The sequence below is a fragment of the Pseudomonas synxantha genome, from assembly GCF_900105675.1.
Taxonomy (GTDB): domain Bacteria; phylum Pseudomonadota; class Gammaproteobacteria; order Pseudomonadales; family Pseudomonadaceae; genus Aquipseudomonas; species Aquipseudomonas synxantha.
Genome location: NZ_LT629786.1, coordinates 6,560,937 through 6,791,622 on the forward strand (window position 1 = coordinate 6,560,937; position 230,686 = coordinate 6,791,622).

At 61.0% G+C, this 230,686-nt stretch carries 178 protein-coding genes, 2 tRNA genes, 10 pseudogenes and 1 riboswitch (1 of these 191 running past the window's edge); of the genes and pseudogenes, 113 read left to right on the top strand and 77 right to left on the bottom strand.

Features of this window, described 5'->3' with window-relative positions; all coding sequences use genetic code 11:
- Nucleotides 1-114: 114 nt before the first annotated feature.
- On the top strand, nucleotides 115-1,935 hold the full coding sequence (gene typA / locus BLU48_RS30395) for a translational GTPase TypA (protein ID WP_043047284.1): 1,821 nt from the start codon (nucleotides 115-117) through the stop codon (nucleotides 1,933-1,935).
- A 194-nt stretch (nucleotides 1,936-2,129) separates the two neighbouring features.
- Here typA and BLU48_RS30400 read toward each other — a convergent pair whose 3' ends face one another.
- Nucleotides 2,130-2,564, bottom strand: coding sequence for a YkgJ family cysteine cluster protein (locus BLU48_RS30400; RefSeq protein WP_003187815.1), 435 nt, complete (start codon nucleotides 2,562-2,564; stop codon nucleotides 2,130-2,132).
- A 227-nt stretch (nucleotides 2,565-2,791) separates the two neighbouring features.
- Between BLU48_RS30400 and BLU48_RS30405 the strand changes: the two genes are divergently transcribed.
- The 5 genes from BLU48_RS30405 (at nucleotide 2,792) to BLU48_RS30425 (ending at nucleotide 10,613) form a co-directional block, all read left to right on the top strand.
- A complete protein-coding gene (locus BLU48_RS30405) occupies nucleotides 2,792-5,242 on the top strand; it encodes a glycogen/starch/alpha-glucan phosphorylase (protein WP_057025463.1) in 2,451 nt (816 codons plus the stop codon).
- A 156-nt stretch (nucleotides 5,243-5,398) separates the two neighbouring features.
- Nucleotides 5,399-8,476: a DUF2339 domain-containing protein gene (locus BLU48_RS30410; protein WP_057025464.1), complete on the top strand. Its 3,078-nt coding sequence runs from the start codon at nucleotides 5,399-5,401 to the stop codon at nucleotides 8,474-8,476.
- 95 nt (nucleotides 8,477-8,571) lie between these two features.
- A complete protein-coding gene (locus tag BLU48_RS30415) occupies nucleotides 8,572-9,582 on the top strand; it encodes a class 1 fructose-bisphosphatase (protein WP_034117301.1) in 1,011 nt (336 codons plus the stop codon).
- A gap of 176 nt (nucleotides 9,583-9,758) precedes the next feature.
- Complete coding sequence (locus BLU48_RS30420; protein ID WP_043047281.1) at nucleotides 9,759-10,013, top strand: lipoprotein; 255 nt, start codon at nucleotides 9,759-9,761, stop codon at nucleotides 10,011-10,013.
- 30 nt (nucleotides 10,014-10,043) lie between these two features.
- A complete protein-coding gene (locus BLU48_RS30425) occupies nucleotides 10,044-10,613 on the top strand; it encodes a lipocalin family protein (RefSeq protein ID WP_034117302.1) in 570 nt (189 codons plus the stop codon).
- A gap of 111 nt (nucleotides 10,614-10,724) precedes the next feature.
- Here the strand turns inward: BLU48_RS30425 and BLU48_RS30430 are convergent, their stop codons facing one another.
- Nucleotides 10,725-12,089 (bottom strand): formimidoylglutamate deiminase, encoded by a 1,365-nt coding sequence (locus BLU48_RS30430; protein ID WP_057025465.1) that lies wholly within the window; start codon nucleotides 12,087-12,089, stop codon nucleotides 10,725-10,727.
- 147 nt (nucleotides 12,090-12,236) lie between these two features.
- On the opposite strand from BLU48_RS30430, the gene hutC reads away from it, so the two are divergent.
- The 14 genes and pseudogenes from hutC to dtd form a co-directional block, all read left to right on the top strand.
- On the top strand, nucleotides 12,237-12,947 hold the full coding sequence (hutC, locus tag BLU48_RS30435; RefSeq protein WP_231984834.1) for a histidine utilization repressor: 711 nt from the start codon (nucleotides 12,237-12,239) through the stop codon (nucleotides 12,945-12,947).
- The gene (locus BLU48_RS30440) at nucleotides 12,944-13,504 is read left to right on the top strand and encodes a HutD/Ves family protein (protein WP_057025466.1); all 561 of its coding nucleotides are present in this window, start codon (nucleotides 12,944-12,946) and stop codon (nucleotides 13,502-13,504) included. Before hutC ends, BLU48_RS30440 begins: the two co-directional genes overlap by 4 nt.
- Before the next feature lie 390 nt (nucleotides 13,505-13,894).
- The gene (gene hutU, locus BLU48_RS30445) at nucleotides 13,895-15,565 is read left to right on the top strand and encodes a urocanate hydratase (RefSeq protein WP_057025467.1); all 1,671 of its coding nucleotides are present in this window, start codon (nucleotides 13,895-13,897) and stop codon (nucleotides 15,563-15,565) included.
- Between the two features lie 141 nt (nucleotides 15,566-15,706).
- Nucleotides 15,707-17,152, top strand: a complete 1,446-nt coding sequence (locus tag BLU48_RS30450; protein ID WP_057025468.1) for a purine-cytosine permease family protein — start codon at nucleotides 15,707-15,709, stop codon at nucleotides 17,150-17,152.
- A gap of 69 nt (nucleotides 17,153-17,221) precedes the next feature.
- Entirely contained in the window at nucleotides 17,222-18,187 is a 966-nt protein-coding gene (locus BLU48_RS30455; RefSeq protein WP_057025469.1) for an ABC transporter substrate-binding protein, read from the top strand.
- Nucleotides 18,188-18,258: 71 nt separating this feature from the next.
- Nucleotides 18,259-19,110, top strand: a complete 852-nt coding sequence (locus BLU48_RS30460; protein ID WP_057025470.1) for an ABC transporter permease — start codon at nucleotides 18,259-18,261, stop codon at nucleotides 19,108-19,110.
- Nucleotides 19,107-19,931, top strand: coding sequence for a quaternary amine ABC transporter ATP-binding protein (locus BLU48_RS30465; protein WP_052501115.1), 825 nt, complete (start codon nucleotides 19,107-19,109; stop codon nucleotides 19,929-19,931). Before BLU48_RS30460 ends, BLU48_RS30465 begins: the two co-directional genes overlap by 4 nt.
- A gap of 152 nt (nucleotides 19,932-20,083) precedes the next feature.
- Nucleotides 20,084-21,592 carry a histidine ammonia-lyase gene (gene hutH, locus BLU48_RS30470; protein ID WP_057025474.1) on the top strand — a complete coding sequence of 503 codons (1,509 nt, stop codon included), beginning with the start codon at nucleotides 20,084-20,086 and terminating at the stop codon, nucleotides 21,590-21,592.
- 32 nt (nucleotides 21,593-21,624) lie between these two features.
- A complete protein-coding gene (gene hutH, locus BLU48_RS30475) occupies nucleotides 21,625-23,157 on the top strand; it encodes a histidine ammonia-lyase (protein ID WP_057025471.1) in 1,533 nt (510 codons plus the stop codon).
- A gap of 158 nt (nucleotides 23,158-23,315) precedes the next feature.
- Complete coding sequence (locus BLU48_RS30480; protein WP_057010625.1) at nucleotides 23,316-24,725, top strand: amino acid permease; 1,410 nt, start codon at nucleotides 23,316-23,318, stop codon at nucleotides 24,723-24,725.
- 15 nt (nucleotides 24,726-24,740) lie between these two features.
- Nucleotides 24,741-25,946: an imidazolonepropionase gene (gene hutI / locus BLU48_RS30485; RefSeq protein ID WP_057025472.1), complete on the top strand. Its 1,206-nt coding sequence runs from the start codon at nucleotides 24,741-24,743 to the stop codon at nucleotides 25,944-25,946.
- 11 nt (nucleotides 25,947-25,957) lie between these two features.
- On the top strand, nucleotides 25,958-26,758 hold the full coding sequence (hutG, locus tag BLU48_RS30490) for an N-formylglutamate deformylase (RefSeq protein ID WP_057025473.1): 801 nt from the start codon (nucleotides 25,958-25,960) through the stop codon (nucleotides 26,756-26,758).
- Between the two features lie 242 nt (nucleotides 26,759-27,000).
- Nucleotides 27,001-27,972 (top strand): prolyl aminopeptidase, encoded by a 972-nt coding sequence (gene pip, locus BLU48_RS30495; protein ID WP_043047267.1) that lies wholly within the window; start codon nucleotides 27,001-27,003, stop codon nucleotides 27,970-27,972.
- Nucleotides 27,969-28,241: pseudogene (gene dtd / locus BLU48_RS30500) on the top strand (D-aminoacyl-tRNA deacylase); the annotation flags it as partial. The gene pip and the pseudogene dtd, both read left to right, overlap by 4 nt.
- A 9-nt stretch (nucleotides 28,242-28,250) precedes the next feature.
- Here dtd and BLU48_RS30505 read toward each other — a convergent pair.
- Nucleotides 28,251-29,582 (bottom strand): IS4 family transposase, encoded by a 1,332-nt coding sequence (locus tag BLU48_RS30505; RefSeq protein WP_082636749.1) that lies wholly within the window; start codon nucleotides 29,580-29,582, stop codon nucleotides 28,251-28,253.
- 83 nt (nucleotides 29,583-29,665) lie between these two features.
- On the opposite strand from BLU48_RS30505, the pseudogene BLU48_RS30510 reads away from it, so the two are divergent.
- From BLU48_RS30510 to BLU48_RS30540, 7 genes and pseudogenes are all read left to right on the top strand, one after another.
- Nucleotides 29,666-29,839 (top strand): annotated as a pseudogene (locus BLU48_RS30510) (D-aminoacyl-tRNA deacylase); the annotation flags it as partial.
- A gap of 323 nt (nucleotides 29,840-30,162) precedes the next feature.
- Nucleotides 30,163-31,842: a glucan biosynthesis protein G gene (locus BLU48_RS30515; protein ID WP_231989073.1), complete on the top strand. Its 1,680-nt coding sequence runs from the start codon at nucleotides 30,163-30,165 to the stop codon at nucleotides 31,840-31,842.
- A pseudogene (gene mdoH, locus BLU48_RS30520) lies at nucleotides 31,835-34,407 on the top strand (glucans biosynthesis glucosyltransferase MdoH); the annotation flags it as partial. The gene BLU48_RS30515 and the pseudogene mdoH, both read left to right, overlap by 8 nt.
- A gap of 185 nt (nucleotides 34,408-34,592) precedes the next feature.
- Complete coding sequence (locus BLU48_RS30525) at nucleotides 34,593-35,393, top strand: transporter substrate-binding domain-containing protein (RefSeq protein ID WP_057023528.1); 801 nt, start codon at nucleotides 34,593-34,595, stop codon at nucleotides 35,391-35,393.
- A gap of 218 nt (nucleotides 35,394-35,611) precedes the next feature.
- On the top strand, nucleotides 35,612-36,409 hold the full coding sequence (locus BLU48_RS30530; RefSeq protein ID WP_043047263.1) for a transporter substrate-binding domain-containing protein: 798 nt from the start codon (nucleotides 35,612-35,614) through the stop codon (nucleotides 36,407-36,409).
- Between the two features lie 130 nt (nucleotides 36,410-36,539).
- Nucleotides 36,540-37,499: an amino acid ABC transporter permease gene (locus BLU48_RS30535; protein ID WP_043047262.1), complete on the top strand. Its 960-nt coding sequence runs from the start codon at nucleotides 36,540-36,542 to the stop codon at nucleotides 37,497-37,499.
- Nucleotides 37,492-38,226, top strand: coding sequence for an amino acid ABC transporter ATP-binding protein (locus BLU48_RS30540; RefSeq protein ID WP_057023527.1), 735 nt, complete (start codon nucleotides 37,492-37,494; stop codon nucleotides 38,224-38,226). Before BLU48_RS30535 ends, BLU48_RS30540 begins: the two co-directional genes overlap by 8 nt.
- 4 nt (nucleotides 38,227-38,230) lie before the next feature.
- On the opposite strand, the gene BLU48_RS30545 is transcribed toward BLU48_RS30540, so the two are convergent.
- The 12 genes and pseudogenes from BLU48_RS30545 to ubiE all read right to left on the bottom strand — a co-directional run bounded on the left by BLU48_RS30545 (nucleotide 38,231) and on the right by ubiE (nucleotide 48,400).
- Complete coding sequence (locus BLU48_RS30545; protein WP_057023526.1) at nucleotides 38,231-40,138, bottom strand: methyl-accepting chemotaxis protein; 1,908 nt, start codon at nucleotides 40,136-40,138, stop codon at nucleotides 38,231-38,233.
- A 175-nt stretch (nucleotides 40,139-40,313) separates the two neighbouring features.
- Nucleotides 40,314-41,186, bottom strand: a complete 873-nt coding sequence (locus BLU48_RS32765; protein WP_370881245.1) for a methyl-accepting chemotaxis protein — start codon at nucleotides 41,184-41,186, stop codon at nucleotides 40,314-40,316.
- Nucleotides 41,187-41,219: 33 nt separating this feature from the next.
- Nucleotides 41,220-42,230: pseudogene (locus BLU48_RS32770) on the bottom strand (methyl-accepting chemotaxis protein); the annotation flags it as partial.
- A gap of 203 nt (nucleotides 42,231-42,433) precedes the next feature.
- On the bottom strand, nucleotides 42,434-43,141 hold the full coding sequence (locus BLU48_RS30555) for a 16S rRNA (uracil(1498)-N(3))-methyltransferase (RefSeq protein ID WP_057023524.1): 708 nt from the start codon (nucleotides 43,139-43,141) through the stop codon (nucleotides 42,434-42,436).
- Nucleotides 43,138-43,929, bottom strand: a complete 792-nt coding sequence (tatC, locus tag BLU48_RS30560; protein ID WP_057023523.1) for a twin-arginine translocase subunit TatC — start codon at nucleotides 43,927-43,929, stop codon at nucleotides 43,138-43,140. Before tatC ends, BLU48_RS30555 begins: the two co-directional genes overlap by 4 nt.
- Nucleotides 43,926-44,321: a Sec-independent protein translocase protein TatB gene (tatB, locus tag BLU48_RS30565; RefSeq protein WP_046070536.1), complete on the bottom strand. Its 396-nt coding sequence runs from the start codon at nucleotides 44,319-44,321 to the stop codon at nucleotides 43,926-43,928. The genes tatC and tatB overlap by 4 nt, the downstream gene beginning before the upstream one ends.
- A 10-nt stretch (nucleotides 44,322-44,331) precedes the next feature.
- Entirely contained in the window at nucleotides 44,332-44,610 is a 279-nt protein-coding gene (locus tag BLU48_RS30570) for a twin-arginine translocase TatA/TatE family subunit (protein WP_046070537.1), read from the bottom strand.
- Between the two features lie 26 nt (nucleotides 44,611-44,636).
- A complete protein-coding gene (locus tag BLU48_RS30575; protein ID WP_003209299.1) occupies nucleotides 44,637-44,969 on the bottom strand; it encodes a phosphoribosyl-ATP diphosphatase in 333 nt (110 codons plus the stop codon).
- 2 nt (nucleotides 44,970-44,971) lie between these two features.
- A complete protein-coding gene (hisI, locus tag BLU48_RS30580) occupies nucleotides 44,972-45,364 on the bottom strand; it encodes a phosphoribosyl-AMP cyclohydrolase (RefSeq protein ID WP_057010637.1) in 393 nt (130 codons plus the stop codon).
- 41 nt (nucleotides 45,365-45,405) lie between these two features.
- Complete coding sequence (gene ubiB, locus BLU48_RS30585; RefSeq protein ID WP_057023522.1) at nucleotides 45,406-47,010, bottom strand: ubiquinone biosynthesis regulatory protein kinase UbiB; 1,605 nt, start codon at nucleotides 47,008-47,010, stop codon at nucleotides 45,406-45,408.
- Nucleotides 47,007-47,630: a ubiquinone biosynthesis accessory factor UbiJ gene (locus BLU48_RS30590; RefSeq protein WP_057023521.1), complete on the bottom strand. Its 624-nt coding sequence runs from the start codon at nucleotides 47,628-47,630 to the stop codon at nucleotides 47,007-47,009. The genes ubiB and BLU48_RS30590 overlap by 4 nt, the downstream gene beginning before the upstream one ends.
- Nucleotides 47,630-48,400 (bottom strand): bifunctional demethylmenaquinone methyltransferase/2-methoxy-6-polyprenyl-1,4-benzoquinol methylase UbiE, encoded by a 771-nt coding sequence (gene ubiE, locus BLU48_RS30595; RefSeq protein WP_003171186.1) that lies wholly within the window; start codon nucleotides 48,398-48,400, stop codon nucleotides 47,630-47,632. Before ubiE ends, BLU48_RS30590 begins: the two co-directional genes overlap by 1 nt.
- A gap of 145 nt (nucleotides 48,401-48,545) precedes the next feature.
- On the opposite strand from ubiE, the gene BLU48_RS30600 reads away from it, so the two are divergent.
- From BLU48_RS30600 to BLU48_RS30610, 3 genes are all read left to right on the top strand, one after another.
- On the top strand, nucleotides 48,546-48,821 hold the full coding sequence (locus BLU48_RS30600; protein ID WP_057023520.1) for a polyhydroxyalkanoic acid system family protein: 276 nt from the start codon (nucleotides 48,546-48,548) through the stop codon (nucleotides 48,819-48,821).
- Nucleotides 48,822-48,925: 104 nt separating this feature from the next.
- Entirely contained in the window at nucleotides 48,926-49,348 is a 423-nt protein-coding gene (locus BLU48_RS30605; protein WP_057023519.1) for a phasin family protein, read from the top strand.
- A gap of 12 nt (nucleotides 49,349-49,360) precedes the next feature.
- The gene (locus tag BLU48_RS30610; RefSeq protein WP_057023518.1) at nucleotides 49,361-50,296 is read left to right on the top strand and encodes a phasin family protein; all 936 of its coding nucleotides are present in this window, start codon (nucleotides 49,361-49,363) and stop codon (nucleotides 50,294-50,296) included.
- Between the two features lie 74 nt (nucleotides 50,297-50,370).
- Here BLU48_RS30610 and BLU48_RS30615 read toward each other — a convergent pair whose 3' ends face one another.
- The 10 genes from BLU48_RS30615 to BLU48_RS30660 form a co-directional block, all read right to left on the bottom strand.
- The gene (locus BLU48_RS30615) at nucleotides 50,371-50,991 is read right to left on the bottom strand and encodes a TetR/AcrR family transcriptional regulator (RefSeq protein WP_057023517.1); all 621 of its coding nucleotides are present in this window, start codon (nucleotides 50,989-50,991) and stop codon (nucleotides 50,371-50,373) included.
- A 27-nt stretch (nucleotides 50,992-51,018) separates the two neighbouring features.
- Complete coding sequence (gene phaC, locus BLU48_RS30620; protein ID WP_057023516.1) at nucleotides 51,019-52,701, bottom strand: class II poly(R)-hydroxyalkanoic acid synthase; 1,683 nt, start codon at nucleotides 52,699-52,701, stop codon at nucleotides 51,019-51,021.
- A gap of 90 nt (nucleotides 52,702-52,791) precedes the next feature.
- Nucleotides 52,792-53,637: a poly(3-hydroxyalkanoate) depolymerase gene (gene phaZ / locus BLU48_RS30625; protein WP_057023515.1), complete on the bottom strand. Its 846-nt coding sequence runs from the start codon at nucleotides 53,635-53,637 to the stop codon at nucleotides 52,792-52,794.
- A gap of 148 nt (nucleotides 53,638-53,785) precedes the next feature.
- The gene (phaC, locus tag BLU48_RS30630; RefSeq protein WP_057023514.1) at nucleotides 53,786-55,465 is read right to left on the bottom strand and encodes a class II poly(R)-hydroxyalkanoic acid synthase; all 1,680 of its coding nucleotides are present in this window, start codon (nucleotides 55,463-55,465) and stop codon (nucleotides 53,786-53,788) included.
- 249 nt (nucleotides 55,466-55,714) lie between these two features.
- Nucleotides 55,715-56,092 (bottom strand): gamma-butyrobetaine hydroxylase family protein, encoded by a 378-nt coding sequence (locus tag BLU48_RS30635; RefSeq protein WP_057023513.1) that lies wholly within the window; start codon nucleotides 56,090-56,092, stop codon nucleotides 55,715-55,717.
- Between the two features lie 149 nt (nucleotides 56,093-56,241).
- Nucleotides 56,242-57,579, bottom strand: a complete 1,338-nt coding sequence (gene hslU / locus BLU48_RS30640; protein WP_003171208.1) for an ATP-dependent protease ATPase subunit HslU — start codon at nucleotides 57,577-57,579, stop codon at nucleotides 56,242-56,244.
- 38 nt (nucleotides 57,580-57,617) lie between these two features.
- Nucleotides 57,618-58,148, bottom strand: coding sequence for an ATP-dependent protease subunit HslV (gene hslV / locus BLU48_RS30645; RefSeq protein ID WP_003171209.1), 531 nt, complete (start codon nucleotides 58,146-58,148; stop codon nucleotides 57,618-57,620).
- Nucleotides 58,149-58,407: 259 nt separating this feature from the next.
- Nucleotides 58,408-59,109 carry an SPOR domain-containing protein gene (locus tag BLU48_RS30650; protein ID WP_046070550.1) on the bottom strand — a complete coding sequence of 234 codons (702 nt, stop codon included), beginning with the start codon at nucleotides 59,107-59,109 and terminating at the stop codon, nucleotides 58,408-58,410.
- 1 nt (nucleotide 59,110) lies between these two features.
- A complete protein-coding gene (gene argS, locus BLU48_RS30655) occupies nucleotides 59,111-60,847 on the bottom strand; it encodes an arginine--tRNA ligase (RefSeq protein WP_057023512.1) in 1,737 nt (578 codons plus the stop codon).
- 187 nt (nucleotides 60,848-61,034) lie between these two features.
- Nucleotides 61,035-63,254 (bottom strand): primosomal protein N', encoded by a 2,220-nt coding sequence (locus tag BLU48_RS30660; protein WP_057023511.1) that lies wholly within the window; start codon nucleotides 63,252-63,254, stop codon nucleotides 61,035-61,037.
- 212 nt (nucleotides 63,255-63,466) lie between these two features.
- Between BLU48_RS30660 and rpmE the strand changes: the two genes are divergently transcribed.
- From rpmE to BLU48_RS30675, 3 genes are all read left to right on the top strand, one after another.
- A complete protein-coding gene (gene rpmE / locus BLU48_RS30665) occupies nucleotides 63,467-63,700 on the top strand; it encodes a 50S ribosomal protein L31 (protein WP_005784030.1) in 234 nt (77 codons plus the stop codon).
- A 14-nt stretch (nucleotides 63,701-63,714) separates the two neighbouring features.
- Nucleotides 63,715-64,521, top strand: a complete 807-nt coding sequence (locus BLU48_RS30670) for a thermonuclease family protein (RefSeq protein WP_057023510.1) — start codon at nucleotides 63,715-63,717, stop codon at nucleotides 64,519-64,521.
- Nucleotides 64,522-64,703: 182 nt separating this feature from the next.
- A complete protein-coding gene (locus BLU48_RS30675) occupies nucleotides 64,704-65,972 on the top strand; it encodes a malic enzyme-like NAD(P)-binding protein (protein WP_005784034.1) in 1,269 nt (422 codons plus the stop codon).
- A 207-nt stretch (nucleotides 65,973-66,179) separates the two neighbouring features.
- On the opposite strand, the gene BLU48_RS30680 is transcribed toward BLU48_RS30675, so the two are convergent.
- The gene (locus tag BLU48_RS30680) at nucleotides 66,180-68,642 is read right to left on the bottom strand and encodes a penicillin-binding protein 1A (RefSeq protein ID WP_370881246.1); all 2,463 of its coding nucleotides are present in this window, start codon (nucleotides 68,640-68,642) and stop codon (nucleotides 66,180-66,182) included.
- Nucleotides 68,643-68,875: 233 nt separating this feature from the next.
- Between BLU48_RS30680 and pilM the strand changes: the two genes are divergently transcribed.
- From pilM to hemE, 10 genes and pseudogenes are all read left to right on the top strand, one after another.
- Nucleotides 68,876-69,532: a type IV pilus assembly protein PilM gene (pilM, locus tag BLU48_RS30685; RefSeq protein ID WP_057023509.1), complete on the top strand. Its 657-nt coding sequence runs from the start codon at nucleotides 68,876-68,878 to the stop codon at nucleotides 69,530-69,532.
- Nucleotides 69,529-70,080 carry a PilN domain-containing protein gene (locus BLU48_RS30690; protein ID WP_057023508.1) on the top strand — a complete coding sequence of 184 codons (552 nt, stop codon included), beginning with the start codon at nucleotides 69,529-69,531 and terminating at the stop codon, nucleotides 70,078-70,080. The genes pilM and BLU48_RS30690 overlap by 4 nt, the downstream gene beginning before the upstream one ends.
- Complete coding sequence (locus tag BLU48_RS30695; protein ID WP_057023507.1) at nucleotides 70,077-71,048, top strand: pilus assembly protein PilP; 972 nt, start codon at nucleotides 70,077-70,079, stop codon at nucleotides 71,046-71,048. Before BLU48_RS30690 ends, BLU48_RS30695 begins: the two co-directional genes overlap by 4 nt.
- A 138-nt stretch (nucleotides 71,049-71,186) precedes the next feature.
- Nucleotides 71,187-72,443, top strand: a pseudogene (locus BLU48_RS30700) (type IV pilus secretin PilQ); the annotation flags it as partial.
- 4 nt (nucleotides 72,444-72,447) lie between these two features.
- The gene (aroK, locus tag BLU48_RS30705) at nucleotides 72,448-72,966 is read left to right on the top strand and encodes a shikimate kinase AroK (protein WP_003187914.1); all 519 of its coding nucleotides are present in this window, start codon (nucleotides 72,448-72,450) and stop codon (nucleotides 72,964-72,966) included.
- A gap of 125 nt (nucleotides 72,967-73,091) precedes the next feature.
- Entirely contained in the window at nucleotides 73,092-74,192 is a 1,101-nt protein-coding gene (gene aroB, locus BLU48_RS30710) for a 3-dehydroquinate synthase (protein WP_057023505.1), read from the top strand.
- Between the two features lie 10 nt (nucleotides 74,193-74,202).
- On the top strand, nucleotides 74,203-75,774 hold the full coding sequence (locus BLU48_RS30715; RefSeq protein ID WP_057023504.1) for an SPOR domain-containing protein: 1,572 nt from the start codon (nucleotides 74,203-74,205) through the stop codon (nucleotides 75,772-75,774).
- Between the two features lie 351 nt (nucleotides 75,775-76,125).
- Nucleotides 76,126-80,571 carry a glutamate synthase large subunit gene (gene gltB, locus BLU48_RS30725; protein WP_057023503.1) on the top strand — a complete coding sequence of 1,482 codons (4,446 nt, stop codon included), beginning with the start codon at nucleotides 76,126-76,128 and terminating at the stop codon, nucleotides 80,569-80,571.
- A gap of 32 nt (nucleotides 80,572-80,603) precedes the next feature.
- Nucleotides 80,604-82,022, top strand: coding sequence for an FAD-dependent oxidoreductase (locus BLU48_RS30730; RefSeq protein ID WP_057023502.1), 1,419 nt, complete (start codon nucleotides 80,604-80,606; stop codon nucleotides 82,020-82,022).
- 259 nt (nucleotides 82,023-82,281) lie between these two features.
- Nucleotides 82,282-83,349 carry a uroporphyrinogen decarboxylase gene (gene hemE / locus BLU48_RS30735; RefSeq protein WP_057023501.1) on the top strand — a complete coding sequence of 356 codons (1,068 nt, stop codon included), beginning with the start codon at nucleotides 82,282-82,284 and terminating at the stop codon, nucleotides 83,347-83,349.
- Between the two features lie 60 nt (nucleotides 83,350-83,409).
- Here the strand turns inward: hemE and BLU48_RS30740 are convergent, their stop codons facing one another.
- Nucleotides 83,410-84,621: an MFS transporter gene (locus BLU48_RS30740; protein ID WP_371851102.1), complete on the bottom strand. Its 1,212-nt coding sequence runs from the start codon at nucleotides 84,619-84,621 to the stop codon at nucleotides 83,410-83,412.
- Nucleotides 84,622-84,801: 180 nt separating this feature from the next.
- On the opposite strand from BLU48_RS30740, the gene BLU48_RS30745 reads away from it, so the two are divergent.
- Both BLU48_RS30745 and BLU48_RS30750 read left to right on the top strand, forming a co-directional pair.
- Nucleotides 84,802-85,695, top strand: coding sequence for a LysR family transcriptional regulator (locus tag BLU48_RS30745; protein WP_057023499.1), 894 nt, complete (start codon nucleotides 84,802-84,804; stop codon nucleotides 85,693-85,695).
- 88 nt (nucleotides 85,696-85,783) lie between these two features.
- On the top strand, nucleotides 85,784-86,170 hold the full coding sequence (locus BLU48_RS30750; RefSeq protein WP_032878300.1) for a type II toxin-antitoxin system PemK/MazF family toxin: 387 nt from the start codon (nucleotides 85,784-85,786) through the stop codon (nucleotides 86,168-86,170).
- A gap of 203 nt (nucleotides 86,171-86,373) precedes the next feature.
- On the opposite strand, the gene BLU48_RS30755 is transcribed toward BLU48_RS30750, so the two are convergent.
- From BLU48_RS30755 to BLU48_RS30850, 20 genes are read right to left on the bottom strand one after another with little or no spacing between them, the layout of a single operon-like run.
- Entirely contained in the window at nucleotides 86,374-86,769 is a 396-nt protein-coding gene (locus tag BLU48_RS30755; RefSeq protein WP_057023498.1) for a hypothetical protein, read from the bottom strand.
- Between the two features lie 25 nt (nucleotides 86,770-86,794).
- Complete coding sequence (locus BLU48_RS30760) at nucleotides 86,795-88,021, bottom strand: beta-ketoacyl-ACP synthase (protein WP_057023497.1); 1,227 nt, start codon at nucleotides 88,019-88,021, stop codon at nucleotides 86,795-86,797.
- Nucleotides 88,021-88,749 (bottom strand): 3-oxoacyl-ACP reductase FabG, encoded by a 729-nt coding sequence (gene fabG / locus BLU48_RS30765; protein WP_057023496.1) that lies wholly within the window; start codon nucleotides 88,747-88,749, stop codon nucleotides 88,021-88,023. Before fabG ends, BLU48_RS30760 begins: the two co-directional genes overlap by 1 nt.
- Nucleotides 88,746-89,207 carry an ApeP family dehydratase gene (locus BLU48_RS30770; protein ID WP_046070571.1) on the bottom strand — a complete coding sequence of 154 codons (462 nt, stop codon included), beginning with the start codon at nucleotides 89,205-89,207 and terminating at the stop codon, nucleotides 88,746-88,748. The genes fabG and BLU48_RS30770 overlap by 4 nt, the downstream gene beginning before the upstream one ends.
- Complete coding sequence (locus tag BLU48_RS30775) at nucleotides 89,204-90,370, bottom strand: beta-ketoacyl-[acyl-carrier-protein] synthase family protein (RefSeq protein ID WP_057023495.1); 1,167 nt, start codon at nucleotides 90,368-90,370, stop codon at nucleotides 89,204-89,206. The genes BLU48_RS30770 and BLU48_RS30775 overlap by 4 nt, the downstream gene beginning before the upstream one ends.
- Complete coding sequence (locus BLU48_RS30780) at nucleotides 90,367-90,849, bottom strand: hypothetical protein (protein WP_057023494.1); 483 nt, start codon at nucleotides 90,847-90,849, stop codon at nucleotides 90,367-90,369. Before BLU48_RS30780 ends, BLU48_RS30775 begins: the two co-directional genes overlap by 4 nt.
- Nucleotides 90,846-91,595 carry a class I SAM-dependent methyltransferase gene (locus BLU48_RS30785; protein ID WP_057023493.1) on the bottom strand — a complete coding sequence of 250 codons (750 nt, stop codon included), beginning with the start codon at nucleotides 91,593-91,595 and terminating at the stop codon, nucleotides 90,846-90,848. The genes BLU48_RS30780 and BLU48_RS30785 overlap by 4 nt, the downstream gene beginning before the upstream one ends.
- A complete protein-coding gene (locus tag BLU48_RS30790; RefSeq protein ID WP_057023492.1) occupies nucleotides 91,592-92,839 on the bottom strand; it encodes an NAD(P)/FAD-dependent oxidoreductase in 1,248 nt (415 codons plus the stop codon). Before BLU48_RS30790 ends, BLU48_RS30785 begins: the two co-directional genes overlap by 4 nt.
- A gap of 33 nt (nucleotides 92,840-92,872) precedes the next feature.
- Nucleotides 92,873-95,185, bottom strand: a complete 2,313-nt coding sequence (locus tag BLU48_RS30795) for an MMPL family transporter (RefSeq protein WP_057023491.1) — start codon at nucleotides 95,183-95,185, stop codon at nucleotides 92,873-92,875.
- Nucleotides 95,175-95,825, bottom strand: a complete 651-nt coding sequence (locus BLU48_RS30800; RefSeq protein WP_057023490.1) for an outer membrane lipoprotein carrier protein LolA — start codon at nucleotides 95,823-95,825, stop codon at nucleotides 95,175-95,177. The genes BLU48_RS30795 and BLU48_RS30800 overlap by 11 nt, the downstream gene beginning before the upstream one ends.
- Before the next feature lie 29 nt (nucleotides 95,826-95,854).
- Nucleotides 95,855-96,280 carry an acyl-CoA thioesterase gene (locus tag BLU48_RS30805; RefSeq protein WP_057023489.1) on the bottom strand — a complete coding sequence of 142 codons (426 nt, stop codon included), beginning with the start codon at nucleotides 96,278-96,280 and terminating at the stop codon, nucleotides 95,855-95,857.
- Entirely contained in the window at nucleotides 96,273-97,814 is a 1,542-nt protein-coding gene (locus tag BLU48_RS30810; RefSeq protein WP_057023488.1) for an HAL/PAL/TAL family ammonia-lyase, read from the bottom strand. The genes BLU48_RS30805 and BLU48_RS30810 overlap by 8 nt, the downstream gene beginning before the upstream one ends.
- Entirely contained in the window at nucleotides 97,798-98,733 is a 936-nt protein-coding gene (locus BLU48_RS30815) for an LpxL/LpxP family acyltransferase (protein WP_057023487.1), read from the bottom strand. The genes BLU48_RS30810 and BLU48_RS30815 overlap by 17 nt, the downstream gene beginning before the upstream one ends.
- Entirely contained in the window at nucleotides 98,730-99,464 is a 735-nt protein-coding gene (locus tag BLU48_RS30820) for a glycosyltransferase family 2 protein (protein ID WP_057023486.1), read from the bottom strand. The genes BLU48_RS30815 and BLU48_RS30820 overlap by 4 nt, the downstream gene beginning before the upstream one ends.
- On the bottom strand, nucleotides 99,457-101,127 hold the full coding sequence (locus BLU48_RS30825) for an ApeI family dehydratase (RefSeq protein ID WP_057023485.1): 1,671 nt from the start codon (nucleotides 101,125-101,127) through the stop codon (nucleotides 99,457-99,459). Before BLU48_RS30825 ends, BLU48_RS30820 begins: the two co-directional genes overlap by 8 nt.
- Nucleotides 101,124-101,669, bottom strand: coding sequence for a COG4648 family protein (locus BLU48_RS30830; RefSeq protein ID WP_057023484.1), 546 nt, complete (start codon nucleotides 101,667-101,669; stop codon nucleotides 101,124-101,126). Before BLU48_RS30830 ends, BLU48_RS30825 begins: the two co-directional genes overlap by 4 nt.
- The gene (locus BLU48_RS30835; RefSeq protein ID WP_003209389.1) at nucleotides 101,666-101,920 is read right to left on the bottom strand and encodes an acyl carrier protein; all 255 of its coding nucleotides are present in this window, start codon (nucleotides 101,918-101,920) and stop codon (nucleotides 101,666-101,668) included. The genes BLU48_RS30830 and BLU48_RS30835 overlap by 4 nt, the downstream gene beginning before the upstream one ends.
- A gap of 9 nt (nucleotides 101,921-101,929) precedes the next feature.
- Complete coding sequence (locus BLU48_RS30840) at nucleotides 101,930-102,199, bottom strand: phosphopantetheine-binding protein (RefSeq protein WP_043047212.1); 270 nt, start codon at nucleotides 102,197-102,199, stop codon at nucleotides 101,930-101,932.
- On the bottom strand, nucleotides 102,177-102,989 hold the full coding sequence (locus tag BLU48_RS30845; protein WP_057023483.1) for a lysophospholipid acyltransferase family protein: 813 nt from the start codon (nucleotides 102,987-102,989) through the stop codon (nucleotides 102,177-102,179). The genes BLU48_RS30840 and BLU48_RS30845 overlap by 23 nt, the downstream gene beginning before the upstream one ends.
- Nucleotides 102,965-103,687, bottom strand: a complete 723-nt coding sequence (locus BLU48_RS30850) for a beta-ketoacyl synthase chain length factor (protein WP_057023482.1) — start codon at nucleotides 103,685-103,687, stop codon at nucleotides 102,965-102,967. Before BLU48_RS30850 ends, BLU48_RS30845 begins: the two co-directional genes overlap by 25 nt.
- A gap of 337 nt (nucleotides 103,688-104,024) precedes the next feature.
- On the opposite strand from BLU48_RS30850, the gene BLU48_RS30855 reads away from it, so the two are divergent.
- Both BLU48_RS30855 and BLU48_RS30860 read left to right on the top strand, forming a co-directional pair.
- On the top strand, nucleotides 104,025-104,795 hold the full coding sequence (locus tag BLU48_RS30855; RefSeq protein WP_057023481.1) for a ParA family protein: 771 nt from the start codon (nucleotides 104,025-104,027) through the stop codon (nucleotides 104,793-104,795).
- Nucleotides 104,796-105,267: 472 nt separating this feature from the next.
- Nucleotides 105,268-105,480: pseudogene (locus BLU48_RS30860) on the top strand (DUF6124 family protein); the annotation flags it as partial.
- A gap of 143 nt (nucleotides 105,481-105,623) precedes the next feature.
- On the opposite strand, the gene trxC reads toward BLU48_RS30860, so the two are convergent.
- Entirely contained in the window at nucleotides 105,624-106,058 is a 435-nt protein-coding gene (trxC, locus tag BLU48_RS30865) for a thioredoxin TrxC (RefSeq protein WP_057023480.1), read from the bottom strand.
- An 82-nt stretch (nucleotides 106,059-106,140) separates the two neighbouring features.
- Here trxC and BLU48_RS30870 point away from each other — a divergent pair.
- Nucleotides 106,141-106,356: pseudogene (locus BLU48_RS30870) on the top strand (hypothetical protein); the annotation flags it as partial.
- Nucleotides 106,357-106,406: 50 nt separating this feature from the next.
- Here BLU48_RS30870 and selO read toward each other — a convergent pair.
- The 5 genes and pseudogenes from selO to BLU48_RS32780 form a co-directional block, all read right to left on the bottom strand.
- Complete coding sequence (gene selO / locus BLU48_RS30875; protein WP_057023478.1) at nucleotides 106,407-107,870, bottom strand: protein adenylyltransferase SelO; 1,464 nt, start codon at nucleotides 107,868-107,870, stop codon at nucleotides 106,407-106,409.
- A gap of 48 nt (nucleotides 107,871-107,918) precedes the next feature.
- Nucleotides 107,919-111,302, bottom strand: a complete 3,384-nt coding sequence (gene mscK, locus BLU48_RS30880) for a mechanosensitive channel MscK (protein ID WP_057023477.1) — start codon at nucleotides 111,300-111,302, stop codon at nucleotides 107,919-107,921.
- Nucleotides 111,303-111,351: 49 nt separating this feature from the next.
- Nucleotides 111,352-113,094, bottom strand: coding sequence for a potassium/proton antiporter (locus tag BLU48_RS30885; RefSeq protein ID WP_057023476.1), 1,743 nt, complete (start codon nucleotides 113,092-113,094; stop codon nucleotides 111,352-111,354).
- 230 nt (nucleotides 113,095-113,324) lie between these two features.
- A complete protein-coding gene (locus tag BLU48_RS32775) occupies nucleotides 113,325-114,197 on the bottom strand; it encodes a methyl-accepting chemotaxis protein (RefSeq protein WP_370881248.1) in 873 nt (290 codons plus the stop codon).
- A 30-nt stretch (nucleotides 114,198-114,227) separates the two neighbouring features.
- Nucleotides 114,228-115,004, bottom strand: a pseudogene (locus tag BLU48_RS32780) (MCP four helix bundle domain-containing protein); the annotation flags it as partial.
- A gap of 223 nt (nucleotides 115,005-115,227) precedes the next feature.
- Here BLU48_RS32780 and BLU48_RS30895 point away from each other — a divergent pair.
- Together BLU48_RS30895 and BLU48_RS30900 are read left to right on the top strand one after the other, a co-directional pair.
- Nucleotides 115,228-115,458: a hypothetical protein gene (locus BLU48_RS30895; protein WP_003187970.1), complete on the top strand. Its 231-nt coding sequence runs from the start codon at nucleotides 115,228-115,230 to the stop codon at nucleotides 115,456-115,458.
- On the top strand, nucleotides 115,455-115,748 hold the full coding sequence (locus tag BLU48_RS30900) for a cell division protein ZapA (protein ID WP_003187971.1): 294 nt from the start codon (nucleotides 115,455-115,457) through the stop codon (nucleotides 115,746-115,748). The genes BLU48_RS30895 and BLU48_RS30900 overlap by 4 nt, the downstream gene beginning before the upstream one ends.
- Here the strand turns inward: BLU48_RS30900 and BLU48_RS30905 are convergent.
- Nucleotides 115,745-117,547, bottom strand: coding sequence for an acyl-CoA dehydrogenase (locus tag BLU48_RS30905; RefSeq protein WP_057023474.1), 1,803 nt, complete (start codon nucleotides 117,545-117,547; stop codon nucleotides 115,745-115,747). The genes BLU48_RS30900 and BLU48_RS30905 overlap by 4 nt on opposite strands.
- 211 nt (nucleotides 117,548-117,758) lie before the next feature.
- Nucleotides 117,759-121,712, bottom strand: a complete 3,954-nt coding sequence (gene putA, locus BLU48_RS30910; RefSeq protein ID WP_057023473.1) for a trifunctional transcriptional regulator/proline dehydrogenase/L-glutamate gamma-semialdehyde dehydrogenase — start codon at nucleotides 121,710-121,712, stop codon at nucleotides 117,759-117,761.
- A gap of 461 nt (nucleotides 121,713-122,173) precedes the next feature.
- Between putA and putP the strand changes: the two genes are divergently transcribed.
- From putP to BLU48_RS30940, 5 genes are all read left to right on the top strand, one after another.
- Nucleotides 122,174-123,658, top strand: coding sequence for a sodium/proline symporter PutP (gene putP, locus BLU48_RS30920; RefSeq protein WP_057023472.1), 1,485 nt, complete (start codon nucleotides 122,174-122,176; stop codon nucleotides 123,656-123,658).
- A gap of 197 nt (nucleotides 123,659-123,855) precedes the next feature.
- Entirely contained in the window at nucleotides 123,856-125,880 is a 2,025-nt protein-coding gene (locus tag BLU48_RS30925) for a type VI secretion system Vgr family protein (RefSeq protein WP_057023471.1), read from the top strand.
- Between the two features lie 364 nt (nucleotides 125,881-126,244).
- A complete protein-coding gene (locus tag BLU48_RS30930; RefSeq protein WP_138233627.1) occupies nucleotides 126,245-129,499 on the top strand; it encodes a dermonecrotic toxin domain-containing protein in 3,255 nt (1,084 codons plus the stop codon).
- A gap of 174 nt (nucleotides 129,500-129,673) precedes the next feature.
- Entirely contained in the window at nucleotides 129,674-130,420 is a 747-nt protein-coding gene (locus tag BLU48_RS30935; protein WP_057023469.1) for a DUF4123 domain-containing protein, read from the top strand.
- Nucleotides 130,421-130,493: 73 nt separating this feature from the next.
- Nucleotides 130,494-131,330, top strand: coding sequence for a 23S rRNA (adenine(2030)-N(6))-methyltransferase RlmJ (locus BLU48_RS30940; protein WP_057023468.1), 837 nt, complete (start codon nucleotides 130,494-130,496; stop codon nucleotides 131,328-131,330).
- 74 nt (nucleotides 131,331-131,404) lie between these two features.
- Here the strand turns inward: BLU48_RS30940 and msrA are convergent, their stop codons facing one another.
- The 4 genes from msrA to aceE all read right to left on the bottom strand — a co-directional run bounded on the left by msrA (nucleotide 131,405) and on the right by aceE (nucleotide 139,419).
- Nucleotides 131,405-132,052 (bottom strand): peptide-methionine (S)-S-oxide reductase MsrA, encoded by a 648-nt coding sequence (msrA, locus tag BLU48_RS30945; protein WP_057023467.1) that lies wholly within the window; start codon nucleotides 132,050-132,052, stop codon nucleotides 131,405-131,407.
- Between the two features lie 72 nt (nucleotides 132,053-132,124).
- Nucleotides 132,125-134,818: a putative bifunctional diguanylate cyclase/phosphodiesterase gene (locus BLU48_RS30950; RefSeq protein ID WP_057023466.1), complete on the bottom strand. Its 2,694-nt coding sequence runs from the start codon at nucleotides 134,816-134,818 to the stop codon at nucleotides 132,125-132,127.
- 303 nt (nucleotides 134,819-135,121) lie between these two features.
- On the bottom strand, nucleotides 135,122-136,762 hold the full coding sequence (gene aceF, locus BLU48_RS30955) for a dihydrolipoyllysine-residue acetyltransferase (protein ID WP_057023465.1): 1,641 nt from the start codon (nucleotides 136,760-136,762) through the stop codon (nucleotides 135,122-135,124).
- Nucleotides 136,763-136,773: 11 nt separating this feature from the next.
- Nucleotides 136,774-139,419, bottom strand: coding sequence for a pyruvate dehydrogenase (acetyl-transferring), homodimeric type (gene aceE / locus BLU48_RS30960; RefSeq protein ID WP_046070602.1), 2,646 nt, complete (start codon nucleotides 139,417-139,419; stop codon nucleotides 136,774-136,776).
- A gap of 383 nt (nucleotides 139,420-139,802) precedes the next feature.
- On the opposite strand from aceE, the gene glnE reads away from it, so the two are divergent.
- The 8 genes from glnE to BLU48_RS31000 are packed head-to-tail and all read left to right on the top strand — an operon-like array spanning nucleotide 139,803 to nucleotide 149,764.
- Nucleotides 139,803-142,742 carry a bifunctional [glutamate--ammonia ligase]-adenylyl-L-tyrosine phosphorylase/[glutamate--ammonia-ligase] adenylyltransferase gene (gene glnE / locus BLU48_RS30965; RefSeq protein WP_057023464.1) on the top strand — a complete coding sequence of 980 codons (2,940 nt, stop codon included), beginning with the start codon at nucleotides 139,803-139,805 and terminating at the stop codon, nucleotides 142,740-142,742.
- A 54-nt stretch (nucleotides 142,743-142,796) separates the two neighbouring features.
- Nucleotides 142,797-143,831: a lipopolysaccharide heptosyltransferase II gene (gene waaF / locus BLU48_RS30970; protein WP_057023463.1), complete on the top strand. Its 1,035-nt coding sequence runs from the start codon at nucleotides 142,797-142,799 to the stop codon at nucleotides 143,829-143,831.
- A gap of 1 nt (nucleotide 143,832) precedes the next feature.
- On the top strand, nucleotides 143,833-144,894 hold the full coding sequence (waaC, locus tag BLU48_RS30975; protein WP_043050738.1) for a lipopolysaccharide heptosyltransferase I: 1,062 nt from the start codon (nucleotides 143,833-143,835) through the stop codon (nucleotides 144,892-144,894).
- Nucleotides 144,894-146,018, top strand: coding sequence for a glycosyltransferase family 4 protein (locus tag BLU48_RS30980; RefSeq protein ID WP_057023462.1), 1,125 nt, complete (start codon nucleotides 144,894-144,896; stop codon nucleotides 146,016-146,018). The genes waaC and BLU48_RS30980 overlap by 1 nt, the downstream gene beginning before the upstream one ends.
- Nucleotides 146,015-146,821 carry a lipopolysaccharide core heptose(I) kinase RfaP gene (gene rfaP / locus BLU48_RS30985; protein WP_057023461.1) on the top strand — a complete coding sequence of 269 codons (807 nt, stop codon included), beginning with the start codon at nucleotides 146,015-146,017 and terminating at the stop codon, nucleotides 146,819-146,821. Before BLU48_RS30980 ends, rfaP begins: the two co-directional genes overlap by 4 nt.
- Complete coding sequence (locus BLU48_RS30990; protein WP_057023460.1) at nucleotides 146,821-147,555, top strand: lipopolysaccharide kinase InaA family protein; 735 nt, start codon at nucleotides 146,821-146,823, stop codon at nucleotides 147,553-147,555. The genes rfaP and BLU48_RS30990 overlap by 1 nt, the downstream gene beginning before the upstream one ends.
- Nucleotides 147,552-148,304: a lipopolysaccharide kinase InaA family protein gene (locus BLU48_RS30995; RefSeq protein ID WP_057023459.1), complete on the top strand. Its 753-nt coding sequence runs from the start codon at nucleotides 147,552-147,554 to the stop codon at nucleotides 148,302-148,304. The genes BLU48_RS30990 and BLU48_RS30995 overlap by 4 nt, the downstream gene beginning before the upstream one ends.
- On the top strand, nucleotides 148,304-149,764 hold the full coding sequence (locus BLU48_RS31000) for a lipopolysaccharide kinase InaA family protein (protein ID WP_057023458.1): 1,461 nt from the start codon (nucleotides 148,304-148,306) through the stop codon (nucleotides 149,762-149,764). The genes BLU48_RS30995 and BLU48_RS31000 overlap by 1 nt, the downstream gene beginning before the upstream one ends.
- A 726-nt stretch (nucleotides 149,765-150,490) precedes the next feature.
- On the opposite strand, the gene BLU48_RS31010 is transcribed toward BLU48_RS31000, so the two are convergent.
- On the bottom strand, nucleotides 150,491-152,566 hold the full coding sequence (locus BLU48_RS31010; protein WP_057023457.1) for a TonB-dependent receptor family protein: 2,076 nt from the start codon (nucleotides 152,564-152,566) through the stop codon (nucleotides 150,491-150,493).
- A 198-nt stretch (nucleotides 152,567-152,764) separates the two neighbouring features.
- Here BLU48_RS31010 and BLU48_RS31015 point away from each other — a divergent pair, with 198 nt between their 5' ends.
- From BLU48_RS31015 to BLU48_RS31040, 6 genes are all read left to right on the top strand, one after another.
- Nucleotides 152,765-153,097 (top strand): YceK/YidQ family lipoprotein, encoded by a 333-nt coding sequence (locus BLU48_RS31015; RefSeq protein WP_057023456.1) that lies wholly within the window; start codon nucleotides 152,765-152,767, stop codon nucleotides 153,095-153,097.
- Nucleotides 153,098-153,246: 149 nt separating this feature from the next.
- Nucleotides 153,247-155,004: a carbamoyltransferase family protein gene (locus BLU48_RS31020; RefSeq protein ID WP_056847122.1), complete on the top strand. Its 1,758-nt coding sequence runs from the start codon at nucleotides 153,247-153,249 to the stop codon at nucleotides 155,002-155,004.
- Complete coding sequence (locus BLU48_RS31025) at nucleotides 155,005-155,901, top strand: GNAT family N-acetyltransferase (RefSeq protein ID WP_057023455.1); 897 nt, start codon at nucleotides 155,005-155,007, stop codon at nucleotides 155,899-155,901.
- Nucleotides 155,898-157,304 carry a PIG-L deacetylase family protein gene (locus tag BLU48_RS31030; RefSeq protein WP_057023454.1) on the top strand — a complete coding sequence of 469 codons (1,407 nt, stop codon included), beginning with the start codon at nucleotides 155,898-155,900 and terminating at the stop codon, nucleotides 157,302-157,304. The genes BLU48_RS31025 and BLU48_RS31030 overlap by 4 nt, the downstream gene beginning before the upstream one ends.
- 85 nt (nucleotides 157,305-157,389) lie before the next feature.
- Entirely contained in the window at nucleotides 157,390-158,538 is a 1,149-nt protein-coding gene (locus BLU48_RS31035; protein WP_057023453.1) for a glycosyltransferase family 4 protein, read from the top strand.
- Nucleotides 158,535-159,416: a glycosyltransferase gene (locus BLU48_RS31040; protein WP_057023452.1), complete on the top strand. Its 882-nt coding sequence runs from the start codon at nucleotides 158,535-158,537 to the stop codon at nucleotides 159,414-159,416. The genes BLU48_RS31035 and BLU48_RS31040 overlap by 4 nt, the downstream gene beginning before the upstream one ends.
- 48 nt (nucleotides 159,417-159,464) lie before the next feature.
- On the opposite strand, the gene BLU48_RS31045 is transcribed toward BLU48_RS31040, so the two are convergent.
- The gene (locus BLU48_RS31045; protein WP_057023451.1) at nucleotides 159,465-161,306 is read right to left on the bottom strand and encodes a bifunctional O-antigen ligase/aminoglycoside phosphotransferase family protein; all 1,842 of its coding nucleotides are present in this window, start codon (nucleotides 161,304-161,306) and stop codon (nucleotides 159,465-159,467) included.
- A 158-nt stretch (nucleotides 161,307-161,464) separates the two neighbouring features.
- On the opposite strand from BLU48_RS31045, the gene msbA reads away from it, so the two are divergent.
- Nucleotides 161,465-163,270: a lipid A export permease/ATP-binding protein MsbA gene (gene msbA, locus BLU48_RS31050; protein WP_057023532.1), complete on the top strand. Its 1,806-nt coding sequence runs from the start codon at nucleotides 161,465-161,467 to the stop codon at nucleotides 163,268-163,270.
- A gap of 567 nt (nucleotides 163,271-163,837) precedes the next feature.
- Nucleotides 163,838-165,265 (top strand): bifunctional D-glycero-beta-D-manno-heptose-7-phosphate kinase/D-glycero-beta-D-manno-heptose 1-phosphate adenylyltransferase HldE, encoded by a 1,428-nt coding sequence (hldE, locus tag BLU48_RS31055; protein WP_057023450.1) that lies wholly within the window; start codon nucleotides 163,838-163,840, stop codon nucleotides 165,263-165,265.
- A 33-nt stretch (nucleotides 165,266-165,298) separates the two neighbouring features.
- On the opposite strand, the gene BLU48_RS31060 is transcribed toward hldE, so the two are convergent.
- From BLU48_RS31060 to BLU48_RS31075, 4 genes are read right to left on the bottom strand one after another with little or no spacing between them, the layout of a single operon-like run.
- Nucleotides 165,299-166,258 (bottom strand): hypothetical protein, encoded by a 960-nt coding sequence (locus tag BLU48_RS31060; RefSeq protein ID WP_043047922.1) that lies wholly within the window; start codon nucleotides 166,256-166,258, stop codon nucleotides 165,299-165,301.
- 41 nt (nucleotides 166,259-166,299) lie between these two features.
- A complete protein-coding gene (locus tag BLU48_RS31065) occupies nucleotides 166,300-167,112 on the bottom strand; it encodes an aldo/keto reductase (RefSeq protein ID WP_057023449.1) in 813 nt (270 codons plus the stop codon).
- Entirely contained in the window at nucleotides 167,109-168,284 is a 1,176-nt protein-coding gene (locus BLU48_RS31070) for an NAD(P)/FAD-dependent oxidoreductase (protein WP_057023448.1), read from the bottom strand. The genes BLU48_RS31065 and BLU48_RS31070 overlap by 4 nt, the downstream gene beginning before the upstream one ends.
- A 55-nt stretch (nucleotides 168,285-168,339) precedes the next feature.
- Nucleotides 168,340-168,675 carry a DMT family transporter gene (locus BLU48_RS31075; protein WP_057010712.1) on the bottom strand — a complete coding sequence of 112 codons (336 nt, stop codon included), beginning with the start codon at nucleotides 168,673-168,675 and terminating at the stop codon, nucleotides 168,340-168,342.
- A 103-nt stretch (nucleotides 168,676-168,778) separates the two neighbouring features.
- On the opposite strand from BLU48_RS31075, the gene BLU48_RS31080 reads away from it, so the two are divergent.
- Both BLU48_RS31080 and waaA read left to right on the top strand, forming a co-directional pair.
- The gene (locus tag BLU48_RS31080) at nucleotides 168,779-169,669 is read left to right on the top strand and encodes a LysR family transcriptional regulator (RefSeq protein ID WP_057023447.1); all 891 of its coding nucleotides are present in this window, start codon (nucleotides 168,779-168,781) and stop codon (nucleotides 169,667-169,669) included.
- Nucleotides 169,670-169,692: 23 nt separating this feature from the next.
- Nucleotides 169,693-170,970 carry a lipid IV(A) 3-deoxy-D-manno-octulosonic acid transferase gene (gene waaA / locus BLU48_RS31085; RefSeq protein ID WP_057023446.1) on the top strand — a complete coding sequence of 426 codons (1,278 nt, stop codon included), beginning with the start codon at nucleotides 169,693-169,695 and terminating at the stop codon, nucleotides 170,968-170,970.
- A gap of 57 nt (nucleotides 170,971-171,027) precedes the next feature.
- On the opposite strand, the gene BLU48_RS31090 is transcribed toward waaA, so the two are convergent.
- Complete coding sequence (locus BLU48_RS31090) at nucleotides 171,028-172,467, bottom strand: TolC family outer membrane protein (protein WP_057023445.1); 1,440 nt, start codon at nucleotides 172,465-172,467, stop codon at nucleotides 171,028-171,030.
- Between the two features lie 196 nt (nucleotides 172,468-172,663).
- Nucleotides 172,664-172,769: riboswitch (TPP riboswitch) on the top strand.
- Nucleotides 172,770-172,918: 149 nt separating this feature from the next.
- On the opposite strand from BLU48_RS31090, the gene thiC reads away from it, so the two are divergent.
- Complete coding sequence (thiC, locus tag BLU48_RS31095) at nucleotides 172,919-174,808, top strand: phosphomethylpyrimidine synthase ThiC (protein ID WP_057023444.1); 1,890 nt, start codon at nucleotides 172,919-172,921, stop codon at nucleotides 174,806-174,808.
- A gap of 173 nt (nucleotides 174,809-174,981) precedes the next feature.
- On the opposite strand, the gene BLU48_RS31100 is transcribed toward thiC, so the two are convergent.
- A complete protein-coding gene (locus BLU48_RS31100) occupies nucleotides 174,982-175,728 on the bottom strand; it encodes an RsiV family protein (protein ID WP_057023443.1) in 747 nt (248 codons plus the stop codon).
- Between the two features lie 194 nt (nucleotides 175,729-175,922).
- Here BLU48_RS31100 and BLU48_RS31105 point away from each other — a divergent pair, with 194 nt between their 5' ends.
- The 8 genes from BLU48_RS31105 (at nucleotide 175,923) to BLU48_RS31140 (ending at nucleotide 184,872) form a co-directional block, all read left to right on the top strand.
- Nucleotides 175,923-176,540 carry an NUDIX domain-containing protein gene (locus BLU48_RS31105; protein WP_046070627.1) on the top strand — a complete coding sequence of 206 codons (618 nt, stop codon included), beginning with the start codon at nucleotides 175,923-175,925 and terminating at the stop codon, nucleotides 176,538-176,540.
- Complete coding sequence (locus BLU48_RS31110) at nucleotides 176,531-176,980, top strand: DUF1249 domain-containing protein (protein ID WP_043047907.1); 450 nt, start codon at nucleotides 176,531-176,533, stop codon at nucleotides 176,978-176,980. The genes BLU48_RS31105 and BLU48_RS31110 overlap by 10 nt, the downstream gene beginning before the upstream one ends.
- A gap of 98 nt (nucleotides 176,981-177,078) precedes the next feature.
- The gene (gene cpdA / locus BLU48_RS31115; RefSeq protein ID WP_057023442.1) at nucleotides 177,079-177,894 is read left to right on the top strand and encodes a 3',5'-cyclic-AMP phosphodiesterase; all 816 of its coding nucleotides are present in this window, start codon (nucleotides 177,079-177,081) and stop codon (nucleotides 177,892-177,894) included.
- A 202-nt stretch (nucleotides 177,895-178,096) separates the two neighbouring features.
- Nucleotides 178,097-178,705 carry a YqiA/YcfP family alpha/beta fold hydrolase gene (locus BLU48_RS31120; protein WP_057023441.1) on the top strand — a complete coding sequence of 203 codons (609 nt, stop codon included), beginning with the start codon at nucleotides 178,097-178,099 and terminating at the stop codon, nucleotides 178,703-178,705.
- Nucleotides 178,706-178,751: 46 nt separating this feature from the next.
- Nucleotides 178,752-180,656: a DNA topoisomerase IV subunit B gene (gene parE / locus BLU48_RS31125; RefSeq protein ID WP_046070629.1), complete on the top strand. Its 1,905-nt coding sequence runs from the start codon at nucleotides 178,752-178,754 to the stop codon at nucleotides 180,654-180,656.
- Nucleotides 180,656-181,651: an esterase-like activity of phytase family protein gene (locus BLU48_RS31130; protein ID WP_057023440.1), complete on the top strand. Its 996-nt coding sequence runs from the start codon at nucleotides 180,656-180,658 to the stop codon at nucleotides 181,649-181,651. The genes parE and BLU48_RS31130 overlap by 1 nt, the downstream gene beginning before the upstream one ends.
- A 73-nt stretch (nucleotides 181,652-181,724) precedes the next feature.
- Nucleotides 181,725-183,989: a DNA topoisomerase IV subunit A gene (gene parC, locus BLU48_RS31135; RefSeq protein ID WP_057023439.1), complete on the top strand. Its 2,265-nt coding sequence runs from the start codon at nucleotides 181,725-181,727 to the stop codon at nucleotides 183,987-183,989.
- A gap of 172 nt (nucleotides 183,990-184,161) precedes the next feature.
- Nucleotides 184,162-184,872, top strand: coding sequence for a PqiC family protein (locus tag BLU48_RS31140; protein ID WP_043047900.1), 711 nt, complete (start codon nucleotides 184,162-184,164; stop codon nucleotides 184,870-184,872).
- Nucleotides 184,873-185,050: 178 nt separating this feature from the next.
- On the opposite strand, the gene BLU48_RS31145 is transcribed toward BLU48_RS31140, so the two are convergent.
- Nucleotides 185,051-186,586 carry an AhpA/YtjB family protein gene (locus tag BLU48_RS31145; protein WP_057023438.1) on the bottom strand — a complete coding sequence of 512 codons (1,536 nt, stop codon included), beginning with the start codon at nucleotides 186,584-186,586 and terminating at the stop codon, nucleotides 185,051-185,053.
- Nucleotides 186,587-186,719: 133 nt separating this feature from the next.
- On the opposite strand from BLU48_RS31145, the gene serB reads away from it, so the two are divergent.
- Nucleotides 186,720-187,934 (top strand): phosphoserine phosphatase SerB, encoded by a 1,215-nt coding sequence (gene serB / locus BLU48_RS31150; RefSeq protein ID WP_057023437.1) that lies wholly within the window; start codon nucleotides 186,720-186,722, stop codon nucleotides 187,932-187,934.
- Between the two features lie 132 nt (nucleotides 187,935-188,066).
- On the opposite strand, the gene asd is transcribed toward serB, so the two are convergent.
- From asd to BLU48_RS31165, 3 genes are read right to left on the bottom strand one after another with little or no spacing between them, the layout of a single operon-like run.
- The gene (gene asd, locus BLU48_RS31155; RefSeq protein ID WP_057023436.1) at nucleotides 188,067-188,927 is read right to left on the bottom strand and encodes an archaetidylserine decarboxylase; all 861 of its coding nucleotides are present in this window, start codon (nucleotides 188,925-188,927) and stop codon (nucleotides 188,067-188,069) included.
- 15 nt (nucleotides 188,928-188,942) lie between these two features.
- Nucleotides 188,943-189,758 (bottom strand): rhodanese-like domain-containing protein, encoded by an 816-nt coding sequence (locus BLU48_RS31160; RefSeq protein ID WP_057023435.1) that lies wholly within the window; start codon nucleotides 189,756-189,758, stop codon nucleotides 188,943-188,945.
- Between the two features lie 57 nt (nucleotides 189,759-189,815).
- Entirely contained in the window at nucleotides 189,816-191,351 is a 1,536-nt protein-coding gene (locus BLU48_RS31165) for an HDOD domain-containing protein (protein ID WP_057023434.1), read from the bottom strand.
- 166 nt (nucleotides 191,352-191,517) lie between these two features.
- Between BLU48_RS31165 and motA the strand changes: the two genes are divergently transcribed.
- Complete coding sequence (motA, locus tag BLU48_RS31170) at nucleotides 191,518-192,369, top strand: flagellar motor stator protein MotA (RefSeq protein ID WP_043047893.1); 852 nt, start codon at nucleotides 191,518-191,520, stop codon at nucleotides 192,367-192,369.
- Between the two features lie 3 nt (nucleotides 192,370-192,372).
- The gene (gene motB / locus BLU48_RS31175; RefSeq protein WP_057023433.1) at nucleotides 192,373-193,392 is read left to right on the top strand and encodes a flagellar motor protein MotB; all 1,020 of its coding nucleotides are present in this window, start codon (nucleotides 192,373-192,375) and stop codon (nucleotides 193,390-193,392) included.
- A gap of 168 nt (nucleotides 193,393-193,560) precedes the next feature.
- On the opposite strand, the gene rsgA is transcribed toward motB, so the two are convergent.
- Nucleotides 193,561-194,592 carry a small ribosomal subunit biogenesis GTPase RsgA gene (rsgA, locus tag BLU48_RS31180; RefSeq protein ID WP_005784215.1) on the bottom strand — a complete coding sequence of 344 codons (1,032 nt, stop codon included), beginning with the start codon at nucleotides 194,590-194,592 and terminating at the stop codon, nucleotides 193,561-193,563.
- Nucleotides 194,593-194,700: 108 nt separating this feature from the next.
- Here rsgA and orn point away from each other — a divergent pair, with 108 nt between their 5' ends.
- Both orn and BLU48_RS31190 read left to right on the top strand, forming a co-directional pair.
- On the top strand, nucleotides 194,701-195,243 hold the full coding sequence (orn, locus tag BLU48_RS31185) for an oligoribonuclease (RefSeq protein WP_010213620.1): 543 nt from the start codon (nucleotides 194,701-194,703) through the stop codon (nucleotides 195,241-195,243).
- Nucleotides 195,244-195,715: 472 nt separating this feature from the next.
- Nucleotides 195,716-196,333, top strand: a complete 618-nt coding sequence (locus tag BLU48_RS31190; protein WP_172833454.1) for a trimeric intracellular cation channel family protein — start codon at nucleotides 195,716-195,718, stop codon at nucleotides 196,331-196,333.
- On the opposite strand, the gene queG is transcribed toward BLU48_RS31190, so the two are convergent.
- Nucleotides 196,327-197,394, bottom strand: a complete 1,068-nt coding sequence (gene queG, locus BLU48_RS31195; protein ID WP_057023432.1) for a tRNA epoxyqueuosine(34) reductase QueG — start codon at nucleotides 197,392-197,394, stop codon at nucleotides 196,327-196,329. The two genes, BLU48_RS31190 and queG, sit on opposite strands and share 7 nt — an antisense overlap.
- Before the next feature lie 63 nt (nucleotides 197,395-197,457).
- On the opposite strand from queG, the gene BLU48_RS31200 reads away from it, so the two are divergent.
- The 13 genes and pseudogenes from BLU48_RS31200 to BLU48_RS32790 all read left to right on the top strand — a co-directional run.
- Complete coding sequence (locus tag BLU48_RS31200; RefSeq protein WP_057023431.1) at nucleotides 197,458-198,318, top strand: NAD(P)H-hydrate dehydratase; 861 nt, start codon at nucleotides 197,458-197,460, stop codon at nucleotides 198,316-198,318.
- Nucleotides 198,319-198,344: 26 nt separating this feature from the next.
- Entirely contained in the window at nucleotides 198,345-198,776 is a 432-nt protein-coding gene (gene tsaE, locus BLU48_RS31205) for a tRNA (adenosine(37)-N6)-threonylcarbamoyltransferase complex ATPase subunit type 1 TsaE (RefSeq protein ID WP_225924143.1), read from the top strand.
- Between the two features lie 17 nt (nucleotides 198,777-198,793).
- Complete coding sequence (locus BLU48_RS31210; RefSeq protein WP_056847107.1) at nucleotides 198,794-200,215, top strand: N-acetylmuramoyl-L-alanine amidase; 1,422 nt, start codon at nucleotides 198,794-198,796, stop codon at nucleotides 200,213-200,215.
- Nucleotides 200,215-202,131, top strand: a complete 1,917-nt coding sequence (gene mutL / locus BLU48_RS31215) for a DNA mismatch repair endonuclease MutL (protein ID WP_046070642.1) — start codon at nucleotides 200,215-200,217, stop codon at nucleotides 202,129-202,131. Before BLU48_RS31210 ends, mutL begins: the two co-directional genes overlap by 1 nt.
- Complete coding sequence (miaA, locus tag BLU48_RS31220; RefSeq protein ID WP_046070643.1) at nucleotides 202,131-203,102, top strand: tRNA (adenosine(37)-N6)-dimethylallyltransferase MiaA; 972 nt, start codon at nucleotides 202,131-202,133, stop codon at nucleotides 203,100-203,102. The genes mutL and miaA overlap by 1 nt, the downstream gene beginning before the upstream one ends.
- A 94-nt stretch (nucleotides 203,103-203,196) precedes the next feature.
- The gene (hfq, locus tag BLU48_RS31225) at nucleotides 203,197-203,457 is read left to right on the top strand and encodes an RNA chaperone Hfq (RefSeq protein WP_003188059.1); all 261 of its coding nucleotides are present in this window, start codon (nucleotides 203,197-203,199) and stop codon (nucleotides 203,455-203,457) included.
- Nucleotides 203,458-203,469: 12 nt separating this feature from the next.
- A complete protein-coding gene (gene hflX, locus BLU48_RS31230; protein WP_043047876.1) occupies nucleotides 203,470-204,771 on the top strand; it encodes a ribosome rescue GTPase HflX in 1,302 nt (433 codons plus the stop codon).
- A gap of 96 nt (nucleotides 204,772-204,867) precedes the next feature.
- Complete coding sequence (gene hflK, locus BLU48_RS31235) at nucleotides 204,868-206,043, top strand: FtsH protease activity modulator HflK (RefSeq protein WP_046070644.1); 1,176 nt, start codon at nucleotides 204,868-204,870, stop codon at nucleotides 206,041-206,043.
- Nucleotides 206,043-206,909 (top strand): protease modulator HflC, encoded by an 867-nt coding sequence (hflC, locus tag BLU48_RS31240; RefSeq protein ID WP_010213607.1) that lies wholly within the window; start codon nucleotides 206,043-206,045, stop codon nucleotides 206,907-206,909. Before hflK ends, hflC begins: the two co-directional genes overlap by 1 nt.
- A 293-nt stretch (nucleotides 206,910-207,202) precedes the next feature.
- A complete protein-coding gene (locus BLU48_RS31245; protein ID WP_057023429.1) occupies nucleotides 207,203-208,390 on the top strand; it encodes an ATP phosphoribosyltransferase regulatory subunit in 1,188 nt (395 codons plus the stop codon).
- A gap of 54 nt (nucleotides 208,391-208,444) precedes the next feature.
- Complete coding sequence (locus BLU48_RS31250; protein WP_057023428.1) at nucleotides 208,445-209,734, top strand: adenylosuccinate synthase; 1,290 nt, start codon at nucleotides 208,445-208,447, stop codon at nucleotides 209,732-209,734.
- Between the two features lie 1,114 nt (nucleotides 209,735-210,848).
- Nucleotides 210,849-210,902 (top strand): annotated as a pseudogene (locus tag BLU48_RS32785) (hypothetical protein); the annotation flags it as partial.
- A gap of 390 nt (nucleotides 210,903-211,292) precedes the next feature.
- Nucleotides 211,293-211,808: pseudogene (locus tag BLU48_RS32790) on the top strand (methyl-accepting chemotaxis protein); the annotation flags it as partial.
- A 91-nt stretch (nucleotides 211,809-211,899) separates the two neighbouring features.
- Here the strand turns inward: BLU48_RS32790 and BLU48_RS31260 are convergent.
- The 4 genes from BLU48_RS31260 to BLU48_RS31275 form a co-directional block, all read right to left on the bottom strand.
- On the bottom strand, nucleotides 211,900-213,453 hold the full coding sequence (locus tag BLU48_RS31260; protein WP_057023426.1) for an ABC transporter permease: 1,554 nt from the start codon (nucleotides 213,451-213,453) through the stop codon (nucleotides 211,900-211,902).
- Nucleotides 213,453-214,478, bottom strand: a complete 1,026-nt coding sequence (locus BLU48_RS31265) for an extracellular solute-binding protein (RefSeq protein ID WP_057023425.1) — start codon at nucleotides 214,476-214,478, stop codon at nucleotides 213,453-213,455. Before BLU48_RS31265 ends, BLU48_RS31260 begins: the two co-directional genes overlap by 1 nt.
- Nucleotides 214,479-214,622: 144 nt before the next feature.
- Nucleotides 214,623-214,709: transfer RNA gene (locus BLU48_RS31270), tRNA-Leu, on the bottom strand.
- Nucleotides 214,710-214,863: 154 nt separating this feature from the next.
- Nucleotides 214,864-214,950, bottom strand: a tRNA-Leu gene (locus BLU48_RS31275).
- A 225-nt stretch (nucleotides 214,951-215,175) separates the two neighbouring features.
- Between BLU48_RS31275 and rnr the strand changes: the two genes are divergently transcribed.
- The 13 genes from rnr to BLU48_RS31340 all read left to right on the top strand — a co-directional run.
- On the top strand, nucleotides 215,176-217,809 hold the full coding sequence (rnr, locus tag BLU48_RS31280) for a ribonuclease R (protein WP_057023424.1): 2,634 nt from the start codon (nucleotides 215,176-215,178) through the stop codon (nucleotides 217,807-217,809).
- The gene (gene rlmB / locus BLU48_RS31285; protein ID WP_005784248.1) at nucleotides 217,806-218,561 is read left to right on the top strand and encodes a 23S rRNA (guanosine(2251)-2'-O)-methyltransferase RlmB; all 756 of its coding nucleotides are present in this window, start codon (nucleotides 217,806-217,808) and stop codon (nucleotides 218,559-218,561) included. Before rnr ends, rlmB begins: the two co-directional genes overlap by 4 nt.
- 308 nt (nucleotides 218,562-218,869) lie before the next feature.
- Nucleotides 218,870-219,292 carry a 30S ribosomal protein S6 gene (gene rpsF / locus BLU48_RS31290; protein ID WP_003236224.1) on the top strand — a complete coding sequence of 141 codons (423 nt, stop codon included), beginning with the start codon at nucleotides 218,870-218,872 and terminating at the stop codon, nucleotides 219,290-219,292.
- A gap of 28 nt (nucleotides 219,293-219,320) precedes the next feature.
- Nucleotides 219,321-219,551, top strand: a complete 231-nt coding sequence (gene rpsR / locus BLU48_RS31295; RefSeq protein WP_002551829.1) for a 30S ribosomal protein S18 — start codon at nucleotides 219,321-219,323, stop codon at nucleotides 219,549-219,551.
- Between the two features lie 36 nt (nucleotides 219,552-219,587).
- Entirely contained in the window at nucleotides 219,588-220,481 is an 894-nt protein-coding gene (locus BLU48_RS31300; RefSeq protein ID WP_057023423.1) for a YybS family protein, read from the top strand.
- An 18-nt stretch (nucleotides 220,482-220,499) separates the two neighbouring features.
- A complete protein-coding gene (gene rplI, locus BLU48_RS31305; RefSeq protein ID WP_003171376.1) occupies nucleotides 220,500-220,946 on the top strand; it encodes a 50S ribosomal protein L9 in 447 nt (148 codons plus the stop codon).
- Nucleotides 220,947-221,057: 111 nt separating this feature from the next.
- Complete coding sequence (gene dnaB, locus BLU48_RS31310) at nucleotides 221,058-222,455, top strand: replicative DNA helicase (protein WP_003188079.1); 1,398 nt, start codon at nucleotides 221,058-221,060, stop codon at nucleotides 222,453-222,455.
- Nucleotides 222,456-222,551: 96 nt separating this feature from the next.
- Nucleotides 222,552-224,855 (top strand): YgiQ family radical SAM protein, encoded by a 2,304-nt coding sequence (locus tag BLU48_RS31315; RefSeq protein WP_057023422.1) that lies wholly within the window; start codon nucleotides 222,552-222,554, stop codon nucleotides 224,853-224,855.
- Nucleotides 224,856-225,064: 209 nt separating this feature from the next.
- Nucleotides 225,065-225,997 (top strand): hypothetical protein, encoded by a 933-nt coding sequence (locus tag BLU48_RS31320; RefSeq protein WP_057023421.1) that lies wholly within the window; start codon nucleotides 225,065-225,067, stop codon nucleotides 225,995-225,997.
- Complete coding sequence (locus BLU48_RS31325) at nucleotides 225,994-226,443, top strand: hypothetical protein (RefSeq protein WP_057023420.1); 450 nt, start codon at nucleotides 225,994-225,996, stop codon at nucleotides 226,441-226,443. The genes BLU48_RS31320 and BLU48_RS31325 overlap by 4 nt, the downstream gene beginning before the upstream one ends.
- Before the next feature lie 79 nt (nucleotides 226,444-226,522).
- Nucleotides 226,523-227,443 (top strand): hypothetical protein, encoded by a 921-nt coding sequence (locus tag BLU48_RS31330; RefSeq protein ID WP_057023419.1) that lies wholly within the window; start codon nucleotides 226,523-226,525, stop codon nucleotides 227,441-227,443.
- Entirely contained in the window at nucleotides 227,440-227,889 is a 450-nt protein-coding gene (locus BLU48_RS31335; RefSeq protein WP_057023418.1) for a hypothetical protein, read from the top strand. The genes BLU48_RS31330 and BLU48_RS31335 overlap by 4 nt, the downstream gene beginning before the upstream one ends.
- Before the next feature lie 187 nt (nucleotides 227,890-228,076).
- On the top strand, nucleotides 228,077-230,686 hold the 5' portion of the coding sequence (locus BLU48_RS31340; RefSeq protein WP_057023417.1) for a transglutaminase family protein. It continues 681 nt past the right edge of the window; 2,610 of the gene's 3,291 nt are visible here — the first part of the coding sequence; the start codon lies at nucleotides 228,077-228,079; its stop codon lies beyond the right edge, outside the window.

The window sequence follows — 230,686 nt, forward strand, 5'->3', positions numbered from 1 at the left end:
CTGCGTCACCGGCCCCCCGACTCTGCCGTCAAGCTGTAACGGCAAGGCCTGACTCTACTGTTAATCGCTGCCACGACCTGTCAGCACACCGAATCCTCTGATCGAGATACACAAGTGATCGAAAATCTACGTAACATCGCCATCATTGCCCACGTTGACCATGGTAAAACCACCCTGGTAGACAAACTCCTGCGTCAATCCGGCACCCTGGAGCGCAACGAGCTCAACGACGAGCGCGTGATGGACTCCAACGACCAGGAAAAAGAGCGCGGTATTACCATCCTGGCAAAAAACACCGCTATCAACTGGAACGGCTACCACATCAACATCGTGGATACCCCGGGCCACGCCGACTTCGGCGGCGAAGTAGAACGCGTAATGTCGATGGTTGACTCCGTTCTGCTGCTGGTTGACGCTCAAGACGGCCCTATGCCGCAAACCCGTTTCGTGACCAAGAAGGCCTTCGAAGCCGGCCTGCGTCCGATCGTGTGCATCAACAAGGTTGACCGTCCAGGCGCGCGTCCGGACTGGGTTCTGGACCAGATCTTCGACCTGTTCGACAACCTCGGCGCCACCGAAGAACAGCTCGACTTCCAGGTTATCTACGCCTCGGCCCTGAACGGCATTGCTGGTCTTGACCACAACGACATGGCTGAAGACATGACCCCGCTGTACCAGTCGATCGTCGACAACGTACCGCCGCCGAAAGTTGACCGTGAAGGCCCGTTCCAGATGCAAATCTCGGCACTGGACTACAACAGCTTCCTGGGTGTTATCGGCGTTGGCCGTATCGCTCGTGGCAGCGTCAAGCCGAACACCCCGGTTGTCGCTATCGGTGCCGACGGCAAGAAGCGTAACGGTCGTATCCTGAAGCTGATGGGTCACCACGGCCTGCACCGCATCGACGTTGAAGAAGCGTTTGCCGGCGACATCGTGTGCGTGAGCGGCATGGACTCGCTGTTCATCTCCGACACCCTGTGCCAGCCAGACAACGTCGAGGCGATGAAGCCTCTGACCGTTGACGAGCCAACCGTTTCCATGACGTTCCAGGTAAACGACTCGCCGTTCTGCGGTAAAGAAGGCAAGTTCGTGACCTCCCGTAACATCAAGGAGCGTCTGGACAAAGAGCTGCTGTACAACGTTGCACTGCGCGTTGAAGAAGGCGACTCGGCTGACAAGTTCAAAGTCTCCGGCCGTGGTGAGCTGCACCTCTCGGTACTGATCGAAACCATGCGTCGCGAAGGCTTCGAAATGGGTGTTGGTCGTCCGGAAGTGATCATCCGTACTGTTGACGGCGTGAAGCAGGAACCGTTCGAAAACGTCACCATCGACACCCCTGAAGAATCCCAGGGCAAGGTCATGGAAGAGATGGGCCTGCGTAAGGGCGACCTGACCAACATGGTGCCGGATGGCAAGGGCCGTGTACGTCTGGAATACAACATCCCTGCTCGCGGTCTGATCGGTTTCCGTAACCAGTTCCTGACCCTGACCAACGGTGCTGGCATCCTGACCTCGATCTTCGATCGTTACGACACCATGAAGTCCGGCGACATGTCCGGCCGTCAGAACGGTGTTCTGGTATCGGTAGAAACCGGCAAGGCGCTGACCTACTCCCTGGAAACCCTCCAGGCGCGTGGCAAGCTGTTCGTTGAACACGGTCAAGAGATCTACAACGGCCAGATCGTTGGTCTGAACAGCCGTGACAACGACATGGGCGTCAACCCAACCAAAGGCAAGAAGCTCGACAACATGCGTGCTTCGGGCAAAGACGAAACCATCGCTCTGGTCCCACCTGTTCGCTTCACCCTGGAACAGGCCCTGGAATTCATCCAGGATGACGAGCTGTGCGAAGTCACGCCTAAGTCGATCCGCCTGCGTAAGAAGATCCTGGACGAAGGCGAGCGTACCCGCGCTGCCAAGAAAGCCAAGAACTGAGTTAACTCAGGCTGAATGAAAAACGCCCCCGGTCGAAAGGCCGGGGGCGTTTTTTTATGCCTGCTGGTTTTGTGCTGACTGTACCGGCCTCATCGGGGGCAAGCCCCCTCCCACATTTTGTTCTGTGAACACATTCGAAGTGTGGGAGGGGGCTTGCCCCCGATAGGGCCCTTGAGAACCCCACAAACCCTGGATCAGAACTTATCGAGAGTCTTGAAGTTGGTCTCGCGCACCACTTCTTTCGGCTTATACGCACAATACCCCGGTCGCGGCCCGATTTTCGGGTGGTTGCGGCAAGTATCCGGGCGCTTGTCATAAATAGTGCAGAAGCGCGTCTTACGATCCAGGTACAGGCAGTCGTTGTTGCTCATGCGCTGCAGGGTAAAAATCTCGGATTTGTTGTTGTAGCGCTCGACGATGCCTTCCTTCTGCAAGCGCTTGGCGATGTTCTTCGGCGGGTCGCCGCGCTCGAACTCATCTACGATGCCAATGCGGATCAGGTCTTTGATCTTCACCTCCACCGGCAGGGTGCAGCAGCTGGACACGCAGCCGCCGCACATATGGGCGGAATATTTCTGCCACGTTTCGAGACGGTCGAGTTCCGCGGCGGCGATCAGTTGAGGCTTCATCAGGGTTCCAAGGTGGGGCGGTGTCCGGGCGCGCGATCATACCGGGATTGATGATTTTTTGAACAATATTTTCAGGTTTTTCATCTTCGGTGGCGTTCGGGCACGACCCCTGCATCTAATCCCTTTAACAGTGAATGAGTTAAAAAACTGACGAACCAGAGCCTGCGCCGTGTGTCAGAGCGTCTAGGCTCTAGCAACTCCTTCTATCTCGCCCGAGGTCGCAACTGATGTCTCAGGAACCACTTGCACGAGAAGCAGAGGTAGCCGCATTCCGCGATGCTGTCTTGACCAAACTCACCTACGCGGTGGGCAAGGACCCGGATCACGCCTTCGACCATGACTGGTTCGAAGCCATTGCCCTGGCCGCCCGCGACCAAATGGTCGAACGCTGGATGGACCATACGCGACGTATTTACCGAAAAGGCCAAAAGCGCGTTTACTACCTCTCCCTGGAGTTCCTCATCGGCCGTTTGCTCTACGACAGCCTGAGCAACCTTGGCGTGCTGGAAATCGCCCGCGAAGCCTTGTCCGAGCTGGGTGTCGACCTGGAACGGATCCGCCTGCTGGAGCCCGACGCGGCTCTCGGCAACGGTGGCTTGGGGCGCCTGGCCGCCTGCTTCATGGAAAGCATGTCGACCCTGGGCATTGCCGGCCACGGTTATGGCATCCGTTATGAGCACGGTCTGTTCCGCCAGGCCATTGTCGACGGCTGGCAGCAGGAACAAACCGAACGCTGGCTGGATTTCGGCAACCCGTGGGAATTTGAACGCGCCGAGGTAATTTACCCGATCGGCTTTGGCGGCAGTGTCGAAACGATTGCGGACGCCTCCGGCAAGATGATCCAGGTGTGGTCGCCCAACGAGACCGTACGCGCAGTAGCCTATGACACTCCGGTAGTCGGCTGGCGCGGCGCCAGCGTCAACACCCTGCGCCTGTGGCGTGCACGGGCCGTAGAAGACTTGCACCTGGAGCGCTTCAATGCCGGTGACCACTTGGGCGCCGTCGCCGAAGTCGCCCGCGCCGAAAGCATCTCCCGCGTGCTGTACCCGGCCGACAGCACCGAAGCCGGGCAGGAATTGCGCCTGCGCCAGGAATATTTCTTCGTCTCCGCTTCACTGCAGGATCTGCTGCGCCGCCACAAGAACATGCACGGCTCGGTGCTGAGCCTGGGGGAACACGCCGCCATCCAGCTCAACGATACCCACCCGTCCATCGCCGTGGCCGAGTTGATGCGCCAGCTGGTCGACCTGCATGACATACCGTGGGAAGCCGCGTGGGACGTCACCGTCGAAACGCTTTCCTACACCAACCACACCTTGCTACCCGAAGCGCTGGAAACCTGGCCTGTAGGTTTGATGGAGCGCATGCTGCCCCGGCACATGCAGATCATCTACCTGATCAACGCCCAGCACATTGACTCGCTGCGCGCCAAGGGCATCCACGACTTCGACGTACTGCGCGCCGTGTCACTGATCGAAGAAGACAACGGCCGCCGCGTGCGCATGGGCAACCTGGCGTTCCTCGGCTCCCATAGCGTCAACGGCGTGTCCGGCTTGCATACCCAGCTGATGCGCAGCACGGTGTTCTCCGAACTGCACAAGCTTTACCCCGAACGGATCAACAACAAGACCAACGGCATCACCTTCCGCCGCTGGCTCTACCAGGCCAACCCCAAGTTGACCGCGATGCTGGTGGAGGCCCTGGGCCCGGACATTCTCGATAGCATGGAAACCCGCCTGACGGAGTTGGAAACCTTCGCCGAGAAACAGACCTTCCGCAAATCCTTCGCCGAACAGCGCTTGCACAGCAAGCGTGCACTGGCCGAGATCATTCATGAGCGCCTGGGCATCGCGGTCAACCCGGCGGCGATGTTCGACGTGCAGGTCAAGCGTATCCACGAATACAAGCGCCAACTGCTCAACCTGCTGCACACCGTGGCCCTGTACCAGGCGATTCGTGCCGAACCCGAGGTCGACTGGGTGCCAAGGGTGAAAATCTTCGCCGGCAAGGCTGCGGCCAGTTACCACCAGGCAAAGCTGATCATCAAGCTGACCAACGACATCGCCCGCACCGTCAACAACGACCCGACCGTACGTGGTCTGCTCAAGGTGGTGTTCCTGCCCAACTACAACGTCAGCCTGGCGGAAAGCATCATCCCGGCGGCGGACTTGTCGGAGCAGATCTCCACGGCCGGTTTCGAGGCGTCAGGCACCAGCAACATGAAGTTCGGCCTCAACGGTGCGTTGACCATCGGCACCATGGACGGCGCCAACGTGGAGATGCACGAGCGTGTCGGCGCCGAGCACATGTTTATCTTCGGCCTCAGTGCCCAGCAGGTGGAAGCGCGCAAGCACGCCGGAGAGTTCAACGCCGGGCCGGACATCGCCGTGTCCCACCGTTTGAGTGACGTGCTGCAAGCGATCCGCGGCGGGGTGTTCTCGCCGGATGATCCGGGGCGTTATGTCGGCCTGATCGACGGGCTGATCGACTACGACCGCTTCTTGGTGTGTGCCGATTTCGATTCCTACTGGGATGCCCAGGCACGGGTCGAGGCGCATTGGCATGACTCCAAGGAATGGTGGCGTTCGGCGGTGCTGAATACGGCAAGGATGGGCTGGTTCTCCTCGGACCGTACCATCCGCGAATACGCCACCGAGATCTGGAAAGCCCTCGACTAAACACCGCAACACAAAATGTGGGAGGGGGCTTGCCCCCGATGACGGAGTGTCAGCATTGACTGTATCAGCTGATCCACCGCTATCGGGGGCAAGCCCCCTCCCACATTGCTTCTGCGTCGATATACTGGCCTTCGGTTCGCTCAGGGAATATCGACCATGCAATGGATTTTCATGCTGATTGGCCTGGTACTCGGCTGGGCGCTCGATGAGTCTTTCAGCGATGCGGGTATCGGTGCATTGTTTGGGTTGGGCATCGGCCAGGCGCTCCGCCTGTCGCAGTTGTCGGCCCAGGCGCAGCAGCAGGCCAGTCAGTTGGAAACCACGCAGAAGGCGCTGATAGCCTTGGGCGAGCGCCTGCGGCAGCTGGAAGTGCCCACGCCGACCAGCAACGTTGCAGCCGACCCCCCTGTGCCTGAGCCGGCACCTGTCGCCAAACCGTCCGAACTGGTTTGGGAGCTGCCTGCTGAATTGACGCCTGGGGCCATGATTGCCGAGCCGAGCCGGCCGCTACCGGATGACGCCTGGACGCCCAATGCCACGCCTCGGCCACCTGAACCACTACGCAGCCCCAACCTGATCGAACGCGCCATTACCGCTGCACGCAATTGGCTGTTCGGCGGCAATACCGTGCTGCGTGTCGGTTTGGTGCTGTTGTTCCTTGGCCTGGCGTTCCTGCTGCGCTACGCCACGGAAGGCATGGTAGTGCCGATCCAGCTGCGGTACGCCGGAGTAGCGACGGCTGCCATCGGCCTGCTGGGCCTGGGCTGGTGGTTGCGGCGGCGTAACAGCAATTACGGCCTGATGCTGCAAGGTGCCGGTATCGCAGTGCTGTACCTGACGGTATTCGCCGCGATGCGCTTGCACCCGTTGATCGACCCGGGCACGGCGTTTGGCCTGTTGGTGGTCGTGACCGTTTTTTCCGCGATTCTGGCGCTCACTCAAGATGCGCTGGGCCTGGCCTGCGCGGCCGCGCTGGGCGGTTTTGCTGCGCCGCTCCTGGCGTCTACCGGTGCCGGCAGCCATGTGACGTTGTTCAGCTACTTCGCCCTGCTCAATGCCGGCATCCTTGCCATCGCCTGGTTCAAGGCTTGGCGCCCACTCAATCTGATCGGCTTTGTCGGCACCTTCGGTATCGGCTTCGCCTGGGGCATGCGTTCCTATACGCCGGATATGCTCCGGAGCACTGAGCCGTTCTTGATTGTATTTTTCCTGATGTACCTGGCCGTCGGCTTGTTGTTTGCCCGGCGCAAGTTGCAGGAGTTGGGTGACGCGCCTGAGGGCGACAGCCGTGGCGCGTTGCTGCGTTGGTCGGCGGCCAAAGGCGATTACGTCGACGGCAGCCTGCTGTTCGGTCCGCCGCTGTTGGGCTTTGGGTTGCAGTTCGCATTGGTACAGCATCTGGAATTTGCCGCAGCGTTCAGTGCCTTGGCACTGGGCATTCTCTACATGGCCCTGGCGCGCTGGCTGAGCGGCGGGCGTGCCTTGTTGCTGGCGCAAACCTGCCTGGCCCTTGGGGTGATTTTCGCCAGCCTGGCGATTCCCCTGGGGCTCGATGCGCGTTGGACCACGGCGGCCTGGGCAGTAGAGGGCGCCGGAATCTTCTGGCTCGGCTTGCGCCAACAGCGGCTATTGGCGCGGGCATTTGCCTTGTTGCTGCAGCTAGGCTCGGCACTGGCTTTTTTCAGCGAGTTGCGCCCCGGTACAGACACGCTGCTGGAGGGGCCTGCACTGAGTGCGTTGTTGCTAGGCGCAGCGTCGCTGTTCACGTTTTATCAGGTTCACAAAGCTGCGCCTGAGCTCGCCCACGCTTGGGAACGTAAAGGCGCACCGTGGCTTGCGGCGCTCGGCCTGGGCTGTGGATATCTGCTGGCGCCGTTGCTGTGGTCGACCCAGGGCAGCGTCATCGGCTGGTCGCTCGCCGGACTGGTAACGGCGTGGGCAGGCCAGCGGCTCGGTTCGCAGGCTTGGGTGCGTTGTGCTGTGGCCGTGCAACTGCTCAGCGGCATCAGCTTTGCGCTCGACCCTGTCAGTAATTTCTACACACCGATGATCATCGCCCTGGCCGCAATGACCAGCGCCTGGTGTTTGCGGCAGCAGCAATCGACCCGCAGCTCCAAACTGCTGCTGGGCTGGGGCGTGGTGTGGTGGGGGCTGGCCGTGCTCGGCGAAGTGTGGCGCTCAGCCCCGACGGATTGGCACGCAACCTGGTTATACGCGGCAGCGGCGCTGAGCACAGGGTTGTGGTGCTGGCTGGCGCTGCGCCTGCGTTGGGTGGCGCTCGGGGCGGTGTGCACCTTGCTGATGCCGGTTGCCGGTATGGTGCTGCTTGGCACATGGGACGAGTACTACCATCCGGCCGCCAACCTCGCCGGGTTGGCATGGGTTGCGGTTTTCGCGCTGCACTTCGTTTCACTGCGCCGCCTGGCGTTGCTGGTGCCGCAGCAAGCGCTGAGTGTTGCCCATGTGCTCGGCTGCTGGATGTTGATCGGCGCGCTGACGCTGGAGCTGCGCTACGGCCTGATGCAGCTGTCGAGCGAGTACAACGCCTGGCGCTGGCTGGGTTGGGCGATTCTGCCAAGTCTGTATCTGGTGCTCGCGGCACCACCACGTGCCTGGCCGTGGCCGGTGTCGGCCTATCCGCGTGAGTACCGCGTGCTGGCCACGCTACCCCTGGCCGTATTGATGCTGGGGTGGTTCTGGCTGGCGAATATGTTCAGCGACGGTACCGCCAAACCGATGCCCTACGTGCCGCTGATCAGCCCGCTGGACCTGGGCCTGCTGTTTGCGTTGCTCGGGGTGTACCTGTGGTCGCGCAGCGTGGCGCTGCAGCGTGGGGCGCAAGTGACATTGATTGCCCAGGCGGTGGTGGGTGCCTCGTTGTTTGCTTTCTTTACCGCGCTGGTGATGCGCACCGCGCACCATTGGAGCGGTGTGCCGTTCCATTTGGATGCGCTGCTGGAGTCGATGCGGGTCCAGGCAGGGTTGTCGATTGTCTGGACCCTGATCGCCCTCGGCCTGATGATCGGCGGTCACCTGCGCCATCGTCGCGAAGTATGGCTGGTCGGTGCGGTGCTGATTGCGGTGGTGGTGGCCAAGCTGTTCTTTGTCGAGTTGAGTAACCGCGGCGGCCTGGCGCGAATCGTGTCGTTCATCGGCGTGGGTGGGTTGCTGCTGGTGGTGGGGTATTTCGCACCGCTGCCGCCCAAGCGGGCTGAGCCTGCGGGCAGGCCTTGAACTCTATTGGAGTTAAATCCTCTGATTAGAGGAAATACACCTCGACTCGCGCTAAACTGCGCGGGTTTTCAGCCCCCCATTCTCCGGAGCCGTCCATGTCCCGCGTTACCCTGAGTCGCTATTTGATCGAGCAGACCCGCAGCAACAACACGCCTGCTGATCTGCGCTTCCTTATCGAAGTGGTGGCGCGTGCTTGCAAGGAAATCAGCCACGCCGTATCCAAAGGCGCCCTCGGTGGCGTGCTGGGCAGCATGGGCACTGAGAACGTGCAAGGCGAAGTGCAGAAGAAACTCGACGTAATCTCCAACGAGATCCTGCTCGAAGCCAACGAATGGGGTGGTCACCTGGCTGGCATGGCGTCCGAAGAAATGGACAATGCCTACCAGATCCCGGGCAAATACCCGAAAGGCGCGTACCTGCTGGTATTCGATCCACTGGACGGCTCGTCCAACATCGACATCAACGCACCAGTCGGCACCATCTTCTCGGTACTGCGTTGCCCAAGCGAATACCTGAGCCAGAACGAAGCCCTGAACGAAAAGGCCTTCCTGCAGCCAGGCACTGAGCAGGTGGCTGCCGGCTATGCGATCTACGGCCCACAGACCATGTTGGTGCTGACCCTGGGCGACGGCGTCAAGGGCTTCACCCTCGACCGCGAAATGGGCAGCTTTGTGCTGACCCACGAAGACATTTCGATTCCTGCCTCTACCCAGGAATTCGCGATCAACATGTCCAACCAGCGTCACTGGGAAGAGCCGGTGAAACGTTACGTCAACGAGCTGATGGAAGGCGAAGAAGGTCCGTTGAAGAAGAACTTCAACATGCGCTGGGTCGCCGCGATGGTGGCCGACGTGCATCGCATCCTGACCCGTGGCGGCCTGTTCATGTACCCACGCGACAGCCGCGAGCCGTCCAAGCCGGGCAAGTTGCGCCTGATGTACGAAGCCAACCCGATGTCGTTCCTGGTCGAGCAGGCGGGCGGTGCGTCCACCGATGGCCACCAGCGTATCCTCGATATCCAGCCCGAAGGCCTGCATCAGCGCGTGGCGGTGTTCCTGGGTTCGAAGGAAGAAGTTGAGCGTGTGACCGGCTACCACAAGAAGTAATACACGGCGATAAATTATCCGCCGTGTTGTGAGGCCGTTCACCCTTGAAGAAGCCCCGAAACGTTTCAGCGTTTGCGGGGCTTTTTTGTTTTCGCTCGTCGGGAACCAGACACCTCTTTTCCCTTCTAAGCTTCTGGCAGATACCCCAGCTGCTTTGTCTCTCCAGGAGCTTTTCCATGTCTTTACGCCGTCTCGCCCTGCTGGCTTTTTGCGTGCTGTTAGCCGCTTGCAGCAAGGTCACTCAAGAAAACTACCAGAAATTGTCGGCCGGCATGGCCAAGGCCGAGGTAGAGTCGTTGCTGGGCAAGCCAACCGATTGTTCCGGCGCACTGGGCATGTCCAGCTGCACCTGGGGCGATAAAAACAGCTTTATCAGCGTGCAGTACGCCGGTGACAAAGTTCTGATGTTTTCCGGGCAAGGCCTGAAGTAAACCGGGGCGCGAGCCTGCGGGAGAAGAAGAATGATGCGTTTTGTTTTGTTCCTTTGCGCCAGCCTGTTTTTGGCGGGCTGTGCCAGCCATTCTGGCGATGATCTGCAACCCAAGACCGCGAGCAACGTCAACCTCAAGCGTTACCAGGGCACCTGGTATGAGTTGGCGCGTTTGCCCATGTACTTTCAGCGCAACTGCGCGCAATCCGAAGCGCGCTATACCTTGCTGCCGGACGGTGACATGTCGGTGTTCAATCGCTGCCTGACACCTGAATGGAAGTGGCAGGAGGCCAAAGGCACGGCCACGCCGCAAGTGCCCGGCAAGACCGACAAGCTTTGGGTCGAATTCAATAACTGGTTCACGTCACTGCTGCCGGGCGTCGCCAAGGGCGATTACTGGGTGCTGTATGTGAGCGATGACTACAAGACCGCCATCGTCGGCAGCCCGAGCCGGCGCTATATGTGGATCCTGTCGCGCACGCCGACGGTGAGCGCCGATACCCGTGAAGACTTGCTCAGTAGGGCGCGGCAGCAGGGGTATGACACCACGCGGTTGATCTGGCGTACTTCAGATAAACAAATGGCCAAGACTTCGCAGTAATTAAATGTGGGAGGGGGCTTGCTCCCGATGCAGTGTGTCAGCCAGTACATCTGATACTGACACACCGCTATCGGGAGCAAGCCCCCTCCCACATGTGTTAGGTGTTGGCCGTTAGCCCAACAGATCTCTCAAGACTTGCGTGAATACCCGGCTGCTTTCCTCTTCACCAGCATGCCGCCCGTCCCGCACCACCCACTTGCCATTGACCAGCACATCGCGCACCTGGCGATCGCCACCGGCGAACAGCCAGCGATTGAGAATCCCATCCTCACTGGCGGTGGCCAGGTACGGATCGTTACCGTCCAGCACGATCCAATCCGCACGCTTACCCACTTCCAAGCGACCAATCGGCTGGCCCAGTGCCTGTGCGCCACCGTCCAGCGCAGCATCGAACAGCGTGCGCCCAACCATCGGCTGATCACTGCGATACAGGCGATTACGCCGTTGATCGCGCAGACGCTGGCCGTATTCCAACCAACGCAGTTCTTCCACCACGCTCAGTGATACATGGCTGTCGGACCCGATACCCATGTGTCCACCCTGGGCGAGGAAATCCACCGCCGGAAAAATCCCATCGCCCAGGTTCGCTTCGGTGGTCAGGCACAAACCGGCAATCGCTCGACTCTTGGCCATGCGTGTCACTTCATCGGGGTCGGCGTGGGTGGCGTGCACCAGGCACCAGCGTTCATCCACTTCAACATTGTCATACAGCCATTGCAGCGGGCGCTTGCCGCTCCAGGCCAGGCAGTCGTCGACTTCTTTTTGCTGCTCCGCGATATGGATATGCACCGGGCAAGTCTTGTCACTGGCGGCCAGGACGTCGTGGATTTGCTGGGGGATGACGGCGCGCAGAGAGTGGAAACACAGGCCCAGTTGCTGCGCGGGTTGTGCCGCCAGGATCGGCTGCAAGCGTGCTTGCAGGTCCAGGTAGTTTTCGGTGCTGTTGATAAAACGGCGCTGGCCTTCATTCGGCGCCTGGCCGCCGAAGCCTGAGTGGGTATAGAGCACCGGCACCAACGTCAGGCCGATCCCGCTGCTGGCGGCCGCCAGGCTGATCTGGCGCGACAGCTCGGTACGGTCGGCATAGGGCTGGCCGCTGACATCGTGGTGCACGTAATGAAACTCGGCCACCGAGGTGTAGCCGGCCTTGAGCATTTCGATATACAACTGGCGGGCGATGACCTGCAATTGCTCGGGGCTGATCTTGCCGACCATGCGGTACATCAGGTCGCGCCAGGTCCAGAAACTGTCATTGGGGTTGCCTGCCACTTCGGCCAAACCCGCCATGGCGCGCTGGAACGCATGGGAATGCAGGTTAGGCATGCCCGCCAATACCGGGCCTCTGAGCCGTTCGGCGCCGTCTGCACTGGCATTGGCCTCCACCTGGGCCAGCAGGCCATCGGCGCTGACCTCAAGACGTACATCGTTGGCCCATCCATTAGGCAGCAGCGCGCGTTCGGCAAAGAAAGCGGACATGATCAAGGCACCCCGGTCGTGTGTTTATTTGTATATACATATACAGACGTTTGCCTGCTCGGTAAACTCCGGCAATCTATGCATCTTTTCTTCCTGCAAGGATTCCCTGTGCCGACTCCGCCCGCCAAGTCTTCGCTGGCTGCCCACATGGACGAAAGTCCGGCGCCCTTGTACGCCCGCGTCAAACAGATGATCAGCCAGCAGATTCTCAACGGCAACTGGCCGCCCCATTACCGCGTGCCGTCGGAGAGCGAGCTGGTCAGCCAGTTGGGCTTCAGCCGCATGACCATCAACCGCGCACTGCGCGAACTGACCGCCGAAGGGATGTTGGTGCGCATGCAAGGGGTCGGCACGTTCGTCGCCGAACCGAAGAGCCAGTCAGCGCTGTTTGAGGTGCACAACATCGCCGATGAGATCGCTTCCCGCGGGCATCGGCACACGTGCCAGGTCATCACCCTGGGCGAAGAAGCCGCCGGTTCCGAGCGTGCCGTGGCCCTGGAAATGCGCGAAGGCGGACGGGTGTTTCATTCGTTGATCGTGCATTACGAGAACGATATTCCGGTGCAAATCGAAGACCGTTTCGTCAATGCCCTGGTCGCGCCGCAATACCTGCAACAGGATTTCACCCAGCAGACTCCCTACGCCTACTTGAATCAGGTCGCGCCATTGACCGAGGGCGAGCATGTGGTTGAGGCGATCCTTGCCGACGCCGCCGAGTGCAAGTTGTTGCAGATCGAGCCGAGCGAACCGTGCCTGTTGATTCGTCGCCGCACCTGGTCAGGTCGCCAGCCGGTCACCGCTGCGCGGTTGATCCACCCCGGTTCCCGTCACAGCCTGGAAGGGAGGTTCAGCAAATGAGTGAAGTCAAGATCTGGCGCGCCGCTGACTATGTGCGCATGCCGTGGAAAAACGGCGGCGGCAGTACCGAAGAGATCACCCGTGATGCGGGCACTGGCCTGGATGGATTTGGCTGGCGCCTGTCGATTGCCGATATTGCCGAATCGGGCGAATTCTCCACGTTCGCCGGTTACCAGCGCGTGATTACGGTGATCAAGGGCGCGGGCATGGTGCTGACCGTTGACGGCGAGGAACAGCGCGGTTTGCTGCCGTTGCAGCCATTCGCGTTCGCGGGAGACAGCCAAGTGACGTGCCGTCTGATTACCGGGCCGATCCGCGATTTCAACCTGATCTATTCGCCTGAGCGTTATCACGCGCGTTTGCAGTGGGTGGATGGCGTGCAGCGGTTTTTCAGCACGGCACAGACAGTGCTGGTGTTCAGCGTGGCGGATGAGGTGAAGGTGTTGGGCGAGACCCTCGGTCACCACGATTGCCTGCAAGTGGACGGTAACGCGGGCTTGCTGGATATCTCGGTCACTGGCCGTTGCTGCCTGATCGAACTGACCGCACGCGGTTGAAAAATGTGGGAGGGGGCTTGCTCCCGATGGCGGTGTATCAGTCACCTATAAATTGACTGAACTACTGCTATCGGGGGGGCAAGCCCCCTCCCACATTTGTTTCTGTTTCCAGGCTGCGCACCAATTTGTTACTTAATGCCCCAGCGTGACGCAAAGCTGCGCTGTCGTGACAAATCCCTCTTGCCGTAAAACATCTCCGTAAGAAATTTCATCAAGCTTTGAAGCCTTTATTTTCAAGGCCTTTGCTCACCTTCGAAAAAAATCTGCAGGGCTCACACCAAGAGTTGGCCGCTCGATTGCATATGCTTGTACATACAAGTAAAGATGTGTGCGTAAGACTCTCCTTCGCACCATCCGTGTTCGCGCATCGATCGCCGAGGAGTCCTAGCAGTGACCAAGTCTACAAAATACCGTGACGTCGAAATCCGCGCCGCCCGCGGTAACAAGCTCACCGCCAAAAGCTGGCTGACTGAAGCGCCGCTGCGCATGCTGATGAACAACCTCGACCCACAAGTGGCCGAGAACCCGAAAGAGCTGGTGGTGTACGGCGGTATTGGCCGTGCGGCGCGCAATTGGGAATGCTACGACCAGATCGTCGAGAGCCTCACCAACCTGAACGACGACGAAACCCTATTGGTGCAATCGGGTAAACCGGTCGGCGTGTTCAAGACCCACAGCAATGCCCCGCGTGTGCTGATCGCCAACTCCAACCTGGTGCCGCACTGGGCCAGCTGGGAACACTTTAACGAATTGGATGCCAAGGGCCTGGCCATGTACGGCCAGATGACCGCCGGCAGCTGGATATACATCGGCAGCCAGGGCATCGTCCAGGGCACCTACGAAACCTTCGTCGAAGCTGGCCGCCAGCATTACAACAGCGATTTGACCGGTCGCTGGGTGCTCACCGCCGGTCTCGGCGGCATGGGCGGGGCCCAGCCGCTGGCGGCAACCCTGGCCGGCGCTTGCTCGCTGAACATCGAATGCCAGCAGGTCAGCATCGATTTCCGCCTGAGCAGCCGCTATGTCGACGAGCAAGCTACCGACCTCGACGACGCCCTGGCACGCATTGGCAAGTACACCAAGGAAGGCAAGGCCATCTCCATCGCCTTGCTGGGTAACGCCGCCGAAATCCTGCCGGAACTGGTCAAGCGTGGTGTACGTCCGGACATGGTCACCGACCAGACCAGCGCCCACGACCCGCTCAACGGCTACCTGCCAGCCGGCTGGACCTGGGACGAATACCGCGCCCGCGCCAAGACCGAGCCCGCCGCCGTGATCAAGGCCGCCAAGCAGTCGATGGCCGTGCACGTCAAAGCCATGCTGGAATTCCAGAAGCAGGGCATCCCGACCTTCGACTACGGCAATAACATCCGCCAGATGGCCCAGGAAGAAGGTGTGGAAAACGCCTTCGACTTTCCTGGTTTCGTACCGGCCTATATCCGCCCGCTGTTCTGCCGTGGCATCGGCCCGTTCCGTTGGGCTGCACTGTCCGGCGACCCGCAGGACATCTACAAGACTGACGCCAAGGTCAAAGAGCTGATCCCGGACGATGCCCACCTGCACAACTGGCTTGACATGGCTCGCGAACGCATCAGCTTCCAGGGCTTGCCGGCTCGTATCTGCTGGGTTGGCCTGGGCCAGCGCGCCAAGCTCGGCCTGGCCTTCAACGAAATGGTACGCAGCGGCGAACTGTCCGCGCCGGTGGTGATCGGCCGTGACCACCTGGACTCCGGCTCTGTGGCCAGCCCGAACCGCGAAACCGAGGCCATGCAGGACGGTTCCGACGCCGTATCCGACTGGCCGCTGCTCAACGCCTTGCTCAACACCGCGAGCGGCGCGACCTGGGTTTCGCTGCACCACGGTGGTGGCGTAGGCATGGGCTTCTCCCAGCATTCGGGCATGGTGATCGTGTGTGACGGTACCGACGAAGCGGCTGAGCGCATTGCGCGGGTACTGCATAACGACCCGGCGACGGGGGTGATGCGTCATGCCGATGCCGGTTACCAGATCGCTATTGATTGCGCCAAGGAACAGGGCCTCAACCTGCCGATGATCAAGTGACCCATGTGGGAGGGGGCTTGCCCCCGATAGCGGCGGGTCAGTCATCTGATCTGTTGGCTGATACACCGCAATCGGGGGCAAGCCCCCTCCCACATTGGATCGGCGGCAACACTCAAGACAATCCATCAGAGGTTGAACCCCATGGCTGCGAATGACACCACCCCGTTGATCGAAAGGCGCTCGATCGACTACATCCCGGAAGCGGAAAGACACGGTCGTCTATTTAGCCAGTTCACCCTGTGGATGGGTGCCAACCTGCAAATCACCGCGATCGTCACCGGGGCCCTGGCCGTGGTGCTGGGCGGTGATGTGTTCTGGTCGTTGATCGGCCTGCTGGTCGGTCAACTGATTGGCGGCGGCGTCATGGCCTTGCATGCGGCCCAAGGCCCCAAGCTTGGCCTGCCGCAGATGATTTCCAGCCGGGTGCAGTTCGGCGTGTATGGCGCGGCCATCCCGATCGTACTGGTGTGCTTGATGTACCTGGGTTTCACCGCAACCGGCACCGTGCTGTCGGGTCAGGCGCTGGGGCAGTTGTTTGGAGTCAGCGACAGCGTCGGTATCCTGATCTTTGCCAGTGTCATCGTGCTGGTCACCGTGCTGGGTTACCGGGTGATCCATTTCATCGGCCGTGTCGCCAGCGTCATTGGCGTGATTGCTTTTGTCTACCTGTTCAGTCGCCTGATGGGCCAGACCGACGTTGGCGCACTCCTGCAGATCCGCCATTTCAGCTGGAGCAGTTTTCTGTTGGCCGTGTCCCTCGCGGCATCCTGGCAGATCGCCTTCGGCCCGTATGTGGCGGACTATTCGCGCTACCTGCCGAGCCAGACGTCATCGGTGAAAACCTTTCTTGCCGCTGGCGCAGGTTCGGTCGTCGGTGCACAGGTGGCGATGGTCCTTGGCGTGTTTGCCGCTGCGATGTCCGACGGACAGTTCGCCGGTCACGAAGTGGCCTACATCGTGGGCCTGAGCGGTACGGGAGCGACCGCTGCGTTGCTGTATTTCAGCATCGCGTTCGGCAAGGTCACCATCTCGACGCTGAACTCCTACGGCAGCTTCATGTGCATTGCGACCATCGTCAGCGGTTTCCGTGGTCGCCTGGAGGTCACGCGGCTGCAGCGCCTGGCATTCGTGCTGGTCATCGTCGGCGCGGCGACCCTGATCGCGTTGCTCGGCCAGCATTCGTTCCTGGGGGCGTTCAAGTCGTTCATCCTGTTCCTGCTGGCGTTCTTTACGCCCTGGAGTGCGATCAACCTGGTGGATTACTACTGCATCACCCGCGAGCGCTATGACGTGCCGGCACTGGCCGACCCGAACGGTCGCTACGGGCGCTGGAACCTGCTGGGTATCAGCGTCTATATCTTCGGCGTGCTGGTGCAGCTGCCGTTCATCGCCACCAAGTTCTACACCGGCCCTTTGGTGGCCGCGCTGGGTGGCGTGGATATTTCCTGGATCATCGGCTTGGTACTGCCGGCGGCCCTGTATTACGTGTGTGCGAAAAAATGGCACGGCACGGTACCCGATCACCTGATCCTGCCAAAAGAGCAGGGCGCTTTACCCACAACAAACGGGCTGGCTGCACAAGCCTGATGGGACGTGGACAGGGCAGGACGCCTACTGACTGCCGTAATCCATTTCATGATTGGGAGCGTCACAACAATGACTATGAATAAGACCTTGCTGGCTACCTTGTTCTCGGCTGGCTTGCTGGCAAGCGCCGGCGCCCAGGCGGCCGGCTGGTGCGAATCCGGCAAACCGGTGAAATTCGCCGGCCTGAACTGGGAAAGCGGCATGTTGCTCACCGACATCCTGCAAACCGTGCTGGAAAAAGGCTACGACTGCAAAACCGACAGCCTGCCGGGCAACTCCATCACCATGGAAAACGCCCTGGGCAGTAACGATATCCAAGTGTTTGCCGAGGAGTGGGTAGGCCGCAGCGAGGTCTGGAACAAGGCCGAGAAGGCCGGCAAGGTCGTGGGCGTCGGTGCCCCGGTCGTCGGTGCGGTCGAAGGTTGGTACGTACCGCGTTATGTGATCGAAGGCGACGCCAAGCGCAAGCTGGAAGCCAAGGCCCCGGACCTGAAAAGCATCGCCGACCTGGCCAAGTACGCCTCGGTGTTCAAGGACCAGGAAGAGCCCTCCAAGGGCCGTTTCTACAACTGCCCGGCCGGCTGGACCTGTGAGCTGGACAACAGCGAAATGCTCAAGAGCTACGGCCTGGAAAGCACCTATACCAACTTCCGCCCGGGCACCGGCCCGGCGCTGGACGCGGCGGTGCTGTCGAGCTACAAGCGCGGCGAGCCGATCCTGTTCTACTACTGGTCGCCGACGCCACTGATGGGCCAGGTCGACCTGGTCAAATTGGAAGAAAAACCCGGCGTGGATAAGCGCGTGAGTATCAAGGTCGGCCTGTCCAAGACCTTCCACGAGCAAGCCCCGGAACTGGTGGCTGTGCTGGAAAAGGTCAATCTGCCCATCGACCTGCTGAATCAGAACCTCGGCCGCATGGCCAAGGAGCGCATCGAGTCGCCAAAACTGGCGAAAATTTTCCTCAAGGAACATCCTGAAGTCTGGCACGCCTGGGTGAGCGACGACGCAGCCAAGAAAATCGACGCGGCCTTGTAGGTCAAGTGTGCACGGCTACCCTCAGGGGTGGCCGGGCGGCTGGCCACAACCCACTGGATCGAGAGCACTATATGTTTCCTGAGAGTTTTACGTTTTCCATCGCCGACTGGGTCAACGGTTGGGTGGACTCGCTGGTTACCAACTACGGCGATGTGTTCCGGCACATTTCCGACACCCTGCTATGGGCCATCGTCAACCTGGAAGGGTTGCTGCGCATGGCGCCCTGGTGGCTGATGCTGGTCATCGTCGGCGGCGTTGCCTGGCACGCCACGCGCAAGCTGGTAACCACGGCGGTGATCGTCGGTTTGCTGTTCCTGGTGGGCGCGGTTGGCCTGTGGGACAAGCTGATGCAAACCCTGGCACTAATGATGGTCGCCACGGTGATTTCGGTGCTGATCGGCATTCCCCTGGGCATCCTGTCGGCGCGCAGCAATCGCCTGCGTTCGGTGCTGATGCCACTGCTCGACATCATGCAGACCATGCCGAGTTTCGTGTACCTGATCCCGGTGCTGATGCTGTTCGGCCTGGGCAAGGTCCCGGCGATCTTCGCCACGGTGATCTACGCCGCGCCGCCACTGATCCGCCTGACGGACCTGGGCATTCGCCAGGTCGATGGCGAAGTCATGGAAGCCATCAACGCCTTTGGCGCCAACCGCTGGCAGCAACTGTTCGGCGTGCAACTGCCGCTGGCGTTGCCGAGCATCATGGCCGGGATCAACCAGACCACCATGATGGCGCTGTCGATGGTGGTGATTGCCTCGATGATCGGCGCCCGTGGCTTGGGCGAAGACGTGCTTGTCGGCATCCAGACCCTCAACGTCGGCCGTGGCCTGGAAGCCGGGCTGGCGATCGTGATTCTCGCAGTGGTCATCGACCGCATTACCCAGGCTTATGGCCGCCCACGGCATGAGGCGAGCAAATGACTACTGTCAGCAAAATCGAAGTAAAGAACGTCTTCAAAATATTCGGCGCGCGTTCCAAGGATGCCCTGGCCATGATCGGCCAGGGCAAGACCAAGGACCAGGTACTGGCCGAGACCGGCTGCGTGGTCGGCGTGAATGACCTGTCCCTGAGCATCGGCACTGGTGAGATCTTCGTGATCATGGGCCTGTCAGGTTCCGGTAAATCCACCCTGGTACGCCATTTCAATCGCCTGATCGACCCCACCAGCGGCGCGATCCTGGTGGACGGCGAAGACATCCTGCAACTGGACATGGAAGCGCTGCGCCAATTCCGCCGGCACAAGATCAGCATGGTGTTCCAGAGCTTTGGTCTGTTGCCCCACAAGAGCGTGCTCGACAACGTTGCCTACGGCCTGAAAGTACGCGGCGAAACCAAGCAGGTGTGTGCCGAGCGCGCCCTGCACTGGATCGAAACCGTAGGCCTCAAGGGCTACGAAAACAAATACCCGCACCAGCTTTCCGGCGGCATGCGCCAGCGTGTGGGCCTGGCCCGGGCCTTGGCGGCCGACACCGACATCATCCTGATGGACGAGGCCTTCAGCGCCCTCGACCCGCTGATCCGCGCCGAGATGCAGGACCAGTTGCTCGAGCTGCAAAAGACCCTGCACAAGACCATCGTGTTTATCACCCACGACCTCGACGAGGCCGTGCGCATCGGCAACCGCATTGCGATTCTCAAGGACGGCAAGCTGATCCAGGTCGGCACGCCGCGCGAGATCCTGCATTCGCCAGCGGATGAGTATGTGGATCGGTTTGTTCAGCGGCGGGCGGCGGTGGTCTGAGCCCAACCCTGTGGTGAGGCGACTGGCGCCATCGGGGGCAAGCCCCCTCCCACATTTGAAATGCATTCCCCCTGTGGGAGGGGCGGTGCGACGATTCGACTTGCCCCCGATTGGGCCGGCAAAGCTGCACAAGAATTGAAGAAGGTATGAAGATGCCCCAGGCAACAACAATCATCATCGCCGACGCGCCGATGCGCTGGCAGGACGTGGCCGCCGTGGCTCGCCATGGCGCTGTGCTCGAGCTCTCGGGCCAGGCCTGGGCGCGCATCGACAACGCCCAGGCCATCGTGCAACGCATCGTCGCCAGCGGCGAGCGCGCCTATGGCGTCAATACCGGCCTGGGCGCCTTGTGCAACGTGTCGCTCAAGGGCGAGCAATTGAGCCAGCTGTCGCGCAATACACTGTTGAGCCACGCCTGTGGCGTCGGCCCGGTGCTCAGCGACGAGCAGACCCGCGCGATCATCTGCGCGGCGATCATCAACTACAGCCACGGCAAGTCCGGCCTGCACCCACAGGTGGTGCACTCGTTGCTGGCGCTGCTCAATCACGGCATCACCCCGCAAGTGCCGTCCCAGGGCTCGGTGGGTTACCTGACCCACATGGCCCATGTCGGCGTGGCCTTGCTCGGCGTCGGCAATGTGAGCTATCGCGGCCAGGTGGTCACGGCGCAACACGCTTTGCAGGCTGAAGGCTTGCAACCCGTGGTGCTCGGCGCCAAAGACGGTCTGTGCCTGGTCAACGGCACGCCGTGCATGACCGGCCTGAGCTGTCTGGCCTTGGCCGATGCCCACCATTTGCTGCAATGGGCCGATGTGATCGGTGCCATGAGCTTCGAAGCCCAACGCGGCCAGATCGACGCCTTTGACGAAGCGATTATCGCCCTCAAGCCGCACCCGGGCATGCAGCAGGTCGGCAGCAACCTGCGCGCCTTGCTCGACGGCAGCGAAGTCATCGCCAGCAGCAAAGGTATTCGCACCCAGGACGCCCTGAGCATTCGCTCGATCCCGCAGATCCACGGCGCCGCTCGCGATCAGCTTGAGCACGCCACCCGCCAGATCGAGACTGAACTCAACAGCGCCACGGACAACCCACTGCTGCTTGGCACGCCGGATAACTATCGCGTGGTATCCCAGGCCAACCCGCACGGCCAGTCCGTAGCGCTGGCGGCGGACATGCTGGCGATTGCCATGGCCGAAATCGGCTCCGTGGCCGAACGTCGCCTGGACCGCCTGATCAACCCGCACGTCAGCGGCTTGCCGGCGTTCCTGGTCAGCAACCCCGGGGTCAACTCCGGGATGATGATCGTGCAGTACGTCGCCGCATCCTTGTGCGGGCAGAACCGCCAACTGGCGCAACCGGCGGTGCTCGACAACTTCGTCACCTCGGGCCTGCAGGAAGACCACTTGAGCATGGGCACCAACGCCGCGCTCAAGCTGCACCAGGTGCTGGCCAACGTCACCCAGATCCTCGCCATCGAGTATCTGCTGGCAGCCCAGGCGTTCGAATTCCTCAAGGACCAGCGCTTCGGCGTGGGCACCGACCACGCCTGGCGCTTGCTGCGCGAAGTGGTCCCCGCTTACGAGCAGGACCGTTGGCTGGCGCCGGATATTGCCGCCGCTGCCCAGTTGCTTAAAGACACTGCGTTACCGAATTTGCACTGAACACCTAAGAATAATTCACAAGGAGAACGAATGTGACTGCGCTAAACCTGATTCCAGGCCAACTGACCCTCGCCCAGCTGCGGGCCATCTACCAGCAGCCGGTAACCCTCAGCCTGGATGACAGCGCCTCGGCCCAGATTGAAGCCAGCGTCGCCTGTGTGGAGCAGATTCTCGCCGAGAACCGCACCGCCTATGGCATCAACACCGGTTTCGGCCTGCTGGCCTCGACCCGCATCGCCAGTGAAGACCTGGAAAACCTCCAGCGTTCCCTGGTGCTGTCCCACGCCGCTGGCGTCGGTGAGCCGATCAGCGATGCGCTGGTGCGGCTGGTCATGGTGCTCAAGGTCAACAGCCTCAGCCGCGGGTTCTCCGGGATCCGTCGCCAGGTGATCGACGCGCTGATCGCGCTGATCAACGCCCAGGTGTACCCGCACATTCCGCTGAAAGGTTCGGTCGGCGCCTCTGGTGACCTGGCGCCATTGGCGCATATGTCCCTGGTGCTGCTTGGCGAAGGCAAAGCGCGTTACAAGGGCGAATGGCTGGAAGCCACCGCAGCGCTGAAAGTTGCTGGCCTCACACCGCTGACCCTGGCCGCCAAAGAAGGCCTGGCCTTGCTCAACGGCACCCAGGTATCCACCGCTTACGCATTGCGCGGCCTGTTCGAAGGTGAAGACCTGTTTGCCGGCGCGCTCACCTGCGGCGGCCTCACCGTGGAGGCCGTACTGGGTTCGCGCTCGCCGTTCGATGCGCGTATTCATGCGGCGCGTGGCCAGCGTGGGCAGATCGATGCGGCTGCGGCCTATCGTGACCTGCTGGGCGAAAGCAGCCAGGTGTCGCAGTCGCACCAGAACTGCGACAAGGTGCAAGATCCGTACTCCCTGCGTTGCCAGCCACAGGTCATGGGCGCCTGCCTGACTCAGTTCCGCCAGGCCGCCGAAGTGCTGGTGGTCGAAGCCAACGCGGTATCGGATAACCCGCTGGTATTTGCCGCCGAAGGCGACGTGATTTCCGGCGGTAACTTCCACGCCGAACCGGTGGCCATGGCCGCTGACAATATGGCTTTGGCCATCGCCGAAATAGGCTCCCTGAGTGAGCGGCGCATCTCGCTGATGATGGACAAGCACATGTCGCAACTGCCGCCGTTCCTGGTAGGCAATGGTGGGGTGAACTCCGGTTTCATGATCGCCCAGGTCACTGCCGCTGCGCTCGCCAGCGAGAACAAGGCACTGGCCCATCCCCATAGCGTCGACAGCCTGCCGACCTCGGCGAACCAGGAAGACCACGTCTCCATGGCCCCGGCCGCGGGCAAGCGCCTGTGGGAAATGGCCGAGAACACCCGTGGCATTCTCGCGGTGGAATGGCTTGCAGCCTGCCAGGGCCTGGACCTGCGCGACGGCTTGAAAACCTCGCCTGCGCTTGAAAAAGCCCGGAGCATCCTGCGCGACAAAGTAGCGTTCTACGACAAGGACCGCTTCTTTGCCCCGGACATCAATGCCGCCAGCGAACTGCTTGCCACCCGTTGCCTGAATGAGCTGGTGCCGGCCAAGTTGCTGCCAAGCCTTTAAGCTCACCGGTACCCAATGTGGGAGCTGGCTTGCCTGCGATAGCGGTGTATCTGCGCCAGATGGGCTGGCTGGAAGTCCGCCATCGCAGGCAAGCCAGCTCCCACATTGATTTTCGCCAGATTCAGATTTTCTCGGGATAAGAATAATAGGGAAGAGAAATGCACCAACAAGAAAAGGGTTTGAAACGCGGGCTCAACGCCCGACATATTCGCTTCATGGCACTCGGTTCCGCGATCGGCACCGGGCTGTTCTATGGCTCCGCCTCGGCCATCCAGATGGCCGGCCCTGCCGTGCTGCTGGCCTACCTGATCGGCGGCGCCGCGGTGTTCATGGTGATGCGCGCCCTCGGTGAAATGGCTGTGCACAATCCGGTATCCGGCTCCTTCGGCCAGTACGCCAGCACCTACCTGGGCCCCATGGCCGGGTTTATCCTCGGTTGGACCTATGCATTTGAAATGATCATCGTCTGCCTGGCCGACGTCACCGCCTTCGGCATCTACATGGGCTTCTGGTTTCCTGAGGTCGCCCGTTGGGTCTGGGTGCTGGGCATCGTGTTTTTGATCGGCGGCCTGAACCTGTGCAACGTCAAGGTTTTTGGCGAGATGGAGTTCTGGCTGTCACTGCTCAAGGTCGGCGCTATCGTGGCGATGATCCTCGGCGGGTTCGGCATCATGCTGTTCGGCATTCACTCGGCGGGTGAAACCCAGGCCAGTGGCTTGAGCAACCTGTGGGCCCACGGCGGCTTCATGCCCAACGGTATCGGCGGGCTGATTGCCTCGTTTGCGGTAGTGATGTTTGCCTTTGGCGGGATCGAAATCATCGGCATCACAGCCGGCGAAGCCAAGGACCCGCAGCGGGTTATCCCCAAGGCGATCAACGCGGTGCCGCTGCGCATCCTGTTGTTCTACGTGCTGACCCTGTTCGTGCTTATGGCGATCTACCCATGGCCGCAGATCGGCAGCCAGGGCAGCCCGTTCGTGCAGATCTTCAGCAACCTGGGAATCGGCTCGGCGGCGACCATCCTCAACATCGTGGTGATCTCGGCGGCCGTGTCGGCGATCAACAGCGACATCTTCGGCGCTGGCCGCATGATGTACGGCCTGGCCCAGCAAGGGCAGGCGCCCAAGGGTTTTGCGCAGTTGTCCAGGCAGGGCGTGCCGTGGATGACTGTAGTGGTGATGGGCGCCGCGTTGCTCGGCGGTGTGGTGCTCAACTACCTGATCCCGGAAAACGTGTTCCTGCTGATCGCGTCGATTGCCACCTTCGCCACCGTGTGGGTGTGGCTGATGATTTTGTTCACCCAGGTCGCCATGCGTCGCTCCATGACCAAGGAACAGGTCGCCGAGCTGAAATTCCCGGTACCGTTCTGGCCCTATGCGCCGGCAGCGGCCATTGTGTTCATGCTGTTTGTGTTTGGCGTGCTCGGTTACTTCCCGGACACCCAGGCGGCCTTGATGGTCGGCGCCGTGTGGATCGTGCTGCTGATACTCGCTTACTTGCTGTGGGTCAAGCCCGCCGCCGGGCAAACGGCCAGGGTCCACTACGACCCGGCCTTGTCTCATCGATAACTTAGGGAGGCGTTAATGAAAACCCTTTGGCACCACTGCCACGTCGCAACCATGGCCCAGGGCAAATACTCGATCATCGAGGACGCCGCCATGGTGACTGTCGGCTCGCTCATCGAGTGGGTCGGCCCCCGCAGCCAGGCACCCACGGTGGATTACGCCCAGGTGCATGACCTGCAAGGCGCGTGGGTCACCCCCGGGCTGATCGACTGCCACACCCACACGGTGTTCGGCGGCAATCGCAGCGGCGAATTCGAGCAGCGCCTTGAGGGCGTCAGCTACGCCGACATCGCGGCCAAGGGCGGCGGTATCGCCAGCACCGTGCGTGCCACTCGCGCTGCCACGGAAGATGATCTGTTTGCCAGCGCTGAAAAGCGCCTGCGCAGTTTGCTGCGTGATGGCGTGACCACGGTGGAGATCAAATCCGGCTACGGCCTGGACCTGGCCAACGAACGCAAGATGCTGCGCGTGGCCCGGCGTCTGGGTGACGCGCTGCCAGTCAGTGTGCGCGCCACGTGCCTGGCCGCCCACGCGTTGCCGCCGGAGTACAAGGATCGCGCCGACGCCTACATCGAGCACATCTGCACCGAGATGCTGCCGGCCCTGGCTGCAGAAGGGTTGGTGGATGCGGTGGACGCCTTCTGCGAATACCTGGCGTTTTCCCCGGAGCAGGTTGAGCGTGTATTTAAAGTCGCCCAGCAGCTCGGCCTGCCGGTGAAGCTGCACGCCGAGCAACTTTCGTCCCTGCACGGTTCAAGCCTGGCGGCGCGTTACCACGCGCTGTCGGCGGATCACCTGGAGTTCATGACCGAAGACGACGCCATCGCCATGGCTGCTGCCGGCACCGTCGCCGTCTTGCTACCGGGGGCTTTCTACTTCCTGCGTGAAACCCAGTTGCCGCCGATGGAGGCCCTGCGCAAGCACGGGGTGAAGATCGCCATTGCCAGCGACCTCAACCCTGGCACCTCGCCGGCGTTGTCGGTGCGCCTGATGCTGAACATGGCCTGCACCCTGTTCCGCATGACCCCGGAAGAAGCCCTGGCCGGCGCCACGCAACATGCGGCTACCGCGTTGGGCATGGGCGACACCCATGGTTCCCTGGAAGTGGGCAAAGTTGCAGATTTTGTCGCCTGGCAGATCGATCGTCCCGCCGACCTGGCCTACTGGCTGGGCGGCGAGCTGGATAAACGCGTCGTGCGCCATGGCGCCGATGTCACAGTTTAAGGAGAAGCGTTGTGGATAAGGTCCTGACATTCAAACAAGGCCGCGTACCGCTGCTGATCAGCATGCCCCACGCCGGCCTGCGCCTGACGCCTGCGGTCGAGGCCGGGTTGATCCCCGAGGCGCAAAGCCTGCCGGACACCGACTGGCATATCCCCTTACTGTACGACTTTGCCGAAGAACTAGGCGCCAGCACCCTGGCCGCGGAGTACTCGCGGTTTGTCATCGACTTGAACCGGCCCTCGGATAACAAGCCGCTTTATGCAGGCGCCACCACCGGCCTGTACCCGCAGACGCTGTTCGATGGCGTGCCGCTGTTTCGTGAAGGGCAGACGCCCTCCGAGGAAGAGCGTGCGACCTACCTGCAGAAGATCTGGGGCCCTTATCACCGCCAGCTGCAAGAAGAACTGGCGCGCCTGAAGGCCGAGTTTGGCTACGCGCTGCTGTTCGATGCGCACTCGATCCGCTCGGTAATCGCGCACCTGTTCGACGGCAAGTTGCCGGACTTCAACCTCGGTACCTTCAACGGCGCCGCATGCGATCCGGAACTGGCCAGCCAGCTCGAAGCCATCTGCGCCGCGCATCCCCAGTACACCCATGTGCTGAACGGGCGTTTCAAGGGCGGCCACATCACCCGGCACTACGGCGACCCGGCGCAGGATGTCCATGCCGTGCAACTGGAGTTGTGCCAGAGCGCGTATATGGAGGAGTTTGAGCCGTTTCGCTATCGTCCCGACCTGGCTGAACCGACCCAGGTGGTGTTGAAGCAACTGCTGCAAGGGTTTTTGTCTTGGGGGCAAAGCCGGTACCGATGATTCAGGGTGTGGCTCAAATAGCTATCGGGAGCAAGCCCCCTCCCACATTTTGACTGCATTCACACAGTCCAAATGTCGGAGGGGCTGGAGGGGTCGACTGTAGGATTATCTGCGGAGCGAACTGCTGACACAGGTCTAAGTGCTCAAGGACATGCTCATTGCACAATTCGGGTTTATGATGCCTGACGGCAAAATAATAGACGTCCCCCCAGGGATGAACCCGACACCCTACGGAGCGCGCAATGCAGACTTGGTACCCGCAGATCAAACCCTACGCCCGGCATGATCTGGCTGTCGATGACACCCACACCCTGTATGTCGATGAAAGTGGCTCCCCCGAAGGCTTGCCTGTCGTGTTCATCCACGGTGGCCCAGGTGCCGGTTGCGACGCCCAGAGCCGCTGCTATTTCGACCCGAACCTGTACCATATTGTGACCTTCGACCAGCGTGGCTGCGGTCGCTCGACCCCGCGCGCCAACCTCGAAAACAACACCACCTGGGATCTGGTAGCCGACCTTGAGCGCATCCGCGAGCACCTGGGCATCGACAAATGGGTACTGTTCGGCGGTTCCTGGGGCTCGACCCTGGCCCTGGCCTACGCGCAAACCCATCCCGAGCGCGTGCTTGGCCTTATCGTGCGCGGCATCTTCCTCGCGCGCCCGCAGGACATCCACTGGTTCTACCAGGAGGGTGCGAGCCGCCTGTTCCCGGATTACTGGCAGGACTACCTGGCGCCGATCCCGGTGGAAGAGCGCCACGACATGATCGCCGCCTACCACAAGCGCCTGACCGGCAACGACCAGATCGCCCAGATGCACGCAGCCAAGGCCTGGTCTGGTTGGGAAGGGCGCATGCTGGGCCTGTGCCCGAGCCCGCAGCATGTCGAGCGCTTCTCCGAGCCGCAGCGCGCCTTGTCCATTGCCCGCATCGAATGCCATTACTTCACCAACAACTCCTTCCTGGAACCCAACCAGCTGATTCGCGATATGCACAAGATCGCCCATCTGCCCGGCGTCATCATCCACGGTCGCTACGATATGATCTGCCCGCTGGATAACGCCTGGGAGCTGCATCAGGCCTGGCCCAACAGCGAGCTACAGGTGATTCGCGAGGCCGGGCATGCTGCCTCCGAGCCGGGTATCACCGACGCTTTGGTGCGTGCGACTGGCGAAATGGCACGGCGCCTGCTTGATCTGCCCCCTGAAGAAGCATGAAGGGCCTGTTGCAGCGGGTGCGTGGCGCCCGCGTCGAAGTTGCCGGGGAGGTCGTGGGCGCGATTGACCAGGGTTTGCTGGTGCTGGTCGCCGTCGAACCTTCAGATACGCCCGAGAGCGCCGACAAACTGTTGCACAAGCTGCTTAACTATCGGGTGTTCAGCGACGACGAGGGCAAGATGAACCTGTCGCTCAAGGATATCGGCGGCGGTTTGCTGCTGGTGTCGCAGTTCACGCTGGCGGCGGACACAAAAAGCGGGCTGCGGCCCTAATGCTGTTCACTTAAGCGGAGCAGCCTTACGGTTTACTGGAAACCTGGTTTTTGAGATCTTCACCGTCCTTGGTCTTGATGGCCTTGGGCGGTGATCCAAAAACAGCCCTCCGACTCCCGCCCTCAGTTCTGACAAGCGCCTTCCTGTCGCCGAAATAGGATTAGCCGCAGCCATCACAATCAATTGCACCGCAATGTATTGGCACGCCGGCTTGAAACGAATATCTGATGGTGTGCGACCGAACGCTACGGCAGCTAGACTGGCCTCCCGCCGGATCACGTTGTAAGCCAGTAAAAGCCCCCATACTTCTTGGTATATCAGGTCGATCTTCTTGCTACGCAGAGTCACTGCGTTCTGCTGCATTGAGCTTTTGATGTCTCTGAAGCCCAGCTCTATCTCCCATCGCTCCTGATACAACTTGGCAATCATCTTGGCGCTATAAGTTTCGACGGGCAGTGAAGTCATCACCGTTTTGAGCTTCCCTTGGACTTCATAGCTGACCGCGCGCACCTCCCAGTGACGGGGTAAATTGGGGTTTTGCTTTCTAGCTTGTTGGGACACTTTCATGCGTAACAATCGGTCGTGCTTGCCGTAACGAGCAACCTCTTCGCTTACCACCCCTTTGCGCTCCGGGATCAGCCAGTGGCGATTGATGCCGGCACCGCTCAAGCTCAGTAACAAATTCGCGCTCCAGAAACCCTTGTCGAACAGCGTCACTGAGTGGTCAGGGATTTGTTGAAGAAACTCGTCAGCCAAGCGCATTTCACTGCGCCGATAGGGACTCAGCTGAGCATCCAGAAGCAGGTGCGAACGCACATTCATCAAGGCGACAAGACGCAGCATTGGAAACGGTGTCTGACGATCAGTGCCGGTGTTTCCTGAGCCAAAATGATCTCGTAGCTCCTGATTATCGGGAGTTCGCAGAAGCGCTCCGTCTACTGCAAACACTTGTAAATCCTGCCAGGTATCTCCGTTGTAACGCTCGCCGCCCCATTGACTACCGGTCTTGCGGAACAGCCATTCGACTGGATCAGAGCCTAATCGTTTGCGAGCTTCAGTCACGCCGCTTCTGGCCAGCAAATGATCGCTAGCAAGCCCCTGAGCACAAATATTCAAACGTCTAGCCACTTCATGAACGGGTTCGTCACGAAACAACGCCATGCCCAGAACGAGCCAAAGCACCTGATCGGCTGGCAAGCGGCGCCTACGGATGGTGGCTTGGGAGGAGAGCCCGAGTGCCGATGCGACCCACTCGACGGGGATGTTCTGGGTGAAGGTGCTCAGGTCTGAGAAGTTAAAAAGATCGCCAAGGTCGAGCAGTTCTTGTTGAACAGACATAAAAAATCCGATGCCAGGAGTCTGGCATCGGATTTTCTAGGAAGCCCAGCGTGAGCTCAAATGCTTAAGTGAACAGCATTAGGCTGCGGCCCAGCTTCTCCACAGCGGCGCCGCCGGCCCTGGGCGCGGCGCTTTTTGAGCACTTGTGGTTACAAGCGCAACAATTGCATGGCAAGGTGGCTTCAGGGCGTTTTGGCGCCGATATGCAGGTGCATTTGGTCAATGATGGCCCTGTGACCTTCCTCTTACAGACATGAATGTATTAAAAACGACTTTAATGCTGAAAAACGCAGGTTTTCGCTATAAATACTTCACTGTCCCTGATGCGTTGTCTCGCGGGCTACTAGATAATCGCGCGCTACGGGGATCAGCGTTGTTTGGTCCATTTTTGACTTAGGTAGAGACTTGTCCGATAGCCTTTGGGGAATCATTTGGCCCTAGGGGAGTCGGAACATTGCTCGCCAACCTGGCATATAGATAGCTGGCCGTTGGTTTTTTGATCTGTTTTCGGCGAGGGTTGCTCGTGATTGTTAGTCCCTGTAATGCACCAAAATTGTCTGCCAAACGGTTACGAAACGCACTGGTGACGGGCTCTGCCCTGTTTTGCCTGTTCGGCGCGGGTCAACTGTGGGCATTCAGTCTGGATGATGTGTCGGCCAAGGCAAAAGAGCTGGCCGGGCAGAAATACGAAGCTCCGCGCAGCAATCTGCCGAACGAATTCCGCGAAATGAAATTCGCTGACTACCAGAAGATTCGTTTCCGCAATGAAAAAGCCGAGTGGGCCGATCAGAACACCCCGTTCAAGCTGTCCTTCTATCACCAGGGCATGCATTTCGACACGCCGGTGAAAATCAACGAAGTCACTGCCGACAGCGTGCATGAAATCAAGTACGACCCGACGCGTTTCGATTTCGGCGACGTGAAGTTCGATCCCAAGGCCACTGAGCAGCTGGGTTATGCCGGTTTCCGTGTGCTTTTCCCGATCAACAAGGCCGACAAGCAAGACGAAATCATGACCATGCTCGGCGCCAGCTATTTCCGCGTCGTGGGCAAGGACCAGGTATATGGCCTGTCTGCCCGTGGGATGGCCATTGATACCGCACTGCCGTCCGGCGAAGAGTTCCCGCGTTTCACCGAGTTCTGGATCGAACGTCCAAAACCGGGTGACAAGCACCTGGTGATCTTCGCCCTGCTGGATTCGCCGCGCGCCACTGGCGCCTATCGCCTGATCCTGCGCCCTGGCACCGACACCGTAGTCGATGTGAAATCGCAGATGTACCTGCGCGACAAGGTCAGCAAGCTGGGCGTGGCCCCGTTGACCTCGATGTTCCTGTTCGGCGCCAACCAGCCGTCCAAGGTCCTCAACTACCGTCGCGAGCTGCACGACTCCAGCGGCCTGTCGATCCATGCCGGCAACGGTGAGTGGATCTGGCGCCCGTTGAACAACCCTAAACACCTGTCGGTCAGCAACTTCAGCGTCGAAAACCCGCGTGGGTTCGGCCTGCTGCAACGTGGCCGCAACTTCAGCCACTACGAAGACCTGGACGACAACTACGACAAGCGCCCAAGCGCCTGGATCGAGCCTGAGGGCGATTGGGGCAAGGGCACCGTCGATCTGGTAGAGATCCCGACGGCCGATGAAACCAATGACAACATCGTGGCGTTCTGGAGCCCGGCCGAACTGCCGGAAGTCGGCAAGCCGCTGGACGTGTCCTACCGCCTGCACTGGACCCTGGACGACGCTGCCTTCCATTCGCCGGAGAGCGCCTGGGTCAAGCAGACCCTGCGTTCCACTGGGGACGTGAAGCAATCCAATCTGATCCGTCAGCCCGATGGCAGCGTGGCCTACCTGGTGGACTTCGAGGGCCCGTCCCTGAAGAAACTGCTGCCGGACGCCCCGGTGCGCAGCCAGGTGAGCGTCAGTGACAACGCCGAGCTGGTTGAAAACAGCGTGCGCTACAACGAGCACACCAAAGGCTGGCGCCTGACCCTGCGCATGAAGATCAAGGACGCGGGCAAGCCGACCGAAATGCGTGCGGCACTGGTGCAGGATATCGTGCAGCCAGAGCCTGAGCCGGTTTCCAACCATGTGTTGAAGGCCGACAAAGTCCTGGCCAAGCAGCACGAGAAACAGGCCAAGAAAGACGCGAAAGACAAGCAAGCCCAGCAGCCAGAAGCTGCCCCAGCCACACCGGAGCCGATCAAGACCGAGCAAGTCCTGACCGAAACCTGGAGCTATCAGTTGCCTGCCGATGAGTAATTCCCAAGTCACGCCCGAGACTCTGTCCGAGTACCTGGCGCATCTGCCCATGACGGCCGAGCAGCGCGCCGAGCTGGCGGGCTGCCGCTCGTTCAGCGAGTTGCATGAGCGTCTGTCGTCAAAAACCTTCGACGCACCGACCGACGCCGCCCAGGCCTCGGTCGGCCGTCGGTTGACCCTCAGCACTGCCGAAGAGCTGCAAGACGCCGAAATGCTGGCGCTCGACGCCAGCGGTCGCGTATGCCTCAAGGCCACTCCACCGATCCGCCGGACCAAAGTGGTGCCCGAGCCTTGGCGCACCAATATCCTGGTACGTGGCTGGCGGCGGATCACCGGTCGCACCAATCCGCCCAAGCCACCGAAAGACGAGCGGGTGTTGCCGGCTGCGCGCTGGCGTACCGTGGGTTCGATCCGTCGCTATATCCTGCTGGTGCTGATGCTCGGCCAGACCATCGTGGCTGGCTGGTACATGAAAGGCATCATGCCGTACCAGGGCTGGTCGCTGGTCGACTTCGACGAAATCCGCAACCAGACCCTGCTGCAAACGGCAACCCAGGTACTGCCTTACGCCCTGCAAACCAGCATCCTGATCATGTTCGGGATTCTGTTCTGCTGGGTGTCGGCAGGTTTCTGGACCGCGCTGATGGGCTTCCTCGAGCTGCTGACCGGTCACGATAAATACCGCATCTCCGGTAAAAGTGCCGGCGACGAGCCGATTCCGAAGGATGCGCGCACCGCGCTGGTGATGCCGATCTGCAACGAAGACGTACCGCGTGTATTCGCGGGTTTGCGTGCGACGTTCGAATCGGTGGCCGCCACCGGCGACCTGGATCGCTTCGATTTCTTCGTGCTCAGTGACAGTAACGAGGCCGACATCTGCATCGCCGAGCAGCAAGCCTGGCTCGACGTGTGCCGCGAGGCCGGTGGCTTCGGCAAGATCTTCTATCGCCGCCGTCGCCGCCGCGTAAAGCGCAAGAGCGGCAACCTCGACGACTTCTGCCGTCGCTGGGGCGGTGACTACAAGTACATGGTGGTGCTCGACGCCGACAGCGTGATGAGCGGTGAGTGCCTGACCAGCCTGGTGCGCCTGATGGAGGCCACGCCGGATGCGGGGATCATCCAGACCGCGCCACGGGCGTCGGGCATGGATACCCTGTATGCGCGCATGCAGCAGTTCGCCACCCGCGTGTACGGCCCGCTGTTTACCGCCGGCCTGCACTTCTGGCAGCTGGGTGAATCCCACTACTGGGGTCACAACGCGATCATCCGCATGAAGCCGTTTATCGAGCACTGCGCCCTGGCGCCGTTGCCCGGTAAAGGCGCGTTTGCCGGTGCGATCCTCTCCCACGACTTCGTTGAAGCTGCGCTGATGCGCCGTGCCGGCTGGGGCGTGTGGATTGCCTACGACCTGCCGGGCAGCTACGAAGAACTGCCGCCGAACCTGCTGGACGAACTCAAGCGTGACCGTCGCTGGTGCCACGGTAACCTGATGAACTTCCGCCTGTTCCTGGTTAAAGGCATGCACCCGGTGCACCGTGCGGTGTTCCTGACCGGCGTGATGTCCTACCTGTCGGCGCCGTTATGGTTCTTCTTCCTGGTGTTGTCCACCGCGTTGCTGGCGGTGAATACCCTGATGGAACCGCAGTACTTCATGGCTCCTCGCCAGTTGTACCCGCTGTGGCCACAATGGCATCCGGACAAGGCGGTGGCGCTGTTCTCCACCACTATCGTGCTGCTGTTCCTGCCAAAACTGCTGAGCATCATCCTGATCTGGGCCAAGGGCGCGAAAGAGTTCGGCGGCAAGTTCAAGGTGACCTTGTCGATGCTGCTGGAGATGCTGTTCTCCATGCTGCTGGCGCCGGTGCGGATGATTTTCCACACCCGTTTCGTGCTTGCCGCGTTCCTCGGCTGGGCCGCCACCTGGAACTCGCCGCAGCGTGACGACGACTCCACGCCATGGAGCGAAGCGGTCAAGCGCCACGGGCCGCAAACCCTGCTGGGCTTCCTGTGGGCCCTGCTGGTGGTGTGGTTGAACCCAAGCTTCCTGTGGTGGCTGATCCCGATTGTCGGCTCGCTGATGCTGTCGATCCCGGTGTCGGTGATTTCCAGCCGGGTCAAGCTGGGTCTCAAGTCCCGCGACGAGAGCCTGTTCCTGATCCCTGAGGAATACAATCCGCCGCAAGCGTTGCTGTCGACCGAGCAATACACCCATGAAAACCGCTGGCACGCCCTCAATGACGGGTTTGTGCGTTCGGTGGTCGACCCGCAGCAGAACGCCCTGGCCTGCGCCTTGGCGACTTCTCGGCACCGTGAGGCCGAGCCGATCGAGTACCTGCGCATGGAGCGTGTTCGCCACGCGTTGAAAGTCGGCCCGGCCGGCCTCAACAACAGCGAACGCCTGGCCTTGCTCAGCGATCCGGTGGCTCTGGCACGCCTGCATGAGCAGGTCTGGAGCGAAGGCCACGCAGAGTGGCTTGATGCCTGGCGTGCATCGATCAAGGCTGATCCGCATGCGCCGTTGCTGCCGCTGCAACCGCAGTCGGCCCAGGCTCAACCGGCCTGATTCAGACGCCCCCGAGGGCTCGCCTCGGGGGTGTTCCAGACGCTGGTCCTACAGCGTTTACGGTCCCTTCCTTGTATCGCTAACTCCTTGTTATTTCGAAACAAAAGACCTTTGTTCGAGGCGTATTGCCGTGCCTGTGGCTGGGTTAGCATCGCCCCCCAAAATTTGACTCGCCACGGGGGCATTCATGATCAAGAAGTACTGTGCGGCATTGCTGATTAGCTGTTTCCTATTGGTACACACGGGGCTGCTGAAGGCGGGTGCGCTGGACGATGCTGTTCGCCGTGGTGTGCTGAAAGTCGGCACGACCCCCAATTACGTGCCATTTGAGATGCTTGATAGGCAGGGGCGCATCATCGGCTTTGAAATCGACTTGCTCCATGCCATGAGCCGCGCGCTGGGCGTTCAGCTTGAGCTGGTAGCGGTGCCCTATAAGGAACTGGTGCCGGGGCTGATGGCGAAAAAGTTTGATCTGATTGGCAGCGGCATGACGGTCACTCAGGAGCGCAATCTCAAACTCAATTTCAGCGACTCGTTTATCGTGGTGGGCCAGACCGTGCTGCTGCACCCTCGCCTGGCGGGTGCGGTTTCCAGCATTGAAGACTTGAACCAAAATGGTTATCGGGTCGTCGCCATTGAGGGCACCACGGGACAGGCCGCCGCACGCCGCTTTCTCGGGGCAGCGCGACTCAGCAGTGTGACGACCCCGGAAGAGGGGGTGCGGCAGGTCGTAGAGGGGGAGGTCGACGCCTTTGTGCATGACGCGCCCTACAACCTGATCGCGATGAGCCGGCCGCAGAACAGCGCATTGCTGGCACTGGAACAACCCTTCACCTTCGAACCTCTGGCCTTCGGCTTGAAAAAAGGTGATTACGACAGCCTCAACTGGATCAATCACTTCCTCAACCAGATCGCCCAGGATGGCACCTACGATCGCCTGCATGACAAGTGGTTCACGGACACTGCCTGGGTGTCTGAGCTTGAGTGATCGTCATAACTACTTACACATCAATCAATTGCCCAGTCGCTGCGCCGATGTGTCTACCTCTGCGTTGAACTGCAACGCCGCCGGGGTTTTCCGACATGCGCCGATATGATTTACCCGTGAAACCTTTGTGACAGACAACGAGTGGGTTAGGATCGCACCCCGAAATGGCGCAGCCCTTTGCGCGCCGACCTTATAAGAATCGTTCAGGGGACTTGTTGATGAAAAAGTATCTTTCGATGCTGCTGCTCGGCGTCACTGCGCTGGTCGCTGCCACTGCGGCACAGGCCGGTGCCATCGACGATGCGGTCAAGCGCGGCACGCTGAAAGTCGGCATGGACCCGACCTACATGCCCTTTGAAATGACCGACAAGCGCGGTGAGATCATCGGTTTCGAAGTCGACATCCTCAAGGCCATGGCCAAGTCCATGGGGGTCAAGCTCGAGCTGGTTTCTACAGGCTATGACGGCATCATCCCGGCCTTCCTGACCGGCAAGTTCGACATGATCGGCAGCGGCATGACCCTGACCCAGGAGCGCAACCTGCGCCTGAACTTCAGCGAACCCTTCATCGTGGTCGGCCAGACCCTGCTGATCCGCAAGGAGCTGGAAGGCACGATCAAGTCCTACAAAGACCTGAACGACGAGAAATACCGCCTGACCTCCAAGCTCGGTACCACCGGTGAAATGGTGGCCAAGAAGCTGATCTCCAAGGCCAAGTACCACGGCTATGACAACGAGCAAGAGGGTGTGCTGGACGTGGTCAACGGCAAGGCCGATGCCTTTGTATATGACGCGCCGTACAACGTGGTCGCCGAGAAGAAAGTCGGCAACGGCAAGCTGGTGTTCCTGGAGGAGCCCTTCACCTTCGAGCCCCTGGCGTTCGGTTTGAAGAAGGGTGACTACGACAGCATCAACTTCATCAACAACTTCCTGCACCAGATCAAGAACGACGGCACCTACGATCGCATCCATGACAAGTGGTTCAAGAGCTCCGAGTGGCTCAAGGACATGGAATAAGGCCTGACACCGAGTTGCCTGCATCGCAGGCAAGCCAGCTCCCACATTTGACTGTATTTACACATCAAGTGTGGGAGGGGGCTTGACCCCCGATGGCGACCTATCAGGCAACACATATCCGGAAAGTGAAATGAAACAGAAAAAAGCCCAATGGCCCTGGCACCTGCTCACCGTGGTCGTGCTGGTCGGCCTGGCTGGCGCCTTGTACTACGCCACCTCGCTGATGTCCTACGAGTGGCGCTGGAACCGCGTTCCGCAATACTTTGCCTATCAAGCCGAGACCTCCCAGCGCGCTGCGGATATGTCCACCGTGGTCGAGTTGGTGCGCAAAGGCGACATGGCCGAAGTCACCCTGCGCAATGACGCGGGGGGCGAGCAAAAGCTCACGGTTGCCGACAACAGCCTGCAAGTGGCCCGCGGCGACGATGTGGCTGAAGGCGATGTGGTCGGCGTGACTCGCCAGTGGGCGCTCGGGCCGTTGATGTGGGGCTTGTGGACCACGTTGTGGCTGTCGGTGGTGTCCGGCGTCCTAGGCTTGGCCATTGGCTTGGCGACCGGATTGTGCCGGCTCTCCAAAAACCCGACCTTGCGCGACCTGTCGACGATCTACGTCGAACTGGTGCGCGGTACGCCGTTGCTGGTGCAGATCTTCATTTTCTATTTCTTTATCGGCACGGTACTCAACCTGTCCCGGGAGTTTGCCGGGATCGCCGCGCTGTCGTTGTTCACCGGCGCCTACGTGGCGGAAATCGTCCGCGCCGGGGTGCAGTCCATCACCCGTGGCCAGGACGAAGCGGCGCGTTCCCTGGGATTGAGCGCCAGCCAGTCGATGCGCCATGTGGTGTTGCCGCAAGCCTTCAAGCGCGTGCTGCCGCCCCTGGCCGGGCAATTTATCAGCCTGGTAAAAGACACGTCGCTGGTGTCGGTGATCGCGATTACCGAGTTGCTCAAGAGTGGCCGCGAGGTAATCACCACCTCGTTCTCGCCGTTTGAGATCCTGTTCTGTGTGGCAGGCCTTTACCTGCTGATCAACCTGCCGCTGTCGAAAATGGCCAGCCGGCTTGAGCGGAGGCTCGCCCAAAGTGATTGAAGTGCGCGATCTGGTAAAAGTCTTCGATACCCGTGGGCACGTGGTGCGCGCGGTGGATCATGTCACCACCCAGGTCGCCAAGGGCGAAGTGCTGGTGGTGATCGGCCCGTCCGGCTCCGGCAAGTCCACCTTCCTGCGCTGCCTCAATGGTTTGGAAGAATTCGACTCGGGCTCGGTGAGCATCGACGGCCTGCAACTGGCCGACCCTAAGACCGATGTGAATGCCTACCGGCGCGAAGTTGGCATGGTGTTCCAGCATTTCAACCTGTTCCCGCACATGACCGTGCTGGAAAACCTGTGCCTGGCGCAAAAGGTCGTACGCAAGCGCGGCAAGCAAGAGCGCGAGGCCAAGGCCCTGGCCCTGCTGGAAAAGGTCGGTATCGCACAGAAGGCCCATGAGTTTCCGTCACGGCTGTCTGGCGGCCAGCAGCAGCGGGTCGCGATTGCCCGGGCCCTGGCCATGGAGCCCAAGGTGATGCTGTTTGACGAGCCCACCTCGGCCCTCGACCCGGAAATGGTCGGTGAAGTGCTGGACGTGATGAAGACCCTGGCCCTGGAAGGCATGACCATGGTCTGCGTCACCCACGAGATGGGCTTTGCCCGGGAAGTGGCGGATCGGGTGCTGTTTTTCGACAACGGCAAACTGCTGGAAGATGCCGCGCCCGCCGCCTTCTTCGCCGCTCCCCAGGACCCACGGGCACAAGCCTTCCTGCGCCAGGTGCTGTAGCCGCTCAGACCTTGAAGCGGCCTACCGAACGCGCCAGCTCGGAGCCCAGGCGTGCCAGTTCAACACTGGCCGCCGCCGTCTGCTCACTGGCCGTCGAGGTTTGCTCCGACGCTTCCTTGACCTTCAGTACGCTGCGATTGATCTCCTCGGCTACTGCGCTTTGCTCCTCGGCCGCCGCGGCAATCTGCGGGTTCATTTCCTGGATCACCGAGACCGTGCGGGTGATGCTGGCCAGCGCCTGACCTGCGCGACGCGTCAGTTCCACGCTGTTGTCGGTCAGGCTGAGGCTGTTGTCCATGATGTCGGCAGTGTGTTGTGTGCCCCGCTGCAGCCCCTCGATCAACCCTTCGATTTCCTCGGCTGATTGTTGGGTACGCTGGGCCAGGGTGCGCACCTCGTCGGCGACCACGGCGAAACCGCGACCTGCCTCACCCGCGCGTGCCGCTTCGATAGCGGCGTTGAGGGCCAACAGGTTGGTCTGCTCGGACACCGACTTGATCACCTCCAGCACGCTGCCGATCTTCTGGCTTTCCTGTTGCAGGCCTTGCATCGCCTCGCTTGAGCGGTTCATTTGCTCGGCGAGGTGCTCGATATGGGTAATCGCCTCGGCCACCACCTGGTCGCCCACGCCCGCTTGTTGATCAGCCTCGGTGGCGGCAATCGAGGCTTGTTCGGCATGGCGTGCGACCTCTTGGGAGGTGGCGAGCATTTCGTTCATGGCGGTGGCGACTTGTTCGGTCTCCAGTTTCTGGCCATTGACCCCGGCGCGGGTTTGCTCAGTGACTGTCGACAATTGCTCGGCGGCACTGGCGATCTGGCGGGCGCTGTCGTTTATGCCACCGATCAGGGTGCGCAGGTTCAGGGTCATCTGGCCGATGCTGCGCTGCAATTGGCCCAGTTCATCGCGTCGTGACGTGGTGATGTCGTGGCTCAGGTCACCCTCGGCGATGCGGTTGGCAGTTTGCAGTGCCTGGCGCAGCGGCCTGACGATCTGGCCTGCGATCAACCAGGCAGCAAGGGCGCCGAGCAGTAACGCTGCGCCGGTTACGTAGAGCATCAGCAGGCGCGCCAGGTCGGCCTCCTTATCGCGTTGCAGAGTCTGTTCCTCGCTCAGCCGGTCACTTTGTGACAGCAGTTGGTCCAGCCATTGCTCCAGTTGATTCTGCGTGTTTTCAACGGTGAGCTGCGTGTCTTTCAGGTGATCGAGCTGGGCGCGGTAATCGAGCAGGGCGCTGTTCAGCGCGGTGCTGTCGACCGGCAACGCCGTCACGGCAGACTGGGCGCTGTCGAGGGTTTTGAGCGCAGCGTCCACCGCTTGAGTGTAGAGCTGCAGTGTGTCAGCGGCCCAGGCGGGGGACTTGGCGCGGTCTTCGGCTGCCTCCATGGCTTGGCGCAGGTTCTCGACGCTGTCCAGGGCTTTCTCGTCATTCTGGTCGGGCAAGTCGCTGGACAGTTGTCCAAGGGTGTCACTGGCGGTCACGGAGCTGCTGGCGAGCCGTTTCTGCGCTTGCTCGCGTTGTTCCATCAGATTGGGCAGACCTGCCAGTGCCGTCTTGAAGCGTGCGCCGAGACGACTGGAGTCTTGGACTTGTTGCAGGTGCATGGGGATTTTCAGGCGGTCGGCCAACTCGACCAGATAACCGTCGATTTTCTCCATGTGCCGGCCGAGCTTGTCAAAGCTCGCCGGGTCATTCACGACGCGGTACACAATCCGGTCGGCGCGCAATTCTTCGCCGGTCACGGCGAGGCGCGAAAGGGTGGTCAAGGTTTGAGCGCGAAACAGCGAGGCGTTCAGGGCCTGCCATCCCGTCAGGGCGACAGCCATGCACAGCGCCAGTACCAGGCCGAAGCCAAGGATGAGTTTGAGGGTGACGCTGGTGTTGCCTAATACGCGGGTCAGTGGTCGAAACATGATGCACCTCCATCAGAAAAGAGAGCGCTTCGCACCCCGGCTGACGCAGGTCAGGAGGAGTGAGAACGCTAAATCTTTTCGGCATAGGGCGCGTAAGAATTGACCTGAAAGACGTGTAGGAAATTTCATAAGTTGCAGGCGGCCCAGGACGGGCCGCCACCAGGGTGGGATCAGGTCAGACCCGGAAGCGGCCGACCAAGGCTTGCAGATGAGTGCCCAGGCGCGCCAGTTCGGTACTCGAGGCGGCGGTCTCTTCGCTGGCTGCCGCCGTTTGCTCGGAGATATCGCGCACATTCAGCACGCTGCGGTTGATCTCTTCGGCTACCGCACTTTGTTGCTCGGCGGCGGTGGCAATCTGTGAGTTCATCGCCTGGATGGTTGAGACGGTGCGGGTGATATTGCCCAACGCATTCCCGGCCCGGCGCGTCAGCTCAACGCTGCTTTCGGTCAGCCCACGGCTGTTGTCCATGATGGCCGCTACCTGCTGTGTGCCGCTTTGCAGGCCGACGATCAACTCTTCGATCTCCTCAGTGGACTTCTGCGTGCGCTGGGCCAGGCTGCGCACCTCATCGGCCACCACGGCAAAGCCGCGTCCGGCCTCACCGGCACGCGCCGCTTCAATGGCTGCGTTGAGGGCCAGCAGGTTGGTTTGCTGGGCCACGGACTTGATCACGTCGAGCACGCTGCCGATCTTGTCGCTTTCGCGCTTCAGGTCGCCCATGGCGACCGTTGAGTTGCCGACCTCGGTCGCCAGGCGTTCGATCTGGGCGATGGCTTCACCGACCACCTGGTCGCCTTCACGGGCCTGCTGGTCGGCGGCCACGGCGGCTTCGGACGCCTCCTCGGCATTGCGCGCCACTTCCTGCACAGTGGCGGCCATTTCGTTCATGGCGGTAGCCACCTGGTCGGTCTCGACTTTCTGGCTATTGACCCCGGCGCTGGTCTGCTCGGTCACCGCGGACAACTGTTCGGCCGCGCTGGCGATCTGGGTGACACCCTCGCTGATACCGCCGATCAACTCGCGCAGGCCCACGGTCATGCTCTGCATGGCGCGTTGCAACTGGCCCAGTTCGTCCTGACGGGCGGAATCCAGATTGTGGCTCAGATCGCCGGAGGCCACGCGCTCGGCGACTTTGAGGGTCTGGTTCAGGGGAATGACGATCTGGCGAGTAATGGCCCAGGCAGCGAGCACGCCGAAGATCAGCGCCAGCACGGTGGCGAGCAATAGCCAATATTTGGCCTGGGCGGCATCGTGATCTCGCACGGCGGTTTGCGATGTGGTGAGTTTGTCGCTGTGGCCCAGCAGGATATCGCCTTGGGCGGTCATGATTTTCAACGCCGCCGCACTGGCCACCTGGGCGTCACGATACTGGCTGACTGCAGCGCGGTAGGCTTGCAGTGAAACACCTGCTTCTTGCAGGTTGGCCTGGTACTGCGCCGGCACCTGTCCTTCGAGTTCAGTGACTTTCTTCAGGGCATTGTCGATGGCGTCCAGGGCCGGCTGCTCGGCTTCGACCTTGCCGCTGTAGGTGTAGCCGCGTACCTGGAAGCGCGCTTGCTGGATCAGCTTGCTCAGGTCGACGACGCTATTGAATTGGATGACGCTGTCGCCTTGCAGCAGGGCTTTTTCAACTTCGTTGATCTTGGCCACGGCGTTGTCGGCGGTATCGCCGAGCTTGCTGCGCGCGCCCTCACGCTTGAGGCCCGCCTGGACCATGGCGGTGAAAGCTTTTTTATACTGGTTCAAGGCTTCCAGCTGTTGTTCGACCAAGGCTTTATCGTCGGGTTGCTCAATCAGCTCGGCGGCGGTTTTCAAGCCGCTGTCCAATTGGGCGAGCAGGCCGTTGACCGCGTCGGTGCCTTGTTCGCCGCGGCGCATTTCGAAGTCCAGGCGCGCCAGGCGCAGGTCTTTGGTCAGGCCGTTGAGGCTGGAGATGAAGCCCAGCTTGTCGCCGCGACTGATCACGTCACCCAGGCCGGTCCAGCCGGTAAAGGTGATCAACAGCGTCAGGATCAACACCAGGCCAAAGCCGACGCTCAGCTTGCGGTTGACGCTGACATTCCCCAGTTTCTCGGCTAACCAACGATACATGCTGCGAACTCCCCTGGAACAAGGCTTGGACTTATCCAGAGGCTATCGGCATGGGCATAGGATTCTGTAGCGCCAGAGATCCAATGTGGGAGGGAGCTTGCCCCCGATGGCAGAGTGTCAGTCACCACATTCAGTGATTGATACACCGCTATCGGGGGCAAGCCCCCTCCCACATTTAGGCTGTGGTGTTTTTGGATGTGATGTCAGAACAGTCGGGCGAGCAGTGCGGTGACAGCGGTTTCAACCCGCAGGATGCGTGCACCTAGCTGCACCGGTTGCAAACCGGCTTTAGCCAACAGCTCCACCTCATAGGGGATCCAACCACCTTCCGGACCGATCGCCAGGGTGACAGGCTCATCCAGCCCACGGGGACACGCAGGGTAATCACCGGGATGGCCGATCAGGCCCAGGGTGCCTTCAACCATGGCCGGCAGGCGATCTTCGACAAACGGCTTGAAGCGCTTCTCGATAATGATCTCGGGCAGTACCGTGTCCCGCGCCTGTTCCAAGCCGAGGATGAGTTGCTCGCGCACCGCCTCAGGCTCTAGGAAGGGGGTCTGCCAGAAGCTTTTTTCCACCCGATAGCTGTTGACCAGCACTACCTTCGGCACGCCCATGGCCGCCACCGTTTGCAGCACTCGGCGCAGCATTTTCGGGCGGGGCAGGGCCAGCAGCAGGGTCAGGGGCAGTTTGGACGGCGGCGATTGATCGAAGCTGACTTGCAGCTCGGCTTCACCGACGTCCAGGCGCAGCAGTTGGGCATTGCCCATCAGTCCACCAATGTGGCCCACACGCAGGTAGTCACCCACAACGGCGCGGTGGACTTCCTGCATATGCACCAGACGCCGATCACGCAGCACCACCCGGTCCGCCGCGATAAAGTCGGCATCGAGAAGCAGCAGCAGGTTCACGGCTGGGTCGCTGGCGGCTGGTCGTCGTCGGCAGCCTGATTATCCGGGTGTTCGCCACGCTTGCTGATCAAGCCGCTGAACAGGATGCCCACTTCGAACAGCATCCACATCGGTACGGCCAACAAGGTCTGGGAGAAGATATCCGGCGGCGTGAGGATCATGCCGACCACGAAGCAGCCGATGATCACGTACGGGCGGATCTTCTTCAGGTACTTGACGTCGACTACGCCGATCCATACCAGCAACACCACGGCCACGGGGATTTCGAAAGCGACGCCGAAGGCGAAGAACAGTGTCATCACGAAGTCGAGGTAGCTGGTGATGTCGGTCATCATCTCCACACCGGCCGGGGTGGCAGCGGCGAAGAACTTGAAGATCAGCGGAAACACCAGGAAGTACGCGAAGGCCATGCCGGTGTAGAACAGCAGGATGCTCGACACCAGCAATGGCACGGCGATGCGCTTTTCATGCTTGTACAGGCCCGGGGCGATAAAGCCCCAGATCTGATGCAGGATCACCGGGATCGCCAGGAACAGCGAGACCATCATGGTCAACTTCAACGGCGTCAGGAACGGCGACGACACATCGGTGGCGATCATTGTCGCGCCGACGGGCAGGTACTGGCGCAACGGCGTGGAAACGAAGGTGTAGATCTGCTGGGTAAAGGCGAACAACCCGGCAAAAATGATGAAGATTGCCGCTACGCAACGCAGCAGGCGGGTACGCAGCTCGGAGAGGTGCGAGACCAGCGGCATGTGCTGGTCGTTTTCCGGTTTATCAGCGCTCATGGGGCTCGCGGCGGCAATGTAGGGTCATGGGGCGCGGGCGACGCAACGGGCGTCGGCGCGGGCTCTGTCGGAGCGGGCTCGGCAGCGGGGGCGGGCGCGATACTGTGATCGGCCACCGGTGGTGTAGCCGGCTTGGCCGGTTCTTGCACCGGGGAGAGAATCTTGCGTGCCTCCTGCTCCAACGACAGGATATGTTCGTTGTGCAATTGTCGGCGGATCTCGTCGGCACCGATTTCCCGTTCAACCTCCTGTTTGATCGCGTTGAAACTGCGTTTCAGGCGCCCGATCCACAGGCCGGCGGTGCGTGCGGCGCCGGGCAGGCGTTCCGGCCCCAGTACCAGCAGGGCCACCAGGCCGACGAGCAGCAGTTCAGAGAAGCTGATACCAAACATTAGTCAGTGCTCACGAGTCTTTGCGGGTCGTCTCTTGGACTTTTTCAGCCTGCACGTCGAAGGTGCGACGTTCGGTGATCGGCTGGGTGGCCTGCGGGTGTACAGGCTGGGCCGGGGGCACCGGGTTTACCGTTGGCTCGGCTGGTTTTTCGTCGTCGTTCATGGCTTTACGAAAGCCCTTGATCGACTCACCGACGTCGGTGCCGAGGTTTTTCAGTTTTTTGGTGCCGAACACCAGAACAACCACCACCAGAATAACGATCCAGTGTTTCCAGTCAAAAATGCCCATGCTGCAAATCCTCAAGTCTTAGTTATTCAGGCGGACGGGCGCGAGGCCTTCTCGGCGTGCCCGGACAGGCCGAAGCGACGGTCCAGTTCATCCAGCACGGCCTGTGGATGCTGCCCCAGTTGGGCGAGCATGACCAGGCTATGGAACCACAAGTCGGCGGTCTCATAGATTACATCGCTGCAATCACCGCTGATTTGCGCGTCCTTGGCCGCAATGATGGTCTCGACGGATTCCTCGCCGAGTTTTTCCAGAATCTTGTTCAGACCCTTGTGGTACAGGCTGGCGACATAGGAGCTGTCGGCATCCGCGCCTTTGCGGTCTTCCAGCACCTGGGCCACACGGTTCAGGGTATCGCTCATGTTCAATGTCCTGCGGGATAAATGGCGTGCGGGTCTTTGAGCACCGGTTCCACGACTTTCCATTCGCCGTTCTCGAACACGCGATAAAAGCAGCTGTGGCGCCCGGTATGGCAAGCGATACCACCGATCTGGTCGACCATCAGGATCACCACGTCGGCGTCGCAGTCCAGGCGCATCTCATGCAGGACCTGCACGTGCCCGGACTCTTCGCCCTTGCGCCACAGTTTGCCACGCGAACGTGACCAATAGATGGCGCGCTGCTCAGTGGCAGTGAGGCTCAGGGCCTCGCGGTTCATCCAGGCCATCATCAGCACGCGCCCGGTCTTGTAGTCCTGGGCAATGGCCGGCACCAGGCCGTCACTGTCCCACTTGATCTCGTCCAGCCAGTCTTTCATCTTCGGCTCCGGCAATTTGCGACAGTGTATAACCGGATTGGCTATCGACGCACGATCAGATAAACGCCCACGGCTACCATGATACCGGCCGGCCAGTGGCCCAGTTGGTTCAATGGACCGCCAACCGCCAGCATCGCGCCGCCTATCAGGTGCGCGGCGCCCAGCAGGCGCAGGAACCAGTCGTCTTTGCGTTTGCGCCACGGCGGCTCGGGGTCTTTGGCATGGGGCTGGGACATGCGCTCGAGCAGGTCGCGGGTCATGTTGGCCAGGTGCGGTAGCTGTTCGAACTGGCTGTGCAGGTTGCCCAGCATGGTCTTCGGGCTCATCCGCTCGCGCATCCAGCGTTCAAGGAACGGCTGCGCGGTGTTCCACAGGTCGAGGTCCGGGTACAGCTGGCGGCCCAGGCCCTCGATGTTCAGCAAGGTCTTCTGCAACAGCACCAGCTGCGGCTGCACTTCCATATTGAAGCGCCGCGCGGTCTGGAACAGGCGCATCAGCACCTGGCCAAAGGAAATATCCTTTAACGGTTTTTCAAAGATCGGTTCGCACACCGTACGGATCGCTGCCTCGAATTCGTTGAGCTTGGTTTCCGCCGGCACCCAGCCCGAATCAATGTGCAACTGCGCCACGCGGCGATAGTCGCGCTTGAAGAAGGCAAACAGATTGCGTGCCAGGTAGTCCTGGTCTTCCGGGGTCAGGCTTCCGACGATGCCGCAGTCGATGGCGATGTACTGCGGGCTCCACGGGTTGACGGTGCTGACGAAGATGTTGCCCGGGTGCATGTCGGCATGAAAGAAGCTGTCGCGGAATACCTGGGTGAAGAAGATCTCCACACCGCGCTCGGCAAGCATCTTCATGTCGGTGCGCTGGTCGGCAAGGGTAGCGAGGTCGGTAACCTGCACGCCGTAGATGCGCTCCATCACCAGCACTTTCGGCCGGCACCAGTCCCAATACACTTGCGGCACGTACAGCAGTTGCGAGCCTTCGAAGTTGCGTCGCAATTGGCTGGCGTTGGCCGCTTCGCGCAAAAGGTCGAGTTCGTCGTAGATGGTTTTTTCGTAGTCGACGACCACATCTACCGGGTGCAGCAGGCGTGCGTCGGCGGAGAAGCGTTCGGCGGCGCGGGCGAGGATAAACAGCCACGCCAGGTCCTGGCCGATGATCGGCTTGAGGCCCGGGCGAATCACCTTCACCACCACTTCTTCGCCGGTTTTGAGCTGCGCGGCGTGCACTTGTGCGACCGAAGCCGAGGCCAGGGGCTCGACGTCGAAGCGGCTGAACACTTCGCTGATCTTCTTGCCCAGCTGTGCTTCGATCAGCGCCATGGACTGCTGCGAATCGAACGGCGGCACGCGGTCCTGCAGCAGCATCAGCTCGTCGGCGATGTCTTCGGGCAGCAGGTCGCGGCGTGTCGAGAGGATCTGCCCGAACTTGATAAAGATCGGCCCCAGGTCCTGCAGCGCCAGGCGCAGGCGCGCACCACGGCTCAGCTCCAGCTGCTTGCGCGGCAACCAGCGCCACGGCAGCACGTAACGCACCGCCAGCAAGAACCACGGCAGGGGCAGGGCAAACAGCAGGTCATCGAGGCGGTAGCGGATAACGACGCGCTGGATACGAAACAAACGGCGGACGGCGAGCAGCTTCATGCGTTATCGCTTGGATCAAGGGAACGGCTCAGGCGTTCGAAGCGGGCCTCGAGGCGTTCCAGGTCGATTTTGGCCTTGTCGAGCTCACGAAAGCGCGCTTGCGCTTCCCGTTGCCCGACCAGGGTGCGCGATTCTTCGCTCAGGTATTCGGCGAGGTTCTGGTTGAGGCTGGCGAACCCCTGCTGGTACCAACGCGTGCGGCTGCGCAGGTGTCCGCTGATCAGCTGGGTGGCCACGGGGCCGATCCAGCGCGACAGTTCGTATTGCCAGTCCAGCTCCAGGTCCTGCAGCACAGCGGCCAGGTCCATCAGCACCGCACTGTCGCCTTCCAGCTCCACCTCGGGGCTGTGGAGGATGGCGGTCTTGTTGCGGCTCAAAGCCAGGTGCAACAGGCTGGAGGCCGGTGCACGCAAGGTGCAGTCAGCTTCGGCGGCCCATTGGGTGGCGAGCAGCAGTCCTTCATCGCTGGGCAGGATAAACAGCTGCACGGCGGGGCTGCGGCAGTCGACGGCAATGACTTTGCCGTTCAAGTGCGCGAGCCGCGCCAGGGCGGTGCTGTCCAGGCGCAGCACACGGTTAAGGCCGTGTTCAACGCTGGCGAGAAGGCCTTGAAGCAACATCAGGGCTTGATGCCGCGGTGCAGGGCGACGATGCCCGAGGTCATGTTGTGGTAGGTCACGCGGTCGAAACCGGCTTCCACCATCATCGACTTCAGGGTCTCCTGGTCTGGGTGCATGCGGATCGACTCGGCCAGGTAGCGGTAGCTCTCGGCGTCGTTGGTGATCAACTTGCCCATCAGCGGCATGAAGGCGAACGAGTAGGTGTCGTAGACCTTGGACATCAGCGCGTTGGTCGGCTTGGAGAACTCCAGCACCAACAGGCGGCCACCCGGCTTGAGGACGCGCAGCATCGAGCGGATCGCGTCTTCTTTATGGGTGACGTTGCGCAGGCCGAAGGCGATGGTCACGCAGTCGAAATGGTTGTCGGGGAACGGCAGCTTCTCGGCATCGGCCTGGACGAACTCGATATTGCCGGCCACGCCTTTGTCCAGCAGGCGATCGCGGCCAACCTTGAGCATCGAACCGTTGATATCGGCCAACACCACCTGGCCGGTCGGGCCAACCAGCTTGGAGAACTTGGCCGCCAGGTCACCCGTACCCCCGGCGATGTCCAGCACGCGGTTGCCGGTGCGTACGCCCGACAGCTCGATGGTGAAGCGCTTCCACAGGCGGTGCATGCCGCCGGAGAGCACGTCGTTCATCAGGTCGTACTTGGCCGCCACGGAGTGGAACACCTCAGCGACTTTTTCCGCTTTCTGGCTTTCCGGGACGTTCTTGAAGCCGAAGTGAGTGGTGGGTTCGGCATCGCTGCCTTTGCGCTGATCAGTCATATCGCTGTCACCAAAAGAGAATGCGGGACATGATAATCCCCAAGGCCTGCTTTGTCTTGGCAAGGCTGCAGGTAAGATAGGCGCTCACCGAGACCTTTTGCCGCATGGCGGGTGTTCTGAGTCGTTATAAAGAGGAGTCATTGCAATGGCCCGTATTACCGTTGAACGTGAACATTCCCTGGGAAAAGAACAGGCGCGGGCAAAGGCCGAGCAATTGGCGCGCAAACTCGAGGATAAATATGGCGTGGAGTCCTCGTGGTCTGGCGATACCCTCAAGCTCACGCGCTCCGGGGTCAAAGGCACGGTGGCAGTGGCCGATGATTCACTGCGTATCGATGTGGAACTGGGCCTGTTGATGTCGACCATGAGCGGTACGATCAAGTCCGAAATCGAGAAAGCCCTGGATAAAGCCCTGGCCTGAGCCTGATGTTCTTAGGGTGCCGATTCTAATTTTAAACCCTACTTTGTGCCCAAGCCCTCAACTCCTGCGGGCGGTCCTCCCCCCTATTTTGTGTGAGGTGCACCATGGCTAAAGTTATTTTGCAGAAAAAAATCGACGTTCAGACCACTACCCTGAGTGAGGTTAAAAGCTATGCCCGCAAGATTTGGCTGGCAGGTCTTGGTGCCTATGCCAAGGTTGGCAGCGAGGGCGGCGAGTACTTCAAGGAGCTGGTTAAGAGTGGTCAACTTGTTGAAAGTAAAGGTAAAAAAGTTGTAGTTGAACAACTTGATGCTGCCAACAGTCAGATTGACCAAGTAAGGAGTGACGTCTCCAGCGTCAAAGGCCTGGTTGAAGTTCAACTGGATAAAGTTGAAAAAGCTTTTGATACTCGTGTCGGCAGTGCCTTGAATCGGATCGGCATTGCGTCTAAACATGACGTGGAGACACTCTCTGCTAAGCTCGAAGAGCTGACGGCATTGCTCGAACGTGTCGCGCGTAAACACTAAGGAGACATCGGGATGGCTGTTAAAAAGACTACTCAGAAAGAAGGCAGCTCGTGGGTCGGGAAAGTTGAAGAATATTCCCGCAAAATCTGGCTCGCTGGTTTAGGCGTGTACTCGAAGATCGACAGTGACGGCAGCAAACTCTTCGAGACCTTGGTTAAAGACGGCGAAAAGGCCGAGAAGTTGACCAAGAGCACCGTTGGTAAAAAAGTGGACGCTGCCAAGGCCAATGCGGGTTCCGCCAAGTCGAGCATTTCGGATACGTGGGGCAAGTTGGAAGAGACTTTCGACAAGCGCCTCAACAGTGCTATTTCGCGACTGGGCGTGCCGAGCAAGGCTGAGTTGAAAACGCTGCACAGCAAGGTCGATACCCTGACCAAGCAAATCGAAAAACTGACGGGCGCCAAAGTGGCTCCAGCGAAGACGGCGGCGGCCAAGCCTGCTGCAAAACCTGCGGTTAAAACAGCTGCTGCAAAGCCCGCTGCTAAAACGGCTGCCAAGCCTCTGGCTAAAGCTGCCGCCAAACCGGCTGCCAAACCTGCGGCCAAGGCTCCAGCCAAAGCCGCCGCCAAGCCAGCCGCTAAAACAGCTGCCGCCAAACCGGCCACCAAGCCTGCCGCTAAGCCGGTGGCCGCTAAAGCCGCCGCGAAACCTGCGGCTAAACCGGCTGCCAAGGCTGCTGCAAAGCCTGTCGCGAAAGCTGCAGTTGCTAAGTCTGCTGCCAAGCCATCTGCTGCGAAGCCAGCCGCCAAACCAGCAGCAGCTAAGCCGGCCGCAAAACCCGTGGCCGCCGCCAACAAGAAGCCAGCGGCAGCAAAAAAACCAGCAGCACCAAAACCTGCCGCTGCGGCATCAACCGCTTCGACAGCCAACTCGGTGTCCGCCCCGACTCCTGCTGTTGCGACCCCGACTGCTGCTTCGGCAACCCCGCCGACATCCAGTCAGTCCTGATCTTTCCAGGACAAAAAAATGCCCGACCTGCAGAGGTCGGGTTTTTTTATGGTGGGCTTATCAATACCCCACGTTCACTCCGTGGTATCCAGATACTTGAGTGCAAACCGCTCGGTCGCTTGCCGCGCCGTCGGCAACAGATGCGGCGCCACCAGCATCATGATCTGATAGACCACCACCTGCACCTCGCCCTCACGGTCGAGAATGCGCTGATAGTCCAGGGAAAACAGCAGCGTGAGGGTGATCTGCTCCACCAGTTGCCCCAACGCCTGGGTGCCGCTGACCAACTGCCCTGAGGCTTTCAATCGCGCAAGCAAAGAGGCCAGTGTGCGTTTAAGCGCCGTGAGCAGGTGGCGAATTCCCTTGGCCAGCTTCGGCAGGCGCCCGGCCAGGTTCGACAGGTCCTGGAACAGAAACCGGTAGTGAGCCATGCGCTCGACAATCAGGTGCAGGAACAGCCAGTAATCCTCAGCCTCCAGTTGCGCGTCGGCAGGAGGGTCGAGCAAGGGCGCCAACTCGCCTTGAAAACGCTCGAACAGCCCGAGCACCAGCGGCTCCTTGCCGTGGAAGTGGTAGTAGAGGTTGCCGGGGCTGATCCCCATTTCATTGGCTACCTCCATGGTCGACACGTTCGGTTCGCCCTTGTGATTGAACAACTGCAGGGCACATTCAAGGATACGGTCGCGAGTCTTCATCCGGTCTTCTTAATCTGATCGTTGAGCTCAGCGCACCCGCACGTAAGTGCCTGGGGCTGCTTCCATCGGTGGGTAATTCTGGTTGCCCAGGGCGGTGAGGGTCTCGCGCTGTACGCCGGAGCGCTCCTGGACCCACGCCAGCCACTGCGGCCACCAACTGCCTTCGACGTGCTGGGCGTCGTAGTACCAGGCGCGAGGGTCGCTGCTCAGCTTGAGGTTTTCGACGTAGTTGGCCTTGGGGTTGCCCGGCGGGTTGAGGATGCTTTGGATATGCCCGCTATTGGACAGCACAAAGCGACGCGCGCCGCCCAGCAACTGGGTTGAGCGATACACCGCGTCCCAGGGCGTGATGTGGTCGTTGATCCCGGCCACGCTGAAACTGTCCACCGTGACTTTGCGTAGGTCGATGGGGGTGCCACACACTTCCAGCCCGCCGGGATGGCTCAGCGGGTTGTGCTTGAAGAAGTCCAGCAGGTCGCCGTGCAAGGCGGCAGGCAGGCGTGTGTTGTCGTTGTTCCAGTACAGAATGTCGAAGGCCGGCGGCTCCTTGCCCAACAGGTAATTGTTGATCCAGTAGCTCCAGATCAGGTCGTTGGGGCGCATCCAGGCAAACACCTTGGCCATGTCGCGGCCGTCCAGCACGCCTTGCTGGTAGGAACGGCGCTTGGCGGCTTCCAGGGTCTGTTCGTCGGCAAACAAGGTCGCGGGGCTGTCTATCTGGCTGTCCAGCAGGCTCACCAGGTAGCTGGCGCTGGAGACGCGCCGCAACTGGCGCTTGGCTTGCAGGTGGCCTTGCAGGGCAGCTATGGTCAGGCCACCGGCGCAGGCGCCCATCAGGTTGACCTCGCGGGCGCCGCTGATCGCCCGGCAGACGTTGAGCGCTTCTTCAAGCGCTGCCACGTAGGTGGAGAGGCCCCATTCGCGATGACGCACATCCGGGTTGCGCCAACTGACCATGAACGTCTGCAGCCCGTTTTTCAGGGCGTATTGCACAAAACTGTTGGCCGGGCTCAGGTCGAAGATGTAGTACTTGTTGATTTGCGGCGGCACCACCAGCAGCGGCTTGGCGTACTGTTTTTCGCTCATGGGCTTGTACTGGATCAACTCCAGCAGCTCGTTGCGAAACACCACCGAGCCGGGCGTGGTCGCCACTGTCTTGCCCACTTCGAAGGCATGCTTGCTGACTTGGCGCGGCAGGCCATTGTTGTGCAACAGGTCTTCGAACAGGTTGCTCACGCCGCGCACCACGCTGTTGCCACCGGAGTTGAGCAGCTCCTTGATCGCCAGCGGGTTAAGCAGGGTGTTGGAGGGGGAGACTGCATCGTTGAGCAGGGAAAAGGCGAAATGTGCGCGGGCACGGTCATCGGCGCTCAGGGTGCTGTCATCGATCCAGTGCCGTGTCTGTTTCTGCCAACTCAGATAGGCCTGTAAGCTGCGCCGGTACAGCGGGTTGAGCGTCCAGGTGGGATCGATGAAACGCGCGTCCCTGGGGTTGGGTTCCTGCACGGTTTCGCCCAGCAGCACGCGGCCCAATTGACCGCCTAGCGCCAAGACATGGCGGGCGGTATGTACGGGGTTACGCAAACCATGGGCAGCCACGCTGCGTAGGGTCGACAGCAGATCGCGCCCCCTGAGGCCGGTGATCGCGTTTTGCGCGTTGATGAACGCAGCAGGGATGGGCGCCGGGGTCGTCACGGGTCTTTCTCGCATGATTCAACACTCCTTGGTCAAGTCATCAAGCAGGCACGCCAATCCAGAACCATAGCTGGTTCCTGGCAAGTTGCGCGGTGGTGTGGTCCTTCACACCGCCGGTCGCGGATGTATCACAGCGCGCAGGCGCTCCTCCTCGAGAAATTTCATGATGATCGGCGCCACGGCTTCGGCCCGGGTGATCAGGAACAGATGGCCGTCATCGATAATGTGCAACTGCGCATTCGGGATGCGCCAGGCCAGCATGCGCATGTTGATCAGCGGGATCAGCGGGTCATCGTCCCCGGCCAGCACCAGGGTGGGCTGGCGGATTTTGTGCAGCCAATGAATGCTGGTCCAGCCCACCCCGGCGAACAGCTGCCAGTAGTAACCCAGCTTGCCGGCCGAGCGCACTTTGCTCGCATGTTCGGCGGCCAGGTTCGAATCGCGGCGGAACGAGCCGCCATAAATCATCGGCGCGATGCGCACCACATGGGAGGGTTGGATATAACGCCGGGGGCTGGCCATCAACCACAGCACTTTGGGTTTGCCCGGCACCATAAAGGCGCCAGCTGCCGTGGCCGCCAGGATCAGCTTCTTGCAGCGTTCCGGATAGTCATAGGCAAACTGCTGCGCCAGGGCGCCGCCCCAGGACACGCCCACGGCGTTCACCTGGCCGTAGTCCAGGTAATCGAGCATGCGTGCGGTGAGTTTGGCCAGGCCCGGAAAGCGATAAGGCCGGTTCGGCGTCGATGAGCCACCGACACCGGGCACGTCGAAGGCGATCACTTCCAGGTCCGGGTCCAGGGCCTGGACGAACGGGAACACCAGCTCAAGGTTGGCGCCGATGCCATTGAAGATCAGCAGCGGCGTCAAGTGCGGCTTGCCCGGGCGTACCGCCGTGCGAATGGTCTGGCCATCCAGGTCGATGGTACGGAAGATGAACGGTTGCGGCATGCTCAAGCCCTGTGAAGTGTTACAGGAGGAATACAGTCAAAATGTGGGAGGGGGCTTGCTCCCGATAGCGGTGTGTCATTGAGCACACCTGACACTGATCCATCCCTATCGGGAGCAAGCCCCTCCCACATTTGGATCTCATTCCAATCTACCGCTCATGTACATAGGTACCTGGCGCCGCTTCGGCTGCGGCATAGATTTTATTTCCTAATGTCGCCGGTGCTTTCTTCAATTTGCCCGCCCGCTGCGCCTGCCACGCCTGCCAGTGCAGCCACCACGAATCGGTGTGCTTGGTGGCGTTCTCCTGCCACTCCAGCGCGCTGCCCGACAAACCCTCGCTGGTCTGGTAGCGCGCCTTGGGGTTGCCCGGTGGGTTGAGGATGCTCTGGATATGCCCGCTGCTGGACAGCACAAACTCGACCTGGCCGCCAAACAACTGCGCCGACTTGTAGCAGGACTGCCACGGCGTGATGTGATCATTGGTGCCCGCCAGTGCGTAGACATCGGCGGTGACCTGCTTGAGGTCGATGGGCGTGCCGCACACCTCCAGCGCGTTGGCGCGTACCAGTGGGTTGTTCTTGAACAGTTCGATCAGGTCGCCATGGAATGCAGCTGGCAAGCGCGTGGTGTCGTTGTTCCAGAACAGGATGTCGAACACCGGCGGCTCGTTGCCCAGCAGGTAATTATTGACCCAGTAGTTCCAGATCAGGTCGTTGGGGCGCATCCAGGCGAACACCTTGGCCATATCGCGGCCTTCCAGCACACCGGCCTGGTACGAATGGCGCTTGGCTGCTTCGAGGGTCTGCTCGTCGACAAACAGCGCCACCTGGGTGTCCAGGGTGGTGTCCAGTACGCTCACCAGCAGGGTCAGGGCGTTGACCTTCTTCTCGCCCAGCGCCGCGTAGTGGCCCAGCAGTGCTGTGCAGGTGATGCCTCCGGAACAGGCCGCGAGCATATTCACGTCCTCACTGCCGGTAATCGCCGTGACCACATCGACCGCTTCCTTGAGCGCCTCGATATAAGTCGACAGGCCCCACTCGCGCTGGGCCTTGGTGGGGTTGCGCCAGCTGACGATAAACGTCTGCTGCCCATTGCGCAGGCAGAAGCGCGCCAGGCTCTTATCCGGGCACAGGTCGAATATGTAGAACTTGTTGATCTGCGGCGGCACCACCAGCAGTGGGCGCTCGTGTACTTGCTCGGTGGTGGGCTTGTACTGGATAAGCTCCAGCACATCGTTGCGAAACACCACCGCGCCTTCGCTGGTGCCCAACGTCTTGCCGACTTCAAAGGCGCCCATGTTGACCTGGCTCGGCATTCCGCCGTTATGCACCATGTCCTTGGCCAGGTGGGACAAACCGTCGAGCAGGCTTTTACCGCCGGTTTCAAAGAAACGCTTGACCGCTGCCGGGTTGGCCGCGCTGTTGGTGGGGGCCATGGCTTCGGTCATCAGGTTGATCACGAAGTGGCCGCGGCTGATGTCCTGTGCCGACAGGCTGCTGTCGTCGATCCAGTCGTGGAGTTCCTTGCGCCACGCCAGGTAAGTCTGCAAGTAGCGTTTGTAGAGCGGGTTCTGGCTCCAGGCCGGGTCGTTGAAGCGACGGTCGTCGCCCTCGGGCGCCAGGGGGGATTTGCCGAACATCACATTCTTCAATTCGACGCCAAAGTGGGCGACGTGCTTGACGCTGTGCAACGGTTGCTTGATGGCTTGGGTCAGCACCATCCTGGCCGAGGCCAATAGATCCTTTTTGCGTAACGCGATGATCGGGTTCAGCCCCAGGGTGTTTTCCGAGGCCTGGCGTTTCAAGTCATCGTTATTCTTGTTACTCATCTACGACGCTCCGTTGTCCGAAAGACGAGTACCGGCGATTGCTGCGCACCCAATTTCGATACACGACACCAGCCTGGTACTGCGACCCGGGTGACCGTTGATACCGCATCGTCAAATGCAGGGAACTTGCCAGTTCCATTGGTTACCCGAGTTTATTTTTTTTCGCAAGCGGGCCGATCATTGGCCTCGCGACAGGGCATTCAAGCAGATGAAATTAGAAAATGCCCTCTAAAGAGCAAGACGCCTGGGCTAGAGCATTAGCCGCACGACCGACTGGTTCGGGTCGCGGGTTTTTCCGGCCGCTTTGAGCTCGGCCAGGTAGTCGCTCCACAGTGCGTCCTGACGTACGGCCAGTTGGTAGAGGTAGTCCCAGGTGAACAGTCCACTGTCATGGCCGTCGTCGAAGGTCAATTTCAGTGCGTACTGGCCGGCCGGTTCGACCTTGTTCAACCTGACGTTGAGCTTGCCGAATTGCAGGATGGGTTTGCCGTGGCCCTGCACCTCAGCGGAAGGCGAGTGCACCCGCAGGAATTCGGCGGGCAGATGATAAACCTCGTCTGGGCTGTAAGTGAGGCCGAGGGTGTTGGAGGTTTTGTGCAGGTTTACAGCAGTCGGAAACTTGGCCATATGAGGTACTCCTGAATAAACCGGCTTAAAAATGTGGGAGGGGGCTTGCCCCCGATGACGGTGTGTCAGTCAGCTCATCTGATACTGAAACACCGCCATCGGGGGCAAGCCCCCTCCCACATTTGAAGCAAAGCAGTTCTGTGTGAGGCTTACAGGATATAACGAGACAAGTCTTCGTTCTGCGCCAATTCGCCCAGGTGGCTGTTGACGTAGTCAGCATCGATCTTGATCGCTTCGCCATTCTGCGCACCGGCCATGTCACCGGCACTGAACGACACTTCCTCAAGCAGGCGCTCAAGCAGGGTATGCAGGCGACGGGCACCGATGTTCTCGGTCTTCTCGTTGACCTGCCAGGCGATTTCCGCCAAACGCTTGATGCCGTCGGCTTGGAACTCGATACCCAGGCCTTCGGTTTTCAGCAGCTCACGGTATTGCTCGGTGAGCGATGCGTGAGGCTCGCTGAGGATGCGCTCGAAGTCGCCCGGGGTCAGTGCCTTGAGTTCCACGCGAATCGGCAGGCGGCCTTGCAGCTCGGGCACCAGGTCGCTTGGTTTGCTCAGGTGGAAGGCGCCGGAGGCGATAAACAGGATGTGGTCGGTCTTGACCATGCCCAGCTTGGTGTTGACCGTGCAACCCTCGATCAGCGGCAGCAGGTCGCGCTGCACGCCTTCACGGGAGACATCGACGCCGCCGGAGTTACCGCGCTTGGCCACCTTATCGATCTCATCGATAAACACGATGCCATGCTGCTCGACAGCTTCCAGTGCCTTGGCCTTGAGTTCTTCCTCATTGACCAGGCGCCCGGCTTCTTCGTCGCGCACCAGCTTGAGCGCTTCCTTGACCTTGAGCTTGCGGCTTTTCTTCTTGCCCTTGCCCATGTTGGCGAACAGGTTCTGCAACTGGCTGGTCATTTCTTCCATGCCCGGCGGAGCGGAAATATCCACACCGGACACTTCGGCCACTTCGATCTCGATTTCCTTGTCATCCAGCTGGCCTTCACGCAGGCGCTTGCGGAACAGCTGGCGGGTGTTGGAATCCGAGGACGGTGCGGCGTCTTCGTTGAAACCCATGCGTGCCGGTGGCAGCAGGGCATCGAGGATACGTTCTTCAGCGGCGTCTTCTGCGCGGTGGCTGACCTTGGTCACTTCCTGTTCGCGCAGCATTTTCAGGGCAGCGTCGGCCAGGTCACGAATGATCGACTCGACATCGCGGCCCACATAGCCGACTTCGGTGAATTTGGTCGCTTCCACCTTGATGAACGGCGCATTGGCCAACTTGGCCAGGCGTCGGGCAATTTCGGTTTTACCGACACCGGTCGGGCCGATCATCAGGATGTTCTTGGGCGTTACTTCAACGCGCAGTTCTTCCGGCAGTTGCATGCGGCGCCAGCGGTTACGCAGGGCGATGGCAACGGCGCGCTTGGCATCGTCCTGGCCGATGATATGGCGATTGAGTTCATGGACGATTTCGCGGGGAGTCATGGACATAGTTGTTTGGCGGCCTCAAGCGAGAATAAGCCCAAGGCTTACTCGGCGAGGTCCTGCTCCTCAATGGTCTGGTTGTGGTTGGTGAACACGCAGATATCGCCGGCGATGCCCAGGGCGGTCTCGACGATTTCCCGGGCCGACAGGTCGGTTTTCTTCAGCAACGCACTGGCTGCAGCCTGGGCGTAGCCACCGCCGGAACCCATGGCGATCAGGCCGTGCTCAGGTTCTACCACGTCGCCATTGCCGGTGATGATCAGGGAAGCGTCTTTGTTGGCGACGGCGAGCATGGCTTCAAGGCGGCTGAGGGAGCGGTCGGTGCGCCATTCCTTGGCCAGTTCGACAGCGGCGCGCACCAGGTGGCCCTGGTGTTTCTCAAGCTGGCCTTCGAAGCGTTCGAAGAGGGTAAAGGCGTCGGCGGTAGCGCCTGCGAAGCCGGCAAGCACCTGGCCGTGGTACAGGCGACGCACTTTCTTCGCGTTGCCTTTCATTACGGTATTGCCCAGGGAAACCTGGCCGTCGCCGCCCATGACAACTTTGCCGTGGCGACGTACTGAAACGATGGTGGTCAAGGGGAGAGTCTCCACGCAGCGGGGCGAAAATGCCCTGATGGAAACTCATATGGGGGTGGCGGTGGGGATTTCAACCGTAGGACGGGTGCGCGGACGAGTGGTGTTTACTGGTCTGACACCCATTCAAGCACACCGCAAAACCAAATGTGGGAGGGGGCTTGCTCCCGATGGCGCGCTGTCAGCCAATGAATATGTTGACTGACACTCCGCTATCGGGGGCAAGCCCCCTCCCACATTTTTGATTTGTGTTGACCCCGAATCAGCGACTCTGGCGCTGTTGTAACAACAGGTTGCTGAACCCGGCGCCGGCCAATTGTTTCTGTGCCACGGTCAGTTGTTCGCGGTTGCTGAACGGCCCTACCAGTACGCGATACCAGGTTGCTTCCTTCACCGTGCCGGACTCCACCGTCACCGACTGGCCCAACAGGATGATCTGCGCCCGCACCCGGTCCGCATCCGCCTGTTTCGGGAACGAGCCCGCCTGCAGGAAGAACTTGGTCACCGGCGCGGCCTTGGTGGCAGCGACCGGCGGTGGTGGCGGCGGCGTGATCCCGGCCAGCGCGGCCTGGGCGCGGGCGGTGTCGATTTTCGCGGCTTCGGCAGGTGTCACCGGCGTGGTTGGCACTTGCGGCGTCGGCAGGGTCTTCTCCGGCACGGCATCAGGAGGCACGATCACTTCCGATTCCGGCAGCAGGGTGTAGAAGTCGTACTTCGGCTTCACCGGTGCAGTCGGGCTCGGTGCGGTCTTGTTGGCCTCGGCGATTTTCGTGGCCTTCTGCTGCTCCTGTTTGACGCGCTTGACGTCATCGCCCTGGCCAGGTTCGAGCTTCATCAAAAATACGATGAATGCGCCGACCGTGAGGCCGATAGCCATCCACAGCCAGCCCGGAATCGGCTGCTTCGCCGGGGCCTGGTAGCGGCTGGCGCCGCGCTTGGGTGCAGGTTTTTTCTTGGCAGCCAACTTACATACGCTCCAGAGTTTCCAGGCCCAAGAGTTCCAGGCCTTGCTTGAGGGTGCGTCCAGCCAGGGCGGCGAGGCGCAGGCGACTTTGTTTCTGGGCTTCGTTGTCGGCGGTCAGGATCGGGCAGTTCTCGTAAAAACTGGAGAACAACCCGGCCACTTCGTACAAATAGGTGCACAGGATATGCGGTGTGCCTTTCTCGCCGACGCTGTTGAGCACTTCGCCGAACTGCGCCAACTTGGCGGCCAGTTCCTCCTCATGGGCGGCATCCAGCACGATCTGGCCTTCGACTTCGCTGAAGTCCTTGCCCAGCTTGCGGAACACGCCCGCCACGCGGGTGTAGGCGTACAGCAGGTACGGTGCGGTGTTGCCTTCGAAGTTGAGCATCAGCTCGAAGTTGAAGCTGTAGTCGCTGGTGCGGTGTTTGGACAGGTCGGCATATTTCACCGCGCCAATACCCACCACGCGGGCGATGTTGCGCAGGTCGGCCTCGGCCAGCTCCGGGTTCTTTTCCTTCACCAGGTTGTAGGCGCGTTCCTGGGCTTCGGTGAGCAGGTCGATCAGCTTCACGGTACCGCCGTCGCGGGTCTTGAACGGGCGGCCGTCGGCGCCGTTCATGGTACCGAAACCCATGTGTTCCATATGCATCGGGTGGGTGACGAAACCGGCGCGGCGGGCCACTTCGAACACTTGCTGGAAGTGCAGGGCCTGGCGCTGGTCAACGAAGTACAGCGCACGGTCGGCCTTGAGCACGCCGCTGCGATAGCGCACGGCGGCCAGGTCGGTGGTGGCATAGAGGTAGCCGCCATCGGCCTTGACGATGATCACCGGCAGCGGCTCGCCGTCGGCGGTCTTGAATTCTTCGAGGAACACGCACTGTGCGCCGTTGCTCTCCACCAGCAGGCCCTTGGCCTTGAGGTCGTTGACTACGTTGATCAGGTCGTCGTTGTAGGCGCTTTCACCCATCACGTCGGCCATGGTCAACTTCACGTTGAGCAGCTCGTAGATTTCCTGGCAGTGGGACAGGGAAATTTCCCGGAAGCGGTTCCACAGCGCCAGGCACTCCTCATCGCCCGCTTGCAGTTTGACCACCAGGCCGCGGGCGCGGTCGGCGAATTCTTCGGATTCGTCGAAACGCTTCTTGGCGGCGCGGTAGAAGTTTTCCAGGTCGGCCAGCTCGTTGCTGGTGATCGGGTTTTCCTGCAGGTAGGCCATCAGCATGCCGAACTGGGTGCCCCAGTCGCCCACATGGTTCTGGCGGATCACCGTATCGCCGAGGAATTCCAGCACCCGGGCCACGCCGTCGCCAATGATGGTGGAGCGCAGGTGGCCAACGTGCATCTCCTTGGCCAGGTTCGGCGCCGACAGGTCAATGACCACGCGCTGGGCAGCACCAGCCTTGTGCGCACCGATGTTGGCATCGGCCAGGGCGGCGTCCAGGCGCGAAGCCAGGGCCTGGGTGTTCTGGAAGAAGTTGATAAAGCCCGGGCCGGCGATCTCGGCCTTGGTCACACTGGCGTCAGCCGGCAGCGCGGCAATGATTTTTTCCGCCAGGTCGCGGGGTTTCATACCGGCCGGCTTGGACAGCATCATCGCGATGTTGCTGGCGAAGTCGCCGTGGGTCTTGTCGCGGGTGTTCTCCACCTGGATCGCCGGCGACAGGCCTTCAGGCAACACACCTTCGTTGACGAGTTGGGTGAGGGCTTGTTGGATCAGCTGGCGAATGGTGTCTTTCATGGTGTTCTCTTTCGACCGCAAGCGGCGGCGCGCGATGCGCAGGTGGAAAAACTGGGCATTATCCGTGGCGAGGGCGAGCTTGCCAACCGTTCAGACTAGATGGCGGACCTGCGGGCCTCATCGCGGGCAAGCCCCCTCCCACATTTGAAGGTGTTCACATTTCAAAATGTGGATGGTGGCTTGCCTGTCAATACAAATCTACCGGGTCTACATCCAGTGACCATCGCACTTGTCGGCCGCTGGGTATTTGCTCCAGCTCAAGCATCCAGCGACTTAATAGCCGATGCAGCGGCGCACGGGAGGTTGCCTGCAAGAGTAGCTGAGCGCGATAACGTCCGGCGCGACGCTCCATGGGGGCGGGTACCGGCCCGAGCAATTCGATGCCGCTCAGACTCAATTCACCCAGCAAACCCTCGGCGGCACTGCATGCTTCATCCAGGAAACCTTCGGCTTGTCCCGGTTTATGCGCCTCGGCACGCAACAATGCTAGGTGTGCAAAGGGCGGCAGGCCAGCGGCGCGGCGTTCACTCAAGGCCTGCTCGGCGAAGGCAAAGTAGCCTTGTTCCGTCAGTTGAATCAGCAATGGATGGTCGGCCAGGTGCGTCTGGATAATCACCCTGCCCGGCTCTTCGGCCCGTCCGGCGCGCCCTGCCACCTGCACGATCAACTGCGCCATGCGTTCGCTGGCGCGGAAATCCCCGGAGAACAACCCGCCGTCGGCGTCCAGGATCGACACCAGGGTCACCCGCGGGAAGTGATGCCCTTTGGCAAGCATTTGCGTGCCCACCAGGATGCACGGTTGGCCTTTCTGAATGGTGGCAAACAACTGGTTCATCGCGTCTTTGCGCGAGGTGCTGTCGCGGTCGACCCGCAGCACCGGGTAATCCGGAAACAGAATGCCCAGGCGCTCCTCGGCGCGCTCGGTGCCAGCCCCTACTGGACGCAGGTCCACCTTGCCGCACTGCGGACAATGGCGCGGCACCCGTTCCACATGGCCGCAGTGGTGGCAGCGCAGTTCGCCATAGCGCTGGTGCACGGTCATGCGTGCATCGCAGCGTTCGCACCCGGACATCCAACCGCAGTCATGGCACAGCAGCGTCGGGGCAAAGCCACGGCGATTGAGAAACACCAACACCTGTTGGCCTGCGGCAAGGGTCTGGCCGATGGCCTGTTGCATCGGGCCGGAGATACCACTGTCCAGCGGGCGGCTCTTTACGTCCAGGCGCAGGAAGCGTGGCTGCTTGGCACCGCCGGCGCGATCATTCAGGCGTAGCAGCCCGTAGCGGCCGGTGTAGGCGTTGTGCAGGCTTTCCAGGGACGGCGTGGCCGAGCCCAGCACAATCGGGATGTCTTCCTGGCGTGCGCGCACCAGTGCCAGGTCGCGGGCGTGGTAGCGCAGGCCTTCCTGTTGTTTATAGGAGCCGTCGTGTTCCTCGTCGATGATGATCAGCCCGGGGTTCTTCATCGGGGTGAACAGCGCCGAACGGGTGCCTATGATGATGTCGGCTTCACCGTCCCGCGCCGCCAGCCACGACTCCAGGCGCTCACGGTCATTGACCGCCGAGTGCACCAGGGCGATGCGGGCGTTGAAGCGCTGTTCGAAACGCGCCAGGGTCTGTGGGCCCAGGTTGATTTCGGGTATCAGCACCAGTGCCTGCTTGCCGGCCTGCAGGGTTTCGCGGATCAGTTGCAGATACACTTCGGTCTTGCCACTGCCGGTGACGCCGGCCAGCAGGAACGCATGGAAGCTGTCGAACCCAGCGCGAATCGCCTCATACGCGGCGCGTTGCTCGGGGTTCAGTGGCAATTCCGGTTGGGCCAGCCAGTGTTCGTGGCGCGGGTCCGGGGCGTGCTTGCGGATTTCCACCTGCACCAGGCCCTTGGCCAACAGCAGGTCGAGGCTGTCTTTGCTCAGCATCAGCTTGCTTAACAGCTGATGGGCGACGCCATGGGGGTGCTGGGCCAGTGTGGCCAGGGCTTCACGCTGGCGCGGGGCGCGGGCGATACGCGGGTCGTCCAGGCGTGCACCGGGCGCCATTGACCAGAAACGTTCTTGTCGCGCTTCGGCCAGTTCGCCCTGGCGCAGCAGCACCGGCAAAGCCCAGCTCAAGGTGTCGCCCAAGCTGTGCTGGTAATACTGCGCGGTCCACAGGCACAGCTTGAACAGCTCGGGCGGCAGCGGTGGCGTGGTGTCGAGGATGGCTATGGCGGGCTTGAGCTTTTCGGCGGGCACTTCGCTGTGATCGGTAACTTCCACCAGGATGCCGATCATCTCCCGCCGCCCGAACGGCACACGCACACGCATGCCCGGCTGCAACTGCGCCCGCAGCACGCCGGCCGGAGCCCGGTAATCGAACAGGCGGCGCAGGGGCGAGGGCAGGGCTAGGCGCAAAATGGCGTCGGGCACGCGAGGGGTCTCATAAAGGCGGGCGGTGGTGCAGGGGCGCGAGCCTAGCAGAGAGGGGAGGGCTTGGGTATGCCACGGTTTTCTGATGAAAGGGGGGTTCGACCAGAAGCGCCGCTTGCGCGTTTAAAAAGGTCTGGTAGAATCCGCGGCCTAATTACGTGCGGTATTCGACAATAGTGTCGAGTGGCGGCACGCTAGCCCGAGGAAGTGCCATGAAAGCCGATATCCATCCAGCGTACGAAACCATCGAAGTCACCTGCAGCTGCGGCAACAAGTTCGAAACCCGTTCGAACCTGTGCAAGCCACTGGGTACTGACGTATGCAACGAGTGCCACCCGTTCTACACCGGTAAGCAGAAAACTCTGGACACCGGCGGCCGTGTACAGCGCTTCGCAGATCGCTTTGGTGCTTTCGGCAAGAAGCCTGCTGCTACTCCAGCAGAGTAAGGTTCAAGAGCCTTATGGGCTTTTGCCAGCTGTTGAAAAAGGCGTCCCTTGTGGGCGCCTTTTTTGTGCCTGGGATTTGGCTGGCGACCGTCCGGGCCGAAGCATTCTGCCCCGCACCGGCCTCTGTGGCGCATGTCCAGGTGCAGCGGGTGGTGGACGGCGACACCGTGCGCCTCAAGGATGGCCGCAGCGTGCGCATGATCGGCCTCAATGCGCCGGAAACCGGCAGGAAGGGTCGCACTGACGAGCCATTTGCCGTCGCCGCCCGCCAGCGTCTACAGGCCCTGGTACAGGCCAGTGATGGGCGTGTCGGTCTGGTGCCGGGGCGCGAGGGCAGGGATCACTACGGTCGTACCCTGGCCCACCTTTACGGCGCCAACGGTGAGAACCTGGAGGCGCAATTGTTGGCCGAGGGCCTGGGTTTTCAGGTGGGCGTGGCGCCGAATGTGGACTTGGTCGCCTGCCAGCAGGCCGCCGAAAACAGCGCCCGCCAAGCGCGGCTCGGCCTGTGGCGCCAATCGCCGGTGCAGACCGTGGCGCAACTCAAGCAGTCCGGGTTTGCCCTGGTCACTGGCCGGGTCAGCAAGATCGAGCGCAATCGCGGCGGAATCTGGATTGAGTTGCAGGGTTCACTGGTATTACGCATTGCACCCAATCTGACCAGTCGTTTCGACGCGACCCTGCTCAATGGTCTGCAAGGCCGCACCATCGAGGCGCGTGGCTGGGTGCAGGATCGCTCCCGACGCGGCGGCCTGAAAAAAGGCCAGTCACGCTGGCTGTTGCCACTGACCGACCCCAGCATGCTGAAATCAGCGTCTTGAATAAAAAATTGTAGACATTTTTTATTTCGATTGTGAACAGTTGAGCCCTTGTATCCCGTGGCTCTTGGCCAAAAGTCGTAGCCCAGGGCCCTTGACACCTGTGACTGCCCAGTCTTGTAGGGACTTTACGACACGCGTATCCTCGGCGGTCCGTCGACCAACAGTAAAAGCGGAATGCCGATATGTCTGATTTGAAAACTGCCGCTCTCGAATACCATGCCCATCCTCGTCCAGGAAAGCTGAGTGTAGAGCTCACCAAAGCCACTGCCACTGCTCGCGACCTGTCGCTGGCCTACAGCCCTGGTGTTGCCGAGCCCGTACGTGAAATCGCCCGTGACCCAGAACTGGCGTACAAGTACACCGGCAAGGGCAACCTGGTTGCAGTGATTTCCGATGGCACCGCGATCCTTGGCCTGGGTAACCTCGGTCCATTGGCGTCCAAGCCAGTCATGGAAGGTAAAGGCGTGCTGTTCAAGCGCTTTGCCGGCATCGACGTTTTCGACATCGAAGTCGATTCCGAGAGCCCGCAGGCTTTCATCGACACGGTCAAGCGTATTTCCATCACCTTTGGTGGCATCAACCTGGAAGACATCAAGGCACCTGAGTGCTTCGAGATCGAAAAGGCCCTGATCGAGCAGTGCGACATTCCGGTATTCCACGATGACCAGCACGGCACCGCCATCGTTACCGCAGCCGGCATGATCAACGCCCTGGAAATCGCTGGCAAAACCCTGGGCGAGGCGAAGATCGTCTGCCTGGGCGCCGGCGCTGCGGCCATTTCCTGCATGAAGCTGATCATCAGCATGGGCGCCAAGCTGGAAAACATCTACATGGTCGACAGCAAGGGCGTGATCCAGTCCGAGCGTACCGACCTGAACCAGTACAAGGCGATGTTTGCCCATCCGTCCTCCAAGCGCACCCTGGCTGACGCCCTCGACGGTGCCGACGTGTTCGTCGGCCTGTCTGGCCCGAACCTGCTGAGCGCCGAAGGCCTGAAGTCCATGGCACCGAACCCGATCGTGTTCGCCTGCTCCAACCCGGATCCGGAAATCTCGCCAGAGCTGGCCCACGCCACCCGCAGCGACGTGATCATGGCCACCGGTCGTTCGGACTACCCGAACCAGGTCAACAACGTCCTGGGCTTCCCGTTCATCTTCCGTGGTGCCCTGGACGTACGCGCCAAGCGCATCAACGAAGAAATGAAAGTGGCCGCCGCCAACGCCCTGCGTGAACTGGCCAAGCTGCCAGTGCCTCAGGACGTCTGCGACGCCTACGGTGGTGCCAAGCTGGAATTCGGTCGTGAGTACATCATTCCGAAGCCAATGGATAAGCGCCTGATCACCCTGATCTCCGATGCCGTGGCCAAGGCTGCCATCGAGACCGGCGTGGCGACGCTGCCGTATCCTAAGAACTACCCGCTGCAAAGCGTGGATGATGTGTTCAACGGCTAAGCTGTTGTAGCGCACCAACAAAAAGCCCCGGCTCGAATGAGTCGGGGCTTTTTTTATGGCAATTCTCTTGAAGCCTATAGAGGTCAAATGTGGGAGGGGGCTTGCTCCCGATGGCGGTGTATCAGTCGCCATATTCATTGACTGACAGTCCGCCATCGGGAGCAAGCCCCCTCCCACATTTGGATCTATGTTGCGTCTTGGATCGGGTCAGAACAAATCGATCGGCGCGCCTTCATCCGCCGGCAGCGGGCTGCCTGGTACAACCCCGTTGCCCAGCTCGTTGACCGACGGCGGCGTGTCTTCGCTTTTGAACAGCTCGAAGTAGGCATTCGGCGTGCTTGGCGACGCGGCGCGGCCACTCACCGGGTCGATGCGCAGGCTGAGGATGCCTTCCGGTTCGGGCTGGGTGTGCAGTGGCTTGTCCTTCAGCGCGGCGCCCATGTAACTCATCCAGATCGGCAGGGCGACGGTGCCGCCAAACTCGCGGCGGCCCAGGCTTTCAGGCTGGTCGTAACCGGTCCACACAGTGGTCACGTAGTCGCCGTTATAGCCAGAGAACCAGGCGTCCTTGGATTCGTTGGTAGTACCGGTCTTGCCGGCAATATCTGCGCGGCCCAGGGCCAGTGCGCGGCGGCCGGTGCCCTTCTTGATCACGTCTTGCAGGATGCTGTTGAGAATATAGGTGGTACGGCCATCCACGATGCGCTCGGCGACTGCCGGGGCTTGCGGTTCGGTGGTCGCGGGGGCGGTTGCCGCAGGCGTCGTGCCTGGGGTTGGCTCAATGGTGATGCCGCCATTACTCGGTGCCGCAAGGCCATCGGTCGCTGCCACGCCATTGACCACGTCACCCGGCACCCGCGGTGGGTTGGCGGTAAACAGCATGTCGCCATTGCGGCTCTCGATCTTGTCGATCAGGTACGGCGTGATCTTGTAGCCGCCGTTGGCAAAGGTACTCCAGCCGGTGGCGATCTCCATCGGCGTGAGAGTCGCGGTGCCCAGGGCCAGGGACAGGTTTGGCGGCAGGTCGGACTTGGCGAAGCCAAAGCGCGTCATGTAGTCGATGGTCTTGCCCACGCCCATTGCCTGCAACAGGCGAATCGACACCAGGTTGCGCGACTTGTACAGCGCTTCGCGGATACGGATCGGGCCGAGGAAGGTGTTGGTGTCATTCTTCGGGCGCCAGACCTTGTCCAGGTATTCATCGACAAACACGATCGGCGCGTCGTTGACCAGGCTGGCGGCGGTGTAGCCGTTGTCCAGCGCGGCGCTGTAGACGAATGGCTTGAAGCTCGAACCCGGCTGGCGCTTGGCCTGGGTGGCGCGGTTGTAGTTGCTCTGCTCGAAGGCAAAACCGCCGACCAGTGCACGGATCGCACCGTTCTGCGGGTCCAGGGACACCAGGGCGCCTTGGGCGACCGGCACCTGGCTGAACTTGAGGCTGTCATCCTTCTGGCGTTGCACGCGGATCAAATCGCCCACCTGGGCCACGTCGGACGGCTGCTTGGGCATCGGCCCCATGCTGTTGGTATTCAGGAATGGTCGCGCCCACTTCATGCTGTCCCACGCCACATGCGCTTCGCCGGTACGGGTCAGCACCTGGATGCCGTCTTTTGTCACCTGGGTGACGATGGCCGGGTCCAGGCCGCTGATGGAGCGCTGCTTGCTCAATTCGGTGGTCCACGCGCTCAGGGTCTTGCCGGGCAGGCGCGATTCCGGACCGCGGTAGCCGTGGCGCTGGTCATAGGTGATCAGGCCTTCATGCACCGAGTTGTTGGCGATTTCCTGCAAGTTGCTTGGAACCGTCGTGGTCACTCGGAAGCCTTCGGTATAGGCGTCGCTGCCATAGCGGCCAACCATCTCGGCACGCGCCATTTCGGCGATATACGGCGCATTCACTTCCGGCGTCGGCACGTGATAACTGGCGTTCAGTGGCTCGGCTACAGCGCTTTCGTAGGCGGCCTGGTCTATCTTGCCCAGCTTGTACATGCGCCCCAGGATCCAGTCGCGCCGCTCTTTGCTGCGCGCCGGGTTGGCCAGCGGGTTAAAGCGCGATGGGGCCTTGGGCAGGCCGGCAATCATGGCCATCTGCGCCAGGCTGGCGTCACGAATCGACTTGCCATAGTAGACCTGGGAGGCGGCCTCGATGCCGTAGGCGCGGTTGCCCAGGTAGATCTTGTTGACATACAGCTCGAGGATTTCGTCCTTGGTCAGCTGACGTTCGATCTGCAGTGCCAGCAGGATCTCGGTGGCCTTGCGGGAAAAACTGCGCTCGCTGGTAAGGAAGAAGTTCTTCGCCACCTGCATGGTAATGGTGCTGCCGCCGGATTGAATGTGTCCGCTTTTTACCAGCTGCGTGGCCGCACGCACCAGGCTGCTGGGGTCGACACCGTAGTGGTTGGCGAAATTGTCGTCTTCGGCAGACAGCAAGGCGCTGATGAAATTGGGCGGAATATCGGCGAAACGGATCGGTGTACGGCGCATTTCGCCGAACTCCGCGATCAGTTTTTCGTCGCTGCTGTAAACCCGCAAAGGAATCTGCAACTGGATACTTCTGAGGGCCTCTACGGAAGGCAAACCCGGACTAAGGTAGAGGTAGGCCCCGCTGAGTACGAGCAGCAGCCCGCAGACGATGGCGACAATGGAGTACCCGAAAAACTTCAGCAGACGAATCAAGGCTTTTGGATTTCCAGAGAAAAGAATGAGTTACGCGTCGGGGCATGCATGGCTAACGATGGATCGACCCGGGCAGCAGATAAAAAGCGGGAAAAAACGCTGGGCATTAAAGCATTTTTCAGCTTGGGGCGTCATTCGCGTGCCTTGAACAAGCCGACCGGATGCAAGGTGCCTGGCAGCAATCAGACGATACGACAGCCGGTATGACAGGGAAAGTTTTGGGGAGTTTTATGGAAAAGGGATTTTTCAGGCGAAAAGTCGACACCGTCCTGGGGGTCGATATCAATGACAGCAGCATCAGGTTGATCGAGCTGGGCCGTTCAGCGGGCGTTTTCAGCGTCCAGGGCTACGTGACCCAGGCGCTGCCGACCCATGCGGTGGTCGATGGTGCCCTGTTGGACGTCGAAGGCGTGGGGCGGGCATTGCAGCAGGCATTATCGCGCCTGCGGCCCTCAGCCCGGAGCGCCGCCGTGGCGGTGGCGGGCCCTTCGGTTATCACGCGGTTGATCGAAATGGATGCAGGCCTCAGCGACGAGGAAATGGCCTGGAAGATCCAGATGGAAGCCGACCAGTTTATTCCCTATCCATTGGATGAAGTGGCCATCGATTTTCAGGTCCGGAGCCCGTCGGCCCAGGGGGAGCAATGGGTCGAAGTGATGTTGGCAGCGTGCCTGCGCGAGCAAGTCGAGGCGCGTGAAGCGGTTTTGGCTCTGGCGGGGCTGGTGCTGCAGGTGGTAGATGTGGAAGAGTTTGCATTGGAGCGCGCTTGCCGTCAGGATTTTGCCAGCTTCGCGCCGGCTCATCGAGTCGATGGCGCACAATGGGCCGTGGATGCCCAGGAGATGGGAGTGGCTTGCGGGTTGGCCCTGAGGAGTTTCGCTGGATGATACGAATCAATCTTTTGCCTTGGCGCCAGGCGCTGGCGGAACGCAGGCGTAGATATTTCCTGATGCTGATGCTGGCGTTTGCCTGCCTGGCACTGGCTGCAGTCTGGTTGGCTGATCAGGTGATCGACCAGGCGATAGATCGGCAGGTAAGTCGCAACAATCGCCTGGGTGAGGACATTGCCGTACAGGATTCACGGATCAGGACCATTGACGACCTGCAGGAGCGCAGCCAGCAGTTGGCCGAACGCATGAAGGTTGTGCAGGATCTGCACGACGCCCGTTCTTCCGGTGCCCGGCTGTTCGATCAGTTGGCTCGCGCAGTGCCCGAGGGCGTACATCTGCATGAGGTGGTGGCGAACGGCGATACCATCAGCATCCGCGGCAGTGCTGAAAGCCACCAGGATATCGCCCAGCTGATGCGTCGGCTCGAGGCCACGCAAGGGGCTCACGCGACTCGTCTGCAGCGCGTGCAGGCCGAAGGCGAGCGCGGCGAAAGTGAATTTCAGCTAATGGTGCGCCAGGGGGAAACCGTCGAGGCGCAACCATGAGCCTGCCCAGGCTCGACGTTTCCACGCTTTCCCACAACGCTGCCAAATGGCCCTTGCCCTGCCGGATCCTGCTCGGCTTTGCGCTGGCCGGCCTGGTGCTGCTGGTGGGTGAGGCTTTGTACCTGGGCCCGTCGCGGGAGCAGCTGCAGGCGCTCGAGGTTCGGGGGCATGCACTGCAACAGCAGCTTGCAGAAAAAACAGGATTGGCTACCAGTCTGGAGGCGCGTGCCGATCATTTGCGCGTGATGGAGGATAAGGTCGTGAGCCTTCTGCGGCAGTTGCCCGCAGAGTCCGAAGTGCCTGCCTTGCTCGAAGATGTTGCCCGGTTGGCGGTTGCCAATGGTGTATGGGTCGAGGGCATTAGGGTGCTGGATGAGGAGCCTCGGCAGCTCTACACCGAACAACCTATGCAGATGGGCGCGATCGGGGCCTACCACGACCTGGCGGCGTTCGTCAGTGCCTTGGGTGGGCTGCTTCGGGTCATCACCGTGCAGGATGTCACGCTTCGGCCTGAGGGCGCCTTGCTGCGTCTCGATATGTTGGCCAAGACCTATCGGGGCGCCACGCCAAGCGGCAAGGCCCGCCAGACGTTCGAGTCGGGCCCGCGATTTGTCTATGACCCTTCAACCCTGCGCGATCCGTTCCTGTCGCCCACCTTGCAGGCCGCCCGCGTGCCCGGTCGGCCGGCGCTTTCGCCGGATCTCACCCGGCCACGGGGGCTGCTGGAGGGCATGACCATCGATCAGTTCGAAATGGTCGGCACACTGTCCAATGGCGTGCAGGCTTTCGCCTTGCTGCGTGCGGGATCATTGGTGCATCGCCTGGCGGTCGGTGATTACCTTGGGCCGGACCATGGCCAGGTCACGGCCATCCAAGACGGTTATATCGAACTGGTCGAGCTGTTCCCCGATGACCAGGGCGCATGGCTGGAACGCCCGCGAACCCTGGTGCTGAACGTCAACTCATAACGGAATCAAACAATGAAAAGGACTTTCTCGTCCTTCGGTGTGGCGCTATGGATAGCGTTCACGGCACCGATGGCTGCCGCTGTGCCCAATCGCCCGGACCTGATCCGCCTGCCGCCGCCTGACAGTGCCTTGCCGGTCAGCTATACGGGCGAAAAATTGACCCTCAATTTTCAGGACATCGACCTGCGGGCGGTATTGCAGCAAATCGCCGATGTCGCCGGGCTCAACCTGGTGACCAGCGACGAGGTGCAGGGCTCGATCACCCTGCGGCTCAAGGACGTGCCCTGGGACCAGGCGCTGGATCTGGTGCTGCAAACCAAGGGCCTGGACAAACGGGTGAAGGCCGGCGTGTTGCTGGTGGCGCCCGCCGATGAATTGGCCGCTCGCGAACTGCTGGTGCTGGAGTCGCGCAAGCAGATGGCCGAGCTGGCACCGTTGCGTCGGGAGTTATTGCAGGTCAATTACGCCAAGGCTGCGGACCTGGCCAAGCTGTTCCAGTCGGTGACCGGTTTTGAGGGCGCCACGGATGAACGCGGCTCGGTGGCGGTGGATGACCGCACCAACAACATCATCGCCTACCAGACCGGCGAACGGCTGGAAGAGCTGCGGCGCATCGTGGCGCAGTTGGATATTCCGGTACGCCAGGTGATGATCGAGGCGCGGATCGTCGAGGCCAATGTCGACTACGACAAAAGCCTGGGCGTGCGCTGGGGTGGGCGGCTCAGCCGCGGCAACTGGGGCGCCGGAGGTATTTCCAAGCCCCTGGCGGACGGCGCCGAGCCCCCGCAAAGCCCGCCCAGTTCACCCTTCGTCGACCTGGGGTCGCTGACCGGTACGTCGGGGCTGGGTATCGCCTACATCACCGACAACCTGTTGCTGGATCTCGAACTGACGGCGATGGAGAAAAGCGGCAACGGCGAAATCGTTTCGCAGCCCAAGGTTGTCACGTCCGATAAAGAGACTGCGCGCATACTCAAAGGCACCGAGATTCCCTACCAGGAGTCCACCTCCCAGGGCGCTACCTCGGTGTCCTTCAAGGAAGCGTCCCTTTCACTGGAGGTCACGCCGCAAATCACCCCCGATGACCATGTGATCATGGCGGTCAAGGTCACCAAGGACGAGCCCGACTACCTGAACCGGCTCAATGACGTGCCGCCGATCAAGAAAAACGAAGTCAACGCCAAGGTGCTGGTTCGGGATGGCGAGACTATTGTCATCGGCGGGGTTTTCTCCAATACCCAAAGCAAAGTGGTAGATAAAGTGCCATTTTTGGGCGATGTACCGTATCTTGGCCGCCTTTTCCGACGCGATGTGGTGGCGGAGAAAAAATCCGAGCTGCTGGTATTCCTGACTCCGCGTATTATGAATAACCAGGCGATTGCTGTGAGTCGTTGATTCTGTGCGAAATTTGATTCTTGTAGGACCGATGGGGGCTGGAAAGAGCACCATCGGCCGTTTGCTGGCCAAAGAGCTGCGCCTGCCATTCAAAGACTCCGATAAGGAAATTGAATTGCGCACGGGTGCCAATATCCCATGGATCTTCGATAAGGAAGGCGAGCTGGGTTTTCGCGACCGTGAGCAGGCGATGATTGCCGAGCTGTGCGGCTGCGACGGCGTGGTGTTGGCGACCGGCGGTGGCGCAGTGATGCGCGATGAAAACCGTCGTGCGCTGCATGCCGGTGGTCGGGTGGTGTATTTGCATGCGTCGGTCGAGCAGCAGGTAGGCCGCACCGCCCGTGATCGCAATCGCCCGTTGCTGCGCACTGCTGACCCGGCGAAAACCTTGCGGGACCTGCTTGCACTACGCGATCCGCTGTATCGGGAAATCGCCGATCTGGTGGTGGAAACCGATGAACGGCCACCGCGAATGGTGGTGCTCGATATTCTTGAGCGCCTGCAGCGGCTGCCACCCCGTTAAAGCCTGGCCCGAAATGCGCTATTCTCGGCGGCGCGCCATAACCTTGCGAGGTGTGGCGTAGAGCTATCAAGTGGTGTCGGGTCACGGCGCTGCCGGTCGTCAATATATCTTCAACGCGGGGACACATGCAGACACTTAAGGTCGATCTAGGCGAGCGCAGCTACCCGATCCACATTGGCGAAGGTCTTTTGGACCGGCCCGAGCTGCTTGCACCGCATATTGCCGGTCGGCAGGTGGCGATCATCTCCAACGAAACGGTCGCGCCGTTGTATCTTGAGCGTCTGAGCCGCAGCCTTGTGGCGTATTCGGTGATCTCTGTGGTGTTGCCTGACGGCGAAGCCCACAAGAACTGGGAAACCCTGCAACTGATTTTTGATGGCCTGCTGACTGCGCGTCATGACCGTCGAACTACCGTGGTCGCCCTGGGCGGCGGTGTGATCGGCGACATGGCCGGTTTTGCCGCGGCCTGTTACCAGCGCGGCGTGGACTTTATCCAGGTGCCGACCACCCTGTTGTCCCAGGTCGATTCGTCGGTGGGCGGCAAGACCGGTATCAACCATCCGCTGGGCAAGAACATGGTCGGTGCTTTCTACCAGCCCCAAGCCGTGCTGATCGATACCACCACCCTCAACACCTTGCCGCCGCGGGAGCTGTCGGCGGGCCTGGCGGAAGTCATCAAGTACGGGCTGATCTGCGACGAGCCCTTCCTGACCTGGCTCGAAGAACACGTTGATGCCCTGCGCGCACTCGACCAGGTGGCCCTGACCGAAGCGATTTCCCGCTCCTGCGCCGCCAAGGCGCTGGTGGTGAATGCCGACGAACGGGAGTCTGGCGTACGCGCCACCCTGAACCTGGGCCATACCTTCGGCCATGCGATCGAAACGCACATGGGCTATGGTGTGTGGTTGCATGGGGAAGCCGTAGCGGCTGGCACTGTGATGGCATTGGAAATGTCGCAGCGCCTGGGCTGGATCAGCGCCCAGGAGCGCGATCGTGGCATCCGCCTGTTCCAGCGAGCCGGTTTGCCGGTCATCCCGCCGACGGAGATGACCGAGGCCGATTTCCTCGAACATATGGCAATAGACAAGAAAGTGATCGACGGTCGACTGCGACTGGTGCTGTTGCGCCACATGGGCGAGGCAGTGGTGACCGACGATTATCCGAAAGAGATTTTACAGGCCACGCTGGGAGCGGATTACCGCGCCCTGGCCCAGCTTAAAGGTTAATAAGATCCCGATGACTAGTTTGCATGCCGACGAGGCGTTCCTCGGCCATTATCACTTGAGCCATGACCCTTTCGCTCCACGGGTGCCTGGCTTCAAATTCTTCCCGGCCCAGCGCAAGCCCGTGCTGGGGCAACTGCACCACCTGGCACGCTACAGCCAGCTGCTGCTGGTGGTCACCGGCCCGCTGGGCAGCGGCAAGACCTTGCTGCGCCAGGCGCTGGTCGCCAGCACTAACAAGCAATCGGTGCAGAGTGTGGTGGTCTCGGCCCGTGGCGCCGGCGATGCTGCAGGCGTGCTGCGCCAGGTGGCCCAGGCGCTGGACGTGGCCAATGCCGAGCCAAACGCGATTCTCAAGCAGGTGGTGCAACTGGGCCTGACCGGCCAGGAAGTCTATCTGCTGGTGGACGACGCCGAGCAGCTTGACGAATCTGCCCTCGAAGCGCTGCTGGCGCTTGCTGCGGGCACGCCGGAAGGTCGCCCGCATGTGTTCCTGTTTGGCGAGTCGTCGTTGATCGCCGATCTGGAGCAGATCAGCGGTGATCAGGAACTGTTCCACGTCATTGAGCTGCAGCCCTACGAAGAGGAAGAAACCCGCGAATACCTGGCTCAACGCCTTGAAGGCGCCGGGGCGGGTATCGAACTTTTCTCCGCTGCGCAGATCTCTGATATTCACGAAAGCTCCGATGGCTGGCCTGGCAACATCAACCAGGTTGCCCGCGATGCAATGATCGAAGCCATGATTGCCAGCCGCTCAGCGGTCAAGCGTCCAAAGATGGGGTTCACTATGCCTAAGAAGCACGTATTGGCTATTTCCGCCGTTGTCGTGGTCGCTGTTGCCGCCGCCTGGTTGATCCCGGGTCGCAATAAAGCACCGACAACGACCGGCGCGCCAACTGAGCAGGCGCAGTTGCCACTGGGTAAGCCCACGCCAAACGTCGAGTTCGCCAACTCCGGCCAACCGACCAACCTGCCGATGGTTGGTCAGCCTGTAATGCGTGGCCCGCTCGCCGAAGAAGCCGGTGGCATTTCCGAAGGCGACGATGGTGTGCCGGTGGAAGGCTCTAGTGCCACGCCGCCGACCGTGACCACCACCGCGCCGCCTGCCGGCGTACCGGCTGGCACGCCAGCAACCCCGGTAGCGCCTGCCGCGCCGGTAGCGCCAGTTGCCAAGCCGACTCCGGCGCCGACGGTTGCGACAGCCAAGCCCGCAGCCCCAGTTGCCAAGCCGGCACCCGCACCTGCGGCCAAGCCTGCTGAAAAACCCGCGGCCACCGTGGCCAAGGCCGGCGCCGCCGGCAGCAGCTGGTACAGCAGCCAGCCTACCGGCAACTTCGTGGTGCAAATCCTCGGCACCAGCTCCGAGGCCAACGCCCAGGCGTTCGTCAAAGAGCAGGGCGGCCAGTACCGTTATTTCAAGAAAGTGCTCAACGGCAAGCCTCTCTACGTGATCACCTATGGCAGCTTCCCAAGCCGCGCCGCAGCTGATTCGGCCATCAAAGCCTTGCCAGCGAAGGTCCAGGCTGGTAAACCTTGGCCTCGCACTGTTGCCAGCGTTCAACAAGAACTGGCAACAACTCGCTGAAGATCCGGCGGCCTTACCCAGGCCGCCCTCCCGGCACCTCAAAAAAGATCGCAAGGCGTGCAGCCCCTCCAGGCCGCGCGCTTTGTGGTGTCTGCGTCACAGTGGCTTTTGAGTCGTAGCGGTCAGAATTAAAAAAGTTTTGACTAGCACAGCATATCGCTTTAAACCTTTCATAAATGCGACATAGATTTGCGACATTTCGTCGCTAAATTTGTGGGCGTCTGTGTCGGTGTGTACAATGACCTCCCTTTTGCCCCCGCTAAGTCGGCGTACGTTCGACGTGGAAGGTAACCGGTTGAATTGAAAAGAAATTTGCCTCGGTATAAGAGGCAGCCTGGTGAGAAAGTGTCTATGAAAGCAGGTCTGTACCAACCCGATGAATTCAAGGATAACTGCGGTTTCGGCCTGATAGCCCATATGCAGGGCGAGCCCAGTCATACCCTTTTGCAAACGGCCATCGAGGCCCTGACCTGCATGACCCACCGCGGTGGGATCAACGCCGACGGCAAGACCGGTGACGGTTGTGGCTTGCTGATTCAAAAACCCGACCAATTCCTGCGCGCTGTCGCCAAAGAGCATTTCGCCGCCGACCTGCCCAAGCAGTACGCCGTGGGCATGGTGTTTTTCAACCAGGACCCGGTCAAGGCCGAAGCCGCTCGCGAGAACATGAACCGCGAAATCGCCGCCGCCGGCCTGCAACTGGTCGGCTGGCGCAAAGTGCCAATCGACACCAGCGTGCTCGGCCGCCTTGCCCTGGAACGTCTGCCACAGATCGAACAAGTGTTCATAGCAGGCGACGGCCTGAGCGATCAGGACATGGCGATCAAGCTGTTCACTTCGCGTCGCCGTTCGTCGGTGCTCAATGCTGCCGATACCGATCACTACATCTGCAGCTTTTCCCACAAGACCATCATTTACAAAGGCCTGATGATGCCGGCGGATCTCACCGCCTTTTATCCGGACCTCAGCGATGAGCGCCTGCAAACCGCGATCTGCGTGTTCCACCAGCGCTTCTCCACCAACACCCTGCCGAAATGGCCGTTGGCTCAGCCGTTCCGCTTCCTCGCCCACAACGGCGAGATCAACACCATCACCGGCAACCGCAACTGGGCCGTGGCCCGTCGCACCAAGTTCGCCAACGATCTGATGGACCTGGAAGAGCTTGGCCCGCTGGTCAACCGCGTGGGTTCCGACTCCTCCAGCATGGACAACATGCTCGAACTGATGGTCACCGGTGGTATCGACCTGTTCCGTGGCGTGCGTATGATCATTCCGCCTGCGTGGCAGAACGTCGAGACCATGGACCCGGACCTGCGGGCGTTCTACGAATACAACTCGATGCACATGGAACCCTGGGACGGCCCGGCCGGCGTGGTCATGACCGACGGTCGCTACGCGGTGTGCCTGCTCGACCGTAACGGCCTGCGCCCGGCACGTTGGGTTACCACCACCAACGGCTTCATCACCCTGGCGTCGGAAATCGGCGTGTGGAACTACAAGCCGGAAGATGTGATCGCCAAAGGCCGCGTCGGCCCGGGCCAGATCCTGGCCGTGGACACCGAGACCGGGCAGATCCTCGACACCGACGCCATCGACAACCGCTTGAAGTCTCGTCACCCGTACAAGCAATGGCTGCGCAAGAACGCCCTGCGCATCCAGGCGACCATGGAAGACAACGACCACGGTTCGGCTTTCTACGACATCGACCAGCTCAAGCAGTACATGAAGATGTACCAGGTCACGTTCGAAGAGCGCGACCAGGTGCTGCGTCCGCTTGGCGAACAAGGCTACGAGGCCGTCGGCTCCATGGGCGACGACACGCCGATGGCCGTGCTGTCCCAGCGCGTGCGCACCCCGTATGACTATTTCCGCCAGCAGTTCGCCCAGGTCACCAACCCGCCGATCGACCCGCTGCGCGAAGCCATCGTGATGTCCTTGGAAGTGTGCCTCGGTGCCGAGCGCAACATCTTCCAGGAGTCGCCTGAGCACGCTTCCCGCGTGATCCTCAGCTCGCCGGTCATCTCCCCGGCCAAATGGCGCTCGCTGATGACCCTGGAGCGTCCAGGTTTCGACCGCCAGATCATTGACCTGAACTACGACGAAAGCCTCGGCCTTGAAGCTGCGGTGCGTAACGTCGCCGATCAGGCCGAAGAAGCCGTGCGCGCCGGGCGTACCCAGATCGTGCTGACCGACCGCCATATCGCACCAGGCAAGCTGCCGATCCATGCTTCGCTCGCCACCGGCGCGGTGCACCACCGTCTGACCGAAAAGGGCCTGCGTTGCGACTCCAACATCCTCGTTGAGACCGCTACCGCCCGCGATCCGCATCACTTTGCAGTGCTGATCGGTTTCGGCGCGTCGGCGGTGTATCCGTTCCTGGCGTACGAAGTGCTCGGCGACCTGATCCGTACCGGTGAAGTCCTGGGCGATCTCTATGAGGTGTTCAAGAACTACCGTAAAGGCATCACCAAAGGCCTGCTGAAGATCCTGTCGAAGATGGGCATCTCCACAGTCACCTCGTACCGTGGCGCGCAACTGTTCGAAGCCATTGGCCTGTCAGAAGAAGTCTGCGAGCTGAGCTTTCGTGGTGTGCCGAGCCGCATCAAGGGCGCACGTTTCGTCGACCTCGAAGCCGAGCAGAAAGCCTTGGCGTTGGAGGCCTGGAGTGCACGCAAGCCGATCCAGCAAGGTGGCTTGCTCAAGTTTGTGCACGGTGGCGAATACCACGCCTACAACCCGGACGTGGTCAGCACTTTGCAAGCCGCCGTGCAGCAGGGCGACTACGCCAAGTTCAAGGAATACACGAGCCTGGTGGATAACCGCCCGGTATCGATGATCCGCGACCTGTTCAAGGTGAAGACGTTGGACACGCCGATGGACATCAGCGAAGTCGAGCCGCTGGAATCGATCCTCAAGCGCTTCGACTCTGCCGGTATTTCCCTGGGTGCCTTGTCGCCCGAGGCCCACGAGGCGCTGGCCGAGGCCATGAACCGCCTGGGTGCGCGTTCCAACTCCGGTGAAGGCGGCGAAGATCCGGCGCGCTACGGCACCATCAAGAGCTCAAAAATAAAACAGGTCGCCACTGGCCGTTTCGGCGTTACCCCGGAATACCTGGTCAACGCCGAAGTGCTGCAGATCAAGGTGGCCCAGGGCGCCAAGCCTGGTGAAGGCGGCCAGTTGCCAGGCGGCAAGGTCAACGGTCTGATCGCCAAGCTGCGTTATGCGGTGCCGGGCGTGACGCTGATCTCTCCACCGCCGCACCACGACATCTATTCAATCGAAGACTTGTCGCAGCTGATTTTCGACTTGAAACAAGTCAACCCGCAGGCCCTGGTCTCGGTGAAGCTGGTGGCGGAAGCTGGCGTCGGTACCATTGCTGCCGGCGTGGCCAAGGCCTATGCCGACCTGATCACTATCTCCGGCTACGACGGCGGTACCGGCGCTTCGCCGCTGACCTCCATCAAGTACGCCGGCGCGCCATGGGAACTCGGCCTGGCCGAAACCCACCAGACCCTGCGTGGCAACGACCTGCGCGGCAAAGTGCGGGTACAGACCGACGGCGGCCTTAAAACTGGCCTCGACGTGATCAAGGCGGCGATCCTCGGCGCCGAAAGCTTCGGCTTCGGCACCGCGCCAATGATCGCCCTGGGCTGCAAGTATTTGCGCATCTGCCACCTGAATAACTGCGCCACTGGCGTAGCGACCCAGAACGAGAAGCTGCGCAAGGATCACTACATCGGCACCGTCGACATGGTGGTGAACTTCTTCACCTACGTCGCCGAAGAAACCCGTGAGTGGCTGGCCAAGCTGGGCGTGCGTTCCCTCGAAGAGCTGATCGGGCGTACCGACCTGCTGGATATCCTCGAAGGCCAGACCGCCAAGCAACAACACCTGGACCTGACGCCGCTGTTGGGCAGCGATCACATTCCGGCAGACAAGCCACAATTCTGCCAGGTGGACCGCAACCCGCCGTTCGACAAAGGCCTGTTGGCCGAGAAGATGGTCGACATGGCGGGCAGTGCGATCAATGACGCCAGTGGTGGCGAATTTGCCCTGGATATCTGCAACTGCGACCGGTCCATCGGCGCACGCATCTCCGGCGAAATCGCGCGCAAGCACGGTAACCAAGGCATGGCGAAAGCGCCGATCACCTTCCGCTTCAAAGGCACGGCGGGCCAGAGCTTCGGCGTGTGGAACGCCGGCGGCCTGCACATGTACCTGGAAGGCGACGCCAACGACTACGTGGGCAAGGGCATGACCGGTGGCAAGCTGGTCATCGTTCCGCCGGCCGGCAGCGTCTACAAGACCCAGGACAGTGCCATTATCGGCAACACCTGCTTGTACGGCGCCACCGGAGGTAAGCTGTTCGCCGCCGGCACCGCCGGTGAGCGCTTCGCCGTGCGTAACTCCGGTGCCCACACCGTGGTGGAAGGCACTGGCGATCACTGCTGCGAGTACATGACCGGCGGCTTTGTCGCGGTACTGGGCAAGACCGGTTACAACTTCGGTTCGGGCATGACCGGCGGTTTCGCCTACGTGCTCGACCAGGACAACACCTTCGTCGACAAGGTCAACCACGAGTTGGTCGAGATCCAGCGGATCAGCGGTGAAGCCATGGAGTCCTACCGGAACCACTTGCAGCACGTGCTGGATGAGTACGTCGAGGAAACCGGCAGCGAATGGGGTCGTGAACTCGCCGAGAACCTCGATGATTACCTGCGTCGTTTCTGGCTGGTCAAGCCCAAGGCTGCCAACCTGAAATCCTTGCTCTCCAGCATCCGTGCCAACCCGCAGTGATATGCGCCTGAACAGTTTGATGAGGTTTTAACATGGCTGAACGTCTGAATAACGACTTCCAGTTCATCGATGTCGGGCGCAAAGATCCGAAGAAGAAACTGTTGCGTCAACGCAAGAAAGAGTTCGTGGAAATCTACGAACCGTTCAAACCCCAGCAATCGGCCGACCAGGCTCACCGCTGCCTGGGGTGCGGTAACCCGTATTGCGAGTGGAAGTGCCCGGTGCACAACTTCATTCCCAACTGGCTCAAGCTGGTGGCCGAGGGCAACATCCTCGCTGCCGCCGAGCTGTCGCACCAGACCAATACCCTGCCGGAAGTCTGCGGCCGGGTGTGCCCGCAGGACCGTCTGTGCGAGGGGGCGTGCACCCTCAACGACGGCTTCGGCGCGGTGACCATCGGTTCGGTGGAGAAGTACATCACCGATACTGCGTTCGCCATGGGCTGGCGCCCGGACATGTCCAAGGTCAAGCCGACCGGCAAGCGCGTTGCGATCATCGGCGCGGGCCCGGCGGGCCTGGGCTGTGCCGACGTATTGGTGCGTGGTGGCGTGACCCCGGTGGTCTTCGACAAGAACCCGGAAATCGGTGGCCTGCTGACCTTCGGTATTCCCGAGTTCAAGCTGGAAAAAACCGTACTGAGTCACCGTCGTGAAGTCTTCACCGGTATGGGTATCGAGTTCCGGCTCAATACCGAAGTCGGCAAAGACATCACCATGGAGCAACTGCTCGCCGAATACGATGCGGTGTTCATGGGCATGGGCACCTACACTTACATGAAGGGCGGCTTCGCCGGTGAAGACCTGCCGGGCGTATATGACGCGCTCGACTTCCTGATCGCCAACGTCAACCGCAACCTGGGCTTTGAAAAGTCGCCGGAAGATTTCGTCGACATGAAAGGCAAGAAGGTCGTGGTGCTTGGCGGTGGCGACACCGCGATGGACTGCAACCGTACGTCGATCCGCCAGGGCGCCAAGTCGGTGACCTGTGCCTATCGCCGTGACGAGGCCAACATGCCCGGCTCGCGCAAAGAGGTGAAGAACGCCAAGGAAGAAGGAGTGAAATTCCTCTACAACCGCCAGCCGATTGCCATCGTCGGTGAAGACCGTGTCGAAGGCGTGAAGGTGGTCGAGACCCGTCTCGGCGAGCCGGATGCCCGTGGCCGTCGCAGCCCTGAGCCGATCCCGGGCTCCGAAGAGATCATCCCGGCCGACGCCGTGGTCATCGCTTTCGGCTTCCGCCCAAGCCCGGCGCCATGGTTCGAGCAGTTCGAGATCCAGACCGACAGCCAGGGCCGCGTCGTCGCCCCGGAACAAGGCCAGTACAAGCACCAGACCAGCAACCCGAAAATCTTCGCCGGTGGCGATATGGTGCGAGGGTCTGACCTGGTAGTGACAGCGATTTTCGAAGGCCGCAACGCCGCCGAAGGCATCCTGGACTACCTGCAAGTCTGACCCCGATCCTGAATTGAAATGGGATCAAACTGTGGGAGGGGCGGTGCGACGATTCGACTTGCCCCCGATAGCGGTGTATCAGTCACCAGATTCATTGACTGACGCACCGCAATCGGGAGCAAGCCCCCTCCCACATTTGTTTTGCGCTCTGTGCAAGCTACCGCGACAAATTGACCCGATAGACAAAAGGCACGGCGCATTCCGTGCCTTTTGCGTCGCGCTCTGAGAAAATGCCCGCACTTTTTTTGCGGATGCCGACATGACTGCCCTCAAGAACGACCGTTTCCTTCGTGCCCTGCTCAAGCAACCTGTAGACGTCACCCCCGTGTGGATGATGCGTCAAGCCGGTCGCTACCTGCCGGAATACCGCGCCAGTCGCGCCCACGCCGGCGACTTCATGAGCCTGTGCATGAATCCTGCGTTCGCCTGTGAAGTCACGATGCAGCCGCTGGATCGCTACCCACAACTGGACGCGGCCATCCTCTTTTCCGACATCCTCACCATCCCCGACGCCATGGGCCAGGGCCTGTATTTCGAAACCGGCGAAGGCCCGCGCTTCAGGAAAGTCGTCAGCACCCTGGCCGATATCGAAGCCCTGCCGATTCCTGATCCGCACAAAGACCTCGGCTATGTGATGGATGCGGTCAGCACCATCCGCCGCGAGCTGAACGGCCGCGTGCCGCTGATCGGCTTCTCCGGTAGCCCCTGGACCCTGGCCACCTACATGGTCGAAGGCGGCTCGTCGAAAGACTTCCGCAAGACCAAGGCCATGCTCTACGACAACCCGCAAGCCATGCACCTGCTGCTGGACAAGCTCGCGCAGTCGGTCACCTCGTACCTCAACGGCCAGATCATGGCCGGCGCCCAAGCGGTGCAGATCTTCGATACCTGGGGTGGCAACCTGTCGGCGGCGGCGTACCAGGAATTCTCCCTGGCTTACATGCGCAAGATCGTCAGCGGCCTGATCCGCGAACACGAAGGCCGCAAGGTGCCGGTGATCATGTTCACCAAGGGCGGCGGCCTGTGGCTGGAAAGCATCGCAGACGCCGGTGCCGATGCCCTGGGCCTGGACTGGACCTGCGATATCGGCGAAGCCCGCCGCCGCGTTGGCAGCCAGGTTGCACTGCAAGGCAACATGGACCCGACCGTGCTGTACGCTAACCCTGAAGCGATCCGCACCGAAGTCGGGCGCATCCTGGCCAGCTATGGCAAGGGCACCGGTCACGTGTTCAACCTCGGCCATGGCATCACGCCGGAAGTGAATCCGGAACATGCGGGTGCATTCCTGCGTGCGGTGCATGAACTGTCGGCGCAATACCACGAATAAAGCACACAGCAAAAATGTGGGAGGGGGCTTGCCCCCTCCCACATTAAAAGCCAGAAACCTTCAGACCTGCCCCAACGGCGGCAACTTCGCCAGCTTCAACGCCACCAGCAACGCGCCAATCAGCAGCGCCACGATAAACCCGCCAATCCCGTTCCATCCGGCAAAGTGCCAGAAGAACCCGCCCGCCGTCCCGGCAATACTCGATCCCACGTAGTAACAGAACAGGTAAAGCGACGACGCCTGCCCCTTGGCTTTCACCGCGCGGCGGCCGATCCAGCTGCTGGCCACCGAATGCGCGCCGAAGAAGCCGAAGGTGAACACCAGCATGCCCGGCACTACCAGCCACAGCGGCGTGAACAGCGTCAGTAACATCCCCGAAAGCATCAACACGATGGTGCCCCACAGCACGCGGCGGCGGCCAAGGCGGTCGGCCAGGGAGCCGATCTTGGCCGAGCTGTAGATACCCGAGAGGTACACCAGCGACAGCAGGCCCACCAACGCCTGGCTCAGCTCGTAGGGCGAAGCCAGCAAGCGATAACCGATGTAGTTGAACATCGTCACGAACGCGCCCATCAGCAGGAAGGCTTCGAGGAACAGCCACGGCAGGCCCGCGTCCTTGAAGTGCATGACAAAACCATCCACCAGGCTACGCGGCTTGAGGCTGCTTGCGCGGAAGTTGCGCGATTCAGGGAGGATCTTCCAGAACACCGTGGCGGCGATAAGCGCCAGGGCACCGATGATCAGCATTGCGGTGTGCCAGCTGACGAAGTCGATCAACACGCCGATGATCAGGCGCCCACTCATGCCTCCAATCGCGTTGCCGCCGATGTACAAACCCATGGCCAGGCCGATGTGCTGCGGGTGGATCTCTTCGCTGAGGTAGGTCATCGCCACGGCGGCCAGGCCGCTCAGGGACAGGCCCACCAACGCCCGCATCAGCAGAATCCCCTCCCAGGTCGGCATCAGACCGCTGGCGATGGTGGCGAGTGCGGCGCAGAACAACGCGGCGACCATCACCGGCTTGCGCCCCAGCCTGTCGGAAATTGGCCCGGTGACCAGCAGGCCGCAGGCAAGCATCGCGGTCGCCACCGATAGAATCAGGCTGCTTTGCGCCGCATTGATGGAAAACTCGTGGGACAGCGCCGGCATCATCGGCTGTACGCAATACAACAGGGCAAAGGTGGCAAACCCACCGGAGAACAGCGCCAGCACCGTGCGCATGAACATCGGCGTGCCTTTTTCGATGTATTCGTCATTGAGCTGCGCCACCACTTCGTCGAGGGCGGAGGGGGGCGTTTGTTGGGTGAGTGGAGCAACAGCAGAATTCACGGAGACCTCGGGGAGGAAGGGCTGCCAGGACCGGCAATGCAAAAAAGAATATAGCTGCCTAATGATTCTTTCCAATATATTGTTCGACCTGTTTGATAGGTTTTACGACCTAATGAGGGATACATGGAATTACGTCATCTGCGGTACTTCATCGCCGTCGCCGAAGAACTGCATTTTGGTCGCGCCGCGCAGGTGCTGGGTATCTCGCAACCGCCCCTGAGCCAACAGATCCAGGCGCTGGAACAAGAGGTGGGTGCGCGGCTATTTGAGCGCACCAATCGTCGGGTCGAGCTGAGCGAGGCAGGGCGGCTGTTCCTGCAAGAGGCGCGACTGGTACTGGCCCAGGTCGACAAGGCGGCGGACGTGGCGCGCAGGGCGCAATCGGGAGAGCTCGGGGAATTGAAGATCGGCTTCACGTCTTCCGCACCGTTCAATTCCAGCATTCCCCAGGCGATCTTTGCGTTTCGCCAGGCTTTCCCGGCCGTGCACCTCAACTTGCAAGAGATGAGCAGCACCGAGGTGGCCGAGTCGCTGGTGGATGAGTCGATCCAGGTCGGGCTGATGCGACCTTTGCCATTGCCCGATTCGCTGAGCGTGGTCGAGTTGATGCGCGAGCCGCTGGTCGCGGTCTTGAACGCCGGCCATCCCTTGGTGGAAGGCAGCGAGCGCGGCTTGCACCTGGCGCAATTGGCGCAGGAGCCCTTTGTGTTTTTCCCACGCACCTACGGCAGCGGCCTGTATGCCCAACTGCTCAACCTGGCCCGCGACGCCGGGTTCAGCCCGCATTTTGCCCAGGAAGCGGGGGAGGCGATGACCATCATCGGCCTGGTGGCGGCGGGGTTGGGCGTGTCGGTGTTGCCGGCGTCTTACCAGCGTATTCGCATTGATGGCGTGGTCTATCGCACGCTGCTCGACCCAGAGGCGATGACGGCGGTGTGGCTGGTACAGCGCAAGGGCGTGCAAACGCCGATGGCGAAGGGGTTTGTGGAGTTGTTGACGCGTCAGGTATTGGTGTAGGCGGGGTCACATATCAGGTAACGCAACCGGCTTAGTTATTCGCCAGAAACTTGCGCAAAATCATTCTTTTTCAGGCGAGTGGATATGGATGGCACTTCTCTATCAGCCCAAGGAGGGCAGCGTGTTGATTTGTGATTTTCGTGGCTATGAGGTTCCGGAAATCATCAAGATTCGACCTGTTATTGTGATACGCAAACACCGGACGAATAAGCTGCTCGTAACGGTGGTACCTCTGAGTACTACCGCTCCACAGCAGGTGTTGGAACACCATTTGCGGCTTGATAGCCACCTTCAGGGAGCGAGCCCGGTCTGCTGGGCTAAATGCGACATCGTCGCGACAGTCAGCTTGGGTCGACTGGACCGAATCAAAAGTAAAGATCGTCATGGCAAACGAACTTACAAAATAGCCGAACTCACCAATGACCAATTTTTGGCGATAAAAGCGGCGGTGCGCAGTGCGCTTGGGTTGCGATAAAGCGGGATATAGATGGACGGCGTTTTGCCACCGATTGCAGGTAACCTGCTTTCAGGCATACTGGCCGAGTTCCCGAAAAGGGGCTTGTGAGACTCTGAGGGTCCTGGGCAACCAGCCACCGCAGAGCCAGGCAGGAAGCGGCGATGACAAGCCAACCTGTTTGTGAAGAGGGCGCCTAAAGGCGCCCTTTGTCGTTTCTGGCCTTACTGCATCCCGGTCGAGCGCAACCCTGCCAGGATGTCCCTATCCAGCATGCTTATCCAACGGTTGTAGTTGCGATGGATCTTGCCGTCCTTGTAGCCCAGGTCGCGGCTGTCGCGGTAGGTGATGGCGTAGTTGTTACGGGTGTAGCGGATATCGATGGCGGCATAGAACTGGCCGCGCACGGTGATCTCGGCCTGCACCAGCTGCGGGCTCAGGCGTTGCACGGTCCACTCACGTTTCTGCAGGGCGGCGACGATGGCTTGTTTCATCTTTTCTTCGCTGACCTGGCTGGTGGCCGGCAACTCATGTTGGGTGTTGAGCACCGGCTTGCTGGTGCAACCGGCGGTGGTCAGCAGGGCCAGGGTGATCAGGGTCGCGCGTAGCAGGGAAGACATTCCGTTTTCTCCAATCGATTAAAAGTCAGGACCAGCGGCGGAAGATCAACGAGGTGTTGACGCCGCCGAAAGCGAAGTTGTTGTTCATCACATAGTCGTTGTGCATCTGCCGAAAGCCCCCTTGCAGGTAATCGAGCTCGCCGCATTGCGGGTCGACCGAGTCCAGGTTGAAGGTGTGCACGTACTCGTCGCGGTTCATCATTTCGATGCTGAACCACGACTCCAGCGCGCCGCAGGCACCCAGGGTGTGGCCGAGGAAACTCTTCTGCGAGCTGATCGGCATGCGGCTGCCGAACAGGCTGCTGGTGGCTAGGGTTTCGGCGATGTCGCCCTGGTCGGTGGCGGTGCCATGGCCGTTGACGTAGCCAATGGCGGACGGTTCAAGCCCGGCATCTTCCAGGGCCAGTTCCATGGCGCGGCGCATGGTTTTCTGCTCCGGGCGGGTGGTGTGCTGGCCGTCGGCGTTGCTGCCAAAACCGACCAGCTCGGCGTGGATGTGCGCACCCCGCGCCAGGGCATGTTCCAGCTCCTCGAGCACCAGCATGCCGCCGCCTTCGCCGATCACCAGGCCATCGCGGCCGCTGTCGTAGGGGCGTGGGCTGGTTTGCGGTGCGTCGTTCTTCAGGCTGGTGGCGTAGAGCGCATCGAACACCATGGCTTCGGTGGGGCAGAGCTCTTCGGCGCCACCGGCGAGCATCAAGGGCAGCCGCCCGAACTTGATCGCCTCGTAGGCGTAGCCGATGCCCTGGCTGCCGCTGGTGCAGGCGCTGGACGTGGGGATCAAACGCCCGGTGAGGCCAAAGAAGATGCTGATATTCGCCGCTGTGGTGTGGGGCATCATGCGCACATAGGAGTTGGCGTTGAGCCCTTCGGCCACCGAGTTGAGCAGCATATTGCCGAAGGCCTTGATCTCATCGGTGCTGCCGGTGGACGAGCCACAGGCCACGCCCATGCGCCCGTCCTTGATCGACTCGTCACCGAGCAGACCGGCGTCGTGCAACGCCTGTTCCGCCGCCCACACTGCCAGGCGCGAGACGCGGCCCATGCTGCGCAGCTGCTTGCGGGTCCAGTGGGCGGGCACGACGAAATCATCAATGGGCCCGGCCAGGCGCGTGTTCAATTCGGTAAAGCGGTCCCACTCATCCATGCGCCGGATGCCACTGCGGTTGGCGCGAAAGTTGGCGGCAATGGTCCCCCAGTCGCTGCCCAGGGAGGTCATGCCGGCCATGCCAGTGACGACGACGCGCTTCATCAGCACAGGCCTCCGTTCACGGCCAGCACCTGGCGCGTGATATAGCTGGCTTCGGCCGACATCAGGAAATTCACTGCGCCGGCGACTTCTTCCGGGGTCCCCATGCGTTGCGCGGGGATCATTTTCATCAGTTCTTCAACGGGGACGTTTTCATCCAGCATCGCAGTATCGATCAACCCGGGCGCCACGCAGTTGACGGTGATCTTGCGCTTGCCCAACTCGATGGCCAGTGCCTTGGCCGCGCCGATCAGGCCGGCTTTTGAAGCGCTGTAGTTGACCTGGCCGCGGTTGCCGATCAACCCGGAGACCGACGTGATACACACGATGCGCCCGGCGGCGCGGCGGCGGATCATCGGCATCATTACCGGGTGCAGCACGTTGTAGAAACCATCAAGGTTGGTGCGCATCACTACGTCCCAGTCGTCTTCCGACAGCGCCGGGAACGCGCCGTCGCGGGTCAGGCCAGCATTGAGCACCACGCCGTAGTAGGCGCCATGTTGCTCCACATCGGCTTCAAGGATGGCCTTGCAATTGGCGCGGTCGGACACGTCGAATTGCAGCACCCGCGCCTTGCGCCCCAGGGCCTCGATCTCGACCTGCACGGCGTCGGCTTCGGCGCGACCACTGCGGCAATGCAGCACGATGTCATGGCCGGCCTGGGCCAGGCGCAGGGCAATGGCGCGGCCGATGCCACGGCTGGAGCCGGTGACCAGTACGGATTCAGTCATGGCGTTTGGTCCTTCGATTCATCTAGATAGTTGGCCGCCTGGGGCGGTCGAAATACGTTCAAGCGGGCGCTGGCCTGGATACCGTCGCCGGTGAGGTGGCATTCGAACACACCCATGCCGTTGTCGTCTTCCAGGGAACGCAGGCCGTGGATATTCAGCTCGGCGCCGGCGGGAAAGTGCTCCACGTTGCACTCGAATTTACGCGTGCCCAACAGGAAGCCCAGCTCTACCGCCTGGCCTTGCTGGCGCGCACGGCAGCCGGCATAGGCGGCGACGCTTTGCGCCATCAACTCCAGGCCGACCCAGGCCGGCAGGCTGCCGTCAGGGCGGTTGAACAGGCCGCCGGGCTTGACGGTGACGCGGGTGCGGACCTGCTCTTCATCGAACGACAGCACCTGGTCGATCAGGATCATGTCGCCCGCATGGGGCAGTAGTTCGGCAAGTGGCCAATCGATCATGGGGCCTCTGCAATTATCAGGCTGACGTTGTTGCCTCCGAAGGCAAACGAGTTGCTCATCAGGCAGGTTTTTTTCAAGGTGTCGCCGCTGCGTGTCCATTGCAAGGCGGGCAGCGCCGGATCGGCTTGGCCGTCCCATACGTGGGGTGGCAGCAAGCCGTGGCTCAGGCTCAACCAGCAAAACGCCGCTTCCAGGGCTCCGGCAGCGCCGAGGGTGTGACCGGTCATGGGTTTGGTCGACGAGCAGGCTACGCCATCGGGGAACAGGCTGGCGACCGCCAGGCTTTCCATGGCGTCGTTGTGTTGGGTGGCGGTGCCGTGCAGGTTCAGGTAGCCGATCTGCTCGGGAGCCAGCTTTGCGTTGGCCAGGGCCTTGCGCATCGCTTGCAGCGCGCCCTTGCCGCTGGGCTCCGGCGCGGAGATATGGTGGGCATCGCAACTGGCTCCGCTGCCCAGCAAGGCGATCGGTGCCGGCTCGCGGCTCATCAGGAACAGCACCGCCGCTTCACCGATATTGATGCCGTTGCGGTTCACCGAGAACGGATTGCAGCGCTCGCTGGAGACCGCCTCCAATGCGGTGAAACCGTTCAGTGTCAGCTTGCACAGGCTGTCCACGCCGCCGCAGATCACCGCATCGCAGATGCCGAGATCCAGCAGGCGCTGGGCACTCATCAGTGCCCGGGCGCTGGAGGTGCAGGCGGTAGAAATCACATAGGCCGGGCCGCTCAGTTGCAGCCAGTCGGCGAGGAAATTCGCCGGGGCGCTGAGTTCCTGTTGCTGGTAGTCGTAGTCGGCGGGGAATTGCTGGTCGCGCAGGTAGTGGGCAATGCCGCGGCTGGCCTCATCGATGCCTGAGGTGCTGGTGCCGAGCACAATGCCAACCCGCGAAGGCCCGTAGGTTTGGATCGCCTGGCGCAGCTGAGCTTCGATCTGCAATGCCGCTTCCAACAGCAACTGGTTATTGCGGCTGCTCTGTTGGCCCAGCGTCACCGGCAGGGGCGCCAGCTCGCCGTGCACGGCCGCCACCGGCACCACGCGCTCCGGCACCCAACCGCCTTCGGCGCGCATGCCCGAGCAGTCGCCGGCAAACAGCCTGCGGCTGACTTCGGCCTGGCCGCGGCCAAGGGCGCAGATCACGCCGAGGGCATTGAGGTAAGCGGTCATCGTTTGAGGCCCAGCGGAGTAATGCGATAACGCAACGGCTGGCCCGCCATGTTCACGCTGAACACCTCGGAGGACTGATAGACGATCTGCCAATGGCCCGGCAGCGTGCGCGTCAAGTCCATGGCCTGGGCGTGCGGATACAGCGCCGGCACTTCATCGGCCGAGGTCAGGGCAAACAGCAGCGCGGCGAACAACTCCCGGGCCTGGGGATTGGGTGGCAGCAAACCGTCGGCCTGCCATTGGCCATCGACCAGCTTTTGCCGGGCCAGGGGAATGCCCAGTGGGTCCATCATCGACCAGCGAATCGCGCTGCCTTCGCGTTGGATCACCAGCAACCAATCCTGGCTCTGGCCGTCCGCAAGGCGTTGCACGTGTAATTGCATCGGCAAGGCCAGGGTTGGCATTCTTTCCGGCAGTGGTGCCTGGCTGGCGCAGGCGCTCAGCAGCAATACGCAACCGATCAACAGCAGGCGCATCATGGGGCAGCATTCTCCAAAGGTTTACGCGCTACGCAGTTGACCAGGGTTTCCTCGCGCTGGCCTACCGGCGGCGCCTTGCGCAGGCCCCAGCGCTCCAGCAGGCCGAAGTCGCTGGAGCGGCTCCACCACAGGTAGGGGTACGAGACATTTTGCGGGGCAAATTCAAAGCCCTGCTCGCGGAGCATCTCCAGGTATTGCTCGGCGCTTTTCTGCACATGCATCGGGTGGCGGAACAGCCAGCGAATCACCCAGGTGTCGATATAGGCTTCGGTGGATTCGGCAAACAGCAGATAACCGCCCGGCTTGAGCACCCGATAAAACTCCTTGAGCGCGCGATGTTGCTCGACCAAGTGGTGAAAGGTCTGGTGGCAGAACACGATATCCACGCTGGCATCCGGTACCTTTAGGGTGGCGCAGTCGCTGCCGATCAACTCGACAGCCATGCCCTGGCGCTCGGCTTCTTCGCGGCTCAGTTCGAGACTGTGGGGGTCAGCATCCAGGCCGATCAGGCGTGAGGGCGCAAACACCTCCTGCAGCAACCTGAAGGATTTACCCTGGCCGCAACCGGCGTCGAGTAATACCGGCGCCAACGGCAGCGGCTCGCTGAACAGGCTGCGCAGGTCATTGATCGCCACGCGCAAGACGTGATGCTGCCAGGTATGGCTGCGCAGGAACCAGAAGCCGAACCTGGTTTCTTCGACGTAATTCTTGCTCAGGTAGTTTTTTCCAACGGCAGGACTGCTCATACCACTTCACTCGCACAAATATCCGACAACATCCGCAACCGCCGCTTCGGTTCGCTGACAAACGGGTTGCGCTCATCCCAGGCGTAGCCGGCCAGGATCGCGCTGATCATGCGGCGAATCTCCGGTGAGCTGCCAGGATGGAAAATCACGTCCTGGAATGTGCCGGCATACCAGCCTTCGACGTAGCAGCGGAAGGTGTCGACACCACGTTTCAAGGGCTCGGCGAATTCGCTTTGCCAGTCGACAGTCTCACCGTTGAGCTGACGATGCAGGACCGCAGCGGCCATGCTCGCCGAACGCATGGCGATGGTCACGCCCGAAGAGAACACCGGGTCGAGGAATTCCGCCGCATTGCCCAGCAGCGCAAAGCCCGGGCCGTGCAGGGTTTTGACGTTGGCCGAGTAACCACCGATGCTGCGCGCCGGGGTGTCCCATACGGCATTGCTGAGCACGCCGGACAGGCTTGGCGTTTCGTCGATGAAGCTGCGCAGACAGGCGTCGAGGTCGCTGTCGCGGCCATCGAAATGCGCCTTGGCCGCAACCACGCCCACTGAGCAGCGGCCATTGCTGAACGGGATGGTCCAGAACCAGATATCGCGCTGGGTTGGATGGGTGGTGACGAGGATCTTGGTGCGATCGAAGCCTGGGTGTGCGATGTGGTCTTCGACGTGGGTAAACACGGCCTGGCGCAGCGGAAAGTTCGACGGTGCTTCAAGGTCCAGCAGACGCGGCAGCACGCGACCATAGCCGCTGGCGTCGAGCACGAACTTGGCCTTGATGTGGTACTCGCTGCCGTTCTGTCGGCGCACATGCAGGTAGCGGCACTCGCCGGAGAAATCCACGCCGACAATGGTGTGGCCATAGCGGATGTCCACGCCCTGCAACGCCGCCTGATCGGCCAGCAATTTGTCGAACTCGCCGCGTTGCACCTGGTAAGTGGTGGGCTTGCCGTTGCTGAACGTGTCACCAAAATCAAACGCACTGTAGCGCTCGCCCCAGGCGAAGGCAGCGCCGGTTTTTACCTGGAAGCCCGCCGCTTGTACGGCGTCGAGCATGCCCGCTTCTTCGATAAAGTCGATACAGTGCGACAGCAGGCTTTCGCCAATCGAAAAGCGCGGGAAATGCTCGCGCTCGATGATCAATACATCATGCCCTTTGCGCTTTAACAGCGCGGCCGCGATAGCACCGGAAGGCCCGGCACCGATCACCACCACCTGGCGACGTTCCATTTCAACTATGGGCACGAGGGCTCCTTGCCGCATGGGCGATAATCGCATTCATAAGGTGTGTTTCTGCTGCCCGGCCCAGGGCGCCAGCATAAAGCTGAACGCCAGGCCGAGGCTGACCGACAGGCCGAAATTACTCACCGCCGGTGTACTGGAGACTGCCAGCAGGCCGAACGACAACCAAGTCGTCAGTGCTGCCAGCAGCGTCCCCAACAGGCTGACAGCCGGGCCGCCGATCTGCTCGCGCATCAAAATCGCATAGTCAACGCTGATGGCCGTCACCAGCAACAGGCCGAACAGGCTGAACAGGGTCAGTGGCTGGCCCAGCCAGCCGAGGCTGGCCAGGCTGCACAGCGCGGCCAGCAGCGGCAGGGCGACGATACGCAAGGCACCGCCAAAACCAAAGGGTGCAATCAGCAACAGCACAATCAGCACGCAGGACATCAACTTCAATTCGGCGGCGCTGATTTGCGTGTCAGCAAAAACCCGGTTCAAGTCGCCCAGGCGATCGACCAATTGCACACCGGGCAAGTCCAGTGCCTGCACCCGCAGCAGCGCCGGGTTGTTCAAGCCTTGCAGGCTGACCATGGCCGCCACGCCGCCGTCGACCGGGCCGAGCCACAGCGTGCGCCAGGGTTCGGCAAGTGGGCCTTGCAGCGCAGCGTCGATGTCGGCGGTGGGCAGCGCCTGCAACTGCGCGACTTCGGCTTGCAGGGCGCTGGCGGGCACACCCAGGTCCAGCAGCGGCTGCCAGTGTTGCGCCAGATTGTTCAGGGCGTCCCGCAGTTGTTGCTGCTCGTCAGGGAGACTCACCAATTGATTGAGCGCCAGGTAACCCTGGAGCTTGTCCATATTCACCAACTGATCCAGGCGTTTACCCAAGGCGACTTGGCGTTCCAGCAACTGCTGCTGATTGTCGGCCCGCACCAGGAAAAACTGGCTGGTCGGCTGGAACCCGGTGATGCGCGCTACGGCCTGGGCTTCCTGGAGCAATTGCGGCGGCGCGCCGATCCATTGGCGGATATCGTTCTTGCTGTTCAGTTGCCACAGGCCCCCGGCGCAGAACAACAGTACCCACACCAGCAGCACTGAACTGGGCACGTGCTTGATCAGCGCCGTACGCATCTGCCAAAGACTTTCGGCGATGCGCAGCGGCCATTGCGCCGGGCGCAGTTCCACACCCTTGAGCAACGCCGGCAACAGGCACACGGCGCACAAATAAGCACCAACTAGCCCGGCGGCGGAGAACACCGCGATTTGCGTCAGGGCCGGGAACGGTGTCCAGGCCAATGCCAGGTAGCCGATGCAACTGGTGGCCAGGCTCAGGCTCAGCCCCGGCAGGGTCAGGCGCAACGCCGGCCAACTGCGCCAGGGTTGCAGGCTCCAGCTTTTCGACAGGTAGTGCAGTGGGTAATCCACCGCCACGCCGATCAGGCTGGAACCCAGCACCAGGGTCATCACATGCATATGCCCGAACAGCGCCACGCAGGCCACCGCGCCAAACAGCATGCCCACCAGCACCGGCACAAACGCCAGCAATACGCGCCAGCGTCGGAATGCCAGCAGCAGCAACAGCAGGATGCCGACGGTCGCACCGCCGCCGACCCAGGTGATTTCCCGGGTGGCCTGGCGTTGCCCGTTGGCGGCATAGAGCAAGCCGCTGGCGGCGAGCAGCTGCGCGCCTTGCTCGTCAGCTTGTGCGCGACTGGCCTGGAGCAGGTCCGCCACTTGCAGCGGCAATTGCATATCGAAGGCATTGCCGGTGGTGCGCGCCCGCAGCAGCACCCAGCTTTTGCCGTCGGCGTCGGCGATCAAGGCGCCGCTGCCGATATCCAGTTGCACCGAGCCGTGTTGCGGTTGGCTGTTCTGAATGCGCCCGGTCAGGCCCAGCCAGTCGTCCTGGCTCGGCACCAGGCTGAAGCCGGTGAAGGGATCGAACAGCGCTTGCACCCGTTGCTGGATGAAGGCGTCGGGTTGCTCAATCAACTGCTCGCGGTCCTTGGCCGAGAGCATCGACAAGCGCCCGCGCAGCAGTTGCTCGCGCAGTGCTGGCAGGTCGGCCTGCAGGTTCCACTGCACTTTTTCAAACAAGCCGCTGGCCTGCCAGCGCTCGCCCAATTGTTGTGCCAAGGCCAGTGCTTGCTGGCGGTCGGCATGCCCGACCAACACCAGCATTTCGCGGTTGAGCGGCTCCTGCATGCGCTGTTCGGCTTGCTGTTCAAGGGCGTCCGGCGTGCTGCCGGGCACCAGCTCCATCAGGTTGGCCGACAACGGCGCGCCATGGCGCCACTGCCAGCCGGCCAGGGCCAGCACGGCCACCAGCAGGATCAGGAACAGGCGCGGCAGCAGGCGCTCACTGGGCAAAGTCGTGTTGCTCCGCTGCGCTCAAGGGTTGGCTGGCCGTGCTGTCCTGCATGCGCAGCACGGTGCTGTCGCCCTGGGTTTCCAGCAGTTCGATGGTGTGCACCAGCTCGCCGCCGTCGATATTGATCCGGGTGAACACTTGCTTGAGCAGCAGCGAGCGCGGGATCAGGGTGAGCTTCCATTGCTGGGCCGGGCCTTGCAGTTGCAGTTCGAAGTCACGCTGCAAGCCGCTGCTGTCGCCCTGCAGCACCGCGAGGAACAGGCGATTCTGCTCGGCGCCGGCGCTCTTGTTCGGCAGCGGTTGCCAGCCGTTGGCGTCACGCCGGGCTATGCCTTGGGCGTTGATGCGGTAGTCCTGTTGCAGCGGGGTTTTGAGCAGCCACAGCAGGCCATGGTCCTTGGCGAGCACGAAGGTGCCTTTGCTGACGAGTGGCTGGGGCAGGGCGCGCAGGTGTTTTTCCTGGATGAAGTTGCCGTGGATGACGGAAGGTTTTGCAAGCTGGTCGCTCAACTGCTGCAAGTCGAAAGCCTGGGCATTGAAGCTCAGCAACAACGCGACCCCTGTAGGAGCGAGCTTGCTCGCGAAAAACCTGAGGGCGCTGCGCAGTGTCAGTTGGCGCGCGTTATCGTTAACGTCCATCGCGGGCAAGCCCACTCCCACAGGGGATCTCATTTCAAAGCTCTCTCTACGGCGTCGGTGAATACTCTGGGCGAGGCCAGCTGCATCTCGCGGCTGGCGATTTCCACCGCCACCTGCACGGTGCTGGCGCGGGTCAAGCGCTCGCCGCTGGCCAGGTCAGTGATCAGGTAGTTGACCTTCAAACGATTCTCCCACTCCACCAGGCTGGCGCGCACATTGAGGGTCTGGCCGAAGGTGGCGCCACGTACATAGCGTAGCTGCATGTCGATCACCGGCCAGGCGTAGCCGGACTCGAGCATCGCCGTGTAGTTATGGCCGATCTTGTCCAGCAACGCACAGCGCGCCACTTCCAGGTACTTCACGTAATGCCCGTGCCAAACCACGTTCATGGTGTCGATATCGAAAAACGGCACGAGGATTTCAGTGTCGCTGTGCAACACACCCTGACTACGCATGCAGCCCCCAGTGTTGCTCGGCGATGCGTTGCAGGCACAGGCGCAGTTCGCCTTCCAGGGCGCGGTCTTCGATGACTGGCGGGAAGTCCTTGGCCAGCTCTGCGTGCATCGCGGCCAATGCCGGTGGCAGCGGTCGTGCATCCTCGGCCTGCGCGCGCAGCCACACGCCCTGGTTGGCAGCGAGCAGGGTAGCGGCGGCGACCTGTTCGGTCAGCTCCAGCACACGGATGGCGTCGCGGGCGGCGATGGTGCCCATGCTGACCTTGTCCTGGTTGTGGCACTCGGTGGAGCGTGAGAACACGCTGGCCGGCATGGTGTTTTTCAAGGCTTCGGCGGTCCAGGCGCTGGTACCGATCTGCACGGCCTTGAAGCCGTGGTTGATCATCGCTCGGTCAGCCGGGGCGCCTGATAGGTTGCTCGGCAGGCCGTGGTTGTAACGCACGTCCACCAGCAGCGCGAGTTGGCGGTCAAGCAGGTCGGCGACGTTGGCCACCAGGGTCTTGAGGCTGTCCATGGCAAAGGCGATATGCCCGCCGTAGAAATGCCCGCCGTGCAGCACGCGCTCTGCTTCGGCGTCGATGATTGGGTTGTCGTTGGCGCTGTTGAGCTCGATCTCGATAAATGAGCGCAGCCAGTTCAGGCTGTCGGCCAGCACACCGAGCACGTGGGGGGCGCAACGCAAGGAGTAGCGATCCTGCAGGCGATGCAATGGCGCCGTTGGCGCATCAATCGCCAGGTCGTTGCGCAGCCATGCGGCAACCTGCATCTGCCCCGGGTGCGGCTTGGCGGCGAACAGGCGCTCGTCGAAGTGCTCCGGGTTGCCTTGCAGCGCCACCACATTCAGCGCGGTGATGCGCGTGGCCAGGTGCAGCAGGTAGTCGGCGCGGGCGAAGGCCAGACAAGCAATGCCGGTCATTACCGCGGTGCCGTTCATTAACGCCAGGGCTTCCTTGGGCCGCAATACCAGCGGCTCCCAGCCCAGTTCGCGATGCACTTCGGCCGCCTGGCGACGTTCGCCTCGGAACAGCACTTCACGTTCGCCGGACAAGGTCGCGGCCACGTAGGACAGCGGCGTCAAGTCGCCGCTGGCACCCACCGAACCCTCTTCCGGGATCAGCGGCAGTACGTCGTGTTTGAGGAAGGCGTGCAGGCGCTCCAGCAATTCCACGCGTACCCCGGACACGCCGTGACACAGCGACTGCAAACGCGCCGCCAGTACCGCCCGGGTCGCCTGGGCATCGAGCAACTTGCCCAACCCGCACCCATGAAAGGTGTACAGATGACGGGGCAGCGCCTCGACATGTTCCAGCGGCACCGCCACCACGCAGGAATCGCCGTAGCCGGTTGTCACGCCGTAGATCACGCCTTCCTTGTCCAGCAGCGAGTCGAGGAACTGCGCGCCCTTGGCGATGCGTTGGCGATACGCCACGTCATCTTGCAATTGCGTGGGCACCTGACGGTTGGCCAGGGCCAGCACGTCTTCGATGCGCAAAGGGCGTTCGCCAAAGGTTACCGGCTCAAGATGCGTCGTCATCGGTCTTCCAGAAAGGGTAAAAGTTGAACCATTGTTGGGGCGCTTGCAGGCAAAACTGGGCCAGGCGTGCGGCGTAGCGTGCGGTCCACTCGGCAATCACTTGCTCGCGGGTGCTGCGCTTCCATTCGATCAACGGCGCGAAAGGCTCGATGGTCAGGCGATAGCGGCCTTGGTGTTTGAGGCACATCAGCAGGTTCACCGGGCATTTGAGCAGGCCGGCCAGCAGCCACGGGCCTTGGGGGAAGGCGGCGGCATGGCCGAGAAAGTCCACGCGCACCGTGCGCCCGTCGTGCAGGGGTATGCGGTCGCCGGCAATCGCCAGCCACTCGCCGTCGTCCAGGCGTTGACTGAGCAAGAGCATCGTGGCCGGGTCCAGTTCGCTGACCTGGATCAGGCGCAAATGGGTGGCGCCGGCCTCGCCCAACAGGCGGTTAAAACGCTCGGCGTGCTTGGTGTGCACCAGCACGTTCATGGTCACCTGCTCACCGATCTCCGCCAGGGCGCGGCACACTTCGAGGTTGCCCAGGTGCGCGCCCACCAGCATCTGCCCGCGTTCGCCGCGCAGTTGCCCGCGCAATTGCGCCGGGTCGTCGATGTCGATCTGCTCCAGGCTTAGCTTGCCGTTCCACACATCGAGCTTGTCCAGCAGCGAATCGGCGAAGGCCATGAACTGGCCGAAGACTTTCCTGTGGGTGGGATGCAGCTCATTGCGCCCACTCCATTCGGCCAGGCGCTGCTGGTATTGCCAGGCGCTGTGGCGGGCGGTGCGGCCGAACAGGAAGAAGTAAAAAACGATGCTGTACAACAACGGGCTCAACAAACGACGACCGAGGATTTTTGCCGCGACCGCGGTGAATTTCATCAACCAGAAGCTGCCACGTTCCTCGCGATCGGCCCAGTGCTTGGTGCTGTCGCTCATGCCTGCCACCGTCGCCACAGGATCATCGGCGCACGCACCAACATGCCGAAAAACAGCCGCGTATGCATAGCGCTGATGCGAACGTTGTCGCGGAACAAGCGAAAGTGCGACAAGCCGTCAGCCGGGTAGTGCACCTGGGTCGGCAGCCAGCGCATCGGTTGGTTGCGCCAGGCCAGGCGCACCAGGATGTCGGAGTCGAAATCCATGTGCGTGCCGATATAAGCCGAGTCCATCAAGGCCAGTGTCGGCGCCAGCGGGTACACGCGAAAGCCGCACATGGAGTCGCGGATCTGCAACGACAGGGTGTTGATCCACACCCACACGTGGGTCAGGTAGCGCGCATACAAGCGGCCTTTGGGCACGCTGTCGTCGTATTCGGGGTAGCCGCAGATGATCGCGTTGGGGTGCCGGCGGGAGGTATCGATAAAGGTCTCGACCTCACGCAAGTCATGCTGGCCGTCGGCATCCACTTGCAGGGCGTGGGTGTAGCCCAGGCGCGCCGCTTCCCGGAAACCGGCCATGACCGCGCCGCCTTTGCCTTGGTTGCTGGGCAGGGTCAGCAGGGTGACGCTGTCCAGCGTCGCCAGTTGCGCCAGCACCGCTGCGCAGGCCGGGCTGCTGCCATCGTCGACCAGCAGGCAGGGCAGGCCGCTGTCGAGCAGGCTGCGGACCACCGCGGGCACGGCGGCTTCGTGGTTGTAGACCGGGATCAGGGCGCAAGGGTTATGCATGTGCAGCCTCCAGCACTATCCGTCCGCTGGAACAGGCAGCGATGCCGTTGCGGTAGGCGAAGTACAGCTTGCGGCGTTCCCGGTCAAAGCGCAGGTGCAGTTCGATTTGATCGCCTGGACGCACCAGTTGCTGGAACTTGAGCACTTCCATCCCGGCGAATGTGCCCGGCAACTCCAGCAGTTGCTGGCCCAGGTTGAATGCCCACTCCACCTGCACCACGCCTGGCAGCACAGGCGTCACCGGGAAGTGCCCGCTGAAATAGGCCAGGTCCGGCGGAACGCTCAGTTGCACGGTCCATTCGCCATCGGCTTCGACCTGCTCCAGCACTTCGGGGGCTTTTGGCCGGGGAGCCAGCAGAAGTGCTTCGATGTCGGCCTGGGGCAGCTTGCCCTGGCTGTTCAGCGGCAATTGGCGCAGCAATCGCCAGCGCCGGGGCAGAGCCAGGGCTTCGCAATGTTGGCCCAGGTGCTGGCGCAGGGTTTGGGTGAGCGTGCGCCGGCCCTGGTTGCGCAGGGCGTGCAGGCCAGCCGCGCTGAGTACCACCAGGGCACCGAGGGAGGCGCGGTTTTCCTGCACCACGCCCAGGCGGGTTTCCGCAACCCAGGGGTGGGTCATCAGCGCTTGTTCCAGCATCGGCAGGGAGATGCGTTTTTCTTCCAGCTTGACGATGCGGTCCAGACGGCCCAGCAATTCGAAACGGCCATCGGCATGGATGCGTGCGGCGTCGGCGGTCTGCTCCACATGCCCTTCGGGCAGGTATTTTGATGCGATGCGCAGCGCGCCGTCGGCATCCTGGCTCAGTTGCACATCGGCAAACGGCTGCCAGGGTTGCGCGCCCTGGCGCCAGGCGATGCCGCCGGTTTCCGAACTGCCGAGAATTTCCGTCGGCCATTGCTGCAAGCGGTCGTATAGGCTGCCGGCGGCTTCAACCGGCAAAGCACCGCCGGAGGAAAACACTCGCGCTACTTGGCTCAGTGCCGCCCAGTCGAGATTGTCGCCCATGCGCTTGAGCAGCGCCGGGCTGGCAACCCAGGCAAATTGTGGGTGCTCGCGGCTGGCGCGCTGCATGTCCTCGGGAAATGCCAGTTGCTGGCGCACAAAGCTGCGGCCGGCGCACAGCGGCCACAGCACGCGAAACAGCAAGCCGTAGATGTGCTGGGTAGCGACGCTGCCGATGATGCAGGCGTCTTTGAGGTCCGCCCCCCACAGGGCTTCCAGCGCCTGGACTTCATTGGCCAGTTGGCGCAGGGATTTGTCGATGCGCTTGGGCTCACCGCTGGAGCCGGAGGTACACAGGCTCAGTTGGCAGCTGTCCAGATCAAGAACCGCAGGGCTCAGTGGCGCCTGGTACAGCGCCTCGAGGTCAGCGGCTTCGGTCAGCCAGGCGTCAACGGCAGGCGCCCAGCGTTGGCGGGTCTGGGGTTGCAGGTCGGCGGGCAGCAACACGCTGGCACCGGCGCGCCAGGCGCCCAGCAAGGCAACCGCCAGGACGCCGGCGTCTTCCAGGTACACGGCCAGGCGCCGGATGCCTCGCGCCTGCAGGCCGGCCGCCAGGCGCAGTGACGCTTCCCACAGTTGGGCGTGGTTCATGTCAGGCTCGGTGGTGACCGAGCGCTGTTGCAGCGGCTCAAGCAACAAGTGCTCAAGTTTCAACCCATTCATACGCGGCCTCGAAGCCTTTGTCGTACCAGCCATTCCACGGCAAACAACAGCGCCATCAGCCCGTAGGCGATCAAGCCGTTGTACAACGTCCACCAGCTCAGCGGCGCCCACAGCGTGAGTGCGGCGGCGAGCAAGCCATTACACAGAAAAAATGCACTCCACACCACGGTGACCTGGCGGGTATACACGATTGCCTTCGGCGGCAGCTGCGGGTCAGTCATGCGTGCCAAGCGCTCGACCATCGGCGGGCCGTATTTCAGGCTCAGGCCGAACAGCGCCAACATGAACGCGCTGACCAGGCTTGGGTACCAGCGCAGCCACTGCGGGTTATCGAACCAGGCCAGCAGCAGGCAGAACAGGATCACCGTCGCCGCCATCCAGCGGCTGCCCGGGCGCCGCGCAGCCGTCAGGGCGCGCAGCAGCCACAAACTGCCCAGCAACAAGCCGAACTGCCACGGCGCAAAGTGCTCGGTGCCGTAATACACGGCGAAGGGGTACAGCAGCCCCGCCAACAACAGTCCAAGGCCGATCAGCCGGCTCATGCGGCGGGCTGGACCAGACGGTACACCGCCTCAACCACGTCGTTCACAGTGCGTACGGCCTTGAACTCTTCGGCGGCGATCTTCTTGCCGGTCTGGCGCTTGATGTGGTCGATCAGGTCCACGGCGTCGATGCTGTCGATTTCCAGGTCCTGGTACAGGTTGGCGTCAAGGGTGACGCGTTCAGGTTCCAGCTCAAACAGTTCCACCAAGGCGTCGCGCAGGGTGTTGAAAATATCGTCACGAGTTTGCATGGTACGGTCTCAAGCTGCCTGTCGGGCCGTGACGAACGCCGCAAGGCTGGCCACGTTGGTGAAATGATTGCGGGTGTCCTTGGCGTCAGCATCGATCTTGATACCGTAGGTTTTCTGGATCGCCAGGCCCAATTCCAGGGCGTCGACCGAGTCCAGGCCCAGGCCTTCGCCGAACAGGGTCTGATCGCTGCCAATATCGTCGGCGCTGATGTCTTCCAGGCCCAGGGCCTCGATGATCAGCTCTTTTATCTCGTGCTCAAGGCGGTGTTGGTCGCTCATCTTCGGCGAGCTCCTTAATGAAATAGTGATGCAGGTAATCGTTGAGCTTGCGTGAAGCCTGGGGTGCGGGGCCGAGCGCGGCAAACGCTTGTGGCTCTATATCGGCTCCCACGCGCAAACTGAAGTGGAATCGACGTTTGGGAATGCGATACCAGGGTTCGGCCTTGGTCAGGGTCGTGGGGCTGACCTTGATCACCACCGGGGTGATGATTGTCGCACCGCGCAGGGCAATGGCTGCGCCACCGCGATGAAAGGCAGGCGCCGCGCCGGGCGTGGTGCGGGTGCCTTCGGGAAAGATGATCAGGGTCTGGCCGGCGCGCAGGGCGTCGGCAGCCGCATCGAGCATGTCGGCGCTGCCGTCGTTGCTGATATAGCCGGCATCGCGCACCGGCCCGCGGGTGAAAGGGTTCTGGAACAGGCTCTGCTTGACCACGCAGTTGGTCTGGCGCATCAGGCCGATCAGGAACACCACGTCGATCAGCGACGGGTGGTTGGCGACGATCATCTGCCCGGGGCGCCCGAGCTTTTCGGCGCCCTCGACGCTGAAAGTGAGGATGCCCAGGGATTTCATCAAGCGGATAAAGAACCAGAACAGGCAACTGATGGTGTGGCGTGCGCGCTTCTGGTGCTGCGTGGCGTCGCCCGGCAGGCAATTAAGCAGCGGAAACACCAGCAAACGCAGGCACAACCCGCCCACGCCGAACAGGAAAAAGCTCGCGGCGGTGGCGAACAGGCGCCAGTAGTAGGCGTCCCGAGGCTTGTCGGTCAGGGCTTGCGTTGCCAGTTCCATACGCGGTTCTTCCAGGCATGTTGGCAGGCGCCCTGTTCGGTCAACAGGGTGCGCAGCAGGTTCAGGGCATGGGGCCACTGGGCGGTGGTGCAGGGTTGGACAGTGGCGCTGGTGAGTTCCAGCTGCCACTCGTCGCCCGGGGTCAGCAACAGGCCGAGGGCATAAGGGAACGGCACGTCATCGATCCAACCCGCGTAGGCTTCGGGCGGCTGTTCTTCGGTGATCACCAGCAGCACCTCCGGGGCCCCTTCATTGAGCAGTGCGGCGGCTTCGAGCAGGCCGTGCTCCAGGCCATCGCCTGCGGCGGCGAGGGCGGTCATTTCACTGGTTTCATTGCGCAGGATCGACCACAGGCCAATCACTGCGTTGTGCACCGACAGGCTGAACTGGGTTGGCGACAGCGGCTGGTCGTTGGCCAGGTCGCTGAGGATATCGAGGGTGCGCGGGGTTTCGCCGTGCCGGGAGATAAACACCAGGGGCAAATCCTGCAAACCCTCGGCCAATGGCCAGCCCACGCTGAAAGCCATGCGCGCCAGGCGGCTGAGGCGGCGGCGTTGCATCGCTGGCAAAAATGACACATCCGGCGAGGCTTCACTGACAGGCAGCAACACCGGGGCCCGGCACCAGGCGTGCCAGTCGTCCGCGGTCTCCAGGCCAGGAGCCCAGGCGCGCCATTGGGCGATGTTGAAGTTGATCACTGAGAAGTTATCCCGCCCCTGCGGGCTTCCATGTGCGGCCGGTAGCCCCGAATACCGGGACAGGCAGCGATGGCCGAATGGCGCGCATTATCCCGGTGCCGTGGGGTTCTAGCAAACTTTGGTAAAGAATTGTTCAAGTCTGATTACAAATGAGTGGGCAGGAATGACAGATTGTCTCTTACCCGGGGGCGACTTGGATTGTCGGACCGCTCCTATTCATTTGTGCGTGATGTACTAAGGCTTACCGGTAATGCAGCAGTGCATGGATGAACGAGGTAGCTAACGGGCGCTTTTGCGCTCTACACTCGGGCATTCATTGATACACGGAGGTTTTTCCATGCGGCGCGTGGTGTTCAATCAGAAAGGCGGGGTTGGCAAGTCCAGCATCGCCTGCAACCTGGCGGCCGTCAGCGCCAGCGAAGGTTACCGGACCCTGTTGGTGGACCTCGATGCACAAGCCAACTCGACCCAATACCTCACCGGCTTGACCGGCGACGATATTCCCATGGGAATCGCCGACTTTTTCAAGCAAACCCTGTCTTCCGGGCCGTTTTCCAAGAAGAACAAGGTGGATATCTACGAAACGCCGTTCGACAACCTGCACGTGATCACCGCCACCGCCGAGCTGGCAGACCTGCAGCCCAAGCTCGAAGCCAAGCACAAGATCAACAAGCTGCGAAAGCTGCTGGATGAGTTGAGCGAGGATTACGACCGGATTTACCTCGATACGCCACCCGCGTTGAACTTCTATGCGGTTTCTGCGCTGATTGCGGCTGATCGTGTGCTGATCCCCTTCGATTGCGACAGCTTTTCGCGCCAGGCCCTGTATGGCCTGCTGGCGGAAATCGAAGAACTGAAGGAAGACCATAATGAAGGCCTGGAAGTGGAAGGTATCGTGGTTAACCAGTTTCAGGCCCGGGCCAGCCTGCCGCAGCAGATCCTGGATGAACTGATTGCCGAAGGGCTGCCGGTGCTGCCGGTGTACCTGGCCAGCTCGGTGCGCATGCGCGAGTCGCACCAGGAGAGCAAGCCGCTGATCCACCTGGACCCTCGGCACAAGCTGACCCAGCAGTTTGTGGAGTTGCACAACCTGCTGGAAAACGCCTGATCTCAAGTGCCACACAGATCCAATGTGGGAGGGGGCTTGCTCCCGATTGCGGTACGTCAGTCAGTACATATTTGGCTGATACACCGCTATCGGGGGCAAGCCCCCTCCCACATTTGGATGGTATTCCAATGAATCGTCCCACAGAGGCTGTAGGACCGGTCTGGCAATAGGGCTTGTGCCTTGTAACCTTGCCTACAGCTACGCCAGAATCGGCCGGCTTGTGCGTCTGGATAGGCGTCTCTAAGGTTTGCCGGTCGCTGAATGTTCAGTGATCGGGTTTAGTAGCCCAACCGACCAAAGCATTTGTACCGCTCCAAAAGCATGGCGTTTATCGCCTATCTGATGGTGGCTGTATGCAGGGCACCTTCGGGTGCGCCGGTCTTTGCTTTGTTCCCCGGTCTACTAACCTGCGTACAGCTGCCACCCTTCGTTTAGTAGCGAAACGGTAGTGGCCCTATCAGGGAACAAATGCATGTCTATCAGTCTTTTCAATGTGTCGCCCAACCTGCCCACCGAAGCTCTAGTTCTCAACAGTTACGAAACCTTCTCCTCCGTGCGCACGCTATTACTCAACTTGTCCAACGACCTCACTGGCGAACATCGCGATGTGGCGCTGGCGATTCACCAGTTAAGTGAATTGGGCGTCATGCTGGTCGCCCAGATGATGGACCGCGAAGCCCCACTACCCCCAAAGCTGAAACACGGTCAAAAATGTGGGAGGGGGCTTGCTCCCGATGGCGGTGTATCAGTCACCTGATAAGTTGACTGGCCCACTGCTATCGGGAGCAAGCCCCCTCCCACACTGTCCTGCGGTGTTCTGAAGGGGGGTTACACCCCCTGACTACGCAACCAGCTCATCAACTGCGGCAACGGAAACGCCCCACTCTGGCGCGCCACTTCGCGGCCATTCTTGAACAGGATCAAACTGGGAATCGAACGAATCCCCAACTGCGCCGACAGCTGCTGATTGGCCTCGCTGTCCAGCTTCGCCAACCGGCACTTGCCTTCAAGCTGCCCGGCGGCCTGCTCAAATACCGGCGCAAACGACTTGCACGGCCCGCACCAAGCCGCCCACACATCCACCAGCAACGGCAAATCGCCCTTGATCTGGCTGGCGTAGTCGCCTTGTTTCAATTCAAAGGGCTTGTTCAACAAAACCGGCTGTTTGCAGCGCCCGCATTTGGGCGCATCACCCAGGCGCTCGCCGGGGATGCGGTTGAGACCGTTGCAATGTGGGCAGGGGATTACAAGAGTTTCGGACATCGGAGGCTCCTTGGGGGCGGCTGTTGGCTTCAATCTGGTGTCGGCGACGCGGTTTATCAACACTCGATAAAAAGGACAAAGCATGAACGACGCTTTGAAACTGGCCATTGAACATTGGCCTTACGTTGCAACGCTGCTGCGCAAACCCCAAACCGAGGATGATTATGACGCCCTGGTCGAGGCGATTGATGAGCTGCTCGATATCATAGGAGAAGATGAAGACCATCCAATGGGTGGGCTACTGGACATCATTTCTGACTGGGTGGAGGCCTATGATCTGGAGCATCAGCGTATGCCTCAGATCTGATGAGCCTATTCACCGCAGAATAATTCCATTGTCTTTAGGGCTTACGATGAACAACTGATCTCCAAATGCTTGCCCCAATCCGGCGGCCGCTGCGCATACTGTTCCATCCCTGCTTGTTCCTCAAACGGGTTGGTCAGTATCTCATGCAACCGCCGCACTTCGCTGTAGTCCCCAGCCTCGGCGGCGGCGATGGCGTTTTGTGCCAGGTAGTTGCGCAGGATGTACAGCGGGTTCACCGCATGCATGCGCTCACGGCGCTGCTCCTGAGTGTAATCCCCATCCCGCGCAACACGGGCTTTGTACCGCTCGGCCCACGCATCGAACCCAGCCAGGTCGACAAAGTCGTCGCGCAACCGCTTCACTGCAAGCTCCGCGGACTCATCGCCCAGGCGCCGGAAGAACAGCGTGTAGTCCACGCCACTGTTCTGCATCAGCTTGAGCACGCCCTCCACCAGCTTTTGGTCATCGTCTTCGGCAGTGGTCAGCCCCAGTCGGCGGCGCATCAGGTCCAGGTAGTGGGCCTGGTAGAACGGCAAGTACAGGCCAAGTGCCTCTTTCAAGGCGTCAACGCTGATAAACGGCGTAAGCGCCTGGGCCAGTGCGCTGAGGTTCCACTGCCCGATCGGCACCTGATTACTGAATGAGTAACGCCCTTCATGATCCGAATGGTTGCAGATGAAGTGCGCATCAAAGTCGTCAAGGAACGCAAACGGCCCGAAGTCGAAGGTGATACCCAGGATTGACATATTGTCGGTGTTCATCACCCCGTGGCAAAAGCCATACGCCTGCCATTTGGCGATCATCTCGGCATTGCGCTCGACGATTTCGCGGAACATCGCCAGGTACGGCTCAGGCTGCTCGCGGCACTCGGGGTAATGCAGGTTCAGCACGTGCTCGGCCAGCTCGGCCTGCTGTTCGGGCTTCTTGGTGTAGTAGAAGTACTCAAAATGCCCGAAGCGGATATGACTCTGGGCCAGGCGCAGAACCATGGCGCCGCGTTCCTGTTTTTCACGCCATACCGGGGTGCTTGAGCCGATCACGCACAGCGCGCGGCTGCTGGGGATGCCCAGCGCATGCAGGGCTTCGGAGGCGAGGAATTCACGAATCGAAGAGCGCAACACCGCACGCCCGTCGCCCATGCGTGAATAAGGCGTCATCCCGGCGCCCTTGAGGTGCAGGTCCCAATGCTCGCCGGCCTGGTTGTACACCTCGCCCAGCAGCAGCCCGCGGCCATCGCCCAATTGCGGGGTGTAGCCGCCGAACTGATGCCCGGAATAGACCATCGCCCGCGGTTCTGCCTCGGCCCACAGCTTGTGGCCGCCAAACAGTTCGGCAAATACCGATGTTTCGGCCACGGCCGGGTCGAGGTCCAGCAGGGCCATGGCGGCCTTGCTTGCCACCACCAGGCGCGGTTCGTCCAGGGGCTCTGGCAATACGTGGGTTGAGAACGCGTCGCCCAGGCGTGCGAAGCGGTTGTCGAAGGTCAGTTCGTCGAGGGCTTTCACCGGCCATCTCCAGCAGAATGTCCGAGTATTCTGCTGGGGATAGGGCGTTTAGTCGAGTTTGCTCGGTGGCGGCTCCGGCGCATCCACCACTTTGCCTGCGGGAGGCTCCGGTGCGTCGGGCTTGTCGACGGGCTCGACGATGGTCTTGCGCTCATCCTCGGCCGGCACCAGTTTGTATTCCTGGCCGTGAAGGTTTTTCAGGTAGATCTCCATCTGCCGGAACGAGATGTTGATGTGCTGTTTCTTGAATTCGCGGTTGATAAAGCGGTTGACCTCGTCCAGCACCGGGTTGCGGTCCCCCAGGTCGCGTACGTGCATACGCAACTCGTGGTCCAGGGTGCTTTCGCCGAAGTTGAGGAAGTACACATGGGGTTCGGGCTCTTTCAACACCCGTGGGTTTTCCCGTGCGGCTTTGAGTAACAATTCCTTCACCAGGTCCAGGTCCGAGCCGTAGTCCACCCCGAGTTTGAGGGTCACCCGAGTGATGGTGTCGGTCAGCGACCAGTTGATCAGTTGCCCGGTAATGAAGGTTTTGTTCGGGACGATGATGTCCTTGTTGTCGAAGTCGGTGATGGTGGTGGCGCGAATGCGGATCTTGCTCACCGTCCCCGACAGGTTGCCGATGGTGATGGTATCGCCAATGCGCACCGGGCGTTCGAACAGGATCATGATGCCGGAGATGAAGTTGGCGAAGATCTCCTGCATACCGAAACCGAGGCCCACCGAGAGCGCGGCCACCAGCCATTGCAGCTTGTCCCAGCTCACACCGAGGGTGGAGAGCGTGGTCACAAAGCCCACGCCGGCAATGATGTAGGACAGCAAGGTGGTGGTGGCGTAGGCGCTGCCCTGGGCCAGGTCGAGCTTGGACAGCACCAGTACTTCCAGCAGGCCGGGCAGGTTGCGCGCCAGCGCGAAGGTGATGCCGATGATGATCGAGGCGCCCAGCAGGTCGCCGATGCTGATGGGCACCATGCTGATATTCGCGCCCGTGCCGCTGGTGTATTCGTACAGGGTGACGTTATCCAGGTAGGAAAATACCGAGATCAGGTCCGACCACACCCAGTACAACGCCGCGATAAAGCCGCCGAGCAAGGCCAGGCGGATCAGGCGCAAGGATTGTTCATTGACCTTTTCGATGTCCAGTGTCGGCTCTTCCACCACGGCTTCGCCTTCACCGGCGTCCTTGGCGGCCTGGCGTTTGGCCAGGGCCCGGGCGTAGGCCAAACGCCGGGCGGCGACGCTTAACCAGCGTACAAAGGTGGCCTCGATCACCAGCCAGAACATCAGCAGGTACAGGGTGTTGATCAGCCGGTCGCTGAGTTTCAGTGCGGTGTAGTAGTAACCAAAGCACACGGCAATAAACAGCGCGACCGGCAGGGCGGTGAACAGCAGCCCGATGGCCTTGCGAAACAGCGAGGCCTTTTCGTGGGTCGGGCTGTTGAGCAGCAGGCGGCTCAGCAACCATGCCATCAGCGCGTAGCAGGTGAGCACCACGGCGATGCCCAGCACGTCGTCGGCCAGCGCCGCCGGTTGGTGTTCGGCAATCGCCACCACGGCCACCAGGGCCAGCACCACCAGGCCGAGCTTGCGCACCCAGCCTTGCAGGAATTCAACCTGGGGCTTTTCCCAGCGGAAGTGCAGTTCCGCCACGCCGCCCGGCGCCAGGATGCGATAGGCGGTGTAGAAGACCAGCCAGGCCTGGGCGATCTGCAGCAGTGCCGCGCCCAGGTTGGCGTTTTGCCCACGGGCGTCGATCTGCAAGGCGTAGCCGCACAGGGCCAGGCCCAGCGACACCGGCATCGCCAGCAGGATATTGATCAGGATGGCCTGGGGCGTGTGCCACTGGCTGTCGCGCTTGAAGTGACCGATATCCAGGTGAACCTTGTTCAGGCGCTGGTACAGGGCCTTGCGGCGCCACAGCAACGCGCCAATCAGCAACAGCAGCGGCAGGAACAGCAGCGGGCGCTGGGTCAGGCCGTCATATAACTCACTGACACTGGAGGCCCAGGGCAGAGTAGTGATCTGTTTGCTCAGGTGCGCCGGTACGGTTTCCAGCCACTCGGTGTCCAGCGGCTTGTTGCTGGGGATCCAAAACATCTGCTCGTCGAGGGTCGCGCGCAACGTGGTAGCTGTACTGAGCAGTTGTTTCTGGTTCAGTTGCAGGGTGATGGATTCGTTGAGCAATGCACTCAGCTCGCGGCTCAGGCGTTCCAGCAGGTCGCTGCGAGTGATCGCCAGTTCCAGCAAAGTGCGGCGCAGTTGCGGGGTGATGTCGTCCGGCGGCTGGTCGGCCAGCAACTTATCCACATAGGCACTAGGAGAACTGATCAGCTCGCGCTGCTGATTGACCTCGAACTGGTAGAGGCGAATGTTGGCGATATCGTCAGCCAGGTCGCGGTCCACGGTAAGGCGTGGCAGGGCCTGTTTCTGCTTATACAGAATCTTGGACAGCAGCAGGCTGCCCTTGAGCACGTTGATCTGCTCGTCCAGGGCCGAATCGCTCTGGGTCACGGTGTCCAGTTGCTGCTTGGTCTGCAGGTTTTTCTGGGTCAGATCGTTGAGGCGGTCGGTGCTTTTGAGCAGGTAATCGGAGAGCTTGAGGTTCGCCGCGCTTTCCGTGGCCAACAGGCTGCTGCCACCGGCTTTCTGCGCTTCGATGGACTGTTGGGTGACGGTCTGTTGGGATTGGGCCAGGCGTTTCTGGTTGATCAGGGTTTGCAGGTCCTGGATTTCCTGCTCCAGGCGCGCGGTTTTTTCCTGGATCAGGTCATGCTGGCTGTTGCCCAGGTCTTGCAGTTGGCTGTTGCCGGCCAATTCCTGGCGGCGTAGGGGGATCAGTGCATTCAGGGCCGCCAGTTCAGCGTTCAACTGGTTGCGCTGGTCGCCGCTGAGAGCCTTGCCATTGTCTTTGCCGAGTTTGAGCGTGGCGTTGATCTGCTGGATGCGCGTCTGGCTGCTGCTGATTTCGGTCTGGGCGCGCTCGGGGCGGGTCTGGGCGGCAATGGTCAGGCTGTTGGCCTCGGCCAGCTCCTTTTGCAGGTCGCCTTGCTGGGTGGTGCGTTGTACCAGCAATTGCTCGAGCTGCGGCACCGGGAGGGTGGCATAGCGTTGGGCCACCGGGATGACCTTGGTAGCCTTGAGCCGGGTCAGCTCGCGTTGGTTCTCGGTGGTCTGGCGCGGAGCCTCTTCCAGCTGGCGCTTGAGGTCGGCCAGGCGCTGTTCGTAATCCTGCTTGTTGCCCAGGTAGGTCAGGGTCTGCTGCAGGATCGCCTGCAACGCCTTCATGTCGGCGTCGGGCAGCTTGCGATCGGGCAGTTTATCCAGGTTTTGCTGGATGGCGTCGGCGCTGGGCGGGTCGGCGGCGTATACGCTGCCGACACAAAGGGTCAAGCCCAGCAGGGCAGTGGCGAGAAAAGTGCGCAGGGTTGGCATAGAGACCGGTCTTGCAAGGTGAAGAATCGGGGCGTTATTGCCCCGCAGTTTAGAGGAAGAGTCCGGGGCCCGGGCGACTTCCTTCGGGGAATCTGACGCCGACTTTGCCAATCTTGTTCCCGTCCATGACCGCGACGGTCCAGATGGTGTTGTTCCATTCCACCTGGTCGCCCACTACCGGTGCGCCGCCGACCTTCTGGGTAATGAAGCGGCTCAATGGCATGTCCGGGTCGATACCCTCCAGCTTGAGCCCGTACAGGGCCGAAACCGCGCCCAGCTGGGCGTCGCCCTCGAGAACGAAGTCGCCGAAGAAGCGCAGGTCGAGGCCGCGTTGGGGTGCCTGGCTGAACAGTTTGCCCAGGGCCGGCAGGTTGTGTTCATGGCCGATCACACAGAGCAGATCGCCGACTTCCAGCACCGTACTACCCGACGGATGGAGCAGTTGCTGGCCCCTGAACAGCGCAGCGATGCGCGTGCCTTCGGGCATTTTCAGCTCGCGCAGGGCCGCGCCGATGCACCATTTTTCCGCGCCCAGGCGGTAGACGAACAGCTCCCACTCGCTGGTGACGTGCACTTCCAGGGCGGCCCGGGAAATCGGGGCTGGGTCCGGCGGTACGGTGACCTTGAGCAGCTTGGCCACCCACGGCAGGCTTGTGCCCTGCACCAGCAGCGACACCAGCACGATAAAGAACGCCAGGTTGAAGTACAGCTGCGCGTGGGGCAGGCCGGCCATCAGCGGGAACACCGCGAGGATGATCGGCACCGCGCCGCGCAGGCCGACCCAGGCGATGAAGGCTTTTTCGCGTCCGTGGAACGCCTTGAACGGCAACAGCCCGACCATCACCGACAACGGCCGCGCAAACAGGATCATCCACAGCGCCAGGCCCAGGGCCGGCAAGGCGATGGGCAGCAGGTCATGGGGCGTGACCAAAAGGCCCAGCACCAGGAACATGCCGATCTGCGCCAGCCAGGCCATGCCATCGAGCATATGCAAAATGCCATGGCGGCTGCGCACCGGGCGGTTGCCGATTACCAGGCCGCACAGGTACACGGCCAGGAAGCCGCTGCCGTGCAGGGCGTTGGTCAGGGCGAAGACGAACAGGCCGCCGGCGATCACCAAAATCGGGTACAGGCCGTTGGCCAGGTTGATGCGGTTGACCAATTGCAACATCAGCCATCCGCCGCCCAGGCCCACCAGGCCACCGATGCCGAATTCGCGAATAAGGTGCGTCAGCAGGCTCCAGTGCAGGCCGGTCTGGCCGCTGGCGAGCATGTCGATCAGGGTGACGGTGAGGAACACCGCCATCGGGTCGTTGCTGCCGGATTCGATCTCCAGGCTGGCGCTGACTCGTTCGTTGAGCCCTTTGCCGCCCAGCAGCGAGAACACCGCTGCAGCGTCCGTGGAGCCGACGATGGCGCCAATCAGCAAGCCCTGGATGATATTGAGGTCGAACAGCCAGGCCGCGGCCATGCCCGTGAGGCCGGTGGTAATCAACACCCCCACCGTAGCCAGGGACAAGGCCGGCCACAGCGCCACACGGAAGCTCGCCACCCGTGTGCGCAACCCGCCGTCGAGCAGGATCACGGCCAGGGCGAGGTTGCCCACCAGGTAGGCGGTCGGGTAGTTATCGAAAATGATGCCGCCGCCATCGACGCCGGCGGTCATGCCCACGGCCAGGATGATCACCAAAATCGGGATACCCAGGCGGGACGAAAGGGAGCTCACCAGAATGCTCGCACTCACCAGCAACGCGCCGATCAAGAACAGGCTGTTGATGGTCGTCGCATTCAAAGGCAGTACTCCAGAGCAGGGAAGACGGGGTGCAAACTGACCATGCAGTCTGCGTGCCAGGGATTCTAACCTGTTGAATTGCTGCACTGTCAAAAAGCTTTTTCTGAATTTTCGCAGAAGCAAATGTGGGAGGGGGCTTGCCCCCGATAGCGGTGGGTCAGCCACAGATAAGTCGACTGATATACCGCAATCGGGGGCAAGCCCCCTCCCACATTTTCAAGTGCAGTCACTTAGAGACGGAAGCGACCTACCATCCCGTTCAGGTCCACTGCCAGGCGCGACAATTCACTGCTCGCGGCGCTGGTCTGGCTGGCGCCCGTAGCGGATTGCACCGACAGATCGCGAATGTTCACCAGGTTGCGGTCCACTTCCCGCGCCACTTGGGCCTGTTCTTCCGCCGCGCTGGCGATAACCAGGTTGCGCTCGTTGATCTCGACAATCGCGGTGTTGATGGTATCCAGCGACATGCCCGCACCTTTGGCGATGTTCAGCGTCGATTCGGCCCGCTCGGTGCTGTTGCGCATCGAATCCACCGCATGCTCGGTACCCGTCTGGATGCTGCCGATCATGCGCTCGATCTCGCTGGTGGACTGCTGGGTGCGGTGGGCCAGGGCCCGCACTTCATCGGCCACTACGGCGAAACCGCGCCCGGCTTCCCCCGCCCGTGCGGCTTCAATTGCCGCGTTCAGGGCCAGCAGGTTGGTCTGGTCGGCCAGGCCGCGAATCACGTCCAGTACCTTGCCGATATCCCGCGATTCATTGGCCAGGTCGCCAATCAGCGAGGCGGTGGCTTGCACGTCGGCGCTCATGCGTTCGATGGCGGTGACGGTTTCCTGCACCAGATCGCGGCCATCACCGGCTGAGGTGGTGGCGTTGCGCGAGGCCTCGGACGTGCTCACCGCATTGCGTGCGACTTCTTCCACGGCGCTGGTCATCTCGTTGACGGCGGTGGCGGCTTGTTCGATTTCATTGTTTTGTTGGGTCAGGCCGCGGGCGCTTTCGTCGGTGACGGCGTTCAGCTCCTCGGCAGCGGAGGCCAGCTGCGTGGCGGAGCCGGCGATGCGCTGCAGGGTGTCGCGCAGCTTGTTTTGCATCTTTGCCATGGCCGCGAGCAGGCGGCCGGCCTCGTCATTGCCGTCTACGGTGATCGGGCGCGTGAGGTTGCCTTCGGCGACTTCTTCCGCGGCTTCCAGGGCTTGGGCGATAGGCACCGTGATGCTGCGGGTCAGCAGCCAGGCGAACAACAGGGTCAGCGCCGTGGCAACCACCAGCAGGCCCACCACCAGGTTAAAAGCCAGGTCGTATTGGTCCTTGGCTTGCTGGTTGGTGTCATTGGCCATCGTATTGTTGATCTCCAGCAAGCGGTTGAGCACCGCGTTGACTTGCTCGGAGTTGTTCAGCAGCTCGGTGTTGAGCAGGGTGCGCAACTCGTCAGTCTGGTTGGCGCGCGACAGGCTCTTCATGCGCTCTTCAATCTGGTGGTACTGGCCCAGCAAACCCACGTACTCATTGTAGGTGGAGCGCTCTTCGCTGCTTTCGATCAGCTTTTCGTAGACGCCCTGGGCGGTACGAATCTGCTGGTTGCGCACATCGAAGGCTTCCAGGGTCTTTTGCTGTACTTCGGGCTCGCGGTTGGTCAGCAAGCGGTAGGACAGCACGCGCAGGCGCAGGGTCAGCTGGGTGAACTCGTCGAGGGCGCGAATGCTGGGCACGCTGGATAAGGTGATGTCTTCGGCGGCTGCGCGAATCTTGCTCATCTGGTTGAGCGCGAACACACCGAGCAACAACATCAGGGCGCCAATAAACGCAAAGCCGAGGAAGGCCCTCGGAGCGATATTCATATTACGAAGTGACATGCTGGAATCCTGGGGGAAAGCGCGATCCATGCGGCCGTGAGACGAGGTGTGCATCTGCTATCGGCCATGCGACTAAAGTCTTAAAGGGCTGCGCGCTTTTGTCGCACCTGACGAGGGGTTGGATGGATTCAGGAACCAGATCGGGTAAATGCAGTCACTAAGGCTCGAAAGTGCAGCCCGGCCCCTGAATAATCGGGCTGTACGCCGGGGATAACCCTGGCATCCGAGGTGAATTTTCTTTATCGTCACCGCCCTTTTAAATACCCGAGAAATCAAAATGTTAGAAGCATCCCTCAGCCAATTGGAACAACTGGTCAGCGACCTCGTACAACAGAATCAAGAGCTGCTGGGCAGCAACGAATCCCTCAAGGCCGAACTGGCCCGTGCCAAGGATGAAAACGACAGCCTGCAACTGAACCTGATGGAGCAGGAAGAAAAGCACGGCGCCACCGCCGCTCGCATCCAGGCACTGGTTGAGCGTGTGAGCGCAGGCCCTGTCAGCGCATGAGTGAGGGGATAAAGGTCGTTTCGATTCTCGGAGAGGATTATTCGATCAAGGCGCCGGCCGGCGAAGATCAAACCCTGATGCATGCCGTGACCATGCTCAAGGCCTCCCTGGCGGTGACCAAAAAAAAGTACCCGACCCTGATCGGTGACAAATTATTGGTATTGGCCGCGCTGAACCTGTGCGCCGAACAGATCGAAATGCAGCAGGCGCACCAGCAGGAACTCGACCGTTACCAAGAGCAAGTCAGCGCCACGGTTGATGTGATTTCCAAGGTGATCGGGCAGCCCTAGAACCAGTCGTCTTGCATCCCCAGGCACGTATCGTCGCGTGCCTCCAGAATCGCCAGTTCATGATGGCAGCCTGGTACTTCCCACGTCAGAAAGTATCGGGCGGCCTGGAGCTTGCCCTTATAGAAGGCCACATCGGCCGCATTGCCCTTGGCCAGCCCTTCTTCGGCGCGGATCGCCTGTTCCAGCCAGCGCCAGCCGATCACCGTATGCCCGAACACCTTCAAGTACAGTGCCGAGTTCGCCAGGCTGGTGTTGACCTTGCCCTGGGCGAGATCGGTCAGCAGGCCAATGGTGACGCTTTGTAGTCGATTAACCAGTTGCTCCAATGGCTCCCGTAGTGCCGTAAGTGACGGGTACCGCTGCGCCCGTGCACCGGTCTCGGCGATCAAGCGAATCAACTGTTTCAAACCGGCTCCACCGTTCTGTGCCAATTTGCGCCCGAGCAAGTCGAGGGACTGGATACCGTGGGTGCCTTCGTGGATCGGGTTCAAGCGGTTGTCGCGGTAGTACTGCTCCACCGGGTATTCGCGGGTGTAGCCATGGCCGCCGAGGATCTGGATCGCCAGTTCGTTGGCCTTGAGGCAGAACTCCGACGGCCAGGATTTGACGATAGGCGTGAGCAGGTCGAGCAGTTCGTGGGCTTGTTTGCGCTCGGCGTCGGCGGGCAGGGTGGTGGTGTCGTCGAACAGCCGCGCCGCGTACAGGCCGAGGTCGAAGGCGCCTTCCACATAGGCTTTCTGGGTCAGCAGCATGCGCTTGATGTCGGCATGCTGGATGATCGACACCGGTGCGGTGCTTGGGTCTTTGCTGTCTGGCAGTCGGCCTTGCGGGCGCTCCCGGGCATAGTCCAGCGAGTAGAGGTAGCCGGCGTAACCAAGCATCACCGCGCCCATGCCCACGCCGATGCGCGCCTCATTCATCATTTGGAACATGCAGCTCAAACCCTGGTGGGGCTTGCCCACCAGATAGCCGACACAGTTGCCGTTATCCCCGAAGTTCAGCGCGGTGGACGTGGTGCCGCGCCAGCCCATCTTGTGAAACAGCCCGGCCAGCAGCACATCGTTGCGAGCGCCCAGGCTTCCGTCATCGTTGACCAGGAACTTAGGCACGATAAACAGCGAAATACCTTTCACGCCGGCAGGGGCATCGGGCAGCTTGGCCAGCACCATATGCACGATGTTTTCGGACAGCGAGTGGTCGCCGCCGGAGATGAAGATCTTGTTGCCCTTGAGTCGATAACTGCCGTCAGCCGCAGGTTCCGCGCGGGTACGAATATCCGACAGGGATGAACCGGCATGGGGCTCGGTCAGGGCCATGGTTCCGAAGAAACGTCCTTCGATCATCGGTTGCAGGAAGCGTTGTTTCTGCTCTTCGGTGCCGAAGCTTTCGATCAGGTTGGCGGCGCCCATGGTCAGGAACGGGTAGGAGGTCGATGCGGCGTTGGCCGATTGGAAGTGGGCGAAGCACGCCTGGGACAACAGTGTCGGCAGTTGCATGCCACCGGCTTCGAAACTGCGTGCGGCGTTGAGGAAACCGGCTTCCAGGAAGGCATCTACGGCGGGTTTGACCTCCGGAATCAGGATGGCCTGGCCGTCTTCATAGCGCGGTTCGTTTTCATCGTTCTTGCGGTTGTGGGGGGCGAAGTACTTTTCGGCGATGTTGCGCGCGGTGCTAATGGCTGCATCGAAGGTTTCGCGATTGTGTTCGGCAAACCGCTCGCGCTGTGTCAGGCCCTCGGCATCGAGGACTTCATACAGCTCGAAAGCCAGATTGCGGGAACTGAGCAGCGACTCGGACATGGCGGCTTACCTTTGGAGGACTTGGCCTGAGTCTAAGCGCGTGAATATAGGCTGGATAGCAAGATTGATCTGGGTGATGGAAGGGCAAAACGCAGGCAGGTAATTGAAGTGCAGTCAATGTGGGAGGGGGCTTGCTCCCGATAGCAGTGTGTCAGTGTCCAATGTGCTGACTGACACTCCGCTATCGGGAGCAAGCCCCCTCCCACAGGTTTTAACCGATAGTCATCAGGCTGGCATTACCGCCTGCCGCAGCAGTGTTGACGCTCAATGCCCGCTCGATCACCAAACGCTCCAGGGCAATGGCCGTCTCACCCTGAGACATACCGTGCACCCCAACAATCGCCCCACCACGCTGCGCCACTTGCTGGCACACCGCGCGCAATTGATCGGAATCACCGTGGTGCAGTACGGCATCGAATACCACGTCGTCCTTGGTCCAGTCGGCCACACGCTTGATCTTCGCCTGAATATCCTTCGGCAGGCGTGGGAACAACGCCTTGGTCAGCTCGGTTTCCGGCCATACCGCCGAACCGCCTACCGCCAGTACCGCCGCCAGTTGGGTCAGCAGATCACCTTCCACCTCAGCCAGGCACAGCACGTGCTCGCGAGGCAGGATGGCATAGCTGTTGCGCTCGCCGGTCGGGCCGGCCAGTTGGCGGGTGATACCGCTCTGGGACTGCGCGGCGAACTGGGTGCACAGCACGCTCAGTTCACTGAACTTGTGGCTGTCGGCCCAGGACTTCAGAGAGCTCAGCGCTTGGCTCATGGCATCACGCAGGCGCACATCGGGTGCAGCCAACTTGTCGCCGCGTACGAAGGACTGCTCGATCGCATCGGTAGGACGAGTCGACAGCAGTCGGTACAGGTACAGCGGGCCACCGGCTTTCGGGCCAGTGCCCGACAGGCCTTCGCCACCGAACGGTTGCACGCCGACCACGGCACCCACAATGTTGCGGTTGACGTAGACGTTGCCGGCATTGACGTTGTCGATCACCTTGGCGATGGTCTCGTCGATGCGGGTATGCACGCCCAGGGTCAGGCCGTAGCCCGACGCGTTGATCTGGCCGATCAGTTGGTCGATCTCTTTGCGCTTGTAGCGCACCACGTGCAGCACCGGGCCGAAGATTTCCCGTTGCAGCTCGTCGAAGCTTTCCAATTCGATCAGGGTCGGCGTCACGAAGGTGCCGCGCTTGATCTCTTCGCCGTCGGCAATCGCCACCTGGTACACGGTGCGGCCTTTGTCGCGCATGGCCTGGATGTGTTTCTCGATGCCAGCCTTGGCTTCGGCGTCGATCACCGGGCCGATATCCACCGACAGACGCTCAGGGTTGCCCAGTCGGCATTCAGCCATGGCGCCCTTGAGCATTTCGATCACGCGGTCTGCCGAATCTTCCTGCAGGCACAGCACGCGCAGGGCCGAGCAGCGTTGGCCGGCGCTGTCGAAGGCCGAGGACACCACGTCGATCACCACCTGTTCAGTGAGTGCCGACGAGTCAACGATCATTGCGTTCTGGCCACCGGTTTCGGCGATCAGTGGGATCGGGCGACCCTGGGCGTCCAGGCGCCCGGCGACATTGCGTTGCAGAAGGCGCGCCACCTCGGTGGAACCGGTGAACATCACGCCTTTGACGCGATCATCACCCACCAGGCGGGCACCGACGCTTTCGCCCTGGCCCGGCAGCAGTTGCAGCACGCCTTCCGGAATACCGGCTTCGAGCAGGATGCGCACGGCTTGGGCGGCGACCAGCGGGGTTTGTTCGGCAGGCTTTGCCAAGACCGGGTTACCGGCAGCCAATGCCGCAGCAACCTGGCCGCTGAAGATCGCGAGCGGGAAGTTCCACGGGCTGATGCATACCACCGGGCCCAGTGGGCGATGGGCATCATTGGTGAAATCGTTGCGGGCCTGCACCGCGTAGTAACGCAGGAAGTCCACAGCTTCACGCACTTCGGCGATGGCGTTGGCGAAGGTCTTGCCGGCTTCGCGGGCCAGCAGGCCCATCAGCGGCTGGATCTCGCCTTCCATCAGGTCGGCGGCACGCTCCAGGATCGCGGCGCGTTCGGTGGGCGGGGTGGCCTGCCAGATCGGCGCGGCGCTGATCGCGCACTGGATCGCGTTGTCGACGTCTTCGACGGTGGCTTCCTGGACGTGGCCGACTACATCACGCAGGTCGGAGGGGTTCAGCACTGGCTGTGCCGCTTCCTGGCTGGAAGCGCAACCGAGCATCGGCGCGGCTTTCCAGCTGTTGTGCGCGGTAGCCAGCAGGGCGCAGGACAGCGACGCCAGGCGGTGTTCGTTGGCCAGGTCGATACCGGCCGAGTTGGCGCGGTCGCTGCCATACAGGTCACGCGGCAGCGGGATACGCGGGTGCGGCAAGCCGAAGCCGCCTTCCAGCGTGGCCATCTGCTCGATGCTGGCCACTGGATCGGCCACCAGCTCCTGAATCGAGATGGATTGGTCGGCGATACGGTTGACGAACGAGGTGTTGGCGCCGTTTTCCAGCAGGCGGCGTACCAGGTAGGCCAGCAGCGTTTCGTGGGTGCCGACTGGCGCGTATACGCGGCACGGACGGTTCAGCTTGCCTTCGGAGACCTTGCCTACCACCTGCTCGTACAACGGTTCACCCATGCCGTGCAGGCATTGGAACTCGTACTGGCCGGGGTAATAGTTCTGGCCGGCGATATGGTAGATAGCCGACAGGGTGTGGGCGTTGTGCGTGGCGAACTGCGGGTAGATGGCTTCCGGCACCGACAGCAGTTTGCGTGCACAGGCAATGTAGGAAACATCGGTGTACACCTTGCGGGTGTACACCGGGTAGCCTTCCAGGCCCTCGACCTGGGCACGCTTGATTTCGCTGTCCCAGTACGCGCCTTTTACCAGGCGGATCATCAGGCGGTGGCGGCTGCGGCGGGCCAGGTCGATGACGTAGTCGATCACATACGGGCAACGCTTCTGGTAAGCCTGGATCACAAAGCCGATGCCGTTCCAGCCGGTCAGTTGCGGCTCGAAGCACAGGCGCTCGAGCAGGTCGAGGGACAGCTCCAGGCGGTCGGCTTCTTCGGCGTCGATGTTCAGGCCGATGTCGTATTGCTTGGCCAGCAGGGTCAGCGACAGCAGGCGCGGGTACAGCTCGTCCATCACACGCTCGTACTGTGCGCGGCTGTAGCGCGGGTGCAGGGCGGAAAGCTTGATGGAGATGCCCGGGCCTTCATAGATCCCGCGGCCATGGGAGGCTTTGCCGATGGAGTGAATGGCTTGTTCGTACGAGGCCAGGTACTTCTGGGCATCGTGTTCGGTGAGTGCGGCTTCACCAAGCATGTCGTAGGAATAACGGAAGCCTTTGGCTTCGAACTTGCTCGCATTGGCCAAGGCTTCGGCGATGGTTTCGCCGGTGACGAACTGCTCGCCCATCAGGCGCATGGCCATGTCGACGCCCTTGCGGATCATCGGCTCGCCGCTCTTGCCGATGATGCGGCTCAGGGACGAGGTCAAGCCCGCCTCATTATGGGTAGCGACCAGTTTGCCGGTCAGCAGCAGCCCCCAGGTGGCGGCGTTGACGAACAGCGACGGGCTGTTACCCAGGTGCGGCTGCCAGTTACCGGTGCTGATCTTGTCGCGGATCAGCGCGTCACGGGTGCCTTTGTCCGGGATGCGCAGCAACGCTTCGGCCAGGCACATCAGTGCCACGCCTTCCTGGGACGATAGGGAGAATTCTTGCAGCAGGCCTTGGACGATACCGGCACGGCCACCGGCGCTCTTCTGATTGCGCAGTTTTTCGGCAATCGAGGCGGCCAGTTTGTTGGTGGCTTCGGCCATTTCGACCGGCAGGCGCGCCTGCTCGATCAGCATCGGTACCACTTCCGGCTCTGGGCGGCGGTAAGCGGCGGTGATCGAGGCGCGCAGGACCGATTGCGGCAGGATGCTTTCGGCGAACTCCAGGAAGCATTGATGGGCGTGGTCGGCCTGGATTTCGCCAGCGTCTTCGGCGTCTTTGCTACCCGAGCCATTGAGCTCGGACAGGGTTGCACCACCCTCGAGTTTCTCCAGGTAATTGAAAATCGCCTGCTTGATCAGCCAGTGAGGCGTGCGATCAATGGAGGTCGCGGCCGCCTTGAGGCGTTCGCGGGTCGGGTCGTCGAGTTTGACCACAAGGGTGGTCGTTGCCATCTTTTTATCCTCATGGGTGCCACTACCGAGTGGCATCTGCTGGCCGCAAGATTAGCTTTGCCCATGCGCAGGTGCAACCGGGTGCAACCTTTTTGTTCAGGAAATTTTCGACGGTTGATCGGAAAAAATATGGCCCACGGCCGAATCCGCTTTGCATTGGTGCATTTGCTTCTGAGATCCGCTGTTTTTGCTCCGAAAAGGAGCAAAAACAAGGCGTTTATCCAGAAACACACTTGGGTGCAACTTATTCGAAAGAAACTGGTTGCACCTTATTTGCTTTGTTGAATAGCATTCGCGCACCAAGGTGCAACCATCTTTAGGGTATGGTTCATCGGCTGGCGGCTTTCCTGGGGAAACGCCAGTCATAAATGCGCGGCAGGCAGGCTCGTCTATCCGGTAATCCACGGGTGGTCGTCCGAATGACCGTCGCTACATAAAAACAAAGCCAGGGCGTCACTCCTATGAGCGTTAGTAATCCAACCCTGATCACGTTCGTGATCTACATCGCAGCAATGGTGCTGATCGGCCTGATGGCCTATCGCTCCACCAACAACCTTTCCGATTACATCCTCGGCGGTCGCAGCCTCGGTAGCGTGGTGACAGCCTTGTCAGCCGGTGCTTCCGACATGAGCGGCTGGTTGTTGATGGGGTTGCCGGGCGCGATCTACATGTCTGGCCTGTCGGAAAGCTGGATTGCCATCGGCCTGATCGCCGGTGCCTACCTCAACTGGTTGTTCGTGGCCGGCCGCCTGCGGGTGCAGACCGAACACAACGGCGACGCCCTGACCCTGCCGGATTACTTCTCAAGCCGCTTCGAAGATAAAAGCGGCCTGCTGCGGATCATCTCCGCCGTGGTCATCCTGGTGTTCTTCACCATCTACTGCGCTTCCGGAATCGTCGCCGGTGCCCGCCTATTCGAAAGCACCTTCGGCATGTCCTATGAGACTGCGCTGTGGGCCGGTGCTGCGGCGACCATCGCCTACACCTTTATCGGTGGTTTCCTGGCGGTCAGCTGGACCGACACCGTACAAGCCACGCTGATGATCTTCGCGTTGATCCTGACGCCGATCATCGTGCTGCTGGCGACCGGCGGTGTAGACACTACCTTCCTGGCCATCGAAGCCAAGGACCCGACCAACTTCGACATGCTGAAGAACACCACCTTCATCGGCATCATCTCGCTGATGGGCTGGGGCCTGGGTTACTTCGGCCAGCCGCACATCCTTGCGCGTTTCATGGCGGCGGATTCGGTGAAGTCGATCGCCAAGGCACGTCGCATTTCCATGACCTGGATGATCCTGTGCCTGGGCGGCACCGTGGCAGTGGGTTTCTTCGGTATCGCCTACTTCTCGGCGCATCCGGAAGTGGCCGGCCCGGTGACGGAAAACCCTGAGCGTGTGTTTATCGAACTGGCCAAGATCCTGTTCAACCCATGGGTTGCCGGTGTCCTGCTGTCGGCCATCCTCGCGGCTGTCATGAGTACCCTGAGCTGCCAGTTGCTGGTGTGTTCCAGCGCCCTGACCGAAGACTTCTACAAGGCGTTCCTGCGTAAAGGCGCTTCCCAGCTCGAGCTGGTATGGGTCGGTCGGATCATGGTGCTGGTGGTGGCCCTGATCGCCATTGCCATGGCCGCCAACCCGGAAAACCGCGTACTGGGCCTGGTCAGCTACGCCTGGGCCGGCTTCGGCGCGGCGTTCGGCCCGGTGGTGCTGATCTCGGTGATCTGGAAACACATGACTCGTAACGGCGCATTGGCCGGCATCCTGGTCGGCGCGATTACCGTGATCGTGTGGAAGCACTTCGAGCTGCTGGGCCTGTACGAAATCATCCCTGGCTTCATCTTCGCCAGCCTGGCGATCTACTTCGTGAGCAAGATGGGCGCACCGACTGCGGGTATGGTCGAGCGCTTTGATGCGGCGGAAAAAGACTACAACCTCAACAAGTAAATCCTTGGGCGTTTAACGCCTGTTGAACGAGTGAAAAAGGCCCGCGTCCTGAGGATGCCGGGCCTTTTTTTGTGCGAGCCTTCGGCTGCTGACGAATGAAGCCAAGGGTAGGACCTTACTGATTTGCCTGCGAGGAGTCCTGGCCGGCAACAAGCTGGTGCAGAATCGGCCGCCCACCCTTCGCAGAGAAACACCGGATGTTCGCTCCTGCCAATCAAAGTGCATTTACCCTGGCCCTTGATGGGGTGCCCAGCGACTTAAAGGTGTTCAAGTTCAGCGGCACCGAGGCCATCAGCCAGCCTTACCGTTTTGAACTTGAGCTGGTCAGCGAGCAACCGGATCTTGATTTGGAGGGCTTGCTGCATCGCCAGGCGTACTTGAGTTTCAATGAGCAGGGCCATGGTGTTCACGGCTTGGTTTATCGGGTCGCCCAGGGCGATTCCGGACGACGCCTGACGCGTTACCAGCTCAGCCTGGTGCCCCACTTGGCGTATCTGGTGCACAGCAGTCAGCAACGTATTTTCCAACATAAGACGGTGCCGCAGATTGTTGCCCAGGTGTTGGTGGGGCATGGGATTCAAAGCGATCGCTTCGAGTTCCGGCTCAGCGGCAATTATCCTGAGCGCGAGTACTGCGTGCAGTTCGGTGAGACTGACCTGGCGTTCATCCAGCGCCTGTGTGCCGAACTGGGCATTCACTATCACTTCCAGCATGCTCCCGAAGGACACTTGCTGGTGTTTGGCGATGACCAGACCGTGTTTGCCCAGGCGGATCAGCCCACGCCTTACCGACCCGGTTCGGGAATGGTTGCCGATACCCCCGCGATCAAGCGTTTTACGCTGCAGCTGGCAACCCGTACCACGGCGGTCAATCTGCGCGATTATGATTTTCGCAAACCGCGCTTCGAGCTGGAAAACACGGCCGGCGAAGAACGGCCTCCAGCGCTTGAAATGCAACAATTCCCCGGCCATTTTTCCGATCGGACCCATGGCAAGTATCTCGCCCAGCGTGGCTTGGAGCGGCACCGTAGTGACTATCGGGTTGCCTATGGCCAAGGTGACGAGCCGGCCTTGGCCAGCGGTCGGTTTTTGCAACTGCGGGACCACCCGTGCGAGGGCTGGAACGACTTGTGGCTGGTGACGCAAGTGACCCACGAAGGCAAGCAGCCCCAGGTACTGGAGGAAGCGGTCACCGAGGTGACTGGGGGAGAATTTCGCCAGGGGTATCACAATACATTTACCGCCGCACCCTGGGATGCAGTCTTTCGCCCGCCCTTGCCTGAGCAGCCGCGCCCGAGCGTATCGGGTTATCAAAGCGCCGTGGTCACTGGCCCGGTGGGCAGTGAAATCCATTGCGACGAATACGGTCGGGTCAAGGTGCAACTGGCCTGGGACCGCGTAGGTGAGCACGACGAGCATTCCAGTTGCTGGTTGCGGGTCGCCAGCGGCTGGGCCCATGAGCGCTATGGTGCGGTGCTTATCCCCAGGGTCGGCATGGAAGTGCTGGTGGGCTTCGTCAATGGCGACTTGGATATGCCGCTGGTGGTGGGCTGCCTGCCAAATGCCGCCACGCCGATGCCTCTCGATTTGCCGGCGGACAAGACCCGCAGCATCTGGCGTAGCCAGAGCAGTCCGGGGGGTGGAGGCTACAACGAGTTGCGTATCGAAGACCGCAAGGGCGCCGAGGAGATCTACCTGCGCGCCCAGCGCGACTGGACCCAGCATGTGCTGAATGACCAGCAGGTGCGGGTCGGTAACCGGCGTTGTGTGCGTGTGGAGGGTGAGTCGCACCATGAGTTGCAGGGCGAAGAACAGCGCATCACCCATGGCAATCGCCTGACTGAACTCAAGCAGGATGATCATCTGGTGGTCGGCGGTTCGCAGCATATGCGTGCCGGGCAGACCATTCAGGTGGGGGCTGGGCAAAGCATCGTCATTGACGCGGGTGCCAGCGTGACCATTCAAGCAGGAGGGCAGTCGATCACGCTGTCGGCGGACGGGATTTTCAGCAGTGTGCCGATCCAGCTCGGAGGCGGGCCTGTTTCGCCGGCTGCGCCATTGATACCAGGGTTCAATGAGCAATTACTGGCGGTTATTCCGGCTTCGCTGAGCCTCGTACAGGTGGCCAGCCTGAAACGCAGTGCTCCATTCTGCGAGGAGTGCGAGCGCTGCCAAAGCGGGCAGTGCGATCTTGCTCAGCATGACCGTGTTGCAGACCTCTAAAACTAAACAGTGTGTAGGCGTTGGCTGATAGTGGCTTTGCTCCTCGGATCAAGGCGGTAGGCAATGTAGGGTCAAGTACGTCTTATTTTTTACCAGCCTGAGCCGATGAGCACTTAGGTGAGTTGTTTCATGGCGTTGTTGTCTGTGATGAGTAACTATTTATCGATCAGAGGGAAATTTTTTATAAGATTTTATGTGCTTTCTGAAAAGGTGGCAGAAACATATTTCAACTTTAAGGTTGTGGTCGCGCTTGAGAGCGTGAGGTAAATATATAGCACGCCTGCTGACATGTTCGAGACCTCGAAAGTTATTGCTATCCGGGTTGGCAGTTGTCTATTTGAACCTTAAAGTTGAGGTGTTATGTATGATGCTGTCTTTTAGTTCCGGTCGTGCAGCACTTGAGGCGGTTAAGCGCCCTTCGGTTGAGGCCGTGCATAGTTTTGAGCCTTCGTCCGAGATAAGCACGTCGGCCGGAGTGTATGATTCTAACGCATCGCTAAAAAAATGGTTACAACAACAGGTGTTGGCGGCCACAGGTAGACTCGTTGATCCTGATAAGGTTTATTTACATCGCTTTTCCAAAAGTCAAGGTGTTCATTCCGCAGATACCAGTACCGGTTGGAAGTATTCAGGTAAACCTGAACAGTCGATGACATTGACCGAAGCTGTGACCAGCAATTTCTTTTCCGCCGAGCGCTACCGTTGGGTTGGAAGAGTTGAGAGTACAGCGCATTTTGCAAGTTCTAATGTTAGTCCGTTTTCGCTGCTGGATAGTAGTAGTGTTTCAGATTTTTTCGGGCGCCTGGGGAAGTTGATTGCTGATAGAACCCTGCCGGGTTATATCTATTCGAAAATAAAAGATGATGTGCCGAGTGCAATAGAGAGTTGGCGTGACTTGGATGCGGTCTACGGTATTTATACGGATGGTCCCGATAAGGATAGTTATGACGCCCGTAATGAACTGCCGCTAAAACCTTCGCAGTTCTTAGATATCGTACGCACAGGGGATGTGCAGAACATGCTGACGGGAAACGTCAAAAAGTTCTGGACTGATCATCGTGCACAATGGCGCTCCGCGGCCAAAGGCCATTTTGTTGATGAAGCGCGCAAGGCGCTGAACGCCAACACGCTAAATCCCGCAGAGTATGCCTTGGTGATGGGGGGCGGGGCACCAGACCTTCCATTGGATGCACCAACGACGCCGGAGCAACTACAAACAACGGCAGCGCCTGGCGCCAGCAGCCAGGTCATGCGTTTTGATATCAACGGCTACTATGCCACCGATATCCTTCGTTTCGTTGGCGAGCGGGGCAAACAAATTCTCTACATCCCCGGTGCGTGCCCGGTCTTTGAGGTATTCCAGAACACGACAGAACTGCAAAGGTGGGTGGTAGAGCAGGGGAAGGACCCTGGCAAATCTGCCGCTCTTGCTCATCACTTCTCCCTGAGCGACCGCCAGCAAGGGATATATGGTTCGCTGAGTGTCAATGGTGTTGACAGCGCATTAAGCAAACTCGGTAGCGGTGAGATGAAGGCTGATAGCAATCATATCAACGTCAACGACTCGCGGGTTGGAGAAGATGTTTTCACCATGATGGCCCGGGAGACGCAGGCGCGCATCGAATCCGATGTGGATACCCAGATCAAGTCAAATTCGGAAGTGTACAGGGACGACGCTTTGGGAGTCGTTCAGTCTGCCAACGCGGTGTTCTCAATTCCCTTGGCGCTCTTGGGACCCATTGGCATGGGCGTCAATGCGTTGGCCTTCACGACACAAGTAGGACTGGAAACGGATCAAGCCATCGAAGGTGATACCTATTCTGAGCGTAAGAACGGTTTCAAGGCAGCCGTGACAGATATGGCGATGATGGCTATGAGCCATGCCGTTGGTAAGTATACGAACTCGCGGTCAGGTGCAAGAACGGTACAAACGCAATCGAGTAGCGGCGGCCTGCCGGTGAGCGTATCCCAAGAGCGGTTTCCGTATGCCTTTGAACGGCCTGCGGCGTTCAATCCATTTAGCCTGAAGCTTTCAGAGGCCAGGGAAATTACGTTCAAGGGGCAACAATATTTTGTTGGCGCTGCTCCGGATGTTATGGATGGTCAGCACTACCTCTTATGGCAGCGGGATCCTGAAAACCCTTCTCTATTGGTCAGCACTGCGAGAGTCGCCAAGCCGGATGCAAGCGGAATTTGGCACTCCATGCGCACTTCGGGGGGAGCATGGCAGCCTCCTACCCAGCCTGAGACTTGGCAAGGCACTATCACGCTTGACCCCTATGAAGTCCGGACGGTTGGCCAAACGCCTATCGATGTGCCTCCTGGCTATGAATTGATATCCATAGGTAAGGAATCAATATTTGCTCCGGAAGGCTATCGAAGGGTTAGAAACTTTAATCAGGAAGGGGAACTGACAAATTATCCTCTTTGGAAGATAAAGGATGGGGTCGCTACGGAGTGCGGGCACTATACGCAGGAAGGCATTATTAGTCTGGTCGGTTCGGATCTTAAAGTCAGCAATTATGTTCAGATTGAGGGGAAAATATTTAAAGTAGACTATGACGCTGATAAAGCCTCCTGGAAGATAATCGGCAACGACGATGTGTCGGCCCCTGATATATTTATACAGCCAGGTCTCGAAATAGGTTCTTGGATACCTGAGCCAGATATGGCGGGGCGGGAAGTCCTGAGCAGTATGGTAAGACGTCTTCTCGGTATTTCGGAGAGCGCCAACAAGGAACCCGGAGTGCGTACTGCAAACGATGTTGCGGTACAAGAATATATAAAACAATACGGTCGACAAATAATTCGCACTACTGAACCTACCATTCTGATGGCCGAGGCTTCTCGGCAAGACGCACTTATCGATCAGTATGTGCTTAAGCATGGACTTCCCTACGCTCAAGTTCAAAGTTTGGTGGAGGTAAGTCTCAAAGGCTTGCCGCTACCGTTGTGGGCTCCGAGGTTCGACGCTTTCGAGGGGCTTGGATCCATCGCTGCTGCGGGGGGGCGCGGAGGCTTGAATGTTAACCAGGCCTCAAGGAATGCGGCAGTTCGTTATCCCGTTCGCTCTTACAGTCAAGAGCAAATTGAAAGTATTCAAGCGCTGAATGCGCTTAACCAAGTGCATGAAAATTCTCCAATAAAGATAGCGGAAAACAATTATAAAAAGGGTGCTCTTAACGAGAAAGTGCTGAAGCTTACTCTTGAGCGTGATGGATACAAGGTGCTCCCAGGAGGGCAGTACAAGAATGGAAAAAGTGGATTTGATCTGGTGTTAGAGGGGCCGAATGGAAATATATACGTACTGGAGGCAAAGCAGATTAAAAGCGTTGGCAATGGCAATACGTTAGGCTCTGTATCGATGTCTGATGCGGGGGCGGGAGGGAATGTGCAGTTGAGCGATGCGTGGGTCAGTTCGGTGTTGGATAACTGTCTTGCTGAGGCGAACTCTTCGGCGGCGCGTGCCGAAGTAGTCAATACGCCGGCCTATCAGGCTGTCTCGCATGCGCTGCAAAATGGCACACTGAGAAAGCTGTTAGGTGGTGTAACGCCTGACGGCTCAGTGCTTATATTCAAGGTTGATTTTTCTGCATACGATTCAGCTCATCCGCGGTAAATGCCAGGGCGGGGAAATCAAGCCTGACACTTTTGTCACGATGTACTTGGTGTAGGGATTATCTGATTTAGTCGCTGCTTGACCAACAGGATAAATGGCCGGTGCAGAATCGGTTGCCCACTCGTTTGCAGATGAAGAGTGTTTCAGTTCAGCTTTAAAAAGGAACATGTCCGAATGCATCCATCTTTGGCTCCCAGTGCCTGGCTTGCGCAAGACGTGCTGCGCCCCAATGAACAGCTCTATGCCGTGCTGAGCAATGCCAGTGATGCCAGACCGTTGGCCGCCTGGCAAGCCACAGCTGCGGGGATGCGCCCTCAATCGCTATGGGCAGGTACGCCATATGCCGAATGGGACGAGGTAATGCCTTACGTGGGTATCGTCGAGCCAGGAAGCGCTTTTCTCGACTGGATCGCCGCCAGCGAGGCCACTGATTGGGGATGGCTGGCGGTATCGTCCAGCCCTTTGGAAGTGGTGGTCGCACATCTGCAAAGTTTGACCAAGGTATACCTGGCCGATGACCACGCAGTATTTTTACGCTTTTGGGATGGCCTGCAGTTTCTGCCGATTATGCAAAAACTGGGAGAGGAAGCGGGCAGGGTATTGCCGGTGTTTCGCTGTTATTGGATCAATGGCGAATCGTTGACGGTGACGACCGGGCCGGTGACCGCAGTCAAGCCGAGCCCATGGTGGCGAGTACCTGCATCATTACTTAAACAGTTGGCCGAGCAATCACCTCAAACGCTGATTGAAAATCTGCTGCAGTGGCTCGAAGAGCAACGTCCCGATTTATACGCGGCCTTCTCGTTATCGATTTTGAGGCACAAGGTTGCCTACTTCGTGCGCGAACCGTTGGTGGATTACCAGGCGCTGGTTAACCACCTCGAATCGGAGTCGTGCAGCACGCCATGGTTGGTGGCATAAACGCCTCTCGGCGCACGACTCTGCACCTTTGCCCGCACAGAAGGTAAACTTCGCCCCCTGCGCAGGAGCAACCATGAATTATCGTCACGCCTTTCACGCCGGCAACCACGCCGATGTCTTCAAACACCTGACCTTGACCCGCCTCATCGCCCTGATGTCGCGCAAGGAGCAGCCGTTCGCCTACCTCGACACCCACGCAGGCATCGGCCTGTACGACCTGCAGGGCGACCAGGCCAACCGAACAGGTGAATACCTGGAAGGCATCGCCCGCCTGTGGGGAGCAAGCGACCTGCCGCCGCTCACCGCTGACTACATGCGCGTGCTGCACGAGATGAACCCGGATGGCCAGTTGCGCTATTACCCGGGCTCGCCGGAGCTGGCCCGACGCCTCACGCGGCCACAGGACCGCGTGCTGCTCAACGAAAAGCACCCGGAAGACGGCGTGCTGCTCAAGGACAATATGAAGGGTGATCGCCGCGTCAAAGTGCACCTGGGCGAAGGCTGGCACGTGCCACGGGCCTTGCTGCCGGTGCCGGAAAAACGCGCGCTGATGCTGATCGACCCGCCGTTTGAACAGCTCGATGAAATGCAGCGTTGCGCGGCGTCCCTCAAGGAAGCGGTTGGCCGTATGCGCCAGACGGTCGCGGCGATCTGGTACCCGGTGAAGGACCAGCGCATGTTACGCCGCTTCTACCAGGACCTGGTCGGCACCGGTGCGCCGAAGTTGCTGCGTGTGGAGTTGCTGGTGCATCCCCTGGATACCCCCAACACCCTGACCGGCTCGGGCCTGGCGATTGCCAACCCGCCGTGGGGCCTGGAAGAGGAATTGCGCGAGTTGCTGCCGTGGCTGTCCAAGAAGCTTGGCCAGACCCAGGGTGGGTGGCAGATGGATTGGCTCATTGCTGAATAAGCGCCTTTGCAGCCAAACACAAACCAATGTGGGAGGGGGCAAGCCCCCTCCCCACATTTGGTTTTATGTTGACCTTAGATCGGGCAGGTCACGCCAGTGCCACCGATGCCGCAGTAGCCCTGCGGATTCTTCGCCAGGTACTGCTGGTGGTACGCTTCGGCGAAGTACACCGTCGGTGCTTCGTCGATTTCAGTGGTAATGGTACCCACGCCGGCTTTGGTCAATTCAGCTTGATAAGCCTCGGCACTGGCTTTGGCTGCCGCCAGCTGTTCGGGCGTAGTGGCATAAATAACCGAACGGTACTGGCTGCCGATGTCATTGCCCTGGCGCATGCCCTGGGTCGGGTTATGCAGTTCCCAGAACATCTTCAACAGGTCTTCATACTTGACCTTGGCCTGGTCATACACCACCAGCACCACTTCGCTGTGGCCGGTCAGGCCCGAGCAGACTTCTTCGTAGGTCGGGTTCGGCGTGAAACCGCCGGCATAGCCGACCACCGTGCTGACCACGCCGTCGCGTTCCCAGAATTTACGTTCCGCACCCCAGAAACACCCCAGGCCGAAGATCGCAAAGCCAACGTCGTCGATAAAAGGACCCAGCAGCGGGTTGCCGTTGACGTAATGAGTTTCCGGCAAGGCCATCGGGGTTTCACGGCCAGGCAGAGCTTGTTCTTGAGTAGGCAGCACGTTTTTGTTCACCAGAATTTCCGAGCGCAAGACCATGATCAGTCCTCTCGTCAGGTTGAGTAGCAGTAAATTATCAGACAGTCAGTGTGCCCGAGTGTTACAGCGCTGTCAGGCGATTGGCCCACGTGGATAGCGTTTGAGCTTTTCCAGCAGTTCTGCACCGGGGATCGGCCGGTCGAACAGGTAGCCCTGGCCCACATCGCAGCGATGCCGGCGCAGGAACGCCAATTGCTCGGCAGTCTCGATACCTTCGGCCACCACCTTGAGCTTGAGGTTGTGGGCCATGGCGATCACCGCCGAGGTAATTTCCATGTCGTCCTGGTTATCCGGGATTTCGTGGATAAAGCTGCGATCAATCTTAATGATGTCGATGGGGAATTTTTTCAAGTAGCTCAGCGACGAGTATCCGGTGCCGAAGTCATCCATGGCCAGGGTCAGGCCGAAGCTCTTGAGCTGGTCCAGTTGCAGGCGCGTGTCTTCGGTGGCCTCCAGCAGTAAGCCTTCGGTCAGCTCCAGCTCCAGCAGGTTGGCCGGCAGTTGTTCTTCCTTGAGGATCGTGGCGATCGAGGCCACCAGGTCCGGGTCGGAAAACTGCTTGGGCGACAGATTGATCGCCACCTGCAGATTGCCCATGCCTGCGGCGCTCAACTGTCGGCTCATGCGACAGGCCTGGCGGGCGATCCATTTGCCGATGGGAATGATCAACCCGGTCTCTTCGGCCACGCTGATGAACTGGTCGGGGCGGATCATGCCCTTTTCCGGGTGGTTCCAGCGCAGCAGCGCCTCCATGCCCAGCAGGCGACCGCTGCGCAGGCATAGCTTGGGCTGGTAGAACACGTCCAGCTCGTTCTGGGTCAGGGCGCGGCGCAGGTTGTTTTCTACGAACAGCTTGTAGCTGGCCTCGGCGTTCAAGGCTTCGGTAAATACCTGCACCTGGTGCTTGCCGTTGGCCTTGGCCTTGTGCAGGGCCAGTCCGGCGTTACGCATCAGGGTCTGTGGGTCACGGCCATGCAGAGGCGCGCAGGCCAGTCCTACGGAGCCGGTGACGCTGATCAGCTGGTTGTCGACGAACATCGGCTTGTCGAGGGTGGCCAACAGTTGGCACGCGACCTGCTGGCCAGTCTCCAGGTCGGCATCGTCCAACAGTACCGCAAACTCGTTACTGGCAAAGCGCGCCAGGCTGCCGCCGCTGCTCAAGCTGTTGCGCAGGCGGCGGGCCAGGCTGATCAGCAACTTGTCGCCGGTCTGGTGGCCGAGGCTGTCGTTGATGCGCTTGAAGTTGTCGATGTCCACCAGCAGCAGGCTGATCGGGCTGTCGCTGTCGCGGGCAAAGCGTTCGTCGAGGTTGCGGATAAACGCCGGGCGGTTGCCCAGGTTGGTCAGGTTATCGGTGTAGGCCAGGCGTTCGATGCGCTGTTGCGCCAGCTTGGTCTGGGTGATGTCTTCGTAGATGCCGATGTAGTGGGTCAGCTCGCGGTTGTCGCCGTACACCTTGGAAATCGACAGCTGGCCCCAGTAGGGTTCCAGGTTCTTGCGCCGGCTTTTGAACTCACCCTGCCAGCTGTTGCTTTTGGCCAGGGCCGAGGGTGCGTCGAACAGCAATTCGCTGAGATTTTCCAGGGCCGGCAGTTGGGCCAGGCGATGGCCGTGGACTTCTTCGGCGCTGTACTGGGTGATCGCGGTGAAGCTGGGGTTGACATACTCCACCACGCCGTCGCAGTTAACCAGCAGAAAGGCGTTGGCGCTTTGTTCCACTGCACGCTGGAACAGGTGCAGGGCACTGGTGGCGGTGCGGCGGTTGTGGTTGTTGATGACCTGGGCGAACTGGTCCGCCAACTCGCCGGCAAACGCGATCTCATCGGACTGCCACGCCCGCGAGCTGCCGCTTTGTTCCAGGCACAGCACGCCGACCACCTGGCCGTCGACCCGAATGCTGGCGTCGAGCATCGCGTGAATATCCTTGGCACGCAGGCTTTCGGCCATTTCCCGGGTGCGTGGGTCGCGCAGGGCATGAGTGGCGTCGATGGCGCGGCTGGAGTGCAGGGCTTCCAGGTAATCCGGGAAACCACTGGCATCGATGGCGTCGGGCAGGCGGTGCTGTTGGTCGGCGCGGTGGTACGCCGAGATCGGCACCAGGCGCTGACCCTCCAGGTTCCAGATGCTGGCGCAATCGATCTGGTAGATGTCGCAGGCGCTTCGTGTAATCAGCTCTGCGGCTTCGCGCAGCGAATTGGACGTGGTGTAGCGCTGGCGCGCCAGCAGCAGGATCAATTCCTGCTGGGCGCGCACTCGCTCCAAGTGTTGCAGCTGTTCTTGCTGGGCACGCTGGTTGAGTTCCAGGGCGATCTGCAGGCGGCTGTTCTGGTTTTCCAGGTCAGCGGTCGGGGCGGGCGCGGTCGTATCGCTGAATAGCCCGTCGACCACCATCAGGTAGCCGCGCAGCAGATGGCGGTTGTGTTGTTTGTAGGCCTCGCCCATTTCCAGCAGGCTCATCGGGCCGTCATGGGTGTGCAGGGTATAGCGCACCAGGTAATGGGGGCTGTGGGTCAGTTGCTGCTGGATTGCGTCGTGCAGTTGATAGCGGGCCTGGGGCTCCATCAGGCTGGCGTAGGGCGTGCCGATCAGGGCACAGAGTTCCACCGCTGGCAGGCCGAACTGGCGCTCGCAATTGGGATCGAGGTACAGCAGGGCCCAGCTTGCCTCATTAAGCCGCTCGAAACGCAGCATACCGAGGCGCGAAGGCACCGGTAATTGCGTCACTACCTCGGCCGCCATACGGGCGACATCGGGATGGCTTTTCATGGGGAAACTCGCTTGGGAAAATGCGCGTGGCGCCCGGCTCACGCCCTCTTTACTGTCGCCTGCGGCAAGGTTGCATCATGCGGCACGCACTGACAAGAGAGGATGAAGGCTAAGTGCTATAAGGCAGTTATCGGCCGTGCGGGGGATTTCTGCAATCGAAGTGACAGAAGGTGTACAAACCTGTTCTGTGTGTACACCGAGCGCACAAAAAAAGCCCCGCCAAGCGGCGGGGTTGAGGTACGAGCGTGGCGCTCGGAAATCGGTGCGGCAGGGGCCTTCCCGGTGAAAGGAAGGCCCTGCGGCTTACAGCAGGATGGTGCGGATGTCGTTCAGCAACTGGCTCAGGCGCTGGGTGAAGCGTGCCGCCGCGGCGCCGTTGATCACACGGTGATCGTAGGACAGCGACAGTGGCAGCATCAGCTTCGGCTGGAACGCTTTGCCGTCCCACACAGGCTGGATGGTGGCCTTGGAAACGCCCAGGATCGCCACTTCCGGTGCGTTGACGATTGGCGTAAAGCCAGTGCCGCCAATGTGACCGAGGCTGGAGATGGTGAAGCAGGCGCCCTGCATGTCGTCCGGGGTGAGCTTCTTGTCGCGGGCCTTGGCAGCCAGTGCAGCGGCTTCGGCAGCGAGTTGCAGCAGGCTCTTCTGGTCAACGTTCTTGATGACCGGCACCAGCAGGCCATCCGGGGTGTCGACCGCGAAACCGATGTGCACGTACTTCTTGCGGATGATCGCCTTGCCACTTGGCGCCAGCGAGGCGTTGAAGTCCGGCAGTTCCTTGAGCAGGTGCGCGCACGCCTTGAGCAGCAGTGGCAGCACAGTCAGTTTCACGCCGGCCTTTTCGGCCACGGCTTTCTGCGCAACGCGGAAAGCTTCCAGGTCGGTGATGTCGGCCTGGTCGAACTGGGTCACATGCGGGATGTTCAGCCAGCTCGCGTGCAGGCCGGCCGCGCCGATTTGCATCAGGCGGGTCATCGGCACTTCTTCGATTTCGCCGAAGCGGCTGAAGTCTACGGTACGGATCGGCGGAATGCCCGAACCACCGGTAGCGCCACCGGCAGCCGGCGCTTCCTTCGCTTTCTGCATCATGGCCTTGACGTAGACCTGCACGTCTTCCTTCAGCACGCGACCGTGAGGGCCAGTGGCTGACACAGCATTGAGCTCAACGCCGAACTCACGGGCCAGTTGACGCACGGCAGGGCCGGCATGAACCTTGGCACCGCTTGGCGCAGGTGCGGCAGCAGCAGGGGCTGGTGCGGCCTCGGCTTTTGCAGCGGGCGCAGGGGCAGCAGCAGCCGGAGCCGCTTCAGCCTTGGCGGCGGGAGCAGCGGCCGGTGCAGACGCGGCGGCAGGCGCAGCGCCTTGTACTTTCAGCTTGAGAATGAAGTCACCGGTGCCGACTTCGTCTTCCAACTTGACCGCGATGCTTTCCACCACGCCGGCAGCCGGCGAAGGGATCTCCATGGAGGCCTTGTCGGACTCCAGGGTGATCAGCGACTGGTCGGCTTCGACGGTATCGCCGACCTTGACCAGCAACTCGATGATCTTGGCCTTGCCCGACGAACCGATGTCCGGGACGTGGATGTCTTGAACGGTGGCGGCGGCAGGTTCAGCAGCCGCAGCGGCAGGCGCTTCGGCTGGCTTTTCAGCGGGTGCTGGCGCAGCAGCGGCAGCAGGAGCCGCCGCCGCAGGGGCTGCATCAGCAGCGCCTTCGATTTCCAGCTCCAGCAGTTCGTCACCTTCTTTCAGGCGGTCGCCCAGCTTCACTTTCAGGCTCTTGACCACGCCGGCCTTGGGAGCAGGGATTTCCATGCTCGCCTTGTCCGATTCCAGGGTCAGGATGCTCTGGTCGGCTTCGACAGTGTCGCCGACCTTCACAAACAGCTCGATTACTTCACCTTCACCGCTGCCGATGTCAGGTACGCGAATGAGTTCGCTCACAAAAAATCTCCTCAGCAGTCCAGTGGGTTGCGTTTTTCCGGGTTGATCCCGAACTTGACGATGGCGTCAGCCACCACCTTGGGTTCGATCTCACCACGGTCAGCCAAGGCTTCCAGGGCTGCCAACACCACAAAGTGACGGTCGACTTCGAAGAAGTGACGCAGCTTCTTGCGGCTGTCACTGCGGCCGAAACCATCGGTGCCCAGGACTTTGAATTCCTTGGACGGGACCCACTGGCGAATTTGTTCAGCAAACAGTTTCATGTAGTCGGTGGAGGCGATAACCGGACCCTTACGGCCGGCCAGGCACTCTTCGACGTAGCTCAGCGCAGGCTTCTGGCCAGGGTGCAGGCGGTTGCTGCGCTCTACGGCTAGGCCGTCGCGACGCAGTTCGTTGAAGCTGGTCACGCTCCACACGTCGGCGCCGACGTTGAACTCGTCACGCAGGATCTTGGCCGCTTCACGCACTTCGCGCAGGATGGTGCCGGAGCCCATCAGTTGCACGTGGTGCGCCGCTTCCTTGGTGTCTTCTTCGAGCAGGTACATGCCCTTGATGATGCCTTCTTCCACGCCGGCCGGCATGGCAGGCTGCTGGTAGGACTCGTTCATCACGGTGATGTAGTAGAAAACGTCCTGCTGCTCTTCGGTCATCTTCTTCATGCCGTCCTGGATGATCACCGCCAGCTCGTAGCCGTAGGTTGGATCAAAGGTGCGGCAGTTCGGGATGGTGGCAGCCAGGATGTGGCTGTGACCGTCTTCGTGTTGCAGGCCTTCGCCGTTCAGCGTGGTGCGGCCGGCGGTGCCGCCGATCAGGAAACCACGGGTACGGCTGTCGCCTGCTGCCCAAGCCAGGTCGCCGATACGCTGGAAGCCGAACATCGAGTAGAAGATGTAGAACGGCAGCATCGGCTGGTTGTGGCTGGAGTACGAAGTACCGGCAGCGATGAAGGAGCTCATGGCGCCCGCTTCGTTGATGCCTTCTTCGAGGATCTGGCCCTTCTTGTCTTCCTTGTAGAACATCACCTGGTCTTTATCGACTGGCTCGTAGAGCTGGCCGACGGAAGAGTAGATGCCCAACTGGCGGAACATGCCTTCCATACCGAAGGTACGGGCTTCGTCCGGGATGATCGGGACGATGCGCGGGCCGATTTCCTTGTCCTTGACCAGTTGCGCAAGGATGCGCACGAAGGCCATGGTGGTGGAGATCTCACGATCGCCCGAGCCGTCAAGGATAGCCTTGAGGGTGCTCAGGTCCGGGGTCGGTACGCTGAAGCTGTTGGCGCGGCGCTGTGGCACGAAACCGCCCAGTGCGCTGCGGCGCTCGCTCAGGTAGCGGGCTTCGGCGCTGTTTGGCTCTGGCTTGAAGAACGGCAGGTTCTCCAGCTCTTCGTCCTTGACCGGGATGTCGAAGCGGTCGCGGAACAACTTCAGGCTGTCGACGTCGACTTTCTTGGTGTTGTGCGCGGTGTTCTTCGCTTCGCCGGCACCGGTGCCATAACCCTTGATGGTCTTGGCCAGGATGACGGTGGGTTGTTCCTTGTGGTTGACCGCCTGGTGATACGCCGCGTAGACCTTGTACGGGTCGTGGCCGCCACGGTTGAGCTTCCAGATCTCGTCGTCGGACAGGTCGGCAACCATCGCCTTGAGTTCAGGCGTGTTGAAGAAGTGCTCGCGAACGAACGCGCCGTCTTTAGCCTTGTAGTTCTGGTACTCGCCGTCGATGACTTCGTCCATGCGACGTTGCAGGATACCGTCGACGTCCTTGGCCAGCAGTGGGTCCCAGAAACGGCCCCAGATGACTTTGGTCACGTTCCAGTGGGCGCCACGGAACACGCCTTCGAGTTCCTGGATGATCTTGCCGTTGCCGCGAACCGGGCCGTCGAGGCGCTGCAGGTTGCAGTTGATGACGAAGATCAGGTTGTCCAGCTTCTCGCGGCCGGCCAGGGAGATGGCCCCCAGGGATTCCGGCTCGTCGCACTCGCCGTCGCCCAGGAAGCACCAGACTTTCTGCTTGCCTTCCGGGATGAACCCACGGGCTTCCAGGTACTTCATGAAGCGTGCCTGGTAGATTGCCTGGATCGGGCCCAGGCCCATGGAAACGGTTGGGAACTGCCAGAAATCAGGCATCAGCCAAGGGTGCGGGTAGGACGACAGGCCCTGACCGTCGACTTCCTGGCGGAAGTTGTTCATTTGTTCTTCGCTGATGCGACCTTCCATGAACGCACGGGCGTAGACGCCTGGCGAGGTGTGGCCCTGGAAGTAGATCAGGTCGCCGCCGTGTTCGTCGGTCGGGGCCTGGAAGAAGTAGTTGAAGCCGATGTCATACAGGGTTGCGCTGGAAGCGAAGCTGGAGATGTGACCGCCCAGGTCAGAATCTTTCAAGTTCGTGCGCATTACCATCGCCATGGCGTTCCAACGTACCAGCGAGCGAATGCGGCGTTCCATGAACAGGTCGCCAGGCATGCGTGCTTCGTGGGTAACGGGGATGGTGTTGCGGTATGGCGTAGTGATGGCGTAAGGCAGTTGCGAGCCGCTGCGGGTCGCGAGTTCGCCCATACGGGTCATCAGGTAGTGAGCACGGTCTTCGCCTTCTTTGTCGAGAACCGATTCCAGGGCGTCCAGCCATTCCTGGGTTTCGACGGGATCGAGGTCTTGCATGGCTTGCTCCAGGGCGGAAAGGCTACCAGAATCGGTTGCCTGAAGTTTGCGACTGGCCTTGTGGGCAGACGACATAAATTCTTGGATGGCCGAAGGTTGCTTCGGCGTCCTGTAGTTTTACTACAAATCGTCGGCCATTTCAGCCTTTCGAATGTATATACGAGTAGTAAAACTACACAAGACTGAGCGTATGGCTCGGTCTGGCTGGTGAGCATAATCGTTATTGTTGATCTTTTGCGAACAAGAAAAGGTGAAAGTTTAATGCTGTCTGCCAAGATTGATTTAATTTCAGCTATTTATAACCTTTGTTCGACAGTCCATCACCGAGGGTGGTTCTTGCGTTCACAGCCACAGGCCATTTACGCGCCGATCAAGGATAGACCATGAGCCTTCCCACGCTGGCCGAACTGCCGGCCATTCTCCTGCCTTACGCCAGCCGGGCCGAGCAGTCATTTCGTGACGCAGTGGCCGCGCTGGATGACGATCATGGCCTTTCTGCGTGGACGCCGCAACGCTGGGTCGACTTCGCCCGCGTGTGCGCAGCCAGTGATTTTGTCATTGAACAGAGTGTTCGTGACCCTTTGATGTTGCTCGAACTGGTGGCCTGGGGCGAGCTGGACCGCGGCTTTGCGCCCGGTGAGCTGTGCAGCCAGATTGCTGGCGCAGTGCAACAAGCCGAAACAGAAGATGAACTGGGCCGTGTGCTGCGCCGCCAGCGCACGCGCCAGCAAGTACGCATCATCTGGCGCGACCTGACTCGCCAGGCTGACCTGGTGCAAACCTGTCGCGATCTCTCTGACATGGCCGATGCCAGCATCGACCAGGCCTACCAATGGTTGTACCAGCGCCACTGTGCCCAGTTCGGCACGCCCACCGGGCGACGCAGCGGTGAAGCCCAGCACATGGTTATCCTCGGCATGGGCAAGCTCGGTGCGGTGGAATTGAACCTGTCGTCGGATATCGACCTGATCTTTGCCTACCCTGAAGGTGGCGAAACGGTGGGTGTGAAACGCTCCTTGGATAATCAGGAGTTTTTCATCCGCCTTGGTCAGAAATTGATCAAGGCCCTCGACCCGATGACCGTCGACGGCTTTGTCTTTCGCGTGGACATGCGCCTGCGTCCCTACGGCTCGTCCGGCGCCTTGGTGCTCAGTTTCAACGCGCTGGAGCAGTATTATCAGGATCAGGGCCGGGACTGGGAACGCTATGCGATGATCAAGGCGCGGGTGGTGGCCGGCGATCAGATGGCGGGCGCGCAGTTGCTGGATATGCTGCGGCCGTTCGTCTACCGCCGCTACCTGGACTTCTCCGCCATCGAAGCGCTGCGCACCATGAAGCAGTTGATTCAGCAGGAAGTGCGGCGCAAGGGCATGGCCGACAATATCAAGCTGGGTGCAGGCGGCATCCGCGAGGTGGAATTTATCGCCCAGGCGTTCCAGTTGATCCACGGTGGTCGCGACCTCAGCCTGCAACAGCGTCCGTTGCTGAACGTGCTGGGCACCCTGGAAGGCCAGGGTTACCTGCCGCCGGCGGTGGTCACCGAGTTGCGCAATGGCTACGAATTCCTGCGCTACACCGAACACGCGATCCAGGCGATCGCCGATCGCCAGACGCAAATGCTCCCCGATAGCCCCGAAGACCAGGCGCGTATCGCCTTTATGCTGGGTTTCAGCGATTGGGCCGCGTTCCACGAGCGCCTGATGTACTGGCGTGGTCGTGTGGACTGGCACTTCCGCCAAGTGATTGCCGACCCGGATGAAGAGGAAGGCGAAGAAAGCGAGCTGGTCGTCGGTGGCGAGTGGTTGCCGCTGTGGGAGGAGTCCCAGGATGAAGACGCCGCGTGTCGCCAACTGGCAGAGGGCGGTTTCACCGACGCCCCTAAGGCACTCAAGGCCTTGGCTGGCCTGCGCGGTAGCCCGCAATTGCGTGCCATGCAGCGCTTGGGGCGTGAACGCTTGGACGCGTTTATCCCGCGCCTGCTGGCCCAGGCCGTCGAGCACGCCAACCCGGACCTGGTGCTTGAGCGTGTATTGCCGCTGGTGGAAGCGGTCGCCCGGCGTTCGGCTTATCTGGTGCTGCTCACGGAAAACCCCGACGCCCTGCGTCGCCTGCTGACCCTGTGCGCCGCCAGCCCGTGGATCGCCGAGCAGATCACCCGTTTCCCGTTGTTGCTGGATGAGTTGCTCAACGAAGGTCGCCTGTTCAAGCCGCCGCTGGCGCCGGAACTGGCCGCCGAGTTGCGCGAACGTCTTACGCGCATTCCCGAAGATGACCTTGAGCAGCAGATGGAAGCCCTGCGGCATTTCAAGTTGGCGCACCGCTTGCGGGTGGCCGCCTCGGAAATCGCCGGCAGCCTGCCGTTGATGAAAGTCAGCGACTACCTTACCTGGCTGGCCGAGGCGATTCTTGAACAAGTGCTGGCCCTGGCCTGGCGCCAGACTGTCGCCCGCCACGGCGCGCCGCAGCGCCTGGACGGTACCCTGTGCGATCCTGGGTTCATCATTGTCGGGTATGGGAAAGTCGGCGGCATCGAACTGGGGCACGGTTCGGACCTGGACCTGGTGTTTATCCACGATGGTGACCCCCAGGCCGAGACCGATGGCGCCAAGCCGATTGACGGCGCGCAGTTCTTTACGCGCCTGGGCCAGCGGATCATTCACCTGCTGACCACCCAGACCAACTCGGGCCAGCTCTATGAAGTCGACATGCGCCTGCGGCCTTCCGGCGCATCCGGCCTGCTGGTGAGTTCCCTGGGCGCATTCGACCGCTATCAGCAAAATGAAGCCTGGACCTGGGAACATCAGGCGCTGATACGCGCGCGGGTGCTGGTCGGCAGCCAGGATGTGGGCCAGGCATTCGAGCAGGTACGCGCTAAAGTGTTGGGACGTGAACGGGACTTGGCCAAGCTGCGCCAGGAGGTCAGTGAGATGCGTGCCAAGATGCGCGATAACCTCGGCACCCGGGCCACGGCGGCCGGCAGGGGCGCCAATGCCTTCGAGGCTACGGCGGTGTTCGATCTCAAGCAGGACGCCGGAGGTATCGTCGATATTGAATTTATGGTGCAATACGCGGCTTTGGCGTGGTCTGCGCACCATCCATCGTTGCTGCGCTACACCGATAATATTCGCATTCTGGAGGGCCTGGAGCAGGTTGGGCTGATGCCCGCCGCCGATGCCCATCTGTTGCGCGAGGTGTATAAGGCCTACCGGTCCGCCGCGCACCGCCAGGCCTTGCAGAATGAGGCCGGCACGGTCGCCGGGGATCAATTTGCAGACGAGCGGCGCCAGGTGATGCGAATCTGGCAGGCGTTGGGCTTGAGCTGAAACACTATTAGGGCGGGGAGGCATAAGCCTCCCCGCATCGTTTGTGGAAACTACATGAATATTCTGATCGTTGGGCCCAGTTGGGTCGGTGACATGGTGATGGCACAGACACTGTTCCAGTGCCTGCGGCAGCGCTATCCAGACTGCCAGATCGACGTGCTCGCCCCTGAGTGGAGCCGGCCGATCCTGGAGCGCATGCCCGAGGTGCGCAAGGCCTTGAGCTTTCCGCTCGGCCACGGCGCCCTGGAACTGGCGACCCGTCGGCGCATCGGCAAGTCCATGGCCGGCCAGTACGACCAGGCGATCCTGTTGCCCAACTCGCTCAAGTCGGCGCTGGTGCCGTATTTCGCCGGCATCCCCAAGCGCACCGGCTGGCGCGGCGAGTTTCGTTATGTGCTGCTCAATGACGTGCGCACCCTGGATAAAGCCCGCTACCCGCTGATGATTGAGCGTTTCATGGCCCTGGCGTATGAGCCGGGCGCCGAGTTGCCCAAGCCGTATCCGCGCCCCAGCCTGCAGATCGACCCCGTCACCCGCGATGCGGCGCTGGCCAAGTTCGGCCTGGCTCTGGATCGGCCGGTGTTGGCCTTGTGCCCAGGCGCCGAGTTTGGCGAGTCCAAGCGCTGGCCGTCGGAACATTACGCCAAGGTTGCCGAGACCAAGATCCGCGAAGGCTGGCAGGTGTGGCTGTTTGGTTCGAAGAACGATCATTCGGTCGGTGAAGATATTCGCCAGCGCCTGATTCCGGGCCTGCGAGAGGAAGCGACGAATCTCAGTGGCGACACGTCCCTGGCCGAGGCCATCGACCTGCTATCCTGCGCCGACTCGGTGGTGTCCAACGACTCCGGCCTGATGCATGTGGCGGCAGCGCTGAACCGCCCGCTGGTGGCGGTGTACGGCTCCACCTCCCCAGGGTTTACCCCACCCCTGGCCGATAAGGTCGAAGTGGTGCGCCTGGGCCTGGATTGCAGCCCGTGCTTTGACCGTACCTGCCGTTTCGGCCACTACAATTGCCTGCGCCAATTATTGCCGCAGCCGGTAACCGATGCCTTGCAACGGTTGCAGGGCGACGTGGTCGAGGTTCGCTGAGTTGCGGGTACTGGTAGTCAAGACCTCATCCCTGGGCGATGTGATCCACGCCTTGCCAGCATTGACCGATGCAGCGCGGGCGATCCCCGGCATTCGCTTTGATTGGGTGGTGGAAGAAGGCTTTGCCGAAATCCCTGCCTGGCACCCGGCGGTGGACCAGGTGATTCCGGTAGCGATCCGCCGCTGGCGCAAGAATCTCTGGCAAACCTTCAAGAGCGGCGAGTGGCGGCGCTTCAAGCAGCGTGTGCAGTCGACCAAATATGACTTGGTGATCGACGCCCAGGGTCTGCTGAAAAGCGCCTGGCTGACCCGTTATGTGCGGGCACCCGTGGCCGGGTTTGACAAGCACTCGGCCCGCGAACCGATCGCGGCACACTTCTACTCGCGGCGCCTGGCCGTGGCCCGTGGGCAACACGCGGTAGAGCGCCTGCGCCAGTTGTTCGCGGTGGCGTTGGGCTACGATCTGCCCAAAGGCCTGGGCGACTATGGCCTGAGCACCGAGAAGCTGCTTGGGCTCCCGCCAAAGAAACCTTTTGTATTGCTGTTGCACGGCACCACCTGGGACACCAAGCACTGGCCCGAAGCCTACTGGCGCGAGCTGGCCGAACGCATGGGCCGCCTGGGCGTGGACGTGAAGCTGCCCTGGGGCAACGCCGCCGAAAAGGCCCGGGCCGAGCGCCTGGCCCAGGGCCTGCCCAACGCCGAAGTGTTGCCCAAGCTCAACCTGGCGGGGGTGGCCGGTGTATTGGCCAGCGCCCGGGCCTGTGTGGCCGTGGACACCGGGCTCGGCCACCTGGCCGCTGCACTGGATGTGCCGACCATTTCCCTGTTCGGTCCCACCAACCCCGGCCTGACCGGTGCCTATGGCAAGGGCCAGGTTCATCTGGCCAGCGATTGGCCGTGTGCGCCGTGCCTGCAAAAAAACTGCACCTATCAACCAACGGCCGACGACCTGCGTCGGTTCGACATCCAGCGTGAGTCGCCCCTGTGTTTCACACGCTTGAATCCTGAGCGTGTAGCAAGCCGGCTGAGCACGTTGTTACTGGCTGAGGAGCAGCACTGATGCAACTGGCTTTTGTTTTGTACAAGTATTTCCCCTTCGGTGGCTTGCAGCGCGACTTCATGCGCATCGCCCTGGAGTGCCAGCAGCGCGGCCACCAGATTCGTGTGTACACCTTGATCTGGGAGGGTGATATCCCGCCAGGCTTTGAGGTGCTGGTGGCACCGGTCAAGGCGCTGGTCAATCACCGTCGCAACGAAAAGCTGTATGCCTGGATTCAGGCTGACCTGGCCAAGCGCCCGGTGGACCGCGTGGTGGGATTCAACAAAATGCCCGGGCTGGATGTGTACTTCGCCGCCGACGGGGTGTTCGAGGACAAGGCGCAAAACCTGCGCAACCCCATGTACCGCTGGTTCGGGCGCTACAGGCACTTCGCCGAATACGAGCGTGCGGTATTCGACAAAAACGCCAAGACCCAGATCATGGTGTTGTCCGAGCATCAGCAGCAGCTCTTCACCCAGTATTACGGGACCCAGGCTGAGCGTTTCCACCTGCTGCCGCCCGGTATTGCCCGCGACCGGCGCGCCCCGCCGAACGCCGCCGAAATCCGCGCCGAGTTTCGCGGTGAATTTGGCCTGGCCGAGGATGACCTGTTGCTGGTGCAGATCGGCTCGGGCTTCAAGACCAAGGGCGTCGACCGCAGCCTTAAGGCCTTGGCCGCATTGCCTTCGAAGCTGAAGAAACGCACCCGGCTGTTTGTAATCGGCCAGGACGACCCCAAGGTATTCCAATTGCAGAGTGCTGCATTGGGACTTGGCGAGCAGGTGCAGTTCTTCAAGGGCCGCAGTGATATTCCGCGCTTCCTGCTGGGTGCCGACTTGCTGATCCACCCTGCTTATAACGAGGCGGCCGGCATGGTGCTGGTCGAAGCGGTGGTCGCCGGCCTCCCGGTACTGGTGAGCCGGGTGTGTGGCTACGCGTTCTACATCGACAAGGCCCAGAGCGGTCGGGTGTTGGACGAGCCGTTCGAGCAAGCCCAGCTCAACCAGTACCTGGTGGATATGCTCGACGATCCACACGCACGCGCGACCTGGAGTCGCAATGGTCTGGCCTTCGCCGAGACGGCCGACCTCTATAGCATGCCGCAGTACGCTGCGGACCTGATTCTGGCGGAGCCAAACCGATGAAGTTGATTCTTGCCGAACCCTTCAAGACCCTCTGGGCCGGGCGCGATGCGTTCGCCGAGGTCGAGAAGCTGGACGGCCAGGTGTTCCGCGAGCTGGCCGCTCGCCGTACGTTGCGTACGGTGGTCGAAGGCCAGCCTTATTTTGTGAAGATCCACCGTGGCATCGGCTGGGGCGAAATCCTCAAGAACCTGATTACGGCCAAGTTGCCGGTATTGGGCGCGGGCCAGGAGTGGCTGGCGATCCAGCGCTTGCAGGAACTCGGCGTGCCGACCATGACCGCCGTGGCGTTTGGCGAAAAAGGCAGCAACCCGGCCGACCAGCATTCGTTTATCGTCACCCGGGAACTGACCCCGATTATCAGCCTGGAAGACTTGACCCTCGACTGGGTCAAGCAACCGCCCGTGCCAGCCATCAAGCATGCCTTGACCCTTGAGCTGGCGCGTACCGTCGGCGCGATGCACCGCGGCGGGGTCAATCATCGCGATTGCTACCTCTGCCACTTCCTGTTGCACACCGACCAGCCCATCAGCGTCGACAACCTCAAGCTGTCGGTGATCGACCTGCACCGCGCCCAGGTGCGTGCGACGATACCCATGCGTTGGCGTAACAAAGACCTGGCCGGCCTGTATTACTCCGCCCTGGAAATCGGCTTGACCCAGCGCGACAAACTGCGCTTCCTGAAGGCTTACTTCCAGCAGCCACTGCGCCAGATCCTGGCCGAGCAAACCGCGCTGTTGGCCGAATTGGAGCGCATGGCGGCAAAGCTCTATGCGCGTAAGCAGCGATACGGGGATGCGCTCTGATGGCGGGTTGGAACCTGGAACCTGCCTACGCCGCCCTGGCGGATGACTTCGGGAGCCTGGAAGCGGTCTTCGCCCTGCAAGGCGAGCGGCTGACCCGCGACCCGCTGTCGGAAGTGATCCGGGTGGAGCGGGGTGGGGTCAATTATTACGTCAAACGCTATGTGGGCGCCGGCAAAGGCTTGCGCCGCTATTTGGGTCGGCCGCGGGTGAAATCCGAATGGCAGAACCTCAAGCGCTTCGCCAAATGGGGCATCCCTACGGCCGACGTAGTTGCCTGGGGCCTGGATCGCAAGGGCCTGGCCTACAACCGCGGCGCCATGATCACCCGTGAATTGCCCAGGACCGAAGACCTGTCGGTGTTGGCCGAGCGTAATGACGAACGCCTGAAGGACCCCCGTTGGGTAGATGGCATCAGCCGTCAGCTCGCCGAATACACGCGGACCATGCACGACCATCGCTTCACCCACAACGACTTGAAGTGGCGCAACCTGTTGGTGGACGACCAGCGCACCCTGTACCTGATCGACTGCCCCAACGGCGATTTCTGGCGCGGTTTCTGGCTCAAGTATCGCATCACCAAGGACCTGGCCTGCCTGGACAAAGTCGCCAAGTATCACTTGTCGGCCACCCAGCGCCTGCGCTTCTACCTGCAATATCGCCAACGTGCGCACCTGACGGCGTCGGACAAACAACGGATTCGCCACGTGGTGAAGTTTTTCGAGGGACGCGAATGAGTGACTTCCTGGCGGCCGAAGACCGCGCTTTGCTTGAGCGCAACGGCCTCGCGACATTCGACGCCCTGTGGGCCAAGCAACTGGACGCGGTGGACGAGCCCAATACCAGCCAAGGCGGCTGGAGCAGCGTGTATCGCCTGGAGCTTGAAGGCGAGGGTTACTACCTCAAGCGCCAGAGCAACTACCTGACCCGCACCTTGCACCGGCCGTTGGGCGAACCCAGTTTTGCCCGCGAGTTTCGTAACATCAGCCTGTATCGAAAGCTGGGGATCCCGGCGTTGCAGGCGGCTTTCTTCGGCGAGCGCAAGGTCGCAGGCGAACGCCGGGCGATGCTGCTTACCCGCGCCCTGGATGGTTGGAACGACCTGGATTCGTTGCTGGAACAATGGCCGCAATTGAGCGATACCCAGCAGCGCGCAATCCTGCTGGCGTGCGGCAAGCTGGCGCGGCACCTGCACGGCGTGGGTCAGGTGCACGGCTGTTTTTACCCCAAGCATATTTTCCTGCAGGCCACCGCGCAGGGTTACGCCGCGCAGTTGATCGACCTGGAGAAAACCCGCCCGCTGTTGTTCGGCTGGCGTGACCGGGTCAAGGACCTGGAACCGCTGCTGCGCCGCGCACCGCAATGGTCCGATGCGCAAGTGCGCCAACTGCTGGCGGCATACCTTGAACAGCCCGAGGACAGTGCCTTGGTATCCACTTGGCTCCAACGCTTGACCGCACGCCGCAGCCACAAGGAGAACCGCTGATGCGTCTATCCGAGCTGAAAAATGTTGGCCGTTCCCCCAGCCTGCCGTTGACTGTCGACTTGGCAGATGCCGCAGGCCCGGGGCAGTTGCAGTTGCTGAGCCTATTGCGGGTGTTGCCGGGGCAGCGCTACGTGGGCGCGGCGGTTTGGCGCGGTCGCCCGGTGTTGGCCAAGCTGCTGGTGGGCAGCAAGGCGGCGCGGCATTTTCAGCGCGAGCTCAAGGGCGTGCGTTTGTTGGCCGAGCAGGGCCTGACCACGCCTTTGTTGCTGGCCGATGGCTTGCAGGAAGGCGAGGGCGGCTGGTTGCTGTTTGAGTTTATCGAGGGCGCCCAAAGCCTGGCCGACGCCTGGCTCGCCGTCGAGAGTCTGCCGCCGTTGGCGGACGAACAAACCGCCGTGCTCGCCGAAGCGCTGGACGCGATTGCCCAGATGCACGCCAAAGGCCTGTGGCAGGAAGACCTGCACCTGGACAATCTGCTGCGCCAGGATGGCAAGTTGTATTTGATCGACGGCGCCGGTATTCGTGTCGAGGAGCCGGGCAAGCCGCTGTCGCGCAATCGAGTGCTGGAAAACCTCGGCGTGTTTTTTGCCCAATTGCCGAAAAACCTCGAACCCTTTACCGAAGAATTGCTGGTGTATTACCTGCTCGGCAATGGCGAGCATGCCTTGCCCCTGGAAGCCCTGGAAAAGCAGGTGCGCAAAGTCAGTGCCTGGCGCTTGAAAGATTTCCTCGACAAGACCGGTCGCGAGTGCACGCTGTTCAGCGTGGTACGTGGCGCCTTTGCCTTGCGTGCGATCCGACGCGAAGAAGAGGCGGCCATGCTGCCGGTGCTTGAGCAGGCGGATGCGTTGCTCGATCAGGGCCACCTGTACAAGACCGGCGGCGCGGCCAGCGTGGGCAAGGTCGAGGTGGCCGGTCGGCCGCTGGTGATCAAGCGCTACAACATCAAGGGCTTTGCCCATTGGCTCAAGCGCTTCTGGCGCCCGAGCCGCGCCTGGCATTCCTGGCGCGAGGGTAACCGCCTGGCGTTTCTCGGTTTTGCTACGCCCAAGCCGCTGGCGGTATTGGAGAAGCGCTTTTTATGGTTGCGCAGCCGTGCTTACCTGATCACGGAGTTCCTGCCTGGGCCGGACATCATCGAGCGCTTCGCGCCCTATGTCGAACGCGGGGATGCGCCTGAAAACGAGCTGCTGGCGCTGGACCATCTGTTTGCCGAGCTGATTCGCGAGCGCATCAGCCACGGCGACTTCAAGGGGCATAACCTGTTTTGGAGTAACGGCCGCTGGGCGATGATCGACCTGGACGCGATGTGTCAGCACAGCTCCATCGCCAGCTTCGCTGCGGCCTATGCCAAGGATCGTGCGCGGTTTATGCGCAATTGGCCGCAGGGCAGCGCGTTGTATCAAGTGATTGATCAGCGTTTGCCTAAAGAGACGGATGTTTTGGCGGGCCTGGTTTAAGAGCACGCTTGAAGTCCAAATGTGGGAGTCCCCACCACATCTTCGATGTGAAGCTGTCGCGCAGCAAACCAGGGAGCTTGCTCCCGTGGCGGCCTGACAGCCGAGCAGGATGTTGGTTTTCGTCCTGGGTACATATCCGTTATTTGGGCAATGGCCACTTATGGTTCCGCTTTTACAGCGGCTCACTTTGGAAAGCGTGTACGGACCGGACAAAAGCGCAAAAGTAAGCAAAACGCTCTCTCCGGCTTGAAACCGTGGGCCGCCGTCATGGGCCATCCCTGGCCCAGGACGGCTAACCCGGCGTCCTGCCGGGTTACCCACGGTTTCAAGCCTGCGTTCGGCCAGCGTGGTTTAACGGGGCGCCTGAGATCAAGATCAAAAGCGACTCGCTGCGCATCGCAGATACGCTGGCGGTGTTTCTGCTTTTTATGTAGGAGCGCTCGCGAAAAACCTGAGAACGCCGCGTTCTTTCTGGTTTCCCGCGTCATCGTTAACGACCTTCGCGGGCAAGCCCGCTCCCACAGGGGCACGCGCACGCTTCAACGATCAGGTCGGCTATAAGGCCGCCTCGCTGTGTTTTTGATCTCAGGCGGCCCCCAAATCAATGTCGGATTACGGGCACACCGAGCCTGGGCGAGGTGCCGAGTGGTGGGGCCCCCGAAGCGGGGGTGTCAGTGATGTTTCTGTAGCTGATCCACCGCTATCGGGAGCAAGCCCCCTCCCACATTAGAATTGATATTCAGCCCCAGCCCCCGCATACCACGACCGCCCCGGCGCCGCTTCGTAGTAGCGACCATTGCCGTCACCGACTATCACCGACCCCACATACTGGCGATCCAACAAGTTATCCAGGCGCAAGGTCTGGTGAAAGGTCCAGTGCTCTACCTTTTGCTCCAACCGTGCGCGCCAGTTGAATACGCTGTAGCCCGGCGCGGCATGTTGGCTGTTGGTGTCTTCGACATAGACTTTGCTGCGGTACAGGCCCTCGATGGCGGTGCTGACCCAGTCTCGTGGTTTCCAGTTGAGTTCGACGAACAGGGTGGTTTGCGGTACGCCGGGAAGGTAGTTGCCTTTATCGATAGTATTGGCTGCGCTGGCGAAGTCACTGTCGTAGGTTGCTTGCAGGCGGGTGTAGGCGAGGCTGGTGCTCCAGTGTTCGCTGAGTTGGCTTTCCATGCCGAGTTCGAAGCCGCGGCGCAGGGTGCGGCCAGCGTTCTGGTAGCTGGTGCGGCCACCGATGGATTGCTGCACGACCAGTTCGTCTTCAGTGGTGATCTGAAACACCGCTGCGTTGAGCCGTGTGTCGTTTAGCTGCGCCTTCAAACCTATTTCATATTGGGTACTTTCAGACGGCTTCAGGCCGAAGTTGAAGCCCTCGACGTTGCCCGGCGCGTAGGCCAGTTCGGCCTGGGTCGGGGTTTCGAAACCTTTACCTGCACTGACGTAGCCGTGCAGCTCGGGAGTGAACGCATACATCACGCTCATTGACGGCGTATTTTTCTGGTAAGTCTTGTTGCCGCTGGCGTCGCCATTGCTCAGGAACTGATCGTCGACGTCCATTTGCATGGTGCTGTGCCGGATACCGGCTTGCAGGGTCCAGCGGTCGAGGGCCCAGTTGGCCTGGATATACGGGTCGAGGCTGCGAGCCGTGTCGATTTCATCACGACGTAGCTGGCCTTTCACGCCCAGGGTGTTACCGCTGTAATTCTGGTAACCGTGGCGGCTGTCTTCGCTTTGGTCGAAGTCCAAGCCGGTGATGATCATCAAATCGCCGGGAGCGCTTTCAACGGGTTGCATCCAGCGCACGCTGCCGCCGTAGAACTTGCGGTCAAATTGCACCACGCCGCCGCCGCGTTCGTTGGCCGGCGTGCCTTTGGGGATCGACAGGTACTGGATCACATTCCTGCGCCCGGTATAAGCATTCACCTGCAACGTTGCATTACCGATGTACCGCTCGTAATTCAATCCCAACTGCTGGTGATCGATACTTTTACGCGTGTTGTAGATCAGCGCATTGGAGCTCACCGAACGCGGATCGGCTTTGTACGCCGCCCAGGTTTGCCCCAGCGGATCTTGCGTACCGTTCTGCTCAAGGCTGCTGTAGATCAACGCCAGCTTGCTGTCGTCATCCGGCGCGAAATTGAGCTTGGCGAAGGTCTGGTCGCGGCGGGCGCTGCTGTGGTCGCGATAGCCATTGGTATCCATGCGCGAGGCATCGAGCACGAAACCGGCGCCATTGGCCGCACCCTCTGCGCTGAGGTGGTTTTTGTTCAGTCCGTCGCTGCCTACCAGGGTTTCGGCGCCGACGCGCGGCGTGCCTTCGCCGTCGCGGGAAAACATCTGGATCACGCCGCCGGCGTTGCTGCCATACAACGTCGCCGCCGGGCCGCGCAGCACTTCGATACGTTCAGCTGTGTCGAGGTTGAAGGTCGCCGCCTGGCCCTGGCCGTCGGGGGTGCTGGCGGGGATGCCATCGGCGATCAGCTTGATGCCGCGCACGCCGAATGCCGAGCGGGCGCCGAAACCACGGGATGAGATCTGCAGGTCCTGGGCATAGTTCTGGCGGTTCTGTACCACGAGGCCAGGCACACGGGACAGGGCTTCGGAGGCGTTGATGCCGAGTTGGCCGCCGCTGATCTGCTCGCGGCTGATGCCGTCCACCGAATACGGCAGGTCGAAGGTCGGGCTGGCGCTGCGTGAACCGGTGATCACGCTGGGGTCGAGGGTCAGCGCTGCATCGTCGGCCAGGGCTGTGGTGCACAAGCCCAGCGCAAGCAGGGCGGCGGGGGCAGGACGGGTCATGGGCAGGCAGTTCCGTAGCGCGACGCATTGGCTGGCGCAGACGCAAAAGAGCGTGAGTTTAACGGCTTCCTGTGTTTTTGCCGACCGTCATGGCCGTTGGGCTGAACCAGAAGGTTCCTACGCTGAGCTGCGTCCAGCAGAGCCTGTGGGTAACGAGTCAAAGTGTTAGGTTTCAGTCCCTCAACAGGAGAAACAAGCATGAAGACTGGAATCACAAGGCGGTTGGCGTTGTTAGGTAGCGTGTTGTTGCTGGCCGGCTGCGGTACCGTGACGACAGTGCTGCGTGACGATAGCGTCGCTCTGCGAGAGCTCAGGACAAAAAAAACCTATTGCCAGTCCGTTCCACGCGTCTACAGCGGCGTGGCTTATGACCTGTGCGTACTGCATGCACCGCCGAGTTCCGCAGCTGGCCTGGCGCTGGACGGTATTCCCTGGGCCTTTATCGATGTGCCGGTCTCCGCCGTGCTGGATACCCTTGCCTTGCCTTACACCCTCTACCGGCAAAACGCCGACGGTAGCCTCGAACTGTAGTAGCCCTCCCAGCCTGGCGCGTGTCGCTAACAGCTTCCCCCTGCTTTTAAGCTATAATCCCGCCCTTTAGCTGTTTCTCGCCAAGGCGAGAGGCACACTTTTTTCAGGCGCGACCCGCCTGCATGCAGACTAAAAGAGGCTAGACCCCTGTGGCATTGACGATTCTTGGCCTGTCCGGCGCCCTTAGCCATGATCCTTCCGCAGCCCTGTATATCGACGGCAAGCTGATTGCGGCCGCCGAAGAAGAGCGCTTCGTACGCGACAAACATGCAAAGAACCGCATGCCCTACGAGTCGGCGAAGTTCTGCCTGGAACAGGCCGGCATCAAGCCTTCCGACGTTGATGTGGTGGCGATCCCGTTCGCCCCGATCAGCCTGTTCGGCGAGGCGCGCTGGCACTACGCCAAGCGCTATTGGTACGCCCCGGACCGTGCCCTCGACGCGATCCTGATGGGCAACCGTCGCTACAAGCGCTATCGCAACAAGATCGTCTGGTGCCTGGAGCAATTGGGTTTTGACCCGAAGAAAATCAAGATCGAACCGGTTGAACACCACTTGGCTCACGCCTCCAGTGCCTACCACTGCTCGGGCTTCCAGGAAAAAACCGCGATCCTCGGCATCGACGGCAAGGGTGAATACGCCACTACCTTCTTCGGCTACGGCGAAAACGGCAAGATCCACAAGATCAAGGAATTCTACGACCCGGACTCCCTCGGCGGCCTGTATGGCGCAATTACCGAGTTCCTCGGTTTCGAGATGCTCGACGGTGAGTTCAAGGTCATGGGCATGGCGCCCTATGGCGACGCCAGCAAGTACGATTTCTCGCGCCTGGCCTCGTTTGAAAACGGCGAGCTGGTGATCAACACCGACTACGCCAACGTCATCGGCCTGCGTCGTTATAAAGAGAAGGGCAAGGGTTTCTACTTCTCGCCTAAACTGATCGAGTGGCTGGGGCCCAAGCGCGAAGGCGATATCGCCGACGAGCCGTACATCCACTACGCGGCCAGCATGCAGGCGCTGTTCGAGAAGCTGGCCCTGCAGATGATCGATTACTACTTGGGCGACATCCTCAAGGACACCGGCAAGCTGGCATTCGCGGGCGGTTGTGCGCTGAACGTCAAGCTGAACCAAAAGATCATCGCCCGTGACGACGTGAAAGAGCTGTTCGTGCAGCCGGCGTCCGGCGATGCCGGCACCGCTGTGGGTGCCGCCGCGTACGTGTCCCACGCCCGTGGTGTTCCAGTTGAGAAGATGGAGCACGTCTACCTCGGCCCGTCCTATAGCAATGAAGACGTGATCGCCGCCTGTGCCAAGCACGCGAGCAAGCCGAACTGGCGCAAGATCGAAAACATGCCGCAGCGCATCGCCAGGATCATGGTCGACGGCAACCCGGTGGCCTGGTTCCAGGGGCGCATGGAGTTCGGCCCGCGTGCCCTGGGCGGCCGTTCTATCATCGGTTGCCCGAGTGCTACCGGCGTGGCTGACCGCATCAACCACCAGATCAAGTTCCGCGAGCGCTGGAGGCCTTTCTGCCCGTCGATGCTCGACACCGTGGCCCCGCAGATGATCAAGGTCGATCACCCGGCGCCGTTCATGACCTTCACCTTTGAAGTCGCCGAAGAGTGGAAGACCCGCGTGCCGGAAGTGGTGCATGAAGATGGCACGTCCCGCGCCCAGGTACTCAAGCGCGAATACAACCCGCGCTACTACGACATGATGAAAGAGCTGGAAGTGCTGACCGGTAATGGTGTGTCGCTGAACACCTCGCTCAACCGTCGTGGCGAAGCGATGATCTGCTCGCCGACCGACGCGCTGAACATGTTCTTCGGCTCCGACCTGCAGTACCTGATCATGGAAGACATCCTCGTGGTCAAGGACGGCGTGGACCCTTATGACGCCGTGGTTTAAATGCTGAACCGCTTCCAGGGCTGGCGTGAACGTGGCTGGGCGCCTGTCGAGGCCGAGGTTTACGCCCAGGCCTGGCAGCGTTATGGCGGCAGCGTGGCGACTCATCCACAGGTGATCGAACGGATGGCCGGGCTGGCGCAGATCCCGGTGCGCTACCTGGGTTGGCAGCAAGGCGGTGAACTCAAGGGGGCGATAGCCACCTGGGGGCGCGACCTGGCCCTGTCCAAGGAGGTGCTCAAGCGCAGCGGCAAGAAAGGCCTCTTTGACCTGGGCAATGCCGAGATCATCTTGCCTATTGCTGCCGACGCGCAGGTGCCGTTGCGGCATCGTGCGCGCTACCTGTCGGCGTTGAACGAGGGGCGCGTCAGCACCCTCAAGCCCCAGGCCGAGCAATTGGCCATGGCGCGCACTCCAGAAGAACTGTCGAAGAAGTTTCGCTACAACCAGCGCCGCGAATTGCGCCTGCTGGAAGAAGCGGGCGGCGTAGCGCGGGCGGTCAGTGAGTTTTCCAGCGTGGAGCTGGCGGCGATTTATTGCGACCTGTTCCAGCGCCGCTGGGGCTTTCCCGCAGCAGGCGCGGCGCGCCTGGCCGAGGTGCTGGAGCTGCTCAAGGAGTTCCTGTTCGGCTCGGTGCTGTTTCTCAATGACGCCGCGATTGCGGTGCAGTTGGTGTATCAGGTGCAGTCCAATGAGTGGTTCAGCGCCGAGTACGTCAACGGTGGTGTCGACCCGGAAACCCGCGCATTCAGCCCTGGCAGCGTGCTGAGTTTCCTCAATACCCAAAGCGCGTGGGAACAGGCGCGGGCGGCGAACAAGTCGCTGCGTTTCTCCTTCGGGCGTTCCGACCGTGAGTACAAGGAGCGCTGGTGCAACCCGGTGCCGGTGTTCAGCGTATGAGTCGCAAGCAGCAGCTGCTCAAGCGCCATCGGCGCAACAAGCGCATCGCGCTGTTGATCGGCTTGCTGGTGCTGGTGGCAGCCGGCGTCCTGGTGGCTTGGTGGATGCCGCTGCTCCTGGCGGTGCTGCTGTGGGCGGCCCATGAAGCCTGGTTTGCCGATCACCTGTTTTACTCGCCCCAAGACAGCTACGGCTATGCGTTTCCGGCCGGCAGCGAACAGCCCGGTCTGCGCCTGGAGGCGGGGCGGCTGCTGTTAGACACGCCTCTGGCGGCCGATGAAACCCTGATCGTCGGTGTCGAATTGAAAAGCGCCTGGCTTGGGCGGTTCCTCGACCCTGCATTGGACGTCCTGGGCCTGGAGACGCCGGATAGACAAGTCTTCGAACGCGGCGTCGCCGGGCGGCGTTACCTGAACCTGACCGGCGCCGCCGAAGCCTTGGTGGCGGGCAATGTCAGGCTGCGCGGGCGTTTCTGCCGGATCAAGGGCCAGCCGACACTCTGGCGCTTTCGCCAACCGGACTATCGCCAGCAACGGGTGATGGTGATCGCGCCCCACGCCGACGATGCCGAGCTGGCGGCGTTCAGCCTTTACAGCCAGGCGCCCGAAAGCTGGATCGTGACCCTGACCGCCGGTGAAATTGAAGCCGAACATTACCAGCACATGGGGCTGCCCAAGGCTGAAGCCGCTCGCCTCAAGGGCCGCCTGCGTGCCTGGGACAGCATCGCCGTGCCACGCTGGGCCGGTGTGCCAGAAGCGCAGTGTGTGCAACTGGGCTACTTCTGCATGCAGTTGCAGGCCATGCAGGCTGCGCCGGATCAACCTATGGCGTCCCGCGAAGCTGACTTAAGCGATACGCGGTTGTTTCGCCAGTTCAACGGCTTTGCACTGCCGGGGGATGTGGACGGCGCACCGACCTGGCATAACCTGATTGCCGACCTGCGGGCGCTTTTGCTCAAGGCGCGGCCACAGGTGATCGTATTGCCCACGCCGTTGCTGGATCCTCACGCGGACCACATCTGTGCCCATACGGCGATCCTTGAGGCCTTGCAGGGCCTGGAGTGGCAGCCCGACACATTGCTCGGCTACGCCAATCACCTGCATGATAACGACCGTTGGCCCATGGGCGATTCGGGGGCTGGCGTAGCGCTGCCGCCGCGTTTTGAGAGTGGGGCCGAGATGGAGCCTTGCAGCTTTGCGCTCAGTTTGAGCCAGCAGCAGGACAAGGCCATGGCCTTGGGCATGATGCATGACCTGCAACCGCCCGCGCCGTTCAAGCGCCGGGTGCGCAGGTGGTTGCAGCAACTGCTGGCGGGCCGCAAGCCGTCGCCCTACGGCGAGAACGAATTCTTCCGCAAGGCCGTGCGCCGTCACGAGCTGTTGTGGGTCCTGAAGAGGGACTGAGAGCCTATTGAAGGCAGGTCGGTATTCGCCTGTCGCCTTTTTTACCGGGCTGCGTGCCCGTAGCCAGATCGCTGCATGGAGAGTTATGAAGCCGCGTTTCAAGGTTTTGCAGTTACAGCCGGACTACAACGTCAAGACCAATGATTTCGCCGACCTGGGTGAGCAAATCGTCAAGTCCTTGCCGGCTGAGCGTTTCGAGGTGACATCCGGCTTTCTCAGCGGCCGCCCGCTGCCCGGCCAGCCCCTGAGCGTGGCTGAACACTCCCATTATTTCGAGCTGCCGGAGAAGTCCCTCAAGGGCATTCGCTTCGGTGCCATGTGGCAGATCTACAAGTATTGCCGCGAGCAGAAATTCGATGTGGTCATCTGTAACCGCTTCAAGTCGGTAAACATGATGCTCTCGCTCAATCGCTGGCTGAAAATCCCGCTGTGCATCGGCATCTCCCACGGTTTTGGCGAATATGCCCGTGGTTATCGTCGTCGCCAGACCCAACGCTGGGTCAGCCCGGCATGGCGGTTTGTCGGTGTGTCGGAGGCGGTGAAGGACTACCTGGTGAACCTCAACTGTGGCTTTACCCGCGACAACACCACCTATGTCACCAACGCCATCGACATTCCCCAGGCCGAAGCCCTGCAACTGACCCGCGACGACGCCCGCAAGGCCCTGGGCCTGCCAATGGACGCACGGATGATCGGCGCCCTGGGCCGCCTGGTGCCGATCAAGGGCCACACCCACCTGCTGCAAGCTTTCGCAACCCTCAAGGACAAGTACCCTGAGGCCCAAGTGGGCATCATCGGTTCCGGTCGCGCCGAAGCCGACTTGCGTGCCGACATCGAGCGCCTGGGCCTGACTGGTCGTGCACACTTGCTGGGCTTTCGCGAAGACGGCATGAAGTATGTGCGCGGCTTCGATATCTGGACCATGCCGTCGCTGTTCGAGGGCCTGGGGCTGGCGCTTCTGGAAGGCATGAGCGGCCATCTGCCGGTGATTGCCTCCAATGGCCCGGCGATGCTGCCGCTGGTGCAAGGCGCGGGTGGACTGTCCCACGACCCGGGCAACGTCGAGCAACTGGCCGCGGCCCTGGATACCTACCTGGCGCTGAGCGATGAACAATTGCGCGCCAAGGGTGAAGAGGTGTTCCGCTATCTGCAGGCCAATCACACTCTTGAAGAGTTCAAGCACAAGTACCTGGCCCTGATTGAAACCGGTTTGCGTGAAGTAGGTAGAGCATGAATCAGCCACAACCCCTGGTCTCGGTAATTATCGCCTCCTATAACCACGGCCAGTACATCGAACAGAGCATCCTCAGCGTACTCGGACAGACTTACCCCAATATCGAATTGCTGGTGGTGGATGACGGTTCCAAGGACGACAGCGTCGAACGTATCCTGCGCTTGCAGGCCGAACACGGCTTTGATTTCCAGGTGCAACAGAACCAAGGCCTCAGCGCCACCCTCAATGGTGCGATCGCGCGCGCCAAGGGCAGCCTGATCGCACCGTTCGGCTCGGATGACATCATGCTGGCGGACCGTATTGCCACCCAGGTCGCGTATATGGACGGTAAGCCTAAGGTGGGCATGTGTGCCGGCAACATCGAGCTGATCGATGCTGACGGCAACCTGCATCCGGAGAAAAAGCAACGTCGCGACCTGCCGTTTCGCAGTCTCGACTTCGACGACATTTTTATGGACCGCAAGCCGTTCCCACCGGCGCCAACCATGCTGATTCGTCGGGAGGTGCTGGAGCAAGTCGGCGGTTTCGACCCGCAGATTCCCCTGGAGGACCTGCTGATCCAGTTGAAGATCACGGCGGCAGGCTACACCATCGACGCCCTTGGCGTGGTGATGGCCAAGTATCGCCAGCACGCGAGCAACACGTACAAGAACCATCGCTACATGATCCAGAACATTCTCAAGACCTATGCCAAGTTCAGCGACCACCCGGCCTATGACGCGGTGCGCTACAACTTCCTGAACTCGATGTTCCTCAAGACCGCCGACCGCGATCGCCCACTGGCGTGGGAGATTCTCAAGCAAATCCCGTTGAAGTTCTGGGGGCGCAAGACATTGCGCGGTTTGGTGCGTTTGTACCTGGCGCCGCTCAAGAGCTGAAACGGCGCCTCACCCTGCAGGAGCGAGCTTGCTCGCTCCTGCAGAAGTTTAAAGGCTCTGGACCTGCTCGCGGATTTTCGCGGTAGCCGCTGGGCTTGCCACCGAGGCGTAGCCTTTGACCAGTTGCTCGAAGTGCGTTTCGAACAGCCAGTTGCGATCCTGTGGATAACGCTGCATATGGCGCAGGTTACGCTGGCGCAGCGCGTAACGCAGTGAAGACGGGTAGATGCGCAGGTCGGCCACATCGATCAGGCCGAACTCACCGTCGTCCATCAACAGCACGTTACCCAGGTGCAGCGAGCGGAAGTAAACGCCACGCTCGTGCAGTTGCGCCATGAACCGGCCAAAACGCTCCACCAGCGATTCGCGCAAGCTGCTGTCCAGGCTTTGCAAGGCCTGGCGCAGGGTCAGGCCGGGCAATGGCGTATAGGTCACGGCGCTGCTGGCATCGCTCAGGCGATAGAGTCCGAGGATTTCCGGCGTGGGGATGCCCAGGGTGCGCAACTGCTCGCTGTTGCTGGCAAAACGCTCCGAATATGGGTTGAAGCTGCCGGAGGTGTACCAGCGGCGTGGGCGGAATATCTTTAGGAAGCTGCCGTCTTCCAGGCGTAGAACTTTAGGTCCCAGACCATCGGCTTCAATGACATGGGCATTGCTGCACATCTGCTCGAAGGCTGCAGTCTTCAGGTTTTGCACCGGCATACGCAACAGGCTGCGATGGCGCTGGGCGATGCTCAGGCCGGTGATAATCGCCAGGGGAATCCACAGCAGGAACCAGTGTTCCTTGGGTCGCGAAAGAATGCCGCCGCCTTCGGTCAGGCCGGCGCCGATGCCATAGGCCAGCAGCGACGAGGCCAGGATGAACAGCGGCTGCGCGCGTTCCTTCAGGCCTTTGTACAGGCCCCAACCGAGCATGAAAATCCACGGGATAAAACCGATGATGCCGACGTAATACAGCACACCTAGGGCGAAGCTATGGGGTTCGCGCAGTTGGTAGTCATTGGCCACCATTAGGTAAAGCTCGGAGTCGTAGCTATGTCCGATCCAGGGGTGCTCGGCAATAAGCTGCAGTGTCATGGTCCACAGCTCAAGGCGGAACGAGCTGCCACGTCCAGTGATCATTTCGGGGAAGAACAACAGGAGTCCGGCGGCGCTCAGGACCATACCGGTGACAAGTAGCGCCGCGCGGCGGTTGCGGCTGACAAAGCTCATCCACAGGATAGCCAGCCCCAACGCCACTAGAGGCGTGCGTGAGCCGGTCGCCAGCACGGCCATGGTCATGATCGCCAAGGCCGGTACGCTGAACCACAACACCTTCATGCGCTGGGTCGTCATGCAGACGTACAGCCAGTACACAGTGAAAAAACCAAAAAGGTGGGAGCTGAGCAAAGGGTTATCGAGGGCGCCAAGGCCGCCGATCATGCGCATGCCTGGTTGAAAACCTTTGGCGAACGCCACCAGGTTGCCCAGGCTGACCGCCAGCGCAATGACAGCGGCGTTGAAGAAGATCGGCTTGAACAATTCATTGCGATAATGCAGCAACAGCCCGCATCCGCCAAAGAGCATGAAGGTGTTCAGCGGTCGCTTGAACAAGTCGGTGTCGGTGCTGTGTTCCGGGCTCCACAGCAGGCTGGTCAACGCCCAGGCGGAAAAGGCCAGGAAGGCGATCGCCAGAGGCTCGCGCAACAGATCCTTGAATTCCCTGGGGCGCATGCACAACAGAACCAAGGTCGGTACGCTGAACAGGATGTAGAAAATCCGGTGCAGTACATTACGATTGCCGACAAAGAACAGTGCACTCAGGAGCAGCAATAAGCCAACAGGCAAAATCCATAGGACCAGGAAGTCGAAAACCCGATTTGAGCCATAGTTAAGGCGCTTGGAGTGCATACAGTAGAGCCATTCCAGAAAGAGAAAGCCAACCATCTTAAGCTAGTGGCCATGTAATGTCGCCGGTCGGATCCAACCGGGCCGCGGGTTACACCGGGTGCAAGTACAACAGAGAAGCTGTGCTAAAGTCAGCCTCCTTTTTCAAAACGCCGCGTGATATGACCGACTCCAGTCCGAGCGCAAGCCCTTCGAGCTTGAAAATATACTTCCGTCTGCTCAGTTACGTTAAGCCCTATATGGGCTTGTTCGCCTTGAGTATCCTCGGATTTCTGATTTTCGCGTCGACTCAGCCGATGCTGGGTTACATCCTCAAGTACTTTGTCGACGGCCTCTCCAACCCGGAAGCCGTGCTGTTCCCGACCGTGCCATTCCTGCGCGACCTGCAACTGCTGCAGGCCGTGCCGCTGCTGATCATCCTGATCGCGGCCTGGCAGGGCTTGGGTTCGTTCCTGGGCAACTATCTGCTGGCCAAGGTTTCCCTTGGCCTGGTCCACGACCTGCGGGTACAGCTGTTCAATAACTTGCTGACGCTGCCCAACCGTTATTTCGATAACCACAACTCCGGGCACCTGATTTCCCGCATCACCTTCAACGTGACCATGGTCACGGGGGCGGCGACCGATGCCATCAAGGTGGTGATCCGCGAAGGCATGACGGTGATCTTCCTGTTCGCCTCCCTGCTGTACATGAACTGGCGACTGACGCTGGTCATGATCGCGATCCTGCCGCTGATTGCCGTGATGGTCAGCACCGCCAGCAAGAAATTCCGCAAGCAGAGCAAGAAGATCCAGGTGGCCATGGGCGACGTCACCCACGTGGCCTCGGAGACCATCCAGGGCTATCGCGTGGTGCGCAGCTTCGGTGGTGAAGTCTATGAAGAAAAGCGCTTCCTCAAGGCCAGCCAGAGCAACACCAACAAGCAACTGCGCATGACCCGCACCGGGGCGATCTACACCCCGGCGCTGCAGTTGGTGATCTACTCCGCCATGGCTGTGCTGATGTTCCTGGTCCTGTACCTGCGTGGCGACGCCTCTGCCGGTGACATGGTGGCCTACATCACCCTGGCCGGTTTGTTGCCCAAGCCGATCCGCCAACTGTCGGAGGTCAGCTCCACCATCCAGAAAGGTGTGGCGGGCGCCGAAAGCATTTTCGAACAACTGGACGAAGACGTTGAGGTCGACCACGGCACCATCGAGCGTGACAAGGTCAGCGGTCGCCTGGAAGTGCGCAATCTGAACTTCACCTACCCTGGCACCGAACGCCATGTGCTCAAGGACATCAGCTTCACCGCCGAGCCTGGGCAGATGATCGCCCTGGTGGGACGTTCGGGCAGCGGCAAGTCAACCCTGGCCAGCCTGATCCCGCGTTTCTATCACCATGAAAGCGGCGAAATCCTGCTCGACGGCGTAGAGATTGAAGACTACAAGTTGCTCAACCTGCGCAAGCACATTGCCCAGGTCACCCAGCACGTGACGCTGTTCAGCGACACCGTGACCAACAACATCGCCTACGGCGACCTGGCCGGCGCGCCTCGCGCCGACGTTGAAGCGGCGGCGGCAGATGCCAACGCCAAGGACTTCATCGACCAATTGCCCAAAGGCTTCGATACCCAGGTCGGCGAGAACGGCGTGCTGTTGTCCGGCGGCCAGCGCCAGCGCCTGGCCATTGCCCGGGCACTGCTCAAGAATTCGCCGTTGTTGATTCTCGACGAGGCCACCTCGGCCCTCGACACCGAGTCCGAGCGGCATATCCAGGCGGCACTGGACAAGGTCATGCAAGGTCGCACGACCCTGGTGATCGCACACCGCCTGTCGACCATCGAGAAGGCTGACCTGATCCTGGTGATGGACGACGGGCGGATTGTCGAGCGCGGCACCCACGGCGAGTTGCTGGCGCAGAACGGTTATTACGCTCGCCTGCATGCCATGGGGCTGGATGCACCGGTAACGGCCGACATCACCTGATCCAACAGCTACACACAGAGCTACTGTGGGAGGGGGGCTTGCCCCCGATGGCGGCCTGACAGCCGACCAGAATGTTGGATCGGACCGAGTACATATCCGTTATTTAGATTACGGCCACTATTGGTTCCGCTTTTACAGCGGGTCACTTTTGAAAAGAGCCCAAAAGTAACCAAAAGGCTCTTGCCCCCCCACTCGGCACCTCGCCCAGGCTCGGTGTGCCCGTAATCCGCCAGGGATTTGGGGGGCCGCCGCCACGCGCCATCCATGGCGCGGGGCGGCTAAACCGGCATCCCTGCCGGTTTACCCCCCAAATCCCTGTCGAATTCCGGCCAGCGTGGTTTAACGGGGCGCCTAAAATCAAAAGCAGAGCAAGAGCAAGAGCAAGTCAGCACGGTCAGTTGTGTAGATACCTATGCCCCGATTGCGGTGGATCAGCCGGCAGTGTGCAAGCTGATACACCGCCATCGGGGGCAGGCCCCCTCCCACATTTGGCCAGCAGTGGGCGCAAGCGACCGCAAACCCTGTGCTAATATCGCGCCCCTGTTCATTTTGTATGTGGGTTGCTCCATGAAGTTGTCCATGCCGCGATTCAATCAAGCCGCTGTCTTGGTGGTCGGCGATGTCATGCTCGACCGTTACTGGCATGGCGGTACCTCACGGATTTCCCCTGAGGCGCCGGTGCCGGTCGTCAAGGTCGAGCAAATCGAAGACCGCCCAGGTGGCGCTGCCAACGTCGCCCTCAATATTGCCGCCCTCGGCGCCCCGGCCTCCCTGGTAGGGGTGACTGGCGACGACGAAGCTGCCGACAGCCTGGCCAACAGCTTGCAGGGTGCCGGCGTGCGTGCGCTGTTCCAGCGCATCGCCCATCAGCCGACTATCGTCAAGCTGCGGGTCATGAGCCGTCACCAGCAATTGCTGCGTATCGATTTCGAAGAACCCTTCGCCACCGACGCACTGGCCCTCAGCGACCAGGTCGATGCGTGGCTTGAAGGTGTCAAGGTGCTGGTGTTGTCCGACTACGGCAAAGGCGCCTTGCAGAATCACCAGGTGTTGATCCAGGCCGCCAAGGCCCGCAACATTCCGGTGCTGGCCGACCCCAAGGGCAAGGACTTCTCGATTTATCGAGGCGCGAGCCTGCTGACGCCAAACCTCAGCGAGTTCGAGACCATCGTCGGCGGTTGCGTCGATGAGCACGAGCTGGTGAGCAAGGGCGCCGCTCTGATGGCTGAACTCGACCTGGGCGCCTTGCTGGTGACCCGTGGCGAGCACGGCATGACCCTGCTGCGACCTGACCATCCGGCCATGCACCTGCCGGCGCGGGCCCGTGAAGTGTTCGACGTTACCGGTGCCGGTGACACCGTGATTTCCACCCTGGCGGCGTCTATCGCGGCCGGTGAAGAGTTGCCCCACGCCGTGGCCTTGGCCAACCTGGCGGCGGGTATTGTGGTGGGCAAGCTGGGTACCGCCGCCATCAGCGCGCCGGAATTGCGCCGTGCGATCCAACGCTCCGAAGGCTCGGAGCGCGGCGTGCTGGGCCTGGAGCAATTGCTGCTGGCGATTGACGATGCCCGCGCCCACAACGAGAGCATAGTCTTCACCAACGGCTGCTTTGACATCCTGCACGCCGGGCATGTGACTTACCTGGAGCAGGCGAGTGCCCAAGGCGATCGCCTGATCGTCGCGGTCAACGACGATGCGTCGGTCAGCCGCCTGAAAGGCCCGGGCCGTCCGATCAACAGTGTCGACCGACGCATGGCGGTGCTGGCGGGGTTGGGCGCGGTGGACTGGGTGATCAGCTTCTCCGAAGATACCCCGGAGAACCTGCTGGCCCAGGTCAAGCCCGACGTGCTGGTCAAGGGCGGTGACTATACCGTCGATAAGGTGGTCGGTGCGGATATCGTGAGTGCCTATGGCGGCACGGTCAAAGTGCTGGGGCTGGTTGAAAACAGCTCCACCACCGCAATCGTCGAAAAAATCCGCAACAACAACGAGTAACCTCTGTGACGACTGGGGCGAGCCTGCTCGCCTCTAGCTCTTCTTCGGCACGATCTTGCGCAGCATCTGCCGCGCCTTGCCGGTCAGACGCTTGAGTTTCGAGTCCTTTTCCGGTTCTGCCAGGCCCTGCTGTCTTAGCCAATCCTTCCAGCGAATCCGCTCATCGCGCACCAGCCAGCCTTCCTGCCGGGCGAAGCTTTCCGCCAGGTACAAACCGCGTGTGCTGGCCGGGTACAGCTGGTCTTTCTTTACGGTGTACAACTCGGCGAGCGGCTCGCCGTCTTTCAATGGCATCAGGTATAGGTCCGGGCGCTGGCGGTCCAGGCGCGCCACCAGTTGGTCGCCTTCGAGGCGTTCATCCACATGGAACAAGCTGAGGGACTTGGCTTCCTTCGGCACTTCCAGGCGCAGGTCATAAATCAACTGCAGTGACGCCGTCGGCAGGTGCACGTAGGCCCGCGGGCGCTCGATCAATTGAGTGGTGGCGCAGCGTACCGGGCGAGCGGCGCCGGACAAGGGACTCAGGCGAAACGGCAGGGCTTCGCGGTAATGCAGGGCGGCGGAGTAGGGCGCCGGCAGCCAAGTGTCGTTGAAACGTCCGCCGAGCCAGCCTTCCGGAGTTTCGAGCAAGCATTCCTCGGCAATTTCCTGGATGGCGGTGTGCAGCGGCAGGTTCAGTTCATGGGCCGGGACGTAGCCGGAGATCAACTTGAGCACCACATCGCCGCGGTCCTGGCGGCGTTGGCGCACCAGCACCCAGTAATCCTTGTTCTGCCAGTGCAGGGTCAGGCGTACCGAAACGCCGAGGTTCGCCAGTTCGAGGGCGAAGCGCTCGGCGTCCGGAACCTCTACCGGCTTGCGCCGTTGCAGGGTCTGGGCAAAATTGAGCGGCATGCCGACGCTCTGGTAGCTCAGGCCCTCGGGGGTGGCTTCGACGTGCAGCGGCAGTGTCTTGAAGTTACTCGGGTTTTTTCGAATCAGCGTTCGCGGCATGTCGGCTCCTTCTTGCGACGGGGTCGGCCGCGTCGGCGGCATCAGAGTTGACGGATGACCCGGGCAGCGGTCGCCGCGTTATGGGCCAGGTGCAGCGGATTAATGGTCCCGACAATAGCACTGGCGACGCCCGTTTGCGCAAACAACAGCTTGAAACTGGCATCAATTGGATCCACTCCTGGCTCCAGGCACACGTGGCCGCTGGCCAGGGCCTTTTTCACCAGGATGCCTTTGCCATGGGCTGCTGCATAATCGATCACGGCTTTTTCGGCCTGCTCGTTGAGGTTGTAGGTGACCATCGCGCAATCACCCTGTTCCAACGCTTTTACGCCGCCTTCGACGGTCTTGCCGGAAAAACCGAAAGCGCGAATCTTGCCGTCTTTTTTCAGTTCTGCCAGGGTCTGGTAAACCTCGCAATCGTTGAGGATATGCAAGTCGTTGCCATCGGAATGCACCAGCACCAGGTCGATAAAATCCGTTTCAAGGCGTTTCAGGCTGCGTTCAATCGACATCCGCGTATGGTCCGCGCTGAAATCGTGCCGGGACACGCCATTGGCAAATTCTTCGCCGACCTTGCTGACGATTACCCAGTCCTTGCGTTGCCCGCGCAATAACGGGCCCAGGCGCTCTTCGCTCATGCCGTAGGCCGGTGCGGTGTCGATCAGGTTGATGCCCAGCGAGCGGGCCAGGAGCAGTAGCCTGCGTGCCGCTTCGTCGCTGGGGATTTGAAAGCCGCTGGGGTATTTCACCCCCTGGTCGCGGCCCAGCTTGACGGTACCCAGGCCCAGTGGCGACACCCGCAGGCCGGTGTTGCCCAAGGGCCGATGAAAGTCGTGCAGGGTTAGCAGGCTCATGGCAACAGTTGCTCCCAGGCAGGTTGGCCGATAGTCGGTTTTGGCAGGTCGGGCAGCGGCGCGCTGGCGCCAGGGCGGATGCCGTCGCGTTCCAGGGCGTGCAGGACCCGGTCGGCGAAGTCCGGTGCCAGGGCCAGCTTGGTCGGCCAACCAACCAGCAGGCGGCCTTCTTCGGCGAGGAAGGCGTTATCGGGGCGGGTCAGCCCCGATTGCAGCGGTTCGGCGCGATCCACCCGCAGGGTTGCCCACTGGGTCTGGCTCATGTCGATCCAGGGCAGCAATTGCGCCAGCTCTTTCTGTGCGGTGGTGATCTGTTCCTCTGGTGTGCGTGCCACGCCATCAGCCTCGGCGATATCGCCGCCCATGTACCACACCCAGTTGCCGTCGGCAGCCGGGTGGGTGGTCACGGTGATGCGCGGCTTGGTGCCGCCGCCCAGGCAATGGGCATACAGGGGTTTAAGGCCCGGACCTTTGGCGATGATCATATGCAGCGGGCGTTTTTGCATGGCCGGCTGGCTCAGGCCCAGGGCCGCGAGCACATCGGCGGTTCCACCGCCGGCACTCAATACGATGCGTTGGGCACGGATCTCGCGGCCGTCGACCTTCAAGCCCACCAAGGTGCCGTCCTCGAGCAGGGGCTCGATGTGCTGGCCGGCAAGCAAGCCGTCACCCGCCAGTTGCGCCAGGCGGTCAATCAGACTCGGTACGTCCACCACCAACTCCGCCAGGCGATAGACCTTGCCCTTGAAACGGCGGTCTTGCAGGGCCGCGGGCAACTCGTCGCCCTTGACCTGATCGACGCGCCCGCGCACGGCCTTGCTGGCGAAGAAGCTGGTGAGGTTGCCAGCGAGGGTACCCGGTGACCACAGGTAATGGGCTTGGGACAGTACGCGTACGCCGGATAGGTCCAGCTCACCGTCGCCTGTCAAGGCTTCACGCCAGCGGCGCGGCATGTCGGCAATGGCTTCGGAGGCGCCGGTGAGGGCGCCGTGCAGGGCGTATTTCGCACCGCCGTGGATGATGCCCTGGGACTTCACGCTTTGCCCGCCACCCAGGGTGGCGCTTTCCACTACTACCGTGGAAAACCCCTGGCGGCGCAGGCGTGCGTTAAGCCAGAGGCCGGCAACCCCGGCGCCGACAATCAGAACGTCGGTGGAAATAACGGATGGCATCGGCAACCTCAGTGTTCAAGACAAGAGGCGCAGTATACAGGCTGTTGAGTGACGGTCAGTGCCCGACGGTTTTCGAGAACAACTGGATCACCACCACGCCCAGTACAATCAGGCCCATTCCCAGCATCGCCGGAACATCCAACTTCTGCCCATAGATGAACAACGCTGCGACACTGACCATCACGATCCCCAGCCCCGCCCAGACCGCATAGGCCACGCCCACCGGCACGGTGCGCACCACCAGGGTGAGCATCCAGAACGCGACGCCATAGCCCACAATCATCAACAACAACGGGATCGGTGTGCTCAAGCCCTTGACGGCTTTCATGGAGACGGTCGCGACCACTTCCGAGCAAATGGCAATGGCCAGGTAAATATAGGCGGCATTCATGGGGAAACCCTCGGTGTGTTAGGTACTCGATAAGGTCGGCATTCTAGTCGTTTGCCAGATGCGGTAAAGTCATTACCTATCTGGATTGGAGATGGGTTGAGTCATGAGCGTGCAATGGAACCTGGAACAGATGCGCCTGTTTGTCAGCGTCGCCGAACGGCGTTCGTTTTCGGCCGTCGCCCGCGATCAGCGCAAGGCCCAGTCGGCGATCAGCAATGGTATTGCGCTGCTGGAAGCGGACTTGGGCGTGAGCCTGTTTGAGCGTAGCAGCGGCCGCCAGCCGAGTTTGACCGAGGCCGGCGCCGTATTGCTGGAGGAAGCGCGCGAAGTGCTGCGCCAGTGTGAGCGGCTCAACGGCCGGGCGCTGTCCTTGACCCGCGGCGAGGAAGCCTGCCTGCGCCTGGCCCAGGATGAGGCGATGTTGTTCCAGCCGGTGCTCGATAGCCTCGAGGCACTGGCGGTGCACTACCCGCTGCTGGAAGTGCAGCTCTCCAGCGCCGCCCAGGGCGACGTGGCGCGCAAGCTGGTGGAGCGCAAAGCGGACTTGGGGCTGTTGTTCTACCACGATCAGATCCCCGAGGCCCTGGAGCGACGGGTGGTGGGCAGTGTGGAAATGGTCACGGTATGCGGGGTCAATCATCCGCTGGCCAAGGAAAAGTACGTGACGTGCCAGCACTTGGCTCAGTTTCGGCAGTTGCTGATGTCGACCCAGACCAGCGTCTACCCCGGCAGCGAGGCGGCCAGCCCGTTGGTGTGGCGCGCCGACAGTTTCTACGTACTCGCCGAATGGCTGATGAGTGGCCTGGGCTGGGCCTGGCTGCCTCGGCATATCGTGCAGTACCCAACCTATCAACAACAGATGGTCGAGTTGGCCAGCGAATGGACGCCGCCGGCGTTGGTGGTGGAGTTGGTGTGGCGCCGCGATGAACACCTTGGACCCGCCGCTCGCTTCCTGGCCAAACGTTTTGCCGAGTGCTTGCAGGCGATCGACTGAAAAAGCCGATAAACTCCGCCGCCATGAATAGAACTCTCTACAGCTGTCTGTTTTACCTGGCGCTGCCGTTGGTGGCCTTACGTTTGTGGTTGCGTGCGCGCAAGGCGCCGGCCTATGCCAAGCGTGTGGGCGAACGGTTTTCCTATGGCTTGCCGGCGATGCGTCCCGGCGGGATCTGGGTGCATGCCGTGTCGGTGGGCGAAAGCATTGCCGCCGCGCCGATGGTCCGTGGTTTGTTGGAGCGTTATCCACAGCTGCCGATCACCGTCACCTGCATGACGCCCACCGGTTCCGAGCGGATCCAGGCACTGTTCGCCAACGAGCCGCGCATCCAGCACTGCTACTTGCCTTACGACTTGCCTTGCGCCGCCAAGCGATTTCTTGATCGCGTGCAGCCCAGGCTGGCGGTGATCATGGAAACGGAGCTCTGGCCTAACCATATCCATGCCTGCGCCCAGCGCGGTATCCCGGTGGCACTGGCCAATGCACGGTTGTCGGCGCGTTCGGCCAAGGGGTATGCGCGTTTCGCCAAGCTGACTGCGCCGATGCTCTCGGAAATGAGCTTGTTCGCCGTGCAGACTGAAACCGAGGCCGAGCGATTTCGCAGTCTCGGCGCGCGCCCTGAAACCGTGGAGGTTACCGGTTCGATCAAGTTCGACCTGAGCATCGATCCGCAATTGCCGGAACGCGCCGCCGCGTTGCGTGAACAATGGGGCGCCGGTGAACGGCCAGTGTGGATCGCAGCCAGTACCCACGAAGGCGAAGATGAAGTAGTGCTCGCGGCGCATCGCCAATTGCTTGCCAGCTACCCCAATGCATTGCTGATTCTGGTACCGCGTCACCAGGAGCGCTTTGGCCCGGTGTTTGAGCGTTGTGTGCAGCAGGGCTATGCCACGGTACGTCGCTCCAGTGGCGAGCCGGTGACTGCGCAAACCTGCGTGTTGCTCGGTGACACCATGGGCGAGTTGCTGTTTCTCTACGCTCTGGCCGATAGCGCCTTTGTCGGCGGCAGCCTGGTGGCGACCGGTGGGCACAATCCGCTTGAGCCGGCGGCTTTGGGTAAGCCGGTGATCATGGGGCCACATGTATTCAACTTCCTCGACATCACCGCGATGATGCGTGACGCAGGGGCGTTGCGTGAGGTGGATGACGCAGAAGGTTTGGCCGAAGCGGTGAGGCAGCTGTTCGAGCTGCCGCAGGATGCGCGCAGGATGGCGCAGGCGGGGTTGAAAGTGATGCAGGCCAATCAGGGGGCGTTAAAACGCCTTTTGGACGGTTTGGAAAGATTAATCGCTCACTGACCCGACACCCATCAAATGTGGGAGCAAGCCCCCTCCCACATTGGTTTTGCAGTGTGATCAATAGCCCGGGCGGGCCTTGAGCTGCTCTGCGGCGGCCTTGGCCAGGTCCGGCGGCAGGAAGTCTTTGTCCGGGTTGTAGTCGGCCTTGAGGTAGCGCGCCAGGTCTTGCAGGTCCCCTGGATTCAGGGTGCCCGCCGCTTGCTTCAAGCGCAGGTTGTCGAGGATGTAATCGTAGCGGCTGTTGTTGTAGTTGCGCACCGAGGAGTACAGCTGGCGCTGTGCATCCAGCACGTCAACGATATTGCGCGTGCCCACCTGATAGCCGATTTCCGTGGCTTCCACCGCGCTCTGGTTGGAGATGATCGACTGGCGGCGTGCTTGCACCTGTTCCACATCGGTGTTCACAGCACGGTGCAGGTTACGGGTGTTTTCCACCACCTGGCGGCGCAGGCCCTCGCGTTGTTGCTCGGTCTGGTCCAGGCGTGAATAGGATTCGCGCACTTGCGAGCTGGTAAGCCCGCCGCTGTAGATCGGGATGTTCAAACGCAGCCCAATTGTGCGTTGGGAGACATCACCGCCGTACGGGATGGGCAACTGATTCGGGTTGCTGAAACCCAGGGCGTCGTTGTCACCTTTTTCGTATTGCGCGACGGCGTCGAGGGTCGGCAAGTGCCCGGCCTTGCGCTGGCGCAGGGTTTCTTCGGCGGCGGTCACCGCGTAGTTGCTGGCCAGCAGGTTGAGGTTCTGGCGACCGGCCGTTTCGACCCAGGCTTTGGCGTCGTTCGGTGCCGGCGGCAGCACGGGCAGGGTGTGGACGATGCCCTGGATAGAATTGTATTGGCGATTGGTCAGGGTGATCAGCGCTTGGAAGGCGTCATCTACCTGGCGCTGGGCAACGATGCGGTTGGCCCGGGCCGTGTCATAGCTGGCCTGGGATTGCAGTACATCGGTCTTGTCCGACAGGCCCACGTCAAAACGTTCGTTGGACTGGTCGAGCTGGCGCTTGAAGGCATTTTCTTCGGCCTTGGTCGAGGCCAGGTTGTCCTGGGCGCGCAGCACGGCGAAGTAGCTCTCGGCGCTTTGCAGGATCAGGTTCTGCTCGGTGGCCGACAGTTGCAGCGAGGCTTGTTCGTTGACGGCTTCGGCGGCTTGCAGTTGGAACCAGCGATCGGCGCGGAACAGCGGCTGGCTCAGTGTGGCGCGCCAGGAGTGGGCGTCGCGGTTGGCCGTGGCGGCCGGCTGGTCGATCTGGGTGCGCACATTATTGCTGTCGGCACCGGCCGACAGGTTTGGCAGCAAGCCGGCACGAGCCTGGGGCACTACTTCTTTTTGCGCGCCATATTGGGCGCGGGCAGCGGCCAGGTCGGCGTTGTTGTGCGCCGCTTCCTGATAGACGCTGACCAGGTCGGTATTGGTGGACAAGGGCGCTTCAGCTGCCCAGACCATTCCATTGGTCGCACAAGACACGGCAAGAGCCAGTGAGAGTTTGCGCAGCATGAGGCGATCCCTAGTTTAAATATTACGGCGATAATTTAGCGCTCAAGGCTAAGGCTGGCCATTCCTGGCGTCAAGCCTTGAGGCAGTGCCCGAGTGTAGTGGCCGGATCACGGCACAACAATCCCACGATCACGCCATTCATCACGCTGAATGCACCGCTATTGGCAATTTGCCCGCGCCATGGTCTAGACTGGCCGAGTTCTTGTCGGGGTGCCTTGTTGGAAGGCTGAGATCGGTAAATACCGGATCCCGTTGAACCTGATCAGGTTAACGCCTGCGTAGGGAACAAGATTTCTCGTCACCCGGCGAGTCCTCTTGTGCTTCGTCCGGGATGTTGTTCGACCATCGAACGGCCCTCGAGTACCGAGCACAGCACTGGTTTCAGTGCGTCCATCCGTCACAGGTTCGCTCCGACAAAAATCCACCGCCTGGATAAGTTGGAGAGCCCGTGATGACGACAAAACTAAAAAATACCGTGCACCTGAGTGAATCGGCCAAGGTCGACTCCGGCTCCGTGCAGCCGTTTACCCGTTCGCAAAAAATCTACGTACAGGGCTCGCGCCCCGATATCCGCGTGCCCATGCGGGAAGTCAGCCTGGATGTGACCCCCACTGAGTTTGGTGGCGAAATCAACGCCCCCGTGGTGGTCTACGACACCTCCGGCCCCTACACAGACCCCAATGTTGTCATCGACGTGCGCAAGGGCCTGGCTGATGTGCGCTCGCCCTGGATCGAGTCCAGAGGCGATACAGAGCGCCTGACGGGCCTGAGCTCGCACTTTGGCCAGCAGCGCCTGAGCGATGCCGAATTGACCGCCCTGCGTTTTGCCCACGTGAAGAACCCGCGCCGCGCCAAGGCCGGCGCCAACGTTACGCAGATGCACTACGCGCGCAAAGGCATCATCACTGCCGAGATGGAATACGTCGCCATCCGCGAAAATATGAAGTTGGAAGAAGCCCGCGCCAGCGGCCTGTTGGACCAGCAGCACGCCGGTCACAGCTTCGGCGCCAGCGTGCCGAAAATCATCACCCCGGAATTTGTGCGCGAGGAGATCGCCCGTGGCCGAGCGATCATTCCGGCCAACATCAACCACACCGAACTGGAACCCATGATCATCGGGCGTAACTTCCTGGTGAAGATCAACGGTAACATCGGCAACAGCGCACTGGGTTCGTCCATTGAAGAAGAAGTGGCGAAACTGACCTGGGGCATTCGCTGGGGGTCGGACACCGTGATGGATTTGTCCACGGGCAAGCACATTCATGAGACCCGCGAGTGGATTATCCGCAACTCGCCGGTGCCGATCGGCACCGTGCCGATCTACCAGGCCCTGGAGAAAGTCGGCGGCGCCGCCGAAGACCTGACCTGGGAGCTGTTCCGCGATACCCTGATCGAGCAGGCGGAGCAAGGCGTCGACTATTTCACCATCCACGCTGGTGTGTTGCTGCGCTACGTACCGCTGACCGCCAAACGCGTCACCGGTATCGTCTCGCGCGGCGGCTCAATCATGGCCAAGTGGTGCCTGGCGCACCACAAAGAGAACTTCACCTACACGCATTTCGACGAGATCTGCGAAATCATGAAGGCCTATGACGTCAGCTTCTCTCTGGGTGACGGCCTGCGCCCGGGCTCGGTCGCCGATGCCAACGACGCCGCACAGTTCGGCGAGCTGGAGACCCTGGGCGAGCTGACCAAGATCGCCTGGAAGCACGACGTACAAACCATGATCGAAGGCCCTGGCCACGTGCCGATGCAACTGATCAAGGAGAACATGGACAAGCAACTGGAGTGCTGCGACGAGGCGCCGTTCTACACCCTCGGCCCGCTGACCACCGACATCGCACCGGGCTATGACCACATCACTTCGGGTATCGGTGCGGCGATGATCGGCTGGTTCGGTTGCGCGATGCTTTGCTACGTCACGCCCAAGGAACACCTGGGTTTGCCGAACAAGGATGACGTGAAAACCGGGATCATCACCTACAAGATCGCCGCGCACGCCGCCGATCTCGCCAAAGGCCATCCGGGTGCGCAGATTCGCGATAACGCCTTGAGCAAGGCGCGCTTCGAGTTCCGCTGGGAAGACCAGTTCAACCTCGGCCTGGACCCGGACACTGCACGTTCCTACCACGATGAAACCCTGCCGAAGGATTCGGCCAAGGTCGCGCACTTTTGCTCCATGTGCGGGCCGAAGTTCTGCTCGATGAAAATTACCCAGGAAGTACGCGAATACGCCGCCAACCAGCGTATTGAGGCGGTGGAAGTGGACGTGGCCAAGGGCTTGGCTGAGCAGGCGGAGCGGTTCAAGCGCGAAGGTAGCCAGCTGTACCAGAAGGTCTGATCCGCAAGCGCAGTTGCTTGTACCGGCTTCATCGGGGGCAAGTCGAATTGTCGCACCGCCCCTCTCACATTTGACTGTGTTCACAATTGAAGTGTGGGAGGGGCTTTGCCCCGATAGCCATCTCCCAAATAACAAACCCCCTCAGAGATAGCCCCCTTGGGCCTTCACCCCCTTCAGTGGCGAGCCGGCACCAGTTCAGGCTTGATCACACCGCTGAGGCGCGCATAGGGGATAGTCATTTCGATCAGCCCCATGGCGTATGGGGCGATGGTGGCGACGTTGTACTTGAGTACCACGCCGCTGCTGGTCAGGGCCACGTTCGGGGTTTTCTGAAACGGCCAGTTCTTTACGAACTCTGGGTCGCGGTCCATCTGCGAGTTGATCAGCCAGGTGTTGTGGGCGACCTTCGCGGTGTTCCAGAACGCCTGTTCCTGGCCGGGCAGCAGCATGTCGGCCAGGTTCAGTTCCTTATGCAGCAGGCGTGAATAATTAATGAAGCCGCGCCCCGGCTCGCCGTGGGCGACGCCGGTGTCCAGGTAGCTGGACACTTCAATGATCACCAGTCCGTCATGCTGCTCGCGTACCTTGGCCTGCAAGTACATGCTGTGGCGGTTCGGCGATTCACGCAGGAACTTGTCACGATAGGCATTCAAGGTGGCCGGCACGGCAGCACCCGGGGTGGTGCGGGTCATTTGCAGCAGGCGTTGCTCTACCAGGGTGTCGAGCTGCGGCTCGGCCGGGAAGTGCAGGGTATCGATGTTCACCAGCGGGCAGTCAGGGCTGTCGCAGCCGGGCTTGATCTGCTCCGTTTTATCGGGTGTGGTGTCCAGCGGCTTGAGATGGCCGGGTTGGAACAGGCTTTGGCAGGCACCCAGGGTCAAGGCAATACAGGCCACGGAGGCGATTCTTAAAAGCGACATGTGTGTCCTTCGTAAATCGGTGGAAAGCGAAAAAGAGTAGCGCTTGGACTGCCGACGAGGCCGTCAGTTCGCCACTAGACTGATAAGGGTGAGTTTGACGTCCGCCGCCTGTCCCGGCAACCGGAAAGGGGCTGCATCAACGGGCATTGGCGCGTTAGGATGGCGCGAATTGCACGCAGACATTGAGGAAAAATATGACGGACATTGCCAAGTCCACGCCGAACAGAATCGAGATCGTTCAGCGCGACAATGCCTACCAGGGCTTCTACAAGCTCGATCGCGTGCAATTGCGCCACGAGAAGTTCGATGGCGGCATGAGCCGGGTGATCAACCGCGAAGTCTTCGTGCGTCATGATGCTGTGTGCGTGCTGCCCTACGACCCACAACGTGATGAGGTGGTGTTGATCGAACAGTTCCGCATCGGCGCCATGGGGCGCGCCGGCAACCCGTGGCTGGTGGAGATGGTCGCCGGCCTGATTGATAAGGATGAACAACCGGAGGAAGTTGCACACCGCGAGGCCGAGGAGGAAGCTGGGCTGACATTCTCCGCACTGTGGCCGATCACCAAGTATTTCCCGTCGCCCGGCGGCAGTACCGAATTTGTCCACCTGTACCTGGGCCGTTGCGACAGCTCGGGCGCTGGCGGCGTCCATGGACTGGAAGAAGAAGCAGAAGATATCCGCGTTACCGCCTGGGCATTCGAAGACGCCTTGCAAGCGGTGCGCGACGGCAAGATTTCCAATGCAGCCAGCATCATTGCCCTGCAGTGGCTTGCGCTTAATCGCGCGGAAGTGAGGGGGTTATGGCAGTAAAGGCACGAGAACGTTACCGAGTTGACCTGATCGGGCTGCAAGCCGCCTGCGAGGCCAACTATGCGCGGCTGATGCGCCTGCTCCCCGACATGCGCCACACCCCCGAGGCGCGGCGTATCGCGGTGACCCATGGCGACCAGATGCTCGGCGTGCTGGCCCTGGAAGTCATCCTCACCTGCCCGTACACCACGACGCTGCGCGTGCGCCAGGAGCACAGCCTGCCTTGGCTGCCGGTACCGCAATTGGAAGTGCAGGTGTACCACGATGCGCGTATGGCCGAAGTGATCAGCGCCGAGCATGCGCGACGCTTTCGCAGCATCTATCCTTACCCGAATGTGTTCATGCACCAACCCGACGAGAAAGCACAGCTCAATGTGTTCCTCGGGGAATGGCTGAGCCACTGCCTGGCCTTGGGTCATGAGTTTGAAGTCGTGCGGTAGATGTGAACTGCGTCTGCTTGCCCAGCTTTCCTCTTTGTGTCCTGCCCTAGCATAATCGCGCCACCTATCCATTCCAGTGATTGCCTTGGGAGAGCGCCTTGCCGAGCGTATCCAACGTGAACCCCGACGCCAGCGCGTTGTTGGTGCAGCTGTCCGACAGCCATTTGTTCGCCGAGGCGGACACCACCCTATTGGGCATGAATACCCGTGCCAGCTTGCAGCGGGTGATCGAACTGGTGCGCGAGCAACAGCCGCGGATCGATCTGGTGCTGGCCACCGGTGACCTGTCCCAGGACGGCACGCTCAAGTCCTACCAGCAATTTCGTGACATGACCCGGCCGATCGACGCCCCGGCGCGCTGGATCCCGGGCAATCACGACGAGCCGCAGGTCATGGCCCAGGCGGCCGTGCACAGTGATTTGCTCGAGCCGGTGGTGGATATCGGTAACTGGCGCATTACCCTGTTGGACTCGGCCGTACCCGGCTCGGTGCCGGGCTACTTGCAGGACCAGCAACTGCAGCTGCTCGCCCAGGCACTGAGCGAAGCGCCGAACCGTCATCATCTGGTGTGCCTGCACCATCATCCAGTGTCCATCGGTTGTGCGTGGATGGAGCCTATCGGCCTGCGTAATCCCGAGGCGCTGTTTGCCGTGCTTGACCGCTTCCCGCAAGCGCGGGCGCTGCTCTGGGGGCACGTGCACCAGGAGATCGACCGCGAGCGCAACGGGCTGCGGTTACTGGCGTCGCCGTCCACCTGTATCCAGTTCGCGCCGGGCAGCGAGGACTTCCAGGTCAGCGAGCAAGCGCCGGGGTATCGCTGGCTTCGCTTGCATGCCGACGGACGGTTGGAGACTGGGGTGGAACGGCTTCGGGACTTCGCGTTTACCGTCGACTACGGCAGCAACGGCTATTAAGACCTGCAAACACTGATCAAATGTGGGAGGGGGCTTGCTCCCGATGGCGGTGGGTCAGTCACAGCTATTGGGGCTGACACACCGCCATCGGGAGCAAGCCCCCTCCCACATGGGTTCTGCGGTGTCTGGAAGATCGGGTGCTCACACCTCACTCCGATCCCTGTAAACTGCGCCTCTTTGGCCCACGCACGGAGAGCCCGGCATGTCCGCTTCGATCCTGTATATCCACGGTTTCAACAGTGCTCCGGCGTCCAACAAGGCCAGTCAGTTGATCACCGTGATGGGTGCCCTCGGCCTGGCCGACCAACTGCGTGTGCCGGCCCTGCATCACCACCCGCGTCAGGCTATTCCGCAATTGGAGCAGGCCATTGACCAACTGGGGCGGCCGCTGCTGGTCGGCAGCTCACTCGGCGGCTACTATGCAACCCATCTTGCCGAACGCCATGGTCTAAAGGCGCTGCTGGTCAACCCGGCGGTCAGCCCCCATCGGATGTTCGACGGTTACCTGGGCACCCAGAAGAACCTCTACACCGATGAGACCTGGGAATTGACCCACGATCACGTCGCGGCGCTGGCCGAACTTGAAGTACCGGCACCCCAGGATGCCGCGCGTTATCAGGTGTGGTTGCAGACCGGGGATGAAACCCTGGACTATCGCCTCGCCCAGCAGTATTACCGGGCCTGTGCATTGCGCATCCAGGCCGGTGGCGACCATGGTTACCAGGGGTTCGCCGAGCAATTGCCGGCACTGTTGAGCTTTGCCGGCATTGGCGCAGATCAGTATCAATCCTTCGATTTTTCGTCACTGTAGAAAATCGCAGGTCACTTTTTAATCGAACGACTCACGACGAGACCCCATGGCCACTCCCAGCGCTAGCTCTTATAACGCCGACGCCATCGAAGTCCTCTCGGGCCTCGACCCGGTGCGCAAACGTCCCGGTATGTACACCGACACCAGTCGGCCGAACCACCTTGCCCAGGAAGTCATCGACAACAGCGTCGACGAAGCCTTGGCCGGGCACGCGAAGTCGGTGCAAGTCATCCTTCATGCCGACCACTCCCTTGAAGTGTCCGACGATGGTCGCGGCATGCCGGTGGACATTCACCCGGAAGAGGGCGTGTCGGGCGTCGAGCTGATCCTGACCAAGCTGCACGCCGGCGGCAAGTTCTCCAACAAGAACTACCAGTTCTCCGGTGGTTTGCACGGTGTGGGTATTTCCGTGGTCAACGCGCTGTCGACCCAGGTGCGGGTCAAGGTCAAGCGCGACGGCAACGAGTACCAGATGACCTTCGCCGATGGCTATAAAGCCACCGAGCTGGAAGTGGTCGGCACTGTTGGCAAGCGCAATACCGGTACCAGCGTGTACTTCGCCCCGGACCCGAAATACTTCGATTCGCCGAAATTTTCCATCAGCCGCCTCAAGCATGTGCTCAAGGCCAAGGCTGTGTTGTGCCCGGGTCTATTGGTCAGCTTTGAAGACAAGGGCACCGGCGAGAAGGTCGAGTGGCACTACGAAGACGGCCTGCGCTCGTATCTCGAAGACTCTGTCAGCGACTTCGAACGCCTGCCCAACGAGCCGTTCTGCGGCAGCCTGGCGGGTAATAAGGAAGCCGTCGACTGGGCGCTGCTGTGGTTGCCCGAAGGTGGCGACAGCGTACAGGAAAGCTACGTCAACCTGATCCCCACCGCCCAGGGCGGCACCCATGTCAACGGTTTGCGCCAGGGCTTGCTGGACGCCATGCGCGAATTCTGCGAATACCGCAGCCTGTTGCCGCGTGGTGTAAAGCTGGCGCCGGAAGACGTATGGGAACGCATCGCGTTCGTGCTGTCGATGAAGATGCAGGAGCCGCAATTTTCCGGCCAGACCAAGGAGCGGCTGTCGTCCCGTGAAGCGGCAGCGTTTGTCTCCGGTGTGGTCAAGGACGCTTTCAGCCTGTGGCTCAACGAGCACCCGGAACTGGGCCTGGCCCTGGCTGAGCTGGCGATCAACAACGCCGGCCGGCGCTTGAAGGCCAGCAAAAAGGTCGAGCGCAAGCGCATCACCCAGGGCCCGGCATTGCCGGGCAAGCTGGCCGATTGCGCCGGGCAGGACCCGATGCGCTCCGAGCTGTTCCTGGTCGAAGGTGACTCCGCCGGTGGCTCCGCCAAGCAAGCGCGGGACAAGGAGTTTCAGGCGATCCTGCCGCTGCGCGGCAAGATCCTCAACACCTGGGAAGTCGACGGCAGCGAAGTGCTGGCCAGTCAGGAAGTGCATAACATCGCCGTGGCCATCGGGGTCGACCCGGGTGCGGCGGACATGAGCCAGCTGCGCTACGGCAAGATCTGTATCCTCGCCGACGCCGACTCCGACGGCCTGCACATCGCCACCTTGCTGTGCGCGTTGTTCGTGCAGCATTTCCGCCCGTTGGTGGATGCCGGTCACGTCTACGTCGCCATGCCGCCGCTGTATCGCATCGACCTGGGCAAGGAGATTTTCTACGCTCTGGACGAAGCCGAGCGCGATGGCATCCTCGATCGCCTGGTGGCCGAGAAGAAACGCGGTAAGCCTCAGGTCACGCGATTCAAGGGCCTGGGTGAGATGAACCCGCCCCAACTGCGCGAAACCACCATGGACCCGAACACCCGGCGCCTGGTGCAGTTGACCCTGGAAGACTTCGCCGGCACGTCGGAAATGATGGACATGCTGCTGGCGAAGAAGCGTGCGCCGGATCGCAAGGCCTGGCTGGAATCCAAAGGCAACCTGGCCGAGGTTCTGGGCTGATGCGCACAGGCTTCGCCCTGGCAATCCTGATGTTGAGCGGGCTGGCGGCCACCCAGGTGGTTGCCGCGCCCGTGGCGGAGCTCAAGTTGGTGTCCGAGCACCCGGTGGACGGCATGCGCGGCGGCAACCTTTCGGGCCTGGCGTTGTGTGGCAAGGAACTGTGGACGGTATCTGACCGGGATGACGACCAGATCTACCGGCTGGATACCGGCGCGCCGACCTGGAACGCCCAAGCGGTGCAGATCGATGTGCCGCCCGTGCCCGAGTCCGGTCTGCCTTGGGGGTTGCGTTCGCGCACCAAGGCTGCTTCGTTCATTCGCGGCGGTGACCTGGATTTTGAAGGCATCAGCTGTGATGCCGTGGGTAATCGCTACATTGTCAGCGAAGCCCATGCGGCGGTGTTGCAGGTCCCGGCGACTGGCGCGCCCGAATGGTTGAAAATTGCCCCTGGCACGGTGCGCGAAGCCCGGGCCAGTGGCATGTTGCTGCACTTCAATGCCTTGTTCGAAGGCCTGGCGGTAAACCCCGAAGGCAATCAGATCTGGCTGGCCGCCGAACGTGAACGCCGTGGCTTGATCTCGATCAAGCGTGGCCAGAGCGTATGGGATTGCGACGGCGCCTGTGTGTTGTTGAGTGAGGCCGGCCAGGAAGTGCAGCCGGCGCAGTTCACCAACGCCAAGGCGGTATCCAAGGACTTTGCCGACCTGGCGCTGTTCAACGGCAAGCTGTTTACCCTGGAGCGCAATGCGTTCCAGATTTGCCGGCGCGATACGCTCACGGCCAAGGTCGAGCTGTGCTGGTCGTTTGCCGACCAGATGCTCACGCCGCCGCGACGTTATGCACAGGCTTATGGACTGGCCGAAGCCCTGGTGGTGGATGCCGACGGCGCGTGGATCGGTATCGACAATAATTTTGGCCCCCGCGCCGATGGTGAAAAACGCCCCATGGTCTATCGTTTCGCCGCCCCCGACGGTGGCTGGAGCGCCCAGCCATGAGCCCGCAGTTTTTTCAAATGACCCGGCGCAGCGGCAGTTCCGCTGCGCGTTACCCAACAATGATGAGGCCCGCATGAGTGACATCCTCGCAGACAGCTTAGATGGCGTAGAACGCCGGTCGCTGGCTGACTTCACCGAAAATGCCTACCTCAACTACTCCATGTACGTGATCATGGACCGTGCCTTGCCGCATATCGGCGACGGCCTGAAGCCCGTGCAACGGCGCATCATCTATGCCATGAGTGAGTTGGGCCTGGACGCCGATTCCAAGCACAAGAAGTCGGCGCGTACCGTCGGTGACGTGCTCGGTAAGTTCCACCCCCACGGCGATTCGGCGTGCTATGAGGCCATGGTGCTGATGGCCCAGCCGTTCAGCTACCGCTACACCCTGGTGGACGGCCAGGGCAACTGGGGGGCGCCGGATGATCCCAAGTCCTTCGCTGCCATGCGTTATACCGAGGCGCGGTTGTCGCGTTACTCCGAAGTACTGCTCAGCGAATTGGGCCAGGGCACTGCGAACTGGGGCCCGAACTTTGACGGAACCCTCGACGAACCTTTGGTATTGCCGGCACGTTTGCCGAATATCCTGCTCAATGGCACCACGGGTATCGCGGTCGGCATGGCCACCGACGTACCGCCGCACAACCTGCGCGAAGTCGCCACTGCCTGCGTGCGCTTGCTGGATGAGCCCAAGGCTACGGTCGAGCAGCTTTGCGAGCATATCCAGGGCCCGGATTACCCGACCGAAGCGGAAATCATCACGCCCCGTGCCGACCTGTTGAAGATGTACGAAACCGGCAAGGGCTCGGTGCGCATGCGCGCCGTGTACCACATCGAAGACGGCGACATCATTGTCACCGCGCTGCCGCACCAGGTGTCCGGTGCCAAGGTGCTGGAGCAGATCGCCGCATTGATGCAGGCCAAGCCATCGAAACTGCCCCAAGTGACCGACCTGCGTGACGAGTCCGACCATGAGAACCCGTGCCGCATCGTGATCATCCCGACCAATAGCCGGGTGGATCATGAAGTGTTGATGCAGCATTTGTTTGCCAGCACCGACCTGGAGTCCAGCTATCGGGTCAACGTCAATATCATCGGCCTGGACGGCAAGCCGCAGTTGAAGAACCTGCGCAATCTACTGGTGGAATGGCTGGAGTTCCGCGTACAAACCGTGCGCCGCCGCCTGCAATTCCGCCTCGACAAGGTTGAGCGCCGCTTGCACCTGTTGGACGGTTTGCTGATTGCCTACCTGAACCTGGATGAAGTGATCCATATCATCCGTACCGCCGAGCACCCGAAGGCCGAGCTGATCGCGCGTTTCGAGCTGAGTGAAATCCAGGCTGACTATATTCTCGACACCCGCTTGCGCCAGTTGGCGCGCCTGGAAGAAATGAAGCTGCGTGACGAGCAAGACGCGCTGCTCAAGGAGCAAGCCAAGCTGCAGGCGCTGCTGGGCAGCGAAGCCAAGCTCAAGAAGCTGGTGCGCAGTGAGTTGATCAAAGACGCCGAAACCTACGGCGATGACCGCCGTTCGCCTATCGTCGAGCGTGCTGAAGCGAAGGCGCTGACAGAAACCGAGCTGTTGCCTAACGAGAAAATTACCGTCGTTCTGTCGGAAAAGGGTTGGGTTCGTTCCGCCAAAGGGCATGATATTGACGCCACCGGCCTTTCGTACAAAGCTGGTGATGGCTTCAAGACCGCTGCGGCCGGGCGTTCCAACCAGTTCGCGGTGTTTATCGACTCGACCGGGCGCAGTTATTCGGTGCCGGCCCACACCCTGCCATCTGCACGAGGGCAGGGCGAGCCGTTGACCGGGCGCCTAACGCCACCACCGGGGGCGAATTTCGAGTGCGTGTTGCTGCCTGACGATGATTCACTGTACGTCATCGCCTCCGACGCCGGTTACGGTTTCGTGGTCAAGGGGGAAGACCTGCAGGCCAAGAACAAGGCGGGCAAGGCTTTGTTGAGCCTGCCGAACAACGCCAAGGTGATTCTGCCGAGGCCGGTGGATGATCGTGAGAGCAACTGGCTGGCTTCGGTGACCACCGAAGGGCGTTTGCTGGTGTTCAAGATCAGCGATTTGCCGCAGCTGGGCAAAGGCAAGGGCAACAAGATTATCGGCATTCCCGGCGACCGGGTGGCCAGTCGCGAAGAGTACGTGACCGACATCGCGGTGGTCCCGGAAGGCTCTACCCTGGTGCTCCAGGCCGGCAAGCGCACGTTGTCATTGCGCCCTGACGACCTGGAACACTACAAGGGCGAACGCGGTCGGCGTGGTAATAAACTGCCTCGCGGCTTCCAGCGAGTGGACGCCTTGCTGGTGGAAACGCCGGTTTAAGCTGTACTAGAGGCCTCGATCTACGATTTAACGCGTAGATCGACGCTTTCGCGCTGGAGTCATGGCGCATATTCACGGATGATATGGCCTTTCCAGCGCCGGCGTGGCCGAGCGTGTCAGGTTATTTTTAGTATTACATTGTGGTTCGCCTTGTGGCAGCCACCTGGATGGGATGATGACTGCTCCACGCCTTCCTCTATTTTTGATGCTCGCTGGCCTTTTGGGGCTGGCGGGTTGCAGCACGCACCAGCCAGTGTCGCTGTACCAGCTGGACAGCGGAAGTCCGGCTCAGCCAGCCCAGACAGCGGGCATGGCGGTATTGCTTGGCCCGGTAGTCGTTGCCGATTACCTGCAACGTGAAACCCTGCTACAACGTCAGAACGACGGCAGCCTGCAAGGTTCCACCGATGGTCGTTGGGCGGGCAGCCTGTCGTCCGATATCAATCAACTGATGTTGCGCCAGGTGGCCGGCCAACTGGACAGCCAGCGCGTAGTGCTGGCACCGGGGCCATCCGGGTTTACACCGGATGTGCAGGTGCTGTTGACGATCACGCGGCTTGACTCCGGCAAGTCGCAACCCGCGATCCTGGATGCACAGTGGCGCCTGATCGACCGTCGCGGGCAAGTGCGGGATAACCGCATCGTGCACCTGCAGGAAGAGCATGCCGGCACCACCGCCTCCCAGGTCCAGGCCCAGGGTGTGTTGTTGCAGCACTTGGCGCAGCAGTTGTCGGTGGCGCTCAAGCCACTGGCCAACCAACCGCCGGTCGCTGCCGAGACACCCCGCAAACAGGCTTCCCAGCCCAAGCCTGCTGCCCCGGAAAAGCCGAAGATGCCGATGGCTACCCCGATTCGCACGGATCTGGAAGTGTTCAGGTTCTGATCTGGATCCCGCACCCAGCAAAAAGGCCCGCATACTCTGCGGGCCTTTTTGCTGGGTGGAGAAGATCCAAATGTGGGAGGGGGCTTGCCCCCGATGGCGGCAGTTCAGTTAATGATGTGCCAACTGATACTCCGCTATCGGGGGCAAGCCCCCTCCCACAAGGTACCTGCGGTGTTCGTCAGGGTTTGCGGGTCTCATGCATGCGCGCCAACTGACGTTCCAGCATCGACGGATATGGCTCCATCAACCGCTCTACACAGCTGGCCCCTTCAGGGCTGGCAATCGGGCGGATGCGGGCGCGTTGGCGGATCAGCGCGTCCTCACTGATCTTGCGTTCCACCAACAGCAGGTTGCGGCTGTGTTGGGACAAGGCCAGGGCATCCTGGGCGATTTCGGTCAGCAGCAGGTCGATCTGGCTCATGCCAAACAGGTCATCGCCCACCGTCAAGCCCAGCTGCAGTTGCAGGGTGATGCCGCTATCGGCCACTTCAATCTGCAACGCATGGCCCAGGGCGCGCAACAGCTCGCCGCAGCAGATTGCATTGGTCAGGTAATCTTCGCCGCTGTCTTCGCTGTGGAACAGCATCAGCGTGCTGCCATCGTTAAGGGTATGTAATTCGCTCTGGTACAGCGAGGCGGCCTGGTCGAGGCAATCGCGGTAGCGTTCGAGCAGCTCGGTCAGGCGCGCACGCGGCAGGCGGCGCAGTTGCTCCTGGGCTCCCAGTTGCACGGCGAGTACGGCGCTGTGCTGTGGCTCGGTGTTCCTTTCCACCGCTACCGGCTTTGGCGCAGCAGCTGGGGCCACGGCCGAGGTATCGCGCAGGTCGGCGAACGGGTCTTCGTCGTCCAGCTCGTCTTCCTCGGCCTTGATCACATGGCGCGGCCCTGGCTTCAGGCCGGCTACCGGCGCGCTTTCGTCGAAGCCTGGGTCGCGCAGGTCGCGTACTTCAAACTCAGGCTCGTCGTTGTAGTCGTCGCTGTCGTCGTACTCTGGCTCTGGTTCGACTTCCGGCTCTTTAGGTTCCGGTGCAAAGCTGGTGTGAAGCTGGCGTGCGAGGTCGCCGATTTCGTCCTGGCGATCAGTGGCCGGGGTGTGTTCGTCGATATCCCGCAGCCAGATACGCAGTTGCATCAGCGGCGTGGAGATATGCCGCCCCAGGCGCAAGCTCAAGGCCAGGGCCAGGGCCAGCAGGATTGCGCTCAGGATGCCCATGCTCTGCAGGCTGATGGTCATCGGCTGCTGGAATTGCTGCATATCAAGGCTGATACGCAGTTGGCCGGCCTTCACATCCTGAAAGGTGATATTGCTCTGGTACAGGCCCTCGGCTTCACCCAACAGGCCGTTCTTCGGGCGTTGCCCGGCCTCGGCCATGATCCGGTTGTCCACGCTATAGATAGCGGCATGGGCCACCAGCGGGTTCTTGGTCAGGTTGTTGAGCAGTACGTTGAGGCTGAGGATGTCGTTGGACACCAGCAACTCAGTGGCCGACGTGGCGGTCTGGGTCGTCAGGCTCTCGCCCAGGGCATCGGCTTGCTCATGCATGGCCTGCTTGAACTGCAAACCCATCACGCAGGCGTAGATCACCAGGGCCAAAGCGACCAGGATCACGTTATGGCTGGCGATGCGTAATGCGATCGGTACACGGCGGTGGCGCAGTGCCCGGAAGATCAGCAGGAAGAAGTTATCGGTTTTTACTGGCGTGGGCCGGTTCACTTGCGCTCGGCTCTTGGTCCGTGAAGTTGACGCGCAGTATAGCGACAGGCCCATGGCCGGCAAAGCGCTGGCTGTGCCCGATGGTCACTGAAAGTGGGTAGAATGCGGTTTTTTTCCAGCCTGGGGGTGCGCTTTGCGCGAAATTGTCCTGATCAACATCACAGGTCTTGACCGACCGGGTCTCACCGCGGCCATTACCGGCGTCCTGGCCCAGGGTGGTGTGAACATTCTCGACATCGGCCAGGCGGTGATCCATGACACTCTGTCGTTCGGCATCCTGGTGGAAATCCCCAGCACCGAGCAGGCCTCGTCGGTACTCAAGGACATCCTGTTTACGGCCTATAAGCTGGATCAACAGGTGCGTTTCACTCCGGTGTCCGAAGAGGACTACCAGCACTGGGTACAAGGCCAGGGCAAAAAGCGCCATATCGTCACCCTGTTGACCCGCAAGGTCACTGCCGAGCAGTTGCAACGTGTCAGCTCCATTACCGCGCAGTACGGTTTGAATATCGACCATATCGACCGTCTGTCAGGTCGCATGCCATTGGATACCCCTGCTGATAAGGGCAAGGGCTGCATCGAGTTTTCCGTGCGCGGCGAGCCGGCGGATGCGCAAGCGCTACGTGCCGAATTCCTCAGCGTGGCCCAGGAGCTGAATGTCGATATCGCCTTCCAGGAAGATTCGCTGTTCCGTCGCAACCGTCGCCTGGCGGTTTTCGACATGGACTCCACCCTGATCGAAGCCGAAGTCATCGACGAGTTGGCCAAGGCGGCCGGTGTGGGCGAGCAAGTGTCCGCGATTACCGAGCGGGCGATGGCCGGTGAGCTGGATTTTCGGGCCAGCTTCAAGGAGCGTCTGGCGTTGCTCAAGGGCCTGGACGTGAGTGTGCTGGATTCCATCGGCGCGTCACTGCGCCTGACCGAGGGCGCTGAAACCCTGTTTGCCGAACTCAAGCGCCTGGGCTACAAGACCGCCATCCTGTCGGGCGGCTTCACCTACTTCGCCAAGCAGTTGCAGGCGAAGTTGGGCATTGACTATGTATTTGCCAACGAGCTGGAAGTGGTGGATGGCAAGGTGACCGGATTGGCCGTCGAGCCGATTGTCGATGCGCAGCGCAAGGCGGATCTGCTCAAGGAACTGGCCCACAAGGAAGGCTTGCGCCTGGAGCAGACCATTGCGGTCGGCGATGGCGCCAATGACCTGCCGATGCTGGCGATTGCCGGGCTGGGTGTGGCGTTTCGCGCCAAGCCGTTGGTCAAGCAATCTGCCAAGCAAGCGATCTCGACCTTGGGTCTGGATGGCGTGCTGTATCTGCTGGGCTTGCGCGACCGCGACGGTCAGCTCTAACTGACGAAATGCGGTCAAAAATGTGGGAGGGGGCTTGCTCCCGATGGCGGTGGAACAGTCTATACATCTCCGACTGGAATACCGCCATCGGGAGCAAGCCCCCTCCCACATTTGATCTTTGCAGTTTTCAGATTAGGCTTTAGGCAGTGCGATAGCCTGGCCCATCTGTACTGGCGAACCCGCCAACAACGCTTCGGTCCATTTCACCTGCTCCGGTCCGAACAGCACGATGGCGGTCGAGCCCAGCTTGAAGCGACCCATCTCTGCACCTTTTTCCAGGTGAATCGGTGCGCGGGCAGCTTCGTCGTAGCGGAAGGTTTTCAGCTCACGCTTGGGCGGCGTCACCAGGCCGGCCCACACAGTTTCAATCGACGCCACAATCATCGCGCCCACCAGCACCAAGGCCATCGGGCCGCGCTCGGTGTCGAACAGGCAAACAACCCGCTCGTTACGCGCAAACAGCTCCGGCACGTTTTCGGCGGTGGTCTGGTTGACCGAGAAAATCCGCCCTGGCACGTACACCATCTCGCGCAAGGTACCGGCCAGTGGCATGTGCACGCGGTGGTAGTCCTTCGGCGACAGATAAATAGTGGCGAAGTCGCCACCCATGAATGGTGCAGCCAGTGCCGCGTCGCCGCCGAGCAGTTCCAGCACGCTGAAGCTGTGGCCCTTGGCCTGGAAGATGCGGCCATGCTCGATCGGTCCTACCTGGCTGACGGCGCCGTCGGCCGGGCTGAGTACCGCGCCTGGGGTCGAGTCCAGCGGGCGGGCGTCGTCTTTCAAGGCGCGGGTGAAGAAGGCGTTGAAGTGCTCGTAGGCGGTCAGGTCTTCAACCAGGGCCTGGGACATGTCCACTTGGTAGCGCTTGGCGAACCAGGCGGTGAAGGCGTTCTTGAACCAGCGCACGCGGCATTCGGCAATGCAGCCGGCCAAGCGTGAGAGCAAGTGGTGCGGGAGCAAATACTGGCTGAGGATAAACAACTGCTTTTTCATAACTGTCCTTAAACCTTAAATCTCAACGGGGGTGTCGGGGTGGTTGCCCCATTCGCCCCAGGAACCGGCATAACCTTTGACTCGCGGATAACCGAGCGCCTTGGCCACCAGGTAGGTGAAGCCAGAGCGGTGGTGAGTCTGGCAATGGGTGATGATTTCTTTGTCGCGGGTCAGCCCGAGGTCTTCGAGGACCTGCGGCATGTCACGGCGGATACGGAGGTTGCGCGCCTTGTCCATGCCGGCGGTCCATTCGAAATTTACCGCGCCGGGGATGTGACCGCCTTTGGCCGCAAGCATTTTCTCGCCGGAATACTCCAGCGGGCCGCGGGCGTCCCAGATACCCAGGTCGGCGGCGCCGAGACGGCTTTGCAGGTATTCGCGGGTGGCGGTGGGGCCATCGTGCAGCGTTAGGCTGACCGGGCCGCCGACGGGGGCGGGGGCTTCGGTGGAGAGGGGGAGCCCTTCCTCGAGCCACGCCAGCAGGCCGCCGTCGAGGTAGTGATATTTCGGGTGGCCGATCACGTCGAGCATCCAGATAAAGCGCCCGGCCCAGCCGCCGCCTTCGTCGTCATAGACCACGTAGGTCGCGTCCGGGGTGTGGCCCAGTTCGCCGAACAGTTTTTCCAGGTCGGCTTGGCTGGGCAATAGGCCGGGTGCCGGGGGCTGGCCCAGTTGGGTGCGTTTGGGGTCAACGAAATGCGCGCCGGGGATATGCCCTGCGGCGTAGCGGGCGGCACTGGTGAGGTCCACGACAATCAGGTGTTCGGCATCAAGGCGGCCAAGCAGATCGCTGGATTCGATCACCAGCGGCAAGCCAGAGAAGTCAGGCATGTGAGGTCTCCTGGGCACAAATGTTGGCGATTAAAGACGGCGATTGTAGCGCAAGCATCAGGTGCTGCGGTTGGTAAAGCTGTGCAAGGCCTTTTCGATGCATTGAGCGGTTTTGCCGAACGCCTGCACGGTGGTTTCCGAGAACGGGCCGCCGCCCTGGTCCGCGACGATCAGCATCACCACGCGGCCGTTGCAACTCAAAGAGCGCAACAGCAAGTGCTCGCCGGTGAACAAGCGACGCAGGACCGGCGGTAGCAAGGCCGAGAACTGCGCATGGTTGTCGGGGCTGAGCCGCACCTGTGCGGATTTTTCCAGCAGGCGTTGCAGCAATGTGCTGTTGATTACATCCAGGCTCAGGTGCGCGGCGTCCTTAGGCAACCCGTCGGCCTGATGCACGCGCAAGGTACTCAAGGCGCGATCGGCCATGAACAGCAAAACCCGCTGCATACCGCTGGCTACCAAGGCGTTCTTGGCGCAGGTGGTCAAGTGCATGGCATTGGCGAAGCGATTTGGCTCGACCAGCAGCTCGGTGCAGTGCTTGCGCCATACAGCCAGGGACTCGGCGGTGGGCGGCGGCGCCGGCAGCAGTCCGCGATGGACCTTCTGCACATGCCACGGCCAGATCAGCGACAGCGCCGGGTGCCAGAGATCAGGCATCAAGGTGGTGCGGGCGCTGGTCACAGCTTGCTGGTGCACCTGCTGTTGCACGTCACTCAATGGCACCTGCAGGTAGAGGGCGGTCAGGTATTGCCAACGCTCGGTGTGCGGGCAGGTCCAGGATTCCTGGGCCGACATCGCCAGGCCGTTAGCCAGCAGCACGGTGTTGGCCGGCTGGTTCAGCCAGCGGCGCAGGTTGGGCTCGGCATCGAGCAGTTGCTGGTGGCGCAGGGCATCGTCTTCGCGGGCAATGTGCAGCGCCTTGACCAGCAAACGCTGCTCCGCCAGCAGCAGCTTGTAGCCCTGTGACACCCAGATCGGCAGGTGCCAGGCGTGGGTCAACTCCAGGCAAAGGTCGAGCAAGCGCACGCCGAACAATTCTTGCTCGACCTGGCGCGCCGACTGGCCTTTATGGATCACCCGCAGCTCCCATTCCTCCAGGAGCTTGGGGAAGGCGACGGCCATCGGCCACAGCGGTGACAGAAACAGCAGGCTGCCCCAGTGGATGTCCTGCCACAACCGCGCCAAGCGGCTGCCGAACAAACCGTTGGCTTGCTGGGACGCGTGCTGGCTCACCAGTAGCAATTGGCGCAACGCAACGGGGATTTCCTGGGCTGGCACCGAGGGCAGGCGCGCCAGCAGTTCCTCGGCACGCTCGAGGCCGAGGCGGTTAAGCGCCACTTCGAGGTTTTCCGCGGGTTCGGCCAGGCTGCCATGGGTTTGACTGTTGGCTTCGCGCATGACGCTGAGCACCAAGGCCGGACTGTCTTGCATCAGCTCGGCAATATCTCGCAATGAACTGCGACTATCGCGAATGGCCTTGCACACGCGTTCATGGCTGGCCTGGGGCACGGGCAGCAACACATCGTCCAGGCACTTGATCCAAGCGGCGAGGGTGGTGGGTTTTGCATTGGATACGGTCGTTTCGTTTGCCATGATTGGGGCGCGATCATCACTTGCGTTTAACACGCCCGGAACGGGCCGAATTGGCTTTTCGCCTTAACGGGCTATAGTCTGGCGCAGTTTTGCCGATAAGTAGAACAAGAGTTTTCCGCAACACCCAATATGTCCATGAACCCGACGGCGCAAGTACCCATCTCCTATGGCTAAAATTATCGGCATCATTGTCGTCATCGCAAGTGTGCTCGGAGGGTACGTCCTCTCCCACGGTAAAATCGCCGCGTTGATTCAACCTTTCGAAGTGCTGATTATCGGCGGCGCGGCGTTTGGCGCATTCTTGCAGGCCAACCCCGGCTACATGACCATGCATGTGATCAAGAAGTCGCTGGGCATGTTCAGTTCGCGCTTCTCACACACCTTCTATCTGGAAGTGCTGGGGCTGGTCTACGAGATCCTCAACAAGAGCCGCCGTGAAGGCATGATGGCGATCGAAGGCGATATCGAAGACGCCGCCGCCAGCCCGATTTTCGCCAAGTACCCGGCGGTGCTCAAAGACGAGCGCATGACCGCCTATATCTGTGATTACCTGCGCATCATGTCCTCCGGCAATATGGCGCCCCACGAGCTGGAAGGCCTGTTCGACATGGAGTTGTTCAGCCTCAAGGAAGAGCTGGAGCATCCGTCCCACGCCGTGACCGGCATCGCCGACGGCATGCCTGGCTTTGGTATTGTCGCGGCCGTACTGGGTATCGTGGTGACCATGGCCTCCCTTGGCGAGGGCGACCAGGCAGCCATCGGCATGCACGTCGGCGCGGCGCTGGTGGGGACCTTCTTCGGTATTCTTGCGGCCTATGGTTTCTTTGGGCCGCTTGCCACATCCCTGGCCCACGATGCCAAGGAAGAGGTCAACCTCTATGAAGCGATCAAGGCATGCCTGGTAGCGTCCGCGTCGGGCATGCCGCCGTCGCTGGCCGTGGAGTTCGGGCGCAAGGTGCTCTACCCGAAGCATCGCCCAAGTTTCTCCGAGCTGGAACAAGCGGTTCGCGGTCGCTAAGCCATGGAAAACAACCAGCCAATCATCATCAAGCGCGTCAAGCGCTTCGCTGCGGGGCACCATGGTGGTGCCTGGAAAATCGCCTTCGCAGACTTCGCCACGGCAATGATGGCGTTCTTTCTGGTGCTGTGGCTGATGTCTACCGCCACGCCGGAGCAGAAAATCGCCATCGCCGGTTACTTCAAAGACCCGATTGGCTTTTCCGAAAGCGGCACGCCCTTCGTGATCGACTTGGGCGGCTCTCCGCAGTTGGCGCCTGAACGCACCATCAACCCGGAAGTGCAGACCGAATCGCCGCAGGAAAAAATCCCGATCGAGCGCGATACGGTTGAAACCATGGCCGAGCAGGTCGAGCAGGAGCGCCTGGAGCTGTTGCTGCAGGAATTGCAGAACAAGGTTGAGGAAAATCCGCAGCTGCTGAAGTTCAAGGACCAGATTTCCTTCGAGATCACGCCCGAGGGGCTGCGCATCCAGATTACCGACGCCGCCAACCGGCCGATGTTCGACTCCGGCAGCGCGCGCTTGAAACCGTACTTTGAAGACATCCTGCTGGCCATGGCCGACACCATCAAGGCGGTGCCGAACAAGATCAGCATCAGCGGCCATACCGATGCCAAGCCTTACGCGGGCCAGGGCGACTTCGGCAACTGGGAACTCTCGGCCAACCGCGCCAACGCCGCCCGCCGTGCGCTGGTGGCCGGTAGCTATCCAGACCCGCAAGTGGCGCGAGTGGTAGGTTTTGCTTCCTCGCAGTTGTTTGATCCCAAGGACCCGTTCAACCCGGTCAACCGCCGCATTGATATCGTGGTACTGACCAAAAAGGCCCAGCGTGCGATTGAGGGCGACCAGCCGCCGCCACCGACACCGACCCAGGGTGACGGCGCACCAGGCGAAGTGCCGGTTGATCCGAATGCGCTACCGCCGGAACAGCAGCCGCTGCCGGCCCATGAGCTGCGGCAGAAGCTGAACCTGTTTGATGATGGCGGGGTGAAGGATCCTACGGTGCCTGCGCCGGCCTCCTAAGCTCCAGATACAACAAGGCCGCGATGATCGCGGCCTTGTTGTATCTACCGTTTCACTGTAGGAGCGAGCTTGCTCGCGAAAAACGTCAACGATAACGTGTGTATTCAGGATGCCCGTGTTGCTCTTGGGGTCTTCGCGAGCAAGCTCGCTCCTACAGAGGCTGGCGGTTTAGTAGCTGCTCTCAGGTAGGCTCGCAATAATCGACCGATAGCTGTTCATCCGCTGCTGTTGCACGCGGCCATCTTCCAGGGCCTTGAGCAACGCACAGCCCGGCTCGCGGTCGTGCTTGCAGTCGCGGAAGCGGCAGGTGCCGATCAGGTCGTTGAACTCGATGAAGCCCGCTTCCACATCGCTGCGGCTGACGTGGCCGAGGCCGAATTCACGGATGCCCGGGGAGTCGATCAATTCGCCGCCGCCGGGAAAGTGGAACAACCGCGCGGTAGTGGTGGTGTGAGTGCCCTGGCCGGACAGTTCCGACAGTGGGCCGACGCGGGTGTCGACTTCCGGTAACAGGCTGTTGACCAGCGAAGACTTGCCCACGCCGGACTGGCCGACAAACACGCTGATGCGCCCGTCCAACTGCTGTTGCAGTTGTTCCATGCCGTTGCCGTGATGGGCCGACACTTCCAGCACCGGGTAGCCCAGGGTGCGGTAGACCGCCAACAACGCATTGAGCGCCGGGGCGTTCTGCTCGTCGATCAGGTCGAATTTGTTCAGCAGCAACAGCGGGCGAATACCGGCATGCTCGGCCGCGACCAGGTAGCGGTCGATCAGGTTGGCATGGGGCTCGGGCAGCGGCGCGAACACGATCACGATCATGTCGACGTTGGCGGCTACCGGCTTGAGCTGGCCACGGCTGTCGGGGCGGCGCAGTTCGGTGCTGCGTGGCAATTGGGCGACGATCACGCCGATGCCCTGGTTGCCGGCACGCCACACGACTTTGTCGCCGGTGACCAGCGCAGGCAGATTGGCGCGCAGGTGGCAACGGGATACTGAGCCTGCGAGCTCGCCTTCCAGCGCCTCGACCTCGACCTGCACGCCGAAGTGCGCGATCACCAGGCCGGTTTGTTCTGGGCCCAGGTCGCCGCCCTCGAGTGCTTCCACGGCGGAGGATTCACGTTTGGCGGCGCGTGCGGCGCGTTCACCTTGAATCTTTTCGATGCGCCAGTTTTGGCGACGATTGAGCTGGCGTTTGGCCATTGGTGTTCCGTGTCGATAATGCAAAGGTTAGGTAAAACGGTCGCGAGTCTAGCACGCCCCCGCCTGCTAAACTGCCTGGCTACGCCAAGGTGCCAAGAGAATCAAGCCATGCAAAACCCACAGAACCTGATTTGGATCGATCTGGAAATGACCGGTCTGAACCCTGACACCGACGTCATTATCGAGATGGCGACCATTGTCACCGACAGCAACCTCAACACCTTGGCCGAAGGTCCGGTGATCGCTATCCACCATAGCGACGCCGTGCTCGCCACCATGGACGAGTGGAACACCCGCACCCACGGTAACTCCGGCCTGACCCAACGCGTGCGCGACAGCCGCATCAGCATGGCCGAAGCCGAAGCTGAAACCATCGCCTTCCTGGAAAAGTGGGTACCCAAGGGCAAGTCGCCGATCTGCGGCAACAGCATCTGCCAGGACAGACGCTTCCTTTATACGCATATGAAGGCACTGGAGAGCTACTTCCACTATCGCAACCTCGACGTGTCGACGTTGAAAGAGCTGGCTGCGCGTTGGGCGCCGGAGGTCAAGGACAGCTTCCATAAAGGCAGCACGCACCTGGCGCTGGATGATATTCGCGAGTCGATTGCCGAGTTGCAGCATTACCGCAAGCATTTCATCAAGGCTTGAAAACTGGGCGACTGCTGAACATGTGGGAGGGGGCTTGCTCCCGATGGCGGTGTGCCAGCCCCAGATGCATTGACTGACACTCCCTCATCGGGGCATGGGTATCTACACAACTTCTGGTGCGCCGCCGGCCCATGTGGGAGGGGGCTTGCCCCCGATGGCGGCCTCACAGCCGACCAGGATGTTCGGTTGGATCGAGTACATATCCATTGTTTAGTTGACGGCCGCTATTGGTTCCGCCCTTACGGCGGGTCACTTTCGAAAAGCGCGTAAGTAACCAAGATCAAGAGCGGCTCGCTTCGCATCGTGGTTACTGACGGTCGCATGTCAGAGTTGTGTAGATACCCATGCTCATCGGGGGCAAGCCCCTTCCCACACTTGAATGGGTTTGCAAATCCAAGTGTTGGAGAGCGTTTGCCCCCTTTTGGTGCCATCAGCAAATGATTAGACTGCCGGCCTCTCTGCAAGGATCGCCATCATGTTGCTGATGCTCTACCTCATCGCCATCACGGCCGAAGCCATGACTGGCGCGTTGTCTGCCGGTCGGCGTGGCATGGACTGGTTTGGCGTGGTGCTGATCGCCTGTGTGACGGCCTTGGGCGGTGGTTCGGTGCGCGATGTATTACTTGGTCACTACCCGCTGACGTGGGTAAAACACCCGGAATATCTGGTGCTCACCTCCGTCGCGGCGTTGGTGACGATTTTTATCGCACCGCTGATGCGCCGCCTGCGCTCGCTGTTTTTGGCGTTGGACGCCTTGGGCTTGGTGGCATTTACCCTGATTGGCTGCATGACCGCCCTGGAAATGGGCCACGGCATGTTGGTGGCGTCGGTCAGTGGGGTGATCACCGGTGTCTTCGGCGGTATTCTGCGGGATATCTTCTGCAACGACATCCCGCTGATCTTCCGCCGCGAGCTGTACGCCAGCGTGTCATTCCTGGCCGCGTGGTTCTATCTGCTGTGTCTTTATCTGGAACTGCCGAGTGAGCAGGCAATTCTGCTGACGTTGTTCAGCGGCTTTCTATTGCGCCTGCTGGCGATCCGTTTTCACTGGGAAATGCCCAAGTTCGTCTACAACGATGACGTTCACTGACGACCAGCGTGTTGCTTGAGCGCCCATTCCACATGCTCGCGCACCAACTCCGACGGGTAATCCCGCCGCGCCTTCAAGGCTTCCAGCACCGGTATGCTCGACGGCGCATTACCCAGGCCTACCGCCAGGTTGCGCAACCAGCGCTCGTACCCGGCACGGCGCAAGGGTGAACCTTCGGTACTGCTGAGAAATTTATCCTCGTCCCACATGAACAGTTCGGCAAGTTCCGCGTTATCCAGATTGTGCCGTGGCTTGAAATCGCTTTCGGCGGTAGGTCGGGCGAAACGATTCCACGGGCAAACGATCTGACAGTCATCGCAGCCAAATACGCGGTTACCGATCAGTGGGCGCAGGTCCTCGGGGATGGCGCTCTTGAGTTCGATGGTCAGGTAGGAAATGCAGCGCCGGGCGTCCAGCACGTAAGGGCCGACGAAGGCATTGGTGGGGCAGATGTCCAGGCAGGCGGTGCAGCGGCCACAGTGTTCGGTGACATGGGGCGGGTCCAGCGGCAGCGGCAGATCCACAAACAGTTCGCTCAAGAAGAAATAACTGCCGGCCTTGCGGTTGAGTACCAAGGTGTTTTTACCGATCCAACCCAGTCCGGCTTGTTCGGCGATAGCTTTTTCCAATACGGGGGCGCTGTCGACAAAGGCGCGAAAACCGAAGGGGCCGATCTGTGCCTGGATGCGATCGGCCAATTGCTGCACGCGCTTGCGGATCAGCTTGTGGTAGTCGCGGCCCAGGGCGTAGCGCGAGATGTAGGCTTTTTCCGGCTTGGCCAGCAGTTGTGCCATCTGGGTATCGCCGGGCAGGTAGTCCATGCGCAGCGACACCACGCGCAAGGTGCCGGGCACCAGCTCGTCGGGGTGTGAACGTTTGCTGCCGTGGGCGCCCATGTAGTCCATCTCGCCGTGGTAGCCCGCGTCGAGCCAGCGTTGCAGGTGCTGTTCATGCTCAGCCAGGTCGAGGCCGCTGATGCCGACTTGTTGGAAGCCCAGCTCGCGGCCCCAGTCTTTGATCGATTGGGCGAGGGCGGGCAGATCGGAGGTAATAGCAGGCATGAGACACAGGAAACCACGGGTTAGATGCGTATAATTCTGCCAGACATCGGAGCTTGAAGACGCATGCCTCAGACAAAACACCAAATAACCGACGTTCAGCCCCTGTTGCCCGGCCATTTGCCGCAACTGGCTGCGCGTTCCCCGGATGCCCATAAAGGCCAGTTCGGCCATGTATTAGTCATCGGTGGCGACCGCGGCTTTGGTGGCGCGGCGTTACTGAGTACCGAAAGTGCCCTGCGCGGCGGTGCCGGCATGGTGTCCCTGGCGACCCGCCCTGAGCATGTGCCGGCGGCGCTGGCACGGCTGCCGGAAGTGATGACGGTGGGCGTCAGCTCTGCGAACCAGTTGATGAGCCTGCTGGAAAAAATCTCGGTCATCGTGATTGGCCCTGGCTTGGGCGCTGCGGCGTGGGGCAAAAGCCTGCTGTCCGTGGCGGCCAATGCCCAGCAGCCGCAGGTCTGGGATGCTGACGCCTTGAATCAGCTGGCCACAGGCAGCGTCAGCCTTCCTGCCAATAGCGTGATCACCCCGCATCCAGGTGAAGCAGCGCGGTTGTTGGGTATCTCGACAGCCGAGGTTCAGGCAGACCGCCTTAAGGTGGCGCGCGCGTTGAGCGAGAAATTCAATGCGGTGGCTATCCTCAAGGGTGCTGGCAGTTTGATTGCTAGCCCGGACGGACGTGTTTCCCGCTGTGATCAAGGCCATCCGGCCATGGCGACGGCTGGGCTTGGTGATGTCTTGGCCGGCCTGGTCGGCGCGTTATTGGCCCAGGGCATGTCCGCCTATGAGGCAAGTTGCCTGGCGGTATGGTTGCACGCCACGGCGGGAGATCGCCAAGGCAGTTTTGGTCGCGGCCTGGCTGCCAGCGACCTGATACCTGCCATTCGTCAATTGCTGGAGGAGCAGTCACCGTGCCTGAATTAGTGCTTTCCTTGGCGAATGAAGACGCCATGGTTGCGTTCGGTCAACGCATCTCGCAGGTCACCGCCGGGGCAGGATTGATTTTTCTCGAGGGTGACCTTGGGGCCGGCAAGACCACACTGTCGCGAGGAATTATTCGCGGTCTTGGCCATACGGGCGCGGTCAAAAGCCCGACGTTCACTTTGGTAGAGCCCTACGAGATCGGTGACGTGCGTGCCTTCCACTTCGACCTCTATCGCCTGGTCGACCCCGAAGAGCTCGAATTCATGGGTATCCGTGATTATTTCGACGAAGATGCGCTATGCCTGATCGAATGGCCAGATAAAGGCACAGGCTTTTTGCCAAAGCCAGACATGACCATTACCATTACGCCGCATGAGCACGGACGTCAGCTGAAGTTGTTGCCCCAGAGCGAGCGCGCTAAAGCGTGGTGCGCCACTCTGGCATTGGAATTCAAATAAAATTGGTGGGGTTAGGTATGCGCTTTCGCGCGTTGGTTGCTGTCGTGGGGGTGTTGCTTGCGGCAATGACTGTCAATGCTCTGGCTGCTTCACAGGTAAAGAGTGTTCGCCTGTGGCGAGCGCCGGATAACACGCGACTGGTGTTCGACCTGTCTGGCCCGGTCCAGCACAGTGTCTTTACCCTGACGGCACCTGATCGCCTGGTGATAGACATCAATGGTGCCAGTCTGGCCGCGCCGCTGAAGGTTTCTACCGCCAACACGCCAATTACCGCCATGCGCTCGGCCCAGCGTACGCCGACCGACCTGCGCGTGGTCATCGACCTGAAAAAGGCCGTGACCCCCAAAAGTTTTTCGCTGGCACCCAACGCCCAATACGGCAACCGCCTGGTGGTCGACCTGTTCGACAACCCTGCCGACGCCGCACCGCCGCCTGCGCCGACGCCAAGCGTGGCGACGGTACCGGCGGTGCCGGTCAACCCCTCGCAACCCCAGGTCAAGCTGCCACCTCCGCCGCCCGCACCGGCTGGCAAGCGCGACATCATCGTGGTGATCGACGCCGGCCACGGTGGCGAAGACCCGGGTGCCTCCGGCTCCCGTGGCCAGCATGAGAAGGACGTGGTACTGGCGATCGCCCGCGAGCTGCAGCGCCAGATCAACGGCATGAAGGGCTACCGTGCCGAGCTGACGCGCACCGGTGACTACTTCATTCCTTTGCGTGGCCGTACCGAAATCGCCCGTAAGAAGGGTGCTGACCTGTTCGTGTCGATCCATGCCGACGCCGCCCCGTCCACTGCCGCCTTTGGTGCTTCGGTGTTTGCCCTGTCGGATCGCGGCGCCACCTCCGAGACCGCCCGCTGGCTGGCCGACAGTGAAAACCGTTCCGACTTGATCGGCGGGGCCGGCAACGTGTCCCTCGACGATAAGGACAAGATGCTCGCCGGCGTGCTGCTCGACCTGTCGATGACCGCCTCGCTGACCTCCAGCCTGAACGTCGGCCAGAAAGTCCTGAGCAACATCGGTCGCGTGACCTCGCTGCACAAACAGCGCGTGGAGCAGGCCGGGTTCATGGTGTTGAAGTCGCCGGATATCCCGTCGATCCTGGTGGAAACCGGGTTTATCTCCAACGCCAACGAGGCGTCGAAGCTGGCCAGCGCCAGCCATCAGCAGGCGTTGGCACGCTCGATCAGCGCCGGCGTGCGCCAGTTCTTCCAGCAGAACCCGCCGCCGGGCACCTATATCGCCTGGCTGCGCGACTCCGGCAAGATCGCCCAGGGCCCGCGTGACCATCGCGTGCAGCCCGGTGATACCGTCGCCATGCTGGCAGTACGTTTCCAAGTCACGCCTGCGGCCTTGCGCAGCGCCAATAACCTGAAAAGCGATGAATTGAAGATCGGCCAGGTGTTGACCATTCCCGGCACTGAATTGGCGGCGCAGTAATGAGCGAATCCATCTTGAACAGCGGCTCGCGCATTGAATTGCTCAGCCCGCGTCTTGCCAACCAGATCGCCGCCGGTGAGGTCGTTGAGCGCCCGGCTTCGGTGATCAAGGAGTTGCTGGAAAACAGCATCGACTCGGGCGCCAAGCGCATCGATGTCGACGTGGAGCAGGGCGGTGTCAAGCTGCTGCGGGTGCGCGACGACGGCAGTGGCATCTCCGCCGATGACCTGCCGCTGGCCCTGGCCCGCCACGCCACCAGCAAGATACGCGACCTGGAAGACCTGGAGCGGGTCATGAGCCTGGGCTTTCGCGGTGAGGCCCTGGCCTCCATCAGTTCCGTGGCCCGCCTGACTCTCACTTCCCGCACACGCAGTGCCGAGCAAGCCTGGCAAGTGGAAACCGAAGGTCGCGACATGGCGCCTCGGGTTCAGCCGGCGGCGCACCCGGTGGGCACTTCGGTGGAAGTACGCGACCTGTTCTTCAACACCCCGGCACGGCGCAAATTCCTCAAGGCCGAGAAAACCGAATTCGACCACCTGCAAGAAGTCATCAAGCGCCTGGCCCTGGCCCGCTTCGATGTGGCGTTTCATCTGCGCCACAACGGCAAGACCATCCTCAGCCTGCACGAAGCCCACGACGACGCCGCACGCGCTCGCCGGGTGGCGGCAGTGTGCGGTAGCGGGTTCCTGGAGCAGGCACTGCCGATTGAGATCGAACGCAATGGCCTGAGGCTGTGGGGCTGGGTCGGGTTGCCGACGTTTTCCCGTAGCCAGGCCGACTTGCAGTATTTCTTTGTGAACGGCCGTGCGGTACGCGACAAGCTGGTGGCCCACGCGGTGCGCCAGGCCTACCGCGACGTGCTGTTCAACGGGCGGCACCCGACGTTTGTGCTGTTCTTTGAGGTCGACCCGTCGGTGGTCGACGTCAACGTGCACCCGACCAAGCACGAAGTGCGCTTCCGTGATGGGCGCATGGTGCATGACTTCCTGTATGGCACGCTGCACCGCGCCTTGGGCGATGTGCGTCCGGATGACCAACTGTCAGCGCCGATTGTCACGGCCGTGGTACGGCCAACTGGCCCGGAAGCCGGAGAGTTCGGCCCCCAGGGTGAAATGAGCCTGGCCGCCAACCTGCTGCAATCGCCACAGTCGCAACCGACCTACACGGCGCCGAACTCGGGTGCCGGTGCGGGCTATCAGTATCAATACACGCCGCGGCCGCAATCGACAGTGCCGGTGGCCGAGGCCCAGGCGGCGTACCGTGAGTTTTTCGCGCCGCTGCCGGGCGCCGAGCCGGGTATTGCTCCTTCACTGCCGGAAGGCGGCGGTGATATTCCGCCACTGGGCTATGCCCTGGCGCAGCTCAAGGGCATCTACATTCTTGCGGAAAATGCCCATGGCCTGGTGCTGGTGGACATGCACGCCGCCCACGAACGGATCATGTACGAGCGCCTGAAAGTTGCCATGGCCAGCGAAGGCCTCAGCGGCCAGCCGCTGCTGGTGCCGGAGTCCCTGGCGGTGAGCCAGCGCGAGGCCGATTGCGCCGAAGAGCATCACAGTGTGTTCCAGAAACTTGGCTTCGAATTGCAGCGCCTGGGCCCGGAAACCCTGGCGATCCGTCAGATACCCGCCTTGCTCAAGCAGGCCGAGGCCAACCGCCTGGTGGCCGACGTGCTGGCAGACCTGATGGAATACGGCACCAGTGACCGTATCCAGGCGCATATCAATGAGCTGCTTGGCACCATGGCCTGCCACGGTGCCATTCGCGCCAATCGCCGCCTGGCCCTGCCGGAAATGAACGGCCTGCTGCGCGACATGGAAAACACCGAGCGCAGCGGCCAATGCAACCATGGCCGACCGACCTGGACCCAGATGGGACTGGACGATCTGGACAAACTCTTCTTGCGCGGCCGTTGATGAGCGCCTTGCCCCCCGCTATCTTCCTGATGGGCCCCACGGCCGCCGGCAAGACCGACCTGGCCATCGAGCTGACCAAGGTGTTGCCCTGCGAGCTGATCAGCGTTGACTCTGCCCTGGTTTACCGGGACATGGACATTGGTACTGCCAAGCCGTCGAAAGCGTTGTTGGCCCAGTATCCGCACCGTTTGATCGACATCATCGACCCGGCCGAGAGCTATTCGGCCGCGGATTTTCGTACCGACGCCCTGGCGGCCATGGCTGAGATCACCGCGCGGGGCAATATTCCGCTGCTAGTGGGCGGTACGATGCTCTACTACAAGGCTTTGCAGGAAGGCCTGGCCGATATGCCGCCTGCTGACGCCCAAGTGCGCGCCGAACTCGAAGAAGAGGCTGCACGCCTCGGCTGGCAAGCCTTGCACGATCAATTGGCGGCGGTGGACCCGGTGTCCGCGGCGCGCATTCACCCCAATGACCCCCAGCGCCTCACCCGTGCCTTGGAAGTCTGGCGTGTGAGTGGCCGGACCATGACTGAACACAGGCTGAAACAAAGTGCGCAAAGTGCTGATGCAGGCGCATCTGGACAGTCACAATTGCCCTATACTGTGGCGAACCTGGCCATCGCTCCGGCAAATCGCCAGGTGCTGCATGAACGAATTGCACAAAGATTCACAATTATGTTGGAACAGGGGTTTGTGGAGGAGGTCGTAGCACTGCGTTCAAGAGGTGACCTGCATCCCGGGCTGCCTTCGATACGTGCTGTAGGCTACCGCCAAGTCTGGGATCATCTGGATGGCAAGCTGACGTCAGCCGAAATGCAGGAGCGCGGCATCATTGCCACGCGCCAATTGGCGAAGCGCCAGTTCACCTGGCTGCGCAGCTGGAGCGATTTGCACTGGTTGGACAGCCTGGACAGCGACAATCTGTCACGCGCCTTGAAATACTTGGGAACGGTCTCCATATTGAGCTGAGTCCTTGCAATTGCCGTCTATCCTTGGGGGTGTGGCGGCCATAAGCTATCTATTTTCCGATTTTTTATTATTGATCCTTAAAGGAGTGCGGCACATGTCAAAAGGGCATTCGCTACAAGACCCTTACTTGAATACTTTACGTAAAGAGAAAGTGGGGGTTTCCATCTACCTGGTCAACGGTATCAAGCTGCAAGGTACGATCGAGTCGTTCGACCAGTTCGTGATCCTGCTGAAAAACACCGTCAGCCAGATGGTCTACAAGCACGCTATCTCGACAGTCGTTCCAGTTCGTCCAATTCGTCTGCCTAGCGCAGCAGGTGACGAACAGGGTGACGCTGAGCCAGGTAACGCCTGATAGGAGTCTCCTTTGTTCTTTGAGCGCCACGGTGGTGGTGAGCGAGTAATCCTCGTTCACTTGGATGGACAGGACCCTGAGGCGCGCGAAGATCCGCAGGAGTTTCAGGAGTTGGCAAATTCGGCCGGCGCCGAGACCGTTGCGTTTTTTAACGTGCCGCGTCATCGGCCAACCGCCAAATACCTGATAGGCAGCGGCAAGGTCGAGGAATTGCGCGACCTGGTCCACGCCGAAGAAGCCGATCTGGTGATCTTCAATCACATTCTCACGCCCAGTCAGGAACGTAACCTCGAACGTGTTTTCGAGTGTCGCGTGATTGACCGTACCGGCCTCATCCTCGATATTTTTGCCCAGCGCGCCCGTACCCATGAAGGCAAGCTCCAGGTCGAACTGGCCCAGCTTGACCACATGAGCACCCGCCTGGTTCGCGGCTGGACTCACCTTGAGCGCCAGGGTGGTGGTATCGGTATGCGAGGCCCGGGTGAAACCCAGCTGGAAACCGACCGGCGCCTGCTGCGGGTTCGCCTGCGCCAGATCAAGGGCCGCCTCGAGAAAGTGCGCAGCCAACGCGAGCAATCGCGACGTGGCCGTACCCGCGCGGATATCCCGACCGTTTCCCTAGTGGGTTATACCAACGCCGGCAAATCCACGCTGTTCAACAACGTGACGAAATCGGACGTGTACGCGGCCGACCAACTGTTCGCAACCCTCGACCCGACCCTGCGCCGCCTGGATATCGACGACCTGGGGCCGATTGTCCTGGCCGATACAGTGGGCTTCATCCGTCACTTGCCCCACAAGCTGGTCGAGGCATTTCGGTCTACGCTCGAAGAGTCGAGCAATTCCGACCTGCTCTTGCACGTGATCGATGCGGCCGAACCGGATCGCATGCTGCAAATTGAACAGGTCATGGTGGTGCTGGGCGAGATTGGTGCCCAGGACTTGCCGATCCTCGAGGTCTATAACAAACTCGATTTGCTCGAAGGCGTTGAGCCACAGATCCAGCGCGACGAAAACGGCAAGCCCCAACGGGTCTGGTTGTCGGCGCGTGATGGCAGTGGCCTGGAGCTGCTTGAACAAGCCATTGCCGAATTGCTCGGCAGCGATTTGTTCGTCGGTACCTTGCGCTTGCCTCAGCGTTTTGCTCGACTGCGTGCACAGTTTTTCGAGTTGGGCGCGGTACAGAAAGAAGAACACGACGAAGAAGGTGTCAGCTTGCTGGCCGTTCGATTGCCGCGCTCGGAGCTCAATCGACTGGTCAGTCGCGAGGGTGTTGTACCGGCAGAGTTCATCGAACAACACACTTTGCAATAAAAGCCTCCTAAAGCGGTTGTGCCGCGGTAGCAGGCATTCTGTAGCATTGGTCGGCGCGCCGTGGGTGCGTCTTTGCTTTATCAGATGGAGAGCGCTATGGCTTGGAATGAGCCGGGTGGCAACTCGAATAATCAGGATCCTTGGGGTGGTAAGCGCCGCAATAATGGCGACCGCAAGGGGCCACCGGATCTCGACGAGGCCTTCCGAAAGCTGCAGGAAAGCCTGAATGGGTTGTTCGGTGGTGGAAAAAAACGTGGTGGTGACGACGGCGGTCGCACAAGCAAGGGCGGTGGCTATGGCCTGTTGGGCCTGGGTCTTGTCGTGCTGGCGGCCGTGTGGCTCTACAGTGCGGTATACGTCGTGGACGAGCAGGAGCAGGCCGTGGTGCTGCGCTTCGGCAAGTACTACGAGACTGTCGGCCCGGGCCTGAATATCTATTTCCCGCCGATCGACAAGAAGTACATGGAGAACGTCACGCGTGAGCGGGCGTACACCAAGCAGGGCCAGATGCTGACCGAAGACGAGAACATCGTCGAAGTGCCGCTGACCGTGCAGTACAAGATCAGCAACCTGCAGGACTTCGTTCTGAACGTCGACCAGCCGGAAATCAGCCTGCAACACGCAACCGAAAGTGCCCTGCGCCACGTGGTGGGTTCTACCGCCATGGACCAGGTGCTCACCGAAGGTCGTGAATTGATGGCAAGCGAAATCAAGGAGCGTCTGCAACGCTTCCTCGACACCTATCGCACCGGTATCACCGTCACCCAGGTGAACGTACAGAGCGCAGCGGCACCGCGTGAAGTGCAGGAAGCCTTTGACGACGTGATCCGCGCCCGTGAAGACGAGCAGCGTTCGCGCAACCAGGCTGAAACCTACGCCAACGGCGTCGTGCCGGAAGCCCGCGGCCAGGCCCAGCGTATCATCGAGGATGCCAACGGCTATCGCGATGAGGTGGTCTCCCGTGCCAAGGGTGAGGCAGATCGCTTTACCAAGCTGGTAGCCGAGTACCGCAAGGCGCCGGAAGTCACCCGTGAGCGTCTGTACCTGGACACCATGCAGGAAGTCTTCAGCAACACCAGCAAGGTTCTCGTGACTGGCAGCAAGGGTGGGCAGAACAACCTGCTGTACCTGCCGCTGGACAAGATGATCGAAGGTGGTCGTAGTGGCACCAGCGCACCGTCTACCGGTTCCAGTGCCGCTGCCAACGAAGCGAGCGCCCGTGCGGCCGCTGACTTGCTGCAACAGCAAACACGTACCAGGGAGAGTCGTTGATGAGCAATAAATCGCTGACCGCTCTGATTGTGGGCGTCGTCGTGGTCATCGCTGCCTGGAACTGCTTCTACATCGTGGCTCAGACCGAGCGTGCGGTGCTGCTGCAATTCGGTCGTGTGGTCCAGGCGGATGTCCAGCCGGGCCTGCATGTGAAAGTCCCCTACGTCAACCAGGTGCGCAAGTTCGACGCCCGCCTTATGACCCTGGATGCACCGACACAGCGCTTCCTGACCCTGGAAAAGAAAGCCGTGATGGTTGACGCCTACGCCAAGTGGCGCGTCAAGGATGCCGAGCGCTTCTACACAGCGACCTCCGGCCTCAAGCAGATTGCTGACGAGCGTCTGTCGCGTCGTCTGGAATCGGGCCTGCGTGACCAGTTTGGTAAACGCACCCTGCACGAGGTGGTATCCGGTGAGCGGGATGCGCTGATGGCTGACATCACGCGTTCGCTGAACACCATGGCGGAAAAAGAGCTGGGTATCGAAGTGGTCGATGTCCGGGTCAAGGCCATTGACCTGCCCAAGGAAGTCAACCGCAGCGTGTTCGAGCGCATGAGCACCGAGCGTGAGCGCGAGGCCCGTGAGCACCGCGCCAAGGGTAACGAGCTGGCAGAGGGGATCCGTGCGGATGCCGACCGTCAGCGCCGTGTCCTGCTGGCAGAAGCTTATCGCGAGTCTGAAGAGGCCCGTGGTGATGGTGATGCCCAAGCCGCGGCGATCTACGCCAAGGCCTACGGCCAGGACCAGGAGTTCTACGCGTTCTACCGTAGCCTGCGCGCCTACCGTGAAAGCTTCGCGAACAAAACCGACGTCATGGTGCTGGACCCAAGCAGCGACTTCTTCCGCTACCTGGAAAAGTCCAAGTAACCAGCCTGTAATTCTGTAGGACGCACTCCGTCGGGCGGCTAAAATGCCTGGCGGGGTGCTCCTTTCAGAAAACGGGTGTATGATGCGGCAGCCGGGAAATTCCCGGCTTTTTTGCGTCTGCATGTTTGATTCGGCAGGCGTGACAGGTTTTTCGAGGAAAGTGCCCGACGAGGCCGGTTACAGGCCGTTCGTCACGTCGCTCTTGCGCGTGGTTTATGCAAGAGGCGGGTATTTTCTGCTTCACTCAAGGTTCGGCCGAGGGCTGGCCGCCCGGATCAAAGGGGAATGGCGTAATGGCAACGGTAGACCGCTGGCTGCTGCCAGATGGCATCGAAGAAGTACTGCCACCAGAAGCTGCGCGCATTGAAATAGCGCGTCGCCAGGTGTTGGATCTGTTCCAGAGCTGGGGTTACGAGTTTGTCGTGACTCCCCATATCGAGTACCTGGAATCCCTGCTGACCGGCGCGGGCCAGGACCTGGATCTGCGCACCTTCAAGGTCATCGACCCGCAATCGGGCCGGCAAATGGGTTTCCGTGCCGACATCACGCCGCAAGTGGCGCGCATCGATGCGCACACTCTGCGCCGCGAAGGTCCTAGCCGCCTGTGCTACGCCGGCAGCGTGCTACATGCCCAGCCGCGTGCCTTGTCGTCTTCCCGGAGCCCGATCCAGTTGGGCGCCGAGTTGTACGGCGATGCCAGCCCGAGCAGCGATGTTGAAGTGATCAGCCTGATGCTGGCCATGCTGCAACTGGCGGATGTGCCGGATGTGCACATGGATCTGGGGCATGTCGGTATCTACCGCGGCCTGGCCCGTGCGGCCGGGTTGTCCGGCGAAGTAGAGCAGCAATTGTTCGATGCCCTGCAACGCAAGGCCATCGATGAAGTGGTCGCTCTCACCGAGGGTGTACCTTCGGATCTGGCCGGCATGCTGCGTGCGCTGGTGGATCTGTGCGGTGGCCGTGAAGTGCTGTCGGCTGCACGTGAGCGCCTGGCCAAGGCGCCAGCGCCGGTATTGGCCGCGCTGGATGACGTGCTGGCAATCGCCGAGCGCCTGTCGGCGCGGTTCCCGCAGCTGCCTCTGTATTTTGATCTTGGCGAATTGCGTGGCTATCACTACCACACCGGCGTGGTGTTCGCGGTATTTGTCCCGGGTGTTGGCCAAGCCATCGCCCAGGGTGGTCGTTATGACGATATCGGCGCTGACTTCGGTCGTGCGCGTCCGGCCACTGGTTTTTCCACCGATTTGAAAACCCTGGTGACCCTGGGGCGTGCTGAGGTCGAGCTGCCGTCTGGTGGCATCTGGATGCCCGACAGTACGGACGCAGCGCTCTGGCAGCAGGTTTGCCAGTTACGCAGTGAGGGTCAGCGTGTAGTCCAGGCCTTGCCTGGGCAGCCATTGGCCGCCGCCCGTGAAGCGGACTGCGACCGGCAATTGATTCAGCAGAACGGGCTTTGGCAAGTATCGCCACTGGCTTCTTGAGTTTTCCTGCCGGCCATCGCCGGCACCAAGTTTGCGCGAATGAGGACAAGTGTTATGGGTAAGAATGTCGTAGTCCTGGGCACCCAATGGGGTGATGAGGGCAAAGGCAAGATCGTTGATCTGCTGACCGAACATGCTGCCGCCGTAGTGCGCTACCAAGGTGGCCACAACGCTGGCCACACCCTGGTCATCGATGGCGAAAAAACCGTCTTGCACCTGATCCCGTCGGGCGTACTGCGCGAAGGTGTGCAGTGCCTGATCGGCAACGGCGTGGTGGTCGCACCTGATGCCCTGCTACGCGAGATCATCAAGTTGGAAGAGAAAGGCGTGCCGGTGCGTGAGCGTCTACGTATCAGCCCGTCCTGCCCGCTGATCCTGTCCTTCCACGTTGCGCTGGACCAGGCCCGTGAAAAGGCCCGTGGCGAGCTGAAGATCGGTACTACCGGTCGCGGTATCGGCCCGGCCTACGAAGACAAGGTTGCCCGTCGTGGCCTGCGTGTAGGCGACCTGCTCAACATGCCGCGCTTTGAAGACAAGCTGCGTGAACTGGTGGATTACCACAACTTCATGCTGGTGGGTTACTACAAAGAGCCTGCCATCGAGTTCGAAAAGACCCTGGCCGAGTGCAAGGAATACGCTGAGCTGCTCAAGCCGCTGATGCTGGACGTGACCGCCGAGCTGCACGACCTGCGTCGCGCCGGCAAAGACATCATGTTCGAAGGCGCCCAGGGTTCGCTGCTGGACATCGACCACGGTACCTACCCGTACGTGACCAGCTCCAACACCACCGCTGGCGGCGTAGCCACAGGTTCAGGCGTTGGCCCGATGTTCCTGGACTACATCCTGGGCATCACCAAGGCCTACACCACCCGTGTCGGTTCGGGTCCATTCCCGACTGAGCTGTTCGACGACGTCGGTGCACACCTGGCCAAGCAAGGTCACGAGTTCGGCGCAACCACCGGCCGTGCTCGCCGTTGTGGCTGGTTCGACGCCGTTATCCTGCGTCGCGCTATCGATGTGAACAGCATCTCGGGCATCTGCCTGACCAAGCTGGACGTCCTCGACGGTCTGGAAACCATCAACATCTGCATCGGCTACAAAGATGCACAAGGCAACGATGTCGCTCCGACCGACGCCGACAGCTACGTAGGCCTGCAGCCTGTGTACGAAGAAGTGCCGGGCTGGAGCGAATCGACCGTGGGTGCCAAGACCCTGGAAGAACTGCCAGCCAACGCTCGGGCCTACATCAAGCGTGTTGAAGCGTTGATCGGCGCACCGATCGACATTATTTCGACGGGCCCGGACCGCAACGAGACCATCGTGCTGCGTCACCCGTTCGCTTAATAAGCTGTTGATGTAAAAAGCAAAGGGCTCCTTCGGGAGCCCTTTGTCGTATCTGCAGGCCAGGCGGCACGACCCTTGCTGTGTTTCTCTCTTTCGCGGTGCTATCAATTTAATGGCACCCGTGGTGGAGGGATTCCCGATGTCTGCCGTTCTCTCATTGTTACAAAGCCGGCTGTTGCGGCCGGTCTTCGTTACCCTTGGTATCGCTCTTTTGGTGCAAGTGCTGGTCGCCGTCGCTCTGACCCGGAGCACGGTCACTGCACTGGAGGCCGATTTGGGCAATCGCCTGGGTATCGACAGCCAGAAGCTGTCTGGCGAATTGGCCCAGGCGGGCAAGGAAGTCACCTCCAGCCTGGACAGCCTGTCTACCAGCACCCGCCAGCGTCTGACGGCCGGGCTATCTACGCGCTTGCAGGAAGAACAGAAGCAGCTGCGTGCGACCCTGGAAAAAGACCTGCAGGACTCCGCCAATGATATGGCGCAGTTGTTGGCTTCCGTGGCCCCTCGCGCCATGTGGGACAGTGATGTACCGACGCTGTCGGAGTTCGCCCGGCGTGCCCAGCGCAATCCCAACGTATTGTTTGTGGTTTACGACGATGCGGCGGGGGAGCACCTGACCCGTTATTTGAATCGTGAAAACCCAATCAACCAGGCCCTGCTGGCAAAGGGCGCAGGTGAACGTGCCCTGGATAAGGTTCTGGACGCGGCGAAGACAGATCCTTCTGTGTATTACGTCGAAGCGTCCATCAGCCCCAACGGCGTGGAAATCGGCAAGGTGCGCATGGGGGTGTCGACCGCTGCGGTCGAGGCTGATCTACAGGCATTGGATAAGCGCTTTGCCGCGCTGATCGCCAGTGGCGATCAATTGGTAGGCGACAGCCTCAAGGGCGCTGCGGCTGATAGTGCCGCCGCCATGGGCGCAAGGTTGCAATCGGCACAAGCCACTGCCACCCAGATGACCGCCAACACCGCCAGTGCCGTGCAGGAAGCTGCGGGCACCCTGCGCTGGCGTATCGGCATGGGCCTGGCCTTGGTGGGGCTTGGCGTATTGCTGCTGATCGCCATCGTACTCGGTCGGCGCGTGGTCAACCGCTTGAAGCTGCTGATCGCGGCCATGGATGACTTGGCGGCAGGCGAGGGCGATCTCACCAAGCGCGTGCAGATCAACAGCAAGGACGAAATCGGTGACATGGCCTCGGCGGTCAATCGCTTTGTGGATAAGTTGCAACCCATCGTGCGCGAAGCAGGCGATGTGGCCCAGCGCACCGGCGTTGAAATCGGTGCAATGACGTTGCGCAATGCTGGCGCGGATGCTGCCGCTGGCTTGCAGCGTGACGAAGTGGCGGAGAGTTTGCGCGCACTCTCGCAAATGGCCGACGAGGCCCAGGCCGAAAGCCATGCGATGCAGGCGGCGTTGCAACAGGTGGTGGATATTCGCCAGGCCACGGATGAAAACTCGCGCACTTCCGCCGAAGTCGGCAACTTGATCGAAGCGTTGGCAGGACAGGTCCAGGCCGGCTCCCAGGTCATCGAGCGTCTGGCCCAGCAAAGCGAGCAGATCGAAGTCGTGCTGACTGTGATCCACGGCATCGCCGAGCAAACCAACCTGCTGGCCCTTAACGCGGCCATCGAAGCGGCACGGGCCGGCGAGACCGGTCGCGGCTTTGCCGTGGTGGCGGACGAAGTGCGGGCGCTGGCCAGCAAGACCCAAAGCTCCACAGGCGATATCCAGGCGCATATCGTGGCGTTGCAACAGGGCGCGCGTGAGGCGGTGGAAACCATCGGCAAGGCTGGGCGCCAGGCCAATGAAGGCTTGCTGGTGCTGCGTGACAGCGTGCGCTTGCAGCAGACGGTACAGGCGTCAGTGGAACAGGTGCACGCGGCCATTGGCCTGGCGACGCGTGCAGCCGAGCATCAGGCCCAGGGCGCCCATGCGGTGCGTGGGCGGGTCGAGGTGATCCATGCCCAGGCCGAACGTGCGGCACAGGCGGTGGTGGAGACGACGGCAAGTGGCAAGGTGCTGGATGGGTTGGCGGCGCAGTTGAAGGCGAGCCTGGGGCAGTTCAGGGCTTAGCGTCGCCTGTGCCGGCCTCATCGGGGGCAAGCCCCCTCCCACATTGGAACGCATTCCAAATGTGGGAGGGGGCTTGCCCCCGATAGCGGTTTCAGCGACTCAGATACATCCGAGTCGTGAGCAAATACACCGGCAACCCCGACACCAGAATCAACAGTGCTGCATAAGGTGCCGCCGCCGCAAACTCCACATTCGAGGTATGCGCCCACACAGCCGTCGCCAAGGTATTCAGCCCGGTCGGACTGAGCAGCAACGTCGCGGTCAACTCCTTCATCGCATCCAGGAATACCAGTGCAAATGCCGCCCCCAGCGCCGGGAAGATAATCGGCAGCGTCACCCGACAAAACGCACTGAACGACGAAGCGCCCAACGTGCGTGCAGCCTCTTCCAATTGCGGTGCGGCCTTGTTCAGCGCCGTGCGAATCGGTGCCTGGGCCAAGGGCAAGAACAGCAGCGCATAAGCGATCAACAGCAACGCCGAGGTCTGATACAGCACCGGCACATAATGCAGGGCGAAATACACCAGCGTCAGCGCAATCACCAAGCCGGGCAGAGCATGCAATAGATAGGGCAGGCGTTCGGCCCAGGTCGCCAGTTGACCTTTGTAGCGCACCACCAGCAGTCCCACCGGCACCGCCAGCACCAGGCACAGAGCTGCGCCGCCCAGTGACAGTGCCAGGGAGGACAGCAGCGCCTCACCTATCTCTGCCATCGGAAACGCTGCAGATGAGCCTACGGCCAGCCAGTAACCGAGCATCCCCAGGGGAATACCGCTGCCAATGATCGCCAGCCCAAGGCAATACACCTGGCCCAAAGGCGTCCATTTGCCCAGCGGGACCTGTCCGGCATGTCGCGCCGCACCTTGGCCTATGCGCACGTGCCGGCCTTTGCCGCGCACGCGCAACTCCAGCCACAGCAAGGTCAGGCACATTACCAGCAGTACCGCCGAGAGCATCGCGGCATTGGCATTGCTGAATTCCAGTTCGAATTGCTGGTAGATCGCCGTGGTAAAAGTCTGCAGGCCAATGATCGACAACGCGCCGAACTCTACCAGCATGTGCAGGGCGATCAGCAGTGCCCCGGCCAGCAACGACGGCCACAGCAGCGGCAAGGTAATGCGCAGGAACACGCCCCAGCGGTTCAGCCCCAGGGTGCGGGCGGATTCTTCCAGGGACGGGTCAAGGTTGCGCAAGGTCGCCGCCACTGGCAGGAATACCAGCGGATACTTGGAGAGGCTCATCACCAGGATCGCGCCGCCGAGTCCTTCGAAGTCGGCGCTCAGCGACACCCAGGTAAAGCTGCTGACAAACGCCGGCACGGCAAATGGCAGGCACAGGATCACGCCCCAGATGCGCCGTCCTGGCAGGTTGCTGCGTTCCAGCAGCCAGGCCAGGGACAGGCCGATCACGCCACAGGTCACGGTCACGCCGACCATCAGTGCAAGAGTGTTGCGCAGCAGGCCAAAGACATACGGCCGCCATAACAGATGCACCGCCTCTGCCCAGCCCGCCTGCCAGGCCTTGAGCCCGACATATGCCAGTGGCAGCAGGCTCAAGCCGACCAGCAACAGCACCGGCAGCAACAGCCAGATCGAGGGGCGTTTGCGCCGGGGGCTGAATGCGCCGGCCGTTAGCGACGGGTTCATCAGTTCAAGCCAACATCACGTTCCAGCTCCAGCGCTTCTTCGGCGTTGCCAAGGTCGGCTGGGGTGACTTTCGGCGGTTGCAGCTCGCTGAAGGGCTTGAGGCCACGATTGGATTCCATACCCTTGCGCAGCGGGTATTCGGCCGAGGTGTTGGTGATCACGCGCTGGCCTTCTTCGCTGGCCATAAAGGCGAGTAACTGCTGGGCTTGCTTGGGATGCTTGCTGGATTTCAGCGCCGCGGCGGAGGACACGGTGATCAGGCCGCCGGCATCGCCATCAGTGAAATAGTGCAGTTGGGAGTCCAGGTTGGTTTTTTCCTTCTTCAGGGCAAACCAGTAGTAGTTGTTCACCAGCACGGTGGCTACCTCGCCGTTTTCCACAGCCTTGAGGGCGACCATATTGTTGCTGTACACCTTGCCGAAGGCGCGCAGGCCGGTCAGCCATTCTTCCGCGGCTTCACGGCCGTGCAGCTTGATGATCGCCACCGCTTGTTCCTGGAACGCGCCGCTGGTGGGTACGAAGCCGACCTTGCCCTGCCACTCGGGGCCGGCGAAGTCCAATACGGACTTGGGCAGGTCTTTTTCAGCAATCAGTTTTGGGTTGAAGGCCACGACGCGGGTGCGGGCGGTCACGCCCATCCAATCGCCGTTACGGCCGACGTAATCCTTGGGTAGTACATCGAGGGTGCTGGCATCGATCTTCGCCAGCAAGCCTTGCTCGCCGAGTTTGTTCAACGGCGGCGATTCTTCGGTATAGATCACGTCGGCAGGGGAGCGGTCACCTTCTTCGACGACTTGGCTGGCCAGCTGATTGCTGCTGCCTTTACGCACGTTAACGTGAATGCCTGTCTTGGCTTCAAAGGCTTTGGCGAGCTCGTCGCCGACTTCCTTGTGTTGGCCGTTGTACAGGGTCAGAGCGATCTTGTCGGCGGAATAGGCGGCGGGCGAGAGCAGGGTCAGGCCGAGCAGGGTGAAGCCCAGGCCGCGCAGAAGGGATGTCTTGAGTCGGTTATCGCGGATCATCATCCGAAGTGTTCCTCGCTATATGCAACAAATCATTGCAAGGATAAACGATAAAACTTCTCAAGTGCGGATGAGGGGGGAAATCACTGGGGAGTTTTTATGGCATCAGAAACGAAAAAACCCGCTTTCGCGGGTTTGATCTGAATTTGGTGCCCAGGAGAAGACTCGAACTTCCACGACCTTGCGATCACCAGCACCTGAAGCTGGCGTGTCTACCAATTTCACCACCTGGGCATTTATCTAACAACGTTGCCGCTGTCGATGGGGCGAACTATACGGCGGGCTTTTTGATCTGTAAACCCCTGATTTGAAAATATAAATCATTTTTTCCGTTAAAAATCAAAGGCCTGAAACGAAAAAACCCGCTTTCGCGGGTTTGATCTGAATTTGGTGCCCAGGAGAAGACTCGAACTTCCACGACCTTGCGATCACCAGCACCTGAAGCTGGCGTGTCTACCAATTTCACCACCTGGGCATTATCTAACAACGTTGCCGTCGTCGATGGCGCGCACTATACGGAGCGATATTTGCGCTGTAAACCCCTGCCATGAAAAAAGCCTGGAAAATTTCGCCAGTGGTCGTGCAAGGTGCGCGCCGGGGGTCGCAAAAGGCTTTTAAACGCTTGTTGATACCTGAAATTTCCCGTTTCAATACGCGTATGCCAAACTAACCCACATATAGACAAGGTGAAAACTCTCTAATGGCCGATTGGCAGTCCCTCGATCCCGAGGCCGCTCGTGAAGCGGAAAAATATGAAAACCCTATTCCTAGCCGCGAACTGATCCTGGCGCACCTCGCCGATCGTGGTTCGCCTGCTAGCCGCGAGCAGTTGGTCGAAGAATTCGGTCTGACCACCGAAGACCAGCTCGAAGCCCTGCGCCGCCGCCTGCGCGCCATGGAGCGCGACGCGCAACTGATCTACACCCGCCGCGGCACCTACGCGCCGGTAGACAAGCTCGACCTGATCCTGGGCCGCATTGCCGGCCACCGTGACGGCTTTGGCTTCCTGATCCCGGACGACGGCAGCGACGACCTGTTCATGAGCCCTGCGCAAATGCGCCTGGTGTTCGACGGCGACCGTGCCCTGGCGCGCGTTTCCGGCCTCGACCGTCGCGGTCGCCGTGAAGGCGTGATCGTCGAAGTGGTGTCCCGTGCCCACGAGTCCATCGTCGGCCGTTACTTCGAAGAAGGCGGCATCGGCTTTGTGGTACCGGATAACCCGAAGGTCCAGCAGGAAGTGCTGATCACGCCAGGCCGCAATGGCGCGGCCAAGGTCGGCCAGTTCGTCGAGGTGAAGATCACCCATTGGCCGACTGCGCGCTTCCAGCCCCAGGGCGATATCGTTGAAGTGGTCGGCAACTACATGGCGCCGGGCATGGAAATCGACGTCGCGTTGCGCACCTACGATATTCCTCACGTCTGGCCTGATGCGGTGCTCAAGGAAGCCGCCAAGCTCAAGCCGGAAGTCGAAGAGAAAGACAAAGAAAAACGCATCGACCTGCGTCATCTGCCGTTCGTCACCATTGACGGCGAAGATGCCCGCGACTTCGACGATGCGGTCTACTGCGAAGCCAAGCCCGGCAAGCTGCGCCTGTTCTCCGGCGGCTGGAAGTTGTTCGTCGCGATTGCCGACGTCTCCAGCTACGTGAAGCTCGGCTCGGCCCTGGATAATGAAGCCCAGGTGCGCGGCAACTCCGTGTACTTCCCTGAGCGCGTGATCCCGATGCTGCCCGAGCAGCTGTCCAACGGCCTGTGCTCCCTGAACCCCAAAGTCGACCGCTTGGCCATGGTGTGCGAGATGACCATCTCGAAAACCGGCGAGATGACCGACTATCAGTTCTACGAAGCGGTGATCCACTCCCAGGCACGCCTGACCTACAACAAGGTCAGCACCATCCTGGAAACACCGAAGACCAGCGAAGCCAAGGCCCTGCGCAGCGAATACGCCGACGTGGTGCCGCACCTCAAGCAGTTGTACGCGCTGTACAAGGTCTTGCTGGGCGCCCGTCATACCCGTGGCGCGATCGATTTTGAAACCCAGGAAACCCGGATTGTCTTCGGTTCCGAGCGCAAGATCGCGGCCATTACCCCGACCACCCGTAACGACGCGCACAAGCTGATCGAGGAATGCATGCTGGCGGCCAACGTGGCCACCGCCGAGTTCCTGAAAAAGCACGAAATTCCAGCGTTGTACCGGGTGCATGACGGCCCGCCGCCGGAGCGCCTGGAAAAGCTGCGCGCGTTCCTCGGTGAGCTTGGCCTGTCCCTGCACAAAGGCAAGGACGGCCCGACGCCGAAGGATTACCAGGCACTGCTGGCGAGCATCAAGGACCGTCCGGATTACCACGTGATCCAGACCGTGATGCTGCGTTCCCTGAGTCAGGCGGTATACAGCGCCGACAACCAGGGCCACTTCGGCTTGAATTACGAGGCGTATACCCACTTCACCTCGCCGATTCGTCGCTACCCGGATTTGCTCACGCACCGGGCGATCCGCAGCGTGATCCACTCCAAGCAGAACACCCCGCACGTCAAGCGCGCCGGTGCCATGACCATTCCGAAGGCACGGATCTATCCGTACGACGAGGCGGCCCTGGAACAGCTGGGCGAGCAGTGCTCCATGAGTGAGCGCCGCGCCGACGAAGCCACCCGCGACGTAGTGAACTGGCTCAAGTGCGAGTTCATGAAGGATCGCGTTGGCGAGACATTCCCGGGTGTGATCACCGCCGTGACCGGTTTTGGCCTGTTCGTCGAGCTGACCGACATCTACGTCGAGGGCCTGGTGCACGTCACCGCCTTGCCGGGTGATTACTACCACTTCGATCCTGTGCATCACCGCCTGGCGGGCGAGCGCACCGGTCGCAGCTTCCGCCTGGGCGATACCGTGGAAGTGCAGGTCATGCGCGTCGACCTCGACGAACGCAAGATCGACTTCGGCATGCCTGACAAGCCCGCAGAGCCGACTGGCCGTAAAAAGCGTGGCAGTGAAACCGCAGTGCCGGCGGCCAAGGGCAAAGGGACTCCGGCGAAAGCGGCAGTCGCCGAGCCGACACCTGCCAAGGCCGGCCGTCGCTCTTCTGCCAAGGACAAGGCCCCTGAAGCCTACCGCCCAAGCGATGCCGCGGCGAAAAACGCCGAGCTGCGCAAGAGCCGCGAGTTGAAGCAGCAGTTGCTCAACGAAGCCAAAAGCGGTGGTAAAGCGGCGTCTGGGGGAAAGTCCCAAGGGGCGGAAAAGCCGTCGAGCAAGCCGAGTAAACACCGTAAAGGCCCGCCTAAAGCGGGTTCGGCCCCCGCGAAGAGCGGCGGGTCGCGCAAACCTAAGGCCAAGTCATGAGTCTGGAAAAAATCTACGGCGTGCACGCCGTAGAAGCACTGCTGCGTCATCACCCCAAGCGCGTCAAGCAGGTGTGGTTGGCCGAAGGCCGCAGCGAGCCGCGTGTACAGGCGCTGGTCGAACTGGCTACGCAAAACAAGGTGGCCATCGGCCAGGCCGAGCGTCGTGAAATGGACGTCTGGGTCGAAGGCGTGCACCAGGGCGTGGTGGCGGACGTCAGCCCAAGCCAGGTCTGGGGCGAAGCGATGCTCGACGAGCTGCTCGACCGTACCGAAGGCGCGCCACTGCTGCTGGTGCTGGACGGCGTGACCGACCCGCACAACCTCGGCGCCTGCCTGCGTTCTGCGGACGCCGCCGGTGCGCTGGCGGTGATCGTGCCCAAGGACAAGTCAGCGACCCTGACGCCGGTAGTGCGTAAAGTCGCCTGCGGCGCGGCGGAAGTGATTCCTCTGGTGGCTGTGACCAACCTGGCGCGCACGCTGGAAAAGCTCCAGCAGCGTGGTCTGTGGGTCGTGGGTACGGCGGGCGAGGCTGAGGTCAGCATTTATGACCAGGACCTTACCGGCCCGACCATTCTGATCATGGGCGCTGAAGGCAAAGGCATGCGTCGTTTGACCCGTGAACATTGCGATTATCTGGTGCACTTGCCGATGGCCGGTAGCGTCAGCAGCCTGAACGTGTCGGTTGCAACGGGTGTATGCCTGTTTGAAGCCCAGCGCCAGCGCGGCGCCAAGGCTAAGACCAAGAAGTAATCAGGTTTGATGCAGTTCAAAATGTGGGAGGGGGCTTGCCCCCGATAGCGGTAGATCAGTTACAGATGATGTGACTGGCCCATCGCAATCGGGAGCAAGCCCCCTCCCACATTTAATTTTGTGGTGTTTGGGAGATTGTTCAAATAATCACCAATCACCTTGCGCCGCTTCTCCCCCTTCTCTACAATTGCGCCCCTTGCCTTCCTGGCAGGCACGCATGTGCCTCCCCTGCGGCAAGATCCATAAGTGTCATTCACTCCTTGTCTGACCGTTTTTGAGCGGCAGGCTACAACCCGTAAGGAGCATTCATGCGTCATTACGAAATCATCTTTTTGGTCCACCCGGATCAAAGCGAGCAAGTCGGCGGCATGGTTGAGCGTTACACCAAGCTGATCGAAGAAGACGGCGGCAAAATCCACCGTCTGGAAGATTGGGGCCGTCGTCAACTGGCTTACGCAATCAACAATGTTCACAAGGCTCACTACGTGATGCTGAACGTTGAGTGCACTGGCAAGGCCCTGGCCGAGCTGGAAGACAACTTCCGCTACAACGATGCAGTGATCCGTAACCTGGTCATCCGTCGCGAAGAAGCCGTTACCGGCCAATCCGAGATGCTCAAGGCTGAAGAAAACCGCAGTGAGCGCCGTGAGCGTCGCGACCGTCCTGAGCACGAAGGCGCTGATAGCGCTGATAGTGATGACAGCGACAACAGCGATAACGCTGACGAGTAATCCACGGACCTTTTAAGGAGCCTATCAAATGGCACGTTTCTTCCGTCGTCGTAAATTCTGCCGCTTCACCGCTGAAGACGTGAAAGAGATCGATTACAAAGATCTCAACACTCTGAAAGCCTACGTATCCGAGACCGGCAAAATCGTTCCAAGCCGTATCACCGGTACCAAAGCACGTTATCAGCGTCAGCTGGCCACCGCTATCAAGCGCGCCCGCTTCCTGGCCCTGCTGGCCTACACCGACAGCCACGGCCGCTGAGACCGGGCAGTCGACAAGTAGTAAGGGATTGAATGCATGCGCGCCTTAGCTGAGTTCATCATGCGCGGTCGTATGCAGGCCACTCTGGTAGTGGCTGGCTGTGCGGCATTGCCGTTGCTTTATTGGTTGGGTGCTGCCGCGGGTTGCCTTGTGCTGCTGCGGCGCGGTTTGAAGGACGCCCTTGGCGTTCTTGCCCTGGGTTTGTTGCCGGCCTTGATCTGGTGGCTGCAAATGGGTGATCCACGGGTACTTCTGGTACTGCTGGGGTCATCGAGCCTTGCGTTGGTTCTGCGCGCAAGTGAGTCCTGGGTCCGCACGCTGCTGGTCAGCGTGGCATTGGGGTTGGTGTACTCAGTGATGCTTGGCGCGGCTTTCCGCCCGCAAATCGAGGCGCTGTCGCAGGAAATCGTCAAGATCCTGCCGCTGGCCCTCGGGGATCTCTACCAGCAGTTGTCGGTAGATGAGCGAGCGCGGTTTGCGTCACTGATTGCCCCGGTCCTGACCGGCCTGATTGCGGCATTGTTGCAGGTCGTCAGCGTGCTGAGCCTGATTCTTGGGCGTTATTGGCAGGCGTTGTTGTACAACCCGGGTGGTTTTGGTCGCGAGTTTCGCAGTATCAGAATCCCAGCGGGGCCGGCGATGTTGCTGCTGGCGTGCATGGTTGTCGGGCCGAACTTCGGCCCACAGATGGCCTTGCTGGCGCCGATTTGCAGCGTACCGCTGGTGTTTGCCGGGCTGGCCCTGATCCATGGGCTGGTTGCGCGCAAGCGCCTGGCCAGGTTTTGGCTGGTGGGGTTGTACGTCACGCTGTTGCTGTTCATGCAGCTGATCTATCCGTTACTCGTGGTCTTGGCCATTGTCGACGGCCTGATTGATTTTCGCGGTCGTCTGGCGTCGAAAGACGCCGATAACGCGAACGGTGAAGGTTAAAAGTTAGAGGATTTTCACATGCAACTGATCCTTCTGGAAAAAGTCGCCAACCTGGGCAACCTGGGCGACAAAGTGAACGTTAAGGCCGGCTACGGTCGTAACTACCTGCTGCCATACGGCAAAGCAACCGCTGCAACCGCTGCCAACCTGGCTGCGTTTGAAGAGCGTCGCGCTGAGCTGGAAAAAGCCGCAGCAGACAAAAAAGCTTCGGCCGAAACTCGCGCTGCCCAACTGGCTGAGCTGGAAGTGACTATCACTGCCACCGCCGGTGACGAAGGCAAGCTGTTCGGTTCGATCGGCACCCACGACATCGCTGATGCACTGACCGCCTCCGGCGTTGAAGTGCAGAAGAGCGAAGTTCGTCTGCCGAACGGCACCATCCGCAACGTAGGCGAATTCGACGTAGCCGTGCACCTGCACGCTGAAGTTGAAGCCACCGTACGCGTTGTCGTGGTAGCAGCTTAAGCCGCACCTAACTGACTGGCACCTCGCGTGTCAGCCGGTTAACATCGGGCACGATCCTGTTTACAGGTCGTGCCTTTTGTTTTTCTACATACCCCCAAATTCCAAGTGGCCATGAACGAAATCTCCGCTCCTGAGCAATACGATCTGCAAACCGCTGCCCTGAAGGTGCCGCCGCATTCCATCGAGGCCGAACAGGCCGTGCTCGGTGGCTTGATGCTGGACAACAACGCCTGGGAACGCGTGCTGGATCAAGTCTCGGACGGCGACTTCTATCGTCATGACCACCGCCTGATCTTCCGCGCCATCGCCAAGCTGGCCGACCAGAACTCACCGATCGACGTGGTGACCCTGGCCGAGCAGTTGGACAAGGAAGGCCAGACCTCCCAGGTTGGCGGCCTGGGCTACCTCGGTGAACTGGCGAAAAACACCCCGTCCGTCGCCAACATCAAGGCCTATGCGCAGATCGTCCGCGAGCGGGCCACCCTGCGCCAGTTGATCGGCATCAGTACTGAAATCGCCGACAGCGCCTTCAACCCCGAAGGCCGTACCGCCGCCGAGATCCTTGACGAAGCCGAGCGCCAGATCTTCCAGATCGCCGAAGCGCGGCCCAAGACCGGTGGCCCGGTCAGTGTCAACGACCTGCTGACCAAGGCCATCGATCGCATCGACACCTTGTTCAACACCGATGCCGCCATTACCGGTATTTCCACCGGCTACACCGACCTCGACGAAAAGACCAGCGGCCTGCAGCCGTCCGACTTGATCATCGTCGCCGGTCGTCCGTCCATGGGTAAGACCACCTTTGCCATGAACCTGGTGGAAAACGCCGTACTGCGCAGCGACAAGGCGGTGCTGGTGTACTCCCTCGAGATGCCAGGCGAATCGCTGATCATGCGTATGCTCTCGTCCCTGGGGCGTATCGACCAGACCAAAGTGCGTTCCGGCCAATTGGAGGACGACGACTGGCCGCGCCTGACCTCGGCGGTCAACCTGCTCAACGACCGCAAGCTGTTCATCGACGACACCGCAGGTATCAGCCCTTCCGAAATGCGTGCGCGTACCCGCCGCCTGGTGCGCGAGCACGGCGACATCGCGCTGATCATGATCGACTACTTGCAGCTGATGCAGATCCCGGGTTCCAGTGGTGACAACCGCACCAACGAGATTTCCGAAATCTCCCGGTCGCTGAAAGCCCTGGCCAAGGAATTCAACTGCCCGGTGGTGGCCCTGTCCCAGCTCAACCGTTCCCTGGAACAACGGCCCAACAAGCGCCCGGTGAACTCCGACTTGCGTGAATCCGGAGCGATCGAGCAGGATGCCGACGTCATCATGTTTGTGTACCGCGACGAGGTGTACCACCCCGAGACCGAGCACAAAGGCATCGCCGAGATCATCATCGGCAAGCAGCGAAACGGCCCCATCGGCTTTATCCGCCTGGCGTTCATCGGTAAGTACACGCGCTTCGAGAACCTGGCGCCGGGCAGCTATAACTTCGACGACGACGAATAACCCGTCTGCTCAATTCCGACCATTACCGTCGGAATTGGTCAAAATTTGTGCTATATTCCGCGCCCGCGATTTTTCATCTCAACACCGGTCACCGTCATGCAAACAGCCAAGCCGTTATTTGACTATCCCAAGTACTGGGCCGAATGTTTCGGTCCTGCGCCATTCCTGCCGATGAGCAGGGAGGAGATGGATCAGCTTGGCTGGGATTCGTGCGACATCATCATCGTCACCGGTGATGCCTACGTTGACCATCCGTCGTTCGGCATGGCAATCATCGGCCGGCTGCTGGAGGCCCAGGGCTTCCGCGTCGGGATCATTGCCCAGCCGAACTGGCAGTCCAAAGACGATTTCATGAAGCTCGGCGAGCCGAACCTGTTCTTCGGTGTCGCGGCCGGCAACATGGACTCGATGATCAACCGCTACACCGCCGACAAGAAAATTCGCTCCGACGACGCCTACACCCCCGGTGGCATGGCCGGCAAACGCCCGGACCGCGCCAGTCTGGTGTACAGCCAGCGTTGCAAGGAAGCCTACAAGAACGTTCCGATCGTACTGGGCGGCATCGAAGCCTCCCTGCGCCGCATCGCCCACTATGACTACTGGCAGGACCGTGTGCGCAACTCGATCCTGATCGACGCCGCCGCCGATATCCTGCTGTACGGCAACGCCGAGCGCGCGATCGTCGAGGTGGCCCAGCGCCTGTCGTGGGGCCACAAGATCGAAGACATCACCGATGTGCGCGGCACCGCGTTCATTCGCCGCGACACGCCGGCGGGCTGGTACGAAGTGGACTCCACGCGCATCGATCGCCCGGGCAAGGTCGACAAGATCATCAACCCGTACGTCAACACCCAGGACACCCAGGCCTGCGCCATCGAGCAGGAAAAGGGGCCGGTGGACGATCCGGAAGAAGCCAAGGTCGTGCAGATCCTGGCCAGCCCGCGCATGACCCGCGACAAGACCGTGATCCGCCTGCCGTCGGTGGAAAAAGTCCGTGGTGACGCGGTGCTCTACGCCCACGCCAATCGCGTGCTGCACCTGGAAACCAACCCAGGCAACGCCCGCGCCTTGGTGCAGAAGCATGGGGAAGTGGACGTGTGGTTCAACCCGCCGCCCATCCCGATGACCACCGAAGAAATGGACTACGTGTTCGGCATGCCTTACGCCCGCGTACCGCACCCGGCGTACGGCAAGGAGAAAATCCCGGCCTACGACATGATCCGCTTCTCGGTGAACATCATGCGTGGCTGCTTCGGCGGCTGCACCTTCTGCTCGATCACCGAGCACGAAGGCCGCATTATCCAGAACCGTTCCGAAGAGTCGATCATCCGCGAGATCGAAGAGATCCGCGACAAGGTCCCAGGTTTCACCGGTGTGATTTCCGACCTCGGCGGCCCGACCGCGAACATGTACCGCATCGCCTGCAAGAGCCCGGAAATCGAATCCGCGTGCCGCAAGCCATCCTGCGTGTTCCCTGGCATCTGCCCGAACCTGAACACCGACCACTCTTCGTTGATCCAGCTGTATCGCAGCGCCCGTGCGTTGCCGGGTGTGAAGAAGATCCTGATCGCTTCCGGCCTGCGCTACGACCTGGCCGTCGAGTCGCCTGAGTATGTGAAAGAGCTGGTGACCCACCACGTGGGTGGCTACTTGAAGATCGCCCCGGAACACACCGAGGAAGGTCCGCTCAACCAGATGATGAAGCCGGGCATTGGCAGCTATGACAAGTTCAAGCGCATGTTCGAGAAGTACACCAAGGAAGCGGGCAAGGAGCAGTACCTGATCCCGTACTTCATCGCCGCCCACCCAGGCACCACCGATGAAGACATGATGAACCTGGCCCTGTGGCTCAAGGGCAACGGCTTCCGTGCCGACCAGGTGCAGGCGTTCTACCCCTCGCCAATGGCCACAGCCACGGCGATGTACCACTCGGGCAAGAACCCGCTGCGCAAGGTCACCTACAAGAGCGACGCGGTGACCATCGTCAAGAGCGAAGAACAGCGCCGTCTGCACAAGGCGTTCCTGCGCTACCACGACCCGAAGGGCTGGCCGATGCTGCGTGAAGCGCTGACCCGCATGGGCCGTGCCGACCTGATCGGGCCGGGCAAGGACCAGTTGATCCCGCTGCACCAGCCAGCTACCGACAGCTACCAGAGCGCCCGTCGCAAGAACTCGACGCCGGCCGGCAGCCACAAGGTCGCCAAGGAAACCACGACCAGAATACTCACCCAGCACACCGGCCTGCCACCCCGTGGCAGCGACGGCAGCAACCCGTGGGACAAACGTGAGCAAGCCAAGGCAGCGGCCCAGGCGCGTAACAAGCAAGCGGCGAAGGAGCGCACCGATGCGGCCAAGGGCAAAGGCGGCAAGCCTGCGCGCAAACCGGTGGTGCCGCGTTGATCGCTGCCTGAACCTACAAAACGCCAGCCTCGTGCTGGCGTTTTGCTTTCTGGTCGGTGGTGAGTCTGTTTGGTAAGGTGGCGCCCATTAGATCGCTATCGGGGGCAAGCCCCCTCCCACACTGACTGTGTTCACAGGTCCAAATGTGGGAGGGGGCTTGCCCCCGATGAGGCCCGATCGGCCACCCTCACTTTCAAGGACGAACAACCATGGGCAACCCCCTGGCCGGCATCGGCATGGACTCCAACCGCTCCCAGTTCATGGCGCGCCAGCGCATCGAAAGCCAGATCAACCTGCCGCGGCTGTTTGCAGCCATTGATGCCGATCCAGGTATCGTTGGCGCAGGCGTCGTATACATCGACGCCGACTTCAACGTCATTACCCTGCGCGAATTCAAGCCCATCTGCAGCATCAAGCCCAAGCGCGTCATTTTGCGCGAGGCGCAGAAGTACATCTCGCCGGCGCAGTTTGTCGAGCAGGTGAAGACCGACCCCCGTGAAGGGCGCCTCCAGAAGGAGGCCTTTGATATGGGGCTTTCCTGTGGGGCGGCGGTGATCGGCTGGATCGTGGTGTTCAGTGGCAGCGTCGCCGTACCCTTCACCGCCGGTGCCAGTGCTTTTGTGGTGGGTATTGGTGTCACGGCGGCGCTGGCCAGCAGTGCTCAGTGCGGGTTTGGCGTGGCCCGTACCTATAACGAAATCCTTGACCCGGATGCCAACGACCGCATGGACGACGCCCAGTGGTATGGCGCGGTGTCACCGATTCTCGATGCCGCATCGTTGGTCGGGATCGGAACGGGAGCCTTCACCACCTTAAGGCTGCTCAAGGCCAGAAAGGCCGCTGCCTTGGGCAAGAGTTGGTATGAGCTGCTCAAGGGCTTGAATCGCCAGGAGCGCAAGAAGTTGACCCAGGAATTGCTCAGCCTCAAAGACCCGAGCCTGACCCCCAAATTGCTCAAGTTGCAGCAGCGCGCCGGCACGTTGCCCAAGCGCTACAGCTCCACGGAAATTCGTCATGCCACGCTCACCCAGCTCAAGGACGCCTTGGGCGGCATGTTGGGTATCTGGGGCAGCTATCGAACCGGTCACGTCGGCTCGGCATCGACGCTTGCCATTGGCCTGTATGAGGAACTGACGGAATGAAGGGGTTTCCCGATAGGCGCAGTTTCCTTGCGCGTTATTTTCCGGTGTTCATGGGCACCATCTTCATGGCGATTTTCTCTGGTTCGGTGGCTGTCTCCACGGCGGGCGTGACCTATTTGCGCGGTGTTGAGCCGGCGCTCAAGGCCAACTACTCCGCAGCTGCAATTCTGGTGCTGGTAGCGGTGCTGGTGTTTGGCAATGTGATGATTGCACGCGGGTTCCCCTGGGCGACTCGGCTGGTGGCGGGCTACCTGGTGTGCTGCCTGCTGTTCGTGTTGCCGATGATTCAATACGGCCTCAATACCCTGGTGTACGGCTCGGCGGTGCTGTTTCCGCTGCTGGGTTTGTTGTTGCTCAACAGCAAGCGCCATCGTGAAATGCGCCAGCGGCTGCTCGAAATCCGCCATTTGCGCCAAGCGGCCATTGCGCAACGCAAAGCCCGTTGATTGGGTAGACTCACCAGCTGTCGCTGCGCCTTCGCCAGAAAATCAGTCCAGTCTCCACCGCTTCAAGGAAGAACACCCTATGAGCAACCCCCTGGCCGGCATCGGTATGGACTCCAACCGCTCCCAGTTCATGGCGCGCCAGCGCATCGAAAGCCAGATCAACCTGCCGCGGCTGTTTGCAGCCATTGATGCCGACCCCGCCATTGTCGGTGCAGGTGTGGTGTATATCGATGCCGATTTCAACGTTGTCACTCTGCGCGAATTTCAGCCTATCTGCAGCATCGCACCCAAGCGTGTGATCCTGCGTGAGGCGCAGAAGTACATCGCACCAACGCAATTCGCCCAGCAGGTGCAAGACAATCCGCGTGAGTCCCGGTTGGTGGGTGAAGCGGTCAATACCACGCTATCGTGTGCCGGCGCGGTCATCGGTTGGATTGTGGTGCTCAGTGGTTCCGTCGCGGTCCCGTTTTCGGCGGGGGCCAGTTCGGTGGTCGTGGCGCTCGGCTACACGGCTGCGGCAGCCAGTTCTGTGCAGTGTTTTGCCAGCGGCTATCGCACGGTCAATGAGATCCGCAATCCTGCGCGCAATGATCAGCTCGACAGTGAGGAATGGTACCAATACACCATGATTGCCCTGGATGCGGCGTCGTTGATTGGGGTGGGTTCATCGGCATTGGCAACGGTCAAGCTGGTGCGGCTGAATAGGGCCTCTACCGGGAAAAGTGTGAGAGAGGTGCTCAGGGGCCTGAATCGACAGGAGCGCGCCAAGTTGACCAAAGAGCTGCTGAGCATCAACGACCCACGCTTGACGTCCAAGATGATCAAGTTGAAGCAGTTGTCGGGCGAATTGCCTAAGCGGTTCACGCCCACCGAGGTCAAGCATGCAACGGTCACGCAGATCAAGGACGCGTTGGGCGCGGCCATCGGTTTTACCGGCAGTGCGGTGTCAGGGAACGCGCGCACAATTGCCATAGGGCTGTATGAGGAGGCCGAGCAATGAACGAGCTGCCTAGCATTCGCAGTTTTCTGTCGACGTATTTCCCAGTCTTTATGGGGGCGATATTTGCCTGCATTTTCACCCTCGTGTTTGCGGTTCCGGTGTTCTTCGACAGCTATATGCCAAGCCTGTCCATGGCAGATAACGCCAAGTACTCCTTCCTGGTGGGTATCGCACTCACGCTAGTCATTGTGCACTGCAATTTCATGATTGCACGCGGGCGTCCCCAATGGATGTGGCCGTTAGTGATGCTGCTGGGGGTATGCTTTCTGGGTGTATTGCCAACGCTCAATGATCAACCGAATGGGGTGGTATATGCCTTGAGCCTGTTGTTTCCATTGCTTGGGTTATTGCTGTTCAACAGCAAACGCCACCGTGAAATGCGCCAGAAACTGGTCGAAGTCCGCTGCCTGCGCCAAGTCATGATTGCCCGACACAGACACCGTTGACCGGGTGGGTTCACCGCTCACTCTCATGCCCGCGCCACAAATATGTGCGTCACTTGCACCACGGCACCCACGTTGGCGCTGTTTTGGTGCTGTACTGCACCGGGCCCCGCGATGAAGTGCAATGACCGCGGCCCTGGCATAAGTCTTGCGCACATTGTGTCTATGCCCTGGCTCGCAGGAGGCCGCCGTGTCGATTCATGTCGCGTTGCACCACGTTACGCACTACCGCTATGACCGCGCTGTCGAACTCGGCCCACAGATTGTGCGTTTGCGCCCGGCAGCTCATAGCCGCACGCGAATTTTGTCTTATGCACTCAAAGTCCTGCCCGAGCAGCATTTTATTAATTGGCAGCAAGACCCACAGGGCAATTACCTGGCGCGTCTGGTCTTCCCGGAAAAGACGGACGAACTGCGCATCGAAGTCGACCTGGTTGCCGAGATGGCGGTGTTTAACCCATTCGATTTTTTCCTTGAGCCGTATGCCGAAAAAATCCCGTTCAGCTATGCCGCCGATGAGCAACGCGAACTGGCGCCGTACCTGGAAACTTTGCCGCTGACGCCAAGATTCGCCGCGTACCTGGCCGGTATCGACCGTACGCCATTACCTGCGGTGGATTTCCTGGTTGGGCTGAACCAGCGCCTGGCCGCCGATATCGGCTACCTGATCCGCATGGAACCAGGCGTGCAAACCCCGGAATTCACCCTGGAAAATACCTCCGGTTCTTGCCGCGACTCGGCCTGGCTGCTGGTGCAATTGCTGCGCAACCTGGGGCTGGCGGCGCGGTTTGTCTCGGGTTACCTGATCCAGCTCACTGCCGATGTCAAAGCCCTCGATGGTCCGTCCGGCACCGAGGTGGACTTCACCGACCTGCATGCCTGGTGCGAAGTGTATTTGCCCGGCGCTGGCTGGATCGGCCTTGACGCGACTTCCGGACTGTTCGCCGGTGAAGGGCATATCCCGTTGGCCTGTAGCCCCGATCCATCATCTGCCGCGCCGATCAGCGGGTTGGTGGAGCCATGCGAGTGCGAATTTGCCCACGAGATGTCGGTGGAGCGCATCTGGGAAGCACCACGGGTGACCCAGCCCTACACCGAAGAGCAATGGCTGGCGATCCACGCCCTGGGCCGACAGATCGACGCTGACCTGCTCAAGCACGACGTGCGCCTGACTATGGGCGGCGAGCCGACCTTCGTCTCTATCGACGACCCTGACGGCGCCGAATGGAACACCGCCGCCCTGGGGCCAGACAAGCGTCGCCTGTCCGCCGAGCTGTTCCAACGCCTGCGCCGGCACTATGCGCCCAAGGGCCTGGTGCATTTCGGCCAGGGCAAGTGGTACCCCGGCGAGCAACTGCCGCGTTGGTCGCTTAACTGTTACTGGCGCCGAGATGGAGTGCCGATCTGGCACAACAGTGCGTTGATCGCCGATGAACAAGAGGATTATGGTGCTGACGGCGCGATGGCCGGGCACTTCCTGGCCAGCATCGCCGAGCGCTTGAAACTGCCGGCGCGCTTTGTGTTCCCGGCCTTTGAAGACAACGTCTACTACCTGTGGCGCGAGGGCGCGTTGCCGCATAACGTCAGTGCCCAGGACCCGCGCTTGAGCGACGAACTGGAGCGCGAACGCCTGCGCAAAGTCTTCGCTCAGGGCCTGGGTAACGTCATCGGCCACGTGCTTCCCCTGACGCGCACCGCGGCCAATGACCGCTGGCAGAGTGGTCGCTGGTACCTGCGCGATAATCACTGCCGCCTGGTGCCGGGCGATTCGCCGCTGGGCTATCGCCTGCCTTTGGCGTCCCAACCGTGGGTGACGGCGGCGGAGTATCCGTTCGTGCACCCGACCGACCCGAATCAGGATCAACCTGACCTGCCGACCACCGAACAACTGCATAGCCACGGCGAGCCGGCCCCGAGCGATGAGCGTGTGCCGAAGGTCGATGAGTCCGCTGACTGGCTGACCCGCACCGCGCTGTGCGCCGAGGCGCGGGAAGGGCGCCTGTACCTGTTTATGCCGCCGCTGGAACGCGTCGAGGATTACCTGGAACTGGTGGCCGCCATCGAGGCCACCGCCGAAGAGTTGCATTGCCCGGTGCTGCTGGAAGGTTACGAGCCGCCCGCGGATACGCGCCTGAGCAACTTCCGGGTCACGCCGGACCCTGGTGTGATCGAGGTTAACGTACAGCCGTCCGCCACCTGGGACGAGTTGGTGGAGCGCACCGAATTCCTCTATGAAGAGGCCCGGCAAACCCGGCTGACCACCGAGAAATTCATGATCGACGGGCGCCACACCGGTACCGGTGGCGGCAACCATTTTGTGCTGGGCGGCGCGACGCCCAAGGACTCACCCTTCCTGCGGCGCCCTGACCTGCTGCGCAGCCTGATCAGCTACTGGCATAACCACCCGTCGCTATCCTACTTGTTCTCCGGTCTGTTTATCGGCCCGACCTCCCAGGCACCAAGGGTGGACGAGGCACGCAACGATGCGCTGTATGAACTGGAAATCGCCTTCGCGCAGATGCCAGCGCCGGGCGAGGACTGTCCGCCATGGCTGGTGGATCGCCTGTTGCGCAACCTGCTGATCGACGTGACGGGTAACACCCATCGCGCCGAATTCTGTATCGACAAACTCTACTCCCCCGACGGCGCCACCGGCCGCCTGGGCTTGCTCGAATTACGCGCCTTTGAAATGCCGCCCCATGCACGCATGAGCCTGACCCAGCAGTTGCTATTGCGCGCGCTGGTCGCACGGTTCTGGCGCGAGCCTTACGCGCCGCCGAAACTGGCGCGCTGGGGCACC

Bases quoted from the DNA above. Each gene is read 5' to 3' on its own strand.
- thiC (WP_057023444.1), top strand. From the start codon at position 172,919: ATGACGACAAAACTAAAAAATACCGTGCACCTGAGTGAATCGGCCAAG.
- BLU48_RS30835 (WP_003209389.1), bottom strand. From the start codon at position 101,920: ATGCAAACTCGTGACGATATTTTCAACACCCTGCGCGACGCCTTGGTG.
- BLU48_RS30900 (WP_003187971.1), top strand. From the start codon at position 115,455: ATGAGTGAGGGGATAAAGGTCGTTTCGATTCTCGGAGAGGATTATTCG.
- rnr (WP_057023424.1), top strand. From the start codon at position 215,176: ATGGCCGATTGGCAGTCCCTCGATCCCGAGGCCGCTCGTGAAGCGGAA.
- gltB (WP_057023503.1), top strand. From the start codon at position 76,126: ATGAAAGCAGGTCTGTACCAACCCGATGAATTCAAGGATAACTGCGGT.
- BLU48_RS31320 (WP_057023421.1), top strand. From the start codon at position 225,065: ATGGGCAACCCCCTGGCCGGCATCGGCATGGACTCCAACCGCTCCCAG.
- BLU48_RS30600 (WP_057023520.1), top strand. From the start codon at position 48,546: ATGGCCCGTATTACCGTTGAACGTGAACATTCCCTGGGAAAAGAACAG.
- BLU48_RS30950 (WP_057023466.1), bottom strand. From the start codon at position 134,818: ATGAAAAGCCATCCCGATGTCGCCCGTATGGCGGCCGAGGTAGTGACG.
- hemE (WP_057023501.1), top strand. From the start codon at position 82,282: ATGACTGCCCTCAAGAACGACCGTTTCCTTCGTGCCCTGCTCAAGCAA.
- BLU48_RS31030 (WP_057023454.1), top strand. From the start codon at position 155,898: ATGAGTCGCAAGCAGCAGCTGCTCAAGCGCCATCGGCGCAACAAGCGC.
- BLU48_RS30410 (WP_057025464.1), top strand. From the start codon at position 5,399: ATGCAATGGATTTTCATGCTGATTGGCCTGGTACTCGGCTGGGCGCTC.
- motB (WP_057023433.1), top strand. From the start codon at position 192,373: ATGGAAAACAACCAGCCAATCATCATCAAGCGCGTCAAGCGCTTCGCT.
- BLU48_RS30980 (WP_057023462.1), top strand. From the start codon at position 144,894: ATGCAACTGGCTTTTGTTTTGTACAAGTATTTCCCCTTCGGTGGCTTG.
- hflC (WP_010213607.1), top strand. From the start codon at position 206,043: ATGAGCAATAAATCGCTGACCGCTCTGATTGTGGGCGTCGTCGTGGTC.
- BLU48_RS31090 (WP_057023445.1), bottom strand. From the start codon at position 172,467: ATGCTGCGCAAACTCTCACTGGCTCTTGCCGTGTCTTGTGCGACCAAT.
- BLU48_RS30855 (WP_057023481.1), top strand. From the start codon at position 104,025: ATGCGGCGCGTGGTGTTCAATCAGAAAGGCGGGGTTGGCAAGTCCAGC.
- parC (WP_057023439.1), top strand. From the start codon at position 181,725: ATGAGTGACATCCTCGCAGACAGCTTAGATGGCGTAGAACGCCGGTCG.
- rsgA (WP_005784215.1), bottom strand. From the start codon at position 194,592: ATGGCCAAACGCCAGCTCAATCGTCGCCAAAACTGGCGCATCGAAAAG.
- BLU48_RS30805 (WP_057023489.1), bottom strand. From the start codon at position 96,280: ATGCGTAGTCAGGGTGTGTTGCACAGCGACACTGAAATCCTCGTGCCG.
- BLU48_RS30905 (WP_057023474.1), bottom strand. From the start codon at position 117,547: ATGTCCGAGTCGCTGCTCAGTTCCCGCAATCTGGCTTTCGAGCTGTAT.
- parE (WP_046070629.1), top strand. From the start codon at position 178,752: ATGGCCACTCCCAGCGCTAGCTCTTATAACGCCGACGCCATCGAAGTC.
- waaF (WP_057023463.1), top strand. From the start codon at position 142,797: ATGAATATTCTGATCGTTGGGCCCAGTTGGGTCGGTGACATGGTGATG.
- BLU48_RS30420 (WP_043047281.1), top strand. From the start codon at position 9,759: ATGTCTTTACGCCGTCTCGCCCTGCTGGCTTTTTGCGTGCTGTTAGCC.
- miaA (WP_046070643.1), top strand. From the start codon at position 202,131: ATGAGCGCCTTGCCCCCCGCTATCTTCCTGATGGGCCCCACGGCCGCC.
- BLU48_RS30440 (WP_057025466.1), top strand. From the start codon at position 12,944: ATGAGTGAAGTCAAGATCTGGCGCGCCGCTGACTATGTGCGCATGCCG.
- BLU48_RS30810 (WP_057023488.1), bottom strand. From the start codon at position 97,814: ATGACGACGCATCTTGAGCCGGTAACCTTTGGCGAACGCCCTTTGCGC.
- BLU48_RS31325 (WP_057023420.1), top strand. From the start codon at position 225,994: ATGAAGGGGTTTCCCGATAGGCGCAGTTTCCTTGCGCGTTATTTTCCG.
- BLU48_RS31035 (WP_057023453.1), top strand. From the start codon at position 157,390: ATGAAGCCGCGTTTCAAGGTTTTGCAGTTACAGCCGGACTACAACGTC.
- BLU48_RS30840 (WP_043047212.1), bottom strand. From the start codon at position 102,199: ATGAGCGACCAACACCGCCTTGAGCACGAGATAAAAGAGCTGATCATC.
- BLU48_RS31120 (WP_057023441.1), top strand. From the start codon at position 178,097: ATGTCCGCTTCGATCCTGTATATCCACGGTTTCAACAGTGCTCCGGCG.
- argS (WP_057023512.1), bottom strand. From the start codon at position 60,847: ATGAAAGACACCATTCGCCAGCTGATCCAACAAGCCCTCACCCAACTC.
- BLU48_RS31315 (WP_057023422.1), top strand. From the start codon at position 222,552: ATGCAAACAGCCAAGCCGTTATTTGACTATCCCAAGTACTGGGCCGAA.
- BLU48_RS30895 (WP_003187970.1), top strand. From the start codon at position 115,228: ATGTTAGAAGCATCCCTCAGCCAATTGGAACAACTGGTCAGCGACCTC.
- BLU48_RS30570 (WP_046070537.1), bottom strand. From the start codon at position 44,610: ATGGGCATTTTTGACTGGAAACACTGGATCGTTATTCTGGTGGTGGTT.
- BLU48_RS30730 (WP_057023502.1), top strand. From the start codon at position 80,604: ATGGCTGAACGTCTGAATAACGACTTCCAGTTCATCGATGTCGGGCGC.
- BLU48_RS31300 (WP_057023423.1), top strand. From the start codon at position 219,588: ATGCGCGCCTTAGCTGAGTTCATCATGCGCGGTCGTATGCAGGCCACT.
- BLU48_RS30695 (WP_057023507.1), top strand. From the start codon at position 70,077: ATGAGCCTGCCCAGGCTCGACGTTTCCACGCTTTCCCACAACGCTGCC.
- BLU48_RS30745 (WP_057023499.1), top strand. From the start codon at position 84,802: ATGGAATTACGTCATCTGCGGTACTTCATCGCCGTCGCCGAAGAACTG.
- BLU48_RS30525 (WP_057023528.1), top strand. From the start codon at position 34,593: ATGATCAAGAAGTACTGTGCGGCATTGCTGATTAGCTGTTTCCTATTG.
- BLU48_RS30605 (WP_057023519.1), top strand. From the start codon at position 48,926: ATGGCTAAAGTTATTTTGCAGAAAAAAATCGACGTTCAGACCACTACC.
- motA (WP_043047893.1), top strand. From the start codon at position 191,518: ATGGCTAAAATTATCGGCATCATTGTCGTCATCGCAAGTGTGCTCGGA.
- rpsF (WP_003236224.1), top strand. From the start codon at position 218,870: ATGCGTCATTACGAAATCATCTTTTTGGTCCACCCGGATCAAAGCGAG.
- BLU48_RS31140 (WP_043047900.1), top strand. From the start codon at position 184,162: ATGATGACTGCTCCACGCCTTCCTCTATTTTTGATGCTCGCTGGCCTT.
- BLU48_RS30460 (WP_057025470.1), top strand. From the start codon at position 18,259: ATGTTTCCTGAGAGTTTTACGTTTTCCATCGCCGACTGGGTCAACGGT.
- rfaP (WP_057023461.1), top strand. From the start codon at position 146,015: ATGAAGTTGATTCTTGCCGAACCCTTCAAGACCCTCTGGGCCGGGCGC.
- BLU48_RS30530 (WP_043047263.1), top strand. From the start codon at position 35,612: ATGAAAAAGTATCTTTCGATGCTGCTGCTCGGCGTCACTGCGCTGGTC.
- BLU48_RS30935 (WP_057023469.1), top strand. From the start codon at position 129,674: ATGCATCCATCTTTGGCTCCCAGTGCCTGGCTTGCGCAAGACGTGCTG.
- BLU48_RS31045 (WP_057023451.1), bottom strand. From the start codon at position 161,306: ATGCACTCCAAGCGCCTTAACTATGGCTCAAATCGGGTTTTCGACTTC.
- BLU48_RS30610 (WP_057023518.1), top strand. From the start codon at position 49,361: ATGGCTGTTAAAAAGACTACTCAGAAAGAAGGCAGCTCGTGGGTCGGG.
- BLU48_RS30480 (WP_057010625.1), top strand. From the start codon at position 23,316: ATGCACCAACAAGAAAAGGGTTTGAAACGCGGGCTCAACGCCCGACAT.
- hutH (WP_057025474.1), top strand. From the start codon at position 20,084: ATGCCCCAGGCAACAACAATCATCATCGCCGACGCGCCGATGCGCTGG.
- BLU48_RS30590 (WP_057023521.1), bottom strand. From the start codon at position 47,630: ATGTTGCTTCAAGGCCTTCTCGCCAGCGTTGAACACGGCCTTAACCGT.
- BLU48_RS30450 (WP_057025468.1), top strand. From the start codon at position 15,707: ATGGCTGCGAATGACACCACCCCGTTGATCGAAAGGCGCTCGATCGAC.
- BLU48_RS30430 (WP_057025465.1), bottom strand. From the start codon at position 12,089: ATGTCCGCTTTCTTTGCCGAACGCGCGCTGCTGCCTAATGGATGGGCC.
- BLU48_RS32765 (WP_370881245.1), bottom strand. From the start codon at position 41,186: ATGCAGAGCATGACCGTGGGCCTGCGCGAGTTGATCGGCGGTATCAGC.
- BLU48_RS30465 (WP_052501115.1), top strand. From the start codon at position 19,107: ATGACTACTGTCAGCAAAATCGAAGTAAAGAACGTCTTCAAAATATTC.
- hisI (WP_057010637.1), bottom strand. From the start codon at position 45,364: ATGAAAGACTGGCTGGACGAGATCAAGTGGGACAGTGACGGCCTGGTG.
- putA (WP_057023473.1), bottom strand. From the start codon at position 121,712: ATGGCAACGACCACCCTTGTGGTCAAACTCGACGACCCGACCCGCGAA.
- glnE (WP_057023464.1), top strand. From the start codon at position 139,803: ATGAGCCTTCCCACGCTGGCCGAACTGCCGGCCATTCTCCTGCCTTAC.
- BLU48_RS31110 (WP_043047907.1), top strand. From the start codon at position 176,531: ATGGCAGTAAAGGCACGAGAACGTTACCGAGTTGACCTGATCGGGCTG.
- phaC (WP_057023514.1), bottom strand. From the start codon at position 55,465: ATGAGTAACAAGAATAACGATGACTTGAAACGCCAGGCCTCGGAAAAC.
- BLU48_RS31060 (WP_043047922.1), bottom strand. From the start codon at position 166,258: ATGCCGCGAACGCTGATTCGAAAAAACCCGAGTAACTTCAAGACACTG.
- BLU48_RS30775 (WP_057023495.1), bottom strand. From the start codon at position 90,370: ATGACCGCTTACCTCAATGCCCTCGGCGTGATCTGCGCCCTTGGCCGC.
- mscK (WP_057023477.1), bottom strand. From the start codon at position 111,302: ATGCCAACCCTGCGCACTTTTCTCGCCACTGCCCTGCTGGGCTTGACC.
- BLU48_RS31260 (WP_057023426.1), bottom strand. From the start codon at position 213,453: ATGAACCCGTCGCTAACGGCCGGCGCATTCAGCCCCCGGCGCAAACGC.
- pilM (WP_057023509.1), top strand. From the start codon at position 68,876: ATGGAAAAGGGATTTTTCAGGCGAAAAGTCGACACCGTCCTGGGGGTC.
- BLU48_RS31040 (WP_057023452.1), top strand. From the start codon at position 158,535: ATGAATCAGCCACAACCCCTGGTCTCGGTAATTATCGCCTCCTATAAC.
- BLU48_RS30925 (WP_057023471.1), top strand. From the start codon at position 123,856: ATGTTCGCTCCTGCCAATCAAAGTGCATTTACCCTGGCCCTTGATGGG.
- BLU48_RS31065 (WP_057023449.1), bottom strand. From the start codon at position 167,112: ATGAGCCTGCTAACCCTGCACGACTTTCATCGGCCCTTGGGCAACACC.
- BLU48_RS31160 (WP_057023435.1), bottom strand. From the start codon at position 189,758: ATGCCTGACTTCTCTGGCTTGCCGCTGGTGATCGAATCCAGCGATCTG.
- BLU48_RS31010 (WP_057023457.1), bottom strand. From the start codon at position 152,566: ATGACCCGTCCTGCCCCCGCCGCCCTGCTTGCGCTGGGCTTGTGCACC.
- BLU48_RS30755 (WP_057023498.1), bottom strand. From the start codon at position 86,769: ATGTCTTCCCTGCTACGCGCGACCCTGATCACCCTGGCCCTGCTGACC.
- BLU48_RS31165 (WP_057023434.1), bottom strand. From the start codon at position 191,351: ATGGCAAACGAAACGACCGTATCCAATGCAAAACCCACCACCCTCGCC.
- ubiE (WP_003171186.1), bottom strand. From the start codon at position 48,400: ATGACTGATCAGCGCAAAGGCAGCGATGCCGAACCCACCACTCACTTC.
- BLU48_RS30575 (WP_003209299.1), bottom strand. From the start codon at position 44,969: ATGAGCGATACCCTGAACCGTGTGGCCCAGGTGCTGGAAGACCGCAAA.
- phaZ (WP_057023515.1), bottom strand. From the start codon at position 53,637: ATGCCGCAACCGTTCATCTTCCGTACCATCGACCTGGATGGCCAGACC.
- waaA (WP_057023446.1), top strand. From the start codon at position 169,693: ATGAATAGAACTCTCTACAGCTGTCTGTTTTACCTGGCGCTGCCGTTG.
- rlmB (WP_005784248.1), top strand. From the start codon at position 217,806: ATGAGTCTGGAAAAAATCTACGGCGTGCACGCCGTAGAAGCACTGCTG.
- BLU48_RS30670 (WP_057023510.1), top strand. From the start codon at position 63,715: ATGGGCTTTTGCCAGCTGTTGAAAAAGGCGTCCCTTGTGGGCGCCTTT.
- BLU48_RS31245 (WP_057023429.1), top strand. From the start codon at position 207,203: ATGGCAACGGTAGACCGCTGGCTGCTGCCAGATGGCATCGAAGAAGTA.
- BLU48_RS31015 (WP_057023456.1), top strand. From the start codon at position 152,765: ATGAAGACTGGAATCACAAGGCGGTTGGCGTTGTTAGGTAGCGTGTTG.
- BLU48_RS30675 (WP_005784034.1), top strand. From the start codon at position 64,704: ATGTCTGATTTGAAAACTGCCGCTCTCGAATACCATGCCCATCCTCGT.
- BLU48_RS30785 (WP_057023493.1), bottom strand. From the start codon at position 91,595: ATGAGCAGTCCTGCCGTTGGAAAAAACTACCTGAGCAAGAATTACGTC.
- BLU48_RS30845 (WP_057023483.1), bottom strand. From the start codon at position 102,989: ATGGAACTGGCAACGCAAGCCCTGACCGACAAGCCTCGGGACGCCTAC.
- putP (WP_057023472.1), top strand. From the start codon at position 122,174: ATGAGCGTTAGTAATCCAACCCTGATCACGTTCGTGATCTACATCGCA.
- BLU48_RS30400 (WP_003187815.1), bottom strand. From the start codon at position 2,564: ATGAAGCCTCAACTGATCGCCGCCGCGGAACTCGACCGTCTCGAAACG.
- BLU48_RS30990 (WP_057023460.1), top strand. From the start codon at position 146,821: ATGGCGGGTTGGAACCTGGAACCTGCCTACGCCGCCCTGGCGGATGAC.
- BLU48_RS30800 (WP_057023490.1), bottom strand. From the start codon at position 95,825: ATGGACGTTAACGATAACGCGCGCCAACTGACACTGCGCAGCGCCCTC.
- BLU48_RS30545 (WP_057023526.1), bottom strand. From the start codon at position 40,138: ATGTTTCGACCACTGACCCGCGTATTAGGCAACACCAGCGTCACCCTC.
- BLU48_RS31000 (WP_057023458.1), top strand. From the start codon at position 148,304: ATGCGTCTATCCGAGCTGAAAAATGTTGGCCGTTCCCCCAGCCTGCCG.
- BLU48_RS30995 (WP_057023459.1), top strand. From the start codon at position 147,552: ATGAGTGACTTCCTGGCGGCCGAAGACCGCGCTTTGCTTGAGCGCAAC.
- BLU48_RS30415 (WP_034117301.1), top strand. From the start codon at position 8,572: ATGTCCCGCGTTACCCTGAGTCGCTATTTGATCGAGCAGACCCGCAGC.
- BLU48_RS31335 (WP_057023418.1), top strand. From the start codon at position 227,440: ATGAACGAGCTGCCTAGCATTCGCAGTTTTCTGTCGACGTATTTCCCA.
- fabG (WP_057023496.1), bottom strand. From the start codon at position 88,749: ATGACTGAATCCGTACTGGTCACCGGCTCCAGCCGTGGCATCGGCCGC.
- aceE (WP_046070602.1), bottom strand. From the start codon at position 139,419: ATGCAAGACCTCGATCCCGTCGAAACCCAGGAATGGCTGGACGCCCTG.
- msrA (WP_057023467.1), bottom strand. From the start codon at position 132,052: ATGGTCTTGCGCTCGGAAATTCTGGTGAACAAAAACGTGCTGCCTACT.
- BLU48_RS30750 (WP_032878300.1), top strand. From the start codon at position 85,784: ATGGCACTTCTCTATCAGCCCAAGGAGGGCAGCGTGTTGATTTGTGAT.
- BLU48_RS31080 (WP_057023447.1), top strand. From the start codon at position 168,779: ATGAGCGTGCAATGGAACCTGGAACAGATGCGCCTGTTTGTCAGCGTC.
- queG (WP_057023432.1), bottom strand. From the start codon at position 197,394: ATGCCTGCTATTACCTCCGATCTGCCCGCCCTCGCCCAATCGATCAAA.
- BLU48_RS30760 (WP_057023497.1), bottom strand. From the start codon at position 88,021: ATGAAGCGCGTCGTCGTCACTGGCATGGCCGGCATGACCTCCCTGGGC.
- BLU48_RS30780 (WP_057023494.1), bottom strand. From the start codon at position 90,849: ATGATGCGCCTGCTGTTGATCGGTTGCGTATTGCTGCTGAGCGCCTGC.
- BLU48_RS30815 (WP_057023487.1), bottom strand. From the start codon at position 98,733: ATGAGCGACAGCACCAAGCACTGGGCCGATCGCGAGGAACGTGGCAGC.
- BLU48_RS31075 (WP_057010712.1), bottom strand. From the start codon at position 168,675: ATGAATGCCGCCTATATTTACCTGGCCATTGCCATTTGCTCGGAAGTG.
- BLU48_RS30930 (WP_138233627.1), top strand. From the start codon at position 126,245: ATGATGCTGTCTTTTAGTTCCGGTCGTGCAGCACTTGAGGCGGTTAAG.
- BLU48_RS31250 (WP_057023428.1), top strand. From the start codon at position 208,445: ATGGGTAAGAATGTCGTAGTCCTGGGCACCCAATGGGGTGATGAGGGC.
- rpsR (WP_002551829.1), top strand. From the start codon at position 219,321: ATGGCACGTTTCTTCCGTCGTCGTAAATTCTGCCGCTTCACCGCTGAA.
- BLU48_RS31210 (WP_056847107.1), top strand. From the start codon at position 198,794: ATGCGCTTTCGCGCGTTGGTTGCTGTCGTGGGGGTGTTGCTTGCGGCA.
- BLU48_RS30770 (WP_046070571.1), bottom strand. From the start codon at position 89,207: ATGATCGATTGGCCACTTGCCGAACTACTGCCCCATGCGGGCGACATG.
- aroB (WP_057023505.1), top strand. From the start codon at position 73,092: ATGCAGACACTTAAGGTCGATCTAGGCGAGCGCAGCTACCCGATCCAC.
- BLU48_RS31105 (WP_046070627.1), top strand. From the start codon at position 175,923: ATGACGGACATTGCCAAGTCCACGCCGAACAGAATCGAGATCGTTCAG.
- msbA (WP_057023532.1), top strand. From the start codon at position 161,465: ATGACCGACTCCAGTCCGAGCGCAAGCCCTTCGAGCTTGAAAATATAC.
- BLU48_RS31070 (WP_057023448.1), bottom strand. From the start codon at position 168,284: ATGCCATCCGTTATTTCCACCGACGTTCTGATTGTCGGCGCCGGGGTT.
- BLU48_RS31130 (WP_057023440.1), top strand. From the start codon at position 180,656: ATGCGCACAGGCTTCGCCCTGGCAATCCTGATGTTGAGCGGGCTGGCG.
- BLU48_RS30690 (WP_057023508.1), top strand. From the start codon at position 69,529: ATGATACGAATCAATCTTTTGCCTTGGCGCCAGGCGCTGGCGGAACGC.
- BLU48_RS30505 (WP_082636749.1), bottom strand. From the start codon at position 29,582: ATGTCTGTTCAACAAGAACTGCTCGACCTTGGCGATCTTTTTAACTTC.
- BLU48_RS30615 (WP_057023517.1), bottom strand. From the start codon at position 50,991: ATGAAGACTCGCGACCGTATCCTTGAATGTGCCCTGCAGTTGTTCAAT.
- tatB (WP_046070536.1), bottom strand. From the start codon at position 44,321: ATGTTTGGTATCAGCTTCTCTGAACTGCTGCTCGTCGGCCTGGTGGCC.
- BLU48_RS30715 (WP_057023504.1), top strand. From the start codon at position 74,203: ATGACTAGTTTGCATGCCGACGAGGCGTTCCTCGGCCATTATCACTTG.
- pip (WP_043047267.1), top strand. From the start codon at position 27,001: ATGCAGACTTGGTACCCGCAGATCAAACCCTACGCCCGGCATGATCTG.
- BLU48_RS30825 (WP_057023485.1), bottom strand. From the start codon at position 101,127: ATGAATGGGTTGAAACTTGAGCACTTGTTGCTTGAGCCGCTGCAACAG.
- rplI (WP_003171376.1), top strand. From the start codon at position 220,500: ATGCAACTGATCCTTCTGGAAAAAGTCGCCAACCTGGGCAACCTGGGC.
- BLU48_RS30455 (WP_057025469.1), top strand. From the start codon at position 17,222: ATGACTATGAATAAGACCTTGCTGGCTACCTTGTTCTCGGCTGGCTTG.
- BLU48_RS31025 (WP_057023455.1), top strand. From the start codon at position 155,005: ATGCTGAACCGCTTCCAGGGCTGGCGTGAACGTGGCTGGGCGCCTGTC.
- BLU48_RS30635 (WP_057023513.1), bottom strand. From the start codon at position 56,092: ATGGCCAAGTTTCCGACTGCTGTAAACCTGCACAAAACCTCCAACACC.
- ubiB (WP_057023522.1), bottom strand. From the start codon at position 47,010: ATGAAGCTGCTCGCCGTCCGCCGTTTGTTTCGTATCCAGCGCGTCGTT.
- hutC (WP_231984834.1), top strand. From the start codon at position 12,237: ATGGACGAAAGTCCGGCGCCCTTGTACGCCCGCGTCAAACAGATGATC.
- asd (WP_057023436.1), bottom strand. From the start codon at position 188,927: ATGAAAAAGCAGTTGTTTATCCTCAGCCAGTATTTGCTCCCGCACCAC.
- BLU48_RS31200 (WP_057023431.1), top strand. From the start codon at position 197,458: ATGCCTCAGACAAAACACCAAATAACCGACGTTCAGCCCCTGTTGCCC.
- dnaB (WP_003188079.1), top strand. From the start codon at position 221,058: ATGAACGAAATCTCCGCTCCTGAGCAATACGATCTGCAAACCGCTGCC.
- BLU48_RS30820 (WP_057023486.1), bottom strand. From the start codon at position 99,464: ATGCATAACCCTTGCGCCCTGATCCCGGTCTACAACCACGAAGCCGCC.
- hutI (WP_057025472.1), top strand. From the start codon at position 24,741: ATGAAAACCCTTTGGCACCACTGCCACGTCGCAACCATGGCCCAGGGC.
- hfq (WP_003188059.1), top strand. From the start codon at position 203,197: ATGTCAAAAGGGCATTCGCTACAAGACCCTTACTTGAATACTTTACGT.
- BLU48_RS31330 (WP_057023419.1), top strand. From the start codon at position 226,523: ATGAGCAACCCCCTGGCCGGCATCGGTATGGACTCCAACCGCTCCCAG.
- BLU48_RS30940 (WP_057023468.1), top strand. From the start codon at position 130,494: ATGAATTATCGTCACGCCTTTCACGCCGGCAACCACGCCGATGTCTTC.
- tatC (WP_057023523.1), bottom strand. From the start codon at position 43,929: ATGAGCGCTGATAAACCGGAAAACGACCAGCACATGCCGCTGGTCTCG.
- hflK (WP_046070644.1), top strand. From the start codon at position 204,868: ATGGCTTGGAATGAGCCGGGTGGCAACTCGAATAATCAGGATCCTTGG.
- BLU48_RS30830 (WP_057023484.1), bottom strand. From the start codon at position 101,669: ATGAGCCGGCTGATCGGCCTTGGACTGTTGTTGGCGGGGCTGCTGTAC.
- trxC (WP_057023480.1), bottom strand. From the start codon at position 106,058: ATGTCCGAAACTCTTGTAATCCCCTGCCCACATTGCAACGGTCTCAAC.
- orn (WP_010213620.1), top strand. From the start codon at position 194,701: ATGCAAAACCCACAGAACCTGATTTGGATCGATCTGGAAATGACCGGT.
- rpmE (WP_005784030.1), top strand. From the start codon at position 63,467: ATGAAAGCCGATATCCATCCAGCGTACGAAACCATCGAAGTCACCTGC.
- phaC (WP_057023516.1), bottom strand. From the start codon at position 52,701: ATGCGAGAAAGACCCGTGACGACCCCGGCGCCCATCCCTGCTGCGTTC.
- BLU48_RS31100 (WP_057023443.1), bottom strand. From the start codon at position 175,728: ATGTCGCTTTTAAGAATCGCCTCCGTGGCCTGTATTGCCTTGACCCTG.
- BLU48_RS32775 (WP_370881248.1), bottom strand. From the start codon at position 114,197: ATGGCAAAGATGCAAAACAAGCTGCGCGACACCCTGCAGCGCATCGCC.
- tsaE (WP_225924143.1), top strand. From the start codon at position 198,345: ATGGTTGCGTTCGGTCAACGCATCTCGCAGGTCACCGCCGGGGCAGGA.
- mutL (WP_046070642.1), top strand. From the start codon at position 200,215: ATGAGCGAATCCATCTTGAACAGCGGCTCGCGCATTGAATTGCTCAGC.
- BLU48_RS30425 (WP_034117302.1), top strand. From the start codon at position 10,044: ATGATGCGTTTTGTTTTGTTCCTTTGCGCCAGCCTGTTTTTGGCGGGC.
- BLU48_RS31265 (WP_057023425.1), bottom strand. From the start codon at position 214,478: ATGATGATCCGCGATAACCGACTCAAGACATCCCTTCTGCGCGGCCTG.
- hldE (WP_057023450.1), top strand. From the start codon at position 163,838: ATGAAGTTGTCCATGCCGCGATTCAATCAAGCCGCTGTCTTGGTGGTC.
- hslU (WP_003171208.1), bottom strand. From the start codon at position 57,579: ATGTCCATGACTCCCCGCGAAATCGTCCATGAACTCAATCGCCATATC.
- BLU48_RS30405 (WP_057025463.1), top strand. From the start codon at position 2,792: ATGTCTCAGGAACCACTTGCACGAGAAGCAGAGGTAGCCGCATTCCGC.
- BLU48_RS30535 (WP_043047262.1), top strand. From the start codon at position 36,540: ATGAAACAGAAAAAAGCCCAATGGCCCTGGCACCTGCTCACCGTGGTC.